Annotated in this window: 206 protein-coding genes, 8 tRNA genes and 1 pseudogene (2 of these 215 running past the window's edge); 144 read left to right on the top strand and 71 right to left on the bottom strand. The window is 57.3% G+C overall.

Features of this window, described 5'->3' with window-relative positions; all coding sequences use genetic code 11:
* The 5 genes from CGERO_RS06480 to CGERO_RS06460 all read left to right on the top strand — a co-directional run.
* Positions 1-397 carry the end of a PspA/IM30 family protein gene (locus CGERO_RS06480; RefSeq protein ID WP_123934343.1) on the top strand. It extends 455 nt beyond the left edge of the window, so only the last 397 of its 852 coding nucleotides appear in the window; its start codon lies off the left edge, out of view; the stop codon is at positions 395-397.
* 264 nt (positions 398-661) lie between these two features.
* A complete protein-coding gene (recA, locus tag CGERO_RS06475) occupies positions 662-1,765 on the top strand; it encodes a recombinase RecA (RefSeq protein WP_123936008.1) in 1,104 nt (367 codons plus the stop codon).
* Positions 1,765-2,349 carry a recombination regulator RecX gene (gene recX, locus CGERO_RS06470; protein WP_123934341.1) on the top strand — a complete coding sequence of 195 codons (585 nt, stop codon included), beginning with the start codon at positions 1,765-1,767 and terminating at the stop codon, positions 2,347-2,349. Before recA ends, recX begins: the two co-directional genes overlap by 1 nt.
* Positions 2,350-2,401: 52 nt before the next feature.
* Positions 2,402-3,937: a tRNA (N6-isopentenyl adenosine(37)-C2)-methylthiotransferase MiaB gene (gene miaB / locus CGERO_RS06465; protein ID WP_123934338.1), complete on the top strand. Its 1,536-nt coding sequence runs from the start codon at positions 2,402-2,404 to the stop codon at positions 3,935-3,937.
* Positions 3,938-3,992: 55 nt separating this feature from the next.
* The gene (locus CGERO_RS06460; protein ID WP_123934336.1) at positions 3,993-4,610 is read left to right on the top strand and encodes an Rv2732c family membrane protein; all 618 of its coding nucleotides are present in this window, start codon (positions 3,993-3,995) and stop codon (positions 4,608-4,610) included.
* Here the strand turns inward: CGERO_RS06460 and CGERO_RS06455 are convergent.
* The gene (locus tag CGERO_RS06455) at positions 4,607-5,641 is read right to left on the bottom strand and encodes a GNAT family N-acetyltransferase (protein WP_123934334.1); all 1,035 of its coding nucleotides are present in this window, start codon (positions 5,639-5,641) and stop codon (positions 4,607-4,609) included. The two genes, CGERO_RS06460 and CGERO_RS06455, sit on opposite strands and share 4 nt — an antisense overlap.
* Before the next feature lie 18 nt (positions 5,642-5,659).
* Positions 5,660-7,018 (bottom strand): DUF349 domain-containing protein, encoded by a 1,359-nt coding sequence (locus CGERO_RS06450; RefSeq protein ID WP_123934332.1) that lies wholly within the window; start codon positions 7,016-7,018, stop codon positions 5,660-5,662.
* Positions 7,019-7,179: 161 nt separating this feature from the next.
* On the opposite strand from CGERO_RS06450, the gene CGERO_RS06445 reads away from it, so the two are divergent.
* The 3 genes from CGERO_RS06445 to dapF are packed head-to-tail and all read left to right on the top strand — an operon-like array spanning position 7,180 to position 9,592.
* Complete coding sequence (locus CGERO_RS06445) at positions 7,180-7,830, top strand: hypothetical protein (protein ID WP_123934330.1); 651 nt, start codon at positions 7,180-7,182, stop codon at positions 7,828-7,830.
* On the top strand, positions 7,827-8,720 hold the full coding sequence (miaA, locus tag CGERO_RS06440; RefSeq protein WP_123934328.1) for a tRNA (adenosine(37)-N6)-dimethylallyltransferase MiaA: 894 nt from the start codon (positions 7,827-7,829) through the stop codon (positions 8,718-8,720). Before CGERO_RS06445 ends, miaA begins: the two co-directional genes overlap by 4 nt.
* Complete coding sequence (gene dapF / locus CGERO_RS06435) at positions 8,720-9,592, top strand: diaminopimelate epimerase (RefSeq protein WP_123934326.1); 873 nt, start codon at positions 8,720-8,722, stop codon at positions 9,590-9,592. Before miaA ends, dapF begins: the two co-directional genes overlap by 1 nt.
* On the opposite strand, the gene CGERO_RS06430 is transcribed toward dapF, so the two are convergent.
* Both CGERO_RS06430 and CGERO_RS06425 read right to left on the bottom strand, forming a co-directional pair.
* Entirely contained in the window at positions 9,589-10,110 is a 522-nt protein-coding gene (locus CGERO_RS06430; RefSeq protein WP_123934324.1) for a hypothetical protein, read from the bottom strand. The genes dapF and CGERO_RS06430 overlap by 4 nt on opposite strands.
* 180 nt (positions 10,111-10,290) lie before the next feature.
* Complete coding sequence (locus CGERO_RS06425; RefSeq protein ID WP_123934322.1) at positions 10,291-11,043, bottom strand: hypothetical protein; 753 nt, start codon at positions 11,041-11,043, stop codon at positions 10,291-10,293.
* Between the two features lie 165 nt (positions 11,044-11,208).
* Between CGERO_RS06425 and hflX the strand changes: the two genes are divergently transcribed.
* Positions 11,209-12,732, top strand: coding sequence for a GTPase HflX (gene hflX / locus CGERO_RS06420; RefSeq protein WP_123934320.1), 1,524 nt, complete (start codon positions 11,209-11,211; stop codon positions 12,730-12,732).
* Positions 12,733-12,746: 14 nt separating this feature from the next.
* Positions 12,747-14,033 carry a uracil-xanthine permease family protein gene (locus CGERO_RS06415; protein WP_123934318.1) on the top strand — a complete coding sequence of 429 codons (1,287 nt, stop codon included), beginning with the start codon at positions 12,747-12,749 and terminating at the stop codon, positions 14,031-14,033.
* A gap of 75 nt (positions 14,034-14,108) precedes the next feature.
* Here the strand turns inward: CGERO_RS06415 and CGERO_RS06410 are convergent, their stop codons facing one another.
* From CGERO_RS06410 to CGERO_RS06395, 4 genes are all read right to left on the bottom strand, one after another.
* Positions 14,109-14,375 carry an HPr family phosphocarrier protein gene (locus tag CGERO_RS06410; RefSeq protein ID WP_123934316.1) on the bottom strand — a complete coding sequence of 89 codons (267 nt, stop codon included), beginning with the start codon at positions 14,373-14,375 and terminating at the stop codon, positions 14,109-14,111.
* A 254-nt stretch (positions 14,376-14,629) separates the two neighbouring features.
* Positions 14,630-16,678, bottom strand: coding sequence for a PTS fructose transporter subunit IIABC (locus tag CGERO_RS06405; RefSeq protein WP_123934314.1), 2,049 nt, complete (start codon positions 16,676-16,678; stop codon positions 14,630-14,632).
* 20 nt (positions 16,679-16,698) lie between these two features.
* Positions 16,699-17,667, bottom strand: a complete 969-nt coding sequence (locus CGERO_RS06400; protein ID WP_123934312.1) for a 1-phosphofructokinase family hexose kinase — start codon at positions 17,665-17,667, stop codon at positions 16,699-16,701.
* Positions 17,664-18,452, bottom strand: a complete 789-nt coding sequence (locus tag CGERO_RS06395; RefSeq protein ID WP_123934310.1) for a DeoR/GlpR family DNA-binding transcription regulator — start codon at positions 18,450-18,452, stop codon at positions 17,664-17,666. Before CGERO_RS06395 ends, CGERO_RS06400 begins: the two co-directional genes overlap by 4 nt.
* Before the next feature lie 236 nt (positions 18,453-18,688).
* On the opposite strand from CGERO_RS06395, the gene ptsP reads away from it, so the two are divergent.
* On the top strand, positions 18,689-20,386 hold the full coding sequence (gene ptsP / locus CGERO_RS06390) for a phosphoenolpyruvate--protein phosphotransferase (RefSeq protein ID WP_123934308.1): 1,698 nt from the start codon (positions 18,689-18,691) through the stop codon (positions 20,384-20,386).
* Between the two features lie 58 nt (positions 20,387-20,444).
* Here the strand turns inward: ptsP and CGERO_RS06385 are convergent, their stop codons facing one another.
* Together CGERO_RS06385 and lexA are read right to left on the bottom strand one after the other, a co-directional pair.
* Positions 20,445-21,230 (bottom strand): DeoR/GlpR family DNA-binding transcription regulator, encoded by a 786-nt coding sequence (locus CGERO_RS06385; protein WP_123934306.1) that lies wholly within the window; start codon positions 21,228-21,230, stop codon positions 20,445-20,447.
* Positions 21,231-21,554: 324 nt separating this feature from the next.
* Positions 21,555-22,259: a transcriptional repressor LexA gene (lexA, locus tag CGERO_RS06380; RefSeq protein WP_123934304.1), complete on the bottom strand. Its 705-nt coding sequence runs from the start codon at positions 22,257-22,259 to the stop codon at positions 21,555-21,557.
* Positions 22,260-22,576: 317 nt separating this feature from the next.
* On the opposite strand from lexA, the gene CGERO_RS06375 reads away from it, so the two are divergent.
* Both CGERO_RS06375 and nrdR read left to right on the top strand, forming a co-directional pair.
* Positions 22,577-22,933, top strand: a complete 357-nt coding sequence (locus tag CGERO_RS06375) for a hypothetical protein (protein ID WP_123934302.1) — start codon at positions 22,577-22,579, stop codon at positions 22,931-22,933.
* Positions 22,934-22,985: 52 nt separating this feature from the next.
* Entirely contained in the window at positions 22,986-23,447 is a 462-nt protein-coding gene (nrdR, locus tag CGERO_RS06370; protein ID WP_123934300.1) for a transcriptional regulator NrdR, read from the top strand.
* A 36-nt stretch (positions 23,448-23,483) separates the two neighbouring features.
* Here the strand turns inward: nrdR and hrpA are convergent, their stop codons facing one another.
* The gene (gene hrpA, locus CGERO_RS06365) at positions 23,484-27,395 is read right to left on the bottom strand and encodes an ATP-dependent RNA helicase HrpA (RefSeq protein WP_377016510.1); all 3,912 of its coding nucleotides are present in this window, start codon (positions 27,393-27,395) and stop codon (positions 23,484-23,486) included.
* A gap of 144 nt (positions 27,396-27,539) precedes the next feature.
* Between hrpA and CGERO_RS06360 the strand changes: the two genes are divergently transcribed.
* Positions 27,540-28,568 carry a DUF7847 domain-containing protein gene (locus CGERO_RS06360; protein WP_123934298.1) on the top strand — a complete coding sequence of 343 codons (1,029 nt, stop codon included), beginning with the start codon at positions 27,540-27,542 and terminating at the stop codon, positions 28,566-28,568.
* Between the two features lie 103 nt (positions 28,569-28,671).
* Here CGERO_RS06360 and CGERO_RS06355 read toward each other — a convergent pair whose 3' ends face one another.
* On the bottom strand, positions 28,672-29,610 hold the full coding sequence (locus CGERO_RS06355; protein WP_123934296.1) for a hydrogen peroxide-inducible genes activator: 939 nt from the start codon (positions 29,608-29,610) through the stop codon (positions 28,672-28,674).
* A 184-nt stretch (positions 29,611-29,794) separates the two neighbouring features.
* On the opposite strand from CGERO_RS06355, the gene CGERO_RS06350 reads away from it, so the two are divergent.
* Together CGERO_RS06350 and ahpD are read left to right on the top strand one after the other, a co-directional pair.
* Positions 29,795-30,391, top strand: coding sequence for a peroxiredoxin (locus CGERO_RS06350; protein WP_123934294.1), 597 nt, complete (start codon positions 29,795-29,797; stop codon positions 30,389-30,391).
* Entirely contained in the window at positions 30,392-30,916 is a 525-nt protein-coding gene (gene ahpD, locus CGERO_RS06345; protein ID WP_123934292.1) for an alkylhydroperoxidase, AhpD family, read from the top strand.
* A gap of 47 nt (positions 30,917-30,963) precedes the next feature.
* Here ahpD and CGERO_RS06340 read toward each other — a convergent pair whose 3' ends face one another.
* Positions 30,964-33,504, bottom strand: a complete 2,541-nt coding sequence (locus tag CGERO_RS06340) for a DEAD/DEAH box helicase (RefSeq protein WP_123934290.1) — start codon at positions 33,502-33,504, stop codon at positions 30,964-30,966.
* Positions 33,505-33,565: 61 nt separating this feature from the next.
* Complete coding sequence (locus CGERO_RS06335; protein WP_123936004.1) at positions 33,566-34,525, bottom strand: PAC2 family protein; 960 nt, start codon at positions 34,523-34,525, stop codon at positions 33,566-33,568.
* Positions 34,526-34,773: 248 nt separating this feature from the next.
* Between CGERO_RS06335 and CGERO_RS06330 the strand changes: the two genes are divergently transcribed.
* Positions 34,774-35,817, top strand: a complete 1,044-nt coding sequence (locus CGERO_RS06330) for a DUF4192 domain-containing protein (protein ID WP_123934288.1) — start codon at positions 34,774-34,776, stop codon at positions 35,815-35,817.
* 3 nt (positions 35,818-35,820) lie between these two features.
* Here the strand turns inward: CGERO_RS06330 and galE are convergent, their stop codons facing one another.
* From galE to CGERO_RS06305, 5 genes are all read right to left on the bottom strand, one after another.
* Positions 35,821-36,807 carry a UDP-glucose 4-epimerase GalE gene (gene galE / locus CGERO_RS06325; protein WP_123934286.1) on the bottom strand — a complete coding sequence of 329 codons (987 nt, stop codon included), beginning with the start codon at positions 36,805-36,807 and terminating at the stop codon, positions 35,821-35,823.
* Between the two features lie 15 nt (positions 36,808-36,822).
* On the bottom strand, positions 36,823-37,500 hold the full coding sequence (locus CGERO_RS06320; protein WP_123934284.1) for an iron-dependent transcriptional repressor DtxR: 678 nt from the start codon (positions 37,498-37,500) through the stop codon (positions 36,823-36,825).
* A gap of 181 nt (positions 37,501-37,681) precedes the next feature.
* Positions 37,682-38,671, bottom strand: a complete 990-nt coding sequence (locus CGERO_RS06315; RefSeq protein WP_123934282.1) for a sigma-70 family RNA polymerase sigma factor — start codon at positions 38,669-38,671, stop codon at positions 37,682-37,684.
* A 139-nt stretch (positions 38,672-38,810) separates the two neighbouring features.
* Entirely contained in the window at positions 38,811-39,260 is a 450-nt protein-coding gene (dtd, locus tag CGERO_RS06310; protein WP_123934280.1) for a D-aminoacyl-tRNA deacylase, read from the bottom strand.
* Positions 39,257-39,742, bottom strand: a complete 486-nt coding sequence (locus tag CGERO_RS06305) for a DUF3099 domain-containing protein (RefSeq protein WP_123934278.1) — start codon at positions 39,740-39,742, stop codon at positions 39,257-39,259. The genes dtd and CGERO_RS06305 overlap by 4 nt, the downstream gene beginning before the upstream one ends.
* A 58-nt stretch (positions 39,743-39,800) precedes the next feature.
* On the opposite strand from CGERO_RS06305, the gene CGERO_RS06300 reads away from it, so the two are divergent.
* Genes CGERO_RS06300 through CGERO_RS06290 form a run of 3 tightly spaced genes read left to right on the top strand, consistent with a single transcriptional unit; the run spans position 39,801 to position 42,165 of the window.
* The gene (locus CGERO_RS06300; RefSeq protein WP_123934276.1) at positions 39,801-40,040 is read left to right on the top strand and encodes a DUF3039 domain-containing protein; all 240 of its coding nucleotides are present in this window, start codon (positions 39,801-39,803) and stop codon (positions 40,038-40,040) included.
* Positions 40,037-41,749, top strand: coding sequence for a DEAD/DEAH box helicase (locus CGERO_RS06295; RefSeq protein ID WP_123934274.1), 1,713 nt, complete (start codon positions 40,037-40,039; stop codon positions 41,747-41,749). The genes CGERO_RS06300 and CGERO_RS06295 overlap by 4 nt, the downstream gene beginning before the upstream one ends.
* A 32-nt stretch (positions 41,750-41,781) precedes the next feature.
* Entirely contained in the window at positions 41,782-42,165 is a 384-nt protein-coding gene (locus CGERO_RS06290; protein ID WP_123934272.1) for a DUF4190 domain-containing protein, read from the top strand.
* 61 nt (positions 42,166-42,226) lie between these two features.
* Here CGERO_RS06290 and CGERO_RS06285 read toward each other — a convergent pair whose 3' ends face one another.
* Together CGERO_RS06285 and ppgK are read right to left on the bottom strand one after the other, a co-directional pair.
* Positions 42,227-43,888 carry an RNA polymerase sigma factor gene (locus CGERO_RS06285; protein ID WP_245998793.1) on the bottom strand — a complete coding sequence of 554 codons (1,662 nt, stop codon included), beginning with the start codon at positions 43,886-43,888 and terminating at the stop codon, positions 42,227-42,229.
* A gap of 217 nt (positions 43,889-44,105) precedes the next feature.
* Complete coding sequence (gene ppgK / locus CGERO_RS06280) at positions 44,106-44,861, bottom strand: polyphosphate--glucose phosphotransferase (protein ID WP_123934268.1); 756 nt, start codon at positions 44,859-44,861, stop codon at positions 44,106-44,108.
* A 319-nt stretch (positions 44,862-45,180) separates the two neighbouring features.
* On the opposite strand from ppgK, the gene CGERO_RS06275 reads away from it, so the two are divergent.
* On the top strand, positions 45,181-45,474 hold the full coding sequence (locus CGERO_RS06275) for a DUF4193 domain-containing protein (RefSeq protein WP_123936002.1): 294 nt from the start codon (positions 45,181-45,183) through the stop codon (positions 45,472-45,474).
* A gap of 76 nt (positions 45,475-45,550) precedes the next feature.
* Here the strand turns inward: CGERO_RS06275 and CGERO_RS06270 are convergent, their stop codons facing one another.
* Positions 45,551-46,066 (bottom strand): DUF3093 domain-containing protein, encoded by a 516-nt coding sequence (locus tag CGERO_RS06270; RefSeq protein WP_123934266.1) that lies wholly within the window; start codon positions 46,064-46,066, stop codon positions 45,551-45,553.
* Between the two features lie 55 nt (positions 46,067-46,121).
* On the opposite strand from CGERO_RS06270, the gene dut reads away from it, so the two are divergent.
* From dut to dxs, 4 genes are all read left to right on the top strand, one after another.
* On the top strand, positions 46,122-46,571 hold the full coding sequence (gene dut, locus CGERO_RS06265) for a dUTP diphosphatase (RefSeq protein WP_123934264.1): 450 nt from the start codon (positions 46,122-46,124) through the stop codon (positions 46,569-46,571).
* Positions 46,572-46,637: 66 nt separating this feature from the next.
* Positions 46,638-47,390 (top strand): DUF3710 domain-containing protein, encoded by a 753-nt coding sequence (locus CGERO_RS06260; protein ID WP_123934262.1) that lies wholly within the window; start codon positions 46,638-46,640, stop codon positions 47,388-47,390.
* Positions 47,387-48,655 (top strand): class I SAM-dependent RNA methyltransferase, encoded by a 1,269-nt coding sequence (locus CGERO_RS06255; protein WP_123934260.1) that lies wholly within the window; start codon positions 47,387-47,389, stop codon positions 48,653-48,655. The genes CGERO_RS06260 and CGERO_RS06255 overlap by 4 nt, the downstream gene beginning before the upstream one ends.
* Positions 48,656-48,774: 119 nt before the next feature.
* Positions 48,775-50,667, top strand: a complete 1,893-nt coding sequence (dxs, locus tag CGERO_RS06250) for a 1-deoxy-D-xylulose-5-phosphate synthase (protein ID WP_123934258.1) — start codon at positions 48,775-48,777, stop codon at positions 50,665-50,667.
* On the opposite strand, the gene CGERO_RS06245 is transcribed toward dxs, so the two are convergent.
* Both CGERO_RS06245 and CGERO_RS06240 read right to left on the bottom strand, forming a co-directional pair.
* Positions 50,664-51,770: an HRDC domain-containing protein gene (locus CGERO_RS06245; RefSeq protein ID WP_164470277.1), complete on the bottom strand. Its 1,107-nt coding sequence runs from the start codon at positions 51,768-51,770 to the stop codon at positions 50,664-50,666. The two genes, dxs and CGERO_RS06245, sit on opposite strands and share 4 nt — an antisense overlap.
* An 88-nt stretch (positions 51,771-51,858) precedes the next feature.
* On the bottom strand, positions 51,859-52,452 hold the full coding sequence (locus tag CGERO_RS06240; RefSeq protein ID WP_377016492.1) for a DUF3000 domain-containing protein: 594 nt from the start codon (positions 52,450-52,452) through the stop codon (positions 51,859-51,861).
* Positions 52,453-52,696: 244 nt separating this feature from the next.
* Between CGERO_RS06240 and hemQ the strand changes: the two genes are divergently transcribed.
* Positions 52,697-53,401 (top strand): hydrogen peroxide-dependent heme synthase, encoded by a 705-nt coding sequence (gene hemQ, locus CGERO_RS06235; protein ID WP_123934254.1) that lies wholly within the window; start codon positions 52,697-52,699, stop codon positions 53,399-53,401.
* Positions 53,402-53,472: 71 nt separating this feature from the next.
* On the opposite strand, the gene msrB is transcribed toward hemQ, so the two are convergent.
* From msrB to CGERO_RS06190, 9 genes are all read right to left on the bottom strand, one after another.
* Positions 53,473-53,874 carry a peptide-methionine (R)-S-oxide reductase MsrB gene (gene msrB / locus CGERO_RS06230; protein WP_123934252.1) on the bottom strand — a complete coding sequence of 134 codons (402 nt, stop codon included), beginning with the start codon at positions 53,872-53,874 and terminating at the stop codon, positions 53,473-53,475.
* Positions 53,875-55,143, bottom strand: coding sequence for a glycosyltransferase family 87 protein (locus CGERO_RS06225; RefSeq protein WP_123934250.1), 1,269 nt, complete (start codon positions 55,141-55,143; stop codon positions 53,875-53,877).
* A 27-nt stretch (positions 55,144-55,170) separates the two neighbouring features.
* Positions 55,171-55,890, bottom strand: coding sequence for a dihydrofolate reductase family protein (locus tag CGERO_RS06220; protein ID WP_123934248.1), 720 nt, complete (start codon positions 55,888-55,890; stop codon positions 55,171-55,173).
* A 54-nt stretch (positions 55,891-55,944) separates the two neighbouring features.
* A tRNA-Gly gene (locus CGERO_RS06215) sits at positions 55,945-56,020 on the bottom strand.
* A gap of 25 nt (positions 56,021-56,045) precedes the next feature.
* Positions 56,046-56,117, bottom strand: a tRNA-Val gene (locus CGERO_RS06210).
* A gap of 7 nt (positions 56,118-56,124) precedes the next feature.
* Positions 56,125-56,195 (bottom strand) — tRNA-Cys (locus CGERO_RS06205).
* A gap of 36 nt (positions 56,196-56,231) precedes the next feature.
* A tRNA-Gly gene (locus CGERO_RS06200) sits at positions 56,232-56,304 on the bottom strand.
* Positions 56,305-56,334: 30 nt separating this feature from the next.
* Positions 56,335-56,406 (bottom strand) — tRNA-Val (locus CGERO_RS06195).
* Between the two features lie 24 nt (positions 56,407-56,430).
* Positions 56,431-56,503 (bottom strand) — tRNA-Gly (locus tag CGERO_RS06190).
* A 234-nt stretch (positions 56,504-56,737) separates the two neighbouring features.
* Here CGERO_RS06190 and CGERO_RS06185 point away from each other — a divergent pair.
* The 10 genes from CGERO_RS06185 (at position 56,738) to CGERO_RS06140 (ending at position 65,523) form a co-directional block, all read left to right on the top strand.
* Positions 56,738-56,809 (top strand) — tRNA-Val (locus CGERO_RS06185).
* A gap of 228 nt (positions 56,810-57,037) precedes the next feature.
* Positions 57,038-57,607: a copper resistance CopC family protein gene (locus CGERO_RS06180; protein ID WP_164470276.1), complete on the top strand. Its 570-nt coding sequence runs from the start codon at positions 57,038-57,040 to the stop codon at positions 57,605-57,607.
* A gap of 31 nt (positions 57,608-57,638) precedes the next feature.
* Complete coding sequence (locus CGERO_RS06175) at positions 57,639-58,265, top strand: copper chaperone PCu(A)C (protein WP_123934244.1); 627 nt, start codon at positions 57,639-57,641, stop codon at positions 58,263-58,265.
* Positions 58,266-58,311: 46 nt separating this feature from the next.
* Complete coding sequence (locus tag CGERO_RS06170) at positions 58,312-59,541, top strand: Dyp-type peroxidase (RefSeq protein WP_245998791.1); 1,230 nt, start codon at positions 58,312-58,314, stop codon at positions 59,539-59,541.
* Between the two features lie 137 nt (positions 59,542-59,678).
* On the top strand, positions 59,679-61,748 hold the full coding sequence (thrS, locus tag CGERO_RS06165; RefSeq protein WP_123934240.1) for a threonine--tRNA ligase: 2,070 nt from the start codon (positions 59,679-59,681) through the stop codon (positions 61,746-61,748).
* A gap of 41 nt (positions 61,749-61,789) precedes the next feature.
* Positions 61,790-62,359, top strand: a complete 570-nt coding sequence (locus tag CGERO_RS06160) for an ATP adenylyltransferase (protein ID WP_123934238.1) — start codon at positions 61,790-61,792, stop codon at positions 62,357-62,359.
* Positions 62,346-62,993, top strand: a complete 648-nt coding sequence (gene pgsA, locus CGERO_RS06155; protein WP_123934236.1) for a phosphatidylinositol phosphate synthase — start codon at positions 62,346-62,348, stop codon at positions 62,991-62,993. The genes CGERO_RS06160 and pgsA overlap by 14 nt, the downstream gene beginning before the upstream one ends.
* The gene (locus CGERO_RS06150; protein ID WP_123934234.1) at positions 62,990-63,877 is read left to right on the top strand and encodes a phosphatidylinositol mannoside acyltransferase; all 888 of its coding nucleotides are present in this window, start codon (positions 62,990-62,992) and stop codon (positions 63,875-63,877) included. The genes pgsA and CGERO_RS06150 overlap by 4 nt, the downstream gene beginning before the upstream one ends.
* A gap of 86 nt (positions 63,878-63,963) precedes the next feature.
* The gene (locus tag CGERO_RS06145) at positions 63,964-65,061 is read left to right on the top strand and encodes a glycosyltransferase family 4 protein (protein ID WP_123934232.1); all 1,098 of its coding nucleotides are present in this window, start codon (positions 63,964-63,966) and stop codon (positions 65,059-65,061) included.
* A gap of 6 nt (positions 65,062-65,067) precedes the next feature.
* Entirely contained in the window at positions 65,068-65,523 is a 456-nt protein-coding gene (locus CGERO_RS06140) for a hypothetical protein (RefSeq protein WP_123934230.1), read from the top strand.
* Here the strand turns inward: CGERO_RS06140 and CGERO_RS06135 are convergent.
* From CGERO_RS06135 to CGERO_RS06125, 3 genes are read right to left on the bottom strand one after another with little or no spacing between them, the layout of a single operon-like run.
* Complete coding sequence (locus tag CGERO_RS06135; protein WP_123934228.1) at positions 65,520-66,686, bottom strand: aminotransferase class I/II-fold pyridoxal phosphate-dependent enzyme; 1,167 nt, start codon at positions 66,684-66,686, stop codon at positions 65,520-65,522. The two genes, CGERO_RS06140 and CGERO_RS06135, sit on opposite strands and share 4 nt — an antisense overlap.
* Positions 66,683-67,414, bottom strand: a complete 732-nt coding sequence (locus CGERO_RS06130) for a 6-carboxyhexanoate--CoA ligase (RefSeq protein ID WP_123934226.1) — start codon at positions 67,412-67,414, stop codon at positions 66,683-66,685. The genes CGERO_RS06135 and CGERO_RS06130 overlap by 4 nt, the downstream gene beginning before the upstream one ends.
* Positions 67,415-67,443: 29 nt before the next feature.
* The gene (locus CGERO_RS06125) at positions 67,444-68,652 is read right to left on the bottom strand and encodes a hypothetical protein (RefSeq protein ID WP_123934224.1); all 1,209 of its coding nucleotides are present in this window, start codon (positions 68,650-68,652) and stop codon (positions 67,444-67,446) included.
* A 60-nt stretch (positions 68,653-68,712) separates the two neighbouring features.
* Between CGERO_RS06125 and CGERO_RS06120 the strand changes: the two genes are divergently transcribed.
* The 11 genes from CGERO_RS06120 to CGERO_RS06070 all read left to right on the top strand — a co-directional run bounded on the left by CGERO_RS06120 (position 68,713) and on the right by CGERO_RS06070 (position 81,234).
* Positions 68,713-69,570, top strand: coding sequence for an acyl-CoA thioesterase (locus CGERO_RS06120; RefSeq protein ID WP_123934222.1), 858 nt, complete (start codon positions 68,713-68,715; stop codon positions 69,568-69,570).
* A gap of 120 nt (positions 69,571-69,690) precedes the next feature.
* Positions 69,691-70,446, top strand: coding sequence for a YebC/PmpR family DNA-binding transcriptional regulator (locus CGERO_RS06115; RefSeq protein ID WP_123934220.1), 756 nt, complete (start codon positions 69,691-69,693; stop codon positions 70,444-70,446).
* Between the two features lie 98 nt (positions 70,447-70,544).
* Positions 70,545-71,072, top strand: a complete 528-nt coding sequence (gene ruvC, locus CGERO_RS06110; RefSeq protein ID WP_206423887.1) for a crossover junction endodeoxyribonuclease RuvC — start codon at positions 70,545-70,547, stop codon at positions 71,070-71,072.
* A 28-nt stretch (positions 71,073-71,100) separates the two neighbouring features.
* Positions 71,101-71,703 carry a Holliday junction branch migration protein RuvA gene (ruvA, locus tag CGERO_RS06105; RefSeq protein WP_123934218.1) on the top strand — a complete coding sequence of 201 codons (603 nt, stop codon included), beginning with the start codon at positions 71,101-71,103 and terminating at the stop codon, positions 71,701-71,703.
* Positions 71,704-71,760: 57 nt separating this feature from the next.
* A complete protein-coding gene (gene ruvB / locus CGERO_RS06100; RefSeq protein WP_123934216.1) occupies positions 71,761-72,831 on the top strand; it encodes a Holliday junction branch migration DNA helicase RuvB in 1,071 nt (356 codons plus the stop codon).
* A 22-nt stretch (positions 72,832-72,853) separates the two neighbouring features.
* Positions 72,854-73,153, top strand: a complete 300-nt coding sequence (gene yajC, locus CGERO_RS06095; protein WP_123934214.1) for a preprotein translocase subunit YajC — start codon at positions 72,854-72,856, stop codon at positions 73,151-73,153.
* A 179-nt stretch (positions 73,154-73,332) separates the two neighbouring features.
* The gene (secD, locus tag CGERO_RS06090) at positions 73,333-75,213 is read left to right on the top strand and encodes a protein translocase subunit SecD (protein ID WP_164470275.1); all 1,881 of its coding nucleotides are present in this window, start codon (positions 73,333-73,335) and stop codon (positions 75,211-75,213) included.
* 9 nt (positions 75,214-75,222) lie between these two features.
* The gene (gene secF / locus CGERO_RS06085) at positions 75,223-76,329 is read left to right on the top strand and encodes a protein translocase subunit SecF (RefSeq protein WP_123934212.1); all 1,107 of its coding nucleotides are present in this window, start codon (positions 75,223-75,225) and stop codon (positions 76,327-76,329) included.
* 273 nt (positions 76,330-76,602) lie between these two features.
* The gene (locus tag CGERO_RS06080) at positions 76,603-78,243 is read left to right on the top strand and encodes an ABC transporter substrate-binding protein (protein ID WP_245998790.1); all 1,641 of its coding nucleotides are present in this window, start codon (positions 76,603-76,605) and stop codon (positions 78,241-78,243) included.
* Between the two features lie 85 nt (positions 78,244-78,328).
* The gene (locus tag CGERO_RS06075) at positions 78,329-78,907 is read left to right on the top strand and encodes an adenine phosphoribosyltransferase (protein ID WP_123934210.1); all 579 of its coding nucleotides are present in this window, start codon (positions 78,329-78,331) and stop codon (positions 78,905-78,907) included.
* A gap of 89 nt (positions 78,908-78,996) precedes the next feature.
* On the top strand, positions 78,997-81,234 hold the full coding sequence (locus CGERO_RS06070; protein ID WP_123935993.1) for a RelA/SpoT family protein: 2,238 nt from the start codon (positions 78,997-78,999) through the stop codon (positions 81,232-81,234).
* A gap of 59 nt (positions 81,235-81,293) precedes the next feature.
* Here the strand turns inward: CGERO_RS06070 and CGERO_RS06065 are convergent, their stop codons facing one another.
* Positions 81,294-82,100 carry a peptidylprolyl isomerase gene (locus CGERO_RS06065; RefSeq protein WP_123935991.1) on the bottom strand — a complete coding sequence of 269 codons (807 nt, stop codon included), beginning with the start codon at positions 82,098-82,100 and terminating at the stop codon, positions 81,294-81,296.
* A 205-nt stretch (positions 82,101-82,305) separates the two neighbouring features.
* On the opposite strand from CGERO_RS06065, the gene tpx reads away from it, so the two are divergent.
* The 3 genes from tpx to hisS are packed head-to-tail and all read left to right on the top strand — an operon-like array spanning position 82,306 to position 84,798.
* Positions 82,306-82,806 carry a thiol peroxidase gene (gene tpx / locus CGERO_RS06060; RefSeq protein ID WP_123934208.1) on the top strand — a complete coding sequence of 167 codons (501 nt, stop codon included), beginning with the start codon at positions 82,306-82,308 and terminating at the stop codon, positions 82,804-82,806.
* 24 nt (positions 82,807-82,830) lie between these two features.
* The gene (locus CGERO_RS06055; RefSeq protein WP_123934206.1) at positions 82,831-83,469 is read left to right on the top strand and encodes an MBL fold metallo-hydrolase; all 639 of its coding nucleotides are present in this window, start codon (positions 82,831-82,833) and stop codon (positions 83,467-83,469) included.
* Between the two features lie 51 nt (positions 83,470-83,520).
* On the top strand, positions 83,521-84,798 hold the full coding sequence (gene hisS / locus CGERO_RS06050) for a histidine--tRNA ligase (protein ID WP_206423886.1): 1,278 nt from the start codon (positions 83,521-83,523) through the stop codon (positions 84,796-84,798).
* Here hisS and CGERO_RS06045 read toward each other — a convergent pair.
* The 4 genes from CGERO_RS06045 to ypfJ form a co-directional block, all read right to left on the bottom strand.
* Positions 84,795-86,171, bottom strand: a complete 1,377-nt coding sequence (locus CGERO_RS06045; protein WP_123934202.1) for an L-serine ammonia-lyase — start codon at positions 86,169-86,171, stop codon at positions 84,795-84,797. The two genes, hisS and CGERO_RS06045, sit on opposite strands and share 4 nt — an antisense overlap.
* Positions 86,172-86,258: 87 nt before the next feature.
* Positions 86,259-86,825, bottom strand: a complete 567-nt coding sequence (locus tag CGERO_RS06040) for a CE1759 family FMN reductase (protein WP_123934200.1) — start codon at positions 86,823-86,825, stop codon at positions 86,259-86,261.
* 26 nt (positions 86,826-86,851) lie between these two features.
* On the bottom strand, positions 86,852-87,451 hold the full coding sequence (locus CGERO_RS06035) for a TetR/AcrR family transcriptional regulator (protein WP_123934198.1): 600 nt from the start codon (positions 87,449-87,451) through the stop codon (positions 86,852-86,854).
* A 49-nt stretch (positions 87,452-87,500) separates the two neighbouring features.
* Entirely contained in the window at positions 87,501-88,376 is an 876-nt protein-coding gene (gene ypfJ, locus CGERO_RS06030) for a KPN_02809 family neutral zinc metallopeptidase (RefSeq protein WP_123934196.1), read from the bottom strand.
* Between the two features lie 246 nt (positions 88,377-88,622).
* Between ypfJ and aspS the strand changes: the two genes are divergently transcribed.
* From aspS to nusB, 15 genes and pseudogenes are all read left to right on the top strand, one after another.
* Positions 88,623-90,413, top strand: coding sequence for an aspartate--tRNA ligase (gene aspS / locus CGERO_RS06025; protein WP_123934194.1), 1,791 nt, complete (start codon positions 88,623-88,625; stop codon positions 90,411-90,413).
* Between the two features lie 218 nt (positions 90,414-90,631).
* Complete coding sequence (locus tag CGERO_RS06020; RefSeq protein WP_377016464.1) at positions 90,632-91,876, top strand: phosphotransferase; 1,245 nt, start codon at positions 90,632-90,634, stop codon at positions 91,874-91,876.
* Positions 91,876-93,201 (top strand): replication-associated recombination protein A, encoded by a 1,326-nt coding sequence (locus CGERO_RS06015; protein ID WP_245998789.1) that lies wholly within the window; start codon positions 91,876-91,878, stop codon positions 93,199-93,201. Before CGERO_RS06020 ends, CGERO_RS06015 begins: the two co-directional genes overlap by 1 nt.
* 98 nt (positions 93,202-93,299) lie before the next feature.
* A complete protein-coding gene (gene alaS / locus CGERO_RS06010) occupies positions 93,300-95,975 on the top strand; it encodes an alanine--tRNA ligase (RefSeq protein ID WP_123934190.1) in 2,676 nt (891 codons plus the stop codon).
* A gap of 101 nt (positions 95,976-96,076) precedes the next feature.
* Positions 96,077-96,643, top strand: a complete 567-nt coding sequence (gene ruvX, locus CGERO_RS06005; protein WP_123935987.1) for a Holliday junction resolvase RuvX — start codon at positions 96,077-96,079, stop codon at positions 96,641-96,643.
* Between the two features lie 85 nt (positions 96,644-96,728).
* Positions 96,729-97,877, top strand: coding sequence for an endolytic transglycosylase MltG (gene mltG, locus CGERO_RS06000; RefSeq protein WP_123934188.1), 1,149 nt, complete (start codon positions 96,729-96,731; stop codon positions 97,875-97,877).
* Entirely contained in the window at positions 97,877-98,692 is an 816-nt protein-coding gene (locus CGERO_RS05995) for a shikimate dehydrogenase (protein WP_123934186.1), read from the top strand. The genes mltG and CGERO_RS05995 overlap by 1 nt, the downstream gene beginning before the upstream one ends.
* A gap of 34 nt (positions 98,693-98,726) precedes the next feature.
* A complete protein-coding gene (locus CGERO_RS05990; protein WP_164470274.1) occupies positions 98,727-99,152 on the top strand; it encodes a prepilin peptidase in 426 nt (141 codons plus the stop codon).
* 48 nt (positions 99,153-99,200) lie between these two features.
* Positions 99,201-100,406, top strand: a complete 1,206-nt coding sequence (gene aroC, locus CGERO_RS05985) for a chorismate synthase (protein WP_123934182.1) — start codon at positions 99,201-99,203, stop codon at positions 100,404-100,406.
* Between the two features lie 24 nt (positions 100,407-100,430).
* Positions 100,431-100,982: pseudogene (locus CGERO_RS05980) on the top strand (shikimate kinase); the annotation flags it as partial.
* A 140-nt stretch (positions 100,983-101,122) separates the two neighbouring features.
* On the top strand, positions 101,123-102,196 hold the full coding sequence (gene aroB / locus CGERO_RS05975; RefSeq protein ID WP_123934178.1) for a 3-dehydroquinate synthase: 1,074 nt from the start codon (positions 101,123-101,125) through the stop codon (positions 102,194-102,196).
* 47 nt (positions 102,197-102,243) lie between these two features.
* The gene (gene aroQ, locus CGERO_RS05970) at positions 102,244-102,702 is read left to right on the top strand and encodes a type II 3-dehydroquinate dehydratase (protein WP_123934176.1); all 459 of its coding nucleotides are present in this window, start codon (positions 102,244-102,246) and stop codon (positions 102,700-102,702) included.
* A 76-nt stretch (positions 102,703-102,778) separates the two neighbouring features.
* Entirely contained in the window at positions 102,779-103,867 is a 1,089-nt protein-coding gene (locus CGERO_RS05965) for an aminopeptidase P family protein (protein ID WP_123934174.1), read from the top strand.
* 120 nt (positions 103,868-103,987) lie between these two features.
* On the top strand, positions 103,988-104,551 hold the full coding sequence (gene efp / locus CGERO_RS05960) for an elongation factor P (RefSeq protein ID WP_123934172.1): 564 nt from the start codon (positions 103,988-103,990) through the stop codon (positions 104,549-104,551).
* 6 nt (positions 104,552-104,557) lie between these two features.
* Positions 104,558-105,202, top strand: a complete 645-nt coding sequence (gene nusB, locus CGERO_RS05955; RefSeq protein WP_123934170.1) for a transcription antitermination factor NusB — start codon at positions 104,558-104,560, stop codon at positions 105,200-105,202.
* 50 nt (positions 105,203-105,252) lie between these two features.
* Here the strand turns inward: nusB and CGERO_RS05950 are convergent, their stop codons facing one another.
* Positions 105,253-106,638, bottom strand: a complete 1,386-nt coding sequence (locus CGERO_RS05950; RefSeq protein ID WP_123934168.1) for a TIGR01777 family oxidoreductase — start codon at positions 106,636-106,638, stop codon at positions 105,253-105,255.
* A gap of 249 nt (positions 106,639-106,887) precedes the next feature.
* Between CGERO_RS05950 and pyrR the strand changes: the two genes are divergently transcribed.
* From pyrR to rpoZ, 9 genes are all read left to right on the top strand, one after another.
* Positions 106,888-107,460, top strand: coding sequence for a bifunctional pyr operon transcriptional regulator/uracil phosphoribosyltransferase PyrR (gene pyrR, locus CGERO_RS05945; protein WP_123934166.1), 573 nt, complete (start codon positions 106,888-106,890; stop codon positions 107,458-107,460).
* Positions 107,457-108,395: an aspartate carbamoyltransferase catalytic subunit gene (locus CGERO_RS05940; RefSeq protein WP_123934164.1), complete on the top strand. Its 939-nt coding sequence runs from the start codon at positions 107,457-107,459 to the stop codon at positions 108,393-108,395. Before pyrR ends, CGERO_RS05940 begins: the two co-directional genes overlap by 4 nt.
* On the top strand, positions 108,392-109,732 hold the full coding sequence (locus CGERO_RS05935) for a dihydroorotase (protein ID WP_123934162.1): 1,341 nt from the start codon (positions 108,392-108,394) through the stop codon (positions 109,730-109,732). The genes CGERO_RS05940 and CGERO_RS05935 overlap by 4 nt, the downstream gene beginning before the upstream one ends.
* Before the next feature lie 37 nt (positions 109,733-109,769).
* Entirely contained in the window at positions 109,770-110,951 is a 1,182-nt protein-coding gene (carA, locus tag CGERO_RS05930) for a glutamine-hydrolyzing carbamoyl-phosphate synthase small subunit (RefSeq protein ID WP_123934160.1), read from the top strand.
* Positions 110,952-110,981: 30 nt separating this feature from the next.
* The gene (gene carB / locus CGERO_RS05925) at positions 110,982-114,329 is read left to right on the top strand and encodes a carbamoyl-phosphate synthase large subunit (protein WP_123934158.1); all 3,348 of its coding nucleotides are present in this window, start codon (positions 110,982-110,984) and stop codon (positions 114,327-114,329) included.
* Between the two features lie 83 nt (positions 114,330-114,412).
* Positions 114,413-115,252, top strand: coding sequence for an orotidine-5'-phosphate decarboxylase (gene pyrF / locus CGERO_RS05920; protein WP_123934156.1), 840 nt, complete (start codon positions 114,413-114,415; stop codon positions 115,250-115,252).
* Positions 115,253-115,583: 331 nt separating this feature from the next.
* Positions 115,584-115,904 (top strand): integration host factor, actinobacterial type, encoded by a 321-nt coding sequence (mihF, locus tag CGERO_RS05915; protein ID WP_123934154.1) that lies wholly within the window; start codon positions 115,584-115,586, stop codon positions 115,902-115,904.
* 3 nt (positions 115,905-115,907) lie between these two features.
* The gene (gene gmk, locus CGERO_RS05910) at positions 115,908-116,483 is read left to right on the top strand and encodes a guanylate kinase (RefSeq protein ID WP_123934152.1); all 576 of its coding nucleotides are present in this window, start codon (positions 115,908-115,910) and stop codon (positions 116,481-116,483) included.
* A 30-nt stretch (positions 116,484-116,513) separates the two neighbouring features.
* Positions 116,514-116,798, top strand: a complete 285-nt coding sequence (rpoZ, locus tag CGERO_RS05905; protein ID WP_123934151.1) for a DNA-directed RNA polymerase subunit omega — start codon at positions 116,514-116,516, stop codon at positions 116,796-116,798.
* A 71-nt stretch (positions 116,799-116,869) separates the two neighbouring features.
* Here the strand turns inward: rpoZ and CGERO_RS05900 are convergent, their stop codons facing one another.
* Complete coding sequence (locus CGERO_RS05900) at positions 116,870-117,325, bottom strand: hypothetical protein (protein WP_123934149.1); 456 nt, start codon at positions 117,323-117,325, stop codon at positions 116,870-116,872.
* 144 nt (positions 117,326-117,469) lie between these two features.
* On the opposite strand from CGERO_RS05900, the gene coaBC reads away from it, so the two are divergent.
* The 20 genes from coaBC (at position 117,470) to secG (ending at position 139,246) form a co-directional block, all read left to right on the top strand.
* Positions 117,470-118,717 carry a bifunctional phosphopantothenoylcysteine decarboxylase/phosphopantothenate--cysteine ligase CoaBC gene (gene coaBC / locus CGERO_RS05895; RefSeq protein WP_487249541.1) on the top strand — a complete coding sequence of 416 codons (1,248 nt, stop codon included), beginning with the start codon at positions 117,470-117,472 and terminating at the stop codon, positions 118,715-118,717.
* A 140-nt stretch (positions 118,718-118,857) separates the two neighbouring features.
* Positions 118,858-120,090: a methionine adenosyltransferase gene (gene metK, locus CGERO_RS05890; RefSeq protein ID WP_123934147.1), complete on the top strand. Its 1,233-nt coding sequence runs from the start codon at positions 118,858-118,860 to the stop codon at positions 120,088-120,090.
* 65 nt (positions 120,091-120,155) lie between these two features.
* Complete coding sequence (locus CGERO_RS05885; RefSeq protein ID WP_123934145.1) at positions 120,156-122,177, top strand: primosomal protein N'; 2,022 nt, start codon at positions 120,156-120,158, stop codon at positions 122,175-122,177.
* Positions 122,178-122,231: 54 nt separating this feature from the next.
* Positions 122,232-122,741 (top strand): peptide deformylase, encoded by a 510-nt coding sequence (gene def / locus CGERO_RS05880; RefSeq protein WP_123934143.1) that lies wholly within the window; start codon positions 122,232-122,234, stop codon positions 122,739-122,741.
* A 33-nt stretch (positions 122,742-122,774) separates the two neighbouring features.
* A complete protein-coding gene (gene fmt / locus CGERO_RS05875; protein ID WP_123934142.1) occupies positions 122,775-123,722 on the top strand; it encodes a methionyl-tRNA formyltransferase in 948 nt (315 codons plus the stop codon).
* Positions 123,719-125,224, top strand: coding sequence for an RsmB/NOP family class I SAM-dependent RNA methyltransferase (locus tag CGERO_RS05870; protein ID WP_123934140.1), 1,506 nt, complete (start codon positions 123,719-123,721; stop codon positions 125,222-125,224). The genes fmt and CGERO_RS05870 overlap by 4 nt, the downstream gene beginning before the upstream one ends.
* A gap of 63 nt (positions 125,225-125,287) precedes the next feature.
* On the top strand, positions 125,288-125,959 hold the full coding sequence (gene rpe, locus CGERO_RS05865) for a ribulose-phosphate 3-epimerase (protein ID WP_123934138.1): 672 nt from the start codon (positions 125,288-125,290) through the stop codon (positions 125,957-125,959).
* A gap of 3 nt (positions 125,960-125,962) precedes the next feature.
* Entirely contained in the window at positions 125,963-127,039 is a 1,077-nt protein-coding gene (gene ribD, locus CGERO_RS05860; protein ID WP_245998788.1) for a bifunctional diaminohydroxyphosphoribosylaminopyrimidine deaminase/5-amino-6-(5-phosphoribosylamino)uracil reductase RibD, read from the top strand.
* Complete coding sequence (locus tag CGERO_RS05855) at positions 127,020-127,664, top strand: riboflavin synthase (RefSeq protein ID WP_123934136.1); 645 nt, start codon at positions 127,020-127,022, stop codon at positions 127,662-127,664. The genes ribD and CGERO_RS05855 overlap by 20 nt, the downstream gene beginning before the upstream one ends.
* Positions 127,665-127,675: 11 nt before the next feature.
* Positions 127,676-128,920 carry a bifunctional 3,4-dihydroxy-2-butanone-4-phosphate synthase/GTP cyclohydrolase II gene (locus CGERO_RS05850; protein WP_123934134.1) on the top strand — a complete coding sequence of 415 codons (1,245 nt, stop codon included), beginning with the start codon at positions 127,676-127,678 and terminating at the stop codon, positions 128,918-128,920.
* Between the two features lie 56 nt (positions 128,921-128,976).
* Positions 128,977-129,447, top strand: a complete 471-nt coding sequence (ribH, locus tag CGERO_RS05845; RefSeq protein WP_123934132.1) for a 6,7-dimethyl-8-ribityllumazine synthase — start codon at positions 128,977-128,979, stop codon at positions 129,445-129,447.
* A gap of 86 nt (positions 129,448-129,533) precedes the next feature.
* Positions 129,534-130,085 (top strand): PH domain-containing protein, encoded by a 552-nt coding sequence (locus CGERO_RS05840; RefSeq protein ID WP_123934130.1) that lies wholly within the window; start codon positions 129,534-129,536, stop codon positions 130,083-130,085.
* A 9-nt stretch (positions 130,086-130,094) separates the two neighbouring features.
* Positions 130,095-132,119, top strand: coding sequence for an excinuclease ABC subunit UvrC (gene uvrC, locus CGERO_RS05835; protein ID WP_123934128.1), 2,025 nt, complete (start codon positions 130,095-130,097; stop codon positions 132,117-132,119).
* Between the two features lie 119 nt (positions 132,120-132,238).
* Positions 132,239-133,135 carry an RNase adapter RapZ gene (gene rapZ / locus CGERO_RS05830; protein WP_377017557.1) on the top strand — a complete coding sequence of 299 codons (897 nt, stop codon included), beginning with the start codon at positions 132,239-132,241 and terminating at the stop codon, positions 133,133-133,135.
* Entirely contained in the window at positions 133,135-134,103 is a 969-nt protein-coding gene (locus CGERO_RS05825) for a gluconeogenesis factor YvcK family protein (protein WP_123934125.1), read from the top strand. Before rapZ ends, CGERO_RS05825 begins: the two co-directional genes overlap by 1 nt.
* Positions 134,104-134,194: 91 nt before the next feature.
* Positions 134,195-135,193: a DNA-binding protein WhiA gene (whiA, locus tag CGERO_RS05820; protein ID WP_123934123.1), complete on the top strand. Its 999-nt coding sequence runs from the start codon at positions 134,195-134,197 to the stop codon at positions 135,191-135,193.
* 481 nt (positions 135,194-135,674) lie between these two features.
* Positions 135,675-136,679, top strand: coding sequence for a type I glyceraldehyde-3-phosphate dehydrogenase (gene gap, locus CGERO_RS05815; RefSeq protein WP_123934121.1), 1,005 nt, complete (start codon positions 135,675-135,677; stop codon positions 136,677-136,679).
* Positions 136,680-136,852: 173 nt separating this feature from the next.
* Entirely contained in the window at positions 136,853-138,067 is a 1,215-nt protein-coding gene (locus CGERO_RS05810) for a phosphoglycerate kinase (RefSeq protein WP_123934119.1), read from the top strand.
* 29 nt (positions 138,068-138,096) lie between these two features.
* Complete coding sequence (gene tpiA, locus CGERO_RS05805) at positions 138,097-138,876, top strand: triose-phosphate isomerase (RefSeq protein ID WP_123934116.1); 780 nt, start codon at positions 138,097-138,099, stop codon at positions 138,874-138,876.
* Positions 138,877-139,012: 136 nt separating this feature from the next.
* Positions 139,013-139,246: a preprotein translocase subunit SecG gene (secG, locus tag CGERO_RS05800; RefSeq protein WP_123934115.1), complete on the top strand. Its 234-nt coding sequence runs from the start codon at positions 139,013-139,015 to the stop codon at positions 139,244-139,246.
* Positions 139,247-139,322: 76 nt separating this feature from the next.
* Here the strand turns inward: secG and pgl are convergent, their stop codons facing one another.
* The 5 genes from pgl to tkt all read right to left on the bottom strand — a co-directional run bounded on the left by pgl (position 139,323) and on the right by tkt (position 146,011).
* Entirely contained in the window at positions 139,323-140,036 is a 714-nt protein-coding gene (gene pgl / locus CGERO_RS05795) for a 6-phosphogluconolactonase (RefSeq protein WP_123934113.1), read from the bottom strand.
* 21 nt (positions 140,037-140,057) lie between these two features.
* Positions 140,058-141,026, bottom strand: coding sequence for a glucose-6-phosphate dehydrogenase assembly protein OpcA (locus tag CGERO_RS05790; protein WP_123934111.1), 969 nt, complete (start codon positions 141,024-141,026; stop codon positions 140,058-140,060).
* Between the two features lie 34 nt (positions 141,027-141,060).
* Positions 141,061-142,620: a glucose-6-phosphate dehydrogenase gene (gene zwf, locus CGERO_RS05785; RefSeq protein WP_377016430.1), complete on the bottom strand. Its 1,560-nt coding sequence runs from the start codon at positions 142,618-142,620 to the stop codon at positions 141,061-141,063.
* 94 nt (positions 142,621-142,714) lie between these two features.
* Entirely contained in the window at positions 142,715-143,794 is a 1,080-nt protein-coding gene (gene tal / locus CGERO_RS05780) for a transaldolase (RefSeq protein ID WP_123934109.1), read from the bottom strand.
* 120 nt (positions 143,795-143,914) lie between these two features.
* A complete protein-coding gene (gene tkt, locus CGERO_RS05775) occupies positions 143,915-146,011 on the bottom strand; it encodes a transketolase (RefSeq protein WP_123934107.1) in 2,097 nt (698 codons plus the stop codon).
* Between the two features lie 484 nt (positions 146,012-146,495).
* Between tkt and CGERO_RS05770 the strand changes: the two genes are divergently transcribed.
* Positions 146,496-147,422: a heme o synthase gene (locus tag CGERO_RS05770; protein WP_123934105.1), complete on the top strand. Its 927-nt coding sequence runs from the start codon at positions 146,496-146,498 to the stop codon at positions 147,420-147,422.
* Between the two features lie 65 nt (positions 147,423-147,487).
* On the opposite strand, the gene CGERO_RS10880 is transcribed toward CGERO_RS05770, so the two are convergent.
* From CGERO_RS10880 to mptB, 5 genes are all read right to left on the bottom strand, one after another.
* Positions 147,488-147,652 (bottom strand): PLDc N-terminal domain-containing protein, encoded by a 165-nt coding sequence (locus tag CGERO_RS10880; RefSeq protein ID WP_377017555.1) that lies wholly within the window; start codon positions 147,650-147,652, stop codon positions 147,488-147,490.
* Between the two features lie 98 nt (positions 147,653-147,750).
* Positions 147,751-148,635, bottom strand: coding sequence for a COX15/CtaA family protein (locus CGERO_RS05760; protein ID WP_206423932.1), 885 nt, complete (start codon positions 148,633-148,635; stop codon positions 147,751-147,753).
* A gap of 192 nt (positions 148,636-148,827) precedes the next feature.
* On the bottom strand, positions 148,828-149,610 hold the full coding sequence (locus CGERO_RS05755; protein ID WP_123934101.1) for an ABC transporter permease: 783 nt from the start codon (positions 149,608-149,610) through the stop codon (positions 148,828-148,830).
* Between the two features lie 3 nt (positions 149,611-149,613).
* Positions 149,614-150,546, bottom strand: a complete 933-nt coding sequence (locus CGERO_RS05750; protein ID WP_123934099.1) for an ABC transporter ATP-binding protein — start codon at positions 150,544-150,546, stop codon at positions 149,614-149,616.
* 6 nt (positions 150,547-150,552) lie between these two features.
* Positions 150,553-152,340, bottom strand: coding sequence for a polyprenol phosphomannose-dependent alpha 1,6 mannosyltransferase MptB (gene mptB / locus CGERO_RS05745; RefSeq protein WP_377016424.1), 1,788 nt, complete (start codon positions 152,338-152,340; stop codon positions 150,553-150,555).
* 220 nt (positions 152,341-152,560) lie between these two features.
* Between mptB and CGERO_RS05740 the strand changes: the two genes are divergently transcribed.
* The 7 genes from CGERO_RS05740 to CGERO_RS05710 are packed head-to-tail and all read left to right on the top strand — an operon-like array spanning position 152,561 to position 158,798.
* Entirely contained in the window at positions 152,561-153,283 is a 723-nt protein-coding gene (locus tag CGERO_RS05740; protein WP_123935975.1) for a helix-turn-helix transcriptional regulator, read from the top strand.
* Complete coding sequence (gene sufB / locus CGERO_RS05735; protein WP_123934097.1) at positions 153,280-154,713, top strand: Fe-S cluster assembly protein SufB; 1,434 nt, start codon at positions 153,280-153,282, stop codon at positions 154,711-154,713. The genes CGERO_RS05740 and sufB overlap by 4 nt, the downstream gene beginning before the upstream one ends.
* A 5-nt stretch (positions 154,714-154,718) precedes the next feature.
* Positions 154,719-155,903 (top strand): Fe-S cluster assembly protein SufD, encoded by a 1,185-nt coding sequence (sufD, locus tag CGERO_RS05730; RefSeq protein WP_123934095.1) that lies wholly within the window; start codon positions 154,719-154,721, stop codon positions 155,901-155,903.
* 37 nt (positions 155,904-155,940) lie between these two features.
* Positions 155,941-156,699 (top strand): Fe-S cluster assembly ATPase SufC, encoded by a 759-nt coding sequence (gene sufC, locus CGERO_RS05725; RefSeq protein ID WP_123934093.1) that lies wholly within the window; start codon positions 155,941-155,943, stop codon positions 156,697-156,699.
* Positions 156,696-157,964 carry a cysteine desulfurase gene (locus CGERO_RS05720; protein WP_123934091.1) on the top strand — a complete coding sequence of 423 codons (1,269 nt, stop codon included), beginning with the start codon at positions 156,696-156,698 and terminating at the stop codon, positions 157,962-157,964. Before sufC ends, CGERO_RS05720 begins: the two co-directional genes overlap by 4 nt.
* A 3-nt stretch (positions 157,965-157,967) precedes the next feature.
* A complete protein-coding gene (sufU, locus tag CGERO_RS05715; RefSeq protein WP_123934089.1) occupies positions 157,968-158,420 on the top strand; it encodes a Fe-S cluster assembly sulfur transfer protein SufU in 453 nt (150 codons plus the stop codon).
* Positions 158,421-158,798, top strand: a complete 378-nt coding sequence (locus CGERO_RS05710) for a metal-sulfur cluster assembly factor (RefSeq protein WP_123934087.1) — start codon at positions 158,421-158,423, stop codon at positions 158,796-158,798.
* 46 nt (positions 158,799-158,844) lie between these two features.
* On the opposite strand, the gene CGERO_RS05705 is transcribed toward CGERO_RS05710, so the two are convergent.
* Entirely contained in the window at positions 158,845-159,432 is a 588-nt protein-coding gene (locus CGERO_RS05705) for a TetR/AcrR family transcriptional regulator (RefSeq protein ID WP_123934085.1), read from the bottom strand.
* A gap of 169 nt (positions 159,433-159,601) precedes the next feature.
* On the opposite strand from CGERO_RS05705, the gene CGERO_RS05700 reads away from it, so the two are divergent.
* The 5 genes from CGERO_RS05700 to CGERO_RS05680 all read left to right on the top strand — a co-directional run bounded on the left by CGERO_RS05700 (position 159,602) and on the right by CGERO_RS05680 (position 167,550).
* Positions 159,602-160,777, top strand: coding sequence for an acyl-CoA dehydrogenase family protein (locus tag CGERO_RS05700; RefSeq protein ID WP_123934083.1), 1,176 nt, complete (start codon positions 159,602-159,604; stop codon positions 160,775-160,777).
* A 29-nt stretch (positions 160,778-160,806) separates the two neighbouring features.
* Entirely contained in the window at positions 160,807-161,991 is a 1,185-nt protein-coding gene (locus CGERO_RS05695; RefSeq protein ID WP_342768079.1) for an acetyl-CoA C-acyltransferase, read from the top strand.
* Complete coding sequence (locus CGERO_RS05690) at positions 161,988-164,270, top strand: 3-hydroxyacyl-CoA dehydrogenase/enoyl-CoA hydratase family protein (protein ID WP_123934081.1); 2,283 nt, start codon at positions 161,988-161,990, stop codon at positions 164,268-164,270. Before CGERO_RS05695 ends, CGERO_RS05690 begins: the two co-directional genes overlap by 4 nt.
* Before the next feature lie 36 nt (positions 164,271-164,306).
* On the top strand, positions 164,307-165,938 hold the full coding sequence (locus CGERO_RS05685; protein WP_123934079.1) for an ABC-F family ATP-binding cassette domain-containing protein: 1,632 nt from the start codon (positions 164,307-164,309) through the stop codon (positions 165,936-165,938).
* A gap of 118 nt (positions 165,939-166,056) precedes the next feature.
* Entirely contained in the window at positions 166,057-167,550 is a 1,494-nt protein-coding gene (locus tag CGERO_RS05680) for a peptide MFS transporter (RefSeq protein WP_123934077.1), read from the top strand.
* A 287-nt stretch (positions 167,551-167,837) separates the two neighbouring features.
* On the opposite strand, the gene CGERO_RS05675 is transcribed toward CGERO_RS05680, so the two are convergent.
* A complete protein-coding gene (locus tag CGERO_RS05675) occupies positions 167,838-168,923 on the bottom strand; it encodes a M24 family metallopeptidase (protein ID WP_123934075.1) in 1,086 nt (361 codons plus the stop codon).
* A gap of 66 nt (positions 168,924-168,989) precedes the next feature.
* On the opposite strand from CGERO_RS05675, the gene CGERO_RS05670 reads away from it, so the two are divergent.
* Positions 168,990-169,220 carry a hypothetical protein gene (locus CGERO_RS05670; RefSeq protein ID WP_123934073.1) on the top strand — a complete coding sequence of 77 codons (231 nt, stop codon included), beginning with the start codon at positions 168,990-168,992 and terminating at the stop codon, positions 169,218-169,220.
* A gap of 17 nt (positions 169,221-169,237) precedes the next feature.
* Here CGERO_RS05670 and CGERO_RS05665 read toward each other — a convergent pair whose 3' ends face one another.
* The 5 genes from CGERO_RS05665 to can form a co-directional block, all read right to left on the bottom strand.
* Positions 169,238-170,602 carry a PFL family protein gene (locus tag CGERO_RS05665; RefSeq protein WP_164470316.1) on the bottom strand — a complete coding sequence of 455 codons (1,365 nt, stop codon included), beginning with the start codon at positions 170,600-170,602 and terminating at the stop codon, positions 169,238-169,240.
* A gap of 21 nt (positions 170,603-170,623) precedes the next feature.
* On the bottom strand, positions 170,624-170,893 hold the full coding sequence (locus CGERO_RS05660; RefSeq protein ID WP_123934069.1) for an ACT domain-containing protein: 270 nt from the start codon (positions 170,891-170,893) through the stop codon (positions 170,624-170,626).
* Between the two features lie 111 nt (positions 170,894-171,004).
* Positions 171,005-171,754: a glutamine amidotransferase gene (locus CGERO_RS05655; RefSeq protein WP_123934067.1), complete on the bottom strand. Its 750-nt coding sequence runs from the start codon at positions 171,752-171,754 to the stop codon at positions 171,005-171,007.
* A gap of 24 nt (positions 171,755-171,778) precedes the next feature.
* Positions 171,779-172,384 carry a TetR/AcrR family transcriptional regulator gene (locus CGERO_RS05650; RefSeq protein ID WP_123934065.1) on the bottom strand — a complete coding sequence of 202 codons (606 nt, stop codon included), beginning with the start codon at positions 172,382-172,384 and terminating at the stop codon, positions 171,779-171,781.
* A gap of 83 nt (positions 172,385-172,467) precedes the next feature.
* The gene (can, locus tag CGERO_RS05645; protein ID WP_206423885.1) at positions 172,468-175,287 is read right to left on the bottom strand and encodes an aconitate hydratase; all 2,820 of its coding nucleotides are present in this window, start codon (positions 175,285-175,287) and stop codon (positions 172,468-172,470) included.
* 270 nt (positions 175,288-175,557) lie between these two features.
* On the opposite strand from can, the gene CGERO_RS05640 reads away from it, so the two are divergent.
* The 3 genes from CGERO_RS05640 (at position 175,558) to CGERO_RS05630 (ending at position 179,440) form a co-directional block, all read left to right on the top strand.
* A complete protein-coding gene (locus tag CGERO_RS05640) occupies positions 175,558-176,031 on the top strand; it encodes an Rv1476 family membrane protein (RefSeq protein ID WP_123934061.1) in 474 nt (157 codons plus the stop codon).
* 455 nt (positions 176,032-176,486) lie between these two features.
* Positions 176,487-178,241 (top strand): DIP1281 family NlpC/P60 protein, encoded by a 1,755-nt coding sequence (locus CGERO_RS05635; RefSeq protein ID WP_123934059.1) that lies wholly within the window; start codon positions 176,487-176,489, stop codon positions 178,239-178,241.
* 83 nt (positions 178,242-178,324) lie between these two features.
* Positions 178,325-179,440, top strand: coding sequence for a ferrochelatase (locus CGERO_RS05630; RefSeq protein WP_123934057.1), 1,116 nt, complete (start codon positions 178,325-178,327; stop codon positions 179,438-179,440).
* Here the strand turns inward: CGERO_RS05630 and CGERO_RS05625 are convergent.
* Positions 179,415-180,161, bottom strand: coding sequence for a hypothetical protein (locus tag CGERO_RS05625; RefSeq protein WP_487249540.1), 747 nt, complete (start codon positions 180,159-180,161; stop codon positions 179,415-179,417). The two genes, CGERO_RS05630 and CGERO_RS05625, sit on opposite strands and share 26 nt — an antisense overlap.
* A gap of 34 nt (positions 180,162-180,195) precedes the next feature.
* Between CGERO_RS05625 and CGERO_RS05620 the strand changes: the two genes are divergently transcribed.
* The 3 genes from CGERO_RS05620 to CGERO_RS05610 are packed head-to-tail and all read left to right on the top strand — an operon-like array spanning position 180,196 to position 182,670.
* Complete coding sequence (locus tag CGERO_RS05620; RefSeq protein ID WP_123934053.1) at positions 180,196-181,035, top strand: DUF3097 domain-containing protein; 840 nt, start codon at positions 180,196-180,198, stop codon at positions 181,033-181,035.
* A gap of 27 nt (positions 181,036-181,062) precedes the next feature.
* Positions 181,063-181,491, top strand: a complete 429-nt coding sequence (locus tag CGERO_RS05615) for an NfeD family protein (protein ID WP_123934051.1) — start codon at positions 181,063-181,065, stop codon at positions 181,489-181,491.
* Positions 181,492-181,494: 3 nt separating this feature from the next.
* Positions 181,495-182,670: an SPFH domain-containing protein gene (locus tag CGERO_RS05610; protein ID WP_123934049.1), complete on the top strand. Its 1,176-nt coding sequence runs from the start codon at positions 181,495-181,497 to the stop codon at positions 182,668-182,670.
* On the opposite strand, the gene CGERO_RS05605 is transcribed toward CGERO_RS05610, so the two are convergent.
* Together CGERO_RS05605 and CGERO_RS05600 are read right to left on the bottom strand one after the other, a co-directional pair.
* The gene (locus tag CGERO_RS05605; RefSeq protein WP_123934047.1) at positions 182,633-183,178 is read right to left on the bottom strand and encodes a MarR family transcriptional regulator; all 546 of its coding nucleotides are present in this window, start codon (positions 183,176-183,178) and stop codon (positions 182,633-182,635) included. The genes CGERO_RS05610 and CGERO_RS05605 overlap by 38 nt on opposite strands.
* 20 nt (positions 183,179-183,198) lie before the next feature.
* Positions 183,199-183,921, bottom strand: coding sequence for a TVP38/TMEM64 family protein (locus CGERO_RS05600; protein ID WP_245998786.1), 723 nt, complete (start codon positions 183,919-183,921; stop codon positions 183,199-183,201).
* 225 nt (positions 183,922-184,146) lie between these two features.
* On the opposite strand from CGERO_RS05600, the gene CGERO_RS05595 reads away from it, so the two are divergent.
* From CGERO_RS05595 to meaB, 3 genes are all read left to right on the top strand, one after another.
* On the top strand, positions 184,147-185,958 hold the full coding sequence (locus CGERO_RS05595) for a methylmalonyl-CoA mutase family protein (protein WP_123934045.1): 1,812 nt from the start codon (positions 184,147-184,149) through the stop codon (positions 185,956-185,958).
* A gap of 8 nt (positions 185,959-185,966) precedes the next feature.
* A complete protein-coding gene (scpA, locus tag CGERO_RS05590) occupies positions 185,967-188,177 on the top strand; it encodes a methylmalonyl-CoA mutase (RefSeq protein ID WP_123934043.1) in 2,211 nt (736 codons plus the stop codon).
* Positions 188,178-188,287: 110 nt separating this feature from the next.
* Positions 188,288-189,382, top strand: coding sequence for a methylmalonyl Co-A mutase-associated GTPase MeaB (gene meaB / locus CGERO_RS05585; RefSeq protein WP_123934041.1), 1,095 nt, complete (start codon positions 188,288-188,290; stop codon positions 189,380-189,382).
* A 41-nt stretch (positions 189,383-189,423) separates the two neighbouring features.
* Here meaB and CGERO_RS05580 read toward each other — a convergent pair.
* Positions 189,424-189,509, bottom strand: a tRNA-Leu gene (locus CGERO_RS05580).
* A gap of 217 nt (positions 189,510-189,726) precedes the next feature.
* On the opposite strand from CGERO_RS05580, the gene CGERO_RS05575 reads away from it, so the two are divergent.
* Entirely contained in the window at positions 189,727-190,263 is a 537-nt protein-coding gene (locus CGERO_RS05575) for a YbhB/YbcL family Raf kinase inhibitor-like protein (RefSeq protein WP_123934039.1), read from the top strand.
* Positions 190,256-190,609, top strand: a complete 354-nt coding sequence (locus CGERO_RS05570; RefSeq protein ID WP_123934037.1) for a hypothetical protein — start codon at positions 190,256-190,258, stop codon at positions 190,607-190,609. The genes CGERO_RS05575 and CGERO_RS05570 overlap by 8 nt, the downstream gene beginning before the upstream one ends.
* A 10-nt stretch (positions 190,610-190,619) precedes the next feature.
* Here CGERO_RS05570 and CGERO_RS05565 read toward each other — a convergent pair whose 3' ends face one another.
* From CGERO_RS05565 to CGERO_RS05555, 3 genes are read right to left on the bottom strand one after another with little or no spacing between them, the layout of a single operon-like run.
* Positions 190,620-191,729, bottom strand: coding sequence for a quinone-dependent dihydroorotate dehydrogenase (locus CGERO_RS05565; protein WP_123934035.1), 1,110 nt, complete (start codon positions 191,727-191,729; stop codon positions 190,620-190,622).
* A 36-nt stretch (positions 191,730-191,765) separates the two neighbouring features.
* Positions 191,766-192,764: an NHL repeat-containing protein gene (locus CGERO_RS05560; RefSeq protein WP_123934033.1), complete on the bottom strand. Its 999-nt coding sequence runs from the start codon at positions 192,762-192,764 to the stop codon at positions 191,766-191,768.
* 28 nt (positions 192,765-192,792) lie between these two features.
* A complete protein-coding gene (locus CGERO_RS05555; RefSeq protein WP_245998785.1) occupies positions 192,793-193,674 on the bottom strand; it encodes an aldo/keto reductase in 882 nt (293 codons plus the stop codon).
* Here CGERO_RS05555 and CGERO_RS05550 point away from each other — a divergent pair.
* The 10 genes from CGERO_RS05550 (at position 193,658) to CGERO_RS05510 (ending at position 206,536) form a co-directional block, all read left to right on the top strand.
* Positions 193,658-194,575: an undecaprenyl-diphosphate phosphatase gene (locus CGERO_RS05550; RefSeq protein ID WP_123934029.1), complete on the top strand. Its 918-nt coding sequence runs from the start codon at positions 193,658-193,660 to the stop codon at positions 194,573-194,575. The two genes, CGERO_RS05555 and CGERO_RS05550, sit on opposite strands and share 17 nt — an antisense overlap.
* A gap of 13 nt (positions 194,576-194,588) precedes the next feature.
* The gene (gene mshC / locus CGERO_RS05545; RefSeq protein WP_123934027.1) at positions 194,589-195,848 is read left to right on the top strand and encodes a cysteine--1-D-myo-inosityl 2-amino-2-deoxy-alpha-D-glucopyranoside ligase; all 1,260 of its coding nucleotides are present in this window, start codon (positions 194,589-194,591) and stop codon (positions 195,846-195,848) included.
* A gap of 10 nt (positions 195,849-195,858) precedes the next feature.
* Positions 195,859-196,218 (top strand): hypothetical protein, encoded by a 360-nt coding sequence (locus tag CGERO_RS05540; protein WP_123934025.1) that lies wholly within the window; start codon positions 195,859-195,861, stop codon positions 196,216-196,218.
* A gap of 50 nt (positions 196,219-196,268) precedes the next feature.
* Positions 196,269-199,844, top strand: coding sequence for a methionine synthase (gene metH, locus CGERO_RS05535; protein WP_123934023.1), 3,576 nt, complete (start codon positions 196,269-196,271; stop codon positions 199,842-199,844).
* Entirely contained in the window at positions 199,837-200,517 is a 681-nt protein-coding gene (locus CGERO_RS05530; RefSeq protein ID WP_206423884.1) for an HAD family hydrolase, read from the top strand. The genes metH and CGERO_RS05530 overlap by 8 nt, the downstream gene beginning before the upstream one ends.
* A 39-nt stretch (positions 200,518-200,556) precedes the next feature.
* Entirely contained in the window at positions 200,557-200,820 is a 264-nt protein-coding gene (locus CGERO_RS10720) for a phosphoribosyl-ATP diphosphatase (protein ID WP_206423883.1), read from the top strand.
* Between the two features lie 18 nt (positions 200,821-200,838).
* On the top strand, positions 200,839-201,684 hold the full coding sequence (hisG, locus tag CGERO_RS05525; RefSeq protein WP_123934021.1) for an ATP phosphoribosyltransferase: 846 nt from the start codon (positions 200,839-200,841) through the stop codon (positions 201,682-201,684).
* 185 nt (positions 201,685-201,869) lie between these two features.
* Complete coding sequence (locus CGERO_RS05520) at positions 201,870-203,177, top strand: anaerobic C4-dicarboxylate transporter (RefSeq protein ID WP_123934019.1); 1,308 nt, start codon at positions 201,870-201,872, stop codon at positions 203,175-203,177.
* A gap of 207 nt (positions 203,178-203,384) precedes the next feature.
* On the top strand, positions 203,385-204,800 hold the full coding sequence (aspA, locus tag CGERO_RS05515; protein WP_377017547.1) for an aspartate ammonia-lyase: 1,416 nt from the start codon (positions 203,385-203,387) through the stop codon (positions 204,798-204,800).
* A gap of 89 nt (positions 204,801-204,889) precedes the next feature.
* A complete protein-coding gene (locus CGERO_RS05510) occupies positions 204,890-206,536 on the top strand; it encodes a formate--tetrahydrofolate ligase (protein WP_123934015.1) in 1,647 nt (548 codons plus the stop codon).
* Positions 206,537-206,563: 27 nt separating this feature from the next.
* Here the strand turns inward: CGERO_RS05510 and CGERO_RS05505 are convergent, their stop codons facing one another.
* Positions 206,564-207,382, bottom strand: a complete 819-nt coding sequence (locus tag CGERO_RS05505) for a RecB family exonuclease (RefSeq protein WP_377016390.1) — start codon at positions 207,380-207,382, stop codon at positions 206,564-206,566.
* 90 nt (positions 207,383-207,472) lie between these two features.
* Here CGERO_RS05505 and CGERO_RS05500 point away from each other — a divergent pair, with 90 nt between their 5' ends.
* The 14 genes from CGERO_RS05500 (at position 207,473) to CGERO_RS05435 (ending at position 223,555) form a co-directional block, all read left to right on the top strand.
* Entirely contained in the window at positions 207,473-208,771 is a 1,299-nt protein-coding gene (locus tag CGERO_RS05500; RefSeq protein ID WP_123934011.1) for a M18 family aminopeptidase, read from the top strand.
* 6 nt (positions 208,772-208,777) lie between these two features.
* Complete coding sequence (locus CGERO_RS05495) at positions 208,778-209,614, top strand: tRNA (adenine-N1)-methyltransferase (RefSeq protein WP_123934009.1); 837 nt, start codon at positions 208,778-208,780, stop codon at positions 209,612-209,614.
* Between the two features lie 142 nt (positions 209,615-209,756).
* Positions 209,757-211,259, top strand: a complete 1,503-nt coding sequence (gene arc / locus CGERO_RS05490; RefSeq protein WP_164470315.1) for a proteasome ATPase — start codon at positions 209,757-209,759, stop codon at positions 211,257-211,259.
* A 16-nt stretch (positions 211,260-211,275) separates the two neighbouring features.
* On the top strand, positions 211,276-212,790 hold the full coding sequence (gene dop / locus CGERO_RS05485; protein ID WP_123934005.1) for a depupylase/deamidase Dop: 1,515 nt from the start codon (positions 211,276-211,278) through the stop codon (positions 212,788-212,790).
* A 53-nt stretch (positions 212,791-212,843) separates the two neighbouring features.
* A complete protein-coding gene (locus CGERO_RS05480; RefSeq protein WP_123934003.1) occupies positions 212,844-213,026 on the top strand; it encodes a ubiquitin-like protein Pup in 183 nt (60 codons plus the stop codon).
* 3 nt (positions 213,027-213,029) lie between these two features.
* Complete coding sequence (pafA, locus tag CGERO_RS05475; protein ID WP_123934001.1) at positions 213,030-214,436, top strand: Pup--protein ligase; 1,407 nt, start codon at positions 213,030-213,032, stop codon at positions 214,434-214,436.
* An 8-nt stretch (positions 214,437-214,444) separates the two neighbouring features.
* Positions 214,445-215,479: a helix-turn-helix transcriptional regulator gene (locus tag CGERO_RS05470; protein ID WP_164470270.1), complete on the top strand. Its 1,035-nt coding sequence runs from the start codon at positions 214,445-214,447 to the stop codon at positions 215,477-215,479.
* Positions 215,469-216,431, top strand: coding sequence for a WYL domain-containing transcriptional regulator (locus tag CGERO_RS05465; protein WP_164470269.1), 963 nt, complete (start codon positions 215,469-215,471; stop codon positions 216,429-216,431). Before CGERO_RS05470 ends, CGERO_RS05465 begins: the two co-directional genes overlap by 11 nt.
* A 66-nt stretch (positions 216,432-216,497) precedes the next feature.
* A complete protein-coding gene (tatA, locus tag CGERO_RS05460; protein WP_123933995.1) occupies positions 216,498-216,776 on the top strand; it encodes a Sec-independent protein translocase subunit TatA in 279 nt (92 codons plus the stop codon).
* 95 nt (positions 216,777-216,871) lie between these two features.
* A complete protein-coding gene (gene tatC / locus CGERO_RS05455) occupies positions 216,872-217,942 on the top strand; it encodes a twin-arginine translocase subunit TatC (protein ID WP_123933993.1) in 1,071 nt (356 codons plus the stop codon).
* A gap of 58 nt (positions 217,943-218,000) precedes the next feature.
* Positions 218,001-220,757: a DEAD/DEAH box helicase gene (locus tag CGERO_RS05450; protein ID WP_123933991.1), complete on the top strand. Its 2,757-nt coding sequence runs from the start codon at positions 218,001-218,003 to the stop codon at positions 220,755-220,757.
* A 37-nt stretch (positions 220,758-220,794) separates the two neighbouring features.
* Positions 220,795-222,066: a precorrin-6y C5,15-methyltransferase (decarboxylating) subunit CbiE gene (cbiE, locus tag CGERO_RS05445; RefSeq protein WP_245998784.1), complete on the top strand. Its 1,272-nt coding sequence runs from the start codon at positions 220,795-220,797 to the stop codon at positions 222,064-222,066.
* Positions 222,063-222,836 carry a precorrin-4 C(11)-methyltransferase gene (gene cobM / locus CGERO_RS05440; protein WP_123933989.1) on the top strand — a complete coding sequence of 258 codons (774 nt, stop codon included), beginning with the start codon at positions 222,063-222,065 and terminating at the stop codon, positions 222,834-222,836. Before cbiE ends, cobM begins: the two co-directional genes overlap by 4 nt.
* On the top strand, positions 222,824-223,555 hold the full coding sequence (locus CGERO_RS05435; protein WP_123933987.1) for a cobalt-precorrin-6A reductase: 732 nt from the start codon (positions 222,824-222,826) through the stop codon (positions 223,553-223,555). The genes cobM and CGERO_RS05435 overlap by 13 nt, the downstream gene beginning before the upstream one ends.
* Here CGERO_RS05435 and cobJ read toward each other — a convergent pair.
* Genes cobJ through CGERO_RS05420 form a run of 3 tightly spaced genes read right to left on the bottom strand, consistent with a single transcriptional unit; the run spans position 223,552 to position 226,840 of the window.
* Positions 223,552-225,033: a precorrin-3B C(17)-methyltransferase gene (gene cobJ, locus CGERO_RS05430; protein ID WP_123933985.1), complete on the bottom strand. Its 1,482-nt coding sequence runs from the start codon at positions 225,031-225,033 to the stop codon at positions 223,552-223,554. The two genes, CGERO_RS05435 and cobJ, sit on opposite strands and share 4 nt — an antisense overlap.
* Entirely contained in the window at positions 225,030-225,680 is a 651-nt protein-coding gene (locus CGERO_RS05425; RefSeq protein ID WP_123933983.1) for a precorrin-8X methylmutase, read from the bottom strand. The genes cobJ and CGERO_RS05425 overlap by 4 nt, the downstream gene beginning before the upstream one ends.
* The gene (locus tag CGERO_RS05420; protein ID WP_245998783.1) at positions 225,677-226,840 is read right to left on the bottom strand and encodes a precorrin-3B synthase; all 1,164 of its coding nucleotides are present in this window, start codon (positions 226,838-226,840) and stop codon (positions 225,677-225,679) included. The genes CGERO_RS05425 and CGERO_RS05420 overlap by 4 nt, the downstream gene beginning before the upstream one ends.
* Before the next feature lie 323 nt (positions 226,841-227,163).
* Between CGERO_RS05420 and cobN the strand changes: the two genes are divergently transcribed.
* Positions 227,164-230,686 carry the 5' portion of a cobaltochelatase subunit CobN gene (gene cobN, locus CGERO_RS05415; protein WP_123933979.1) on the top strand. Its footprint extends 113 nt past the window's final position, so the window shows 3,523 of its 3,636 coding nt (coding positions 1-3,523); its start codon is at positions 227,164-227,166; its stop codon lies off the right edge, out of view.

Raw genomic sequence — 230,686 nt, 5'->3', positions numbered from 1 at the left:
CAAACTGCTGAGCCAACTCGAACAGGCGAAGATGCAGGAAAAGGTTGCGGAGTCGATGCAATCAATGAATTCGCTTGGTAGCGCAGATAGCCCGAACCTGGATCAAGTTCGCGAAAAGATTGAGCGTCGCTACGCCAATGCTCTGGGCAGCGCAGAGCTGGCGCAGAATTCGGTTCAGGGGCGTATGGCCGAGGTGGAGCAGGCGAGTGTTCAACTGGCCGGGCACTCTCGACTCGAGCAGATTAGGGCCGAGATGTCAGGGGAGTTGGGAAGCGCTCAGCAGAAGCCGGCAATTGAACAGCAGGCTGACTCTGCATCAAACACTGAACAACCGAACGTCGCTGCAGCGGACGATGTAGTGGCGCAGAAGTTGCGCGAATTGCGGGAGCAAAGTTAAGCGTTCGCGGTGGCGTATCCATCTCCAAACGAAAGGTTTTACCTGGCGTTTGGAGATTTTCCATGTGTCAGCGCGCCAATGTGCGATTGATCGAACACAGTTGCTAAGATTGGTGATGAGATTGAGGGCGCGCCCAGGGGTGTCCCGCTAATGTCTGCAGTGTTGCGTTTGAGTGCCGCATGTCGGGAACCTCTGTGGCAGCAATTGCGTCTAACAAAAGTAGAGAATATCCAACTCAACCGAGAAGAAGAGAGAACAAAAGAAGTGGCTCCAAAAAAATCCACCAAGGCCAAAGCTACTGACGCGGATAGCAGGCAAAAGGCCCTCGATTCCGCCCTTGCGATGATCGAGAAAGACTTTGGTAAAGGTGCGGTGATGCGCCTGGGCGACGATAATCGCCCGCCCATCAAGGCTATTTCTTCCGGCAACACTGCTATCGATGTGGCGTTGGGCGTCGGGGGCTTCCCTCGCGGCCGTATCGTTGAAATTTATGGGCCTGAGTCTTCAGGTAAAACCACAGTCGCTTTGCATGCGATCGCCAGTGCGCAGCGCGACGGCGGTATCGCCGCGTTCATTGACGCTGAGCATGCTTTGGATCCGGAATATGCCCGAAAGCTTGGCGTAGACACTGACGCACTGTTGGTCTCGCAGCCGGATACCGGAGAGCAGGCGCTGGAGATTGCCGATATGCTTGTGCGCTCCGGGGCAATTGACATCATCGTGATCGACTCGGTAGCTGCATTGACCCCCAAAGCGGAGATCGAGGGCGATATGGGCGATAGCCACGTTGGCCTGCAAGCTCGCCTGATGAGCCAGGCGCTACGCAAGATGACCGGCGCACTCTATAACTCGGGCACTACCGCCATCTTCATTAACCAGTTGCGTGAAAAGATTGGCGTGATGTTCGGTTCACCCGAAACCACGACCGGCGGTAAAGCACTGAAGTTCTACGCCTCCGTGCGCTGCGATGTGCGCCGCATTCAAACTTTGAAGGACGGTCAAGACGCCATTGGCAACCGCACAAAGTTGAAAGTGGTGAAAAACAAGGTTTCGCCTCCGTTCAAGATCGCCGAATTCGACATCATGTACGGCGAGGGAATCTCCCGCGAAAGCTCAATCATTGACCTGGCGGTGGACAACGGCATTGTGAAGAAGTCCGGCTCGTGGTTCACCTACGAAGGTGAGCAGCTTGGTCAGGGCAAAGAAAAGGTGCGCCTTAACCTGAAGGAAAATCAAGACCTCGCCAACGAAATTGAAACGAAGATCCTCAAAAAGCTTGGCGTGGGCGAATACGCCAACGCCGAAGACGATCTCAGCGATGAGCCCATCGACATGGTGCCCAACGTTGACTTCGACGACGAAAGCTAATGAACGCCCGCGAGCAAAAGCTGGCCAAACTTCAGGCGGCGATCGAAGAGTATCAAAGCAATGGCAGTGAGCTTTTCGACGAACAACGGGAGCTTAACAAAGCCCCAGTGAGGCACCGAGCGCTGCTGTTGCTCGATCAGCGTGCTCGCTCCCGCTTTGAGCTCAAAGAGCGCCTCAAGGCTCTTGAGTTCGATGAAACCGTGATCGACGAGGTGCTAGATGACCTCCAAGCGGTCAACCTGGTCGATGACGCCGCCTTCGCGCATGAGTGGGTACGCCAACGGCACGAACTTCGCGGGAAATCGCGCAAAGTGCTCAATCAGGAGTTGAAGCAAAAGGGTGTCGCGGAGACGATCCGCAACGCTGCGCTCGAACAAGTTGACGAGCACAGTGAGCGCGCACTGGCCCGTAAACTCGCGGCGAAAAAGGCACGCAGTATCAAGACCGCGCCTGAAAACCGTGCCGAAAGGGACAAACACCTCCGTAGAATTCTCGGCGTTCTTGCTCGGCGAGGTTTCGCGGAGGCTGGTGCGTTTCAAATCGCACTTGAAGCTCTGGATCAGCGAATTGAAGAGCTGCGATGAGCGTGTGGATCGAGTTAGGTTCGCGCTAGAGCAGACACTACAATGACCACACGTGTCGCACCCAACTACAACTTCAGCTCCAGTAGATCAGCAGCCCCGCACCTATGAAGTGCGGACATTCGGTTGCCAGATGAACGTACACGACTCTGAGCGTCTCTCCGGATTGCTTGAAGAAGCGGGCTACACGGCGGCAGCCGGAGACCAGCAGCCGGATCTCGTGGTTCTCAACACGTGCGCGGTGCGCGAAAACGCCGATCAACGGCTCTATGGCACGCTCGGTTCTCTGCGCTCGGTCAAAGAATCTCACCCCGGCATGCAGATCGCCGTGGGCGGTTGTCTCGCGCAAAAGGACAAAGCAACCGTCGTGGAAAAAGCGCCGTGGGTAGACGCCGTATTCGGCACTCACAACATCGGTTCTTTGCCTGCCTTGTTGGATCGTGCCCGCCACAATGCCAAGGCTCAGGTGGAAATCGTAGATGCGCTCGAGCAGTTCCCCTCGATGCTGCCCGCGAAGCGTGAGTCCGCCTACGCCGGTTGGGTATCTGTGTCAGTTGGCTGCAATAACACCTGCACGTTTTGCATTGTGCCCTCCTTGCGTGGCAAAGAGGTAGATCGCCGCCCTGGTGACATCTTGGCGGAAGTGCAAGCGCTCGTGGAACAGGGCGTATCTGAGGTGACGTTGCTCGGTCAGAACGTAAATGCCTACGGTGTGAACTTCGTAGACCCGGACATGGAGCGGGATCGTTCAGCTTTCTCTAAGCTGCTTCGGGCTTGTGGGCAAATCGAGGGCCTGGAACGCGTTCGATTCACAAGCCCACACCCCGCGGAATTTACCTCCGACGTCATTGACGCCATGGCGGAGACACCAAACGTGTGCCCTAATTTGCACATGCCACTGCAGTCCGGCTCCGACAAGGTGCTCAAGGAGATGCGTCGCTCCTACCGTTCTAAGAAATTCCTAAAGATTTTGGATGAAGTGCGCGAGAAGTTGCCTAACGCGGCCATCACCACTGACATTATCGTTGGCTTCCCAGGCGAAACTGAGGAAGATTTCCAGGCCACCTTGGACGTAGTGGAGCGTGCACGGTTCAGCTCCGCATTCACTTTCCAATATTCTCCGCGTCCCGGTACTCCGGCAGCTGAGTATGAGCAGCAGATTCCCAAAGAAGTGGTGCAGGAACGCTACGAGCGCCTTATCGCTTTGCAAGATCGCATTAGCCTTGAAGAAAACCAGGTATTGCTCGGTACTGAGGTTGAGTTGCTGGTACAGGCGGATGGCGGCCGCAAGAATGATCAGACGCAGCGAATGAGCGGACGGGCCCGTGATGGGCGCCTGGTTCACTTCCGCCCCGAGGGCGAGATTGACCAGGAGATTCGCCCCGGCGACGTGATCCGCACCCTGATTAGCGATGCGAAGCCGCATTACCTCATCGCTGACGGGGGAGTACTGCATCACCGCCGCACAAAAGCAGGTGACATGAGCGCGGCGGGGAAGGTTCCCACCACCGCCCCCGTGGGTGTTGGTCTCGGGATGCCGAAGATCGGTGCCAACAAGGTTGTAGAATCGAATACTGGTTGTGGCTGTTAGGACCATAGGCTCATCTGCAATCAGTCACAGAAACGAAACTCAAAGGACACCCATCGTGGATTACGCAGCAGCAGAAAAACAAGCCGCCCGAACACTGGATCTGCGCCACTATCGGTGGCTCATGCTCGGTGCGTTAATCGCGTTCGTTGTCGGACTGTTGCTGCCTCACTCTGGCGACGTCCGGGGTTTTGATGTTCTGATCAATAACGCTCAGGCAAAGGCCGGCGACGTGCGCATTGCTGAAACTGTGTTCGTCCTCTTCGGCACCGTCAGTGCAGTATTACTGAATGCGGTTGTATTGCTCAGCAAGCGTACCGCTGTCGCGAATGCCCAATATCTTATTGGCGGGATCGCCTTGCTTGTCTCTCTGTTTGCGCTTTGGATGCGTCTGCAGAGCAAAGAAGTTGATGGATCCACCGGGATTGGCGTCGGGCTATTGCTTGAGGTGCTGGCGGTTATCGTGCTCATCTACGCGATGAGCTGCATTATCTTTGCGCGCAGCGATGCCCAGAAACAAGCAGCTGCGTTGCGTGCAGAGCATGATGAGCTCGATCCGGTGGGACGCGCACAGCAGGAGGCTGCGCGGAGCCGAGGTTTCGAAGCTGCGGAGCACAACCCGCTTCTCATCGACGATCGCCGCAAGCGTGCTGCGGAAAAACACGCCGGACACTAAACCCCGATCGTTTTCTGCAACGCCACCCAGGTTGTTTGGCCCTCAAAGCCAAGCGCTTGATTAAGGCGCAGCATGGCAATATTCGATGTTGCCACCTGGCTACATACGCGTTGCACCGTCGGTAGATGCTCGCGAACAGCCGCATAGCTGTGTTGTTTGAGGAGCTTGCCTAGGCCTCGTCCGCGTGCTTCTGGCGTAATCACGCTGAGATCTTGCCACGCCACACTCGGATCGCCAGTGGGATACCAGACCACCGCGGTGTAGCCAAGGAGTCGATCGTTGTTGCTGATTGCGGTGTGCACGATCCGGTTGCCGCGGCGGACAGTGAGTTTCTGGAGGGATTCAATCCTTTCTAGTGTCCACGGAGCCGGGGTGGTGTGCAGTGCACCGTTGGGGACGTCGGCGTCGCCAAGCTCAAGCATCTTCGCAACCTGGCCGCGCCAAGCATCGTCGATGCGGAAGTCACGCCAAACATGCAAGTTGAGCCCTGCGTCGAGCACTGGATCAGCGGGCACGTCGGGAACCCGGATCCAGCCGTGTGCTTCCTCGAGCTTGGGTTCAAAGCCACAGGCCTCCAATACGGAACGCAACCATTGAAAATAGCGGTGGTTCGTGACCGGCAACCAGGTGTTGAGAAATCGCTTCGCTCGACGATCTCCCTGTCGGATGGCTTCATCGATCAGTGTGAGGGCCGTCTCACGAACTTCGGCTTCTGGTGCATCTTCAGCTAAGGGCTGGAGTTCTGCGTGGAGTAAGAAATCCACGTCGAGGGTATCCAAATTGTCTTTCAGAGACTCGGTGATTTGCAGGTATCCCAAGGGATATCGCTGATCGTCTTCTAGGCACAGCAGGGTGGTGGAGGATTCCGGCGAGCCGATCAGCATCTCTTCACATGCCTGATAGGAGGTAGAGGTAGCAGTATCGCCGGTGATGTCTTGCATCTCTAAGTTGGCAGAAAAGACGAAGGCCCGGAGCGCCTCGCTTGGTTCAGCGTGACTCCCCGGAGCCTGGATCTCTTGAAACGTGGGCATGCGCCCTATGCTAGCGCTTTAACGATCGGCGATCGCCTGTTCGGCTGCGTCTGCCCACTCCTGCCATTGTGCCGCTTGTGCTCGCAGTTCTTCGGCTTTCTTGCCTTTACCTTTGGCTTCGGCTTCTTCAGCTTGCGCCTTGAACTCTTCCACCTTGGCTTTAAACTGAGCCGCTCGAGCTTGCGCCTCCGGATCTGTGCGTCGCCACTGGGTGTCTTCAGCTCCGGCAACTTCCTTTTCAATCTTGCCGATCTTCTCCTCGAACTCACGGATACGCGCGCGAGGTACAAAACCGATTGCCTCCCACTTCTCCTGCAGCTCACGAAGTTTCTCTCGCGCACCTTCGAGGTCGAGTGCCGGATTAATCTGTGGGCCGTAAATCTCCAGCAGTTCGTCTTTAGCCTTGGCGTTATCTTCAAATTCTTGATCGCGCTCCGCCTGAACTGCGTTGCGTGCGCTAAAGAAGGTGTCCTGGGCCTTCTTGAATGCAGCCCAGAGTTTATCGTCCACGTCCCGCGGGGCGCGCCCCGCTTTGCGCCACTGATTCATTAGGTCGCGGAATTGCTTGGAGGTTTCATTCCAGTCTGTGGAATCTTTGATCGCTTCCGCTTGCTCCACGAGCGCTTCCTTCGCGCGCTTTGCTGCTGCACGTCCGCGGTCCAGCTCGGCAAAGTGGGCACCTCGACGGCGGTTGAAGGCATCGCGAGCTCGCGAGTAGCGCTTCCACAGTTGATCATCAGTCTTATGATCAATGCCTCGGATGGTTTTCCACTCTTCCAAGATCGCCCGGATTCGGTCGCCGGCAGCTTTCCAATCGGTTGATTCTTCCGCGATCTGCTCAGTTTCGTGGACGAGTGCTTCTTTGCGTTCAATGGCAGCTTGTCGACGTCGCGCTTTTTCTTGCTTCGCGTGCTCACCCGCCTCGTCGGCGTGGTCGATGACTTTGCCTAGACGTTGATCCAGCGCATCGATATCACCAATTACAGCGGCTGAATCCAGGCCTTCACGCAGTTCCTGTGCGAGTTCCTTGGTGTGGGCGGCATCATCGGGATGAGTCTGGAGGCGAGTTTCCAACAGCACAATTTCCGTGGCCAAGTCCTCGTAGCGCTGAGCGTAGTGGGCTAGACCTTCGGCGGCGGTGCCGGCTTGCCAGGAGGCGATGTGGTGCTCAGTGCCGCCTCGGCGCACATACACGTTGCCGTCTTCGTCAACTCGTCCCCACTTGCTGGGATCCGCAACATGCGTGCTCGCGAAAACCGCGGGCGCTGGAGTGGAATGTGGGCCGGGGATTGGCCCTGGCACTGCCTTGGCAGATGGCCGAGCACCGGGCTTCGGGCCGGGTTTCGGAGTGGGGTTGGGGGTATTGGGCGTAGTCATACAGTATTTCCTCACTTCATCTCGTGCCACGCGTCGCGGCTGCCAAGGCCGTTAGTGGCCGACGGAGGGGACCTAGCTGATTGTTCAGTACAAGCTCCTCGTTCCAATGAAATAATTTACCTGCTCGCACCTGTTCATGTTCACTGCTTAGGATATTGAATGTGAATCAGACTTCTTCACCCACGGAAAGTTCCACCATATTCGTGGTTTCGGGCAGCCCTGCGCAGGTACGAGGCCTGGGCGTTGGCGATAATGCTTCAACCGAGCTCGCGGCACAAAGCATTGCATTGCTCACGCAAGCGGTGCAATCACCGTCCCCGGTGGCAATTGTGTGTTCCCACGACAATCGTTGGTATACCCGCCACGCTGGGAGTTTTCGGTCCTGGGGTGCAGCGAATACGAGTGTTGGTGCTGGGCACCATCTGGGAGAACTCGTTGCCCGATGGTTGCTGCAGCAATCCAGCGAGTCGGCACAGCATCCGATGCCTGAGGTGCTCAGTCAGGACTCGTTGAGCGGACATCCAACGCAGATCGTGGTGCTTGATGGCAGCGCGGGGCTGAGCCCGAAGGCCCCATTAGCAGAAGTTCCTGGGGCTGATGAAGCCCATGAATGGTGCACGGCATTGCTTGCTGGAGAGGGGCCGGGGAGCGTCGAAAAGCAATGGCTGCAAGAACGGGGAGTGATTGAAGCGGATCTTTGGCTGGAACTTGAGGCTGAGATCGCGCAGCGGGGATGGTCTGGAGGACTGTATTGGAGTGATATGAGCCTCGGTGTGGGGCGCTACGTGGCACGATGGGAGCGAAAAGGATGAAGCCAATTGCAGTAGTAGGCCCGACTGCCTCAGGCAAGTCTGCTCTTGGCATCGCCCTGGCGCAGCACTTTGGCGGGGAGGTGGTGAACGTTGATTCCATGCAGCTTTATCGCGGGATGGACATCGGTACCGCCAAGCTCAGTCTTGAGGAACGCAAGGGGGTGCCTCACCACTTACTCGACGTTTGGGAGGTCACTGAGCAAGCTTCGGTGGCTCGGTACCAGGCGGATGCGGTGCGAACGGTGGGGTCGATTCAGGCCCGAGGCAAGGTACCAATTCTTGTTGGCGGTTCCATGCTGTACGTGCAATCGCTCATCGACGCCTGGGATTTTCCGCCCACAGATCACAGAGTTCGGGCGAAGTACGAGGCGCGATTGCGTGAAGTCGGTATCGCACAACTGCACCAGGAACTCGCCAAGGTTGATCCTCAAGCGGCGGCGATTATCGAGGATCAAGATCCAAGGCGGACCGTCAGGGCGCTTGAGGTGATTGAGCTGACGGGCAAACCATTCCAAGCCAGCCAGCCACCAAAACACGCGGCTCCGCGATGGGATACCACCATCTTCGGCCTGAAAACCTCGCCGGAATGGCTCAATCCACGCATCGAGCAACGCACCCACACCATGTTCGAAACCGGGTTGGTGGAAGAAGTTGAAGAACTGCAGCAGCGCGGACTTGTTGCTGACTCCACAGCCGGTAGAGCGATTGGTTATGCTCAGGTGCTTGCCGCGCAGCGGGGGGATCTGGACTGGTGCGAGGTGGAACCCCGCACCGTGACGGGCACCAGAAGGTACGTGCGGCGGCAACGTTCCTGGTTCCGGCGTGATCCGCGCATTCACTGGATAGACGCCAGCGGCGACACATTGACCCAAGCACTAGAATTACTCTGATGAAGCAACAGCGAATCTCTTTTGCCAAAGGTCATGGCACGGAAAATGACTTTGTCATCCTGGATGACGCACAAGCCGAGCTCGATATCACGCCAGATTTAGTGCGGCGATTGTGTGACCGCCGTGCGGGCATCGGAGCGGATGGTCTGCTCCGAGTAGCCACGACTGGGGCGCTGCGCAATGCGGGCGTTCTAGAGCGCGTAGAGGACATCGCTGACGACGTCATGTTCATGGATTACTACAACGCCGATGGCAGCACCGCCGAGATGTGTGGCAACGGCACTCGGGTGTTTGCACATTGGGTTCGACTGAACGGCTACGAGACTTCGGAGCAGTTCGTGGTGGGCACTCGCGCGGGTGCCAAACCCGTGGTTGTACACAGCTTTGATGAACTACAGGCGGATGTATCCGTGGCTATGGGTAATGCGGAAGTCACGGGCGTATCCACTTGCAAGATGGGCTCGCAACGCTTTGCAGGCCTAGGCGTCGATATGGGCAACCCGCACCTTGCCTGCGTGGTGCCGGGCTTGGATCGGGAGGCGCTGAGCCAACTCGAACTTCAAGCCCCAGAAATTGACAAAGAGTTCTTTCCGCATGGTGTGAACCTTGAAATTTTGACTCCCCTCGAAAACGGCGCAACTCACATGCGTGTGTTTGAAAGGGGAGTGGGCGAAACCCGCAGTTGTGGTACCGGCACCGTTGCAGCGGCGCGGAGTGCGCTTGCCGACGCCGGGTTGCTCGACGGCACCGTCAAGGTCCACGTTCCGGGCGGCACGGTGAGCGTGGTGATCAAGGGAGAGGAATCGACACTGCGCGGCCCTTCAAGAGTCATTGCTCGCGGGGAAGTGCAGGTGGAAGCTCTCGGGCGTTAAGGGGCAAGTTTTCTGGCGACGTGGCGCGCTTGCGTCCACGCCTGCTGCAACTCTGCGGCTCGTCGATCCGTGGCCTGCAAAAGACCCTCCAGGTGGGCCACTGACATGTCTGCGTCATCAAAACGCACCTGTACCCGCGCGCAGAAGCGCTCAGCTGCAACGCGCAGTTCGTGGAAACGCTCAATTTCAGGCACCACTGAGGTTTCATCTGCCAGTGCTGGCCGGAGCATAGTGCGATCAGCAATCGCCTCTGGGTCGGTGCCGTGAAGGAAGTGCTCATAATCGCTCAATACCGCTTGGATGTCCTCGATGGAGAGCAGCACTGAAGCCCGCAGTGTTTCCACTTCAGCCGAATCTGGGCGGAAGTGCATCACCGCCGCGGTGATCGCAGCGATAATTGCGGCGAGCACCACACCCTCCCAACGAAGCCACAGCACGAGCACTGCGCAGCCACCGATGATCAGCCACAGGGGCCAATTCGGTTGCTTGGGCTTATCGTTGAAATAGCGATCAGGCATGGTGTTATCAGGTTCTGGACTTCTCGGCGGTTATGGAACTACATGTGCACTAACGTTGAAACCCAACGAATGGTTCCCGTCATTGGGAGCTATCCGTTGGGGTCCAGCGTAGTGAAGTTAGTAGCAGAAATGCTAATAGGGGCAATCGGTGCCGCTGCGGTTCAATCCTGCGCAGCCGATCTAGTGACCGCCACAGCCACATCCACCGCTGCCACAGCTACCACCACCGCAGCCTCCGCCTGCGGGTGCCGCGACGAAACCTGTCATGACCGCCCGGCCCGCAATTACGCTCCCGCGCTCCGGTACGCCCGCACTCATGGGCATACATACGTCGTAGGGGAAGCCACCATCGACGGTGACGTGCACGAAATCTTCGCTCGTCAAAGCGTTGGTTCGCACACCTGCGCTGAGCACACGGGCACTAAACGTCGCCGCTGCATCGGGCACCTTGGATCCATCGCCGCTCATGATCACCTGAGCGCCAGCTGAAGAAAAAGTACCGGGGGTCGATCCCGTGGCCTGTTCAAAAGCCTCGACCGATGGATACGTGGTGACATCGAACGCTAAAGCGGTGACGCCCAACTCCTGCCAACGCTGCTCGGGTTCGTCGATAAGCAAAGGGCCCTGAGCGAGATTGAGAGTGAGGAGCGCGACTTCCTGATCGTTATAATCGATGACCTGGCACAGCGCCAACACATCGTCGATCATCGAAATGTGAGCAAAGCACTTCGTGATGGAAGCGAAGCCGGCGAAAGTGGCGAAAGGCTCTACGGCCAAAATGTTGATTTGTGCACCTGAATCGTCGGAATACTGAATAAGCTGACCGCCGCGAACCTCTCCGGTTACCGTTAGTCGGTCAGTGGCGATCGCGGCTTCCACCGCGTCCTGCCACTGAGGAAAATTCATGCCAATGCTTTGCAGGTCTGTGCTCATAGTGTTCAAGTTTAGCCCCGGGTGCAGTCGTGGAAAAACGCCACCCCATTGCGGAAATTCGAGGATCAAATGCGGTTTCCACTCTCGTTCCTGTTCGTTTGCAGCGAACAGTGCGCACGGAGTCTAGCCAGGAGCCCATCGCGCATGAAACAATGGTGAACAACGATGACGAATAACACACCCGACGCCGTAGAGCGTTTATTGAACCAAGCTTTTCACGATCACCGCCCCACGAAGCCCCTGGAGGATCCTGGCGAAGACCAATCCGGGCTCTTAACCCCCGAATCCAACGAAACGCCGACGGTGGGTGAGCTCGACCTCGAGGCTCGATCTTCCTTGCGCAGGCTTTCTCGCGGGTCCACGATCCACGCCACGGATCAGGATGACGGCTATGACGTGGAATACCGAAAGCTCCGCCTTGAACGCGTAATCCTTGTGGGTGTTTGGACTCAAGGCACCACTGCCGAAATCGAGGCGACCATGGATGAACTCGCAGCTTTGGCTGAAACGGCCGGTTCGGAAGTGGTGGAGATGCTCTACCAAAAGCGAGATAAGCCAGATCCGGGCACCTATATCGGCTCCGGCAAGGTAGCGGAGCTTCGCGATATTGTCGCCTCCACCGGCGTCGATACCGTCGTGTGCGATGGCGAGCTCAGCCCCGGTCAGATGATCGCGCTCGAGAAGGCCCTCGACGTCAAAGTTATTGATCGCACCATGCTTATCCTCGATATCTTCGCCCAACACGCGAAATCCAAGGAAGGCAAGGCGCAGGTCTCGCTTGCCCAGATGGAATACCTCATCACACGAGTGCGCGGCTGGGGTGGGGCGCTGTCACGCCAGGCCGGTGGACGTGCGGGTTCAAATGGTGGCGTGGGTCTGCGTGGGCCCGGCGAAACCAAAATCGAAGCGGATCGTCGCCGCTTGCGCTCCGACATGGCAAAGCTGCGCAAAGAAATCCAGGGCATGAAAACCGCCCGAGAAGTCAAACGATCACGTCGCCGTGAATCCACCATCGCGCAAATCGCCATCGCCGGGTACACCAACGCAGGGAAGTCCTCGCTCATCAACGCTATGACCGGCGCCGGGGTGCTGGTTGAGGACGCGCTTTTTGCCACGCTTGATCCCACCACCCGAAAAGCTGAGCTTGCCGACGGCCGCGCGGTCGTCTTCACCGACACCGTCGGTTTTGTTCGTCACCTGCCAACCCAGCTTGTGGAAGCTTTCCGCTCCACCCTCGAAGAAGTTGTGGAAGCTGACCTAGTACTGCATGTGGTTGACGGATCCGACCCCTTCCCTTTGAAGCAGATTGAGGCGGTAAACGGTGTGGTCACCGATATTATTCGCGAACTTGATGTGCCCGCACCGCCGGAGATCGTTGTGGTGAACAAGATCGACCAGGCGGACCCGCTTGTGTTGGCGGAGCTGCGCCATGCGCTTGACGACGTCGTGTTTGTTTCTGCAAAAACTGGCGAAGGCATAGCGGAACTCGAGGCCCGGGTAGAACTCTTTCTCAACAGCTTGGATGCACATGTGCAGCTCATGGTGCCGTTCACACGTGGCGATATAGTTTCGCGCGTGCATGTACAAGGCACCGTGCTCAATGAGGAATACTCGGAGTCGGGTACCCTCATCGACGTTCGCCTGCCACAATCTCTGGCAGCTGAGTTGCAGGAATTCACCGTGAGCTAGAACAATACAGCCTCGTGAGTAGCTCTTCATGGGGTTGGACCCTGCACGGTGATGGAAAGACAATTGCTCCCGGCGCGGTGGTCGCGCCCGAGGAACGCCTAAGTTGGTCGCGCACCATTGGAATTGGCATGCAACATGTCATTGCGATGTTCGGCGCCACCTTATTGGTGCCCACTTTGACCGGATTCCCGGTGAACACCACACTGTTGTTCTCTGGCATATCCACCATGATCTTCCTGTTGGTGACCAGGAACCGTCTGCCTTCCTATCTCGGATCTTCTTTCGGATTTATTGCGCCCCTCATGGCGTCACAAGGCCAGGGCATTGCGGTGCAGCTCGGTGGCGTTGTGGCCGCCGGTTTGGCGCTAATCGCAGTTGGTCTGATCGTGAAGAAGGCCGGCAAGCGTGTCTTGGATTTGGTAATGCCACCGGCAGTCACCGGTGCCATCGTGGCACTCATCGGCTTAAACCTCGCTCCCGCTGCGGTTGGAAATTTCCAATCCCAGCCCTTGGTTGCGGGCGTGACCATGTTTTCGATTCTGCTCATCACGGTTGCCGGCCGCGGCATGCTCGCGCGGCTTGGGATCCTAATTGGCGTGGTCATCGGCTGGGTGTTCGCTGCTATCAGCGGCAATCTCGCGGAAGGCGCCAGCGACACCGTCGCAGCGGCCAAATGGATCGGGTTGCCGCAATTCCACACACCTGAATTCACGGCGTCGGCGATCCTGATCACGTTACCAGTGGTGATCGTGTTGATCGCGGAAAACGTCGGCCATGTAAAGGCAGTAAGCGAGATGACGGGTCGGAACCTGGATGACTTGGCCGGTGATGCACTAATCGCCGATGGTATTGGCACCACACTTGCAGGTGGCTTCGGTGGTTCGGGTACCACAACCTACGCTGAAAATATCGGCGTGATGGCAGCCACTCGCGTGTACTCCACGGCAGCTTATTGGATCGCAGCGCTCACGGCAGTGGTACTGGCGTTCATCCCGAAGTTTGGGGCGCTCATCTTCACCATTCCTCAGGGAGTACTCGGTGGGGCAGCGATGGTGCTGTACGGCCTGATTGGCATGCTCGGTATTCGTATCTGGCAGGACAATCGTGTCAATTTCAACAATCCTGTGAATTTAACCGCAGCGGCAGTGGCGTTGATTGCTGGCATTGGTAATCTCACCTTGCACGTCGGCAGCATTGAGCTGGAAGGCATCGCGTGGGGCTCGGTTGGCATTATCGTGGGCTATCCAGTGCTGAAGTGGCTTTATGTCCATGTCGGTGAGGGTGCTAACGCTCGCTGGTAAGGGGCAGATACGCCAAGACGCCCACGCCAGATATGGTGACGTGGGCGTCGAAAAGCCTAAAAGTGCTGGCCTGGATTACTCTGCGTCGAGATCCTTTTCGATCAGCGCAGCGATCTTCTCTACTGCCTCAGCGTTATCAGAGGTCACGGTGACCTTGTCGCCCTTTTCAGCGCCAAGTGCCATGATCATCAGCGAAGAAGCAGCGTCGGTCTCATCGTCGTCGCCACCTTCGATGCTCAGGAAGATCTCATCGTCGTACTCGCCGGCGGCTTCGGCGATGATGGAGGCGGGACGAGCGTGCAGGCCGACAGCGGAGCCGACCACGACAGTCTTGGAAGCCATTATTGGAATTCCTTTCCTTGGGCAACGACACAACGTTTGTGTGCCTGGAGCCGATGTTAACGAAAACTTTGCTTTCTTGAACGGCGCGCTGGCCGGAGAAACGGGCGAAACCGTGTCCGTAAAAACGTCCGAACAAAAATCTATGTCCGATTCTAGGATGTGACGCCAACTTTCGCCACGCAAAGGCCAACGGATGCGTCACATCATGTTATTGCCTGCATCACGATGGCCTTGTGTGTTCGGGTTCAGTTTGACTAACCCGCGTTGCGAGCCAGTTGTAGGGCCTTATTTGGCCACATCTGCTTTGCAAGGATCACCAAGATTGAGGAAGTAATAGTGCCGGCGAGCAACGCGATGAGGAAACCCCACAGCGGGCTGATAGCGAAGCTGACAAAGATGCCGCCGTGTGGTGCTCGAGACATGGTGCCTGTTGCCATAGTTAAGGCGCCGGTGACGGCACCACCTGCCATCATCGATGGGATCACGCGCAGTGGGTCAGCCGCAGCGAACGGGATAGCGCCTTCCGAGATGAAGGAGAGCCCCAGGAGCCATGCAGATTTGCCATTTTCCTGTTCAGCGGGAGTAAAGAGGCTCTTGCGTATGAAAGTGGCAATCGAAAGCGCGATAGGGGGCACCATTCCGGCCGCCATCACGGCAGCCATGATCTTCATGCTGGCTTCATCACCGGTGGAAAGTCCAGCGGTGGCAAAAAGATAAGCCGCCTTGTTCACGGGGCCACCGAGGTCGAAGCACATCATGAGTCCCAGGATCACGCCGAGCAATACTGCCGAAGATCCGGACATCGAGGACAACCAATCTTGCAGCCCGGTCATGATACCTGCCAGAGGACGACCCAAAAGCAAGAACATGATCAGCCCCACCAGCAACGATGTGAGCAGCGGGATAATCACTACTGGCATGAGTGAAGCGACGACCCGGGGGGCCTTGCGCTGCCCCAGCCAGGCTGCGAGCACGCCCGCGAGTAGGCCGGTGACCAGGCCCCCGATGAAACCAGCGCCGACGAGCACTGAAACCGCACCGCCCACGAAACCAGGGGCGATTCCGGGCCGACCTGCTAGGGCATAGGCGATATAGCCGGATAATGCAGCAACGATGAAGCCCATCGCCATTTGGCCGGTGGCAAACAGCACAGCCCCCAGATAGAGGGCCAGGCCAGCGCGGTCGAAGTGAACCATCGAGCCGTCGATGTTGACATCGTGCCCGGGAAGATTGCCTAAGGAGAATTCGGTAGCAAGCACCTTCCAGCCATTAGCCATGTCATAGCCGCCGATGAGGAAGCCGAGAGCCAAGAGCAAGCCACCAGCAGCTACGAATGGCACCATGTAGGACACGCCAGTCATCACTGCCTGCTGGAGTTTCTTGGCAGTACTTAGTCCCTGCGAACCTTCGGACGCTTGGGAATTTTCCGTGCCGGAGGTGGTTGTGGCACCCCCTGGCACACGCCGCGCCGCTGGATCCTTGGCGGCTGCGACTGCTTCCTCCAGCATGGTCCTGGGCTCTTGAATCGCGCGTTTCACACCCGACTCGATCACGGGCAATCCCGCAAAGCGCTCGCGGTCTTTCACTCCAACATCCGTGGCAAAGATGATCGCTTGTGCTCTGTCCACCACCGCGGCTGGGAAAGGAGTTACGGAAGAGGACCCTTGGGTTTCAACGTCCAGGTGTACCCCATCCATTTTGGCGGCCTCTTGGCTGAGTGCGTCGGCGGCCATGTAGGTGTGTGCGATGCCGGTTGGGCAGGCAGTAATGGCCAGGATTCGTACTGCTTCAGCGTCAGTGCTCGATGCTTTCGCGGCGGTGGATGCTGCCTGCTTGTTATCGGAAGGGTTGGTGCCTAACACGTCGTTGATCAAGGCCAAGACTGCTTCCTCAGATTCGGCATCGCGTAGGGACTGCACGAAGTCTTGGCGCACCAGTGCGCGTGCGAGCTTCGAGAGCAGCTTCAGATGTTCCTTTCCGCCACCGTCCGGTGCAGCAATGAGGAACACCAAGTCGGCGTTGGCATCTTTACTACCGAAGTCCACAGCTTGACGGAGGCGCGCAAAACCTAGCGTCGGTACCGTGACGGCTGCTGACCTGCAGTGAGGAATAGCGATGCCTCCTGGAACTCCAGTGGGGGATTTCGATTCCCGTGCCAGGGCGTCGGCGGCGAGCTGCCCTGGATTGTCGGTCCGGTTGGCGTGGGCTACCACGTGCGCGAGCCCGTGGATAACCTCGTCCGGCGTTGTGCCGAGATCCGCGTCGAGGCGGATGAGTCGTGTGGTGATCACATCTTGAGACATGTCGTCCACTCCTTTATGGATTAGAGGGATAGCCTTGAGGCTTTCGTGCGGGGAAGATCGATTTGATCGGGGTAGGGAATCGAAGTGCCTGGAAGCGAGGTGGCTGCCGAACCATAAGCGACACCACGTTTGAGAGCAGCGCAATGGTCTTCCCCTTTGCTGAGCCCGATGAGGTAACCAGCGAGTGTGCAGTCTCCGGCACCAACGGTGGATGCAACATTGATCGGCGGGGGAGTGGCCACCCAAGCATCGGTCTGCGTCACGAGCACAGCTCCAGCAGCGCCGAGTGTTACGAGCACCTGCTCTAACCCGCGCTCAAGCAACGTCTGTGCTGCTTCAATGACCTTGCCGAGTTCACCACGTTCCGCATCTCGTTCGAGCTGTGCACCGTCGAGACCACTGAGTTGGCCGAGCTCAAAAGCGTTCGGTTTGATCAGTGTTGGTGCAGCCCTTTCAAGATTGCGTCCCAGATTCTCCAGTGGTCCATCGGAGGTATCTACGGCAATAGAAATCTCAGGGTGTTGCTCTTTGAGCTTTTCGACGATCTGCGTGTACCAATCTGATGGCGCCCCCGGCGGGAGAGACCCTGCTAGCACTATCCACTGGGCCTGCTCGACGGTGTTGAGCAAGGACGTTTCCACCGCAGCTAATTCTTCGGCATTGAGTGTGGGACCCCGGCCATTAAGTTTGGTGGTGGTGCCATCAGGCTCCGTGACAGCGGTATTCACGCGCACCGGGCCGTGCAGGGGAACAAAGGAGAAGGGCATTCCAGTGTTTTTCACCAGGTGAGTGAACGGATCATCCGCCGCCGCTGGGAAAAGGGCAAGCACTGGAAGCTGCGCTCTGTGAACCGCCAAGGCAACGTTAACGCCCTTGCCGCCCGCGGCATTGTGCGTGTCATCGACGCGATGCACCACGCCCCTCTCCAATGAGCGAGGTAACGACAACGTTGTGTCGATGCTGGGGTTTGGGGTGAGACTTAGGATCATGCGAGTACCACCTTGGTGTTGGAGGCTAAAAATTGTTCTGCCAAGGATCTGGGCAAAGGTTTATCTGTAACGAGCGCGTCAATGTCGCTGAAGTGGGCGAAAGTAACCGGCGCCGCCGCCCGCAGTTTGCTGGAGTCTGCCAGGATGACAACGAACTTGCTTCGTTGAATCATGGCCTTCTTGACTTCTGCAAGTGCAGGATCGCTTGTGGCCAGGGTTGCGTCACTGCCCAAGTGATTCGTGCCAAGGAAAGCGATGTCTGCCTTTAAGCGGCTGAGATTTCTCAACGTCAGCTCGCCGCTCATGGCACGGCCGTGGCCACTGACAGTCCCACCGAGAACATTGACGTTTGGGATGTCAGCTGAAGAAACGGTTCCTGCCACAACCGGAGAGTTTGTGACCACGCTCCACCGCTGTCCGAGGAAATTTCGAGCGAGCACACCCGCGAAAACTTCCGCGCTTGTACCTGCATCAATGAATATCTCCGCGTTGGGTCTGGGCAGAAACTCCAGAGCCGCTTGGGCGATTGATTGTTTTAAGCTCATGTCCGGATCGACTGCCCGGGGCGCTGCGGGTGCATTACTTTCGACTTGTTGAGTGGGCACGGCGCCGCCGTGTATGCGGCGCAACATTCCTTGAGACTCAAGATGATTAAGATCGCGGCGGATGGTTTCCTGCGTCACGCCGAATTGCTGGGCGAGCTGTTCAACCGTGACGTGGCTCAGGGAGTTCGCCAACGCCGAAATATGCGCCTGGCGCTGTGCTACCTGCGCGGCTGTGGCCATGTTCACCTTCTTTTGTTTGACGTTGGTTGTGCGAGATCAACGCCCGAATTGTGGGTTTTTAAGAGGAACAGTGTGGTTTCCCGAACCCAAAACCAAAAATGTTGGTTTAAACCCAAATTCTATTTCCGTTTACTTCCGAATGTCAACAATTCGGCGTTGTTTTAGTTGCGGGATTGTGGCTTTTGTGGTGATGTAGATGGAAACACCCTACGTTTTGTGAGGATAGGTGACCCACATTGAAAAATGTGAGCAATGACACTGTAATTAAGGGTACGGCGGTCGTATCCGGCGTTCGATACGCCAAGGCAGTTTGGATCAGTCCACGCCCCGAGCTTCCCCAAGCCGGTGCAGTAATCGAAGAATCTCAGCGTGAAGCCGAACAGCTTCGCTTCACCTCCGCCGCCGACGCTGTTGCGCAACGGCTCAAAGAGCGTTCGGAAAAGGCCGAAGGTGCAGCGTCCGAGGTGCTAAAGGCAACCGCCGGTATGGTCAACGACCGAGGCTGGCGCAAGGCAGTGCAAAAGGGCATCAAGGGTGGTCATCCCGCTGACTATGCTGTGGTGGCCGCCACCACCAAGTTCGTCACCATGTTTGAAGCGGCAGGTGGCGTGATGGCAGAGCGCACAACAGATCTGCGCGACATCCGCGACCGCGTCATTGCTGAACTCCGTGGTGAACAAGAACCCGGCTTGCCCGAGGTTGACGAGCAAGTTGTCCTGTTTGCCGATGATCTTTCCCCTGCAGACACCGCCGCGCTCAACACTGAATACTTCGTTGGCCTCGTGACTGAGTTGGGTGGCCCCACGAGCCACACCGCAATCATTGCTCGCCAGCTCAACGTGCCCTGCATCGTGGCTGTCGGGGAGAAGGTGCATAAGATTACGGCCGGCGAGCCTGTCATGGTCGACGGCGCACTTGGAACCGTAACGCTCGGCGCTGATCCCGATACCGCCCGTGCAGCGGAGCAAGAATCCAAGATGCTCGCCGAGCGCATCGCCCAGTGGCGTGGTCCTGCGCAAACGAAGGACGGCCATAAGGTACAGCTCCTCGCTAACGTGCAAGACGGCAAAGCTGCGCGCATCGCAGCTACGCAGAGCCAGGCAGAAGGCATTGGTTTGTTCCGTACGGAGCTTTGCTTCCTCACTGCTACCGAGGAACCGAGCGTTTCCGAGCAGGCCGAGGTGTACAAGAAGGTCCTCGAGCAATTTCCGACCTCAAAGGTTGTGGTGCGTTCCCTCGACGCCGGTTCTGACAAGCCAGTCCCATTCGCATCGATGGCCGACGAGATGAACCCCGCCCTCGGCGTTCGCGGTCTGCGTGTGGCCCGTGCGAACGAAGCGCTCCTGACTCGCCAATTGGATGCCGTCGCTCAAGCCGCCGAAGAACTCGGTCGCGGCGATGATGCCCCCACGTGGGTCATGGCACCGATGGTGGCTACTGCACGCGAAGCCAAGTGGTTCGCTGGTTTGTGTGCCGAGCGTGGTCTGACCGCTGGAGCCATGATTGAGGTTCCTGCGGCTTCCTTGATGGCAGACAAATTGATGCCTCACCTCGACTTTGTTTCGATCGGTACGAATGACTTGACTCAGTACACCATGGCGGCTGATCGTATGTCCCCGCAGCTTGCCTACCTGACCGATCCTTGGCAGCCAGCGGTGCTTCGATTGATCGAGCACACCTGCAAGGAGGGCAAGAAGTACAACACTGCTGTTGGTGTATGTGGTGAAGCTGCAGCGGATCCGCTGCTCGCATGCGTGTTGACCGGCCTAGGGGTGAACTCCCTGTCCGCTGCGTCCACCGCAATCGCTGGTGTTGGTGCGCAGCTTGCTTCCGTGGATCTGGATACGTGTAAGCGGGCTGCAGCAGCAGCGCTGGATGCTGAGGGAGCTACCGAGGCTCGCGCGGCTGTGCGCAACGTCATCCAACCGGCCTAACCGCAACAGCGAAAGTGCCCGCCCCAAAAGTGGGACGGGCACTTTTTAGCTCGTTGAATTAGGAGGGATTCGCGATGATCACTTCCACATCGCGTTCACGCAATGCCTTGACAAAAGATTCGGGGGCGTTGGCATCCGTGACAATGACATCGATGTCGTCGATAGAGCCGAAACTCACAAGATAGTCGGTTCCCATTTTCGTGGAGTCACACAGCACGACAACCTTGTGAGCGTTAGTGATCATCGCCGATTTAATGGCGGCCTCCTGGGAATCAGCGGTGGATAGACCGTGATCGAGTGTCAATGCGTTCGTGCCGATGAAAGCAACGTCTGCGCGCATCAGAGCGAGCGCGCGAAGTGCGGTATCTCCGACGACGGCCTGGGTGATAGCACGGACACTGCCGCCTAGAAGCTGGATTTCATCGAGACCTGCATTGGCGAGTGTCAACGCGATGGAAAGGCTATTCGTTACGATCGACCAGTGTTTCGCCGCTGGCTGCACGCAGATGAGGTCTGCGAGTGCTGCAGTCGTTGTACCGGCGTCGAGAAACATGCCGCCCTGCATATCTGGAAGATAGCGAAGAGCCGCATGAGCAATACTGTTTTTGGCTCCGGACGCTGACCGTGCTCTGGTGTCGAGGCTGAACTCAGTGGTCTGGAACGTCTGATTTGCAACGGCTCCGCCGTGTACCCGATGCACGACGCCCTCACGATCAAGAACTGCGAGATCTCGTCGAATTGTCTCCGCGGTGACTTCGAAGCGTGACGCCAACTCAGTGACATTAACGCGGCCTTCCACGGCTGTGAGGGAAGCAATTTGTCGGCGACGTTCCTCCGAATACATTCTGGTCCTTTCAAACAAAAGCAAAAAGCACTACGAAGTGTGTTCGAGTGCTGCAGCGGTGCTGGTAAACACCCTATAAACCACATTCTTTCACTAAATGCCATTAAAAAACACAGAGAACGGGCGCGAATTGGGGAAGAACGGACATGAAATCGTGCAAATTGGGCATGAAATTCCCGCGTATGGCTTGATTCGTGTTTGTTTATGTGATCTATATCGACAGTCTTCGTGTAAAACAGACACCCCCAGGTTGGGGGTGGGTTAGCGCACTTTTCAAGTAGAACAACCCTTTGCGTCCGGGGGTGATTGTTGTGAAGGCGGAGCTTAGATGCGACGCAGTACGGTTACCACCTTTCCCATGAGCTCAGCATCGTCAGCCGGGATGGGGTCGTAGTCTTCGTTACACGGCATCAAAGAATAGGCTCCGGAAGCGTCACGGTGCCATTCTTTGACGGTAGCGCTGCCGTCGATCATGGCGGCGACGTAATCGCCTAGATTTGCCTCCTTTTGAGAACGCACTACCACTAGATCTCCGTCGAAAATGCCCGCATCTTTCATGGAATCACCGTTGACTGTAAGCATGAAGAGCTCGCCTTGCCCCACCAGATCCTCCGGAAGGGCGTAGTAACTCGCTAGATTTTCCTCTGCGGTGATGGGGGAACCAGCAGCAATTTGTCCCAGCAGGGGCACCATGGTCGATTGTGGGACATCCACGGGGTGATCGGAAGATTCCAGTCCGGCATCTTCACGGTGTGGCAACTTTGCAGAGGCTGTTCGCTTGCCGCTGTGGGGGTTACGCACTTCCACCGCGCGAGGCTTATTCGCGTCGCGCCTTAAGAACCCTTTTTCCTCCAGGCAGCTCAATTGATAAGCCACCGAAGAGGTTGACTTCAACCCGCAGCGCTCACCGATCTCTCGAATAGTGGGCGGGAAGCCACGATCGATAATGGCGGATTCGATAACGTGCAGAATCTTCTGCTGGCGTTTGGAGAGTTCGGTTTTAGATTTGTCCTGAGCGCTCGAAGTCATTGCGGCCTTTCTGGAGTGTTGCCTGAATTGGAAATCTTTGCTGTTCTTTGGTGATCGTGTCGTTGCGTTGGATAACTCCCCATTAACCATAACCCAGTGGAAAACATGGCGCTACATATGTTCGAAAATCGACGCATTCACCTCAATGTTCTGCAGACACTTGACCTCGAACATGTTCGAGTGCATAATTCGAACAAGTGAACGTTAGAACAAGTGCGCTAAAACATGGAACCTATTCGGGATCGTGCTTCCGGGTCGCTTGTTACACCTAAAAGCAACGATCAACGCAGAGGTTTCTTGCTCGATGAAAGGAAATCATGACGCTCCACACCATCCGCCGAGGCTCCAACAGCACAATGCTGCAGGCTAGGGCTACCGTTACCGAACCTGCGCAGGTGTGGGATATTTCCACGTCTACTTTTGCTGGCTCGCCTACGAAGCGCGTTCGCAATGTCAGAACGCTCCAACATGCTGGTTCTCCTGATCGTCTGCCCCCGCGTGGAGATGATTCAGGCGAATTGGGCATGAAGGATACGGCGAAGAAGCTCATCCTTGGCTCGAGTCTTGGGGTTTTCATGGCGCTGAGTGTGTACGCGGCAGCCCAAGGGGAGCACCACACTGTTCCCCAACATCCACAACAGGTCGTTTCATCGGTAGATGGTTTCACGCGCTAAATTGGCTGAGAGATAGCGTACATACCACGGGGTAATTGAGGAGGCTGCCACTGTGCACTGTCCGTTTTGCAGAAATGCCCATTCGCGTGTCATTGATTCCCGCGTTGTGGACGCTGGATCAGCAATCCGCAGAAGGCGTGAATGCTCCGAATGCGAGGGGCGATTCACCACAGTCGAAAAGGCACAGTTGCTTGTGGTTAAACGCTCAGGTGTAACCGAACCCTTCAGTCGTGAAAAGGTCGTGGTGGGTGTGCGCCGTGCGTGCCAGGGCAGGGACGTCAGCGACGACGACCTCAAGGAACTCGCCATGGACGTTGAAGAAGCGGTTAGAAAAATCGCGAGTTCGCAAATCGAAGCCCATAAGATTGGCGAGGCAATTCTTGAACCCCTGCGAAAGCTCGACGAGGTTGCGTACCTCCGTTTCGCATCGGTGTATAAATCTTTCAAAAGTGCGGAAGATTTTGAAAAAGAGATCCGCACCATGCGTCGCCAAGAACGGCAAAGCTGGGAGTAGCAGTCGCGCCTGCGGAGAGCCTGCGAAGGATTGTTTCTAGCGCAGGTTCTCTATCGCTTTTTGGATCTTTCGTTCAGATACCGTTTGTGCGGTGCCGAGGCGTTGAGCGAAAAGGCTCACCCGTAGCTCCTGAAGCTGCCATTGAAGCTCATATAACGTCTTAGCTGGAATTGGTCGCTTGTCACCGCGCTTCTGGATCACTTTGGCAAGTCGAGCTTCTAAGCCATTGACCACAGCTTGCCGTTGCGCATCGCGCTCGCCCGCGAGCACTAGGTCCTCCAAGCGCAACTCAATTGCCTTGCAGAATCTCGGAATGTGCCGAAGCCGCGCGGCTCCCAATTTTGTCACAGCATGTTCAGGCAACATCTGCTTCATCTGACGTTGGATATCATCAATTGCTGGGCCCTCCCATTGCTCAAGGGTGGCAAGAGTATCCAGATAGGCGGCGATCGCTGGCGCCATCACCACCACGCTCTTTCGGATTGCACCGGGAAGCTCGGGTCGGATGTTCTCCTTCAGCGCTTTGTAGGCATCGGGGTTACGCTGTGGGCCTCCATGCGAAACCATGAGGTCGCGGATAGCCGCGATACGAGCATCACGGAGCAAACCCTGCACGCCACCGTGCGGGTACTTTTCCACAGCAACGCGCTGGCGCAGTGGAAGGCCATTGACCGCGCCCTTCGAGGCTTGCGGAAGATCTTGGGACAACATTGTCAGGGTGGTGGCGAAGAGCTGAGTTTCAGCCTGCGCCTTTGTCGGCACAACCTTCTTCTGCAGGCCGTCGGCGGTGCGCACCAGGGTGGGATATCCCACTACTTGTTGGCCCTCAACGTTGGTGAGCACTTCGTCCTCGAGCTCCCCGAGGCTATCCATGGTCCACGCTTTGACTGCGGGTGATTCCGAACGCTGCGCCGCCTTTGACATTGACGATTGCACCTTTTGGCGCTGGCGTTGCTGTAGTGCGCTGAGGTTTTTGTCCCAATCGATAATCTTCCCACGACGATCAACCGCCGCGTAGCTGATCTTGAGATGATCAGGGAGCTTTGAGGGCTGAAAGTCCTCAGCGTTGATCCCGCTTCCGCCAATTTTCCGCAGCGCCTGCGCCAGCTGCGTTGCGAGTGGACCCTCGTAAGGGTGCAGCAGCGGTAGCGCCTTGGCTGCGAACTCCGGGGCGGGGACTACGCTGCGTCGACTAGCTTTCGGCAAAGTGCGAATATAAGACTGGACGAGCTCAGCACGTAGACCAGGCACAAGCCAATCAAATCCCTCCTCGTTGACGCTGGCTAGCATGGGCACCGGAATTTCGACTGTAACGCCATCGCGGGGTTGGCCGGGCTCAAACTGATAGCTCAGTGAGAAATCTAAGGATCCCTGACGCCATATGTCCGGAAACGCATCTTCGGTGATTTCCGCAGCGTGCTCGGCCACGAGGTTGCGAGGATCGAAGTCAAGGAAGGTTGGGTCTTTGCTGCGATACTTTTTCCACCAGTGGTCGAACTGGCGCCCGGAAGTAATACGCTCTGGCAACTTGGCGTCATAGAAGGCGAAGAGTGTCTCTTCGTCCACAACGATGTCGCGACGCCGCGCTTTCTGCTCTAACTCTTCGGCCTCCATGAGGCGCTGCTGATTCTGTTCAAAGAACTTGTGATGCGTGTTCCAGTTGCCAGCCAGTAATGCCTCGCGGATAAACATGTCTCTGGCGGCAGATTTGTCCACCTGCGCGTATCCGATGATCCGATCTTCAATGATCGGGACACCATAGAGCGTGGAACGCTGGTGCACCATTGGTTGCGCGCGCTTGCTCGACCAAAAAGGCTCAGAATATTGGTGTTTAAGTAAGTTATGGCCGAGTTTTTCCACCCATTGCGGATTGATGGCGGCTACGTCGCGAGCCCAAAGCCGCGACGTCTCGACCATTTCTGCAGCCATGAGAAATTCCGGCTTGGCTTTGGCAACGGCAGAGCCAGGGAAGATCGCGAAACGCGTGTTTCTGCTGCCTCGATACTCGCGGCTTTCGCCATCACGTACGCCAATGTGCGAAAGCAGGCCAGCGAGGAGCGAGATATGCAGCGAATCTTCATCAGTTTTTGCTGCCAAGTCCGAAACATCGCGCCAGCCCAATTGGTCACCGATGTTTCTGAGTTGGCGCACCAGATCGAACCATTCTCGGGTGCGCATGTAATGCAGGTACTCGGATTGCAGAAGTTTTTTGAACGCATTGCCACTGAGCTGGGAACGTTGGCTTCGAACGTAGCGCCAGAGGTTCAACATGGTCAGGAAATCGGAGCGCTTGTTGTTAAAACGAGCGTGTTTCTGATCGGCTTGCGCCTGGAATTCCAGGGGGCGTTCCCGAATATCCTGGATGGTTAACGCCGCTACCACCACGTAGGCTTCCATCAACACGCCGAGCTTTTCGGCCTCGATGAGCATGCGAGCCATGCGGGGATCAAGGGGTATGCGCGCCAGTTGATGACCAATTGGCGTGAGGACTGGTTGCTGAGCATCGTGCTGCTCGAGTGCGTCGAGCTCATGCAACAAAAGCAAGCCGTCGCGAATGGACTTTGTATCCGGGGCTTGAAGGAAGGGAAAATTTTGAATTTCGCCGAGCTTGAGCGAGGCCATCCGAAGAATGACTTGAGCCAGATTGGTTCGAAGAATCTCCGGATCAGTGAACTCTGGGCGGGAAAGAAAATCCTGCTCGGAGTACAACCTGATAGCAACGCCATCGGCCACACGGCCGCAACGACCCGAACGTTGATTCGCACTTGCTTGGGAGATAGGTTCGATTGGCAGCCGTTGCACCTTCGTTCGCGTTGAATACCGCGAGATGCGCGCATAGCCGGTGTCTACTACGTAGTGGATGCCGGGCACGGTGAGAGAAGTTTCTGCAATGTTGGTGGCTAACACGATACGGCGCCCAGCGTGCGGCTTGAATACGCGATGTTGCTCTTGATTAGACAGCCTGCCAAATAGGGGTGTGACTTCAACGCCTTTCCAGCGCTGCTTCTCAATCATTTCCATGGCTTCGCGAATATCCGATTCGCCAGCGAAGAAGCAGAGAATATCGCCATCGCCGTAACTCATGAGCTCTTTGAGCGCGGCGATTAGTCCGTCGAGCGGATCGACGTCATATATCTTTTCGCCCTGCTGTACCTCTAATGGTCGGTAGAGCACCTCTACCGGATAGGTTCGGCCGGACACTTCGATGACGGGGGCGGGGTTCCCCGATGCGTCGCTGAAGTGCCGGGCAAAACGTTCAGGATCAATTGTCGCGGAAGTGATAATCACCTTGAGCTCAGGGCGCTGTGGCAGCAATTGTTTGAGGTAGCCCAGGAGAAAGTCAATGTTGAGGCTGCGCTCGTGCGCTTCGTCGATAATGATGGTGTCGTAGGCACGAAGCATTCGGTCGCGTTGCATTTCGGCTAACAAAATGCCATCGGTCATCAGTTTAATTGCGGTGGATTCGGAAACTCGATCATCAAAGCGAATGGCATAGCCAACGGTTTGACCGATTTCCTGATCAAGTTCTTCGGCAATTCTTTCAGCCACGGTCCTGGCGGCTAGTCGACGCGGCTGCGTATGACCAATGAGGCCACGACGCCCTCTCCCGAGTTCGAGACAGATCTTCGGAATCTGCGTGGTCTTACCCGAACCAGTTTCGCCGGCGATAATCACTACCTGGTTGGCAGCGATGGCGTCGAAAAGCTCATCGTGGAAGGCTGAAACTGGCAGCTGCTCGGGAAAAGTAAAGTGGCCGATCTGGGACTCGCGAGCCCTCACCACTTCACAGGACGTCTTTAAATCCTTGGCAATGGCTTCAAAGGCATGTGGCGAGCGCGCCTTACGCAGACGTGCACGGAAACGAGGCAGGTCAGCATAGGGCGCTTGATCCATAAGCTTGGTGATGTGCTCGGGGATTGGCGCGGGGCGTTGGCGTGCTCTACTCATCGCAGTGCATGTTACCGCTTTTCACCTCCTGTCAAATTGTTCATCGACGCCTCAATAGCTCGATTGTTATGATCGGGGAACAAGTCACTGCGTAAGAACCCCTCTGGTGGCATCGTTTCCCTCTAGCGAAATCTAAGGAGCACAATGAGCGATCACAACGACAATCAGTACCCCGGTGCCGGTGAAGGTGGCGATGAGTTCCGCCCGTACCCACCATCCAACCATCCCGAAGACGACGCGGATTTTGGCCGAAGTCAACAACCTCCGCAGTACCCGAGCGCACCGGATTACGGGCAGAATCCCTATGGTCAGCCAACTCCTGGCGGCTTCCAGCCGGGGTATGATCAAGCGGGACTGAACATGAAAGTTCATCCAGATTTGAACGTCGCGATGGTTGAACCTGTCCGCGATGTTTCCGTGTGGAACCCGGTGAAGTACGGCTACACCATCGTGTTCAAGCGCGCCAATCCCTGGCTGCTGTGGGGCGTTGGCTTGGCCTTCATCATGGTGATCGTGCCCTTCCTCCTTGACCTGGTATCCCATGGCACGTCCGCGACAACCCGAGCAGAACAATTCGAGTTCAGTGTTGACTACCTTTGGAAGTCGCAGATGCTCAACGTCATCATCTATTTGGCGATGATCTTGGTTACTCCCATCCTGATCGCCATGGCGGTGGCACAGGTAGATGGTGGTGTAATCGGTGGTGAACGCACGGTAGCGAAGGGCAAGTACGGGAAGACCCTCATCACCTCCATCGTCTCTTCGATCATCGGCGGCGTAGCGTTCATCGTGCCGGTGCTGATCGCCGGCTTGCTGATGATGTTGGTTGATGATGGTGGATCCTTCTCCATGCTGCAGGGAATTCTTCTGCTGGTTGGCATTCTCGCTGGCATTGTATTGAGCCTGCTGGTGGTCCCGGTGAGCACTTTCAGTGCTTATTACGCTGCAGAACACGGCGTTGGTCTCGGTGAAGCCCTGAAAGCAGCGTGGCAGCATGGTCGAGCCAACTTCTGGCAGGTCATTGGCTTTGTCATTCTCAACGGGTTGGCCGGAGCCGTGGTGACTCTTTTCACCTGCGGTGTCGGCTCCATTGTGACGCTGGTTCAGAATTACAATGCTACGGCGTTTATGTACCGTCAGATTTCCGGTGGTGCCGTACCTGAGATGAACTAGCATCGCCGTTGCACTCCGGCGACACACTCAAAAGCCTGCCTCTCGTTACGGAAGGCAGGCTTTTTCGGCTTGAGTTATGCCGGTGGTTTCGTCAGAAAGAGACTCAGTGGGCGATGGTGCGCTGGAAGGCAGAGCTGATGAGTGCTCCGAGCTTGCCAAATTCTTCTTCGCGGGTGGCAGCGGAGGCACGATACACCAGGCCCACCTGGCGTTGCGCTGTCACTTCGGGGGCAAAGCTTGCAGTGGATACCCCAGGGCGCTCGCATTCAACGCTCAACGCGCTTTCCGGGATGAGGGTAGCGCCGTGGCCGGCGCCAACGAGTTGAATGACGGTGGTCAGGCTTGCTGCGCGTGTTTCAGCATTCCGGGAGTTTTTCGGATTGACGTCCACCTGGCGGCAGAGGTCGACGATTTGGTCGCGGAGGCAATGGCCGTCGTCAAGCAAGTACAGATCGACGTCCCGCAAGCTTTCCAGGCCTAGATCCTCACGCCCGGCGAAGGGGTGATCCTTCTTGATCACCATGTGGAAGTTTTCGCTGTAAAGCGACAACTGGGCCAAGTTGGTGTCTTCGATAGGTAGCGCCAATACTGCGCATTCGAGCTGGCCATCGCGCAACATCTGCGTCAAGTGGTCCGTCTGATCTTCGATGATTTTCAGTTCGAGATCTGGATACTCCTGCTCGATGAGTGCCAACAATTCGGGCAGGATATACGGGGCAATGGTGGGAATCATGCCGATGGTGAGTTTCCCCGAGAGGGTGCCCACGGCGCCGTGGGCATGGGCCATGAAAAGGTCCGCTGCGTCGAGTGTCGCCTTTGCGTAGGGGAGTAGGGTTTCGCCAACCGGTGTCACGATGACTCGGCGAGTGGAACGCTCAATGAGTTGCACGCCTAAGCCGCTCTCGATCGCCACGAGTGCTTGGGAGAGCGATGGCTGAGAGATGGAGAGTTTCGCTGCTGCCGCGCCGAAGTGCCTTGTTTCGGCGATGGTCACAAAAGTGCGGAGTTGCGCGAGAGTGGGGCGATACTCTTTATAACTCATGTTTATAGGTTAGCAACACCTTGGAAAGAAAGTCATATTGACGAGTTGGTGATTGTGTTGCATAATCAGTTTCAGGCCATTGAAAGTTTCATACGTTTAGAGGAAGTGCTGCAGAAAGGCACTACACCTCGTTTGAGACAAAGGCCGCTGGATCACACGAACACAATCCTTAATGGAGGACCCCATGGCAATTTTGACCGTTGGCGACAAGTTCCCCGAGTTCAACCTCACCGCGCTCAAAGGCGGCGATCTTCACAATGTGAATGCTTCGCAGCCTGAGGACTACTTTGAAGAGGTGTCCCTGGACAAGTTTGAGGGCAAGTGGAAGGTTGTCTTCTTCTACCCGAAGGACTTCACCTTCGTGTGCCCCACCGAAATCGCTGCCTTTGGCAAGTTGGATGAGGAATTCCAGGATCGTGATACCCAGATCCTCGGTGGCTCCATCGATAACGAGTTTGCGCACTTCAACTGGCGTGCAACCCACCCCGAGCTCAAGGACGTGCCTTTCCCGATGTTCTCCGACATCAAGCACGAGCTCATCCGTGCACTGGGTGTTGAAAACGCTGAAGGCGTCGCTGACCGCGCAACCTTCATCATCGACCCCGATGGCATTATCCAGTTCGTTTCCGTGACCCCCGACGCCGTTGGGCGCAACGTTGACGAGGTGCTGCGCGTGCTCGACGCACTGCAGTCCGAGGAAGTCTGCGCTTGCAACTGGCAGAAGAACGATCCCACCAAGAACATCGACAAGTTCTCCGAGCTGCAGGAAGGTTTGAAGTAAATGTCTTTGGATAATCTGAAGTCCGGACTCCCGGAGTACGCGAAGGATCTCAAGCTCAACCTCGGCACGCTGGCTCGCTCCACCGAGCTTTCTGAGCAGCAGCTCTGGGGCACCTTCCTCGCTACCGCTGCAGCAACTCGCAACGAGGCTGTCTTCTCCGAGGTTGCCGAGGAGGCCAAGGATCACCTGAGCGAAGAAGCCTTCAACGCCGCGCTCGGTTCCGCCTCCATCATGGCAATGAACAACGTCGCCTATCGCGCCAAGGGCTGGCTCGGCGATGATTACGCACAGGTCAAGATGGGCCTGCGCATGAACATCATTGCGAAGTCCGGCGTGGAGAAGGTCGACTTCGAGCTGTGGTCACTCGCCGTGTCCTCCATCAATGGCTGTGAGCACTGCACCATTGCTCACGAAAAGACCGTACGCAACGAGGGTTTGACTAAGGAGCAGATCTTCGAAGCAGTCAAGATTGCCGCGACTGTCCAGGGCGTAGCCCAGGCCGTGGAAATCGAAGCTGCGCGCTAAGCTTTTCGACGTCAAAAGGCACTCGCTGTGGGAGCGGGTGCCTTTTGCTATGCGCCTTGAATCTCCAGGTGAGACAGCTTAACCTCGCCAGCCTTATCACTTTCGTCCAGATCCACCACGCCCACAAAAGCAAAGGCGTGATCGTCTTCTGGGTCTTTGATAATTTGCCTCACACCCCACGCACGGGGATTGCTGCGATCGAGCATGAAGTATTCGGGGCCTCGGGCATCGGCTGAAAGATCCACGTCATCGTATTCATCGAAGTACGCGTCGAGCGCGGCGCCGATGTCAGGTGTGACGTCGAGGTAGTTGAAAGTTTCTGCGAAGGCGTCTTCTTCTTCAAAGGCAAACATACGGACGGCTTTAAACATGAGATTGCGGACCATGACGGCCAGGGCGCGTGGGTTCGCCGAAAGAGCATCGGGATCTTCCACACCGAATGCGAGTTCACGCTGTAGTGTCGCCTCATCAATGGGCGCGTCTGGATCTGCCATCTGCGCCCATTCGTCGACAAGCGAAGAATCCACCTGCTTGATCAATTCGCCAAGCCACTCAACAATCTCCTCTAATTCCTCGGTCTGGAACTCGCCGGGTATAGAGTGGCGAAGGGTACGCCATGCATCGCTGAGGTAGCGAAGAATCACGCCTTCGGCACGAGCAAGTTGATATGTGGCCACCAGATCGCTGAAGGTCATGCCCTTTTCCAGCATGTCTCTCACCACGGATTTCGGGCGAAGTTCAAATTCTTTTGCCCACGGGTGGCCTTTGGCATAAATCTCGAATGCTTGCTCGAGTGGCTCCTCCAGGGGCTTGGGCCAGGTGATGTCCTCTACAATTCGCATGCGCTCGGTATAGTCCACGCCGTCGGCTTTCAACGCCGCGATCTCTTCTGAGCGCGCGGCCTTCTGCTGTGCGATCAGCAGTTGACGGGGATCCTCCAAGATTGCCTCAAAAACGCTGATCAGATCGTATTCATACGTTTCCGATTCCTTGTCCAACAACTCTAGGGCAGCAACGGCGAAGGGCGCGAGTGGCTGATTGAGCGCAAAATCGCGCTGAAGATCCTCGGTAAGGTGATAGGTTCGTCCACTGGGATCGGGCTCGTCGAGGCGTTCCACGATCCCTGCCGCCACGAGACCCCGGAGCAGCTCGATCGTAATGAGAATGTCCGCGTTCTGTTTTTCGCGTGGATCGTGATTCTTGCGTAGCAAGTTGCGCAGGTGCGCAAAACCGTCGCCAGGCCGCGCGATGACGTTGAGCAACATGGAATTAGACATCTGGAACTGGCTCTGCAGGTTTTCCGGTTCAGCTTCCATCAGCCGCGCGAAAGTCTTTTCACCCCAGGTGACCTCGCCATCCCTGGCCGATTTTTTCCGCAGCTTCTTCAGTTTTTTGGGGTCTTGCCCAACGCGTTGTCGTAAGCGCCAATTCTCGATTTCGTGTTCTGGCGCCTCGATCACCACATAGCCGACCGTGTCGTATCCGGCTCGGCCAGCACGCCCGGCGATCTGATGGAACTCGCGGGAGGCGAGAATACGTTGCTTGTGGCCGTCGAATTTGGCTAGACCCGTGAAAAGTACAGTACGGATGGGGACGTTAATGCCAACGCCCAAGGTGTCGGTGCCACAGATTACTTTGAGCAATCCGGTCTGGGAGAGTTTTTCCACCAAGCGTCGATATTTCGGCAGCATGCCAGCGTGGTGTACGCCGATGCCGCGGCGGAGCATTTTCGATAATGTGCGGCCGAAGGTAGTAGTGAATTTGAAGGATCCGATTTCTTCGGCAATTTTTTCCCGTTCTTCGGCGGTGCACATCTGGAGGCTGAGCAGCGATTGTGCTCGTTCGATGGCTTCGCGTTGAGAGAAGTGCACGACGTAGACGGGGGCTTTGCCGTGTTGAAGCAACTCCTCAATTGTTTCATGCACGGGGGTATAGACGTAGTTGAATTCCAAAGGCACCGGGCGGGTGCTGCCTCCGACTTCGGTGACGGTGCGTGGTGTTCTTGATTCGAGGTCGTTGACCAAAAATTGCGTATCGCCGAGCGTTGCTGACATTAGGACGAATTGGGCTCGTTCAAGTTCCAGCAACGGCACTTGCCATGCCCATCCGCGATCTGGCTCTGAGTAGTAGTGGAATTCATCCATGACCACTTGATCGATGTCGGCTCGTATGCCGTCGCGCAGCGCGATGTTTGCAACGATCTCAGCCGTTGCGCAGATGATGGGTGCGGAGCCGTTCACGGTGGCATCACCCGTCATCATGCCGACATTTTCTGCTCCGAATACCTCACAGAGCGAGAAGAATTTCTCACTCACCAGAGCCTTGATCGGTGCGGTGTAGAAGCTACGGCGCCCACGAGCCATGGCGATGAAGTGCGCTGCAATTGCCACCATGGATTTGCCCGAACCGGTAGGGGTGGACAAGATAACGTGGTCGCCGGCGAGAACGCCGAGAGCGGCTTCTTCTTGGGCCGGGTACAAGTTGATGCCTTTCTGGCGCGTCCAAGCCAAAAAGGCATCGAATATCGACTCGTCGAGCAGCGATGCAGGTACTTCGTCCAAGTCTGGCAGCAAGTCGGTGAGAGTCACAAGCCCAAAGGTTACCCTCTTTGCTTGCTTTTCGACGCCCCACGAGCCTCACAGGACTCTGCTATTCAGAAGAGTCCTCTTCGCCCGGGTCTAGCGAACGATCATCGAGGTGTGCGAGGAATTGCTCGAATTCCGCGCCCAATTCCTCACTCGATGGAATTCTCCCCTCACCGGGGAGTACCGCTTGCGGGTTCGCCTCGCGGTATCGTTCAAGCTCCTCATCGTATTGTTGCTCGAGCTGGGATACGACCGCCTCGATCTCGCGGGAACCTGCGACCTGCTCTTCGACCTGTGCAGCGACTTTGCGAGCGTCCTGTTCCAAACTGCCAAGGGGGAAGCGCAAACCGGTGCTCGACGCGATGGTCTCCAAGAGGCTCAAAGTGGCCTGTGGGTATGGCGAAGCAGAAAGATAATGCGGCACATGGGCAGTGAATCCCGCTACCGCGCGACCCTGCTCATGAAGTAGGCGTTCGAGTTGCAACGCGGCTGAACCGGGTACGGTGATTCGCGAATCTAGATGGAAATTGTCTGCGACCAACTCAGGATCATTCCCATGGGCAGAAACGACCAGGGGACGCGTATGGGGCACTGTCATGGGCGCGGCATAAAGGCAGATAGTTTTCTGCACCCCGAACCGTTTCACAAGATCGCCGACCGCTTCAGTGAACGCGTTCCAGCGCAAATCTGGTTCCGGCCCGGACAGCAAGAGAAAAGGCTTGCCGTTGGCATCCTTGAGCACCTGCATTTCCAAATTAAGGTCTTGAGCGCTAGCGATGCTGTCATTTTCGATGACAACGGCCGGCCTGCGGGAACGGTAGTCGATCAACTCGTCGCTGTTGAATGAAGCCACCATGCGATGATCAAGAGCATTCAACAAGTGTTCCGCACTGGCGTCCACGGCCATGCCAGCATCAGCATATCCATCCAATGCCACAATGAGCGTGGGGCCATCTTGAGCATTGCCACGCACATCAGGCGCGGGAAATTCAAGCTCATACATGCGATTATTGCCGTCTTGCATGCGGGGCTCCTCCTTGGTCATGGTGCTTTATGTCAGCCTAGTTCCGTTGGCACTATTGCACACAACGCCACACGCTAACACTTTGTTCCCGTGGAAACCCCTTAGTCTCTATCGAAGCAGCAAGCAGGTCAAGTGCCATGCCCTGAATAGGGGAGGGGAATCTTCGCACTCGCACGAGGTGGCGGAGCACCGCTGTGGAAAACGCGTTGCGCTAGCGGCACTGAGCGGCATCACGCAGGCTGAGAAGCATGAACGACATCGAAACACCAGGAACGCTCCTTGCCAACATTCCGGGAATCCTCGGATACTATCCCCAAGAATCGCTTGTAATCGTCACACTGGGGGCAGCGAGAAACGGAAAACGGGCGCTTGGCCCAGTTCTTCGTCTTGACCTCGCCGATCTGCGTTACGCCTTCGACGTCGGTGATGCTCTCGAGGGGGCCAACATTGATCTGGCCTTTGCCTTCGTAGTCAGCGCCACTGCCGATGCTGAACTTATCGATCACCTGCAGTCCTTGCTGCGTGCGCTTTCTGGTTGTGGTCTCTTGCCGCTTCAACAATGTTGGTTCTGTCAATCCATCACGAGCGGTGAGCCATTCTACCGCGTGCCCATCGTTCAAGATGAAGCTTCGGCCGGAGCGCGCTGTCAGCGAGGGATCATTCCCGAGATCTCGAGGAGCAATTCCATGCACGCTTTGCTTGAGGCGGGAGAGCTTCCAATGCTCAGCCGTCAGGAGGTGAGGGAGTACTTCGCGCAGCGCCCTGCGTGGGCCAATCGCGAATGGAGGCGAAGCAAAACAGCCACACTGCAAGATCGAGGCGAACAACTTCAAACGGCACTGCATGCCGGCGAAGAAGACATCGATGCAGCATTGGATAGGCTCAGCATGAGTATCGCCAGTCATGTGGAGTCAAAAGAGACTCAAGCGAAGATACTCGAAGAAGTGGGGGTGTGGATGGCGACAGTCTCGCTCCGAGACGCTGCAGTGGCAGCATTTCTGCGCGACCGGGACGCCGGGAGGTTGGCAGCATTGGCGATTGCGCGCTGCTTCGATGGGGACATCCGCGCTAACGCTTTATGTATGTACGCTGTGTGCTCGATGGGAACACCGGCATCCTTCCGGGTTCCTTTCGCACTCGAATGCGCCGAAGAGGAATGTCCAGAGCACCGACTGACCCATCTACTCAAGCTTGGCTATCGACGCGGTGAAAGCGAAATGGTGATCGGGGCGGTTATCCGCGGTAGCCACCACACACTGAGTGCATTTAAACGCGGTGCACGAACTGTTTAGGAATTAGACCCGCTTTGCGCTGTGTGCGCGCTCACCCAGCTGGGAAGTGAAGGCCCAGGCATCTTCAACGATTGTTCGCAGATCGGTCCGCTCGGGGTTCCACCCGAGCTCGGTTTGCGCCTTTTCGGATGAGGCCACCAAGACTGCGGGGTCGCCGGCGCGCCGTGGTGCTACCTCGGCGGGGATGCTGTGCTTAGTGACTTCGCGGCAGGTCTCAATCACTTCTTTAACTGAGTATCCTTCGCCAGACCCTAGGTTAAAGATGCGATGCTCGCCGGAGCTGTTGCTTTCCATGGCAAGGATGTGTGCCTTCGCCAAATCGACGATATGGATGTAGTCGCGAATCGGGGTGCCGTCCGGAGTAGGCCAGTCATCACCGAACATGAAGATCTTGTCTCGATGGCCAAGTGCGACCTGCAATACGAGTGGGATGAGGTGGGTTTCAACTTCACGATTTTCGCCGACATTGCCATAGGCGCCAGCTACATTGAAGTATCGAAGGCTTGTTGCGCCAAGACCGTAGGCATTGGCGTAAGAGGTGATGGCGTAGTCGATGGAGAGCTTGGTGGCTCCGTAGGGGTTGGTGGGGTTGGTTGGCGCATCCTCCGTAATGGGTACCTCTTCCGGCTCACCATAGGTCGCTGCAGTTGAGGAAAACACGAGGTTCTTTACGTCGTGATCACGCATGGCATCAAGCAAGGCTAGCGTTGTGACGAGGTTGTCTTGCCAGTATTCGGCGGGTACCTCAACAGATTCGCCCACCAGTGAACGCGCTGCAAAGTGAAGTACGGCATCGAATCCGCCCTGGGCGAGCACATCGTTGGCGAGGTTTCGCACATCCCCTTCTACAAAAGTGGCTTGAGCGGGGATTGCTTCGCGGTTGCCGGTGCTGAGATTGTCGATGATCGTGACATCGTGTCCGTGTTCGATGAGCACGGTTGCGCAGACGCTGCCAACATAGCCGGCTCCGCCGGTCACTAGAAGTTTCATAAGCTTGCCTCCCCTTTAAACCTCGACGCGAATTGCGTGCGCAAGATCGTCGATAAGCTCTACCTCATGCTCACCTTTGCGCAGCATTACATGATCCTGATCGAGCCAAAGCGTTACCTGGTCGCCAACATGGATGCCAGCTTTCGCTAAGGAGTGCATCGCATCGGCGTCCACCTGAAGAATCTCGTTGAATTGCACGACGGTGACGAGTTGTTCCTCGTTGGTGGCCGCGTCGATCGCGCGAACTGCCGGCGCCGGTTGCGGCCGCTCCTGAACCCCAAGTTCCGCGAGACCGGGGATGGGATTGCCGAAAGGGGAGGAATCGAGGTGTTCCAAGACACCGACGAGTCGGCGCTCCACTTCCTCGCTCATGACGTGCTCCCAGCGGCAGGCCTCATCGTGGACTTTGTTGATGTCCAGCCCGATGATGTCAGTAAGAAGGCGCTCGGCCAGGCGATGCTTGCGCATAACTGCGGTGGCGAGTTTGCGGCCCTCCGGCGTCATCTCCAAACTACGATCTTTGGCGACCTTCACTAGACCGTCGCGCTCCATGCGCGCCACAGTTTGGCTCACGGTGGGGCCAGACTGCTCCAGACGCTCTGCGATGCGGGCGCGCAAAGGGGTGACGCCTTCTTCTTCGAGTTCGTAAATTGTGCGCAGATACATCTCGGTGGTATCGACAAGATCCCTCATGGTGTCACCCTTCTTTGAGCATTAGCCTACCCAGGCGTGCGGCGTTGTTGTCGTGCTGCGTGTCATGAGTCACGACACGATCCACTCATCATCGTAGCGCGAACTTTCACGTAGCACGTAGCAAGAAAAAGTATAAGGCGATAAAAATCGATAATCCAATAAGAAAGATTGATTGAGGGGGCTAGAAAGCGTATGCGCGCAACTTCGCCGCTCGATCGCCATCGCGAAGCTTTGCCATCACCTCTCGCTCGATCTGACGCACGCGCTCCCTGGATAAACCAAACTGACGGCCAATCTGGTCGAGGGTGCGCGGAACACCATCGTCGAGGCCATAGCGCAACCGAATGACGTCCTGTTCGCGCTGCTCAAGCGTGCCCAATACCATCCGGATATCCGAATGGCGCAGCGATGCCACGACGGCGGCTTCGGCATCGGTGGCCTCGGAATCCTCGATGAAGTCGCCGAGCGGCGCTTCTTCGTCCGCGCCCACCGGCATATCCAAACTCACCGGATCTCGAGACTGCCGAAGCAGCATCTCAACCTTTGCTTCTTCGATACCTGATTCTTCCGCCAGCTCCTCATTCGTCGCCTCACGGCCGAGATGTTGATACATCTCGCGCTTAATCCTGGAGAGTTTGTTCACTTGTTCAACAAGGTGGACGGGCAGACGGATCGTCCGGGATTGATCGGCCATGCCGCGAGTGATCGCTTGACGGATCCACCAGGTTGCGTAGGTGGAGAACTTAAACCCCTTGGTGTAGTCGAACTTCTCCATAGCGCGGATGAGGCCGAGGTTGCCCTCTTGGATCAAATCCAACAAGGGCATACCGCGATTGGTGTAGCGTTTGGCCAAAGACACCACAAGGCGCAAATTTGCTTCTAGCAGGTGTGAACGAGCTTTTCGGCCCTCTTTGACCAAATGTTTTAAATCGCGCTTCATTGCGCGGGTGAGATGACGATCGGGATCCGCAAGCAGGTGCTCTGCATACAAGCCCACTTCGATTGTCTGGGCAAGTTCCACTTCTTGCTCCGCGTTCAACAGGGCCGTCTTGCCGATGCCGTTGAGGTACACCCTCACCAAGTCCGCTGAGGGATTATCGTTGGTGTGGCCTCGGCGGCTGCCGCGGTCCACATCCTCGGAGTCGAAATCTTTAGATGAAGAGTTCGTCATTGCTGGCCTCCTAGCTATCGGCGCGTTCCCTCTTTCAACGCACCAACGGGACAAAAAGTTCCGGGCAACGGAAGTTCGTGACTAGGATCTGCAATGCATTGTGTCAAGCTGCGGAAACGGCTCCGCAGCTTCGGAGCCCCTAAGCTTCCACTAGCACCGTAAAGGGGCCTTGGTTGACTGAAGACACTTCCATCATTGCTCCGAATTGTCCCTGCTCCACATGAACGCCACGGTCGCGTAAGAGCTGAGCTATGTGTTCAATCACGGGAGCCGCTTCTTCACCCGGAGCAGCATCCGACCAGGACGGCCTCCGACCTTTCGCAGTCCGCCCCATCAGTGTAAATTGGCTCACCAAAAGCACGGGCGCACCGGTTTCCTCCACACTCTTTTCGCCATCGAGGATTCTGAGTTCCGCGATTTTGCGCGCCATTGTCGCTGCCGCTTCGCCTCCTAGGCCGTTCTCGCCTCCGTCTCCCCGGGCTACTCCTACCAGCGCGAGTATGCCGCCTTCCGGGCAAATGATCTGTCCGACAATCTGCCCTTCAACCCGAACTGACGCCTCGCTGACTCGGGTAAGCACAGCTTTCATGGTGTCTGCTCCTCATCGTGGTCATGATCAATAATGGTGTCTGAATCGCCGCGACCGAGCGCTTGTTGCTGTTGTTGCTGAAGCAAGAACTCGTTGTATTCCCTAGCAATAGCTGGCTTATACACTGCGGGTTGGCGGGGATCTCGACGTTCTCCCACCCCATTGGCGATCACCACCGCAATCCATGGAAGCGGAATCGAGATAGCAAATAGGATCGCGGAGAGCAGTACTGAGTGCATCCAAACATAAGCCACGCCGGAGGCCAGCAGGAACGGTACACGCAATCCTTGGAGCCATGCGTACACCTTCTCGCGGTGCAGCCGATTTTCTTCTGGACTCTGATGGGCGTCTGTGACCAACTCCACCTTGTGCCCCCGAATCGCTCGACCCACTCGTTTCAGCGTGCTGGGCGTGTGTTCCACAGGCTGCGCGTCATGCACGAGCGAGGACCGCTCGTCGGGATGCTGAGAATGCCTGTCCATGATTTGTAACTGTAGTCTGCGTAGCCAAAGCGGGGCAGATTGGTGCAAGATAGATCGAGTGAGTACGAGCACCCAAACCATTGAACGGCCAGAAATTCGGGAAGATCTGGGCACCGATCAAGATGTGCCAAAGTTCTTCCATTACGTGAAGAAGAACCAGATTGTTGATTCAGCAGTCTCCGGTCGCATGGTGGTGGCGCTATGCGGAGAAACCTTTCCGGTAACGAAGCAGGCGAAACCTGGTTCGCCGGTGTGTCCCGACTGCGAACGGATTTATCGAGGCCTTCGGAAGAAATGAGCGGAGACCTTCGCCTCTGGCAGCAACAAGCGCTGCGTAAATACCTTGACCAGTCTCCAAAAGATTTCCTGGCGGTAGCTACCCCCGGGGCAGGCAAAACTACCTTCGCCCTGCGGGTTGCAACCGAGCTGACTTCCAAGCGAATCGTTGATCGCGTCATCGTCGTAGTACCGACCGAACACCTCAAAGTGCAGTGGTCCGGTGCGGCGGCGCGAGTCGGGCTGTCCCTGGACCCAAAGTTCAAAAACACCGATGCCCTGAATCCGCAGTATGACGGCGTCGTGGTGACTTACGCCCAGGTGGCCATGCATCCCTTCAAGCATCACGCGCTTGCCACAGCGAAACGGACCCTGGTGATCATGGATGAGATTCACCACGGCGGCGATGCGAAGAGTTGGGGCGATGGCATCCGGGAAGCATATGGGGACGCGGAGCGTCGACTAGCTCTTACTGGCACCCCGTTCAGATCCGATGACTCGGCGATCCCCTTTGTCCGCTATGAGGAGACAGGGGAGGGCTACTTGGTGTCACGTGCTGATCACACGTACGGGTACGCTGATGCGCTTGCCGACGCCGTGGTGCGCCCCGTGGTCTTTTTGGCTTACTCAGGTGAGGCTCGCTGGCGCACAAGTGCCGGTGAAGAATACGCCGCACGATTGGGTGAAGTCATGAGCCCGGAGCAGACGGCTCGTGCCTGGAAAACGGCGTTGGACCCGAAAGGGGAGTGGATCCCCGCTGTGCTTCAAGCGGCGCATACGCGCTTGATGCAATTGCGAGAAACCATTCCAGACGCGGGTGGACTCGTCATTGCTACCGACACCACAACTGCTCGCGCCTACGCAAAAATTTTGCAGCAACTTTCCTCCACACCTGTGGCGGTGATTTTGTCGGATGAGGCTGGTTCATCGGAGCGCATTAAAGCATTCGACGCCTCCACCGACGAATGGATGGTGGCGGTGCGCATGGTATCCGAGGGCGTCGACGTGCCACGTCTGGCGGTCGGTGTGTATGCCACGAGCGCGTCGACACCATTGTTCTTTGCTCAGGCCATCGGACGTTTCGTGCGTTCGCGCGCGAAAGGGGAAACGGCGTCAGTCTTCCTTCCGTCGGTTCCAGTGTTGCTCGATCTGGCTTCGAAACTCGAGACTTCCCGTGATCACGTTCTGGGTAAACCAGATCGGCCAAAAGAAGGTTGGGATGATGACCTGCTCGCTGCTGCCAACAAGAAGGAGAGCGAACGCGACCTACAGGAGCGCTCCTATGAATCTCTCGGAGCTGAGGCTGAACTTGATGCGTTAATCTACGATGGTTCTTCTTATGGAACCGGCACCTTGGCCGGCAGCGACGAAGAAGCGGATTACCTCGGACTTCCGGGGCTTCTGGACGCCGAGCAGATGCGTGCGTTGCTGCGCAAACGACAGAGCGAACAACTCGATCGGCGGGACGCCGAAGCGGCGCAAAAGCAAGTGGGCGAGGCAGCTGCCTCGAACAACACCGATACTGGAGGATCCGGATCCAACGTAGCGAGCGAGGAAATTCCGAGGCTACGAAAAGAACTCAATACACTGGTCGCTATGGCTGCTTCGCGCACAGGTAGACCGCATGGCGCGATCCATACTGAGATCCGCACTCAGTGCGGTGGCCCGCCAACCGCTCTATGTTCAGCGGAGCAATTGCAGGCACGAATCGACTACCTTCGTCGTTGGTAACCGCGACTTGTTTAAAGGACACTGATACTGCTATGGCGCAACCACCGGCACCCTACCCAGGAGAGATAGACAGCCAACAACACCCAGAGTTGATGGGGGAGAACAAGTTGGCCAAGTGGGCCCTATGGATCGCCGTTGCAGCAGGGGTATCCATTTTGCTCATCGGACCATTTGCCCTGATACCCGCTCTCGTCGCGTTGGTGCTGAGCATCATTGCTTTGGTGAAGGCGAGGAAATATCCGACGCCGAAGCATAAACGCAAAGGTTTTGCCATCGGAGGATTGGTGCTCTCGATCGTGGTCGCGTTGATCTCTGCAGCAGCTCTCTACTACGCGCTGTATTCCTTTGCGAAGTGCCAAGATGCGCCAGACGACGATGCCATGAGGCAGTGCCTGGAGCAAGAGTTCACTCGCTAGCAACGCAAAAAACCGCCGGAGCCTATGGGAAAGCTCTGGCGTTTTTTTATGTCGCGAACGTTTAGTCCAGGTAATCCCGCAGGACTTGCGAACGCGAAGGGTGGCGTAGCTTCGACATGGTTTTCGACTCGATCTGGCGAATACGCTCTCGAGTCACGCCATACACCTGACCGATCTCGTCGAGTGTGCGTGGCATACCGTCGGTGAGGCCGAAGCGAAGCTTCACAACGCCCGCTTCGCGCTCGGTGAGGGTATGAAGCACATCCTGAAGCTGATCTTGCAGCAGCGTGAAGGACACCGCATCGACGGCAATTACGGCTTCAGAATCTTCGATGAAATCACCGAGCTGGCTATCGCCTTCATCGCCAATGGTTTGATCAAGCGAAATTGGCTCGCGGGCATACTGCTGGATCTCGAGAACCTTTTCCTCAGAGATATCCATTTCCTTCGCAAGCTCTTGCGGGGTGGGCTCACGCCCCAGGTCCTGCAACAACTCGCGCTGGATGCGGCCAAGCTTGTTGATGACCTCCACCATGTGCACCGGTATGCGAATGGTTCGAGCCTGGTCAGCCATGGCGCGGGTAATGGCCTGGCGAATCCACCACGTTGCATACGTCGAGAACTTGTAGCCCTTGGTGTAGTCGAATTTCTCCACGGCGCGAATCAGGCCAAGGTTGCCCTCTTGGATGAGATCCAGAAATGCCATGCCGCGGCCGGTATAGCGTTTTGCCAAAGACACCACGAGGCGCAGGTTTGCCTCGAGTAGGTGATTTTTTGCCTTGCGTCCATCACGAGCAATCGCGCGTAGATCGCGCTTGACGGCAGGAGTCAGTTTGGCGTTCTTATCACCGTTATTGAAGGCCTCCTCCATCTGCTCCATGCGGTACGTGGCGTAAAGGCCGGCCTCGATTCGCTTGGCCAAAGACACTTCCTGCTCGGCATTCAGCAGTGCGACCTTGCCGATTTGCTTCAGATACGCGCGGACGGAGTCTGCGGAAGCGGAAAGTTCGGCGTCTTTACGTGCTTGGCGCAGGGCAGCAGACTCGTCCTCATCCCACACAGAGGAACCGTCGTCCTCGTCCTCATCGTCCTGCTCATCTTCCTCGGTATCATCCAAGGAATTCTCGTCCATGTCCTCGTCGAGGTCATCGTGAACACCTGGCAGATCATCTTCATCGATGGCGTCGTTGTCCAGCACTTCATCAGACTGGGTGACTTCGAGATCTTCGGCGGGTTTCGTTTCCTCAACTGCCTTTTTCGTGGACTTTTTGGCAGTTTTCTTCGCAGTCTTTGTCGCCTTCTTTGCCGTCTTTTTGGCAGATTTCTTGGCGGTCTTCTTCACTGCCTTCTTTGTAGCGGTCTTCTTGGAAGATGCCTGTTCAGAAGCATCAGCTGATTCTTGCTGCGCATCCTCGGCCTTCGCCGTAGCTTGACTCACCTTCCGCGTGGCCTTCTTAGCTGTCTTCTTCGCTACTTTCTTTGTAGCCGTCTTTTTGACAGCGGCAGTCTTGGCACCGGTGGCTTCGGATCCTTCGGAGCCGCCGGCTGCCTCGGTATTGGCATCAACTGCTGCGGTGGTGGCCTTCGGGGACACCTTGCGGGTGACCTTCCGGGTGCTCTTTTTCGCCGCCGTTTTCTTGGCGGTCTTCTTCACAGCGCCGGCTTCAACGTCGCCTGTAGTGCGTGCCGTTGCGGAGGATTCTGAATGCTCAGTGGCTGCCACGTACGCCCTTTCGATAGGTCTATATTCAGCGAGGCCACCATGAGGGGAGCGATTGCGCGGTGGTATGCAACTGCCCTCAAAACTCATGAGGCGCGCAGGTATTTGCGCGCTGCCTTCTGCCTTGAGTTGGACAAAGCGCCATTATAAAGCAAAACACGCCCGTGTGTTGATTGGGGCGTGTTTGTCAAGTATCGGAGGCGTGAAATGGCACCCACCCTTAGGGGTGGAGATGCTGATCGACGGCCATAGCCGCCCCGACGATTCCGGCCCGGTTGCGAAGCTCTGCAGGAACCACCGGGGTTTCAACGCTGAGTTTGGGTACCCACTTTTCGGACTTCCGGGAGATACCCCCACCAACGATGAATAGTGATGGCCAGAAGAGCCGCTCGTACTCATTGAGCACCTTTGATACCCGCTTAGCCCACTTAGAATAGGACAGATCTTCACGTTCTTTTGCAGCAGAAGATGCGAAGTGTTCGGCTTCCTTTCCGTCTATCACCATGTGCCCGAACTCAGTGTTGGGAACCAAAGTGCCGTCAATGAGGTACGCAGAGCCGATGCCAGTTCCGAGGGTGAGAAGAATCACTGCTCCTTCGCGGGCTTTGGGGTTGCCAAAGCGGGCTTCGGCAAGCCCTGCCGCGTCTGCGTCGTTCAGCACGGAGACTTCGCGTTCTGCCCCAAGATGCTCTGACATGAGTGCCCGGAGGTCACAGTCGATCCAAGAAGGATCGATGTTGGCGGCTGTCAGTGCCTTCTGATCGCGAACGACGCTAGGGAGGGTGATGCCTACTGGACCATCCCACTCGGCTTGGGTGAGGATTTCCTTGATGGTTTCGGCCACGGCGGTGGGCGTAGCCGGCTTCGGAGTCAGGATCTTGATGCGGTCTCCGACGAATTCGCCGGTATCAAGGTCAACTCGTGCGCCTTTGATGCCAGATCCGCCAACGTCAATGCCAAAACCGATGTTCGTCATGGCCAAGAGTCTACAAACGTTCCGAACAAATCAAAGCGGAAAATTCAATGTTTTCTTATTGGCGGAGGTCTTGCGGTGTTGCTGGTGAGCCGTCCGGGTGGGGCGTAGGGAGGATGAGGCTTGCCGGATAGTGCTAAAATGCCTGTTCAGCGGCAATCTTTGTCGAGTTCCGCTCGAAAATGTGTCCACCCCCGAATAGGGGTTGCCGGCGAGGGAAGTGACAACTTGGCGAACATGGCTTAATATGCGCCACGATAAGCAAGAGTGCGTGATGTTCGATGCGTTATTGCCCGAGCGTCACATGACGAAAGCGAGCTGCATGGCCAAGGATTACGACGCGCCCCGAGCAAGCGTGGAAGACGAGTTGGAGACTGACTCCCTCGAGGGGCTCAAAAGCGCCGAGGCATCCCTCGACGACATGGATGATGATGGCGAGATCATCGAATCCTTTGATCTGCCAACGCTGGACCTTTCCGGCGAGGAGCTATCCGGTCCCGTGGTGCCACGCCGCCAGGACGAATTCACCTGTTCCAGTTGCTTCATTGTGCAGCGCAAAAACCGCATCGATCACGTAGAAGACGACGGAACCATCATCTGCCAGGATTGCGCATAGACTGCGGTTCCCCCCCCCCCCCGAAGGCAAGGCGCTCACACCAATAGGCGTGAGCGCCTTGTCCGCGTTCATGGTCTCAGCGCTTCGAAGCGTCAATAGCGCTTTCTGCCTGCTCGGGTACGAATGCTCGCACGAGGGCTTTCGGATTCTTTGAAGAGACGAGCCAGTAGGGCGTTGGATCTTCTGGATCGTCTAGGACGAACATCGCCATTTCTTTGACCCAATCATGAGAAATGAGGAAAGCTGCCGGATCCAGCTGGCGACCCATGGCATTCCTTTTCGCGCTCTCCGGCACCACCAGAGATTTTTCAACCACCGTGTGCGGCAAATTAACTTCGCCGGTGGTGAGCCACCGTGTGCCATCTGGATCTTGTTCGATCTTGATGCTTGTGGATGACAGGCTCAGCAGGATCCACAGTGCTAGAGCGCTGAGCACAACGGCCGGCACATAAAGCCACAGTTCGGAACGGTTCATCGCTAGCATTTGGGTGACCAAGGCAACGATACCGGCGGCGAGCAACCACCAGTACCAGGGCACCCACTGGCGTTCTTCGTACAGGAGCTTCGCTGAACCTTCTTGCTTCGCATTCACAGCCCAACACCTTACCCGCAGTGTCACACCTAGCAGGCTTCGATAGGGTAGCGGTATGCAAACAGACCTCACAATTGCGATCAAACGCCTCGATCCCGATTTGCCTTTGCCAAAACGCGCACACCGAGGCGACGCCGGCGTAGATCTCTACGCAGCTACGGACGCCACCCTGATGCCTGGCGAACGTGCCTTGGTAGGTACCGGTATTGCGATCGCGTTGCCGGTTGGAACCGTCGGGTTGATTCACCCGCGTTCAGGTTTGGCGCTCAAACACGGGTTGAGCATTGTGAATACCCCCGGCACCGTGGATGCTGATTATCGAGGTGAAATTAAGGTCTGCCTGATCAACTTCGACCAACGGGAGCCGATAGAAATTCATCGTGGTGATCGCATCGCGCAGTTGGTGGTACAGGAAGTGCTGTTGCCGGAATTTGAAGAAGTTGAACAGCTAGATCAAACCGATCGCGGCAACGGTGGATACGGCTCCACCGGCATCAGCGGTTAGGCTGAAGCAAACACCTAGCGAGAACGCCACGTTGGTATCTCGAGATGCCCCAGGAAAGGACAACACATGGGACTATGGCCATTTGGCAAAAGGGAAAATGAGGAGCAACCAAGCCCCGCTTCCTTCGAACACGCCGGGCCCGCTGAAGCAGCCGTCGATTCGCCGCTTGCTGAAGACGAGGTAGATACGCAGGACCAGCCTTACGAGGGGCGCCTTGGTGCTGATGGGCCGTTTGATGCCCAGGAGCACGAATTTGAAGATTTTGACTTCAGCGATTTCTCCCAAGCGGCGTTGAACCTCGGCTCCATGGTGATTGCGTTGCCGAAGGAAGCACAAGTACAGGTTGAGATGGGCGAGACCGGCCCGAGGATGTTGCACATTCTCAGTGAATATGGGCGTTTTACCCCCGTAGCATTCGCGGCTCCCGCTTCGGGTGGACAGTGGCGCAAGCTTGCCAAAGAAACCACAGAGAGCATGCGTAATGATGGGCTGCTGGTTACCACGGAACAGGGCCCGTTTGGGCGGGAGATCATTGGACGGTTAGATGCTGAGCAGTCAAACATTGTCCGAGTCATTGGTGCGGATGGGCCTCGCTGGATGCTTCGAGTGACGGTGGCGGCACCTGAAGCAAGCGCTGAGCAAGCTGCTGAGCTTGCGCGCGAGATGATGGCACGCACCTTTGTGAACCGTGGCGACGCACCGATTCTTGCTGGCGAGTCGCTGCCGGTGGCGTTGCCAGCACCTTTGGCGGCTCAAGTGCAGCAGGAGCTGCAGCGTCGCCAGCAACAAGCTACGGAGCAAGGTCAGGCTTCCGAGTGAGCCAAGAACTGCAACGTGGCCAGGGAGTCACGCTTCAGATTGATGATCTCGCTTATGGTGGCGAGGGAATTGCGCATCTGGACGGACGAGTCATTTTTGTGCAAGGCGGCTTGCCCGGCGATACGTGCACCGCGCGTTTAACGCAGGTAAAAAAGCGCTTCGCAAAAGCCGAATTGTCCAGCGTTATCGAGCCCTCCCCGCTGCGTGTTCCACAGCGCTGCGCCGCTGCCGCGGCAGGCGCGGGCTGCTGTGATTTTGGAACAATCGATCCAAGCCAGGAACTCCAGATCAAAACCAAGATTCTGCTGAATCAGATGGCCAAGCTCGGCGGGGTAAAGCTCGACGAAGCTCACGTTGAGCAGATTTCACTCGGCCGAGTCTCTCGGTGGCGCACGCGCCTGCGGCTCGGCGTAAATCCTCACGGCGAGGTGGGCATGCGAAAGGCCCGTTCTCGCGAGGTGGTGACGGAAGCGCTCTGTGCTCAGGCGGTTCCTGAATTGGTGGAGGCATTACAGCACATTGGTGTTCAAACTCCCGGATCGGAAGTGGTAGCAGCTCGCGGTGATGACGGAGAAGTCAGTATTGCGGCGGTCAAAAACGCTCCTCGTGGCAAACGTAGCGAAAAGGTGGAAGAGATCCTCGTAGGCGAGCCGCAAGTGAAGCACGAGCTTGAGGGTGTGACCTTCACTTTGCCCACGACTGCGTTTTGGCAAGCTCACGAGAAAGCGCCGTCGAAGTATTCCGAGCTGATCCAGCGTTTGCTCATCCACGCCGAGCCGGCTTGGACCACTGCTTGGGATCTTTATGGCGGAGTCGGAGCTTTTGCCCCCGCTTTGGCGAAGGCTCTGCCCAACGCTTGGATCCACAGTGTGGAAGCATCGCGAGGTGCGGCACTCGCTGGTCAACGTGCATTCCAGGGGCAATACCTGGAGAACAGGGTGGAGTTCCATACGGGGGACGTCGAAAAGCTGGTTGAGACGCTGCCCACCCCCGACGTTGTGCTGCTAGATCCCCCGCGTAAGGGAGCAGGAGCCGAGGTGGTAGAGGCGATAGCGGGCAAGCAGCCGTCGACGGTGGTGCACATCGGTTGTGATGCCGCAACATTTGCGCGCGATCTTGGTGCTTGGAAGACCAATGGGTACGTGGTGGAACAGTTGTTCGTCGTGGATGCGTTTCCCGAGACTCACCATTGTGAAGCGATCGCGAGCCTTCGCCCCGAAATGCCAGGCAAATATGGAAATGCGTCAGCGCGAGGGGCTGCCTAGTAGGATGAAACGAAGCCTGCACTAGCCACTCCGGTATCACCCGGTTTGAAAAACAATGATGATTTGCGTGAGGTGACAACATTATCTCTCGCCGCACAGAAAGGGTGCTTTTTTCGCCCATGAGTGTTCTGGAAAGAATCTCCACTCCCGAAGACCTCCGTGCGCTCAGCCTGCACGAAGTGACAGAGTTGGCGCAGGAAATCCGAGATTTCCTGGTTGAGAAGGTATCGGCCACGGGCGGTCACCTTGGGCCAAATCTGGGTGTTGTGGAACTGACGCTCGGGCTGCACAGGGTATTCCAGTCTCCGGAAGATCCCATCATTTTTGATACCTCACATCAGTCCTACGTGCACAAGATCCTGACGGGCCGCAAGGAAGGATTTGATCAGCTTCGTCAAAAAGACGGGCTCTCGGGATACACCAGCCGTGAGGAATCCGAGCATGACTGGACAGAATCTTCTCATGCTTCCGCGGCGCTGTCCTACGCTGATGGATTGGCGAAGGCGTTTGAATTGCGCGGAGAAAAGCACCGCAAGGTCGTGGCCGTGGTTGGCGACGGCGCCCTCACCGGCGGCATGTGCTGGGAGGCGCTGAACAATATTGCGGGCGGGAACAAGCGCAACGTCGTGATCGTAGTAAACGATAACGGGCGCAGCTACTCGCCGACGATCGGTGGTTTCGCCGCCAACCTTGCCCAACTGCGTACGGTACCTTTCTATGACAAGGTGATGGAGCAAGGGAAGTCCACACTCAAATCTTTGGGTTGGTTCGGGGAACGCACTTTTGAGGCACTCCACGCTTTCAAAGAAGGCGTCAAGTCTACTGTCTTGCCAACTGAAATGTTTCCCGACCTGGGCATGAAGTATATCGGGCCAGTCAATGGACACAATGTTGAAGCAGTGGAGCACGCCTTGAGTTACGCGCGCGATTACGAGGGCCCGCTCATCGTCCATATGGTCACAGAGAAGGGCCGCGGATATGCCCCGGCTGAAAACGATGTGGCCGAGTTGATGCATTCCACCGGCGTGATCAACCCCAAAACTGGTGAACCGGTGGGAACCAAGAGCCCGGGATGGACCTCGGTGTTCAGCAAAGCTCTGGTGCAGGCTGGCCGCCGCCGTGAAGACGTCGTTGCCATCACGGCTGCGATGGCGGGTCCCACCGGGCTTTCGGCATTCGGAGAGGAATTTCCCGATCGCTTCTTCGATGTCGGTATTGCCGAACAACACGCCCTAACCTCAGCCGCCGGCTTGGCGCTCGGAGGCATGCATCCAGTGGTGGCCATCTATTCCACCTTCCTCAACCGGGCATTTGATCAATTGCTCATGGATGTGGGTTTACTGGAGCAACCGGTAACCATTGTGCTCGATCGCGCCGGGGTGACTGGATCCGATGGAGCAAGCCACAACGGAGTATGGGATTTCGCTATAACCAGTGTGGTGCCTGGCATTCATGTGGCAGCTCCGAGGGACGGCGAGCAGCTCAAGGAGCTTTTCGACGCCTCCCTGGACATCGAAGGCCCGAGTGTTGTTCGCTTTCCTAAGGGCAATCTTCCCGCAGTCATTGAACCCGTGCATCAGCTCGAAGACGGCGTAGATGTATTGGCGTATCTCGATGCAGACGGGGAAGATGATACCCCCAGTGTGCTGATGATCGCTGTCGGTGCAATGGCGAGTTTTGCCCTCGATGCTGCTGAACAACTTCGTAACGAGGGGCTGAACGTGACGGTGGTGGATCCCCGCTGGGTCATTCCGGTGGCACCGAGCCTGGCAGCCTTGGCTGACGATCACGATCTTGTGGTCACTATCGAAGACGGGGTGATCAACGGAGGCATCGGCAGCGCTATCAACGCAACGCTCAGCGCCACGGAAGTGGACACTCCAGTACGCAATATCGCCTTCCCCGAGATCTTCCCGCTGCACCAGAGCCGCGAGCAGCTCCTAAAAGTGATGCAGATGGATGCTGAGGGGATCCGGGCGCAGACTTTGGAGTGGGCGCACAACCTGTTCTAGGTTGCTGGCAGCACAGCGGCCAAAAGCGGTGTGATCAGCTCCATTTGCCAGGGACGCAATGCTAGCTGCTGCTGTGCTTCTTCAGGGCTCACTCCGCGGTGCATGATCGCCCACAAGATCGACCTGAGCGCTTTACGGCTAACGATGCTGTCCTCATGCACGTTAACTTTCTGGTGGAGCGCTCCCAGTAATGTTTCGGCTTCGCGCGCTATTGCGAAAGTATCGGGATATTTTTTCTCCCAATCGCGTTGGCTTGGTGTACTTGGGCGGGCATGAGCTTTAGGCCAGGGCCGCTGCGACAGTCCCGCCTGAGAAGCGGCAAGCCATTGACCCGCGTGCCGGCGGAGCTCCGCGGGAAAGTCCGGCAATCGTGCCAACTGCCCGACAGAGCTCGGTTGGGCCTTCGCAATCGCAACGATTGCTTTGTCAGGTAATACGCGGTGTGCAGCCACATCCATCGCCTGAGCCATCGTGTCTCGTCGCTGCCAAAGTCCGCGAACGATGGCGAGTTCCTGAGGCCGTTTCAAGGTTCTCGCCGGTTTTGAGGTCTCCCAAGAAGGTTGTGGCGAGGGAATCTGCAGAATGTGTGTGAACTCTTGGGCTGCCCAGTCCAACTTTCCCGCCTGAGCAAGCGCAGCCTCGCAGGCATCTGCCAGCTCGAGGAGCATTTCCACGTCCAATGCAGCGTAATTCAGCCAGGATTGTGGGAGCGGACGACGAGACCAATCTTCCTGTCCGTGGTTGTTCCGCATCGTCACCCCGAGGAAATGCGCACACAGTTCCGGCAGTCGGTACGGCATGATATTCAATAGGCGAGCTGCAATAGCTGTATCGAAAATTCCGGTGGGTTTGAGCCCAAGGGCCCGTAGACTGGGTAGATCCGTCGATGCGTCGTGCAGAACCCATTCGGTAGTGAGTGCCTCTGCAAGCGCTGGTGCGACGATCTCCCGGTGCGTTTCGGTGTCAATAAGAAGAGTGCCGGAACCCGAACGGCGAAGCTGTAGCAAGAAGGCGCGGTCGTCATAGCGAAACCCGCCCGCGCGTTCAGTATCCACAGCGATGCGTCCGGTGCCAGCTCGAAGCCGTCGCTCTGCCTTGCGCATTTGGCCCGGTGTTACGCTGAGCTTCGGTATCCCCTCCCGGGGGATATTTAGCATGGTCGGCATAAGGTAAGCGGAGGTTTTTGTTGGCCTAGCGGCCTGGTAGCGCGCTTACGCCCTCAGGGGGCATGCCGGCGAACATGGCAAGTACTCGAGAGAATGCCTCGACATGAGGGCTCAGATTCTCCGACGTGGCGGTCCAGGAAGCACGCATTTCCAGTTGAAAGGCGCGGTTGGGGCCACCAATGTCACCAAAGCGTTCCGATGCCGTGGAAGTAACAGTGCCACCCAGATGGGTAAATTCGGCGTGTCCTTCCGCTAAGCCTTCGTTGAGCCATTGCCAAGCCACACTCGGCAGGAGTGGATCGCCCGCGAGGGTGTCGTCCATGTCGGCTTGAATATATGCAACCATTCGCATGTCCCCGGCCCAAGCGTCATCAGATTTCGGATCGTGCAAGACGATGAGGCGCCCGAAGGCATCGCCGGAGGTGTGATCATCTTCGCTTCGGAGGACCTCAAGTCCAACGGCGTGGCTGAAAGGGGCCAGGCGCTGTGGGGGACGCACGGTGCTCAGGCTGATTTCCGGTCGAAGCTTCGCAGTGTGCATTGATTCCACCGCGCGGGCAAAAGCCTCTGGTTGGGCTTCGCTGCTCGTCGTCGCTTGAGAGTCATTCACACGCCCCAACCTAGGTTGTTTTCGACGCTCATTTGTGAAGGCGCGCCGGAGGAGCGGAGAGGACTTGTTCGTATTGGGTTTTCAAAAGGCCTCAACGCTCAGAAGGCACGCGCTTTTGGCGCGCGCGCGAAATCAACCATATGATTGACATCAATGCCAGCCGAATGGCCTGTAGTGGAACTCAAACTGTGGCGCTTCGGCACGCAAGAACTGACGGCGGTCGCCGCCAGCGATCTACAGAAAGGACATGTCCATGGCTGAAAAGTTGGACTTTGACAAGCTGAATGCAATTCAGGCGTACTCCCAGGTGGTGAGCTTCCGAGCTATCCCGGGAGCGCTCGGTACCGAGCGTGATCAGATCATCGCTCAGGCACGAGAGTTTTTCCAGAACATCGCTGATGAAGGCGTTGTCACCATCCGTGGCATTTATGACATCACCGGCTGCCGCGCCGAAGCGGATTTTATGATCTGGTGGATCGCAGAAGAGTTCTCTGATCTACAAAAGGTATATAACGATTTCCGTCGTGAAACCACCCTCGGCCAACTGAGCGAGGTGTTTTGGATCGGTAATTCCCTCCACCGCCCATCGGAGTTCAACAAGTCACACCTTCCCAGCTTCATCATGGGTGAGGATCCCGGTCGCTGGTGCGCCGTGTACCCCTTCGTTCGTTCCTATGATTGGTACGTGATGGATCCCAAGGAGCGCCGTCGTATCCTTGCGGAGCACGGCATGGCAGCTCGTGATTATCCCGATGTTCGAGCCAACACTTTGCCTGCATTTGCTATGGGCGATTACGAGTGGATCCTCGCGTTCGAGGCCCCAGAACTGCATCGCATCGTGGACCTCATGCACCAAATGCGTTACACGGACGCTCGACTACATGTTCGTGAGGAGATTCCATTCCTGACTGGTCGCCGTGTTGATGACGTAGAAGAACTCATCGCGGTGCTGCCGTAACGGGGAAACGCAAAAGCGCCAAAAGCCCGGCGGACTCAAAAACGAGTCGGCCGGGCCGTAGCATTCGCTGATTATTCCTTGGGCTCTAAGCGCATGGCAATGGAGTTAATGCAGTAACGAAGATCCGTTGGAGTGTCGTACCCCTCGCCCTCAAAGACGTGTCCTAAGTGAGATTGACACTGTGCGCATAAAACTTCAGTGCGACGCATACCAAGTGACGTGTCTTCGCGTTCGATAACTTTGTCGCCTGCCAGTGGAGAGAAAAATGCCGGCCATCCACAATGAGCACTGAATTTTTGATCCGATCGGAAAAGTTCATTTCCGCATGCCCGGCAAGAGTAGATGCCTTCTGTTGTGGTGTCCGTGTACTCGCCTTTAAATGGGGCTTCGGTTCCCGCCTCGCGTAACACATGGAATTCCTGGGGCGTGAGCTTGGCGCGCCATTCCGATTCGCTTAATGGTTGGAAGTTCATCTATGCCCTCTTTTCAAGGTCGTTGGTGGATATTTCTGCGTGCTGGTGCTTTGCCTGCGGCAGAGCCCACACTAGCGCGCTGACGCTGATAACGATGATGAGCATGCCCCAGCCGTAGGTCGCTCGGAACAATTCGAAGAATCGGCTGACGTTGAGCCAGTCCCAGAACATTGAATACCACTCCGAGGGAGAAAGGAAGAGGTACACGGCAAGCCAGGCTAGAGGATTGTGCATTGCGCTGCGCGGCAGAAAGACGGTGAACAGCAGGGGGAAGAGCATCATCGAGTAATACATCTGCCCCAAGGAGGAGAGGAAAAATGCGGAGACGAGCAGGAGGGAGCTCGTGGTGCACAGCCACAGGAGGCCGTCGCTGTTGCGCCAGCGCAGTAGTGCTGCGAGCCCAAACAGCGCCAGCACCGCGAATCCGAGCCAGAGCGGGACGATGATCCACGATGGCGTATCGAAATACACACCCATGCCCCGCAGTGAACTATTTGAGTAATCGCGGACAATTCTCAGGTAGGGCACGGTTCTCGTGAGGTATTCATTTGTGCCGGGCAAGATGAACCAGGCCGGGAGGTTGAAGCCAATGACCACCGCAGCAACCGCTACAAAGGGTTGCCACCACACGAGCACGAGCGGGATGAAAAGCAGTGGCGCAAATACTGGCTTAATCAGGATCATAAAGCCCAAGATCACCCCAGCGGCCACCTTCTTGTTGCGCAATACTGCCCAGAGATAGCTAACGAGCGCGAAAAAGAGCATGCCGTTGATGTTGGAAAAAGCCAGGGTGTTGCCCACTGATTCTGTCATGAATGCCAACGCGATGGATGCGGGAATGACACATGAACGATTCCCAAATCCGAAGAGCCGGGCAAGCAACCACAGTCCGAGCACAATGCATACGCCATTCAAGATGATGAACAGCAGTCGGGCTGCGCTGAGGTTATCAGTCCATGCCAGGGGCATGAGTAGCAGCGTGGCGCCCGGGTTGTAGAGGTAATGCGGCACGACGGAGTCGTAATTCTCCGAATAAATTGGCACGCCGGTGATTGCGCGTCGTAGGGCGTTGTACACCGTCGAGTAGTCGTCGGTTGTTGCCCCATTGGCTCCAAAGACGAAAATTTTGTGGAGCACCACCATGATGGCGATTGGCCACAGTGCCATATTGGCACGAGCATCCCATTGCCAGGCGGGGCGCAGGGGTCGCGCGGCGGGGAAGCGGTGCGGTTGTAGCAGGCTCGAGCGTTGCGTTACGGGCTTGTTCACGCAGACCAGCCTAAGGCAGAAGCGCTGCTATTCGTGGCTCACCCGCCGGGAATTTCGGTAGCGCAAGAAAACTGTTCCATCCGAGGTGGTGTCGAGCGCCTCGAGTTCGAGGCGCAATGGTGCACCTTGTTCTGACGCGCTTTGAAAAAGTGGGTGCGCGATGGGGGCCAGGAGCGTAGGGGAGAGGGTGTAAAAAAGCTTGTCGACGCATCCGCTGCGCACCAGTGCCGTGTACAGCCAAGGGCCGCCTTCGCAGACGATGCGCCCAAACCCCGCGTGATGAAGTGTACGGATGGCGTTTGCAACTTCGCCACGATAGGGAAATACCTGGTGTCCTGATGCTTCCAGCGCTGCGGCACGCTGCTGCCACGTTGGGGATTCAGAGTACGGGCTGAGCACAGAAAAGTTCTTGGCCGGTACGGAGAATTCGAGGCTTTCACTAAGCAAGATAAGTTGTGCTCGGTCCCTCTGGTTTCGTGCCTCCCGTGTGTTTCGATCACCGACTTGAATATCGGTGTAGCGCTCAGCTTGGGCGGTGGCTGCGGTGACCAGTACGGCATCGGCCCAATCCCTGAGCGCTTTGAGCATCGACGAGTCTTCGTCATTGCCGAGGGGCCCGGAAACGCCGTCGATAGTGGATGCTCCGCCGATGCTGCTGATGCACACCAGGCGCAGTTCCTTTGGGTTGTCCGGCCCGAGGTGATGCTGCGCGAAAGCCTCGGGCGTGCTGAAGGCTGAGGAGCTCATTGAGTCATCATGGCATGAAAAACCGCGACGCCGTAGTCGACGCCGCGGTGATTATGGAGCGGATGACGAGACTCGAACTCGCGACCCTCACCTTGGCAAGGTGATGCGCTACCAACTGCGCTACATCCGCATGCTTAGTGGATCACTCCACTGTGTGCGCGATACTGGGATCGAACCAGTGACCTCTTCCGTGTCAGGGAAGCGCTCTCCCGCTGAGCTAAACGCGCCGCACTGAGGTGGAAACGGGAATCGAACCCGTGTGCACGGTTTTGCAGACCGTTGCCTCACCACTCGGCCATTCCACCATTGACGTTGCCGCCTGGCACCCATTGATGTACCGGAGCGGATGACGAGACTCGAACTCGCGACCCTCACCTTGGCAAGGTGATGCGCTACCAACTGCGCTACATCCGCATACTTTTTTAAGTGGTGTGTTCCACTGTGTGCGCGATACTGGGATCGAACCAGTGACCTCTTCCGTGTCAGGGAAGCGCTCTCCCGCTGAGCTAAACGCGCGGGTATTCCATTGATATGGAAATGAGCGGATGACGAGACTCGAACTCGCGACCCTCACCTTGGCAAGGTGATGCGCTACCAACTGCGCTACATCCGCATACAACTGCTGTTGCGCTAAAGAACATTAGCCCTTTGTCGAAGAAACTGCCAAATCAGCAGGTAGGTTGCGGTGTCGTTGAGGTATGCCGTTTGAAATGCCGTCCCACGCTCCGGCGGGGTGTGAATCGGGCTTACTGCGGGGTCGGTCGCGCGGCGAAAGTTGGTTTGTTCAGGCCAATTAGGTTTCTGTCAATTCCTCGTGTTAGCTTAAGTGGCGCAGCAAGCGCTGCACGGTCCTATGGCTCAGTGGAAGAGCGTTCCGTTCACACCGGAAAGGTCGCTGGTTCGATCCCAGCTAGGACCACCGACGCACCCAGTAACCCACTGGGTGCTTTTTCGTTGCATGGACCATTTTGGGGGTGGGGTTGCAATGGTGTGGGAACTCTCGACCCTTCAATTGCGACTATTAGACGGTCGTGCATAAATTTCACTGCATTGCAAAGGCTTTTTGCGAAGCAATGGGCGTAAGGTGAATGAGCGTCACCACAAGCTTTGGTGGCTCAGTTTTAGACCAAAAGAAGGAGAACTACCTGTGTTGAAATCTGTGCCACGCACCCGTCGGTGGGCTGCGGTTCTAGGGGCGGCCGCAGTACTTGCAGCCCCGCTGCCCGCTTATGCCCACGACGCCGTCTTGGATTCCAATCCAAAGGATGGCGCGGTGGTGAAGGAATTTCCTTCCGAGGTGTCGCTGGAGTTCTCGGGGCTGATCAAACCCGATTTCAACACCTTCGCCCTCACGGACCTGGGCTCCGGCGAGCAGATCCTCACCGGCGAGCCCACAGTTGATGGCCAAGTTGCTTCGTTGCCCGTGCCAGAGAATAAACGTGCCGGCGAAGGCAAGTATCAGCTTGGCTATCAGATCACATCTTCCGATGGGCACGCCACGCGCGGCAAGATCGTGTTTGAAGTGTCCAGCACAGGTGACGTGACCCCGTCTACCGCAAAGCCAGAGGCGAAGGAAGAAGCGTCGGCGTCGAAAAGCCAAGACGCGAACGCGGATACCGAGCAGACCTCCAACTTTGGACTGTTCGCTGGCATCGCTGCCGCCGTCATGCTGCTCGGTGTGCTCGTCGTTGCAGTGAAAAAACGGCGCGATCTCTAAAACAAGCTACTCATTGATGAAAGGTGAATTGATGAAACTGAACAAGCTCGGTGCTTCGACGATTGCGTGTTTGGCTGCGGCAGGTCTGGTGTTGGGAGCATGCTCCAATGCAGAGAAGGATGCCGCAACACCCAGTAGCGTGACCGTTACGTCTGATGGGGAGACCTCGACGAAGGCGGCCGAAGAAGCCAAGATCACGCTGTCTGACGCTTATGTCAAGGCAACGGAAGATGGCAAGGACATGACTGCGATCTTCGGCACCATTCACAATGACAGCGACCAGGACGTCAATGTCACCGGATTCAAGGCCAACATTGACGCTCAGAAGTTCGAACTCCACGAGGTTGTGGACGGCGTCATGCGCCAAAAGGAAGGCGGGTACGTCATTCCTGCTGGCGAAAGTCTCGTGCTGGAGCCGGGCAAAGAGCACATGATGGTGATGGGGCTGAAGCAGCCGATCAAAGCGGGTGACAAAGTGAACCTCACCATCGAGCTGGCCGACGGCACCAGCGTCGAAGTTTCTGACGTACCCGTTCGTACCATCGGTGCTGGACAAGAAAACTACGGCAATGACAAGGGCGATCAGCAAAGCACCGAGATGGATCATATGGAACATATGGATCACGGTGACGAAGCAGATCACGCCGACCATCACTAATTCCCCAGGGATCTAAGCGACCATGGAACCTCAACACTTCACATCAATGCCTATCAGCCGCCGGGGATTCCTCCAATCCGCAACGGTGGTCTCCGGAGCCGCGGTGCTCGCTGGAACAGCGCCCGCTCATGCAAATGCTCCGCAGCCGGATTCGGGAGCTGCGTGTGAAGTGGGTTCCAGCACCGTCGCCTTTGACGGATCGCATCAGGCCGGGGTGCAAACCGTTCCGGCCGCACAGCTCAACGTCATCGGGTTGAATCTGCGAGCCGGTGTAGGCATCGACGATGCGCGCCGTTTGTTCAGTTTGTGGACAGAGGACGCCAGAAGGCTCACGCAGGGGAAGAATCCCCTGGGAAGCCTTGAGCCCGAGATGGTTTCGAACCCAAGCAATCTCACCATCACCTGTGGCGTTGGGCCGCGTTTCTTCGACATCGTGGGAAAGAGCAAGCAGCGGCCGTCCTGGATGAATGAAACCCTTGAATTCTCCAAGGATCAGTTGCGTCCGGAGTGGGGGCAAACCGACATCGTGTTGCAAGTATGCTGCGATGATCCGGTCATGCTGGCATTCGCCACTCGTCACATGATCCGATCTAGCGTTGACTACGCCCAGCAAGTCTGGTTACAACAAGGCTTTCTGAACGCACCCGGCGTGAAAGAACCAGAAGCTACGCCCAGAAATCTTTTCGGGCAAAAAGACGGCACCGTCAATCCGCGTTCCGAAGAGGAATATGACGCCCAGGTGTGGATCGATGATGACGACGATTCGCCGAAGTGGTTGCGTGGGGGATCGTGCCTGATTGTCCGGCGGATCGCCATGAATCTAGATAAGTGGGAAAAGCTTGATCGGGAATCCCGTGAAGTTGCCGTCGGACGCACGCTGAATTCGGGGGCACCACTCGGCCAAGAGGACGAATTCGATACCGCAGACTTTGACAAAAAAGACGGACTCGGCTTGCCTGTGATCGATCCTCGCAGCCACATGGCACTTGCCGCGCCGCCCAGCGACGCGCCACAACAGAAACTGTTGCGTCGGGCATACAACTACGATGCGCCGCCGCTGCCGGGAAGTGAAGAACTCTCGAATGCAGGGTTGGTTTTCTGCTGCTATCAGAAAGATCCCCGAAAACAATTCATCCCAATCCAACGACGCCTGGACGCCAGCGACCGGCTCAACGAATGGATCACCCACATTGGCTCCGCGATGTATGCCGTCGTTCCGGGCACCGAGGAAGGCGGTTCAGAACCATACTGGGCAGCCTCGTTGCTTCAAAGCTAGTGGGCGAACGCTAAGATGCTCATAACACGTCGGTGGCTGTGAGCACACCTCAACCTTCACCAGCGTGCTTCTTTGTCCAACGCCGCGTCCAGGTATGACGCAGCGATGCAAGCGCAAGTAAAGGAGCGCAGCCTTCTATGGCACACCTCATTGAGCCCGCGGTCAATCACCACCAGCCTTTCTCAGTGCCGGCAGGCACCTCCGCGGGTGCCGCCATGCGGGAATTGGATCTACCCAACAAAGGCCCAGAGGCCATCGTTTGTGTTCAGGAAACCGACGGAACACTTCGCGATCTCGCATTCACCCCAGACGCCGATACCTCGGTGCTGCCCATCCCCGCCAACACCGAGCAAGGCCGTGCGGTCATCCGACACTCCTGCACCCACGTGTTGGCGCAAGCAGTGCAAGCTGAATTTCCCGGTACCAAACTCGGCATCGGGCCAGCCATCGAAAACGGCTTCTACTACGATTTCGATGTAGCGGAACCCTTCACGCCTGAGGATCTTCATCGCCTGGAAAAGCGAATGAAAAAGATCATTAAGCAGGGCCAGAAATTCGAGCGCCGGGTATATGACAGCCAGGAGGCGGCAGCGGAGGCACTCGCCGACGAGCCTTACAAGCTGGAACTGATCCAGGATAAGGGCAACGTCGATCCCGATTCTGACGAAGCCACCGAAGTTGGCGCCGGAGAGCTCACGGGCTATTACAACCTCAACCCGCGCACCGGCGAAGTGGAGTGGTACGACCTCTGCCGTGGGCCACATGTGCCAACCACCAAGTACATCCCTGCATTCGCGCTCACACGCTCATCGGCCGCCTATTGGCGCGGCGATCAGTCGCTGGCCGGTCTTCAGCGCATCTACGGCACTGCTTGGGAGTCCAAAGAAGCGCTTGAGCAGTATCAAACCATGATTGAAGAGGCAGAAAAGCGCGATCACCGACGACTCGGCGCGGAGCTTGACCTGTTCAGCTTCCCCGATGAAATTGGCTCCGGTTTTCCGGTGTTCCACCCCAACGGTGCCATTGTGCGCCTGGAGATGGAAGAGCACTCCCGCCGCCGACACATTGCCGAAGGCTATTCCTTCGTCAATACGCCACACATCACCAAGGGCGAGCTGTTTTCGAAGTCTGGACACTTGGATTTCTACGCCGATGGCATGTTCCCACCCATGCAGTTGGATGGCGAATATGACGAAAACGGCAACGTAATCAAGCAACCGCAGGATTATTACGCCAAGCCGATGAACTGCCCGATGCACAACTTGATCTTTGCTTCACGCGGGCGTTCCTACCGCGAACTTCCGTTGCGTCTATTCGAATTCGGCACCGTGTATCGCTATGAAAAGTCAGGCGTAATCCACGGGTTGACCCGTGCACGCGGCTTCACTCAAGACGATGCGCACATTTACTGCACCGAGGATCAGCTTGAGCAAGAGCTCACCACTGTGCTTGAGTTCATCATTTCGCTGCTGCGCGACTATGGTCTGGACGATTTCTACCTCGAACTTTCCACCAAGGACGAGAAGAAGTTTGTGGGATCCGACGAGATTTGGGAACGCTCAACCGCGATCCTGCAGCGCGTTGCCGACGCTTCCGGATTGGATCTGGTGCCGGATCCCGGCGGTGCGGCGTTCTATGGGCCAAAGATTTCCGTGCAGGCGCGCGATGCCATCGGTCGTACCTGGCAGATGTCCACGGTGCAGCTCGACTTCAACCTGCCGGAGCGATTCAACCTCGAGTACACCGCCCCTGATGGAACGAAGCAGCGACCCATCATGGTTCACCGCGCACTATTTGGTTCCATCGAGCGTTTCTTCGGTGTGCTGCTTGAGCACTACGCTGGTGCATTCCCGGCATGGTTGGCGCCACAGCAAGTAATGGGCATTCCTGTGGCTGATTCCTTCAGTGATCATTTGGAGAAGGTGACGCAGCAGTTGCGTGCTCAAGGCGTGCGCGCCACCGTGGATACCTCGGACGATCGCATGCAAAAGAAGATTCGCAATCACACCACGGGCAAGGTGCCGTTTATGTTGTTGGCCGGAGCCCGCGACGTTGAAGCTGACGCTGTAAGTTTCCGATTCCTCGATGGATCGCAGGTCAATGGGGTACCAGTTGATCAAGCGGTGCAGCTAATCACCTCGTGGATCGCGAAACGCAACAACGATGCCCCCTCAAAAGATAGCGTCGAGGCAGCGTTGCAGCGCTAGGGTTGAGCCAGAGGGACGTCGACAAGCAGGAAGGCACAGCAATGGATGAGTATCGGGACCAGGGAGTAGGCATTCCCGACAGACTCGAGCGGCTTTGGGCACCGTACCGCATGGGCTACATTCGCCAGGACGGCCGCGAAAATCCCAAGGCCAAGACCAATCCATTCCTTGAAATTCCCAAGCTTGACGACGCCACCGGGCTCATCGTCGCCCGAGGGGCATTGGTGTACTGCGTGTTGAATTTATTTCCTTATAACGCTGGCCACATGATGGTGGTGCCGTATCGCCAGGAGCCGAACCTTGAGGATCTCAGCGCGGAGGAATCGCAGGAACTCTTCGCCTTTGCTCAGGCAGCCATTAAAGTGCTCAAACGGGCATCCAGCCCAGATGCCATCAACGTTGGTTTCAATCTAGGCAAGGCTTCTGGGGGCTCGGTTGCCGAACACCTGCACATGCACATCGTGCCTCGGTGGAGCGGCGATTCGAACTTCATGACGATCATCGACGGCACCAAGGTGCTGCCACAATTGCTGCGCGACACCCGGGACCTGCTTGCTGCCACGTGGAATGAGATGCCAGAACTTCCAGGAGAAGCTCATGCTCAGTGTTAAGGGGCGAAAGCCTGCCGCCGTGATCGTGGAGCCCGTGGCAAAACTCTTCGCTAAGGCCGGTATCTCGCCAAATGCCGTGACCACCCTGGGGGCCGCCATCACCATCGGTATTGCCGTAGTGCTTATCCCCACGGGGCATTTGTTCGCCGCCGCTGTGTGGTCGGGCATCTTCGCGGCATTTGACATGGTTGATGGGACAATGGCGCGTTTGCGCGGCGGCGGCACCAAATACGGGGCCACCCTCGACGCTACCTGCGACAGGCTCACCGACGGCGCACTTTTTGCCGCGATTACCTGGTGGCTGATCTACTCCTATGACGCCTCGCAGACGCTGGTCGCTGCGTCCATGGTGGTGCTGGTGTGTTCACAGGTGATTTCGTATATCAAAGCTCGTGCCGAAGCGTCGGGCTTCAAGGTCAACGGCGGTCTGGTGGAGCGTCCGGAACGCCTGATCATCGGGCTTGTCGGCATAGGTTTGCAAGGCCTCGGTGTTCCCTATGCCGTGGACGCAGCAATCTGGTTGTTGCTGGCTGGCAGCGTCTTCACGGTGTGGCAGCGGCTCCATATGGTGAAGCACTCTCGCCACGCCAAGGACATCATCGCCGCGCCCATGGGCGCGAAGGAGCACCCATGAGTGTCCGCCAGCAATTGGTGGCGCGAGCATATCTGGGTGGATGGAAGCTAGTGCGGCGCATGCCACCCAGGCTTGCAGATGCCTGTTTCAATCTTGCAGCGGATTGCTGGTCGCGCCGGGGGAGGGGGTTGCCACAACTGCGCAAGAACCTCGCCCGAGTTACCGAGGTGAATGATGCGTTGATCCGAAAAGCCGCTCGCTCTTATGCACGCTACTGGCGCGAAGCTTTCCAACTGCCCGCCTTGGCTTCAGACCCAGCACTCCACGCCAAGCTCGAAAGTAGCGCGCGTGGGCTAGAACGCCTTGAAGCTTCGCTGGACAAGGGCAAAGGCGTGGTGTTGGTAACCACCCATAGCGGCAACTGGGACATGGCCGGGGTGCTGCTAGTGCACCTCAAAGGCACGTTCAGTACTGTGGCTGAACGCCTCAAGCCGGAGGTGCTGTATGAAGCCTTCGTGGATTATCGTGAGGGGCTCGGATTCAAAGTGTTGCCCTTGACTGGGGCGGATAAGCCTTTCGGACGGCTCAAAGCCACATTGAATGAGGGGGGAATCGTGTGCCTATTGGGCGAACGTGACCTCACACGAAGTGGCGTGGAAGTGCAATTCTTCGGTGAAACTACCCGGATGCCTGCTGGGCCGGCCAAACTTGCCATCGAAACCGGTGCTGCATTACATCCGGTGCATCTCTCTTTTACTTCCGATGGCTGGGGTATCGAGGTGGGTGAGGCGATCTCCGTCAGCGACCTGCGCACGACGGTTCAACACGTAGCCGATGCGTTAGCCGAAGGCATTGCCCGCCACCCCGCGGATTGGCACATGCTGCAGCCGCTGTGGCTGAGTGACCTTGATATGCAGCGCTACCTTGAAGGCTTAAAGGAATAGCGGTGATGCAAGTGGGCTACACTGCCGTTATTGGCGTGAGCCTAACGCATTGGTGGTAGTCGAACGAGGAACAGGGGCGAAATGTGATGAAGATCGGCATAGTGTGTCCCTACTCTTTCGATGAACCGGGCGGAGTCCAAGCACACATCATTGATCTTGCGGAGGAACTCATTCGCCGCGGTCACACGGTACGGGTTCTAGGTCCTTGCTCCCCGAACACCGATGTTCCCGCATTCGTGTGCAAGGGTGGCCGCAGTATTCCAGTTCCCTATAACGGCAGTGTTGCAAGGATTGCGGTCGGCCCGTCTCTGTTGCGTCGCACCAAGCAGTTCATCCGCGACGGTGACTTTGATGTATTGCATATTCACGAACCGAATTCCCCCAGCTTCTCCATGGCGGCGCTGCGCATGGCGCGCGGTCCTATCGTTGCCACCTATCACGCTTCCACAACAAAGTCTCGGTTGCTGAAACTGCTTTTGCCGGTGCTCAAAGGCCCATTGGAGAAAATCCGCGGCGGCATCGCGGTGTCGGAGATGGCCCGGCGCTGGCAGGTAGAGATGCTCGGTGGTGATCCGGTGTTGATCCCTAACGGCGTGGCTACCCACACCTTTGCGCAGCACAGTAGCGATCGGAGTAGTAATACAGGTGACAGGCCAATAGAGATCGTCTTCCTTGGGCGTATCGACGAATCCCGTAAAGGATTGGCGGTGCTGCTCAAAGCCCTCGATGGCATCGACCGCGATGTGCACGTCAGCGTGATCGGTGCGGGCACCCCACGTAAGCACCCCATGGTCGATTACTTGGGCAGGGTAAGCGATGAGGAGAAGGCCGAGATACTTGGACGTGCTGACATTTACGTGGCGCCGAACTTGGGAGGCGAAAGCTTTGGCATCGTGCTCGTTGAAGCGATGGCTGCGGGAGCTGCTGTCGTCGCGAGTGACCTTGAGGCGTTTGCCGCTGTCTGCGACGCGGAAGCTGAACACCCCGCAGGAGCATTATTTCCCACGGGTGATCCGGACGGGCTTCGCGCGGTGCTGCAACATCTAATCGATCGTCCGAAGCAGCGCAAGGAATTGGCCAGCCGTGGCCAGGAACGGGCGGAGCTTTACGACTGGGACAGCGTTGCCGACGCGGTGCTACGTGTCTACGAAACTGTTGCCGACGGAACAAAAGTGGAGGCCTAAAGCGGCATGCACACTGCACTAGTTGTCCTATTGACCGTCGCGATCAGCGCTGCGGTGCTTTGGGCATACTTCACTGCGCAGCGCCTCCACCGTTTGCACATTCGCACTGATGCTGCCTTGGCTTCACTGCAAAGCGCTCTGGATCGGCGTGCAGCCATTGCCGCGGTCATGCTTCCGGATCTCACACGCGCCGCGAGCGAAGCCCAAGCCGTGCCGCTGGTGTATGCCACCTTTGCTCAGCGCATCGAGAAAGAGCGCGCAATCTCTGCTGGCATTGCAGAGTTGGGATCCGATGTGCCGCTTCCCCTGGCAGATGCCCAGGTGCGACTCCAACTAGCGCACCGTTTCTATAACGACGCGGTGGCAGATACACGGGCGCTTCGTATGCGCCCCCTGATTCGCTTGACGCGTCTGGGCGGCGCCGCAGCCTTGCCCGAGTTCTTCGAATATAGCGAGCTTTAGGGGCGCCTGGGATAGGAATTCAAGAGCTTGGAGATTGTCTGGCAAGCCGAAATCACAACGTCACGGGGATGCCGCGCGCTGAGCGTCATGCGAAGCATGGCCTTGTCCTCCGGAACCGTTGGGTAGCGGATTGCTGGAATGAAAAATCCTGATTCCAATAGTTGCTGATGGAGCTGCAGAGCCAGTTGTGTCTCGCCAACAACGATCGGCACGATGGCCGTCGGGATTTTCGGTGCTGCGATGGGCAAGTGCTCGTAGGCTGCGTGGATATTCGCCTCCAGCGCCGCCATTGGCCGTGGATCGGATTCCAATACCTCAATGGCAGCGATGATTGCTGCGGTACTTGCTGGCGTATTGGCGGTGGAAAACACGAAGCTGCGTGCTCGATTGCGCAGTAGATGGGCCACTGGCTCCGAGCACAGCACGAATCCACCGATGCCACCGAGCGCTTTGCTGGCCGTGCCCACCACGATTTCATTAGAGTAGGCACCCGCTGCACAGCCACGGATGCCCTTGCCTCCGCCGATGGAGGCGACCCCGTGGGCGTCGTCAAGCACAAGCCAGGCATCGTGGCGTGCGCAAACTGAGCGCAGGGACGCCAGATCAATGGCCTCGCCAGTCATGGAAAAGACTGCGTCCGACACCACGATGGCTTGGCCTTCGAGGCCGTCGAGCATCTTGTCAAGAGCCTGATAGTCCACGTGTGGCATCACCAGAGTGTGTGCCTTGGACATGCGGGCACCGTCAATAATCGATGCGTGGTTGAGTTCATCGGAGATAATGTGCATGTCCGACGTGCTCAGTGCCTGAAGCACAGAGACATTGGTTTGGAAGCCAGTGGGAAAGAGGACCGCAGCCTCGCTTTGGAAGTAATTCGCGAGTGCGGCCTCGGCTTCAAGATGCAGGTTGAGTCCGGTCGTGAGCCTGGATCCACCGGAGGATGTGCCATAGCTTTGTAACGCTTGCTTAGCCGCATCAATTACTTTCGGGTGCATGCCAAGCCCGGCGTAATCGGCGGTGGCAAATTGCCAAAGCTTGCGGCCTTCGATAATGCTGTGCACCTCGGTGCTGGTGAACCTGCGTGCTTGGCGCTCCAAATCTCGATCCCGCCAAGCTGCATTGGCAGTGCGAGCGAAACGCTCCAATGAACCCCGTTCGGTCATTCCACGATCACCGCCTGATGCTCGAGAAATTGGATGATTTCTTCAGCGCGCGCATGAGCCGCTTGGCTTCCACGAAAAATGAATACCCGTCCGCCGGCTTCACTGCCTTTCGCCTTGATGTTGTGAATGCGGTAATAGGTTCCCTGCATCGCGAGGTAGCCAGTGGTGTAGTCGGGATCATCCGAAATGCACAGTTCTGCAACGATGTGCGGGCAGGAGGCCACCTTCGAAGCCAAAACCAAAGCCTCGGAATGGTATTGCTTGCTCGGATCGTTCTGGGGAGCTGTATCCGGGACTCCAGCGTTTGAAGCCGCAACGCCAAAAGTGGATGCGCGCACGCCGCGTTGAGCATCCGGCTCGTAACGCCGGGCATCGCTGGCCTCTACGAGGGCTGCGCCACGCATCCTTCGCACTGAATACAGCAACTCAATGGTCTGCTGTGCCGCTGGCACATCTTTCAGTGCCTCTAGCATCCAGGTGCGCGCCTGCTGTGGGTTTGCGCAGGCCACCTCTTCAACGCGAAGACTTGGAACCCGCAGCACGGGTGTTTCAATTGCGCGGATGTGAACGTGAATGTCGTCAGGTTCGCCATGGGGGTGTGTGATGGCACGTTGGACAAAGCTGCTAGCAAGGTCTTGCGCCTGTTGGAGATCTTCGCACATGCTCTCCGCGCCGGAGGTGTGCTGGCTTCTTCGGCTCGCGCGCATCTTTACACTGTATAAGCTCACTAGAGGTAGTCTAGCAGGCTAAACATTGTTCAATTCAGCGTTTTGTCAATGGCCTTGTAGGCGGGAAGAGCAGCGCGATGCTCACGAAGCACCCACATGGCACTTGGCACCATCAAAATCACTAGGAGAACGTTGCGTGTTACCAAAGCGATCGCGCCGGGCAAACCATCAAATGGGACATGATCAATTTGGTGATACCACGTGGGATATACCAGGGAAGTGCAAAGTGCGCAGAGCAGGCACAACCAGGTCATCATTCGTGGCAGGCCATCAGGGCGCAGCATGAGTGCCACCGCGAGAAGCGGCGCCAACCACCAGAGGTATTGGGGCGAAAACACCTTGTTGGCACCTAGTAGCACCAACAGCACTAGCAGCATCCATGCCACATTCAGCTCCCTAGGTAAGGGGCCGCGAAGCAGCGCTCGTCCCAGCCAAATCAGCACTAACAGCGCGCATCCCAGCATCAGCAGTGACGAAGCATGCTGCATGACGGCGGCGCCGGGACCTGTGATTTCAAAGCTTTTCGACGCCGCGTATTTCACCGAATAGCGGTCAGGGGCGATGATTGCCGCAAACATCAGCGGCGTCGCCGCCAGTGACTCGATCTGTACGCCCCGGGCGCCTTGATAGCTGAGAGGACTGAGCAGCCTCTCGATGCCGCCCAGGGCGACGGTGAGGCCACCGAGCATGGCGATGCTCGTGCCGTAAACCGCAACATTGCGCCAGGTCTTTCGCGCATGCAGCCTGCCCGCGATCGCGGGGGCCAAAGCGAAAGGCCAAAGCTTCATCATGGCTGCGGTAGCGAGTAGCACCTGGCTTCGGTGGTGGTGCAAATACAGCGCAGCAAGACCGACGAGCACCCCGGGAATGATGTCGAATCGCCAGAGCAACATCTCAGGCATCAACACACCCATCGCGCACCAGAAGCCCAAAGCTAGCATTGGTGCGTGGTGGCGGCGGAGGATGGCGAAAAACGTGGCGTCGAAAAGCAAGCACAGAACGCTGAACAATACGATGAACGCGGCCTCATTAGATTGACTCAGCCAAAAGACCAGACGCAGCGGCCACACTGCAACCGAAGGGTATTCTTGGAGCGCTGTGGAAGACTCGGTGCTCAACTCGGCGAAGTAATACTTTGGGTCACCCTGCGTCCAGGGATGTTGTAGCGCTCGAAGAACGATAATCGCCCGAGTGAACGCCCAAATGAGCCACCATCGACCAGCGGAAAGTTGTTGCACTCGTTCGATTCTATGCATTTTCGGCGAACGCTCCCATCCGATTGGATAAGCTTTGCACTCATGAGCGTGATCTTTGACGTGCTAGACCTTGAAACTATCGACCGCGATATTTTTCGTGGACAAGTCGTTCCTTCAAAGTTCAAGCGAACCTTTGGTGGCCAGGTGGCTGCTCAAGCGCTCGTTGCTGCAACCAAAACCATTAATGATAAGGCTGTGCACTCGCTGCATGGTTACTTCGTAGCCCCCGGGGATGCGGCGAAGCCCACCACGTTTTTGGTGGATCGGGTTCGCGACGGCAGAAGCTTCAGCTCGCGCCAAGTGACCGCGATCCAAGCCGGCGAGCCGATTTTTATCATGCAGGCGAGTTTTCATCGTCAGGACGATCAAGGCATTGAACACTCCGATCGGATGCGCAAAGTGCCGCCTCCCGAGCAGGTGCGATTGGACGTTGATCAGATCCCCAAGAGTGCACGGGTGATGCTGGAGGAATGGAGCGATTGGGACATTCGCAGGGTGGCTGCGGAAGACTTCCAGCACAATCCTTTTACCGCCAGCCAGCAGGTTGTGTGGCTCAAATCGAAGACGCCACTGCCCGACGATCCCACCTTCCACGTGTGCACCTTGGCGTATATGTCGGACATGACCTTGCTGCACTCATCCCTCGTGCCGCACCCCCATCATCCGGTCCAGATGGCTTCTTTGGATCATGCCATGTGGTTTTTGCGGCCGTTCCGAGCTGATGAATGGTTACTCTATGACCAGATCTCACCCTCGGCGCATGCCGGAAGAGCCCTGACGCACGGGCGGATTTTCAATCAACAAGGTGACCTGGTGGCAGTAACGACTCAAGAAGGTCTCACGCGAACGCGAGCCGAGGGGAAAGCAGAAATTCCGATCAGCGGCCTTGAAGCGGGCTAGATCCCCGCTTTTCGACGCCCAGCGTGCACCCCGAGAACCCGCCGGGCGGGGGAGTAGGGTCGGACGCCACGCCCTGCCGTATAATGGCGCAGGTTAAACGAAGTCTAAGAGAGGGATCCAATGTCAGGCCACTCAAAATGGGCAACCACCAAGCACAAGAAGGCCGCCAATGATGCGAAGCGTGGCAAGGAATTTGCCAAGCTGATTAAAAATATCGAAGTTGCGGCTCGCACTGGCGGTGGCGACCCAGCGGCCAACCCCACTTTGGATGACATGATCAAGAAGGCCAAGAAGGCCTCTGTTCCCAATGACAACATTGAACGTGCTCGCAAGCGTGGATCCGGCGAAGAAGCCGGCGGTGCCGACTGGCAGACGATCTTCTACGAAGGCTACGGCCCCAACGGCGTCGCTGTGATGATCGAATGTCTCACGGACAACCGCAACCGCGCCGCCAGCGAGGTGCGTACCCGCATGACCAAAAACGGCGGCAACATGGCAGAAAACGGTGCCGTATCCTATCTCTTTACCCGCCGTGGCGTAGTGCTCGTTGAAAAGGGAGATCAAAGCGAAGACGACGTGCTCATGGCTGTGCTCGACGCCGGTGCAGAGGAAGTCAACGAGGTGGGTGAAAAGTTTGAGATCCTTTCCGCTCCCGGTGACATGGTGGCAGTGAAGCAGGCACTGGCTGACGGCGGCATTGAAGTTGATGAGGCAGATCAAGATTTCCGGGCTTCTGTTGAAGTAGAACTCAACGCTAATGACGCGCGGAAGATCTTCAGGCTCATCGACGCACTCGAGGAATCTGATGACGTGCAAAACGTGTACACCAATATCAGCTTGAGCGACGAAGTCCTCGCAGAACTCGAGGCAGAGTAGGCGCTTTCACTTGACTGGCCGGCACGATACGTGCCGGCTCTTTCGTATGTTTGTGCTAATTTTGGAACTGTTCATAGCACCGCACTCCAAGGAGAGTTATGCCAGCAGGGCTTCGCGTCATGGGAATTGATCCCGGTCTCACCCGTTGTGGCTTGTCGGTCGTCGATGCTGGCCAGGGTAGGCAAGTGATCCCAGTGGCTGTTGGTGTGGTTCGCACGCCCGTAGGGGCGGCCCTGACGCAGCGATTGTTGGAACTGAGCCAGGCGGTCAATGACTGGATGGATGAATATCAGCCGGAAGTTGTTGCGCTGGAAAGAATCTTCGAACGGGGCAACGTGTCCACTGTCATGCACACCGCACACGGCGTAGGCGTTTTGATGCTCGCCGCAGCGCAGCGCGGAATCGAGGTGCACATGTACACCCCCAGTGAAGTAAAAAAGGCCGTGACAGGCAATGGGCGTGCAGATAAGAAGCAGATGACCGCCATGATCACCCGAATTCTGGGGCTGAGTGAAGCGCCAAAGCCCGCTGACGCTGCCGACGCCCTCGCCCTTGGCGTGTGCCACTGCTGGCGCGCATCTACTCTCGGCTATGAGCAACGCCTGCGCTCCAACACGTTGAAGTAATTTCCCAAGATCCTAAGGAACACCTATTGTGATTGCATTTCTCCGCGGCACCGTCGCCGACATCGCACTTGATCGCGCCGTTATTGAGTGCGCGGGCGTTGGCTACGAAGTGCTCTGCAGCCCAAGGACCCTAGGCTCGCTGAGGCGGGGAGAAGAGGCCACCATCATCACCGCGCAGGTCATCCGCGAAGATAGCCATACGCTCTACGGTTTTCCCGATCAAGAGGCGAAATCGATGTTCGCATTGCTTCAGACCGTCTCCGGTCTGGGGCCGCGCCTCGCGCTGGCGGCGCAAGCCGTGTACGACAGCTCCGAACTTGCTCAGGCGATTCGCCAAGGCGATGCGAAAAAGCTGCAAAAAATTCCGGGCGTGGGCAAGCGGGTGGCGGAACGCATGATTGTGGACCTCAAAGATAAAGTGCCCGAGCTTGGCCACGTTGAAGTGGCAAGCGCACCTGCGCCTTCTGCTACCAATCCTGCGGTGGAAGAACCCGTACTGGAGGCACTGCTTGGCCTCGGATTCTCAGAGAAAGTCGCAGCACCGGTGCTCGCAGCGGTACTGTCTGAATCGCCCGAACTCGATGCATCTAAGGCGCTCCACGCAACGCTCAATGCGCTAGGTAATCGCTGATCCGCAGTGAGCGAAACAATAAACAGCAGGAGTTACGTCAAGGGAAATTGAGTGAACATGGCGAACATTGAAAAGACAGAATTCAACATTCAGCAGCCCGCCTCACAGGAGCGCGACGCGGTTGAACCCACTCAGCGTGAAGGGGAACGCGATGCGGAACGAGCGCTGAGACCGCGCAGCATCGAGGAATTCATTGGCCAGCCCAAGGTGCGTAACCAGCTCAACCTCGTTCTTGGTGGCGCGAAACAACGCGGCGTCACCCCAGACCACGTTCTGCTTTCTGGCCCACCTGGCCTCGGCAAAACCACCATGGCGATGATCATCGCATACGAGCTCGGCACCAGTTTGAGAATGACTTCAGGTCCGGCGCTGGAACGAGCAGGTGATCTTGCAGCGATGCTGTCGAATCTCATGGAGGGCGATGTTCTCTTCATCGACGAGATTCACCGGATGGCGCGCCCAGCCGAGGAAATGCTCTACATGGCCATGGAAGATTTCCGGGTCGACGTTATTGTTGGCAAAGGGCCGGGTGCTACTTCTATTCCCCTCGAGCTAGCTCCATTCACCCTCGTAGGTGCGACGACCCGATCCGGTATGCTTACCGGTCCGCTGCGTGACCGATTCGGCTTCACTGCGCAGATGGAGTTCTATAGCACCGAGGATCTGACCAAGGTGGTGCTTCGTGCGGCGAAAATTCTCGGAGTTACCATCGCCCACGATGCGGCCATGGAGATTGCCTCGCGCTCAAGGGGGACACCGCGTATCGCCAACCGCTTGCTGCGCAGAGTCCGCGACTTCGCTGAAGTGCACGCAGACGGCAGTATTGACCTCGGGGCGGCGAAGGCGGCCCTGTTGGTATTCGACGTGGACGAAAAGGGGCTTGATCGTCTCGACCGCGCTGTGCTCGACGCGCTGATCCGCGGGCACGGCGGCGGGCCCGTCGGCGTGAGCACACTAGCTATCGCAGTGGGTGAGGAACCTTCGACAGTAGAAGAGGTGTGTGAGCCGTATTTGGTGCGGGCCGGAATGGTTGCAAGGACGGGCCGAGGACGTGTGGCTACTGCTGCTGCCTGGCACCACTTGGGCCTCCAACCGCCCGAGGGGGCACTGGGCATGCTCGAATTTTGAGTCTCTGGCACACTAGACCGTTATGAATACGCTACTCTTTATCGCTCTGCTTCTTGTTCTCGTGCTGCCAACGCTGTTAATGCAGCGTCGACAGCGCCAAGCAATGGCAAAAATCCAACGGGTACAGGATGAGCTGGTTATCGGAGATCACATCATCACCAACGCCGGTTTGCACGCGGTTGTACGCGGCATTGAGGAGAACACCGTGGACCTGGAAGTCTCACCGGGGCAAACTGTCGTTTGGGAAAAGTCTGCGGTACTTCGCAACGTGAGCGAGGAGCAACGAATCACTGAGGCTGCTAGCCAAGAGCAAGCCGAATAACTCTGCTCTTTTCACCCTTTGAAGGCACGCTCGGAATAAATCGCGCGTGCCTTTTCGCATATCTCAATAGGGGGTGAGTCGCGCCTATGTCGTAGGATGAGCCGGTGGGATAGCGCCGGATGTAGCGAAGCCATCATCTGAAGGCGCCATCATTGAAGCAAGAGCAAGGAGCAAACGCATTGCCTACCCAACAACGTGCGGGATCGCGATGGAAAACATGGCCGAAGCGAGCCATCGGAATGTTCATCGCCATCGTTGCCCTCATTTACGCACTCGTATTCTTCACGGGAGATGGAAGCGCTCAGCCAAATCTCGGCATCGACCTCCAAGGTGGAACCCGTGTGACTCTCGTTCCCCAGGGGCAGGATCCTAGCGACGAACAGCTAGCGCAAGCTCGAAACATTTTGGAGCAGCGCGTCAATGGCATGGGCGTTACCGGAGCCACGGTAGTTGCGGATGGCAAAACGCTCGTTATCACCGTTCCTGGCGATGACACTGCTCGGGCGCGAGCACTCGGACAGACCTCCCAGCTGCTTTTCCGTCCCGTGGCCCAACCGCAGCCACCAAACATGGACACACTCAACGAGGACATCGTGGCCATGGCGAATCGCTGGGTGGAAGTTGGAGTGCTCAGTCCTGATCAAGCCAACGAGGCCATCAAGAAGACTCTCGAAGGCATTGCCCAAGCGGATGGGAAGAAGCCTGAGGATGTCACTGTCCCGAAGGTCAGCGCTCAAGAACCAAAAGAGCCGAAAAACTCTATTGAGTCTGAAGAACTGCGCAACAAAGTCATTGAGGTGCTGAAGAAAGATCGCCAGTCCACCGATCCAAATGCGCAGCTCGCAGCCAGTGCGCTGCTTCAGTGCAACGATGAGCCGGATCCGCTTCAAGGCACCGACGATCCCGCCAAGCCACTAGTGGCGTGTGCAAGTAACAAGACTGGTGAGCAAAGCCAGAAGTACATCCTGGATCCGAGCCCACTGCTGATTGGTGAGGAAGCCCCGGATGGCAAGCGCCTTACAGGTAATGAGATTGACACCAGCAAGCCGATTACCGGCGGGTTGAATCCGCAGACCGGCGAGATGGAAATCAACTTTGCGTTCAAAGCTGACAATGGTGATGAGGGTTCGGCTACGTGGTCGCAACTCACCACTGACTACCTGAACAAACAGATTGCTATCACGCTCGATTCGAAGATCATCTCGGCCCCGGTAATTCAATCCCCAACTCCCGTTGGCAGCACGACCTCGATTACAGGTTCTTTCACTCAAGAACAAGCACAGGAACTGGCGAACAACCTGAAATATGGTGCGTTGCCACTGAGCTTCGCAGGTGAAAACGGAGAATCCGGTGGTACTACGACCACCGTCCCGGCTTCTCTTGGTGCGGCATCGCTTAAAGCCGGACTCATCGCAGGTCTGGTGGGCTTGATGCTCGTTGCGCTGTACTCGATTGTGAACTATCGCGTTTTCGGTGTCGTTTCCATGGTTGCCCTTGCCGGTTCCTTCGCGTTGGTCTACGGTGCCTTGGTTCTCCTGGGACGCTGGATCGGTTACTCCCTTGACTTGGCCGGTATTGCCGGTTTGATCATCGGTATTGGCACCACGGCCGACTCCTTCGTGGTGCTCTACGAGAGAATTAAGGACGAAGTTCGTGAAGGTCGGACCTTCCGCTCCGCGGTGCCGCGCGGTTGGGATCGTGCAAAGCAAACAATCGTCACCGGTAATGCTGTGACGTTGATTGGCGCTGTCGTGATTTATTTCTTGGCAGTCGGATCCGTCAAGGGCTTCGCCTTCACCCTTGGCCTAACCACCCTGTTCGACCTGGTGGTGGTCTTCCTCTTCACCGCACCGCTGGTAATCCTGACGTCTCGTAAAGCTTGGGCTTCTCGTCCTTCAGCCAATGGTCTTGGGAAGATGTTCAAGGTTGGGCAAAGCAACCGGATCCAGGCAGAGCGAGCCGAAGCGGAAGAAAATCAAGTGGAGCAGATGCCTTCGGCGCCTTCCATCAACAACAGTGGTGTGGATCCCGTGGATCCCGCGCGCGGTGATCAACGCTAGGAGCAAACAATGAGCAACAATCTTCTAAACAAGCTCTACACCGGTGATGGCGGGCTGGACTTCGTTGGTCAACGCCGTAAGTGGTACTCCATCACCGCGGGCATCATTTTGGTGTGCCTCATCGGCATCGGACTGCGCGGATTCACCTTAGGCATCGACTTCGTCGGCGGCACGAAGATGAACATGCCTGCTGCCTCCTTACAGACTGAACAGGTGGCACAAACCTTCAGCGAGGCAACGGGCGTTGACCCTCAGCAAGTGCAGATCGTGGGTGCGGGTGACTCCAGAATTCTGGAAATCGCCTCCGAGCGCCTTAACGAGGAGCAGATCGACGCCGCACGCCAGGCACTGTATAGCGAGTACAAGCCAGAAAATGCACTGGGAGAGCAAACGCCAGATGCAATTGGTGACTCCACGGTGTCTGAATCCTGGGGATCCACCATTACCTCCCGCATGCTTCTAGCGATGGGCGTTTTTCTCGCCGCGGTATTCGTGTACATCGCGCTACGCCTGGAGCGCCAAATGGGCGTCGCAGCGATCGTCGCGCTCATGGTGGACCTCGTTATCATCTCGGGCATTTACGCCATCGTTGGATTTGAAGTGACCCCGGCGACGGTGATCGGCTTACTCACCGTGCTCGCGTTCTCTCTCTACGACACAGTGATTGTGTTCGACAAAGTTCGTGAGCTCACTGCCGGTTATCTTGGGAACAGAAGAAGAACCTACGGTGAGCTGGCAAATCAAGCCGTAAACCAGACAGTTATGCGCTCGATTTCCACCACAGTCATCTCTGCGCTTCCTATCATCGCGCTCATGGTGGTGGCGGTGTGGCTCATGGGGGTTGGCACCCTGAAAGACCTGGCATTAGTTCAGCTCATTGGCGTTATCGAAGGCACTTTCTCCTCGATTTTCCTTGCAACACCAATCCTGGTGAGCCTCAAAGAGCGCAACCCAAAGGTGAAGGCTCATAATGCGCAGGTGCTTCGCGCCCGTGCCCATGTTGACGACCCAGAAGATGAGGCCATCGACGAGGCCATCATCGAGGCTGATGAGCGTCCTCAGCATTACGAAGCGCCACCCACAATCGGCGCCACGTGGCGACCAGGGCAAGGTTAGGCAAGCGACGCCCCTTCAACCCCACACTGGCATTTGCAGTGATCAATCATGCAGCCAGTAGTGGGGTTTTGTTCTGTAGTCTGCCAACCCAAGCGATAAACCGCACCAGTGCATTGGGGTGGATTCGGGATCGACACAGCGGAGATTTATACTGAACATCGTTAGAAAAGGTGTTGAACAACACGGATTTCCGAGTGCGGTTCGAGCCAAGACGAGCAGCAGGAGCATTGATCTTCCTGCGCAGACTGAATAGCCGGAAAGGTGGCAGCCTTCGTGGAAGCAATCTCTGCTCAACGCTCAACGTCTGCTAATCAAACACAGCGTCGAGTAGGTGCACTTGGCGCAGCATTGATGCTGGCGGCAGGCACGCTCAGTGCGTGTGGTCAGGGCAGCGAATCGGAGCCAACACCAAGCAACGAAATCTTTGGCTACGCTGTCGACGAAAATCTGCAAACCACTAACGCTGGTAGTGCTCTCGGAGCTTCAACGAAAGCACAGCTGCTTGCCGCGCGGATTTACCCGGGTCCTTTTACTCAAGGGCCAAAAGGACAATGGATTCCCAACCGGGATCTGGCCCAGGGGCAACTGCTACCCGGCGTACAGCAGCGGGCAACGTTCAAAATCAATGAGCAAGCAAAGTACTCAGATGGCGCGCCAGTAACCTGCGAGAGCTTCCTGTTGGCGTACACCGCTGGCGTGATGCCAACCCTCTTCCATTCCTTTATGCCGCTCATGAATGAAGTGGAGCGCGTGGAATGCCAGCCGAATGCTCGCCAGGTAGACGTTGTGTTCAAGAAAGGTTATGGGCCGCGTTGGCGTCAAATTTTCGGCGCCGGGACATTGTTGCCCGCCCATGCGATCGCAGAGCGAGCCGGCATGACCCTCGAAGAACTGAACGTTGCACTGAGCAACCAGAACTGGAATTCCTTGGTGGATGTGGCGCAGGCTTGGAACGAGGGTTTCGAACTCAACGAATTCCAATCGGACCTGCAAGTGAGTAGTGGGCCCTACAAGATCCGTTCGGTGGGGGATCAAGGTGAGGTCGTACTCGAAAGAAATGAGTTTTACGCCGGGGAACAGGCCGCCGAGGCTGAGTTAGTGCTGTGGCCCCGCGATTCTGACTGGGCCAAACTCGCGAAAGACAAAGTGCTTCGGGTTGCCGATTCAACCAGCATGAAGGATTTCTCCTGGCTTGATAGGGACGACCCGGAGCAGACGATGGACGTCGAACAGCTCGAAGGTGTGATGACGGATACATTGCTGCTGTCCGACAGTGGTGTTTTTGCAAATGCCGAAAATCGACGAGCATTTGCTGCTTGCATTGACCAGGCATCGGTGGCCAAGGCTTCATCGGAAGTCTCGGGTGTTGAAGTTTCCCCCGTGGCCACTCGTACCCTGCGGGCGGGCGATCCATCGGCTGCGCATGTCACGGATATTTCGGATCCGCACCTTCCCGCGAACGTTGATCTGGCAAAGGTCCTCGGAGGTACCCGGGTTGCGATCGGCTACGCCGCACCCGACGATCGCAAAAAGGCGATGGTGCAGGCGATGAAGCGATCCTGTGAATCTGCAGGCATCGAAATTGTGGATGCGTCCGAAGAAGGCAGCGGCATCGAGGATCTGCGGTGGGCAGGGACGAACGGCAATGTGATGCCGAACCTAGATGGCACCCTTGATGCACTTTTGCTTGCTGTGGATCCAGTGGAAGACTTTGGTGGCAGCGCGAAATCCAAAGCAGATATCGAGGGCATCAGAGCCGACGAGCGGGCCTCGTGGGATGAAGTGCTCACGGTGCCGCTTGCTACGCAACCACGGGTCATTGTTCACGACCGAAACGTGCAAAACGTCGTGGCAAACTCCAATGCGTCGGGCGTGGGTTGGAACATGGATCGGTGGTCGTTGGCGCAACAGTAATTTTTGCGGAAAGTATCACTAGGTCACGGACTCCTTCGGGATCCTCGATAACTCAGATTCTTCAATCTCGAGAGGAAGAACGCTCATGAACGCACCACAACCCCGATACATCAATTCACTTGAGGCATTACAGGCCAAGACTCGCCTCGTGCCAGATTTTCCAGTCAAAGGGGTGTTGTTCGAGGATCTCACCCCGGTACTGGCAGACCCTGAGGCGTTTAGACTCATCATCGACGACGTAGCCAAGGTCGGGCGCAGCCTGAACGCCGAGTTGATCGGCGGTCTAGACGCCCGAGGCTTTTTGCTCGGTTCGGCAGTAGCGTACTGCAACAACAATGGCATCTTGGCGATTCGCAAGAAGGGAAAGCTTCCGCCTCCGGTGCATACGGAGTCTTATGATCTTGAGTACGGCACGGCGGCACTTGAACTTCCTGCGGAAAACTTGGATCTTCGTGGCAAAAAGGTCATGGTGGTGGATGACGTCTTGGCTACTGGCGGTACGTTGAGTGCAGCGATCAAGCTGATTCAGCAATGCGGTGGTGAGGTTGTCGGTTGCGCCGTAGTCTTGGAAGTCGAAGGTTTGTCTGGCCGTGATCGCTTGGGTGATATCCCGCTGTTTGTGGTGAACCAGCAGCAGTACACCGGAGCATCGGAAGCGGACTGACGAAAGCTCCTTTGGTTTCATGAGAAGCGTTTCTAAGCAGAAAGGGGCTTGGCGTGGCTGAGGAAAAGCCGCAGAGGCAGTCGAATAGCATGCGCAGCATGTCGGCTCGTCTGGCGCGTAGTTTGACCGGCTCTCGGGTGAGGATCAATCCGGTGCTTGAGCCACTCATGGCGATTCACCGCGAGTTCCACCCCAAAGCAGATCCGGCGCTGCTGGACCGGGCTTATGCCACTGCCGAGCGCTTGCACGAGGGGGTATTTCGGAAGTCCGGCGATCCCTACATCACGCACCCACTGGCGGTAGCCACTATCGCTGCGGAAATTGGCATGGACACCACAACGCTGGTGGCCGCTCTGCTCCACGACACGGTTGAGGACACGGACTATTCCCTCGCAGACCTTACCCGGGACTTCGGTGAGGAAGTTGCCAGGCTTGTCGACGGCGTCACGAAACTCGATAAAGTCGCCCTCGGCGCGGCAGCCGAGGCTGAAACGATCAGGAAGATGATCGTGGCGATGAGCGAGGATCCCCGTGTCCTGGTGATCAAGGTGGCGGATCGGTTGCACAACATGCGCACGATGCGGTTCTTGCCACCGGAAAAGCAGGCGAAGAAAGCTCGCCAAACGCTTGAGGTGATCGCCCCGCTCGCGCATCGTCTGGGTATGGCCAGTGTGAAATGGGAGCTTGAAGATCTCTCATTTGCCATCTTGTACCCCAAGAAGTACGACGAAGTCGTGCGTCTGGTGGCAGACCGCGCACCTTCTCGTGATCGCTATCTCAAAGAGGTCTCGGCTGAGTTGCAGCAGGCACTGCGCGAAAACCACATCGAAGCCGAGGTTATGGGACGGCCGAAGCATTACTGGTCGATTTATCAAAAGATGATCGTCAGAGGAAAAGACTTCGACGAAATCTTTGACCTGGTTGGGCTGCGTATCCTGGTGGATTCGGTAAACAACTGTTACGCGGCGATCGGTGTGGTGCACGCCCTGTATTCAGCTATGCCGGGGCGTTTCAAAGACTATATTTCTTCACCCAAATTCGGTGTGTATCAGTCGCTGCACACCACCGTAATGGGGGACAGTGGTAAGCCGATCGAGGTGCAAGTGCGCACTCACGAGATGCACTTCAATTCCGAGTACGGCATCGCTGCCCACTGGAGGTATAAGGAGTCAAAGGGCTCTAAAGGTGATCAAGCTGAAATTGATCAGATGTCGTGGATGCGCCAGCTGCTGGATTGGCAAAAAGAAGCTGCGGATCCAAACGAGTTCCTGGACAGCTTGCGCTACGATCTCACCTCGAAACAGATCTTTGTGTTCACCCCTAAGGGCGACGTGGTTAACCTTCCCGTGGACGCCACCCCGGTAGATTTCGCCTACGCGGTGCACACCGAGGTAGGCCACCGCTGTATCGGTGCGAAGATCAACGGCAAGCTCGTTGCATTGGAATCGAAGCTGAAATCCGGAGACCGCGTCGAGATCTTCACTTCAAAGGATCCGAATGCGGGTCCTAGCCAGGATTGGCGCGACTTCGTGGTCTCACCCAGAGCCAAGGCAAAGATTCGCCAGTGGTTTGCTAAGGAGCGCCGTGGTGAGTACCTCGAAGCCGGGCGTGATGCGCTGGCGGCTGAGGTTCAGCGCGGTGGTTTGCCGATGCACCGGCTCTTTACGGCTTCTACCATGAAGCATGTGGCCACTGAGTTGCACTATCCCGATATCGATTCGCTGTACACCGCGATCGGTTCGGGCAATGTTTCTGCATCCAACGTCGCTCACCGCCTCATGGCGCAGTTCGGCGATGCCGAGGATGCGGTGGATACATTGGTCTCCCGCACACCGATGAGCCAGCTCGTCGGCTCGAATCAGAAATCCAATGGTCAAGCAATCCTAGTGCAGGGCAGCCCCGATGTCATGGCAAAGCTGGCCAAGTGCTGTATGCCAGTTCCCGGTGATGAGATCTTCGGTTTTGTCACCCGAGGCGGTGGCGTATCAGTGCATCGAGTGGATTGCACGAACGCGCGCAAACTCGAGCAGGAGCCGGAAAGGCTTATTGACGTCGCGTGGATCCAGGAAGGCAACGGTTCGGCCTTCGCCGCCACGCTGCAACTCGAGGCATTGGATCGTGACGGGCTGCTTATGGATCTGACCCGCGCTATCAATGAGCAGCGAGTTGTGGTGGTCGCAATGAATTCGCATACCGCCGACGATCACGTGGCAATCGTTCGCTTCACGTTCTCGGTATCCGATACCAAGCAACTGGGTTCGCTGATGGCCCAACTGCGCAATATTGAAGGGGTCTTCGACGTCTATCGCGTTACTGCAGGAGGCTAAAAGCAACGCCCACCATACGCACCATGTGGATGCGATGGAGGGCGTGGGACGTCGAAAAGCTAGTTCACGCTCGCTTTGTTGATCTTCACTTCCGTGGCGGGAGCGCCCTCTGAACCGCCGCCTTCTACACCTTGCGCAGCGACGTTGTCGAGTGTTTTCAGGCCTTCATCGCCGATCTTGCCAAAGTAGGTGTAGCTCGGTGGCAAGGGAGAATCGCCGTAGTTCAAGAAGAACTGCGAACCGTTTGTGTCAGCGCCTGAGTTTGCCATCGCGATCGTGCCGCGAGGATAGTTCACAGGCTGCTGCTGATCCTTGGCCTCATCGGTGGGATACTCGTTGGCGAAGCTGAATCCCGGGCCGCCGGTGCCCTGACCAGTGGGGTCGCCACACTGCAAGATGTGCAACCCTTGGGTAACCAGGCGATGACACACTGTGTCGTTGTAGAAGCCGGACTTTGCCAGATGCGTAATTGCGTTCACGGTGCATGGAGAAACAGAGCGGTCCAACTCCAGCGGGATCTTTCCAGCGGTGGTGTCCAGCGTGACCTTCACCGTTCCCTTGGTGGAGATATCTTTGGTAGCAGGCTTGTCTACAGGCTTGGCGGCATCACCTGCATCGGGATAATTGCACTGCACGGTGTCCGGAAGTGCGTCTGAACGCTCTAGAGCCAAAGGTTCAATGGAGGGAGTCTCAGTACTGGTGCTTGCTGCCTCCGTGGTGGTTTCGTCTTCACCGAAGTGCTGCACACCGGCGTAACCCAGCCCCGCCACCAACAGCAATGCGAGAGCCGAACCTCCGCCAATCAGCCAGGGGCGACGCTTTTGCTGACGTTCGCGGGAAGTGACTTCTTTCTCCAGCTTTTGCATCGCCTCCTGGCGACGAACCTCGTTGCTCACACTTACTCCTGTTCCAAAGGGGTTTTGAAAATCCCGGGATAGCACGAGCCATGTGTTCGTGGTGATCTAGCCGCGGGCAGTTCTTGATTAGCATAGTCTGGTGCCGCCAAGCACCAAGCATCAGTGGCGCAAGAAGGTAGTGGCGCTGCGCACAACTCTTGCTTAGGGTGAAGTCATGGCAACTACACATTTCCAAGGCAATAAAGCACACACCTCGGGTGACCTACCTGCGGTAGGAGAGCAACTTCCTCAGTTCGAGCTGGTCAACGCTGATCTCGAAGCAGTCAATTTCGAAGAACTCCAGGGCAAACGCCTAGTGCTAAACATTTTCCCCTCAGTGGACACCGGCGTGTGCGCGACCTCCGTTCGTGAATTCAATGAGCGTGCCTCCAAGCTCGACAACACTGTGGTGCTCTGCGTGTCCGAAGACCTACCATTTGCCTTCGCTCGCTTCTGCGGAGCTGAGGGCATTAATAATGTTGTGCCCGCCTCGGCATTCCGCTCGAGTTTTGCTGAAGACTTCGGCGTGAAGCTTGAAGATTCTCCCCTGAAAGGCCTCATGGCTCGCGCCGTGATCGTCGCCGACGAGTCCGGCACCGTCAAGCACGTTGAACTCGTGGAAGAAATTGCCACCGAGCCGAACTACGAAGCGGCCGAAGCGGCGCTTGCCAGCTAAGCAAAAGCAGCTACAGTGGCCTGCGTGGAACTTTTAGGATTCGCCGCAGGCCCCTACCAAACCAATTGCTACGTGCTCATCGCCGGGCAGCGAGCCACTGTGATTGATCCCGGTATGAACGCACAAGGCCCGATTGAGCAGTACCTTTCAGAGCACCACATTGAGCTCGAACAGGTTGTGCTGACTCACGGACATATCGACCACACCCGTGACGCCGCGTCTCTTGCAAATGCCTGGGACGTGCCCGTGTGGATTCATCGCGCAGACGCATTCATGTTAGAGGCAGGCGAGGGGGTCTCGCCAGAATCACAGGTACTCTTCTGCGCTGCCACGATGCCGCAAGCCAAGCACCTTGAGTTCCTGAAACATGGTGAAACGATCACGATGGCGGGGGAGAAGTTTGCAATCCGCCACGCGCCGGGGCATTCGCCGGGTTCGCTTCTCTTCGTGGGGGCCACCGTCTGCTTTTCCGGTGACGTACTCTTCCAAGGTTCAATTGGCAGAACGGATCTACCTCAATCCGATCCGGAGGCCATGGAAGTTTCGCTGCGCGAGCAAGTGGCGACTCTCTCACCCAACCTCCAAGTTTTGCCAGGTCATGGTCCGTCAACAACCGTCCGTGCCGAGCTAGCGAGTAATCCCTTTTTGCAGTCAAAGCGATAAAGCATCGACGTATCTGAGGCTCAGTGAACTCTAGGCGTTAAGATAAGCCTCGTGACTCAAGCGAAGAAACTCAAAAGTATCGCAGCCCCTAAGGGGGTCCCAGACTATCTGCCGCCACAATCCCCAATATTTTTGGGAGTGCGTGACAGCTTTGCTCACCAGGCTCATCTGGCAGGTTACGAGCACATCGAGCTGCCGGTTTTTGAGGAGACTTCGCTTTTTGCTCGTGGCGTGGGGGAATCCACCGATGTGGTGAGTAAGGAAATGTACACCTTTGCTGATCGCGGTGATCGTTCGGTCACCCTCCGTCCCGAGGGCACCGCTGGTGTGATGCGTGCGGTGATTGAGCATCACCTGGATCGCGGTCAATTGCCGGTCAAACTGAGCTACTACGGGCCCTTTTTCCGCTACGAGCGCCCGCAGGCTGGGCGCTATCGCCAACTGCAACAGGTGGGCGTGGAAGCCATTGGCGTTGATGACCCATACCTCGATGCGGAAGTTATTGCGCTTGCCGACGCCAGCCTGCGTTCCATCGGGCTCGAAAGCTATCGCCTCGAGTTAACGAGTCTTGGCGACGCCACCTGCCGTCCCGCGTATCGCGAAAAGTTGCAGGAGTTCCTGTTCAAGCTTCCGCTCGATGAGGAAACGAAGCAGCGCGCGAGCATCAATCCACTCCGCGTCCTTGACGACAAGCGCCCCGAAGTCCGCGAGATGACGGCCGAAGCACCGCTCATGGTGGATCACCTCTCACCGGAAACTCAGGCTCACTTCGAAACCGTCACTGGAGTTCTGGATGACTTGGGCGTGCAATACACACTGAATCCTCGCCTGGTGCGTGGCCTGGACTATTACACAAAGAGCACCTTCGAGTTTGTGCACGACGGTCTGGGCGCACAATCCGGCATCGGTGGCGGTGGACGATACGACGGTTTGATGGCGCAGCTCGGCGGCCAGGAGCTTTCCGGTATTGGCTACGCTTTGGGTGTCGATCGCTGCATGCTCGCCTTAGAGGCAGAAGGTAAGCAGCCTTTCGACGCCTCCCGTGTCGACGTCTTCGGCGTGGCCATGGGGGAGGACGCCAAGCGTATGCTCATGCCCCTCATCGCCGAACTGCGAGCAGTAGGGATTCGTGCTGATATCTCATTCGGCAATCGAGGACTCAAGGGAGCCATGAAGGGCGCCGATCGCGCGGGAGCTCGTTTCGCCCTGGTAGTTGGCGAGGAAGAATTGGCCAATGCTCAGGTTGCGGTGAAAAACCTTCGGGCACATGAGCAACAACATGTTGCCACCGAGCAGCTTGTGCAGCACTTGCGTGCCGCGTTGGCTTAACACTCGGTAATGCTGACCGGCAGGCCTAGGTGAACTGCAAGGCCGCCGGTGGACGTCTCTTTGTATTTGTTGTGCATATCGAAGCCGGTGGCCGCCATCGTGCGCACTACGTCGTCGAGAGAAACGCGGTGTCCACCCATGTTGCGCATAGATAAACGCGCAGCATTGATGGATTTCACCGCGCCAACGGCGTTTCTTTCAATACAGGGAATTTGCACCAAACCTCCTACTGGGTCACAGGTAAGACCCAAATTGTGCTCGAGCGCGATTTCGGCGGCGTGCTCCACTTGTTCAGGTGTTCCACCAAGTAGCTGGCACAGGCCTGCGGCAGCCATCGCCGAGGCGGACCCCACCTCACCTTGGCACCCAACCTCGGCACCGGAAATCGAAGCGTTTTCTTTGATAATCATGCCGATAGCGGCGGCAGTGAGTAAGAAATCGCGATGCCTCTTGCCGTACATCCGCGAACCGAAATCGCGAAGATAATGCATCACAGCAGGCACGATCCCAGCGGCTCCGTTGGTTGGCGCGGTGACCACCGTGCCGCCTGCGGCATTTTCCTCATTTACCGCCAAGGCGTAGAGATTGACCCACTCCATTGCCCATAAAGGGTCAGTTCGGGGACTGCCTTGTTGCAAAAGCTGCGCCTTTAGCCCGGGCGCGCGTCGGCGCACATCGAGACCTCCGGGCAAGATTCCTTCTGAGCGCATGCCATTGTTGACGCATTGTTTCATCGTTTCCCACACCGTATCCAGGTGCTGGAAGACCACCGCCTCAGATCCATGGATCGCCACCTCGTTGGCCAAGGTGAGCTCAGGGATACTCAAGGCATGCGCAGCACAATGGTTGAGTAATTCCGCGGCGGTGCCAAAGGGGTAAGGGATGGTTGCGGATTGCGTGGTGGTTGCATCCTCGTGGAAAGTATCCGCCTCTGCGATAAATCCTCCACCAATGGAAAAGAACACCTCTGGATCGCTTACACGCGCACCGTCGGCGTCGAAAAGCATAAAGGTAAGCGCGTTGGGATGCTCGGGGAGTGGCAGAGGATCGAAGTGCAACTTGTATTGCACCACCGCGTTGGGACCCTTGACCTCACCTTGCAGCGGAATCACAGTGCCAAACGCCGGATCAATATCCGGTGTGACGGTGGTGGGGGTGTACCCAACGAGACCGAGCAGTGTTGCGCGATCAGTGCCGTGACCAACGCCGGTTGCAGCCAAAGAACCGTGCAACGTGATGTGTACCGTTGCTGTATCCCCTTGTTTAAGGCAGTGCCGTCGTGCGAATTTCATGGCTGCACGCATAGGCCCAACGGTGTGAGACGACGAAGGGCCAATACCGATACTGAACATATCGAGCGCGCTGATATTCACAATGACCTGCCTTCTGAGACGCAACCGAGTGGTGTCCAAAACGAAAATGAGAACAACGCCACAGTACACCCCTGAGGGGTGGCAGGGTTATATCTGATGCGTTCCCTTTTTGTACTCGGGGATCATCAGCATCGCGAGCTCGTTGGCGGCCCGTGCGATGCGCTTATTCAAAGCAGGCAGCGCCTCCTCAGTGGTGTCCTGTGGCGTGACCAAAATGGCCGTTGGAACAATTGCTGCTTTGAGATAGCTAAATAGCGGGCGAACCGCGTATTCCAGTACGAGTGCGTGGCGCTGTGAGCCGGCGTTGGCCGCGATGATGGTAGGGATTTCCTTGATATCGGTGGGTTGCAGCGCGTCAAAGAACATCTTGAACAAACCGGAATAACTGGCCTTGAACACCGGCGTGACCGCAATGATCGCGTCGGAATCCTTGACCGTTTGAATCGCACGTTGTAGAGCGGGAGTGAACTCACCATTGTGGGTCATGCAATGGGCAAGATCGAAGGCCAAATCTTTGAGATTCACTTCCGACACTTCAAGCTCGGATCCGCATTCTTGGATCGCTTTCTGTGCCGCTCGCGCGATGGTGTGCCCCAAAGTAAGAGAGTTCGAGGGCTCTCCCAAGCCGCCAGAAATAATGGTCAGGGTACGCATGCAGCCAAAGTGTAGGCGGGTGGCCGCTACTGAGGGAATCCTTCGGGGGAGCCAGTGCTCACTCCATGCCGGCACCCGGCAAGAAAAATATTCAGCAAGTCTTGATGGTTACTGCCAAGGGAGCCATGAGCGCTTCGAGCTTGATGATCTACAAGTCGGGCGATGCCGTTGTAAAAATCAATTGCCTCGATACTCGGATGCACCGCACCGCAGGCTTTCAGCTGCGATGCGACCAGCAAAAGCATATCGAGCAACCGTGATCGCGCTTGGGCGTATCCTTCACTGAGTGCGGCTTCGTCCGGGTTGAGCAGGGTCGGGATCACAATATTCAGTCCAACGCCATCGATCAGGCTGACCAATTGTTGAATGACTTCGTTCGCCTGGGTCAGATTTTGTGGGGGATGCTGAAGAATATGCTCCAGATCGTCTAATGCCTGTTCAACGATATCGGCCATGATGTGACGGACAAGATCCTCACGGGTGGGAAAATTGCGGTAAACCGTCGCGATACCGACGCCCGCACGCTTGGCCACGGATTCTAAAGTCATGGCGTCGCCGTGACGCATGAGTAAACGAACTCCGGCTGCCAAAATCTTTTTGCGGCGGCGTTGCGCATCAACTCTCATAAGCTTCGCACTTCATTGTTTGATTGACCTGCCGGCAGTCATCGTCCTGCTAGCTGTATACGCCACGCTGGAGATAGTCACAGCTGGCCATTTTCCCTGATCGATACCCGCTTAAGAAGGCCTCCTGACGTTGTTGAGAGGAGCCGTGCGTGAAAGATTCTGGGTTGACATTGCGGCCGGCCTTGCTCTGGATGTTGTCGTCGCCGACGGCACGAGCCGCATCAATAGCATTCTGGACCTGTTGCTCGGTGATTGGCTCGAGGAAGGCGTCTTCGCCCTTATCTGCAAAGTGCCCCCAGACGCCCGCGTAGCAGTCAGCCTGCAGTTCGATCTTCACAGCATTCGAGTTTGGGCCTGGATCGTTGTAGTCGGAGAGGCCCAGAGTGCCTTCGATGCTTTGAATGTGGTGACCGAATTCGTGAGCGACGATGTACTCCTGGGCGAAGGGAGTATTTTCGCCCCCATATTTTTGGAGCTGATCAAAGAAGCTCACATCAAAATAAGCCGTATGATCCACTGGGCAATAGAACGGACCTGTGGCTGAGGACGCAGTTCCACAGCCAGTGCTTGTGCTGCTGTTAAACACGGTGAGCCCGGGTTTGGTGTAGTTCAGATTCGCCTGATCCGGAAGCTGCGTGGACCAAACTTGGTTCAGGGAGAGCGCGGTGAATTCGACGCGGCAATCGGCATACTTGTTGGCATCATCCGATGTTTGGCAATGCTCCAAGGTGCCCGAGCTATTCTGACTCTGAGGCTGTTGCTCACCACCGACGAGCCCGCCCAATTGTGCGGGGTCGCCTCCCATGAGCAAAAAGAGTCCAACCAGCAGCAGTGTGCCGATACCACCGCCTGCGGCAATCTTTCCGCCATTACCGCCGGTGCGTGCGAGGTTTTCCGGCTTTTCTATTCCACCGCGAAAGGTCATGCGTAGATCATGCCATATTAACCGCAGTAAAGTCCCAAACCAGAAGGGATATCACGCACGTCCCGGGCCGCGGAGCACCTGCATTCGGGCGCAGGGCACAACATGAGAGTAAGATACATGGCTCAGTATGCCTTGTACCGGCACGGGTCTTTGGCCTGAGCTTGCAATGCAAAGTGAAAACGGTGAAGCATCGCCGCAAACAAAAACTACGTTTAACACTGTACGTATGGAAGGAATTGGTGCTCAGTGCTGCGCACAGATTATGCAGGTGACCTCCGCAAAGAGGCGGCGGGACAAACCGTCACGCTGACAGGATGGGTGGCTCGCCGCCGAGACCACGGTGGCGTGATCTTCATTGATCTGCGTGATGCATCTGGCGTGGCACAGGTCGTGTTTCGTGACTCGGCAGTAGCCGAGCGCGCTCACCATCTGCGCAGCGAATTTTGTGTGAAAGTCACCGGCATTGTTGAGCCCCGGCCTGAGGGAAGCGAGAACCCGAACCTGGCTTCCGGCGAGATTGAAGTAAACGCCACAGAACTCGAGGTACTCAATGAGTCGGCGGCGCTGCCGTTCCAGATCGACGATCCTTCGCAGTCCGGTGAAGTCGGTGAGGAGGCTCGCCTTCGCTACCGCTACCTGGACCTGCGCCGCCAGTCTCAGGGCAACGCCCTGCGCCTTCGCTCGCGGGCGAACCAAGCGGCGCGCCGCGTGTTGGACAAGCACGAGTTCGTAGAAATCGAAACCCCCACCTTGACCCGTTCCACCCCGGAGGGTGCGCGCGACTTCCTGGTGCCGGCGCGCCTGAAGCCGGGTAGCTGGTATGCGCTACCGCAGTCGCCGCAGCTGTTCAAGCAGCTCTTGATGGTCGCCGGGATGGAGCGCTACTACCAGATCGCTCGCTGCTACCGCGATGAGGACTTCCGCGCCGATCGCCAGCCCGAATTCACGCAGCTTGACGTCGAGATGAGCTTTGTGGACCAGGACGACGTGATCGCTCTGGCCGAGGAGATTTTAGTCGAGCTGTGGAAGCTCATCGGCTACGAGATTCAAACCCCCATTCCGCGAATGACCTACGCTGAGGCCATGAGGAAGTATGGTTCCGACAAGCCGGATCTGCGCTTCGACATCGAGATCACCGAGTGCACCGAATTTTTCAAAGACACCACATTCCGCGTGTTCCAAAACGAGTACGTAGGCGCCGTCGTTATGGAAGGCGGAGCTTCGCAACCGCGCCGCCAGCTCGACGCTTGGCAGGAGTGGGCAAAGCAGCGCGGTGCCAAGGGGCTGGCCTACATCCTCGTTGGTGAAGATGGCGAGCTCTCCGGCCCGGTGGCAAAGAACATCACCGACCAAGAGCGCGCAGACATTGCCGAGCACGTTGGCGCGAAGAATGGCGACTGCATCTTCTTCGCTGCGGGTGAAACCAAGAGTTCCCGCGCGCTGCTAGGCGCTGCCCGCGGCGAAATCGCCAACAAGCTTGGTTTGATCAAGGAAGGCGATTGGGCGTTTACCTGGGTTGTAGACGCTCCGCTGTTTGAGCCTGCTGCTGACGCCACCGCTTCCGGCGATGTGGCTCTGGGCAACTCCAAGTGGACTGCCGTGCACCACGCCTTTACTTCGCCCAAGCCCGAGTGGATGGACCACTTCGACGAGCAGCCGGGCGAGGCCACCGCTTACGCCTACGACATTGTCTGTAACGGCAACGAGATCGGTGGCGGTTCGATCCGTATCCATCAAAAAGACGTGCAGGAACGCGTTTTCAATGTGATGGGCATCAGCGAGGAAGAGGCTCAAGAGAAGTTCGGGTTCTTGCTGGAGGCCTTCGCATTCGGCGCGCCGCCACACGGCGGTATCGCGTTTGGCTGGGATCGCATCGTCTCGCTTTTGGGTGGCTTCGATTCCATCCGTGACGTGATCGCCTTCCCGAAGTCGGGCGGCGGTGTTGATCCGCTCACGGATGCCCCCGCGCCAATTCCGTTGGAACAGCGACGCGAGACCGGCGTGGACTTCAATCCGAAGAAGAAGCAAGAAGCTTAGGATTAAGTTCCCACAGCCGGGTCTATCACCTTCGGATGATAGGCTTGGCTAATGTAAACGAAACGGGGCGCGTATGCGCCCCGTTGTGCGGGTAGCACCGCGCGCGCTCTTCCAGAGAGGTCAGCAGGGCGCGAATAGCTGCGTGCCGAGATTCGGTGTGCAGGAGCGCTGAAACTCGCAGCGCTTGAGCAGCTCTACGAGGGAGATGGAGTATCCGCGTGGATATCGAACAATCGCAGCTTGACACCATCGTTGCTACCGCTGAGGACTTGCTCAGCAAGAGGCTCGGTGGCAGTCAGCAGCTCAAAGAGATTAGCCGCCTGGATGGTTCAGGAAGTGCGGTAGTGCTTCGTGCCAAGGTCGCTCCCTCTCCATTTTTGCAAGCGCGTTCTGTGGTTATTAAGCATGTCCCCAACAGCGGAGACTTGGCTGATACTTCAATGTTTCTGCGTGAAGTTGTTGCCTATCAATTCACCACCTCGTTGAGCCCGGAAGTGCGGCCGGGTCCTGTAATGTTGGCCTACGACGTTGATGCGCACATGATGGTGCTCTCAGACTCCGGAGACGGTGATACTTTCGCGGATTTGCTGGAGACGGCAAAGGAACCAGTCCGGATGGAAATCCTCCGCAACCTCGGAGAGTCACTGGGAAAAATGCACGCGGGTACCGCGACTAAGGAAGGGCACTTCGACATTCTTCTGCACAGGATGTTGCAAAAGCACCCTGAAATTCAGGCGATGCATCGTTTTCGCGAGCATCTGCTGAGTATCTCCATCGAAGTTGGTATGCGTCTTGTGGAAGACGCCGGGATTCGTGTTCCTGAGGTAGTGGAGGCCATGGCGTTGGAGTCCAAGCGCCGTTTGCACCGTGGACAACACCGTGCTTTTACGCCTTTTGACTTATCGCCGGACAACATCATCGTTTCCGAAAATACCCATTTCCTGGACTATGAATGGGCAGGCTTCCGCGATGTCACTTTCGACTTGGCCTGCGTGATTTCGGGTTTCCCACAATTCCTAAGTTCCAGACCAATCTCAGATGACGAGGCGGATGCCCTGGTGGAAGCGTGGGTGGAGGAGGTTGGTGCGCTGTGGCCCAACGTCCGCAACTCGGAGCGTTTACAGGCGCGAATCCTCATCGCATTGGTGGGCTGGGCTTTCTCGAGCCTTGCCATGATGCATGTAGGTGCTATGACCTCGGCCTTCGGCACGCTTTTCGACGTCGCCGAGGAACAGGGCATCCACGCGCTCAGCATCGAGCGCGTGATGGAGATCGTCGAAGAAAACGGCGTGAATATTCTGCAGATTGCCATTGACGATGAAGCGGCACCCCGGTTGGTGCGCCAAGATTTGCACGAAACGTTCGAGGCCATTCAGCGCTTCGCACGGCGGAATGCGGATTATCGCTTCCCCGTCGTTGCTGATTTTGCAACGCAGATCGTCGAAAAGCTGCGCACAAGCTAGTGGAAAGCCTGTTCAGTACTCCGGGTGAGCAACCCGATGCGCTCGATGCCGACGCCCACGCACCGTTGGCCGCGCGTATGCGCCCGCGCAAGCTGCAAGAAGTGCAAGGTCAGCAACATCTGCTCGCAGAGGGAAAGCCGCTGCGCAGATTGATTGAAGGTTCAGGTGATGCGTCGGTCATCCTGTACGGGCCGCCCGGTACCGGTAAGACCACGCTTGCTTCCCTGATTAGCGTTGCCACCGGACATCACTTTGTGGGGCTCTCGGCGCTGAACTCGGGTGTGAAGGAAGTTCGCGCAGTCATCGACGAAGCCCGCAAGCGCCTGATCCATGGCGAAAAAACTGTGTTGTTCATTGACGAGGTGCACCGCTTCTCTAAAACACAGCAGGACGCACTGTTGGCTGCGGTAGAAAACCGTATAGTGCTGTTGGTCGCCGCCACAACCGAGAACCCCAGTTTTTCCGTAGTCGCACCGCTGCTATCGCGATCTCTCGTGCTGCAACTGCGATCCCTAGATGACAACGACATAGCCGAAGTGCTCCGCAGAGCCGTGAGCTCGGAACGTGGACTCGCTGACCGGATCGACGTTGATGAAGAGGCCATGAGCCTGCTCATTCGGCTCGCCGGCGGCGATGCCCGGCGCTCCCTGACGTATCTGGAAGCAGCAGCTGAGGCCGTCGCCGATGGCGGGATATTGGACGCCGAAACGGTGAGTAACAATATTGATCGCGCCGTTGTCCGCTACGACAAAGATGGGGACCAGCACTATGACATCACCAGTGCCTGGATCAAATCCATAAGAGGTTCAGACGTCGACGCCGCCTTACACTACTTGGCGCGGATGATTGATGCGGGAGAAGATCCTCGTTTTCTGGCACGAAGACTTGTGATACATGCCAGCGAGGACGTCGGCATGGCCGATCCAACAGCTTTGCAAGTGGCGGTGGCGGCGGCGCAAGCGGTGCAACTCATCGGCATGCCCGAAGCACGAATCAACCTTGCACAGGCAACCATTCACCTCGCCAGCGCACCGAAATCCAACGCCGTCATCGCTGCCATAGACGCCGCGCTTGCCGACGTACAACGGGGTCGCACAGGCACGGTGCCAGCGCACTTGCGTGATGGGCATTACGAGGGTGCAAAAGCGATGGGCAATGCGGTGGGATACGTCTATCCGCACGATGATCCAAACGGCGTGGTGCGCCAGCAATATCTGCCCGAAGGGCTCGAACAAGTCGCGTATTACAGGCCGAGTGAACACGGCGATGAACGTCGAATAGCTCAACTCTGGCCAAGGCTGAAAGCCATCATCCGGGGACAGTAGGGCGATGATTCTACGGTAGAGTACTGCAATGATTCTTCGCTACAGTGCGAACTTGACACAAAATTCCTAAAGATCGAAAGCAAACGAGGCTATACCCAGTGCAAACCCATGAGATTCGGGAACGTTTTACTCAACACTTCGTCAAAGCAGGCCACGAAGCTGTGCCGAGCGCGTCCCTGATCCTGGACGATCCCAACCTCCTATTCGTCAACGCCGGCATGGTGCCGTTTAAGCCCTACTTCCTGGGCCAGCAGAACCCACCGTTTCCCAACGGCAAGGCCACCTCGATTCAGAAGTGCGTGCGTACCCTCGACATCGAAGAAGTTGGTATCACCACTCGCCACAACACCTTTTTCCAGATGGCGGGCAATTTCTCCTTCGGTCAATACTTTAAAAAGGGCGCTATCGAACACGCTTGGACGCTGCTGACCGGCTCCGTGGAAGACGGCGGCTATGGCCTGGACCCACAGCGACTGTGGGTCACCGTATATCTCGACGATGATGAGGCGGCGGAGATCTGGGAGCAGCACATTGGCGTGCCTGCTGAAAGAATCCAACGCCTGGGCATGGCCGATAACTACTGGTCCATGGGCATCCCTGGTCCGTGTGGCCCCTGCTCGGAAATTTATTACGACCGGGGTCCCGAATACGGCAAAGAAGGCGGCCCGGTTGCCGACGACAACCGCTACATGGAGATCTGGAACCTCGTGTTCATGGAGAAAGAGCGCGGGGAAGGTATCGGCAAAGATAATTTTGAAATCCTCGGCGATCTGCCGAAGAAGAATATCGACACCGGTCTCGGAGTTGAGCGCGTTGCCTGCATCTTGCAAGGCGTTGACAACGTGTATGAAACCGACCTGCTGCGTCCGGTGATTGAAGCCGCTGAGAAAGTCACTGGCACTGTTTACGAGGACCCCAGTACCGAGCGCATCAACGATATTCGATTCCGTATCATCGCCGATCACTCGCGAACCGCGATGATGATCATGCTCGACGGCGTCACCCCTGGCAACGTCGGTCGTGGATATATCTTGCGCCGACTGCTGCGTCGAATCATCCGCTCCGCCCGTCTGCTGGGAGCCAAGGGGCGCACCATGGAGCTATTCATGAACACCATCATGGACACGATGACGCCTTCCTACCCCGAAATCGCTGACAATCGCGACCGGATTCTCAAGGCAGCAGTTGCCGAGGAAACCGCGTTTTTGCGCACCCTCGAATCGGGTACACACCTATTCGAGCAAGCTGCAAGTCAAGTGAAGAAAGAGGGAGGCACCACCCTTTCTGGTGCTGAGGCATTCACCCTGCACGACACCTATGGATTCCCTCTGGATCTCACTTTGGAAATGGCCGCTGAGGCTGGGCTCGAAGTGGATCGAGACGGTTTTAATGCGCTGATGGATGAACAAATTGCCCGCGCCAAGGCAGATTCGCGAGCAAAGAAGCACGGCCATGCGGACCTCTCCGTCTACCGTCAGTTCGTCGATGAACACCCCACCGAGTTCACCGGTTTTGAAGAGCTCAACAGCAGCGCAAAGGTTATCGGCCTGATCCGCGATGGGGAACAGGTCTCCGAGGCAGCCGAGGGTGAAGATGTCGAAGTCATTCTGGACGTCACTCCGCTCTACGCGGAGGCGGGCGGACAGCTTGGTGATCGCGGCACGATTCAGGCGGGAAGTAGCCTGCTACACGTCGGCGACGTGCAGAAAATCGGCAAGAAGTTGTGGGTCCACAAAGCCACAGTTGAACGCGGCGGCATCAGCCTGGGCGAGGACGTGGAGGCAATTGTTGATCCGAAGTGGCGTCACGCCGCGCGCCAGGCGCACTCGGCCACGCACCTGATTCACGCGGCCTTGCGCGAAGTGCTTGGCCCCACGGCAGTGCAGGCTGGTTCCATGAACAAGCCCGGCTATCTGCGTTTTGACTTCAACTACACCGAAGGGCTCAATGCCGAGCAAATGGAGGCGATCGAGAAGATCACCAACGAGGCCGTGGACAGCGACTGGAAGGTGAACACCATCGAAACCTCCTTGGAGGAGGCCAAAGCGATGGGAGCGATGGCGCTGTTTGGTGAAAACTACGGCGACGTGGTGCGCGTCGTGGAAATTGGAGGACCATTCTCTATGGAGCTCTGCGGTGGCACCCACGTTGCACACTCATCGCAGATCGGCCCGGTATCCATTCTTGGTGAATCCTCGGTGGGTTCAGGTGTTCGCCGCATCGAGGCATACTCTGGCCTAGACTCCTTCCAGTACCTGTCAAAGGAACGCGCGTTGGTTGAGGGCATGGCGACCGCGATGAAGGCAAAGCCCGAAGAAGTTCCCGAGCGCGTCGCGGCACTGACCCAGAAACTAAAGGAAGCGGAAAAGACGATCGCTGAACTGCATCGCAAGCAGTTGTTGTCTGGTGTGAATGAATTGCTCGCCGCCGCTGAAAACCTCGATGGGCTGTCCTTCGTGCATAAGCGCCTGCCAGACGGTACCGGGGCTGGTGATCTGCGCACCTTGGCGATGGAGATGAAGTCCAAGCTGGGCAACGAGGCCGGGGTGATCGTGTTAGTAGCGGCGGATGATCGCGGGCGAGTGCCTTTCGTCGTAGCAACGTCGAAGCCGGCACAAGAGGCCGGACACAGCGCCAAGGAACTCGCGGGAGTGTTGGGCCAATACATCTCCGGTAACGGTGGCGGAAAGCCCGACATGGCTCAAGGTTCGGGCTCAGACATCGGTGGTTTCGAGCAAGGCGTGAACGCAATCCGCGAGCAACTCCAGGCCTAGCTCATTGTTCTTCTTGGACGACTGATCTCTGCTCTCGGGATGGAAGTATTTTTCCCGTTGTGAGATGAGATCAGCGTCAGGCACTGATAAAAACAAGGATGATGGAAACTTTTCCCATACCAGACACGCCAGGTGCACAAGATCCGGGCGCGGGTCGCCGACTCGGCGTCGATGTAGGAAGCGTTCGAATTGGGGTCGCGGTATCAAATCGTGATGCAACGATGGCCTCACCAGTTGAGACAATTCAACGGCGTACAGGGCTTCGTGACGAAGACGGTGCTGACATCGAGCGTCTGCTGGCGTTGGTCGAGGAGCTTGAGGTAGTTGAAGTAGTCGTGGGGCTACCGCGCGATCTCAAAGGCAGGGGTTCGCAAAGTGCACAACACGCGGTCATGATTGCCCGGCGCTTGACCCGGGGCATAGAAAGATTGCGCAATGAGCAACGAGTGCGTCCTCGGTGCCGGGTGCAGTTAGCGGATGAACGCCTCAGCACCGTAGTAGCCACCCAAGCCATGCGGACGTCTGGAGTCAAAGAGAAAGACGCTCGCAGTCGGATAGACCAAGCCGCTGCTGTGGAAATTCTGCAGTCTTGGTTGGATCAACGTTTGAAGGTATTACCACGACGGTTGCCCAAACCCGGGCCGAAAAAAGGTATCGTTAATCGTTGATCCCTGGTGTTCAGAAAAATTTTAGAGATTTAACCTAACAGCACGCATCTTGGATTCGTGCACCTGAGAGAAAGGCCTGCGATCGATGCGCATGGAACCGAAGTACGTTAAGCGACGCCAGCGCGGCCTGGCCGTGATGATCGCGGCGTTAGTTCTTCTCGTCTCGGCCATCGTCTACATCGGTGTGCATATGAGTTCTAATAGCAGTGATTATCAAGGGCGGGGCAATGGCACCACTGTGCTCGTGGAAGTTCCAGAGGGTGCCACCATGTCTGAGCTCGGCCCCGATTTGGAAGACAAGCATGTCGTGGCAGACGCTGACACCTTTGCCAGCGCTGCTTACGCCAATAAGCAAGCCTCGGAACTCAAGCCTGGTTTTTATAAGCTTCAGCAGGAAATGAGTGCGAAGGCGGCCGTAGAATCACTGCTGAACCCTGAGAATCAGATTGAGATGCTGGATATCCCAGGTGGTGCCACGCTCATGGACGTGAAGGTGGTTGCAGGCGACACCCGATACGGCATCTATTCCATGATTTCTCAGGTTTCTTGTGCCCAAGGAAAATCGAAGTGCATTCAGGTTGAAGAGCTGCAGCGTGTTGGTGCCACCGCGAACCTTGAAGAACTGGGCGTGCCCGGCTGGGCTATGGAGCCGGTCAAGGAACGCGGTGACGATCCTCGCCGGCTCGAAGGTCTCATTGTGCCGGGGCAGTACATTGTTGATCCGAACGCTGACGCTCAGTCGATTATGAAGGATTTGATTACTCGCTCGGCACAGACGTTTGCCGAAACTAATCTGGAAGACCGCGCCAAGGCCGTCGGTCTAAGCCCGTATGAGATGGTGACCGCTGCCTCCCTCGTCGAGCGCGAGGCACCGGAGGGGGACTTCGATAAGGTGGCGCGCGTGATTTTGAACCGCTTGGCGGAACCGCAGCGCCTGGAGTTTGACTCAACCGTGAACTACGACCTTTCAGAACAAGAGGTCGCAACTACGAACGAAGATCGCGCCCGTGAAACTCCTTGGAACACGTATGCCAAGGACGGCCTGCCTGCGACGCCGATTGCCAGCCCCTCCGTAGAAGCCATCAAGGCAATGGAGAACCCGGCAGAAGGCGATTGGCTCTACTTTGTCACCGTGGATAAGGACGGCACCACGGTATTCAGCAACTCCTTTGAAGATCACCAGCAGGCCACCAAGGAGTCCATGGATAACGGCGTTTTGGACAGCAACCGCTGATGACTCAGTTCCGCGCGGTGGTGTTGGGAAAGCCAATCGAACATTCTCGTTCGCCGCTGCTCCACAACACCGGCTATGAGGCTCTCAGCATGCGTGATTGGCACTACGAGCGCCAGGAATGCGATGCGGAGGGATTGCCAGCGACCTTGGAGGCTTTCGGTCCGGAGGTTCGTGGCTGTTCAGTCACCATGCCAGCCAAGTTTGCGGCACTGGAGTGTGCAAGCAGCGTGAGCGAGCGTGCAGCCCTGGTTGGGTCGGCCAATACGCTACTCCGGACACCTGAAGGCTGGCACGCCGATAACACTGATATCGACGGCGTGCTGGGTGCTCTTGCTGAGCTGATGGGCACGCAAGCGATCACTAGGGCTTGCGTTGTCGGAGCCGGTGGAACGGCGAGACCTGCTCTCTATGCGCTGGCGAAGCGGGGAGCGAAATCGGTAGCAATTGTCAATCGTAGCGACCGCAGTGAGGAATTTGGCGACCTTGCAGAGGCTTTGGGCGTCGAGTTGAAATTTTCATCCTTTGATCAGCTCCAAGACGCGCTGGAAGGCTCGGATGTCCTGGTCTCTACTGTTCCCGCAGAAGTAGTTGCACCGTTTGCCCAGACGCTCGCGCAGATTCCCGTGCTCGATGTGATCTATGATCCTTGGCCAACGCCGTTGATGCAGGCGGCCTCAGCGCTTGGTACTGCTTTCGTGGGTGGCTATGTGATGCTTGCTGAACAGGCCTATGGGCAGTTCGAACAGTTCACCGGGGTTCAGCCGCCGCGTGAGGCGATGCGTATTGCGTTGGAGCGCGACCTCAAGATTCACTGAGCGCACCGACGCGCGAAGCGCTAGGCTTAGCTTCATGAGTTTTTGGGGGATACTCATTGTTTCTTGGGGCCTGTGCCTTTTGCTTTTCGACGTCCACCGTGGCATCTTGCCAAATGCACTCACTTTGCCTGCGCTGGCGGTGGCAGTTGGGTGGGCGATGCTCAACGATCCCACAATGCTTTGGGGTGCGCTGCTGTGGGGCGGATCGTATCTTTTCCTGGCTCTCATGATCGGCGGGGTGGGTGGCGGAGACGTCAAATTAGCGCCCACACTAGGCATCATCTCAGCTCAGCAGGGACTTTTCGCGGTGCTTGTGGCCATGGTGATCGCGTCGGCGATCACCATGGTGTTCGCTGGGATTTCCTCGATTATCAGCCGAAAACGTGGAGCGTTGCGGAATCGTGGCACGCCTCACGGTCCGGGCATGCTCATCGCCGCGTGCATCGCATTGAGTTGCTAGGAGGGCACTAATGCCAGGTTATCGACCAGCTCGTGGCATAATTCACTCATGCTTCGATGGACTACTGCTGGAGAATCCCACGGTCAAGCACTGATCGCGATGGTGGAACAAATGCCTGCCGGTGTGCCGCTCACTCGGGAAGACGTGAGCGAACAATTAGCTCGACGCAGGCTTGGCTATGGCCGCGGTGCTCGAATGAAATTTGAAGCAGACGAGGTCACCTTCCTTGGTGGTGTGCGACACGGCAGCACCATGGGAAGCCCGATTGCCATCATGATCGGCAACACCGAGTGGCCGAAATGGACCACTATCATGTCAGCCGATCCGATCGACCTGAACGACGAAGATGTTGCCGCCGCCATGGCGTCCGGCCGCGGCGCCCGTTTGACTCGGCCACGTCCTGGTCACGCTGACTTCGCCGGAATGCTCAAGTATGACTTGAATGAGATCCGTCCGGTGCTCGAACGCGCCTCTGCTCGTGAAACTGCCGCGCGTGTAGCCGCAGCAACGGTGGCAAGGAACTTCCTGCGCGAAACGATTGGTGTGGAAGTGTTCTCTCACGTTGTTTCCATCGGTGCTTCACAGTTGCAAGAAGGAGCGGCGCCGAGCTTTGACATGCTTGAGGCAATCGATGCTTCGCCGGTCCGCGCGGCCAACCCCGAGGCCGAGGCGTCGATGATTGCTGAAATTGAAAAAGCAAAGAAGCAAGGCGATACTCTAGGCGGCGTTGTCGAGGTCATCGTCGAAAACCTACCAATCGGTCTGGGTTCCTATGTATCGGGTGAGGATCGTCTGGACGCGCAGCTCGCCTCGGCGCTCATGGGCATTCAAGCGATCAAGGGCGTGGAAATTGGAGATGGTTTTGAGGAAGCTCGCCGTCGGGGTTCGCAAGCACACGATGAAATGGTGCGCAATGAACAAGGCATGCATAGGCTTAGCAACCGTGCGGGCGGAATCGAAGGCGGCATGACCAATGGTGAAGCACTGAGAGTTCGCGCGGCGATGAAGCCCATTTCGACGGTGCCTCGGGCACTCAAGACCGTTGACATGGTAACGGGTGCACCGGCTACCGGCATCCACCAACGCTCGGATGTTTGCGCCGTCCCCGCAGCGGGAGTGGTGGCAGAAGCGATGGTTGCGCTGGTGCTTGCCCGCGCCGTCCTGCAAAAGTTTGGCGGCGATTCCCTTGAAGAAACACGACGGAATTTCGCTGCCTATCAACAACGAGTGGCGCAACGCCTGGAATTTCCCTAACGCATCGGAAGGGGTATCACGTCGATGAACAATGTAACTCCGAGTCAGCAACGGATACCGGGGGCGTCGAAAAGCAAAGTAACAGGCCCACTCGTCGTTCTGGTTGGACCTCCCGGAGCCGGAAAGACGACCGTCGGGCGAAGGCTTGCACGCGCACTCTCCACCACCTTCGTGGACAGCGATGAACTCATCGCCCACGACGCAGGACAAAGCTGCGGAGAGGTCCTCAGCACCATCGGAGAGCCAGCATTTCGCGAGTTAGAAACGCAAAAGATTGCTGAGGCTTTGCGTTCGCGAGGAGTAGTCAGTCTCGGTGGTGGCGCCGTAGAAACCGCGAAAGTGCGCCGAATGCTGCAGCACCAAAGGGTGGTATGGATAGATATATCGCTGGAAGAAGGGCTTCGCCGGACCGACGATCCCTCCCGGCCGCTGCTCCAAGGTGAAAATCGGGCCGAAAAGTACGCGGCGATGCTCAAACGTCGCGAACCACTCTTCCGAGAGGTAGCGGATTTCCGAGTACGTACACACGATCGCAGTCCACAACGAGTCGTGGCCGATATTTTGGACGAGCTTGATGCTCACGATGATCGCCATGAATCCGGACGAAATCTGGTCCCCGGGCGCGACGCGACGGAGGAACGGATCGTGGCGTCAATGCAACTTGACCGAGTAGCCGCATGCCAAGAAGCAAGCGCAAAAGAAGGAGCCCGAAAGCCATGAAGAGCATCGACGTTCAGACCGCATCACCTTATACCGTGCACATTGGTCATGGCCTCAACACAGCCATCGCAGATTTTCTGAGCGAACGCCAAATGAGCAAGGTAGCAATCGTCGCTCAACCAAGCATGGAGCGAGCACAAGTTGCGCTCGGCGAGGCACTCGGAACGCGAGGCCTGGAGGTGCTCAACCTAGTAGTGCCCGACGCTGAGGCGGGAAAGACACTCGAGGTAGCCGGCCGCTTGTGGGACTCGTTGGGAGCAGCAGAGTTTGGACGCAGGGACGGCATCATCGGTTTGGGCGGGGGAGCGGTGACAGATCTCGCCGGTTTCGTTGCCGCCGCTTGGATGCGCGGAATCCAAGTGGTGCAGGTGCCAACCACGTTGCTCGCTATGGTGGACGCCGCAGTTGGAGGTAAGACGGGAATCAATACCGCGGCTGGGAAGAACTTGGTTGGGGCGTTCCACGAACCGTCCGCAGTGTTCATTGATCTTGACTACATTGCGAGCTTGCCTGACAGTGAGCTGGTCTCTGGCTCAGCCGAGATCATCAAAACCGGTTTTATCGCCGATGAAGCGATCCTCGCACTCTACGAACAGAATCCGAATGCCTGCCTTTGCGTGGAGGGGCATCTGCCGGAACTGATTGCACGGTCAGTACAGGTCAAGGCGAATATTGTAGCGCAAGATCTCAAAGAATCCAACTTGCGTGAAATTCTCAACTACGGTCACACTTTTGGCCACGCAGTAGAACTGCATCAAGATTTCCGGTGGCGCCACGGCAACGCGGTAGCCGTCGGCATGATGTTTGTAGCGCATCTCTCGCATCAGCTCGGCTTGATCGACGCCGAATTGTTGCGCCGTCATAAGGAAATCATTGCTGGTATTGGATTGCCAACAACTTACGAGGCTGGCCATTTCGATACCTTGCTTCAGGGAATGCGCAGAGACAAAAAGAACAGAGACGGAGCCATTCGTTTTGTAGGGCTTCGTGGGGTTGGGGACACCACCCGTATTGAAGGCCCAACGGAGGAGCAGCTCCGTGCCGCCTACAATGCCCTCAGCCTTCTATGATGGGATTCACATCCCGACCCGGCAAGGAAACGAAGGAGCATTGCAACATGAAGCCGAAGATCCTCGTGCTCAACGGTCCGAATCTCGATCGCTTGGGAAAGCGTCAGCCCGAGGTATATGGATCCACCACGCTCGCTGACGTTGAACGCTCAATCGACGCCCTTGCTACCGAACTTGGAGTCGGTGTGCAATGTCTGCAATCCAATCACGAGGGCGAATTGATTGAATGGGTCCACGATGCTGCGGATCAGGGCTGGCCAGTCATTATCAACCCGGGAGGCTTGACGCACACTTCCGTTGCACTTCGCGATGCCCTAGCGGAAGTTGCCGATGGCACCGGATTCATCGAGGTGCACATCTCCAATGTTCACGCCCGAGAGAGTTTTCGTGCGCATAGCTATCTCAGCCCGATCGCAAAAGGCGTGATTGCCGGTTTTGGTGTTGAAGGCTACCTCCTGGCAGTGCGACATATTGCCGAAAGGCTTACCGCAACTCACCAGGCATAGATCCCGATTCCCACAAGTCTGCAATTTTTTGCCCTCATTTTTGATTAACACCGAGAGACCAACGGAGGAGAACACCATGCTCTCAGATTCACGCTTCGAAAACCGCCGGAGAGCGTTAGCGGCGAAACTCGCTGCGCAGCGGGTTGACTCAATGCTGTTAACCCATCTGACCAACATCCGATACTTCTCCGGTTTTTCCGGTTCCAACGCAGCGCTGCTCATCAATAAAGACCTTTCCGCTCGCATTGCCACGGATGGCCGTTACACCACGCAGATCGCTGAAGAAGTGCCCGATATCGAAGCTCTGATCACCCGAGCGCTAACCTCTGAATTGCTCAAAGAGTGTGAAGGACCCCGCAGGGTTGGCTTTGAAGCCGCGCACATGAGCGTGGAAGCTCTCGAGCAACTGAAGCAGAATATCAGCGATGAGATCACGCTCGTTCCCGTTTCTGGGGTCGCGGAAGATATTCGTATCATCAAGGACGCTGTGGAATTGGACAAGCTCCGTGAAGTGGCCGACATCGCCAACGAGGCGTTTGCGGAAATGCTCGAAGCCGGAGAATTAGTGGCTGGCAAACGCGAGATTGATGTTGCAGCCAACCTCGAATATCGAATGAGGCTCAAAGGTGCGGAGAGAACGAGCTTTGACACTATCGTTGCCTCTGGGCCCAATTCCGCCAAGCCTCACCACGGCGCTTCTGAACGAGTGATTCAGCATGGCGACATCGTGACAGTAGACTTTGGAGCCCACAAAGATGGCTTTAACTCCGATACCACTCGTACTCTGATTGTTGGCGAAGCAGATGACTTCTCACGAGAAATCTACGAAATCGTACTTCGTGCCCAAGAAGCCGGTGTTGCCGTATCGAATCCGGGAACAAGCACCCAAGACGTCGATCGAGCGTGCCGCGAGATCATCGAAGATGCTGGCTACGGGGAATACTTCGTGCATTCCACTGGGCACGGTGTTGGGCTCGATGTGCACGAAGCACCAGCCGCAGCTAAGAACTCCCAGGGAGAGCTTGCCGAGGGCATGACGCTGACGGTCGAACCAGGAATTTATGTTCCTGGCAAGGGCGGCGTGCGCATTGAAGACACCTTGGTGATCAAAGCGGGCGGTGCAGAGAACCTGACCAAGCTGGATAAGAAGTTGCACATCATCTAAGAAACCGGCATACAGGGCGAGGCGTGGGGCATTTTGAGCCCCATGTTGAACCCAGTAACCTGAGCAGCGTAGCCTTGAGGGGCTAAAACGTACGTCCAAAGAAAAGGAAGTTGGGAACGAGTGGCAACCACCGCTGATTTCAAAAACGGTCTCGTGTTGAAGATCGACAACAAGCTCCAGCAGATCGTTGAGTTCCAGCACGTGAAGCCGGGTAAAGGCCCCGCATTCGTGCGCACCAAGCTCAAGGACGTCGTCTCTGGCAAGGTCACTGATAAGACCTTCAATGCCGGTGTAAAGGTCGAGACCGCGACCGTCGATCGTCGCGACATGACCTACCTCTATAACGATGGTCAGAACTACGTGGTCATGGACGACAAGACCTACGACCAGATCGAATTGGCTCCCCACTTGCTTGGCGACGCAGGCCGTTTCCTCCTGGAGAACACCCGCGTCCAGGTGAGCTTCCACGATGGCGAACCACTGTTTGCTGAACTACCAGTTTCCATCGATCTGCGCGTGGAGCACACTAATCCCGGCCTGCAAGGTGACCGCTCTACCGGCGGCACCAAGCCTGCAACCTTGGAAACCGGCGCGGAAATTCAGGTACCGCTGTTCATTGAAACCGGAAACGTGTTGCGCGTCGATACCCGCGATGGCTCGTACATTTCGCGCGTGAACGCCTAATCTGCCGTGACTGATTCGAAACAACACAGCCGCGTGCCGCGGCATAAACGCCACGGTTCTCGCTATCGCGCTCGCCTCCGTGCTGCGCAGGTGCTTTACGAAGCCGAGCTTCGCGACGTCGACCCAGTTCGCATTACCGAGGATCGCACCGAACTGGCTCGCGCAAACGTCGAAGGTGTAGCGCCGGTAGCCGCGTACGGTCAGGAAATCGTTGCAGGTGCCGCCGAAGAACTCGATCGCATCGATGAGCTCATTGCGGCAAACCTCAGCGAGGACTGGGAAATTGAGCGCATCTCGGCGGTTGATCGTGCGGTTCTGCGCGTTGCCATCTGGGAACTCGTGTTCAATCCCGAGATCCCGGTAAAGACAGCGATTAGCGACGCAGTTGAAATGGCGTTCCAGCTTTCCCAGGACGATTCGCCGAAATACATCAACGCGATGTTGGACGCTATCGCCCAGCGCATCGAGGATGTGCGTGCGGCTTCATCCTTGGAGCAGCCCGTTGAGGAAGATCCCGAGAACACGATCGACGGCGAACCATCCACCGCTGAGGAAGTGCCCGAAGTATCGAATACTGTGGATGAAGGCATCGCTGATGCTCCCGCCGTTCATGAGGATGGGGAAGCCGCAACACCTGAAGAATCGTCTTAAGCGTGGTGCTGCGCTAAAGGCTGCACCGGATTGTGGTGCAGCCTTTTCTGCTATTTCAGGGGCGGATGTTGAAGTGTCTCGCCGCCCAACTCGTGGGCGAGCGCCTGCTGGATGTGCTCGTAGCGGAACACATGACCAAGATCTTCGGCCTTTGTCGCGGCGACCCGTTGGTTCGCGAGGGCCAGTTCCTTGGCGCCTTCTTCGCCCAAGATGAGTTTGGGGCCGAGGTTTGGAATTGGGATGATAGTAGGACGATGCAATTCCTGCCCGAGAGCTTCCGTGAATTCCGCGTTACGCACTGGATTCGGGGCAACAGCGTTGATTGGTCCTGTGCACCGTTGGTCAAAGATTGCTCGGCAATAGATGTCGCAGAGATCGTCGATAGCGATCCAGGAGAACCAGGGTTTGCCGCCGGAGAGTTCGCCTCCAAGCCCTACTGAAAACAGTCCCTTCATTACCGGCAGTAGCCCGCCTGCTCCGCTTAAAACAATGCCTGTTCTGACCTGACATACGCGTTTCCCGTCCGCCGCTGCCTGTGTAGCGGCGGCCTCCCAGTCCTCGCAGACCGATGCGAGGAAGCCTTCGCCAGCATCAGACTGCTCATCGACGGTGTGTTCTCCTGTGTCGTGACCATAAAATCCGATGGCTGATGCGCTCACCAATGTGTGGCAGGTATCCGATGCTCGTACGAGAGCTGCGAGCTTTTTTGTCGGCCCAATGCGTGAATCATAAATGGCCTGCTTATGGGAGTCTGTGAAGCGACCCATGATTGATTCTCCCGCGAGGTGCACGAGCACATCGACGCCGTCTAGCAGGTCGTTCGCTGGGTTCTCCGGTTCCCACAATCGCTCGCCTTCGCCAGGGTTGTTGCGGGTAAGCGAAATGACGGTGTGCCCCATGGTTTGCAACTGCGCGGAAAGCGCGGTTCCCACCAAGCCGTTGGCGCCCGTCATGGCGATCACCAGAGGCTGATCATTGGCTTGATCCTGGACCAGCGCTTCGAAACGTTTGAGCGCTGCAAAGTCTTGGATCAATTGTTGTTGGCGATACGCAAAAGCGGCGGTCAATGCTGCTTTTGGAAGGCGAGTATCTAGGGAGTCGGTTATTTTCGTAGCTTCTAGTTGTTCGTGTTCGTTCAAAGCCTCTGCGAAAACATGGACATGGCGCCATTTCGCAAGTGCTGCTATCGGTGCGCTGACGCAACGATCAGTGAAGCGGTATCCGCTAACGTAGCCGCTGAACTCATGCTTTGCCTCCCACCTAAGCCCGCCCGGGAGGCTAAATACGGTGGTGCCGTCGGCAAGGCTTGATGCCTGCTGGAGCGGGGTCATCGGCAGGAATGATGGAGTGAGTCGAACCACTGCTCCCGGGCGCGTGTGCCACTGCCAGACTTGTTCGCGCGGGGCGTCGATGATGTGACTGATTTGAAATGACATGGTGAAAATGCGCTCCTCGGCAATGTCGCTAGCCCTTTGAATGATTGGGCGGAAGGCGATTGTCGTCACCAGTGTAGCCACACTTAGTTATTTTGAATGCAAAAGTGGAAGGTTTTGTTCAAGGGGAATCGGCAGTGCTTTCGGGCAACGGGGGTAGAAATGTCGCGTAAATGCTAGTATCTGTGGCGATGCTTGCGAAGGCAGACATCCTTTAACGGACCGCACAGAGAGGCGGGGAAGGAGGTCACGATGAGCGAGAACTCGGAAGCGACGTCAACGCTGCTCAACAGCGACGATGTAGCCCGGACAATCGCGCGCATCGCGCACCAGATTATTGAAAAAACGGCACTGGACGATGATGACGCCGCACCAGTGCTGCTCTTGGGGATTCCATCGGGTGGGGTGCCGCTGGCGAAGCGCCTGGCGGCAAAAATCGAAGAGTTCACCGGAATCAATGTTCCGGTTGGTTCCCTTGACATCACGTTGTACCGCGACGACCTGCGCACTAAGCCGCACCGGGCGCTGCAACCTACCCGTATCCCGTCCGTCGGCGTAGATGCCACCACCGTGATCCTGGTTGACGATGTCCTTTTCTCCGGCCGTACCATTCGTGCTGCTTTGGATGCATTGCGAGACCTCGGCCGGCCAGAAATGATCCAGCTCGCGGTCCTAGTAGACCGAGGCCATCGTCAACTTCCGATCCGAGCTGATTACGTGGGGAAGAATTTGCCCACCGCGCGCCACGAGGATGTGCGCGTGCTCATCAGCGATATTGACGGCCGCGATGCCGTTGAGCTTTATCGACAGGACGCTGCACAGTGAAACACCTGCTTTCCATTTCAGATCTCCGCAAGGACGAAATAATCGGCCTCATGGACGAGGCTGACCGTTTCCGCGAAGCGCTTTTGGGGCGTGAGATTAAAAAATTGCCAACCTTGCGTGGACGCACGATCTTCACGCTTTTTTATGAAAACTCCACCCGCACGCGTTCCTCGTTTGAGACTGCGGGGAAGTGGATGAGCGCAGACGTGATCAACATTTCCGCTTCATCCTCTTCAGTGAAAAAGGGCGAGTCGCTCAAAGACACTGGCTTAACGCTCTCTGCCATCGGCGCCGACGCGATCATCATGCGCCATCCTTCCTCGGGCGCTGCACAACAATTGGCGCAGTGGGTTGCCCCTGCTGGCAATGGCCCCTCGGTAATCAACGCTGGCGATGGTTCACATCAGCATCCAACCCAGGCGCTGCTTGATGCGGTGACGATGCGCCAGCGTCTCGGCAATATCGACGGGCGCAAAATCGTGATCGTGGGCGATTGCTTGCATTCCCGCGTGGTACGTTCCAACGTCGATCTGCTCAGCACTCTCGGCGCTGAGGTCGTCCTGGTGGCACCGCCCACGCTGTTGCCCACCGGCGTTGAACAATGGCCGGTGCGCACCAGTTTTGATATGGATGCAGAGCTTGTCGACGCCGACGTAGTGATGATGTTGCGGGTCCAGCAGGAGCGAATGCACGGCGGTTTTTTCCCATCACACAGGGAATATGCCGCATTATTCGGCCTTTCGGCTGCGAGAGAAGCGAAGCTGCAAGATCATGCCATCGTGATGCACCCAGGTCCCATGCTTCGTGGCATGGAAATCTCCGACGCAGTTGCAGACGTTCCACGCACAGCAGTGCTGCAGCAGGTCAACAACGGCGTGCACACGCGCATGGCAGTGCTGTTTAGCCTGGTTGCCAGTGGAAACGAGGCGCTATGAGCATTAAGAACGAAGGAGTAGTGCCAATGGCGCACGCAGAATCTGTCCTGATTAAGAATGTGCACCTCTACGGTGAAGGCGAAGCCACGGATGTTCTCGTGCGCGATGGCGTGATCGAGACCATTGCCGCTGACCAAGAATTCGACGGCGTCGTGGTTGAAGGTGAGGGTGGGGTGCTGTTGCCCGGTCTCGTTGATATGCATGTTCACCTCCGTGAACCGGGCCGCGAGGACACCGAGACGATCGCAACTGGCTCAGCCGCCGCGGCAAATGGTGGATTTACCGCAGTGTTCACCATGGCGAATACTCAGCCGGTGATGGATCAGCCTGTGATTGCGGAGGCAGTTTGGCATAAGGGACAGGACATCGGACTCTGCGATGTTTATCCGGTCGGCTCAATTACCAAAGGTCTCGAAGGCAAAGAACTCACCGAATTCGGCATGATGGCGCGTTCCGACGCCAAGGTGCGCATGTTCTCCGATGACGGCAAATGCGTGGATAATCCGCTGCTCATGCGTCGAGCTATCGAATATGCCAAAGGTCTCGACGTGTTGCTGGCTCAGCACTGCGAAGATCCACGCTTGACTGAAGGTGCAGTAGCGCACGAGGGTGAAATTGCTGCGCGCCTTGGTTTGCGCGGCTGGCCCCGTGTTGCTGAAGAATCCATCGTGGCCCGCGATGCGTTGCTATGCCGGGATTATGGCAACCGCATGCATATCTGCCACGCCTCAACTGAAGGCACAGTAGAGCTGCTGCGTTGGGCTAAAGATCAGGGCATTCCGCTTTCTGCCGAGGTAACGCCTCACCACCTGCTGCTCACCGACGAGCGCCTAGAAACTTATGATGGCGTGAATCGGGTGAACCCCCCGCTGCGTGAGCACAAAGACACCCTTGCGTTGCGCGATGCTCTTTTGGAGGGCGTCATCGATTGCGTGGCAACCGATCACGCCCCGCACGGCTCTGAAGAAAAGTGCTGCGAGTTTGAAAATGCTCGGCCAGGCATGCTGGGGCTTGAAACTTCACTGGCGATCATCGCTCAGATCTTCGTGGAATCAGGCTTGGCCGACTGGCGTTTTGTTGCGAAAGTGATGAGCGAGCGCCCGGCCGAACTACTGAAGCTCAAAGATCATGGGCGCCCAATCGCAGAAGGCGAACCGGCGAACCTCACCATCGTGAGTTCTAAGGAAAACTGGAAGGTTGCGGGGGAGAAGCTGGCATCCAAGGCAGCCAACACGCCATATGAGGGCATGGACTTTGACACGAAAGTAAAGGCAACGATCCTGCGCGGACGCGTTACAAGCTCGAACGGTGTTCCGGCCCAAGCACGCACAAGCTAAAGAGCACGCAACAATTTTTTGAAAGGCAAGATTCCTCTTGAGTAATTCCCAAGCAAGCCAAGCGCCAAAGCGCTATCCCGCCGCGCTTGTGCTCGCCGACGGCAAGATTTTCCGCGGCACAAGCTTCGGCAAAGTTGGCACCACCCTGGGCGAAGCCGTGTTTAGCACAGCGATGACCGGGTACCAGGAAACGATGACTGATCCCTCCTACCACCGACAGATTGTGGTGGCGACCGCGCCGCAGATCGGCAATACCGGCTGGAACGACGAGGATGGGGAGTCCCATGGGGACAAGATTTGGGTTGCTGGTCTGGTTATCCGTGACCTCTCGGTGCGGGTGTCAAACTGGCGAGCAGAGCGCTCCTTGGAAGATGAGATGATCTCCCAGGGCATCGTCGGTATCGCGGGCGTGGACACCCGTGCGGTGGTGCGTCACCTGCGCAACTTTGGCTCAATCGCTGCGGGTGTGTTCTCTGGTGACGATGCTCAGCGAAGCGATGAGGAACTTCTCGCCAAGGTGAAGGCACAGCCCTCAATGCAGGGTGCCGACCTAGCCAAGGAAGTGGCTACCGATGAGACCTACATCGTGGAGCCTGAAACCGAGCAGCGATTTACTGTTGTGGCCTACGACATGGGCATCAAGACCAACACTCCGCGCAACTTTGCCCAGCGCGGTATCCGCACGGTGGTCGTGCCCGCGAATACACCATTTGAGGAGATTAAACAGTACGAACCCGACGGCGTGTTTGTCTCCAACGGACCGGGAGATCCGGCCACCGCCGACGAAATGGTGGCGGTGGTCCAAGACGTGCTCGACGCCAAAATCCCATTTTTCGGGATTTGCTTCGGCAATCAGATCCTCGGCCGCGCGTTGGGGCTTGAAACGTTCAAGATGAAGTTTGGTCACCGCGGCATCAATGTGCCAGTACTCAATCACCTCACCGGCGTCATCGACATCACCGCACAGAACCATGGTTTTGCGCTCAAGGGTGAAGCCGGCAAGCCATTCGAGACGCCGTTCGGTACCGCCCAGGTCACTCACACCTGCCTCAATGACAACACGGTGGAGGGCGTGGCGCTAGAGAACGGTATGGCATTCTCCGTGCAATACCACCCCGAGTCCGCTGCGGGGCCGCACGATGCTAATCCATTGTTTGATCAGTTCATTGAGCTGATGGAGCAACAGGGGACGTCGAAAAGCAAGCAAACCGGCAAGTAAACCGAGATCAGGAAAGTACAAGGAAGATTTATGCCAAAGCGCAACGATTTACAGCACGTCCTGGTCATCGGTTCCGGGCCGATCGTGATTGGTCAGGCGTGCGAATTTGACTACTCGGGTACACAAGCGTGCCGGGTGCTCAAAGAAGAGGGGCTTCGGGTCACTCTGATTAACTCGAATCCCGCCACCATCATGACCGATCCTGAGTTCGCTGATCACACTTATGTGGAGCCGATCCAGCCCGAATATATCGAGAAGATTTTTGAAAAAGAGATCGAGCAGGGACACCCGATTGATGCCGTCCTTGCGACGCTAGGTGGGCAAACCGCGCTCAATGCTGCGATCCAGCTTGATCGGCGCGGCAGCTTGGAGAAGTACGGCGTTGAGCTCATCGGAGCCGACATCGATGCCATCGAACGCGGTGAAGATCGCCAGAAGTTTAAAGACATCGTGGCGAAAATCGGTGGAGAATCCGCACGTTCGCGCGTGTGTCACTCCATGGAGGAAGTGCACGAGACGGTCGCTGAACTGGGGCTTCCCGTAGTGGTTCGCCCTTCATTCACTATGGGTGGTCTTGGCTCGGGTCTCGCATTTAATGATGAAGATCTTGAGCGCATCGCAGGTGGCGGACTCGCTGCGTCACCGGAGGCCAATGTGCTGATCGAGGAGTCCATCCTCGGCTGGAAAGAATACGAACTCGAGCTGATGCGCGATGGAGCCGATAACGTCGTGGTGATCTGCTCTATTGAAAACGTGGATGCTCTAGGCGTGCACACTGGTGATTCCGTCACCGTGGCGCCTTCGCTCACGCTGACCGACCGCGAATTCCAGAAGATGCGTGATCAGGGCATCGCGATTATTCGCGAAGTTGGCGTGGATACCGGCGGCTGCAACATTCAGTTCGCCTTGAACCCCAACGATGGCCGGTTGATCACCATCGAGATGAACCCCCGCGTGTCGCGTTCCTCGGCGCTGGCATCAAAGGCCACGGGCTTCCCAATTGCCAAGATCGCCGCCAAGCTCGCCATCGGCTACACGCTCGATGAGATCACCAACGACATCACCGCTGTTACCCCAGCAGCCTTTGAGCCGACCCTTGACTATGTGGTGGTCAAGGCTCCACGCTTTGCTTTTGAGAAGTTTAACGGCGCTGATGACACGCTCACCACCACCATGAAATCGGTGGGCGAGGCCATGAGCCTTGGCCGTAACTACATCTCCGCGCTCAATAAGGTGATGCGCTCGCTGGAAAACAAGCAGTCCGGCTTCTGGACCATCGATGATGCGAGCTTCGCGGGGGATCGCGCCAAGGACGTCGAGGCCGTGCTGCAGGATCTTCAGCGCCCGACGGAAGGCCGCATGTACGACGCAGAATTGGCGCTTCGCCTTGGTGCGAGTGTTGAGCAGGTGCACGAGGCTTCAGGCATTGACCCCTGGTTCCTTGCCGAACTCGAGGCTCTTGTCCAGTTCCGTCAAGAGCTTATTGACGCCCCAGTGCTCGACGAAGAACTGTTGCGCAGGGCCAAGTTCTTTGGGCTTTCCGATCTCCAGATTGCCCGCTTGCGCCCCGAATTTGCGGGCGAGGACGGTGTGCGTCGCTTGCGCTGGTCGCTCGGCATTCGCCCCGTGTTCAAAACGGTGGACACCTGTGCAGCCGAATTCGAAGCCGCCACGCCGTATCACTATTCCTCCTACGAGCTCGATCCTGCGGCTGAGTCTGAGGTGCGTGAACAGCGGGACAAGGACAAAATCATCATCTTGGGTTCCGGTCCGAACCGCATCGGTCAGGGCATCGAGTTCGACTACTCCTGTGTGCATGCAGCCCTTGAGCTTTCTCGCATCGGATACGAGACGGTGATGGTCAACTGCAACCCAGAGACGGTTTCCACTGACTACGACACGGCCGACCGCCTCTACTTCGAGCCGCTGACCTTCGAAGATGTCATGGAGGTCTACCATGCGGAATCTGAATCCGGCAACGTTGCTGGCGTGATTGTGCAGCTTGGTGGGCAGACGCCACTGGGCTTGGCTGAGCGTTTGCGCGACGCCGGCGTGCCCGTGATTGGCACTACCCCGGAGGCCATCGACCTGGCAGAGGATCGCGGCGAATTCGGTGAGGTGCTGCGCAAGGCGAATTTGCCCGCACCTGCTTTCGGCACCGCTACGTCTTTCGCCGAGGCTAAGGAAGTGGCGAGCGGCATCGGCTACCCAGTGTTGGTGCGCCCCTCCTATGTGCTCGGCGGCCGCGGCATGGAGATCGTCTATGACGAGCAGGCGTTGGAGAATTACATCGAACGAGCCACCGAAATCACCAGCGATCACCCAGTGTTGGTGGATCGCTTCCTGGATTCCGCCATTGAGATTGACGTGGATGCGCTCTGTGATGGTGAAAATGTCTATCTGGCTGGCGTGATGGAACACATTGAGGAAGCCGGCATTCACTCTGGTGACTCCGCCTGTGCTCTGCCACCCATGACACTGGGCAAGGAAGACATTGAGCGTGTGCGCCGTTCCACCGAGGCCTTGGCACATGGCATTGGTGTGAAGGGACTGATGAACGTGCAGTACGCGCTCAAAGACGACGTGCTCTACGTCATTGAGGCGAACCCTCGTGCATCTCGAACCGTTCCCTTTGTGTCCAAAGCCACCGGCGTGCACCTGGCGAAGGCAGCAGCGCGGATCATGACGGGTGCAACTATCCCGCAGCTCCAAGACGAGGGCATGATCCCAACATCTCACGACGGCGGCTCACTGCCCCTTGACGCACCCATTGCTGTGAAGGAGGCTGTGCTGCCCTTTAACCGTTTCCGTCGCCCAGATGGCTCCATGCTCGACACACTTCTGAGCCCGGAGATGAAATCGACTGGCGAAGTGATGGGGCTTGCCGATAACTTCGGTGCCGCATACGCCAAGGCTGAAGAGGGAGCCTTCGGCGCATTGCCCACCCAGGGCAACGTGTTCGTCTCCGTAGCGAATCGAGACAAGCGCACCTTGATCTTCCCGATCCAACGTCTTGCCACGCTCGGCTTTAAGATCTTTGCCACCGGAGGCACCGCCGGGATGTTGCGCCGCAATGGCGTGGAGTGTGAGACGGTGTTGAAGCAGACCGAGGCTCGCGAGGGCACCGGTGATCAGCGTGCCATCGTGGACATGATTAACGCTGGGGAAATTGATTTGATTCTGAACACCCCGGCCGGTTCTTCCGGCGCCCGCCACGACGGCTACGAAATCCGCGCGGCGGCCGTGAACATCGGTGTGCCGTTGGTGACCACCGTCCAGGGAGTGACGGCCGCAGTGCAGGGCATTGAGGCGCTGCGCGGCGGTGACATCACAGTTCGGGCTCTGCAAGAACTCGACCACGCAGTCAACGCCAACTAACACCGTCACATGCGCCCTAGAACGTCTTCATCCGAGATGCTAGGGCGCATGTTGTCTATCAACATCGAATAAGGAGCATCTCCATGGCAACCTTCGGCGAACGCCTGTATGAAGCAACCAAAGAGCACGGGCGACTGTGCGTTGGTATTGATCCACATGCCGCACTTCTCGAGCAGTGGGGTCTATCCACCGACGTTCGTGGACTGCGAGAATTTTCGCAACGCTGCGTGGAGGCTTTTGCTGGACGGTGTGCACTTGTCAAGCCCCAGGTCGCTTTTTATGAAGCATTTGGTTCCCAGGGATTTGCGGTGTTGGAAGAAACCATTGCTGCGCTGCGGGAGGCCGGCACTTTGGTGCTTGCCGACGCCAAACGTGGCGATATTGGCTCCACCATGCAGGGGTATGCAACAGCGTGGCTCGATCCTGCCTCGCCACTGTGCTCCGATGCCGTTACCGTGTCTCCATACTTAGGTTTTGGTTCATTGGCGCCGTTGTTGCAAAAAGCAAACGCCCACGATGCAGGAGTGTTCGTGCTCGCCGCTACGTCCAACCCCGAAGCGCGGGAGCTTCAGGATCAACGCGACGAGCACGGATTGAGCATCGCACAACAGATTGTCAACGCGGTGCGGGAAGAAAATGCTGCACAGCATCCCGGGCGTGACTTTGGTAATTGCGGTGTTGTGGTTGGGGCGACCTTAGAACGAGCACCAGAGATGACTCAACTACGCGGACCGGTGCTTCTACCGGGCGTTGGTGCCCAGGGGGCAGGTGCGCGGGATGTGGCACGCCTGGCGGCTGGCAATGAGGCGCTTGCGATTCCAAATGTTTCCCGCGCGGTACTGAAACAGGGTCCAGATGTGGACGCGCTGTCGTCGGCATTGCGTACTGCCGCACAGGATTATCCAGGAATTGCACGACCGTAATTCCCGCAGCTCACAGCGTTGGGCGTCGGCTTTATCGGCAGGCTTCTGAGCTGGGAATTTTCGAGAAATACCCCGGATTACCTAGTGTTTTAGCTTTAGGTGCTAGACTTAGTCGGACGTCAGCGCCCAGCGCTGGAAGTTGTGGCCGGTACGAGGCGTCTCAGAAGGCATCCGAGCCCCGGCTGCACAAGCGCTGAAGTTGTCGAAATTGAACTGAAGAACGCGCAAGCATGAGGGTTTTCTGCCTGAATGCGAGGTGTGTATGGTTGAATGCCGGCGCTGAAGGCGCAGATTTAATGAAAACGTACATCTTTTGAATCGGAGGAACCCCGTGGCCCTTCCCAAGTTGACTGACGAGCAGCGCAAGGAAGCCCTCGCGAAGGCTGCAGAAGCCCGCAAGGCACGCGCTGAGCTCAAGGAGCAGCTCAAGCGCGGCGACATCACCCTGAAGGAGGTCCTTGACAAGGCCTCTTCCGACGAGATCATCGGCAAGACCAAGGTGTCTGCTCTGCTCGAGTCCCTGCCCAAGGTTGGCAAGGTTAAGGCTAAGGAGATCATGGAGGAGCTGGAGATCGCTCAGACCCGACGTCTTCGTGGCCTCGGCGAGCGTCAGCGTCGCGCACTGCTCGAGCGCTTCGGCTTCGAAGGCTAACTCATGCAAGGCGATAACCAAATGGGTCGGCTCGTGGTGCTGGCTGGCCCTTCAGCCGTAGGCAAATCGACGGTGGTTCATCGCCTACGCGAAGAGGTGCCGAACTTGTACTTCTCGGTCTCAATGACCACCCGCGCTCCACGCCCGGGAGAAGTGCATGGTCAGGATTACTACTTCGTGACTCCGGAGGAGTTTCAAGGCAATATCGACCGCGGACAAATGCTCGAGTGGGCAGAAATTCACGGTGGACTGCAGCGCAGCGGCACACCGGCGAAGCCCGTCGACGAAGCGTTGTCTGCTGGCCGGCCGGTCTTGGTTGAGGTGGACCTTGAGGGAGCGCGCAACGTCGCCAAGCTAAAGCCTGAAGCTGAAACCGTGTTCCTTGCGCCGCCCTCCTGGGAGGTGCTGGTGGCTCGCCTGACGGGTCGGGGAACTGAAGCGGAAGACGTGATCCAGCGCCGTCTCGAAACCGCTCGCAATGAACTTGCGTGTAGCGACGAGTTTAAACATGTAGTGGTCAATGAAGATCTTGAAGACACGATCGCAACCCTGCGTTCGATTCTTCTAGGTGGATCATAGCCGCTGGTACGAACAACTTTTGAAGAAAAGGTGCTTGAAAGCAACGTGATTGAGAATAACGACAGCGTGTTTGACACGCCAACCGGCATCACCGCTCCGCCGATCGACGAATTGCTGAAGCGAGTTTCCTCGAAGTATGCGTTGGTGATCTTTGCTGCGAAGCGCGCACGGCAGATCAACAGCTATTTCCAGGACGATGAGCCGGGCGTCTTCGAATTCGTAGGGCCACTGGTGACCCCCGAGACAGGGGAGAAGCCGCTGTCGATTGCTTTGCGCGAAATCGACGCAGGGCTGCTCGAACACGAAGAAGGCTAAAGCAAGAAAAAGAATGCGCCCCTCGCGGGCGCATTTCGTATTTTCTTCCACTGCTGGAGTGCTTAATGCTGTCACACCAACATGGCACCTCCGTGACCAGTTGCGACGACGGTAATGATCGAGACAGCGGCGTAGATGACTAACAGCACCTTGGCTACACGTGTAAAAGTGAGCATGCCGCGATGTTCGCCAAACCAAGTTGCCGCGGCAGTAGCGAACATGGCGCATACGGACATCACGGCGTAAGTTGCCCAATCGGCGTGATCCGCAGCCGGCTCCGGTTGTCCTTCGCTGTAGCCCCTTTGCTTTAACAATCGTGCGCCGGTGATCTTTGCGAAGATCGTCGCAGCGGCACGGGTGTCTGTGGTGACGATGGTTGCGAGTCCAAGGCGTCGCTTGGTGAGCAGCCAGACGATCACCGATAGGGCAGCAGCAGGCGGGGCTACAACGGACAGGTGGACGATGACCGTGTAAAGGGGTATGCCCCGAGCGTGAATTGCAGTGCTCGAATATGTCTCATGCATCACGCACTTGCATACTCTGGCTAGGTTTAGTTTGGTATTGAGAGCTGCGAGATTGGGCAGACTTGCACGATCTGCCCTCAGCAACCGTGAGTGTGACAATTTCGAACCCGCACAGGCGGGAACTTCCCCAAAAAGGAGCAAGAACAGGTGAGCACGAGCCCCATGAATGTGGTTGTCGGTGTAGCAGGTGGTATCGCCGCGTATAAAGCGTGCCATGTGGTTCGCCACTTTAAAGAAGCAGGGCATCAAGTGCGGGTGGTGCCGACTGCCGCTGCTCTGAACTTCGTCGGAGCGGCCACGTTCGAGGCGCTGTCTGGCAATCCGGTGAGTGCCACGGTGTTCGACGCTGTGGACGAAGTACAGCACGTCCGTGTTGGAAAAGAGGCTGACCTTGTAGTGATTGCGCCGGCGACAGCGGATCTACTCGCGCGCATGGCGCATGGTTGTGCCGACGATCTACTCACCACCACCCTCCTCGTGGCAACCTGTCCCGTGGTGGTGGCTCCAGCGATGCACACGGAAATGTGGGAGCACCCCGCTACGCAGGCAAATGTAGAGCTGCTGCGTTCACGTGGGGTGATCGTTCTCGAACCTGCGCACGGTAGGCTTACGGGCAATGACACCGGTCCCGGTCGTCTTCTCGACCCTGAACAAATCGTTACTCTTGCTTTGGCTGCAAACGCATCTACTAGTTTCAGACGCGACCTTGAGGGGAAGCGAGTTCTAATTACCGCAGGCGGAACTCAAGAGCATATCGATCCCGTGCGTTATATCGGCAATCATTCTTCGGGCCGTCAAGCCTATGCGCTCGCCGAACTTGCCGCGCAGCGTGGTGCTGAAGTTAGCATCGTGGCTGCGAATACTGAGGTTTTGCCTACCCCTGCCGGGGCTGTGGTGGCTCGTGTGCGTTCTGCTCGAGACCTGCAGGAGGCTGTGTTTGAGCGCGCCGAGAACCAGGATGTGATCTTGATGGTTGCGGCGGTAGCTGATGTGAGACCCGCGGAAGTGGCGGAAACGAAGTTGAAAAAAGGTGCTAACGATGCGCAATTGCAGCAACTTACTTTGAAGGAGAATCCGGATATTCTGCGGTCCCTGGTGCAGGCTCGCGACAGCGGAGGGATGAAGGCGCAACCGTTGATCGTCGGGTTTGCCGCGGAGACGGGGAGTAAGGAGCGCGACGCGCTGGACCTGGCTCGTGAAAAGCTCAAACGCAAGGGCTGCGACTTGCTGATGTTCAACGAGGTTTCTGGAGATCAGGTGTTTGGAAAGTTGCGGAATCGCGGTGTGCTGCTCGGTAGTGACGGCAGTGAAACACCAGTAGCCGATGGCACGAAGTTGGAAGTGGCTGGTGTGATACTCGATGAGATCGCGGAGCGACTTCGCCGAGACTCGTAATCGCTTTTGTTTTGTCGCTTTTGTAACCTTGGCAGGCTTGCCAGACTAAGCTGCTTGCAAAATTAGACAGCTTGGTCTATCTTGGAGCGAAGCGATGGGCTTAATGCCCGTAAAATTGACGATTAGTAGAAAGCAACGCCGTGAACGCTGTATCTCCAAAACTTCGCCTTTTCACCAGCGAGTCGGTCACCGAGGGGCACCCAGACAAAATCTGCGATTCCATTTCTGACACCATCCTGGACGCTTTACTGTCGGTAGATCCGGGTGCCCGCGTGGCCGTCGAAACCGTAGCGACCACCGGTTTGGTCCATGTCGTGGGCGAGGTCCGCACGAGCGGTTATGTGGAGATTCCCCGATTGGTGCGCGATCGCCTACGGGAAATCGGATTTACATCTTCTGATGTGGGTTTTGACGGCACCACCTGTGGCGTATCGGTGAGCATCGGCGAGCAATCCGCCGAAATCGGTTCGGGTGTCGATACTTCCCAAGAGGTTCGCGATGGTCAGTCCGAGGAACTCGAAGATCAAGCGGGTGCCGGTGACCAGGGCCTGATGTTCGGTTACGCCACCAATGAAACGCCGACGTTGATGCCTTTGCCTATTGATTTGGCACACCGCCTCGCTCGTCGCCTGACTCAAGTGCGCAAGGAAGGCATTGTCAAGCATCTTCGTCCCGACGGCAAGACGCAGGTCACCTTTGCCTACGACGAAGCCGGTGCCCCTGTAGCGCTCGATACGGTCGTGGTGTCTTCGCAGCACGATCCCGAGGTCACTCAAGAGTGGTTGCGAGATCAAATCAAAGAGCACGTGGTGGACTGGGTGCTCGAGGATTCCGGGGTCGTTGCGCGTTTGAACGCAAGTGATTACACCTTACTGGTGAATCCCTCTGGTTCCTTCGTGGTGGGTGGCCCCATGGGGGACGCGGGCCTGACCGGCCGCAAGATCATCGTGGATACCTATGGCGGTATGGCTCGCCATGGCGGCGGCGCGTTTTCCGGCAAGGATCCGAGCAAGGTCGACCGCTCCGGCGCTTACGCGATGCGGTGGGTTGCCAAGAATATCGTTGCGGCAGGTCTGGCAGAGCGCGCCGAGGTTCAAGTCGCTTATGCGATCGGGCGGGCGAAGCCAGTCGGCCTCTACGTAGAAACGTTCGGCACCGCTCAACACGGCCTTGACGATGAAGGCATCCAACAAGCCGTACTCGAGGTATTCGATCTTCGCCCCGCAGCGATCATTCGCGAATTGGATTTGCTCCGCCCCATCTACGCCGATACTGCAGCGTACGGTCATTTCGGTCGCGATGACCTGGATTTGCCGTGGGAGCGTACAGATCGCGCCGAGACTTTGCAGCGCGCGGCGGGAGTAGCTCAGTAGCAGGATAAGCCGGCTCATGCCGTTGGTACATCGGCCGCTCGGAGGCACTTCGCTAGAATGCCAGCATGTCTTACGCCCGCACCCCAGCGCCTGAAAACCCGGTGGCACATGTCCTGCCACTTCTGGGTATTTCGCACCTGGACCGGGCATTCGAGTACCTCATTACTGCCGAACAGCATCACGAAGCCAAACCCGGCGTCCGGCTCAGAGTTAAGTTTTCCGGCAGGCTTGTCGACGCCATACTGTTGCACAGGAGTGACCATCAACAGCACCAGGGCAAGCTTGCATGGGTAGAGCGTGTCATTTCGCCCGAGGTGGTCTACCCGAAACGAACCCGTGAGCTAGTGGAATCGCTGACGGTTCGCTACGCGGGCGTGACTTCAGATTTGATTCGACTCGTGGTTCCTCCGCGTCACGCAAAGGCGGAAGAATCTGACACTCACGCTTCGTGGGAATCGATTGGCGAGGTCGCTGAGCCAGATCTGGCTGGGTGGTTGAGTTTTCGGCACGGTCAGAGCTTCGTGGATGCAGTTCTCCGAGGGGCGCCAGCACGAGCAGCGTGGCAATTGTTGCCCTGTGATCCCTGGATGGATCATCTCGGGGCTCTGGCAACGAAGGTGGCGATCGAAGGTGGAGGCGTGTTAATCGTCTTGCCTGATCAACGCGAAGTTGACGCGATGGAGGAGGCTTTGCGCCGCTATGTCGGGGCGAAACAAGTCACGGTGCTCAATGCGGCTCAAGGTCCACAGGCCCGTTATCGGCGCTACCTGTCCATCTTGCATGGACAGGCGAGAATTGTGGTGGGTACGCGTAGCGCGGCGTTCGCACCGGTGAAAAATCTTCGCCTCACGGTGATCGAGGACGACGGTGATGAAAACCTGGTTGAGCCGCGGGCGCCCTATTATCACGCGCGGGAAGTACTCAGTACGCGCTCCGCACAAGAACATTGTGCATTGTTGATCGCAGGGTATGCCCGTACCGCGGAGACACAATTGCTGGTGGAATCGGGGTGGTGTCACGATCTTGTGGCGCCGCCTGAAGTGCTGAAAGCAAAACTGCCACAAATAGAGGCCATTGAAGATTCGGCCTTCAGTATCGAACGTGACCACCAGAACTATCGCGGACGTATACCGGCGAAAGCCTTTCGAGCGATGCGCACCGCATTGGACAGTGACTCCCCAGTGCTTGTCCAGGTAGCACGAAAGGGCTACATCCCCGGCCTGAGCTGCGCGCGGTGCCGCACGCCTGCACGCTGCCGGGCTTGCAATGGTCCATTGAGCTTTCAAGACCAGCAGGCGCACCAAGGCAATGTTTTAACGTGTCGTTGGTGTGGACGGCCCGAGACAGCGTTCGCCTGTGTGCAGTGTGGACATCATGGTGTGCGTGCTCAACAACGCGGGAGCGTGCGCACGGCAGAAGAAATCGGTAGGGCGTACGCGGGCACACCAGTAGTAGTTTCCGGTGGTAATCGGGTGATTGACCATATTGAGCACCGGGCGCAAATTGTGGTTGCTACGCCCGGCGCGGAGCCACGGGTCGATGGCGGCTATGGCGCGGTGGTGTTGCTTGACGCTTGGATGATGTTGGGGCGAGAGGACCTCAGGGCTTCCGAAGACGTTATGAGGACATGGTCTGCGGCGATTGCTCTTGGTAAACCGGCGGAGCAGGGCGGTACCGTCGTGATCGCCGCTGACAATGCCCTGGCCGAAGTGCAGGCGCTCTTGTTATGGAACGTTGTTGGGATGGCAGCGCGGGAACTGCAGCTTCGACGCCAAGTGCACTTCCCGCCCGCATACCACATGGCTGCCATTGATGCCCCCGCTGCAGCCCTGGAAGATTTTCTGGAGCTGGCGCAGCTACCACCGGCAACCGAAATACTTGGGCCTGTGGATTTACCAAGAGATGTTCACCTGCCCGGCGAATACGATCAACAGGTTTACGGGCCTGCGCAGCGGATCTTGTTGCGCACACCGTTGCAGGGCCGAAACGATCTTGGCCAGGCATTACGCGCGGCGAGAGTGCAAAAGCAGGCAAGGAAAAATGATTTGCCATTACGCATCCAGATTGACCCGATCCGGGTTGGCTAATCTAGAGTACCAGATCATTGAGCTAGAACAGATCCCTAAAGGAAAAATTTTATTGTGACTATCCGCAACATCCGCATCTTCGGAGATCCGGTCTTGACCACCAAAGCCGAGGACGTCACCGTTTACGATGCCGGTTTGGAACAACTGGTAGAAGACATGCTAGAAACCATGGATGCGGCAGGAGGCGTGGGTTTGGCTGCCAACCAGATTGGGGTGCTCAAGCGAGTCTTCGTGTACGACACCGCCCACACCGAAGGGGGTTTGCGGGGCCACATCATCAACCCCACGTGGCATTCAATTGGCGAGGACACCCAGATTGGCCAAGAAGGCTGCCTTTCTATCCCAGAAATCCAGAAAGATGTGCAGCGGGCTCAAACCGTCGAGTTGCGTGGTTACAACGTGCATGGGGACCCGGTGTCTCTTGTAGCCTCCGGGTTGCTCGCTCGTTGCATCCAGCACGAATATGATCACCTAGATGGGGTGCTATTTCTCAAGCGCCTGAGCCCGGCGTTGCGGAAAGAAGCGATGCGCGAGATCCGCCAATCTGAGTGGTTCCAACAATAAATTTAAGAACACTACAAGGAAAGAGCTACCCCTATGCGCCTAGTATTCGCCGGCACTCCCGAAGTTGCGGTTCCAACCCTCACCGCGCTCATTGAAAGTGAACACGAGGTGTCTGCCGTCATTACCCGCCCGGATGCGCGCAAGGGCAGGGGCCGAAACCTGCATCCATCGCCTGTCAAGGCTCTTGCCCTCGAGCACGGCATCGAGGTGCTCACCCCATCGACCATTCGTCAAGGCACCGAGGAAGGCGATGCTCTTCGGGCTCGCTTGGAAGCATTGGAGCCGGACTGCATTCCCGTGGTTGCGTACGGTAACCTCATCGGTCCAGAGTTGCTAGATCTTCCACGGCACGGTTGGATGAACGCGCATTTTTCCCTTTTGCCACGCTGGCGTGGCGCATCACCAGTGCAAGCGGCGCTTATGGCTGGCGATACACAAACTGGAGTGACGGTATTCCGCATCGAGCAGGGTTTGGATACCGGCCCCATCCTTGGAACCTATGCTGAGGCGATGCCGAACGATGCCACCACGGAAAGCCTGTTGGATCATCTGGCGATCAAAGCCGGGGATTTGCTTTGCGAGGTGCTCGACGGCCTTGAACGCGGTTTCGTTGTCCCTCAGCCACAAGACGGTGAACCGAGCTACGCCGGGAAAATCACCACGGAGCAAGCTCACGTCGATTTCCATCAGGATGCGGCCACGATTGAACGCCTGATCCGGGCACTCATGCCTCAACCCGGTGCTTGGGCCATGCTTGATGATCAGCGCTTGAAGTTTGGACCAATCAGCATCCTTGATGCCGCAGCGCTTGAGCAAGAACTCGCTGCAGGTTGCATCCTTGTGGAAAAAAAGCGGGTCCTTGTTGGCACCGCTGACGGGGTTGTGCAATTAGGGAACGTACAACCACCGGGGAAAAAGTACATGCCTGCTCGCGACTGGGCACGCGGCCAACACGACCTAGAAAGTAAGATGTTCCAATGAGCCAAGGCGGATTCCGATCTCGCACGAAAAATGCGAAAGTACAAAGTGGTCAACGCGCGAACCCCCAGCATCAAGGCAGGGGCAAGCAGGGGCAGGGGCAACGTCGAAAAGCTGAATTTTCTAAGCGCGGTGGCCTTATGCGAAGTGTGGATGCCCCCAGGGCTGTGGCGTTTGAGGTGCTTCGCCGAGTCAGTGATGAAGGCGCTTACGCCAACATTGCTTTGCCAGCGTTGTTGAAGGAGCAAAAGCTCAGCGGCCGCGATGCAGCATTTGCCACCGAATTGACTTACGGCACGCTCAGAACCCAAGGAGTGCTGGATACCGTCATCGATCATCTCGCTTCGAACGGCATTGATTCGATTAGCCCCGAGGTGCTCGATGCCATGCGGCTGGGCGCTTATCAATTGCTGTTTACCCGCGTTGAGCCTCACGCGGCGGTGGACACGAGCGTGAAAATCGTTGCAGAGAGGGAGCGCGAGTCCGCCAAAGGCTTCGTCAATGGCGTGCTGCGCAGCATTGCACGAAGCAACACCGAAGAATGGTTGACCAAGCTCAGCCCCGACACTGCGTTGGCGGGCGCGGCATTTCGCCACGCTCACCCGGAATGGATTGCCAGAAGCTTCAGCAAAGCGTTGGAGTTGGATCCCATGCTGCTTGATCAGTCTGAACAGCAGGAACTGGCCGCTGCACTCGCCGCAGATTCGGATCGTCCGGGTGTGCACTTGGTGGCACGCCCAGGAGAAATTACCGCCGAAGAGTTGGCGTTAATTACCGGCGGAGAAATGGGCGAGTATTCCCCGTATGCAGTCAAGCTTCCTAGCGGCGACCCGGGCAAACTCGAGCCAGTGCAGCAAGGAATGGCGGCTGTCCAAGATGAAGGCAGCCAGCTCATCGCTCGGGCGATGGTGAATGCGCCGCTTGAAGGCCAAGATACCGGCTGCTGGCTGGATCTTTGCGCTGGCCCCGGTGGAAAGGCCGCGCTGATAGCTTCACTTGCTCGAATCGATCAGGCGCATGTGGATGCCGTGGAGGTTTCCTCTCACCGCGCGGGTCTTGTGCGCGGCGCAGTCGAGGGGCTGCCCGTCACCGTGCACACGGCCGATGGGCGAAGCTTCGGCACTCCAAATAGCTATGATCGAGTGCTTATCGACGCCCCATGCTCCGGACTCGGAGCGCTCAGGAGAAGACCGGAAGCGCGATGGAAGAAACAAGAATCCGACGTGCCGGAGCTCCAAAAACTGCAATTGCAGTTGCTGCGCCACGGCATTGAACTGGTGCGTCCCGGGGGTGTGGTGGTGTATTCCACTTGCTCACCGGACATGCGCGAAACCCGCGAGGTCGTCGACGCCGTATTGGCTGAGGGCATGGTTAAGGAAGTAGACGCTAAGGCGCTGGTGCCGGGGATGGAAAACACCGGTAGTTTCCCCTCGGTGCAGATGTGGCCACACCGCCACGGCACCGATGCAATGTTCTTTGCAGTTTTGCGCAAACAGGGGCAATAAGCCCCTTGGGTGCACAGCCACTAGTCGAAGTCGTGCCACAAATGTCCCGCTAGACTGAGGGGCATGGCTGAACAACGCGCACCCATCATTTCCCCATCCATCCTCGCAGCGGATTTCACCCAGCTAGGCGAACAAGTAAAAGCCATTGCGAATGCCGAATGGGTTCACGTTGACGTGATGGATGGGCACTTCGTGCCCAATCTGTCCTTCGGAGCAGACATCACAAAAGCGGTTTCCCGGGTTACAGAGCTGCCACTGGATGTCCACCTCATGATCGAAAAGCCCGAGCAGTGGGTGGATCACTACATTGACGCAGGTGCCTCCTGCGTCATCTTCCACATTGAAGCCACCGAAGATCCAGTATCGCTGGCACGCGACCTCCGAAGCAAAGGCGTGCGGGCTGGGTTTTCACTGCGTCCAGGCACCCCCATCGAACCCATGCTTGAGCACCTGCATGAATTCGATGAGGTGCTCGTGATGAGCGTTGAACCAGGGTTCGGGGGTCAGTCTTTCATGCCCGAGCAACTCGAAAAAGTAAGAACCTTGCGTTCCTACATCGATGAGCACGATTTGGACGTAATCATCGAAATCGATGGCGGCATCAGTGCCAAAACTATCGAAGCGGCAGCCGCGGCTGGTTGCGACGCCTTTGTGGCGGGATCAGCCGTCTACGGCAACGATGATCCGGCTGGCGCAGTAGAAGAGTTGCGGCGACTCGCGCAGGCTGCGAGCTAAACGGTGACTCGTTTAGCTCTGCCGCTCGGATCGTGGGGCGGTGAGCAGATCATCCACGCCCGCCACGCAAAGGTCCCGGATCACATAGCCGGCGCCCTCATGGCGGCATTGCGCGCCGGGGAGCAGGTGCGTGGTGCCACAAGCCCGAACCCGCCGGTGGGCGCCGGAGTATTCGATCAAGACGGCCAAGTGATCTCGGTGGGAGGTACACAACCGGCTGGTGGCCCCCATGCCGAAGTCGTAGCGCTTGCGGCCGCGGGTGAACACGCCAGGGGAGCGGAAATGGTGGTCACGCTCGAACCATGTAACCACCACGGAAGAACCGGGCCGTGCAGCGAAGCCATCAAACGAGCGGGCATTCAACGGGTGTGGTTTTGCCAGAAAGATCCGGGTGAAGCTGAAGGTGGCGGCGCCCAACGCTTGCGCGATGCTGGTGTAGAAGTACGTGCCATCGAATTGCCGGTGCTGGCACTCGAGCCCTGGCTAGCTGCCCAACGCCTGCAGCGTCCGTACGTCGTGGGAAAAGTCGCGCAAACCATTGATGGGTTCGTCGCGGCACATGATGGCAGCTCAAAATGGATCACCGGCTCCGCGGCACGCCAGTTCAGCCACGATGTGCGTGCCAATGTCGACGCGATCTGGGTTGGGACGGGAACCGTCCTTGCCGATAACCCACGATTGACCGCCCGCGGTGAAAACGGCCGCGACCTTCCGCACCAGCCTCAGCCGGTTGTCGTAGGCACTCGACCGCTGCCCGCAGAATTAGCGCTGAAAGCGCCCTGGCGTTTCTCTAACATTGACCTCGCCATGCAGACCTCCTGGCAGCGCGGGCATCGCCATGTGCTGGTGGAAGGCGGGCCGGGGCTCCTGACTAGCATGCTGCGCAGTGATTTGGTCGATGAGCTGCACATCTACACGGCTCCAAAATTGCTTGGTGCTGGGAAGAAGTGCGTAGACATGCTTGGGGAATCAATCGACGCCGCCAAGACGTTTGAAATGTCGCGGGTGCAGATGCTGCAACCCGATACTTGCACCGTACTGAAAAGGAAAAACCACGACGATGTTCACCGGAATTGTTGAAGCCAAAGGCGAGATTCTTGCTGTAGAAAATCTGGAGCGCGCGGTTCGCCTGCGCATCCATGCTCCTGGTCTGCTTGATGACGCCGAGTACGGTTGTTCAATTGCCGTTGAAGGCGTGTGCCTGACAGTCACGTCGATTGAATCAGGTGAGGTCTTCACCGCTGACGTGATGGAAGAAACGCTCAAGCGCAGCACGCTAAGGCACAAGTCCGTGGGGGATCGACTCAACCTCGAACGCGCGATGGCGGCAAATGCACGTTTTGGCGGACATGTTGTGCAGGGACATGTCGATGGCACCGCAGAATTGCTCCAACGCCATTCGGAGGAGCATTGGGACGTATTGCGATTTAGCTTGCCGCCCAACCTCAAACGCTATGTGGTGGAGAAAGGATCCATCACCGTCTGCGGCACGTCACTTACTGTCAGTGCTCTTTCCGCAGAATCAACGTTGGATGAGGATGGTTGGTTCGAGGTTTCTTTGATTCCCACCACTTTGAACGAAACCACCCTGGGGGTGCTCGAGGTGGGCCAGAAAGTGAATCTCGAGGTGGATGTTCTGGCGAAATATGTTGAACGGATGTTGCGCTTCGACCCCCAATCAAGCGATTCGGCGGCCGCGGGATAGGCTTAATCACTGTGACCAAAGCTGAACAAGATGCGATCTCGCTCGACTCCGTGGACGAGGCTATTGCTGCCATCGCCCGTGGTGAAGCCGTCGTTGTTGTCGACGATGTTGATCGCGAGAATGAAGGCGACCTCATCTTCGCCGCGGAACTCGCCACACCTGAACTCGTGAGCTTCATGGTGCGTTACTCCTCCGGCTACATTTGCGCCGCGCTGGAAAGCGAAAAGCTGGATGCACTGGCGCTGCCCGCGATGGTGGCGCAGAACCAGGACCAGCGACAAACTGCGTATGCGGTAACGGTTGATCTGGCGGATGGTTCCACGGGGATTTCTGCTCGCAGTAGAGCAGCAACCATTCGGCGTCTGGCGGATCCCGAGGCTCAGGCGAGCGAGTTCACCCGTCCGGGACACGTGGTGCCATTGCGTGCGCGCGCTGGGGGAGTGCTCGCCCGCGACGGTCACACTGAAGCGGCTGTTGATCTTGCCCGTTTGGCTGGGATGGCACCGGCCGGCGTGTTGTGTGAGATTGTCAGTGAGGATGATCCCACGGATATGGCCCGAGCAGTGGAACTGCGCCGTTTCGCTGATATCCATGGTTTGAAGATGATTGCAATTGATCAGCTCAAACGATGGCGGATCGAGCATGATCGGCAGGTGGTTCGTCGAAAAGTGAGCACCACGCTGCCCACCGAATTCGGAACCTTCCAATGCATTGGCTACCAAAGCGTCCTTGATGGGCTTGAGCATGTTGCGTTGGTCAAGGGCGATGTACGGGGCAAATCCGATGTATTGGTGCGAGTCCACTCCGAATGCTTGACGGGCGATGTTTTTGCTTCTCGACGTTGCGACTGTGGCGAACAACTTCACGCAGGCATGCGAGCAATTGAATCACAAGGCGAGGGCGTGTTGTTATACCTCCGCGGCCACGAAGGTCGTGGTATCGGGCTCATGGAAAAGCTTGAGGCCTACAAGCTGCAAGAAGATGGAGCAGATACGGTAGACGCAAATCTGGCTCTCGGTCTGGCGGTGGACGCACGCGACTACGCGGTAGCTGCAATGATGTTGCACGATCTGGAAGTGCAGTCGATAGCACTGCTCAGCAATAATCCCCAGAAACCAGAAGAACTCGCGGCTTTCGGTATTCGAACTTCCGTGGTGAAGCCCCTTCGAGCAGCCGTTCACGAGGACAATCGCCGGTACCTTGAAACTAAGCGTGACCGGATGGGGCACCAATTGCCTTGGTTGGATGAGCATTAGGCGTTGCCCATCCTCCGAAGCTATGCAGAACAACGACGAACCTTAGAGGAGCTTTCATGGCTGTAGCAGGCTTACCCACGGTAGAAAATTTCCAGGCCCCCGGCTATACGGTCGGCATCGTGACGGCTACCTGGAATGAACGAATTTGCGATCAACTGCATGCTCGCGCGGTCGCTACTGCACACGATGCTGGCGCGCGCGTGGTCGAGGCGAGAGTCATGGGGGCACTGGAGTTGCCGGTGGTGGTGCAAAAGCTCAGCGATACTTGTGATGCCGTTGTTGCACTCGGGTGCGTGATTCGCGGTGGAACTCCTCACTTTGATTACGTATGTGATTCGGTCACCCAGGGTTTGACCCGGCTGGCACTGGATACGCGAACGCCGATCGGCAACGGTGTGCTCACCTGCAACGATGATCAGCAAGCCGTGGATCGAGCCGGCTTTGAAGGCTCGGCCGAAGATAAGGGAGCGGAGGCAGTCATTGCGGCGCTGCACACCGCTAAGGTCCTGGAAAAACTACCGCGATAAATTGCGGCGCCGCCCAGCGTATTAGGATGGGCACGATCAATACGCCAATCGTGAAGCTCGCGGCGTAGCAACCAATAAGAAAAGCGATGAGCAACAAGATGAGCGAAGTGGACAACATCAATCAGCGACACCGAGAACTCAGCGAAGAAGAACTCCAACGCTACGTTGCTGCCGACGCTGCGCTGACAAGTTCTAAGCCTTGGAAACTCAGCATCACCTCACGTAAGCTGCGCATACGGGCGATGGTGAGCGCTGGAGTCATCATAGCCCTGCACGTTTTTCTCGCCCTCGTGGTCGCCATCGGTGACACCGGCACCACCGTCACAGTGATTGATCAGTGGGGATACTTCCTTGTTGGTGTATTGCTCGCCGCACTGGTGTTCATCGCGTTGTGGCGGCCGCGAGTGCAGGTGAATGAGGACGGGGTGGAAGTCCGAAACTTCCTGGGCACGAAGTTCTACCCTTGGTTCGTCATCTACGGTCTTAATTTCCCTGAAGGGGCTCGCATGGCGCGCCTTGAGCTACCGGATTTTGAATACGTTTCCCTATGGGCACTGCAATCTGCCGACGGAGCTCAGGCGGTGCAAGACGTGAAAGACTTCCGCGCACTTGAAGCGCAGTATATGCCGGAGGATTAGAGTAGACCGGTGACAGATCCATCGACCTATCGCCCGGCTCCCGGTTCCATACCTACGGATCCGGGGGTGTACAAGTTCCGCGACCCTGCCGGACGAGTTGTCTACGTTGGCAAGGCGAAAAACCTTCGGGCGCGACTTTCAAACTACTTTCAAGACCTCTCTCAACTGCATCCTCGTACCCGTCAAATGGTGACCACTGCCGCGTCTGTGGAGTGGACGGTAGTTGCCAGCGAGGTGGAGGCACTACAGCTCGAATACACCTGGATCAAGCGCTTCGACCCACGCTTCAACGTCAAGTATCGCGATGACAAGACCTATCCCGTGCTGGCTGTAAGCACCGGTGAGCGGATCCCTAGGGCTTTCTTCTACCGCGGCCCTCGCAGAAAAGGCGTGCGGTACTTCGGCCCCTATTCACATGCCTGGGCTGTGCGCGAGACGCTGGATTTGCTCACCAGGGTATTCCCCGTGCGTACGTGCTCTAAGGGCGTATATAACCGCCACGAAACCTTGGGGCGGCCCTGTTTGCTTGGGTACATCGACAAATGCAGTGCACCGTGCGTCGGCAAGGTAAGCGAAGAGGAACACCGGGAAATTGTGCATGGCTTCGTCCGCTTTATGGCGGGTCACACCGACGCGGTGATTCGAGATTTGAGCGCGCAGATGCACGAAGCCGCGGCAGCTATGGACTTCGAAAAAGCAGCTCGGCTCCGCGACGATCTCCAAGCGGTGCAAAAAATCACCGAGCAGCAGGCAGTGGTGCTTGGCGACGGCACTGATGCCGACGTCGTGGGCGTGCATGCCGATGAGCTTGAGGCATCGATCCAGATGTTTCACGTTCGTGCCGGAAGAATACGTGGCCAGCGTGGTTGGATTGTCGAACGCACCGCCGATAGCGATGAGGAATTGGCCGAGCTTGTGCAAAATTTCCTCATTCAGTTCTACTCGGACGCAGTGGAGCAAGAAAATATTACTGCGGACACAGAGCAAAAAGTGGCACGACGGGGCGTTGATCAGCTCAGCCATAACAGCACGCCGTGGTCGCGAGATGACGGTGTGCATCAAGTGGTTCCACGAGAAGTCCTTGTGGATGTTGAACCCGAGGATGCGAAGCACACCAAGCAGATGCTTTCGGATTTACGGGGCGCCCAAGTAGATCTGCGGATCCCCCAGCGAGGTGACAAGAAGGCACTGCTTGAAACGGTGCAGAAGAACGCCAAAGATGCACTGCGTCAGCACAAAATGAAGCGCATCAGTGATCTCACGGCACGTTCGCAGGCGTTGCAGGAATTGCAGGAAGCTTTGGGTCTTGAGCAAGCGCCATTGCGTATTGAGTGCACAGATATCTCGCATATCCAGGGGACCGACGTGGTGGCCTCTTTGGTGGTATTTGAAGACGGCTTAGCCAAGAAGTCGGATTATCGCCGTTTCAAAATCAAGGAGGCCGCCGGCGATGGTCATTCCAACGACGTGGCTTCCATTGCTGAGGTCACGCGGCGCCGCTTCCTACGCTACAAAGAAGATGCCCTGGCGATGCCCGAAGAGCCTGATGAGGCGCGTTTTGCCGATGAATCTGCTCCGAAGAGGGAGCAACGTTTCGCTTACCCTCCGCAACTGTTTGTGGTTGACGGTGGTGCCCCGCAGGTCGCGGCGGCTCAGGAGGTTCTGGATGAACTCGGAGTGGTTGATGTCGCGCTGATCGGCATTGCCAAGCGTCTCGAGGAAGTCTGGATCCCCGGCGATGATGAGCCACTCATCCTGCCTCGAAACTCCCAGGCGATGTATCTGATCCAGCAATTGCGCGATGAAGCACACCGGTTTGCCATCCAGTTCCATCGCCAGCAACGTTCCAAGAGGATGCGGGAATCCGAGTTGGACAAGGTACACGGTCTTGGCGATGCCCGCAGGAAGGAACTGGTGAAACACTTCGGGTCGGTGAAAAAGCTGAAGCAAGCCAGCGTTGAAGACATCGCACAAGTGCGCGGATTTGGGCCAAAGTTGGCGCAGGCGTGCTTTGACGCATTGCACCCCGAATAGGTACCGCTTTCGCGGCGCGTTGCTAGCGTTGGCATTGGCCCTGCTCGTGGTTGAAAGCCCCTGAATGAAACACTGTAACGGCGCGTCCGACTGCGTTAAAAAGCTACACTGGCAGCATGATGATGAACCTGCAGAGTACCCCAGAACCACGCACTGAAATTCCTCCGGCGCTGATCACGGGCCTTTCTGGAGCGGGATTAAGTTCGGCCGCCCGGGTGCTCGAGGATATGGGGTGGTTCGTTACCCAAAATATACCCCCTCAGTTAATCGTTCACCTCGCTGAGTTGGTCGGTGACGATTCGTCCCCGGTGGATAAGGTGGCGATCGTTAGCGATGTCCGTTCCCGTGATTTCGGTGGCGGACTTGAACAGATCATCGCGCAGCTTTCTGAACGAGGCATGAAACCATTGGTGATGTTCATGGATGCTCGTGACGATGTGCTGGTGAAACGCTTCGATAATCTTCGGCGTACCCACCCTCTCCAGGGAAGTGGGACGCTGTTGGTAGGCATCGAGCGTGAGCGTGAGATGCTCTCAGGGATTCGCGAATCTGCGGATGTCATTATTGACACTTCGGATCTTTCGATTCACGACTTGAGGAGGGTGATCGAGCCCAACTTCTCTTCCGTCGCTAACAAGCAGGAACACGTTACCGTGCAGTCCTTTGGCTTCAAACACGGTTCCCCACGGGATACCGACTTGATGGTTGACGTACGCTTTTTGCCGAATCCTTTTTGGGTTCCCGAGCTTCGGCCATTTCGCGGTGTGGACAAACCTGTTTCGGATTATGTTTTGGGACAATCCGCCGCGGAGCCTTTCCTAGAGCACTTCTTACAGATGTTCGATGATATGCGCCCTGGTTTCGAGCATGAGGGCAAGAAGTTCATCACCATCTCGATTGGTTGTACCGGCGGACATCACCGCAGCGTCGCAATTGCAGAGGAGATCGGGCGCCGATTGCGCGAACGTGAGGATCTGGATGTCAGCGTCCAACATCGCGATATCGGGAGGAACTAATGCTCCGGGTTTCTGAGCCTTCTTTCGCGTGCCTTGGCGGTGGTCATGGACTGTTTCAGACACTGCGTGCTGTTCGCCAATTGCCGCACACTTCCATCGACGCGATCGTCACTGTCGCCGATGACGGTGGTTCGAGCGGGCGTATCCGGAAAGAATTGCGTCAAGTTCCGCCCGGAGATCTGCGTATGGCCCTTGCAGCCTTAGCACCTTTCGACGATGAGGGGTTGATCTGGGAGCAGACATTGCAGCATCGATTTGGTGGGCACGGCGCTTTGGCAGGGCACGCCGTGGGTAACCTTCTGCTCGCCGGGCTTGTCGACGTTCTTGGTGACGAAATTCAGGCTTTGGACATGTTGAGGAAAACAATCCGAGCCGAAGGCCGAGTGCTACCCGTGTGTGATAGGCCGCTGGATATTGCGGCGGAAGTGTCCGGCCTGGATGATGATCCTCGCATCATGCGCGAAGTCCGAGGGCAAGTGGCTGTTGCATCTACGCCTGGTACCGTCCGGAGGGTGCGTTTGATCCCCGAGCGCCCACGAGCGGCACAAGAGGCCGTTGATGCCATCAATGGCGCAGACATCGTGACGCTGGGGCCGGGCTCCTGGTTCAGCTCCGTCATTCCACATCTGTTGGTCGACGGGATCACCGAGGCGATAGCGGGAACAGATGCGATGCGTGTGGTGGTGCTGAATCTGAGTGCTGAGCCTGGTGAAACTGCAGGTTTTAGCGCTGAGCGCCATCTGCATATTTTGGCGCAGCACGATCAGCGTCTCAGGGCCGACGTGGTCATCGTGGATGCTCGGATGATTCCTAATCAATCAGATCGCTTACACCTGGAGAGAGCCGCCAAGAGCTTGGGGGCTCGGTTGGCCTTCTATGACCTTCGAGAGGAAGACGAAGATGGTCTGCTCCTGGAGCGTCACGACGCCGAGAAGTTAGCCCAAGCACTGCAGAGTGAATACCGCTAGCGGGCTGAGCCACGACCGTTGCGGTAGCCTAATCCCATTGCGCTCTTTTTTCGGGGCGCGTTCGTTCTTCGAAAAGCTGGAAGCGAGAAACATGTCGGCGTTATCGAATCAGGCCAAAGCAGAACTTGTGCGAGTTCCTACCGCTCAAGGTGCGCAGCGCTTGGCGGAACTGGCGGGGATGATTCGATTCGGCGGCGAACTCAGCGTTGAGCACAACACCCTGCTCGTTGTGTTGCGCACGGAATCGGAGGCCGTTGCGCAGCGCTTCGCGCAACAAGTCCAGGCGGTGGTGGGAGCAGTGCCGATCATCCGAGAGACTCCCGGAGCGAAACGCGGTTATCTCTTTGAAGCGCGGGTGGAGGAAGGTGCGAAGGAGCTCATCCGGCGCACGGGGATGGTCAGCCCAGGCGGGCACCAGATCATCGGGATGCCTTTGCAGGTGGTTTCCGGCACGGTTGAAATTGCAGAAGCTGCCTGGCGAGGGGCGTTTTTGGTTGCAGGTTCTTTGTCTGATCCCAGCCGTTCTACTGCGCTCGATGTTGCAGCACCAGGGCAAGAAGCTGCGCTTGCGTTGGTTGGGTGCGCACGCCGCATGGGGGTAACTGCCAAAACTCGGGAAAGTCGGGGAGTTGAGAAGGTATCGATCAGAGACGGTGAGGGCGTGGGTGCTATGTTGTCGCGTCTGGGCGCGCACACCACCAGGTTGTTGTGGGATCAGAAGCGAATTCAGCGGGAATCGAAGCCTTCAGCAAACCGTTTGGCCAATTTTGACGACGCCAATCTGCGCCGATCCGCTCGAGCAGCTATGCACGCCGCTGCGAGAGTAGAAGAAGCGATGGCAATTCTCGGCGACGATATTCCGGATCATCTGGCTCAGGCTGGCCAGCTGAGGCTCCAGCATAAGCATGCTTCCTTGGAGGAACTGGGTAGACTGTCCGATCCGCAAATGACCAAGGACGCGATCGCAGGCCGAATCCGACGCTTGCTTCACATGGCGGATAAGCGGGCGGAGGAACTGGGGGTGCCAAACACCACTCAGCGTGTAAAGAACACTAATCCCAAGGACGACCCTTCTGGCGCCAAATCCTGATCCGCACGTCCGGCCGTGGCCATTCGCTCCTAAAAACCCAAGTGAACAAAAAACCGGGCACGACGCCTAGCTTTTGACTATGTTGAAACAGACTTTGAGACGTGTGACTTCCTTTTTGATTTAGTGTGTTGAATGTCACATTAACGAGCGATGCTCAAGTCTTATCACATTTCTGTTTGTGTTTGGGTGTGGGGTTGCCACCTCCGGAAGGTGGGCTCATCTGGCTTTTTCAATCTCTTCGACTTTGGTGAATGTACTTCTCCTGACATTCGCAGCGGCCTGCTACCCCCGAAAGTTCAAAAGCTTGGGTTGCTACCTGGACCCAACAGAAAACAAACTTCTGCGCGCTGTCGTATTGCTCGGTACACTTCGGGAATGAAGGTTGCGCCGGGGCAAACGGACGGAATTCGGAAATAACCGGAAACGTCTTAAGCACATCCCGGACACCATAGAACGATCACTCTATTTTGAGGAGACAACAGTGACGATTCGCGTAGGAATCAACGGCTTCGGCCGCATCGGCCGTAACTACTTCCGTGCTCTGAGCGAGCGCGGCTCGGACATCGAGATCGTGGCCGTGAACGACCTGACCGACAACAAGACCTTGGCACACCTGCTGAAGTACGACTCCACCTTGGGCCGTCTGGGCAAGGAAGTCACCTACGACGATGAGTCCATCACCGTAGACGGACACCGCATCCTCGTTTCCGCAGAGCGTGACCCCAAGGATCTCAAGTGGGGCGAGAACGACGTAGACATCGTGATCGAGTCCACCGGCTTCTTCACTGACGCTGAAGCAGCAAAGGCTCACATCGAAGCCGGTGCTAAGAAGGTCATCATCTCCGCTCCTGCGAAGAACGAAGACGCTACCTTCGTTGTTGGTGTGAACCACACCGACTACGACCCGGAGAACCACCACATCATCTCCAACGCTTCCTGCACCACCAACTGCCTGGCTCCCATGGCAAAGGTGCTCAACGATGCTTTCGGCATCGAGCGTGGCCTGATGACCACCGTTCACGCATACACCGGAGATCAGCGCCTGCTCGACGCTCCTCACAAGGACCTTCGTCGCGCACGTGCTGCCGCGATCAACATGGTGCCCACCTCCACCGGTGCCGCTAAGGCTGTTGCTTTGGTGCTGCCCGAGCTCAAGGGCAAGCTTGACGGTTACGCAATGCGCGTGCCGCTGCCCACCGGCTCCGCAACCGACCTCACCTTCACCGCTTCCAAGGAAGTTAGCGTTGAAGACGTCAACGCAGCCATCAAGAAGGCCGCTGAGGGCGAGCTCAAGGGCATCCTGGCTTACACCGAGGATCCGCTGGTGTCCACCGACATCGTCACCGACGCTCACGCTTCGATCTTCGACGCCGGCCTGACCAAGGTTATCGGCGACCAGGTCAAGGTCGTTTCCTGGTACGACAACGAGTGGGGTTACTCCAACCAGCTCGTTACTCTGACCGAGTACGTCGGCGAGCGCCTCTAATCACCGACGTCTTGAGCGCTGTCACTCAAACAGCTCTCACCTCGTAGCCCGGGGTGTACCTCCGCGGTACACCCCGGGTTTATTTATGCGAACAAAACTGCAAGGAAGTTGACTAGGCTCGGAAGTGCCTTTGTTGCAAGCACTGTTCGCCATCACAATCTCTAAGGATGGATATGACCACCAAGAATCTTCAAGATCTCCTTCAAGAAGGCGTTGAAGGTCGCCACGTCCTCGTGCGTTCCGACTTCAACGTTCCCCTGAATGATGCGGGTGAAATCACGGACGCTGGCCGCATCAATGCTTCGCTGCCCACCATTCAGGCGCTTGTTGAAGGTGGCGCCCGCGTTATCCTCATGGCACACCTCGGACGTCCCAAGGGAGAGGTAAACCCGAAGTTCTCACTGGCTCCCGTTGCTGAAGCTCTCTCTGAGGCACTCGATCAGTACGTTGCCCTTGCGGGCGACGTTGTTGGCGAAGATGCGCATGAGCGCGCGAATGGCCTGAATGATGGCGACGTGCTGCTGCTGGAGAATGTTCGCTTCGATCCTCGCGAAACCTCGAAGGACGAAGCAGAGCGTGGCGAATTTGCCGATCAACTCGTAGCTCTGACTGCCGAAAACGGCGCGTTCGTCTCCGATGGTTTTGGTGTTGTCCACCGTGCACAAGCGTCGGTGTATGACGTTGCACAGCGTCTCCCGCATTATGCGGGCAAGCTCGTGGAGAAGGAGATCGACGTTCTCAAGGCGGTCGTAGAGGAGCCAAAGCGCCCCTACACCGTGGTTCTCGGCGGTGCCAAGGTATCCGACAAGCTCGGCGTGATTCAGGCTCTCGCAGAGAAAGCGGACCACGTCATTATCGGTGGCGGAATGTGCTACACCTTCCTGGCTTCCAAGGGCATCGACGTGCAGGAATCGCTGCTTCAAGAAGAGCAGATTGAGAGCTGCAAGAAGTTGCTCGAAACCTACGGTGACAAGATTGTGCTCCCCGTCGACCTGGTAGCCGCTGAGAAGTTCGATGCTCAGGCCGACAACAAGGTGGTGGCTATTGACGCCATCCCCGAGGGTTGGATGTCGCTCGATGTCGGACCCGAGACTGTCGAAACCTTCAAGAAGGTCCTTTCAGAGTCCAAAACCATCTTCTGGAATGGTCCGATGGGCGTGTTTGAATTTGAAGCATTCTCGAAGGGCACCCGTGGCCTGGCAGAAGGCATCATTGAGTCCACCAGCAATGGCGCATTCTCTGTTGTAGGCGGTGGCGATTCCGCTGCGGCTGTGCGCTCCCTCGGCTTAGATGAAGCAGGCTTTAGCCACATTTCCACCGGCGGCGGCGCGTCCCTGGAGTTCCTTGAAGGTAAGGACCTGCCGGGCGTGAAGGTCCTCGAAAGCTAATCCTCAAAGTCCAAAGAAAGGACACTGTTATGGCACGTACCCCATTGATCGCTGGTAACTGGAAGATGAACTTGGATCATCTACAGGCCGTAGCCACGGTTCAAAAGCTCGCCTTCGCGTTGCCGAAGGAATACTACGAAAAGGTAGATGTTGCAGTCACCGTTCCTTTCACCGATCTGCGCTCGGTGCAGACTCTAGTAGAAGGTGACAAGCTGCAGATCACGTATGGCGCCCAGGACGTTTCTGAGCACGAGTCGGGTGCCTATACCGGTGAGGTGTCGGCGCAAATGCTGGCGAAGCTCGGTTGTCGTTGGGTCGTGGTCGGCCACTCTGAACGTCGTGAGTACCACAACGAGAGCTCCGCTTTGGTTGCTAAGAAGGCCCAGGCAGCGCTTGGCCAAGGCATGAGCCCAATCGTATGCGTGGGCGAACCACTTGAGATCCGTGAAAAGGGCACTCACGTTGAATACGTCGTAGAGCAAACCCGCGACTCTCTGGCTGGCTTGTCTTCTGAGGATCTGGCAAAGACCGTCATCGCCTACGAGCCCGTTTGGGCGATCGGTACCGGCAAGGTAGCTTCCGCTGCAGATGCCCAAGAAGTCTGCGCGGCCATTCGCAAGCTCATCGCAGAGCTTGCCGACGCCTCCGTGGCCGAAAACATCCGTATTCTTTACGGCGGTTCTGTGAAGGCCGACACCGTTGCCGAGATCGTCGGCCAGACCGACGTCGACGGTGGCCTCGTCGGTGGCGCTTCGCTGGACGGTGAAGCGTTTGCGAAGCTCGCGGCAAACGCTGCTTCTGAGGTCTAGTAGCGCTAGACATTCGTCGGCGCCCCGCCCGTGGGGTGGGCGCCGACGCTATTATTGGCGTGTATAGTGTTCACGGTATGCGCCTGCATGACGCTTGCGTGTGAAACTTCGGAATACGTAACTCAAGGATGCTGTGATGGCTTTAGCTCTCCAAATTGTGCTCGTGATCTCTTCGGTGGTCATGACACTATTCGTGCTCCTGCACCGAGGCAAAGGTGGCGGTCTGTCCAGCCTTTTCGGTGGCGGTGTGCAGTCCAACCTTTCTGGATCCACCGTGGTAGAGAAGAATCTTGACCGAGTGACGATTTTCACCGGGCTTATTTGGATCGCCTGCATTGTGGCTCTGAATCTCATTCAGGCATACGCCTAAGGCACAGCCACGCAAAAACAACCAAGCCCCTCTCCAAAATGCTTGGAGAGGGGCTTGGTTGCGTCGATATGCGAGCTTAAGTGCAGGCGTTCTCAGCTACGATCAACAATGTTTCTTCGCGCCCGTGAGCACCTGCCGCAGGGCACTGATCGGGCGAAACCGCAGCCTGCAACATTCGAACTGCCTCGGCCTTTTCCTCACCGGCCACGAGCAACCACACGCGCTGAGCGAGCGCAACGGCTGGAAGCGTCAACGTGACGCGCTGAGCTGGTGGTTTAGGAGAGTCTTCCACGGGACACACTAGGCGCTCGCGCTCCGCCGTTGCACTACTTTCGGGGAAGAGCGAATTGATGTGGCCTTCGCCACCCATGCCCAAAAGATGGAGATCGAAACCATCGGGTGCAAATTCTTTGATTGCCTGTTCATAGGCGTCGGCAGCCTCCTGCATGGCGGAACCGTCGAGTTGCATGCCGTGGATCTGTGCCTCGGGGATCTCCGCGGCTTCAAGAAGCGCTGCGCGTGCTTGGCCCTCATTTGAATCTGGATGCTCTGACGGCACGTTTCGTTCATCGCCGAAGAAGAAGTGCGCGTTAGAGATGTCCGTGCCCCGTCGAGCGAGTTCCTGAAGAGTGCCAATGCCAGCGCCTCCGCCGGTGAGGACGATTCTTGCCATGCCGTCCTGGTATAGACCCGATCCCTGTCTTGCACTGCGCAGCACCTGCTCAATGCCGTTTGCGGCGCGTTGAATCACGGCATCGAGGTCTTGAACTTTGATAGTTTCTAGCGGCATGGTGTTCTCCGAGCTCCGGTGTTATGAGGCGGGTGTGTCAGTGGCGAATTCGATGTGGTTCAGACACTTGAGAGTGTCTGCGTAGGCGATGTCGGGGTCGAGGTGACGCAGCTCTTCTGCAAGACAATCCGATTCAGAGCGACGGTTCAAGGCCACAAGCGCCGTAGCACGCCCAGGAATGCTCAGCGCCAGCGTGGACTGATCTTCTTGCATCTCCAGCACCATCGTCCCTGAGGGCCTATCCAACTCGACCCGTTTTACTGGAATGGCACTCTGGCCAAATTCATCGAGGGCGTCCTCCATATCGCACGCATGGCGGGTGACCGTCACGCCTAGGCGGTTCGCCAGCCAACCCGCTGCGAGGTCAACGCTGGGATTTTCTGCAGCGCCGAACACTCGAACGTCGTGCACTTCTTCGTGCGGTGGAAGATCGAGCGAAGAAGCCACGACGCCACGCCAAGGTGTAATGCGGGCCCAACTGAGGTCCGAATCGCCGGAAGCATAGTTATTACGGCGGTTGTATAGCGCGTCAGCCGGCGGATCGTTGTAGGTGTCAGTGATACGCCGTTGTGCGATCTTTCCGATGGGATCTTCGCTCGGGTTCACAGGTGCAGATGAGGGCCACCATGCCACGATCGGGGTATCCGGCAACAGCAGGGGCGTCACAACGTGCACCAGGTGCTTGGCCACTTCACCTTGTAAGCGCATAATCACCAGCTCCGAAGCCCCGGCGTCACCGCCGATGCTCACTGATGCATCCAGGGAAGAGGTGGCATCTTCATCGCCGCTAACCAAAAGAATCACGCGTGAAGGGTGTTCACGAGAAGCCTCCGTCGTGGCCTTCGTAATGGCCTCAACATCGTCGCTTTCTTTCGCGACGATGATGAGCGTAAGCACACGGCTTGTGGTTACTTGCCCGCCGGTTTCCCGGGCGCGAACCAAAGTCTTCGATATTTCACGGGTGTCAGTGTTTGGGAGTTCGAAAATCATGCGGTGGCCTTCGTAGCAGTAGCGGGCGGTGGTGTTAAGGTCGGCGCCACGTTCGGCCGACTCGCTGGAGCATTCGATCTGCAGAGTTTGGACCCCAGGTACCGGCGGCGTAGTCCTCGGGGGAACCGTGTTCCTCCCAGAACTTCAAGATCGGGTCGAGGATCTGCCAGCTCAGCTCAACTTCCTCATTGGTGGGGAAGAGGCTGGCCTCGTCCAACAGTGCATCCAAGATGAGGCGTTCATAGGCCTCCGGAGACTCCTCTGTAAATGCCTCAGAGTAGGAAAAGTCCATGTTGACGTCGCGAACTTCCATCGCCGAGCCAGGAACCTTCGAGCCGAAGCGCATCAGCATGCCTTCATCGGGCTGGACCCGAATCACGACAACGTTTTGGCCTTGAGTATCGCGGGTGCCTTCAGAAAACGGTTGGTGAGGCGCGTCTTTAAATACCAAGGCAATCTCAGTAACTCGTCGTCCAAGGCGCTTGCCGGTACGCAAGTAGAAAGGGACGCCCGCCCAACGCCTGGAATTAATCTCAAGGGTGCAAGCGGCATATGTCTCGGTGTTGGATTCCGGATCGAATCCTTCTTCTTCTCGTAGACCGCAAACCAATTCTGAGCCTTGCCAGCCCTCCGTATATTGTCCGCGGGCGGTGGTCTTGGAAAAAGGCTCTACCGGTTTGGTAGCGCGCAGTACCTTGACTTTCTCAGCTTGCAATTGCGCTGGTGTGAAATCTACCGGTTCCTCCATCGCCACCAATGCAAGCAACTGGATAAGGTGATTTTGGATCACATCGCGAGCGGCACCGATACCGTCGTAGTAACCAGCGCGTCCGCCAAGGCCGATATCTTCGGCCATCGTGATTTGCACATGGTCCACGTAGTGGGAGTTCCACAAGGGGTCAAACAGTTGGTTGGCAAACCGCAGCGCCATGATATTTTGAACGGTTTCTTTTCCAAGGTAGTGGTCAATGCGGAATACCGAGCGTTCGGGGAATACCGAGTTGATGATCTGGTTCAGTTCCTTGGCGCTCGCTTGGTCGTGACCGAAAGGCTTTTCGACGATCACCCGGCGCCAAGATTTACCTTTCGCCTCTGCCATACCCGAGCGCTGGAGCTGGTGGCACACATCGGAGAAGTAGTTCGGTGGTACTGAGAGGTAGAAAGCCCAGTTGCCTGAAGTAGCTCCGGATTCGTCAATCTCCTTGAGCTTTGCGGCTAGATTGTCGAAGGCTTCATCATCGTCGAAGTTGCCCTGCACGAAGTGCATGCCATCGGCCAGGCGTTCCCACACGTTTTCGCGAAATTCGGTTCTGGCCCCCGCTTCCACGGCTTTGCGTATGTATTGCTCGATGTCCTCTTTGCTCCATTCGCGGCGACCGTAGCCGACCAGCGAGAATCCAGCCGGCAATAGACCACGGTTTGCGAGGTCATAGATCGCCGGCAGTAGTTTCTTCTTTGCCAAGTCACCGGTGACACCGAAGATCACCATGCCGCTCGGGCCGGCGATTCGGGGGAGGCGCTTATCTGCGGCCCGGCGCAGCGGATTTTCCCAGCCGTCTTGTTCGAGGTGGTCGGGCAAAGCAGTAGAGCTCACGAGGGATATCTTCTTCCTTCTTGTGGGCGAGGAGCGTTGGCAGGAAAACAGGTGGCAATCAGTGACTGCCACCTGCGTACCGCTTGGATCATACCTAGCTCAGTTGCGTCTGCATAGATTGCAGGAGTTCGTTCCAGGCGTCAACGAACTTTTCTACGCCTTCGCGTTCCAAAACTTCAAAGACATCCTCAAAGTCAATGCCCACCTTGGACAGCTCAGCAAAGACTGCTTCAGCCTCTTCTGCGGTACCGCTGAGCGTGTCGCCTTGGATTGCGTCCGCCTCGATCGTGGCGTCGATGGTGGCTTCGGGCATGGTATTGACGGTGTCAGGACCTGCAAGCTCACGAACGTACAGATCAGCCGGGTACTCCGGATTCTTCACGCCGGTTGAGGCCCACAGTGGGCGCTGTACGTTAGCGCCCTCGGGTAGCTCTGTGTCTTGGGAATCCTGGAATACCTGGTAGGCACGACGAGCATTGGCCACGCCCGCCTTGCCTCGTAGCTTGAGAGCTTCTTCGCTGCCGATCGCTTCGAGGCGGTTATCCACCTCAGTGTCCAAACGAGACACAAAGAAGGAGGCAACGGAGTGGATCTTGGATACATCGAAGCCGTTTTCGGCGGCCTGCTGAATCCCTTCCTGATAGGCGCTAATCACCTGGCGGTAGCGCGCCACAGAGAAGATCAAGGTGACGTTGACGCTGATCCCTTCCGCGAGTGCATCAGTGATCGCTGCAAGTGATTCCTCGGTGGCGGGGATCTTGATCATGGCATTGGGACGATCCACCTTGTTCCACAATTCACGAGCCTGCGCGATGGTGGCATCGCGGTCCTCCGAGATACGCGGATCCACCTCAATGCTGACGCGTCCGTCCTGCCCTGACGTCTTTTCGAACACGGGCATGAGGACATCGCAGGCGTTTCGGACGTCTTCGATGCTCATCGCGTACACCGCTTGATCTACGCTAGCTTCTTCGGATTTCAGTTGCGCGAGCTGTTCGTCGTAAGCATTGCCCTTCGACATTGCTGCGGCAAAGATCGCGGGGTTCGTGGTGACGCCCACGATGTGCTTTTCTTCAATCAACTGCTGCAGGTGTCCCGAGCTAATGCGGTCACGGGAAAGATCGTCCAGCCATGTGGACGTTCCGACGGAGGCGAGTTGTTCAATAGCGTTCATAAGGTCATCCTCACGCCCCGTGTGTCTGGGGCGGTTGTATTTGGTGCTGAAAAATCCTTAGCCCATGCTACCGGGTTTCTACGGTGGCATGGGCTAAGAAGTGATACGAACCCTATTGAGCTAGTTGGCGCCGAGCGACTCCTTGGCGGCGGCAACTACGGCGTCGGCAGTAATACCGAACTCTTCAAAGAGTTTCTGGTAGGCGGCAGATGCGCCAAAGTGCTCCAGGGACACCGCGCGACCCTGGCTTCCAAGCAACTGATACCACGGCATGGCTACGCCGGCCTCAACGGACACACGCGCGCTCACCGAAGGTGGCAGTACTGCGTCGCGGTAGTCCTGCTCCTGTTCGAGGAACCAATCCATGCAAGGAACCGAGACGACGCGTGCGGCGATGCCTTCCTTCTCTAAGGTTGCCGCAGCGCTCACGGCGAGCTGCACTTCGGAACCGGTGGCCATCAACACAACGTCGGGAAGCTCCTTCGAACTTTCAACGAGCACATACGCGCCTCGAACGACACCCTCGCGAGCTTTTTCTTTGGTGCCCTCAAGCACAGGAACGTTCTGGCGGGTCAGGGCGATGCCCTTTGGGCCAGCCTTGTACTGCAACGCTGCTCGCCATGCGGCGGCAGTTTCGTTGGCGTCGGCGGGACGCAACATGGACATGTTCGGGATAGCACGCAAGGAGGCGAGTTGCTCCACCGGCTGGTGGGTTGGGCCGTCTTCACCAAGTCCGATCGAGTCGTGAGTCCACACGTAGTACGCGTTCACTCCCATCAGCGCTGCGAGGCGAACGGCCGGACGCATGTAGTCGGAGAAGATCAAGAAGGTGCCGCCATAGGGACGGGTGCCACCATGCAAAGAGATACCATTGAGAATCGCGCCCATGGCGTGCTCGCGGATACCGAAGTGAAGGTTGCGTCCGCCGGGGGTTGCAGTCCACGTATCCGTGGTGATTTCTTTGGGGCCGAAGGAAGGTGAGCCCTTAATCACGGTGTTGTTGGATCCTGCGAGGTCCGCGGAACCACCCCAAAGCTCTGGCATAGTTTTGCCCAGCGCCTGCAGTACAGCCTCGGATGCCTTGCGGGTAGCCACGCCTTTTTCGTCAGCGTCCCATTCAGGAAGCTGGGCGTCGAAATCCTTAGGCAGCTCGCGGCGCGAAAGACGATCGAACAGTTCTTTGTTCTCCGGATTGCGTTCAGCCCAGGCGTCGAAACGCTCTTGCCATGCTCGATGAGCTTCTGCGCCTCGATCAACGAGCTTGCGAGTGTGTTCGATTACTTCGTCTGGTACGTGAAAGCTGCGCTCTGGATCAAAGCCGAGTTCGCGCTTGGTGGCGGCCACCTCTTCGGCGCCGAGGGCGGCACCATGCACCGATCCGGTGTTCATCATGGTGGGGGCGGGATAACCAATGATGGTTCGAAGGCGGATGAAGGTTGGATGCTGGGTATCGGCCCTCGCTTCAGCGACGGCCTGCTCGATTGCGGTGACGTCCTCGCCACCCTCAATTTCAATGACTTGCCAGCCGTATGCGCGGTAGCGAGCAACTACGTCTTCAGTGAAGGCGATCTGGGTGTCGTCCTCGATGGAGATCCGGTTGTCGTCCCAGAACACAATCAGATTGCCCAGCTGTTGGGTGCCCGCAAGAGAACATGCCTCCGCAGTCACGCCTTCTTCCAGGTCGCCATCAGAGGCGATCACGTAGATGTGGTGGTCGAATGGCGACTCGCCCTCGGCGGCTTGTGGGTCGAAAAGCGCGCGCTCGCGTCGAGAAGCCATCGCCATGCCGACAGCCGAAGCTAGCCCCTGTCCGAGCGGTCCCGTGGTGATTTCTACGCCGTCCGTGTGATGGTATTCCGGATGGCCGGGGGTCTTGGCGCCCCAGGTGCGCAGAGCCTTGAGATCTTCGAGTTCCAGACCGAATCCACCCAGATACAACTGAATGTACTGGGTGAGCGAAGAGTGACCGCAAGAAAGAACGAAGCGGTCGCGGCCAGCCCACTGCACGTCCTTCGGATCGTGGCGCATGACGCGCTGATAGAGGGTGTAGGCGAGCGGGGCCAAGCTCATCGCGGTACCGGGGTGTCCGGAGCCGCAGTTCTCCACAGCATCGGCAGCCAGGACGCGGACTGTGTCCACTGCCTGGGTATCAACCTCAGTCCAGTCGGCGGGGTAGTTGCGCTGAGTAAGCGCTTGGAGTTCGGGAGCTAAAGACACGAAAAAGCCATCCTTTGTGCATTGCGTGCTAAAAATTGTGCTGTTATTTGCTTCCCTGCGCTCAATTCAAGGACGAACCCCAATCAGCAGCCAGCTAGACATTACCGGCTGCAGAGTTGAGTAAGACCTGGCCTTGATCGGGCGCAAGAGTCGCTATTCATAGTACTTGCGAAAGGGGTGCCTGTGGGGTGGGTAGCGGGTGAGTGCGAAGCGGAACGGGTGTGGCATTGGGGAATAAGGGGCGGGAAGGTTTAGGATTAATGTCCTGTTGGCTCCTCGCGTGGCTTGAAAACAGCGACGTCCGCTCGAATCTTCGTTGCAGAGAGATCCCTGGTGACACACCCGTTGTTGCAGGGATTTTAGCTATATTGAGGCATTCTGAGCTGTTCGCGGAACTTTCAAGGTGGTGGATACGACCACTTCCTTATGGCCTCGCTGCTTTCTGCAGCGCCCCGGAACAACAGAACGCAAACGAACACCACTTATGGAGGAATTTTCCTTGGAGAGAATCAAGGCCTATCTCGCGTTGACGAAACCGCGGGTCATTGAGCTTCTCCTCGTCGCCACCATCCCTGCGATGTTGCAAGCTGATCGTGGCCACATCCACTTCGGCCTGATGCTCGGAACGCTCTTTGGCGGATGGATGGGTGCGGCAGCGGCCAATACCTTCAACATGGTGGCTGATTCTGACATTGACCAAAAGATGGGCCGCACCGCCAAACGTCCATTGGTCAAGCACACCGTGAGTAATCAGCAGGCCACTGTATTTGCATGGGTGCTTACTATTTCGAGTTTTCTGTGGTTATGGCTGGTGTGTAACTCGATCACCGCTGCGGTGTTCGTAATGCTGACGATCGCGTTTTACATCTTCGTTTACACCAAAATGCTGAAACGACGCACTCACATGAACATTGTGTGGGGTGGCGCTGCGGGTTGTATGCCGGTAGTTGTCGGATGGGCTGCCGTTGTAGATAACTTGCCCGAAGGCTCGCCAGCGCATTGGTGGCAAGCCGTCGTGCTATTTTTGATCATCTTTTTCTGGACACCGCCTCACACCTGGGCGCTGGCCATGAAGTACAAAGAGGACTACGCAGCGGCCGGTGTGCCCATGCTGCCTGTGGTGCGCACTGAGGTACAGGTGACCAAGCAGATTGTCGCTTACACCTGGGCTACGGTATTGGTGACGTTCCTGCTTATTCCGGCGGCCGGTTGGCTTTATGCGCTGGTGGCTGTTGCCTCGGGCGTTTGGTTCCTCGTTGTCGCGCACAAACTGCACCACGGTGTTCAGCACGGAACGCCGGTACGTCCGCTGCGCCTGTTTATCCTTTCGAACAACTACCTGTCCTTACTGTTCGTTGGATTATCGCTCGACGCTGTGCTGGGGCTGCATCAGCTGACGTCAATGTTCTAAGCTTTTCGACGCCCACCAGCTCCAAGCCACTGCACATCGCAGTGGCTTCTGTATTTCAAGGGGCCTTATGCTTCGCGGCGAAAGTAAAGCCAGGCGAGGAAACCAACCACAGGGAACACTAAGCAGGCTGCCGCCCACAAACCAATTAATGCTGCAGGAGCTTCCCTGCGCAGTTCAGTAACCGTGACGTAGACAGCGCAGGCCACACATACGAGCGGAATCCAAAACATCCAATCCATTGACGTCACTGTAGCGCAGGGGTAAAGCCACCAACAAGAACACCGCCGGAGCAATAAGTACTGCGGCGGTGTGTTCAGGAATCGTGCGTCTACTGCACGGGGGTATCACGAGGGACGCGGGTCTTGCCGTACGCCCATAGGACTGCGCAGGTACCAACCACGAAGGAGCACAAGCCAATGTGGATTGGAATTGTCCAACGAGGCACTCCCATGCGGAACTGCAAGATGCCAACGCCAGCCTGAACCACAATCATGACAATGAGCAGCCAGCCGGTCTTCTGCATGCGCTTCGGAGCCTTCTTTGCCACCAGGGCCGCAACGAGCACGATGGTGACCGCGAGGTACACGTACATGATCCAGGCGTGGATATGCGCCATCAACCCCAGGTCTACATTCAGGCGCCCTTCCATGCCCACACCAGTATCACCAGCATGCACGCCCGCACCGGTCACCATGGTTCCGGTGACCAACACGATGGACAACAGTACGGCGCTGGCGAAGGCAAGGGACCGGATGGTTTGGGGGATCACGGTGTGGTTGATGCCCGTATCGGGCTCTTGCACTCGAACCCACAGCACAGCAGCTAGCCAAACCAACACCATGGACGGCAGGAAGTGAAGTGCGACGGCCCACCATTTGAGGTCGAGGTGGACAGAAATGCCGCCGATGACTGCCTGAATCACTATGCCAACGATCTGAGCGATGGCGTAGAAGAGAATCTCTTTACGGCGATTGAGCACAGAAAGCATTAGCGCGATCGCGATTGCCACCAATACGAAGGTGAGGAGGCGATTGCCGAACTCGATCATTTGCTGGACCCAAGGTGCGGCTCCGTCTACGGGTACCAGCGAGCCAGGATGGCAATTTGGCCAGGTGTTACACCCCAGCCCCGAGCCCGTCACACGCACAATTGAGCCAGTTACCGTGATTGCACCCTGAGCGATCATCAGCAGCATCGCCAATAATGCCTGCATACGCGAGGTTTGGAGACGATCCAAATATGGTTGCTTTGCTTGAGTTTTTTGCTTAGCCACGGGCTAAATGTTACCCCAGTGCCTCGGGCTGAATACGCACCCCAACACGGCAATAGCTGGAAAATCACCGAGGTGAATATCACCACAGTCAGTACAGTGGGATCAAACACAGCCTTAAGGGTGCGAGGCCTCTTAGGCGAACTTGAACCATTTGTTGGCACCGAGCACGCCGATGGCGCTGTACCCCAGCATGATGAGCGTTTGCATCCAGGGGAATACGCCGTTGAAGGCATCGCGTAGGCCGTCGGCAAGCGCAACCGAGGGCACCAGTTCCAAGCCAATGCTCGGGGGCTCGCCGTCACGCATCATCACCACCGCGGCAACGCCGATCAGGGCGAACCAAAGGAGGTTCGCAAAGCCGAGGACGAGCTCGGAAGAGAGTGATCCACCCATGAGGAGCCCAAACGTGGTGAACATTGCCACGCCGATGAAGAAGGTAATTAAGCCGATGGCAATGCCCGCGCCGGATACGTCCCAGCCCAGCGCCAGCGCACAAAGGCTGAGCAACACGATTTGGAGAAGGCTGACGCCGAGAACTCCAAGGATCTTTCCCAACACGATGGTCCAGGCGGGCACTCCGGAGGCTCCTGTTCGCTTCAGCGCGCCGTAGCGTCGATCGAACGCTAAGGAAATTGCTTGCCCGGTGAAACCAGAACTCATCGCGGCCATCGCGAGCATGGTGGGAAAAACGTGATCAAGGTGGGTGTCGATCACCGGCTGGAAATGCAGAGCTAGCAGGCCAGCAATGGGAATAATGAAGCTCAAGAGGAGCTGTTCGCCATGACGCAGGAAGAGCTTGGCCTCTATCCAGCCCTGCGCAGCCAGCATCGTAGCGACGGAGGCTCGCTGGGGATGCGGGCGAAAAGCACCCGGCTGAAACTTCAGTGCAGTCAAGGAATGATCAGTGGTGTCCATACGTTAGCTCCTGAGCTTTCGGCCGGTGAGATCCAAGAAGACGTCCTCGAGACTTCTGGCGGTTGAATCTAGCTTGTTCACCAGCACGTTTTGTTGCCGGGCTTGTTCCATCAACGACGCCAAAAGTTCCGGGGTCGCCTGTTGCTGAATGCGGTAGTGCAAAGGGCGGGTTTGGGTGATCGTGGCGGCAAGTTCTGCAGGCAGCAGCTCGAGTTTGAGGTGCGCGGTGGTGCTAAAACTGACTTGACCTCCGCCACCGGACTCTGAACGCAATTGCTCCGGGGTGCCTTTTGCCACCAAAACTCCACGATCGATGATGGCCACCTGATCTGCCAGAGCTTCGGCCTCATCCATCAAATGTGTGGTGAGCACGACGGTGACGCCGTCTTGTTTGAGTTGTTCGATCAGACGCCAAACCACCAGGCGCGATTGTGCGTCCATCCCTGCGGTTGGTTCGTCAAGAAAAATGAGCTCCGGGCGTCCTACTAGGGCAAGTGCCAGCGAGAGGCGCTGCTGTTGGCCGCCGGAGAGCCGACGATACGTGGTTTTGCGTAGTCCATCGAGGCCGAGCAATTCGATGAGCCACTCGACGTCTACTGAATCCTTGGAGTAACTGGCCGTGAGTTTGAGCATCTCTTCAACCCGAATGCCGGAGTATGATCCGCCGCCTTGGAGCATGATGCCGATTCTTTGACGAAGCAGGTCCGGATTTCGAGTGGGGTCGAGCCCGAGCACTCGGATGCTGCCAGACGAAGGTTTCTGAAATCCCTCACACATTTCGATGGTGGTGGTCTTGCCGGCACCGTTCGGGCCGAGGAAAGCCAGCACTTCTCCACGTTCCACGCGTAAGGAGAGGCCGTTGACTGCCGTTTTAGGGCCAAAAGACTTGCTGAGTGTGTCCAGCACGAGTGCAGGTTCGGCATTTGTAGCGATCACGAGGATCTAGTGTATTCCTCGCCGCCGGGGACGGTTGAATAGCCACCGCAAAAAAATCAGTGAGACAACAAAGCTGAGGGCCGCAAAGAAATAGATTGATAGCACGGTGGCTGGGGGCAGTGATAGCCCGCGGGGGAGTACGAAGAAGCTCAGCAGGGCGCAGTACGCGGTCACAGCCCAGCGGAACAACACCCTGTTTGCCCACGCGGAGAGCGGGACAATGGCCCACAGCATGTACCAAGGGTGGACGACCGGGAAGAAGATCACGAGCACAAACGTTGCAACGCCGAGCCCGCCGATGGCGGCGATTGTGCCACGATACGTTGCGATCAACATGCGAATCATGAATGCGGCGGCCACGGCAAGTCCCGCTGCACGAGTGACCTGCAGTATGGCTTCAGTGTGGTCACCCAAATCCAAGACCATGCCCCACCAACCGCTGATGACACCGATGGCCGTTGTGATAGACATCCAACTACGGATCGAAACAGCGCCACCTTGGCCGGTGATCCAGCCTGTGGGAATTCCGGTCACAAACGTCACCACGGCAATGCTTGCTACGAGGACGCCGAGATAGCCAACGGCAGCGCAGGTGATGGCGCGCCAATGCGACCAGCCTCGTGCGTGCAGGGCGCGAGCGAATGCCATGCCGATGAATCCCAATCCGATGAAGCCGGTGACCTTAACCATGCCAGCGCAGCTCATGAGGAACCCGCCAAGGAGTGCAAACCAAAAAGCACTTCGAGTTCTGCCGATGGCGATGCGATCACTCGCCCGAAGCCCGAACTCAAAGCCGGCCATGATGCAGCCCAGCATGATGGCCTCGTTGTGAATGCCGCCGATGAGATGCAGGATGCTGATGGGGTTCAAAATGCCCAGCCAAAAAGCGGCTTGAGGGGTGACCTTGCATCGAAGGGCTAAATGGTGCAGACCCCAGGCTGCCAGCATTACACCGGCAATTGATACGCACCGGTGGGCAACCACGCCCCAGACGATGGAGTCGTTGGTGACCCAACTAATAACTGTGGCAAGGCCGAGCCCAACCGGCCCGTAAGGCGATGGAGAATGTGCCCAAATAAACGGCACACTTCTGGCCAGGACATCATTGGTGCCGAGCAGGTCGATGGGGCCAGCACTGTAGGGATCAAGCCCGAGGCGAATGATTTTGCCGTTGGCCAGATAAGAATAAATATCCTGCGTAAACATTGGGGCACTGAGCAGGATGGGGAACGTCCAAGCAATAAAAGTTCGCCGAAGCATCGAAGTGGAAACCAAGCCTGTGCGCGGTTGACCCAGGCGCCACAGCGCTCCGCTGAATGGAGCCATGAACAACCATGCGAGCACCAGCATGCCAATTCCGAGAAAGCAGATAATGGTTGAGGTTTGGAGCATCCGCCCCATGAGCGATCCGAGCGGGTATTGACTGTACGGGTTGTCGCGAACAGGCAAGGCTCCCGCACCAAGTGCTCCGAGCCCCAACAACAGTGCGCCAACGGTACCCATCCACCGAACAATGGCGAAGCGCCGAAGCTCTTGATAACTCAGGCTTTTTTCGAGACGTCGCGCTTTGCCCACGCGTTGCGTTCGTTCACGGTGGGCGGGATCGAGTAAATCTGCCCCGGTGACGGCAACAACCAGATGTGTGTCAGATTGGGGCTGCTCGCTCTGTTCTGGTACATCAACGTGCAAGTGCGTGGAACGCGAACCTGCAGTGCCAATCCTCGGCAGTTCTTGGCGCAGCGCTTTGAGCGGGCGCTTGAGCGCTTCGAGCAAGCGGTGTTGTTCATCTGACACATCGACAATCGTAGCGAACTCGGTGGTTGGTTCAGGGTTTGCGCCACCTTCTCACATGCCGCGACGGAGTCGGATGTGTCGGGCACCGTTGTTGCGTGAGCAGTAGAACTGAATTTCGAATTAGTGTGGGCTATGTTGGCGGAAGAAATAGCGACATATTAGTGTTGCTAAAAGGTGTTTGGTGGAGCAGGCCGCCCAGGCGTCTGACCCAAACCCGAACATGCGCGACAAGGAGGTGGCAACGATGGAGTCAAGAACCGTCGAGGGTGAAACGCGCAAGCAAATCATGGCTTTGATGCTCAAGGTAGGCCCCATTTCCGCTTCCGCAATCGCGGAGGAACTCAACCTCACGCCAACTGGTATCCGCAGACACCTCGACGCCATGGTCGCAGACAGTCTCGCGGAGGTTGCTCCAAACAAGGGCGCTAAGAAGGGACGCGGGAGGCCGGCGAAAACCTATCGCCTCACCGATCGCGGTCGCGCACAGTTTGGTCATGGCTACGACGAGCTCGCGTACCAGGCATTGACAACGCTGAAGGAAACCGGCGGTGAAGAAGCTGTGCGTGCGTTCGCGCGAAAGCGTGCGGAAGAGCTGCTCAGTGGCGTCGAAAAGCTTGCTAGCTCTGGCGCCAACATTGGTGAAGTTGCGGAAGAACTTGTGCGCGCTTTCAGCGAACATGGATACGAGGCCACTCTGACCGATGCGGGGCATAGCGTGCAGATCTGCCAGCATCACTGTCCCATTTCCGGTGTGGCGGCCGAGTTTCCTCAGTTGTGCGAGGCCGAGCATCAGGCCATTGCCCAGCTTCTTGGACATCATGTGCAACCGCTGGCCTCCATCGTGGACGGACATGACCTGTGCACCACCAATATCCCGATTACACCCATCGTGAACACAAAACGAACAGACCTACATCCACCCCAAGAAAGGAGCGGTTCATGACTCAAGCGACGTCACATGCACCGCAGACCGACGACGAGATCATCGAGTCCATCGGCCCATATAACTACGGCTGGCACGATTCCGACACCGCCGGCGCTGCAGCGCGCCGTGGTTTGAGCGAGGACGTCGTTCGAGACATCTCGGCAAAGAAAAACGAGCCGGAATGGATGCTGGAACAGCGCCTCAAGGCTTTACGCATCTTTGATAAGAAGCCGCTGCCCACCTGGGGTGCCGATCTCTCGGATATCGACTTCGACAACACTAAGTACTTCGTGCGCTCCACCGAGCAGCAAGCAACCTCTTGGGAAGATCTCCCCGAGGATATTAAGAACACCTACGACAAGCTTGGTATCCCCGAGGCTGAGAAGCAGCGCCTGGTGGCCGGTGTTGCTGCTCAGTACGAATCCGAGGTTGTGTACCACCAGATTCGCGAGGACCTGGAAAGTCAGGGCGTGATCTTCGTTGATACCGACACGGCTCTGCGCGAGCACGAGGAGCTGTTCAAGGAGTACTTCGGCACCGTCATTCCGGCCGGTGATAACAAGTTCTCAGCACTGAACTCCGCAGTGTGGTCGGGCGGATCGTTCATTTATGTGCCCAAGGGCGTGCATGTGGAGATCCCGCTGCAGGCATATTTCCGCATCAATACTGAGAACATGGGGCAGTTTGAGCGCACCCTCATCATTGTCGACGAGGATGCGTACGTGCACTACGTTGAGGGCTGCACCGCTCCGATTTATAAGTCGGACTCGCTGCACTCTGCGGTGGTGGAAATCATCGTGAAGAAGGGCGGCCGTTGCCGCTACACCACGATTCAAAACTGGTCCAACAACGTCTACAACCTGGTGACCAAGCGCACCAAGTGCGAAGAGGGCGCCACCATGGAATGGGTGGACGGCAACATCGGTTCGAAAGTCACCATGAAGTACCCGGCTGTGTGGATGACCGGTCCCTATGCCAAAGGCGAGGTGCTCTCCGTAGCGTTCGCTGGCGAAGGTCAGTTCCAGGACACCGGCGCAAAGATGACGCACATGGCGCCGCACACCTCTTCCAATATTGTGTCCAAGTCCGTGGCCCGTGGTGGCGGACGCGCCGCCTATCGCGGTCTGGTACGCATCAACGCCAACGCTCACCACTCCACCTCCAACGTCGAGTGCGACGCTCTGCTGGTAGACAACATTTCGCGTTCGGATACGTATCCGTATAACGACATTCGCAATGATCACGTTTCCTTGGGCCACGAGGCTACCGTGTCGCAGGTATCTGAGGAGCAGCTCTTCTATCTGATGTCCCGCGGCATCGCTGAGGATGAGGCCATGGCGATGATTGTCCGAGGTTTCGTGGAGCCCATCGCCAAGGAGCTGCCAATGGAGTACGCACTGGAGCTCAACCGCTTGATTGAACTGCAAATGGAAGGATCGGTGGGTTAGTCCACATGGCCGATGCAACAGTAAAGAACGCAACCGTCCACAACAATAAGGGCGACCTTTTCACCTCCTTCGACGTCGCTGACTTCGACGTGCCCCACGGCAAGGACGAGGTGTGGCAGTTTGTGCCGCTGCGTCGTCTTCGCGGCCTGCACAACGGCGAATTCGCCGAGGCCGTACTGCCCAACGTGGAGATCACGCTTCCTGAGACGGCCAAGGGGATTGAGGCAGAAGTACTTGAGCTTGACGACGATCGCCTGCGCCGCACCGGTGGTGCTGTGGACCGCGTGGGCGCGCAGGCATTCACATCCGCGCAGAAGGCTCGCTACGTCCACTTTGACAAGGATTCTCGCAATACCGAGCCCGTCACCGTGCATGTGCAGGGCCAAGGTGAGGGCGTGACCAGCTTTGGTCACCTTGTCATCGACGTGGAGCAGGGCGCTGAGGCCGTCGTGGACCTGCGCTACACCGGTTCAGGCACTCATGCAGACAATGTTGAATTCATCGTGGGCGATAACGCCAAGCTCACCGTGATCGTGGACGCATCCTGGGATGATGATGCGGTACACCTGTCTGGTCAGGCCGCAGTGCTGGGGCGCGACGCCGTGCTGCGTCACAACGTTGCCGTTTTCGGCGGCGAGGTGGTGCGCATCGTGCCTCGTGTTCGCTTCACCGCCCCCGGTGGCGACGCCGAGATGTTGGGCGTCTACTTTGCCGACGACGGACAATTCTTCGAGCAGCGCCTGCTGGTGGATCACGCCGTCCCGAACTGCCGATCCAACGTCCTGTACAAGGGCGCACTCCAGGCGGATAAGAATTCCGATAAACCAGAGGCACGTACCGCATGGGTGGGCGACGTGCTGATTCGCGCCGATGCCCAAGGCACGGACACGTACGAGGCCAATCGCAACCTGGTGCTTACCGAAGGTGCTCGCGCCGACGCTGTGCCAAACCTCGAAATCGAGACCGGCGAGATCGCCGGTGCCGGGCACGCAGCCACCGTTGGTCGCTTTGATGATGAGCAGGAGTTCTACCTGCGCTCCCGTGGCATCCCCGCCGAGGAGGCACGTCGCCTCATCGTGCGCGGGTTCTTCTCAGAGGTGATCGGCCGCATCCCAGTGGCAGACATCCGCGAGGAGTTGGAGCGCCGTGTCGCAGACGAGCTCGACACCCTCAAAGCCAAGACGCACTAAACGCACACCTCAAACACGCTGAAAGAAGTACATACGCATGAGTACCCTTGAAATTCGTAACCTGCACGCACAGGTCATTCCCGCTGATGAAAACGCCGACCCCAAGCCCATCCTCAAGGGCGTGAACCTCACCGTAAACTCTGGTGAAACCCACGCCATCATGGGCCCCAACGGCTCCGGCAAGTCCACCCTTGCCTACACCCTTGCGGGTCACCCGCGCTACGAGATCACCGAAGGTGAGGTGCTGCTCGATGGCGAGAACATCCTCGACCTCGAAGTGGACGAGCGTGCCCGCGCTGGCCTCTTCTTGGCCATGCAATACCCAACCGAGATTCCCGGTGTTTCTATGGCGAACTTCCTGCGCTCGGCCGCTACCGCTGTTCGCAGCGAGGCTCCTAAGTTGCGCGAATGGGTAAAGGAAGTGCGTCAGGCCCAGGATCAACTCTCGATCGACAAGGCTTTCGCTGAGCGTTCGGTGAATGAGGGCTTCTCCGGTGGCGAGAAGAAGCGCCACGAAGTGTTGCAGCTTGATCTGCTGCGCCCGAAGTTCGCCGTGATGGATGAGACGGACTCTGGTTTGGACGTTGACGCTCTGCGCATTGTCTCCGAGGGCATCAACCGCTATCAGGAGGAGACTAACGGCGGCATCATCATGATTACCCACTACAAGCGCATCCTGAACTACGTGCAGCCGGATCATGTGCACGTGTTTGCCAACGGCCAAATCATCACCTCCGGTGGCCCCGAGCTTGCCGACGAGCTCGAGGCTAACGGTTACGACCAATTCCTTTCATGAGCCAGTACACCCTTTCCGACGGCAGCCTTGACCTTGATGCGATCCGCGCTGAGTTCCCGATTCTCAAGCGCACAGTTCGTGCCGATAAACCTCTGGTCTATCTAGACTCGGGCGCAACTTCGCAACGCCCCGAGCGCGTCTGGCGTGCAGAGGAACACTTCGTGCTGCACACCAATGCACCCGTGCATCGCGGTGCATATCAGCTAGCTGAAGAAGCCACTGATGCGTATGAAGATGCTCGCGATGCCATCGCGAGCTTCGTGGGTGCTGAGGGGCATGAGGTGGCGTTTACAAAGAACGCCACGGAGGCGCTCAACCTGGTGGCGTACGTGCTGGGTGATCCTCGCGCGGGTGACTTGGCTGTGGGCGAGGGTGACACTGTGGTTGTTACAGAGCTAGAGCACCACGCGAACCTCGTGCCTTGGCAAGAACTTTGCAAGCGCACGGGCGCTACACTGCGCTGGTTCAAGGCCACCGAGGATGGCCGCATCGATCTGGATTCACTGGAACTGGACGATTCTGTCAAGGTACTTGCCTTTACGCAACAGTCTAACGTCACCGGAGCCCAAGCGAACGTTGCCGAGCTCGTCTCCCGTGCGCGGAAAGTCGGTGCCCTCGTGGTGCTCGACGCTTGCCAGTCGGTGCCGCACATGCCGGTGGATTTTCACGCGCTCGACGTAGATTTCGCTGCTTTCTCTGGACATAAAATGTGTGGACCTAGCGGCGTAGGGGCGCTATACGGCAAGGCCGAGCTCTTGGATCAGCTTCCTCCATTTCTGACGGGTGGCTCCATGATCGAGGTGGTGAAGATGGATGGTTCCACCTTTGCGCCTCCCCCGCAGCGCTTTGAGGCTGGCACGCAGATGACCAGCCAGGTCGTCGGCTTAGGTGAGGCCGTGAAGTTCCTCAATGAGGTAGGCATGGAGGCTATTGCCGCGCATGAGCACAAGCTCACTGCCTATGCCCTGGAGCGTCTTGGCCGGATCAAGGGGCTTAAGATCATTGGGCCCACCACGCCTGAAAATCGCGGTAGCTCGGTGAGCTTCCAGGTGGATGGTCTGCACCCGCACGATCTTGGGCAGGTGCTAGATGATCAAGGCGTGTGCATCCGGGTAGGTCATCACTGCGCGTGGCCAGCGCATCGGAGTCTCGGTGTACAGTCCACCGCACGCGCATCCTTCTATCTGTACAACACATTGGAAGAAGTGGATCTGCTCTGCGAAGCAATTGAGCATGCCAAGCGTTTCTTCGGAGTGGAGGATTAGACGATGAATTTGGAATCCATGTACCAAGAAGTGATCTTGGATCACTATAAGAACCCTCACCACGCTGGCTTGCGCGAAGATTTCGGCGCCGAGGTGCACCACGTGAATTCTTCCTGTGGCGACGAGATCACATTGCGGGTACACCTCTCCGAGGATGGCCGCACCGTCGAGGACGTGTCCTACGACGCTGAGGGGTGTTCGATCTCCCAGGCATCGACTTCCGTGATGGCCGAGGAAATCGTGGGCCAGCCGGTGGATAAGGCCATGGAAAAGCTCGCCGAATTTGAGCGAATGATTACCTCTCGCGGCAAAGTTGAGGGTGATGATGAGCTCATCGGTGACGGCATCGCGTTTTCGGGTGTGGCAAAGTACCCGGCTCGCGTGAAATGCGCGTTGTTAGGGTGGAAGGCGTTTCAGGCGGCAACGTCTGAGGCTCTCGAATCGAAGGAGCAGTAAATGAGCGAAGAGAACGCACTGGATAACGTTGAGCCTCATCGCCCGGAGCAGTCCGAGGCGGATTTGGCTAAGGCATCTGATGTGGAGGAATACCTCCGCGATGTGATCGACCCGGAGCTGGGCATCAATGTGGTGGATCTGGGTTTGGTCTACGACATTTGGATGGAAAACGAGACGCACGCGCATGTGAATATGACGCTGACCTCGCCGGCTTGCCCCTTGACCGATGTGCTTGAGGATCAGGCGCAGCAAGCAGTGGTTGGCAACAAGATCGCCGATTCGCTCACGCTAAACTGGGTGTGGATGCCTCCATGGGGTCCGCACATGATCACCGAAGATGGCCGCGAGCAACTTCGCGCCCTCGGCTTCTCCGTGTAGGCAGGAGCTTTTCGACGCCACCGTTTTCACACGGTGGTGTCTTTTTCTATCCCGAGCCCAGTGGATTGCTCACCGTGCGTAGTGCGAGCTGTGAATAGTACTGCTTGATCTGTTCGAGCGTTTGGGGGCCCTCTGGGTTGTACCAGGTAGAAACGCCTATGCCCATGTCAATGAGTGCGTAGGCGCTGAGCTTAGGATTGGGGCAATCGAATTGGCCGTTGCGCACACCGGCTTTCAAGATCTCGGTCCATGTGTACACATAGGAGCGTCGAAAAGCAAGGAGCTCTGAGCGGGCATCCTGTTGCAGGGCTTTGAGGGCTTGGAGGGTGACCTGAATGTCTTCTTTGTGGGTGGCGTGGAAATGGATGTGGGCTGCCATCGCCAACTCCAATTGCCGTGCAGGATTACTTTCGCCGGCGAGTGTGTCCTGTTGAAGGCGAGTCAATTCGCGCATGGAGCGCATGGCAATGAAAAAGATGATCTCGTGCTTCGAGGAAAAGTGGTTGTAGAGGCTTGCGGCCCGGACGCCTACGGCCTCGGCGAGGTCGCGCATCGAGGTTGCCTCGTAGCCGCGTGTGGCAAACAGGCGCATGGCGTGATCGGCGATCTCCGATTGGCGTTGCGTGGCATTCATCTTCGCATTCCTGTGCTTGGTCGAGTTTGGTGTTCGGAGTGAGGCTACACTTCCGCTCAATTGAGCCCTTGACAGACAGTGTAACCCATGCCATATTTGGAAAAGAACGAGCGTTAGTTAGTCACCTGCGCGGAGGCGATGACGTGACGAACCAGAAGGGAAGGCAGTGATGCAGCACAGCATGCTCGATCCGAGCACCGACTACTACGGAATCTTCCACCACCTCGACGAGACGGATCTTCGCGCGTGGGAGCGTGCCCGGAAAGTGGGCCAGCGGTACGTCGAGCGGGTCAATGCGGACTGGGAGGCTGCCCGCGTAGATCGTGAAGTAGTGCGCGAACTTGGGGCGCAGGATCTCTATACCGATGGACTCGAAATTGAAGGTCACGAGCAGCTCACTCCGCTCGCAGCAGGGTTGGTAAGCATGGAGCTTTCCCGCGCGGACGGGTCACTGGGCACCATCCATGCAATTATGGGCGGACTGGTTCTTCGGTCCTTGTTGCTGTACGGCAGCGAAGAACAGCAAAACCGCTACGTTGAGGGGATCTGTCGTGGCGAGCTGCTCGGGGGCTTCGGGCTCACAGAGCCCGATCACGGCTCAGATTCCGTTTCTTTGGAAACCTCCGCACGCGTTGACGGCGATGAGTACGTGTTGAATGGACAAAAGCGCTGGATTGGATTCGGGGCCAATGGCGATTTCACCATCATCTGGGCTCGGCTCGAAGATGGATCGATCGGTGGTTTCATCGTGGATCAAAACACCCCCGGATATCGTGGCGAGGTGATCGAGGGCAAAGCGGTGCTGCGTGCCGTGCACCAAGCCCTCATCACACTGGAGAATGTCCGCGTGCCAAAGAGCGCGCGACTTCCCGGGGTGAGCAGCTTCAAAGACATTGCCCGAATCCTTTCGGCTACCCGCTCCTCGGTTGCGTGGGCAGCGCTTGGACACGCAATCGCCTGCTATGAAAGTGCCTTGGAACACGCCAAAACTCGAATCCAATTCGGGCGACCTCTTGTAAAGAATCAATTGATCCAACACCGGCTCAGCGTGATGCTGCAGAGCATTACCTCGATGGTGTTGCACTGCAAGCAACTTGCGGTGTTGGACGCCCAGGGTTGTCTCGAACCAGAACAGGCATCCATGGCAAAAGGCTTTTGTACCTCCACAGCGCGCGAGGTGGCCTCCGATGCCCGAGACATGCTCGGGGGCAGTGGCATTCTGCTTGAAAACCACGTGGTGCGCCACTGGGGCGATTTGGAAACGCTGCACACCTATGAAGGCACCGCGACCATTCAAGAACTCATCGTCGGCCGCCGCATCACCGGAGTCGGCGCGTTCGTGTAGACCCCGCTGGGTCGTCGAAAAGCAAAGGAATGATGATGGAACAAGATCTTTACATTCTCTCAGGGGCACGAACCGCTATCGGCAGCTTTGGCGGGCAACTGTCCAGTCTCGGTCCAAAGGAGCTCGGCGCCCACGTCGCCAGCGCTGCTCTCGAACGCGCGGGCGTGGGTGCCGAGGCGGTGGATTCTCTGATCGCAGGCATCGTGTTGCCAAATGAACCGAAGGATCTGTATGTGTCCAGGCGGATCGCGAAGACGGTGGGGATGGCTGATCACTCAACCGCGATGAACGTCAACCGACTATGCGGATCTGGAGTACAGGCCATCGTGAGCTCGGCTCTCGACATCCTCAGCGGGGGAGCGCAAATGAGCCTCGCTGTGGGTACCGAAAGCATGAGCAATGCGCCTTATTCCATTCCTGGACTGCGCAGCGGGCGAAAGATGAGTGATGGAACGACGCAGGACTGGATGCTTGGTGCACTCAGTTGCCCCTTCGGAACCGGGCACATGGGCGTCACCGCAGAGAACGTCGCCCGTGAACACGGCATCAGCCGCGAAGATCAGGACGCCTTCGCCGCCGAGAGCCAACGCCGAGCGCTTCGAGCCATCGAGCAAGGACTCTTTGAAGATGAGATAGCGGCGCTCAAACTGCAGAGCCGAAAGGGTGACGTTGTTGTTGAACGCGACGAGCACCCGCGCCAGATAACCGAGGAAAAGCTCGCCACGCTCAAGCCAGTATTCGAAAAAGATGGAACCGTGACAGCGGGCAATGCTTCCGGGATCAACGATGGCGCTGCTGCGGTGCTGCTCGCGTCTGCTGAGGCGGTACAAAAATATGGTGTGAAGCCCCTGGCCAAAATCAAGGGTTGGGGCATTGCTGGAGTGCCTCCACACCTGATGGGACTGGGACCAATCCCTGCGGTCCCCAAAGCATTGAAGGCCGCCGGCGTATCGCTGGGGGAAATCGGTGTGATCGAGTCGAATGAAGCCTTCGCATCACAAGCCATCGCGGTCAGCCGTGAACTGGAGTTTGATCCGGCGATCGTCAATCCCAACGGCGGTGCCATTGCCCTCGGGCACCCGGTGGGTGCGACGGGCGTGATTTTGACAGTGAAAGCGCTGCATCACATGCACCGCAACAATTTGGACTATGGCTTGGTCACCATGTGCATCGGTGGCGGCCAGGGCATTGCATTGGTATTGGAGAAAGCATGAACCACACAGACAAATATTCCCAAGCACCCAACCCAATAACGCTGCTGGAACACCCCGTGCGCAAAGCCGTGGTTATCGGATCCGGATCCATGGGCTCCGGCATCGCTGCATTAATCGCCAGTGCCGGAGTGCAGGTCACTTTACTGGATATCGCCAGCGAGGAAGGGCAGCGCAACCAGCGTGCGCAAAAGGGGAAAGACATACAGGTCCAACGACGTGGCTTTACGCACCCCTCTATGGCCGAAAACGTCACCGTTGGCAACACCACCGATGATTTGGCTGTCGTCGCGGAAGCCGATTGGGTAGTGGAGGCGATCTTTGAAAACCTCCAAGCGAAACAAGACCTATACGCCAGCCTAGAGCCGCACCTGGGTGAGCAAACGATCTTAAGCTCGAATACCTCCACGTTGCCGCTCGAGCAGCTGACTCAGAAGCTGCCAGCCGATCTGCGAGAGCGATTCTTTATCACCCACTTCTTCAACCCGCCCCGCGTGATGCCACTGGTAGAGCTGATCGCAGCACCTGGTGTTCCTGAGGCTCGTCAGGAATGGATCGTGCAGGTCATCGAGCAGCAACTGGGTAAGCGCGCACTGCCGTGCCGTGACACACCGGGATTCATCGCCAACCGTGTGGGAAATCTGTGGATGGCCGCAGCCGCCGGTTGGGCTTTGGAAAACGACGTACCAATCGAGCTTGCCGACGCCATCGCCTCCAGACCCTTCGGCGTACCACGAACCGGTGTGTTCGGACTGTTCGATTACATCGGCCTGCAATTGGTGCCGGACGTGTGGGGCTCCACCCTCCAAGCCGTCCCGGAGCGCGACGCTTATCACCGCTGGAATATCGCTGAGCACCCACTGATGCAGGGGCTCATTGAGCGCGGGCTTACTGGGCGCACCGGCGAATCTGGATTCTATCGGGACGGCAAAGAAGTCATCACTGAAGACTTCACCTATCGTCCAGTTTCGCTTGGCGACGACCCGGCGCTGCAAGCCAAGAGTCTGGTCGAGCTGCTCGACGTCGATTCGCTCGGAGGTGAGTTTGCCCGGCAAGTATTCGCCCGCACGCTGGCATATTGCTGCGAAGTTGGCCCCGAGATCGCCGATACCGCACAAGACATTGACCTTGCCATGGAGCTTGGTTATGGCTGGAAGCAGGGTCCCTTCGCGTTGGCGGATAGCGTGGGTCTGGTACGAGCAGCCGCGGTTTTGGAGCGCGTGGATTTGGAGGTTCCCGCAATGCTGCAGCACGCGATTGATGCCGGTGGCTTCTACCCAAACGAAGGGCAGACACTTTCCACCACTGGAGAACTGGTAGCGCTGCGTGAGCAACAGGGCGTTGCTCAGGTTTCGGAGCTCATCGCCACTGCAGAAGTATTAGTGAAAAACGAGGCCGCAGCTATCTATCGTTTGGAGTCTGGCGTTGGGCTGTTTGTGGCCAAGACGAAGCTCGGAACGCTGAACCCTGATGCTCTTGACATCTTGGCTGCCTCGGCGGATCTCGACTTGCGTGCGCTGGTGCTCGCAGGTGCCGACGCGCGGGCGATTTCCGCAGGCGCAGACGTCACTGTGTTAGCCCAGGCCGCCTATGATAGCGACCCTGAACGCTTCGCAGAACTCCTGGACCACGGTCTGAACAGCCTTCGCGCCATCAAATACGCACCTTTCCCAGTGGTGGCGGCGGTTCGAGGTGTGGCGCTCGGCGGCGGTGCAGAATTGAGCCTGCACAGTGACGCGATGGTGGTTCATGTGGACGCGAAGATCGGTTTCCCTGAGCGCAATGTAGGAATTTTCCCCGCATGGGGCGGGCCCATGCAACATCTACTTCGTGCCCAAAGTCGTGGCATCAACAATGCAGAGACATTGGTATTCGACTTCGCTATGAAGGCAACACCTGCGCGTGGAGCCTACGGGGCTTGGGACCTCGGCGTGCTGGGGGAGCAGGATCAGATTGCGATGAGCTCCGATCACGTGCTCGCCGCGGCACTTGCACTCGCTGAAGATCTGGCTGTCGGGTATCAACCTGCAAGGGAACCAACCTTTGAACTGGCTAAAGACCTGAGCTGGGAACAGGATGCGCAGTCGCTTGAAGGTGATGAGCGCGCCCAAGCCGCTGATCAACACATTGCCGAGGCACTGGGTGCGTTGCTCAGTGGCGCACCAAAGAGCGAGTCGGAGATGGATCGCGAGTCAACGCAACGATGCGTCGAAATCTTCAACCATGAAGAAAATCGCGAGCGCATCATCGCGATGGGAAAGCGCCTGGGTGCCAAGTTCTAAAAGGAGCCCCAATGCTTCCTGATAGGCTTTGCCCTCGTGATTGTCACCAATGATCTAGAAGTACGCGTCGGCGCCCGCACCCTGCTCGAAGCACCTGGTCAGCACCTACGAGTGCAGCCGGGTGATCGCATTGGGTTGGTCGGGCGCAACGGTGCTGGCAAAACCACCACGATGCGTATTCTTTCCGGTGAAACTGAGCCCTATGGCGGAAACGTCACCCGTAGTGGCGAAATCGGCTACCTTCCGCAGGATTCGCGTGAAGGCAATCTCGAGCAGACCGCACGGGATCGAGTGCTTTCCGCGCGCGGGCTTGACCAAATTGCGAAATCCATGGATCGACAGCAGGAGATCATGGAAACCACTGAACACACCGGCAAACGCGACGCTGCCATCAGGAAATACTCACGCCTCGAAGAGCGCTACCATGCGCTGGGAGGATACGAGGCCTCATCGGAGGCTGCGCGTATTTGCGACAACCTGGGGCTTCCCGCGCGTATTCTCGATCAAAAGCTCAGCACCTTATCCGGCGGTCAGCGTCGCCGTGTGGAGTTGGCGCAAATCCTCTTCGCCGCGAGTGCCGGTTCCGGAAAGTCGCAGGTGACATTGCTTCTCGACGAGCCAACGAACCACTTGGACGCCGATTCCATCACTTGGTTGCGCGACTTTTTGAAAAAGCACGAGGGAGGGCTCATCATGATCTCCCACGATGTTGAGTTGCTCGACGCCGTGTGCAACAAAATTTGGTTCCTCGATGCTGTACGTGCCGAAGCTGATGTCTATAACATGGGCTTTTCCAAGTACAAAGATGCACGTGCTACGGACGAGGCGCGGCGGAGGCGTGAACGCGCGAATGCCGAGAAGAAAGCCTCGGCGCTCAAAGACCAAGCCGCCCGTCTTGGTGCCAAAGCCACCAAAGCGGCCGCCGCGAAGCAAATGTTGGCGCGCGCGGAGCGAATGATGGGATCACTCGACGAAGTACGCCAGGCGGATCGCGTTGCCAACATTAAATTCCCGACACCCGCGCCTTGTGGAAAAACGCCACTACACGCCAAAGGGCTTACGAAAATGTACGGCTCTTTGGAAGTGTTCGCCGGCGTAGATCTAGCCATTGATAAAGGATCACGAGTGGTGGTGCTCGGGTTCAATGGTGCAGGCAAGACCACCTTGCTCAAGTTGCTCGCTGGAGTGGAACGTACCGACGGTGAAGGCGGCATCGTGACAGGCCACGGACTCAAAATCGGCTACTTTGCACAGGAACACGACACCATTGATCCAGAAAAGTCGGTGTGGCAAAACACGATCGAGGCGTGCCCGGAGGCAGGGGAGCAGGACCTTCGCGGACTTCTCGGCGCTTTCATGTTCTCTGGCGAACAATTAGATCAGCCTGCTGGCACGCTATCGGGTGGCGAAAAGACTCGCCTAGCCCTGGCCGCGCTGGTGTCCTCTCGAGCGAACGTGCTGTTATTGGATGAGCCCACCAACAACTTGGATCCAGTTTCGCGCGAACAGGTGCTGGATGCGCTGCGTACCTACGAAGGGGCAGTCGTGTTGGTGACGCACGATCCGGGTGCCGTGCGTGCGCTTGAACCCGAGCGCGTGATTGTGCTGCCCGATGGTGACGAGGACCTTTGGAACGATGAATATATGGAGATCGTCGAGCTCGCATAGAGGTCGTTTGGTGTGAGGAGGAAGGGGCGTCGAAAAGCTTGGTGCAAATAGGGTGACTCCCAGCCGTAGTGTTATAGTTCGATGATCTGTAACACTACGAACAACAGAGGATGAAGCAGTGCACTCTGACACTCATCAGGGCGTTCAATCACCTGAGCCGCAGGCGAAAGAGCGTCAATTTTTTGGTCACCCATGGGGACTGGCTAACCTGTCCGGCGTAGAGATGTGGGAGCGTTTCAGCTTCTACGGCCTCCAAGCCCTATTGGCCTACTACCTCTACTACTCAGTCGCCGACGGCGGACTAGGAATGAAGGAATCCACGGCGCTGTCCATCGTGGGCGCCTACGGAGGTTTGGTGTACCTCACCAGCGTGGCTGGTGCCTGGGTGGCTGACCGCATCCTCTCCGCAGAACGCACCTTGTTCTACTCGGCGATTCTGGTGATGTGCGGACACATCAGTCTCGCGCTGCTGCCGGGCTTCACTGGCGTCACAATCGGCTTGGTCTGTATTGCGGTTGGCTCCGGTGGGCTCAAAACCACCTCGCAGGTAGTGCTGGGCCAGCTGTATGATCGCGAAGATCCACGCCGCGACGGCGGTTTCTCCATTTACTACATGGGTGTGAACATTGGCGCCCTGCTCGGCCCGATCATCACGAACGCCCTGTGGGGTTGGCAGGGCTTCCACTGGGGCTTCGGCGCCGCTGCAGTCATGATGGCGATTGGCCTGGTTCAATACATCTTGATGCGCAAACAAACCATTAAAGATGCAGGACATGAGGTTGCGAATCCGCTGCCGAAGAGCAAATACCTTCCCGTATTTCTCGGCGTTCTCGTCGTAGTGGGAGTGTTCGTCGGCCTGTTCGTCACTGGTGTGCTTCACGTCAATCAACTCTCCAACATCACCGCATTGGTAGCCCTTGGCGTTGCCGTGTTCCTGTGGATTGATATGTATCGCTCAGATAAGGTCACCGATGATGAGCGCTCCCGTCTACTGGGCTTCATCCCAATGTTCCTGGCAGCCGTGGCCTTCTGGTCGCTCTTCCAACAGCAGTTCACCGTATTGGCCGTGTACTCCGATCAGCGCCTTAACCGCACTGTTTTCGGTCACGAACTGCCACCAGGCGTGGTGCAGTCCATCAACCCGCTGTTCATCATCCTGTTCGCAGGCGTCTTCGCCTCGCTGTGGACCAAGCTTGGTAAGCGCCAGCCAACCTACGGCACGAAGTTCGCACTGGCACTCGCTGTGATTGCACTGACCATGCTGATATTCCTGCCCTACGCAGGTGGCGGGGCAAATTCCACGCCCTTCTTCGTCATCTTCGTGATCTTCTTCCTGTTCACCATGGCTGAACTGCTGTTGAGCCCCGTGGGTAATTCCATGGCAACTCGCCTAGCGCCGCAGGCTTTCCCCACCCGCATGTTTGCTTTATGGATGATGAGCGTAAGCCTTGGTACCGCGCTCTCAGGCTCGCTGGCGCAGCTTTACGATCCCACGAGCGCCAGTGCCGAACGCACCTACTTCTTGGCAATGTTTGGTGTCACGATCGCTTTGAGCCTCATGCTCTTCGTGCTTCGCAAGTGGATCAACCGCAAGTTCATCGACGTGCACTAGTCTTGCATCGAAAGTGACGCTCCCACTCTCCAGCGGCGGGGTGTCCACGGCAATCAAGGCAGGATCCTTCAAATACGCACCGTTCGTTTCCTCGCAACGGAGCGGGAGGATCCTGCCTTTTGCTGAACAAGGGCAGAACCTGCGCCTGCTGCTGGTCAAAGCCGATGCAAAATGGCGCCTCCATACGCGGCCTTCCTGAGGTGGTGGGATCACGTGTTGTAGATCCAAAAAGCCACGTCTTCAACCTGATTGCAAACGTGCTCTCACGCGATCCACACAGATAGTAACTACACCCGCTGCAGTTCGTGCGGGGTGAGGTTCACAGGCCTAGCACCATCGGCCTCGAGGATCACGATGTCCTCAACACGGGCACCCCACTCGCCTGGGAAGTACACGCCGGGCTCAATGGAAAACGCCATGCCCTCACGCAGTACAACGTCGTTTCCGGCGATGATGAAGGGCTCTTCATGGCAGGAAAGCCCGATGCCGTGGCCGGTGCGATGGATGAAGTATTCGCCGTATCCAGCTTCTTCGATGATGTCGCGCACGACCTTGTCCACCTCTCCCGCGCGAACGCCAGGCTTGACAAAGGCCAAGCCCGCCTCCTGGGCCTTCTGGAGCACGTGGTAGATCTCCTGCTGTTCGTCGCTCGGTTCTCCCACCACGTAGTTACGGGTGCAGTCGGAGTGGTAGCCGGAATCCAGGGTGCCGCCGATATCTACCACCACAATGTCACCTTCCTCGATCACGCGATCTGAGAAATCGTGGTGAGGATCAGCGCCGTGGGGACCAGAGCCGACGATGATGAAGTCCACCACCACATGCTCCTGGAGGATGAGCTCGCGTAGCTTGTCAGCCACCTCACGCTCAGTCACACCCGCGCGCAGCAGTTCGGGCACCTTGCGGTGTACAGCGTCGATTGCTTCGCCTGCGCGGGTGAGCTCGCGGATCTCAGCTTCATCTTTTTGCACGAACGCCTCGGCCAGCACCTTGGTGGCATTCACCGCCTCAACTCCTCGGCTTTGCAACTCGAGCAGATGATCAGCCGTCATGGCTGCGCTCACCGCGAGCTTGCCAGCGGGGACAAAGCTGTAGGGATCTTCGCCATCATTCCATCCGATAATCTCGAGGCCGAGTTCGCCAGCCACGGACTTCTTCAGATCAGCAACATCGACGCCCGGCGCGAAGACGAACTCGCGTTCCGCGAGCACAAGCCCGGCGAAACGCTCATGGGTGTGCATCTTTGAGTCCAGCAAATACTCGAAGTCTGGACCGGGGGTGATCAGCACGCCGTCCAAACCTGAGTTGGCGGCAGCTTGCTTCGCCGCGTCGATGCGGGCGCGGAACGTCTTGAGCGAAAATCCTTCAAACATAGTGCCGATTCTAATGCCGCATCCAGATCTCCGTGCGCCCACCGATCGGGGCGTATCCTCAGCAACATGAAGTGCAAGAAGTGTGCGAACAAGACCAAGTGGGAAGACCTGAGCCAAAAGCAAAAGGCCGGCATCCTCGTGTTCGGAGGAGTCGACCTTGTGGCCAAGCTCGCAGCCTGGCACTACCTCTATCACCTGCCAGCAGAACAAATCCGCGGCAAGAAGGCATGGTGGGTGCCGATCACGCTGATCAACGGTGTGGGTTCACCGGCCTTCCTGCTGTTCGGCCGGAAGTGAGCGCGGGCGTAGAAAAACTAATTCCTAAACCCGTGCACCGGGGCGGGGATGAAGCCGCCGCGGGCGATGAATTCCTCGTTGCCCACCTTGGATACAGGGATTACCGGCGCGTAGCCTAGCAGGCCACCGAAGTTCACCTCGTTGCCGGGTTTGGTGCCGGGGACAGGGATCACGCGCACAGCGGTGGTCTTGTGGTTCATCACGCCGATGGCGGCTTCGTCCGCGATCATCCCGGAGATCTGTGCGGCCGTGGTGTCGCCGGGGATTGCCACCATGTCCAGCCCCACCGAACAAATGGCGGTCATGGCTTCGAGCTTGTCCAAGGAAATGTTGCCGGCGCGCACCGCGTCGATCATGCCCTTGTCCTCAGAGACGGGGATGAAGGAGCCGGACAATCCGCCGATGCGCGAGCAGGCCATCATGCCACCCTTCTTCACGGCGTCATTGAGCAGCGCGAGTGCGGCTGTGGTGCCGTGCGTGCCGGCTTGATCCAGGCCCATGTGTTCTAGGATGTGCGCCACGGAATCGCCCAGCTCAGCAGTGGGGGCGAGGGAGAGATCCACGATCCCGAAGGGAACCCCGAGGCGCTCTGAGGCCATGTTACCCACCAATTGGCCTGCGCGGGTGATCTTAAAGGCGGCCTTCTTGATCTCCTCGGCAACCTCGTTCAAGCTCGCACCCTCAAGTGACCCCAGTGCGCGGTCCACCACGCCAGGTCCGGAAACGCCAACGCTCACCACGCAATCGGGCTCCTCAACGCCGTGGAATGCGCCAGCCATGAAAGGGTTGTCGCCCACAGAATTGGCAAACACGACCAGCTTGGCGCAGGCAATGGCGTCGCGATCCTTGGTAAGTTCTGCTGCCTGCTTAATCACCAGGCCGAGCTCGCGTACTGCATCCATATTGATGCCTGCGCGCGAGGAACCTACATTCACTGAAGAACACACCACGTCGGTGTCGGTGAGTGCTTGAGGGATTGACTCAATCAAACGCCGATCGGCTGCGGTCATGCCCTTTTCCACCAGCGCTGAATAACCGCCGACGAAGTTCACGCCCACTTTCTTGGCTGCGCGATCCAGTGCGTGCGCCAGTGGCACCGGCGATTCCTCGTGTGCCGCGGCGATCAACGCAACGGGGGTGACCGAGATACGCTTGTTCACGATCGGGATGCCGAGCTCGCGCTCAATGGTTTCGCATTCGGGAACGAGACGCTGGGCGAGCCGCGTGATTTTTTCCTCGACGGCTTCGCAGGTGGCGTCCATGGAGCCGCGAACGCAATCAAGAAGCGAGATGCCCATGGTCACGGTGCGGATGTCCAGGCGGTATTGCTCGATCATCTCGATGGTGTCGAGGATGTTCGAAGAAGAGTGCAGGGTGGTCACTGGTTGTTGCATGGCTGCCACCTAGATGGTGTTCATCGCGTCGAAGATGGCCTGGGATTGGATGCGAATCACCAGTGCTTCTTGCTCCTCAACTGCGTGCATGCGCTGTTGGATCGCTTCGATATTGGTGGCTTCCTCATCAAATGAAACGTGAAGAATCATGGTGAAGTAGCCGTCCATGATGGTCTGCGAAACGTTGTTGATATTAACTTCAAGCTCAGCGCAAGCGGCGGACACAGCGGCGATAATGCCGGTGTGATCCTTGCCGGTAACAGAAATGATGGCAAACATATCCAGCATCCTACTTGCCGCTGCTGTCAAGCTCCGCATGCGCTAACAAGACCAAGCTTTTCGACGCCCTCGCGACCGCTCTCTTGCCGCCTTTCCGGTGGTGAAGCCTTCCTATTGAGGTACCCCAGACTTTGTTTGTTCGGCGTACTGCTGGCATATCTGGAGGAAATTTAGCATCACTTGATTTGATGCGGTGGTATCGATCGCTCGCGCTCGCTGTGCTACCTGGTCAAACTCAGCGGCGTTGAAATAGCCGTAGTCGAGGTAGAAACCTATGCGTGTCACGAAGCGTTCGGTCGTGAGTTCGGGGTGGAATTGGGTGGCCCAAGTGGATTCGTTGGCGCGGATCGCCTGTATTGGGCAGTGGGGCCCGCCGGCGAGCCGGGTGACGCTTTCGTCGAGTTCTTCGGCGCTCTCGGTGTGGCCCCCGAGCGACTGAAATTTGCGCGGCAGACCTTGGAAGAGTGGATCTTTCATGCCAGCTTCGGTCAAAATGACGTCGGTGGGTCCTGCTTCTTCGGGGAAATTCCTGCGCACTATGCCTCCGGTGGCATAGGTCAAAAATGAATTGCCGTAGCAAATGAACAGTGTAGGAATGGGCTGGTGAATGAGTGCTCGCAGTTCGCGGTGCACGGTGTGCTGCCACTCGGTGTATTGCTCGTTGGTGACATTGAGTGGGCTGCCGCCGACGATGATGCCGTCGAAGCTACCGGCGGAAAGGTCGATCGAATCTTCGGGGTCGTCCACTATCTGGTGGGTGATGTGTTCGGGTTGAAGCCCGGTGGTCTCAAGCACATCGACGTATTCGGCTTGGATAACGTCCTCGCCGGTACGGACGGAAACTAACAGCACATTGACCATGAAAGCCATAATAGACCTCTTGGTCTATTTTTGGCTAGTTTTTGAAGAATCATTTATTGAATGAATTGCATGGCAGCGTATTGTTTCCTCAACTAGATCCAGAAGGCTGGATAGGCGTTCTGGCGGTTCACCCGCAGCAAACCGGGAAATGAAGCCATCAAGTACCGTTTCCAAATAGAGGTGCAAAACTTCGATGGGAACGTCGTCGCGCATCCTGCCCTTGGCTGCGTTCTGCTCAAGTCGCTCCCGCACAGCTTGGTCTAACACGCTTTGGTGTGCTTGCCATTGAGCTCGGAACGCAGGATCGGTGCGCAGCATGGTGATGATCTCTAGGCGGGTGTACAACCACTCATAGCGTTCGGGGCGTGCGAGCATATCGCGCATGACGTCCACGAGCCCGTACTGGGCAACGACCTCAGCCATCCTCGCTGCATCTTCGCGAGCAAGGGCGAGGAACAAGCCTTCTTTGTCCCCGAAGTGATGAAAAATAGCCCCGCGTGATTTTCCCACGGCTTCTTCCAGCCGACGGACGGTAGCGCCTTCATATCCGTGCTCAGCAAAGCAGCGCCTGGCGCCTTCAAGAATGTCCTGGCGTTTAGAAGATAGCTCGGCATTGCTCACCACAGGCATGAATGCGTCCTTTGAGGATTGTTAAGTGAGGAAAGAAAACGGGGGACCGGTGTTTTCCGATCCCCCGCGATTTGATCGAGGTTTTAGCCCTTGATCATCTGGCGCAGCACGTACTGCAGAATGCCGCCGTGGCGGTAGTACGAGGCTTCACCGGGGGTGTCGATACGAACCACAGCGTCGAATTCGACCTTATCGCCGGATTCCTTGGTTGCGGTCACATGGACAGTCTTCGGCGTGGTGCCCTCATTGAGCTCCTCAATGCCAGTGATGTCGAAGGTCTCGTGGCCGTCCAGACCAAGAGACTCATGGGACTCACCTTCGGGGAACTGCAGTGGAATGACACCCATGCCGATGAGGTTGGAGCGGTGGATGCGCTCGAAGCTCTCGGTGATGACGGCCTTGACGCCGAGCAAGTTGGTGCCCTTCGCCGCCCAGTCACGGGAAGAACCGGTGCCATACTCCTTACCTGCCAAGACGACCAGTGGGGTGCCAGCAGCCTTGTAGTTCTCGCAAGCATCGAAGATGAAGGACTGAGGCGCATCTTCCTTGGTGAAGTCCAAGGTGTAGCCGCCAGCGACGTCGACAAGCTGATTCTGGAGGCGGATGTTGGCGAAGGTGCCACGCATCATCACCTCGTGGTTGCCACGGCGGGAACCCAACGAGTTGTAGTCGTTGCGCTCAACACCGTTGGCGTCCAGGTACTGAGCGGCCGGGGTGCCGGGCTTGATGGAGGAAGCGGGCGAGATGTGGTCAGTGGTGACCGAATCGCCAAGCTTTGCAAGCACACGAGCTCCCTTGATGTCCTCAACGGGCTTCGGTTCAACTTCCATACCGTCGAAGTAAGGAGCTTTACGAATGTAGGTGGAGCTCTCATCCCACTCGAAGGTCTTGCCGGTGGGGATTTCGAGGTTTTGCCACTGCTCGTCGCCCTTGAACACGTCGGCATAGTCAGCCTCGTAGAGTTCGCGAGAGATGGCCTCGGCGATGGTGGACTCGATCTCTTCGGTCGAAGGCCAGATATCCTTGAGGAAGACGTCGTTGCCGTCCTGATCCTGACCAAGGGCTTCGTTTTCGAAGTCGAAGTCCATGGTGCCGGCGATAGCGTAGGCAATCACCATGATCGGGGACGCGAGGTAGTTCATCTTCACGTCAGGGGAGATGCGACCTTCGAAGTTACGGTTGCCTGAAAGCACGGCGGTTGCAGCCAGATCGTGCTCGTTGATGGCGTCCGAGATCTCCTGCGGCAGCGGGCCGGAGTTACCAATACAGGTGGTACAGCCGAAGCCGGAGAGGTAGAAGCCAAGAGCTTCAAGATCCTTCCAGAGGTCTGCGCGCTGGTAGTAGCCGTCCACCACCTGGGAGCCGGGAGCACAGATGGTTTTTACCCATGGCTTTGCCTTCAAGCCCTTATCAGCGGCCTTGCGGGCGATCAGACCAGCGCCGATCATCACTGAGGGGTTGGAGGTGTTGGTGCACGAGGTGATGGAGGCGATAGCGACCATGCCGTGGTCGATTGTGAACTCGCCGCCGTTGGGGGAGGACACGGTCACAGGCTTCGACTGGCGGCCCTTGGCGGTGGTGGCCAGAGACTCGCCATGGCCCTCGCGGGAGGAGTTGAAGCTCGGGGCAGCCTGATCCTCGTCGCCAGCCTGATCCTCGCCCTCGGAACCCATGCGGACAGCCTCGAGCCCTTGGTCCTCTTCACAAACCTCGCCATCGGCGTAGGTGGGCAGATCCTTGCGGAACTGTTCCTTGGCCTCGGAAAGCAGGATGCGGTCCTGCGGACGCTTCGGTCCTGCGATGGAAGGAACCACGGTGGACAGGTCGAGCTCGAGGTATTCGGAGTACTCGGCCTCAGGAGCGTCTTGTTCCAGCCACATGCCCTGAGCCTTGGCATAAGCCTCAACGAGCTTGATCTGCTCTTCGGGGCGGCCGGTGAGGTGCATGTACTTGGTGGTCTCTTCATCAATGGGGAAGATCGCACAGGTGGAGCCGAACTCGGGGCTCATGTTGCCGATGGTGGCGCGGTTCGCCAGCGGAATGGACTTCACACCGTTGCCGTAGAACTCCACGAACTTCTGCACCACGCCATGCTCACGCAGCATCTCCGTGATGGTGAGCACCACGTCGGTTGCAGTGACGCCAACCGGAATTTCGCCGGTGAGCTTGAAGCCGACAACCTTAGGGATGAGCATCGACACTGGCTGGCCGAGCATGGCAGCCTCTGCCTCGATACCGCCAACGCCCCAGCCGAGGATGCCGAGGCCGTTTTCCATGGTGGTGTGGGAGTCGGTACCGATACAGGTATCGGGGTAGGCGAGGCCGTTGTTGTCGAAGACCACGCGTGCCAGGTACTCGATGTTCACCTGGTGGACGATGCCGGTTCCGGGAGGAACCACACGGAAGTTAGAGAAGTTCTCCGCTCCCCAACGCAGGAACTGGTAGCGCTCTTCGTTGCGCTCGTACTCGATCTCGACGTTCTTCTCGAGCGCGTCGGAGGAGCCGAATGCCTCGACGATCACGGAGTGGTCGATCACCATCTCTGCGGGGTTCAAGGGGTTCACCTGGTCGGGGTTACCGCCAAGGGTCTTCACGGCCTCGCGCATGGTGGCGAGGTCAACCACACAAGGAACGCCGGTGAAGTCCTGCATAAGCACACGGGCCGGGGTGAACTGGATTTCCACATTCGGCTCGGCCGAAGGGTCCCACTGTGCGAGTGCCTCGATGTGCTCGGTCGTAATGTTTGCGCCGTCTTCGGTACGCAGAAGGTTCTCGGCGAGCACCTTCAGGGAGTACGGCAGCTTCTCCAAGCCTTCAACAGCGCTGAGGGCGAAGTAGTCATAAGACTTATCGCCAACCTCAAGCTTCTGCTTGGCGTTGAAGGAGTTCTTGCTTTCAGTCACAGTGAGCTCCAGTTTCTTTTCGTGAATAGTGTCAAAGCTTGGCGCTACAAACGCAAAGCTCCTCGGGCGCCACGCAAGTATCGCCTCGCACTACTAGCGTAGCGCGAAGACTGCGATGTGGCGTCGCCTGACGCGTATCTTAACAGTACGAGCGTTATGTTTGGGTTTTTAGCCCCGAAAAGGGCGATTTTGCCCAGCGGCGTGTAGTTCGCCGGAACAAAGAACTCTATGTAAAACTGGTTGAGTTCCGTATATAAGGAAGGTCCCGCAATGAATTCTCCGGAAGAGTATTTCCAGCGCTTCGATGAGCCCCTGGCCCAGCAGCAGATCGTTATGGAACATCCGGAACCGGTGAAGCTAGCCGAACTCAAAGACATCGTGCAATCGCTCCAAGATCGCCCGTATGGTGACATGGAGGTTTTGGTTCTGGATGAAGTTGGTCAGCGCACCGACGTATTTCGGGATCTTGCTACGCAATTGAAAAAGCAGCACGACGTGGACACCGTTGTGGTGAAATCACCAGACCTAGCGGTAGTGGTGAGTGACGAGCTGACCCGTGCACAGATCGAGTCCATACAGCCTCCAATGTCGAACGAAGCAGACAGTGCCGTTGCACTAAGAGCAATGCCGGCACTTCTGGATGTAGATCCTGTGCCTGGTACCACGATGGTTGGGATAACGGGCTTGCTGATCATTCTTACAGTGGCTGTAACAACGAGGTTTGCCAAGCGTTCTCGAAACTGAGCTGCGATAACCCCTCTGCCAGCAACCCCTCAATCAAGGTTGCTGGCTTTACTTTTATGTCCATAGACCGTTCTGGGGGGAATCGGGGACATTGACGCGCCTGTTGTGGCCTAATGTGAGGAAGCTAACATGGAAGGTATTCCTACGGCGGTTTTCCCGGGTGAGCTGGTGGAAGATCTTCTAAAAGCGCCGCTGTTACACGTGTTATTAGACGTGTTTAGAGGGAAGAAAGCAGACAAAGTGGCCGGAGTGCTTTATGGTTCTGTTATCGGCTCATGGGTCGATCGTAGAAACTTGACTATCTACCGATACTCGCGCATGTGGGGAAGCACGCAGTGAGAAGACGGCGGATAACAACGGCGCCTGTGATCAACCCTGGGCTGAACCGTGTGTATCAGTGGCCCGATCGCTCTTTCGTGGAAGGAGCGCCTGCAATCGGGTGAACAGGAGATTTTGTGTCAAACTTTGCGTCGAAGTACCCCGCCGTGCGCATCGCCGCCGCGCTGACGCTGGCGACTTCATTAGCCATCGGCACCGCTTTTCCCGCAGGAGCGCAACCGAGGAACCCTTCGGATACCGAGATTGCGAGCGCGAATCAGCAGGCTGGGCAAGCGGAAGGTAAAGTCTCGAGCCTTGTTAGTTCCGTTAGTCGGTCTGATGCTGCGATTACGCAACTCGAAATGGAGATGGGTGGCCTTCGTGAATCTGTCAACAAGGCTCTGGTTGACTATCACGACGCTGTAACCTCCGCTGAACAGGCACGCGAGGGCGTCAAGCGCGCCCGTGCTGAGCTCGACAAAACTCAGGCGAAAATTGAAGCTGCACAGCGAGTGCTTGATGAGATCTCACGCTCGGAGTACCGCCGACAAGGTGGGAATAATCAAGGCGTCTCGGAGATTGCAGGCACGGAAACAACTGAGGACGCTCTTGACCGTCAGACCTTCAAGCGCGTCAATGCTGAGAAGCAGCGTGAGCACGTCGAAAAGCTTGACAAACTACGCACTGAGCAGGCTAACGAAGAGTCTCGACTGCGCGAAGCACGCAATATCGCCGAAGACCGCGAGGAGACCGCGAAGAGCAAAAAAGAAGAAGCGGAATCTCGCATTCAAGACACCTCGAAGCAACTTGACGAGAACACCCGCAAACGAGCCGAACTTGTGGCACAGCGAGACAAGGCGAAGCGGGAGCTTGATCAGGCACGCGGCACCGTAAGCGCGTTGGAATCTGATCGCAAAGAATATCAGGACTACATCAAGGCCGAAGAGGAGCGAAAGAAGGCCGAGGAAGCGGCCAAGGCTGCTGAAGCTGTTCGCCAGAAGGCTCTCGAAGAGCAACGAGCTAAAGAAGAGGCCGCAAAGCAGGCGCAGGCCGAGGCTGAAGCCGCTCATAAAGCGCAAGTGGAAGCTGAAGCCAAGGCCGCTGCGGACGAAAAGGCCAAGGCTGATAAGAAAGCCGCCCAAGCCAAGCAGGCGGAGGCGAAGAAGAAGCTTGAAGCCGCCAAGAAGGCTGCTGAGGCCGCAAAAGCAAAGGCTGAAGAAGAAACGTCCAAGGCGGCGGACGCTAAGGAAGCTCAAAGTACGAGTGAAGACAAGTCCACAGAGGCTGCTGCAGCTCTGATTGAGGCCTCCCAGCCGGAGCACACCTCCTTGGATGGCAATGGTGGCGGCAACACCGTGCAGAACCCCGAGGGGCAGAGCACCAGCGGCAACGAGGCCGTGGATTCTGTGGAGGTAGCAACCAACGAGAGCGTTTCCGCAGAAGCAAGTGAGACGGTCACGAGCGGTTCACGCAGCGCCCAGATCGAGACCGTAATCTCACGAGCAATGTCGCAGCTTGGCGTGCCCTACGCTTGGGGCGGGGGTAACGCCAATGGTCCCACCCGAGGCATTCGAGACGGTGGCGTGGCTGATTCCTACGGCGATTACAATAAGGTCGGCTTCGACTGCTCTGGCCTGGTCATTTATGCTTTCGCGGGCGTCGGTATCGCGCTGCCACACTACACGGGCTACCAGTATCAACATGGTACGAAGGTCGATCCTTCGCAGATGCAACGAGGCGATTTGATCTTCTACGGCCCGAACGCCGAGCAGCACGTGGCGATCTATCTCGGCGACGGTCAGATGATCGAGGCTCCGCAATCAGGTTCCACCGTGCAAGTGTCTCCAGTGCGTTGGTCGGGCATGACCCAGTACGTTGTGCGACTGATCTAAGCTTTTCGACGTTTCAGCGGGTGTCTTTCCAGGGCACCCGCTGCTTGCGTTGAACCTGTAACCGCAGTGTTACCCTATGGGGCATGACTCGCCCGGATGCTCAATTCGAAGCAACGCTGAAATCCATCGAAGACATCGATGCCCTGCTCCTTCTATCCTTTGGAGGTCCCGAAGGGGTAGATGAGGTACGACCGTTCCTTGAAAACGTCACCGCTGGGCGAGGTATTCCGCCAGAGCGTCTCGATGAAGTGGGAAAACATTATTACCACTTCGGTGGAAAAAGCCCGCTCAACGATCTGAATAAGGAAATTATCGCCAACATTGAGGCGGAGTTGGCCTCCAGGGGCATTGACTTACCTGTGTTTTTCGGGAATCGAAATTGGAAACCCTTCGCCAACGACACCGCTTCAGAAATGGCGAAGGCGGGTGTGCGCACAGCGGCGGTCTTCGCTACCTCCGCGTGGGGCGGATATTCCGGGTGCCGTCAATACGGTGAAGACATCCAGGCGATGAGGGAACACCTTCAGAGCCAGGGGTTGCCGCTCATTGATTTTCTGAAGATTCGTCAATTCTTCGACCATCCAATGTTTATTGAAGAACAGGTATCCGTCATCGAGGATGCCTTCCGGCACTGGGGTTTGAGCCCCAAGGAAGCGCAAGATCAAGGTGTGAGGCTTGTTTTTAGCGCTCACTCCATTCCGGTCATCGCCAATGAACGCGCCGGTACGCCCGAGGATGGTTCGCTGTACAGCCTTCAGATTGAGCAAGCTTCCAAACTCGTCGCAGAAAAGCTTGGCTTCGAAAACTACGACGTGGTGTGGCAATCAGCTTCGGGGAACGGGCGCGTACCGTGGCTCGAACCCGACATTGTCGATCACGCGGAGCAGCTTGAGGCTCAGGGCGTAGAAAAGATGGTGGTAGCCGCCATCGGTTTCATCTCAGATCACATGGAGGTGGTTTGGGATTTGGACAATGAGCTCCAAACCGCCATCGCGCCTACGAACCTCGAAGTAGTTCGCGCCGCAACTGTCGGTCACACCGACACGTTTGCGTCCATGGTGGTCGATCTCATCGAAGAATCTATCGGCAGCAAAAAGCCTCAACACCTCGGATCCGTGCCTTCCAAAGGTTGCACCATCAACGGCGCCCCGTGCGAAGTGTCCTGTTGCGAGCCTATGAAACGCGGGCGAGCTCAATAGCGCTGAATGCCACGGCGCTCATACGCGCTTGCCGAATCGGATTGCTCAAGCTCAATAACTCTGGATCCATCGAGTGTTCCCCCAACACGCTGAGCATTGCTTCCAGTACTGCGCTGGCAGAATCTGCTCGGGCAATCAGCTTCAACGCGCGTGCGGGAATATCTGCTGGCAGACCTGGACTATCGAAATAATCTCTCAGCGTCCCGACGGCCAACCGGGCTGCGGGCGCTCCATCAAGCCGAAGCTGCTGCTGCTCGATGAGCAAGGCAGCGCGATCCACTGCAGCACGCAAGTGTGAATCGGCTTCTCCCGGCATGAGGAAATGCTGAAGATGTGGTGCGAGCTCAAGCCGGTGGTGCTGCCAAAGCGTTCCACCATCGACGAGAGTGTGTGGCACCAGGACATTTGCTTCACCGTGCGCCGTTGCCCGCAGCACCATCGCCTCGTGTCCTGGAACATCGGCAGCCAGCGGCTGTCCAGGTCCGGCAAGCAGCACAGTGCACCATGGAAATGCGGGGGCAGGCTTCGTGAGATTTCTAAAAAATCGTGCCATGAACACACCTTCGAGCCGCTCTCCATGAGACGTGCTCAGTACATGGGGTCCGCCGAGTGTATCCAGGGCCTCCTCGAAAGCATCGTAGCTTTCACGACCGCACATCCAGGATTGGAGCCAAAGGGCGATATTTTGTACCGGTGAATAAACGTGAAACGGTGAGTGCATAGGCGATTTATGCTAGCCGATAAAGTGAACTGCTATGAGTTTTGATGATCGCTACGCCAACATTTTAGGCGGACACCAAAGAAACGCCCCGAGAACCTATCCGAAGGTTCCGGCCGAGCCAGGCCTCGTTGTGGAAGTGCTCGCTGACGGTTTTGTCGGTGCGGTGATCAATTTTGAGCGCACATATGACGGCGATTTCCTTCGTCTGGAAGATCGCTATGGGCGTGAGCGTCTGTTCAAAATGCGTCCAGGGGCGTTCATGATCGACGGACAACGGGTGGAATTGACCCGCTTTGTGCCTCAGCGTGCGCCCCAACGTTCCAACTCAGGATCACGTCGGGTCGAAAACGTTGAAGCCAAGATCGCCGCGCCCTCGCGCATCTGGGTTGAAGGGGTACACGACGCGGCGATCGTCGAAAAGATCTGGGGTCACGATCTGCGTGTTGAAGGCGTGGTAGTGGAGTATCTCGAAGGACTGGATAACCTGCAGTCCAAGTTGGAGGAGTTTCAACCTGGGCCTGGCAGAAGGGTAGGGGTACTGGCCGATCACCTCATTGAAGGTACGAAAGAGTCGAGGCTTACCCGATCTGTTGGTCCACATGTTTTAGTTACTGGTCACCCGTTCATCGACATCTGGGCAGCGGTGAAACCGGAACGTGTTGGGCTCAATGCTTGGCCTGAAGTTCCCTATGGCGAGGATTGGAAGATGGGGGTGTGCCGCAGGGTAGGTTGGTCGAACCCAAAGGACGGGTGGCGCAGGGTGTACCAAGCGGTGGACACGTTTCGAGATGTTGATTCCACATTGATCGGAGCTGTGGAACGATTGGTGGATTTCGTAACGGATGAAACCCTGAGCAAGGAAGATCTGCTCTAAGAGGTTCTCTTACGTATCCTTGGCCGTGTGGGAGCCTTGATTTGGATTGTGATCGCGCTGGCGCTAGCTGGCCTCGAACTACTGGCGGGAGAACTCACGTTCTTGATGCTTGGCGGCGGCGCTCTCGCCGCGGCTGGAACAAGCATGGTCAGCGATTCCTTACCTGTCCAAGCAGTAGTGTTCGCGGTCGTCTCGATCGCTCTGCTAGGTTTGGTGAAACCCATCGCCAAAAAGCGCATGCTACAGGCTCCTGCCCTCGATACTTCGCCGCGGGCCGCACTTGGCCAACGTGCGGAAGTACTCGAACTCGTTGATGCAACCAGCGGCCAAATCCGCTTCGACGGTGGCATCTGGTCTGCACGCTCGTTACACGAAGATGAGCGATTTACGGTAGGCGAAAGTGTTCAAGTTGTTGATATTGACGGCACCACTGCTGTGGTGTGGAAGGGGATCTAACCCATGACTGGATTGATTTTCCTCGCGGTTGTGGTGGCTCTGGCAGTGCTCATACTCGCCAAAACAATCGTGGTGATACCCCAGGGTGAAGCCGCGATTGTCGAGCGATTGGGCCGCTATACCCGAACCATTTCGGGAGGCATCAGTTTGCTCGTGCCTTTCATCGACCGGGTTCGGGCTCGCATAGATACTCGTGAACGTGTGGTGAGCTTCCCTCCACAGGCCGTGATTACTCAAGATAATCTCACCGTCGCCATCGATACGGTCGTGACCTTTCAAATTAATGATCCGGCCCGTGCGATTTACGGGGTCGACAACTACATCGTTGGTGTGGAGCAGATCTCTGTAGCCACGCTTCGCGATGTAGTTGGCGGCATGACATTGGAAGAGACACTGACGTCTCGAGAAGTGATCAACCGTCGGCTGCGTGGTGAGCTCGACGCCGCCACCACCAAATGGGGCTTGAGAATCAGCCGCGTTGAATTGAAGGCTATCGATCCGCCTCCATCGATCCAGCAGTCCATGGAAATGCAAATGAAGGCGGATCGGGAAAAGCGGGCTATGATTCTCACCGCTGAGGGGCGCCGCGAATCTGATATTCGAACGGCAGAGGGCGAAAAGCAGGCAAAGATCCTGGCGGCCGAGGGTGAAAAGCACGCGGCAATTTTGGCAGCTGAAGCCGAACGAGAGGCAACTATCCTCAAAGCGGAAGGCGAACGCGCGGCACGATACTTGGCGGCCCAAGGTGAAGCGAAGGCTATCCAAAAGGTCAACGCGGCCATCAAGTCTGTCCAGGTTACCCCGGAAGTTTTGGCCTACCAGTATTTGGAGAAGCTGCCGCAGCTTGCGCAGGGTGAAGCCTCCACAATGTGGATGATTCCCAGCCAATTCGGTGATGCTTTGGAAGATTTTGCCAAAGCACTTGGCAAACGCGACGAAGACGGCGTATTCCGCTATGAACCAGCGCAGCGAGATGAACGCAGCGAGAACATCGCAAACGCCGATGATCACGAGGATTGGTTTAACACGCAATCGAATCCTGAAATCGCCGCTGCGGTAGCTGCAGCCAACGCTGTTGCTAATAAACCTGTGGACGAAGAACCGCTCGGCACTGGCGCAAAGAAGGCGATTTCACCTGAAGCTACCGCAGCGATTGAGCAGCCCGACACCACAGACTAACGGCTTGCTGATAGCCGGCTTGCTCGGCTTGCCAACCGGCGGCTTGGAGCCTTTGACTCATCGCTTGCTTGGAAATGCCAAGTGCATCTGCCGCTTCAATTTGACTGAGTCCCGAACGGACCAAGGACGTGGCTTCGCGGCCCTCCTTGGTTCTCTTCGACAAGACAAACTGCAACAGCGTGAAGCTCGCCTGGAGTTCTTTTGAAAACTCTCCGGCCGCTACATAGACGTGCCCGGCCTTGGCGCGTTGCGGAAGAACAAGCTCTGCTTGATTGAGCGAGTCATGGGAACATGACAATCCAATCGCCCAGTCGCCGGCAGCTAGTAACGCCAGCGTGGCGTTGACGAAACCTTCAGGTGTGTCGGGCTCAGCAGCAATATCCTCCACGCGTACAACGGAGAACTCGCCTGCGCCTTCTAGCGTTGAAAGCGCCTCCGCCGAACGACGGACAAATTCGGCTCGTCTGCGTTCTCTGCCTCTGTAGCGCGCAAAAATAGCAAAGTGCATGAACGCCAGCTTAGCAAAGTCTAGATTTCAGACTTGACAATCTCGGTCTCGCTCTGAAGCGGCAACGTGGCGTCGAGAAGCAAACCCAAACAACCTAGCGTTGCGATACCTAACACTGGAAGTACAGACTGCGCGCTGAATTCGTGTGCAAACGAGTTGCCGAGTGCAACGGTCACGATGGTGCCCGGCGCAGAACCAATGAAGGTGGCTACACAGAAACCGAGCAGCGATATTGGGCTTAAGGCGGCCGCATAATTTAAGAGCGAAAAGGGGACAGCGGCGATCATGCGTAGTGAAGTGATCGCGAGCCAGCCGCGTTCTTGAAGCCGAACCTGGATGCCGTGGAAAAGTGGGTGGCTCGATTGGGGACGCACTGATCCGCCAAAGAGTTGGCGAATGAGCAGCATGGATAATCCTGCGGAGAGCGTGGTTGCAAGTAGCGCTAAAACGATGCCTAACTTCGGCCCGAAGAGCACGCCTGCTGAAAGTGTCATGACGGTTCTGGGGATAGGGAATTGCGTAATGCCAATGTAGAGAGAGACAAAGAGGGCGGGAAACCAGGCGCCGGTGGCCAAGGCCCACTGTTGCAAGGTCTGCAAATCGGGAACATCTACAACCAAAGTGGTGAACACAGCCAGCGTGATAGCGATGAAAAGCGTGAGCTGACGCCATCGTGACCAGGTGCGAAAAGTGTTGATTCCATCACGGAATAACTGCATGGTCGCTTGAAATAAACTGCTCACGGCAATTCACCTTAGCTTGCGGTGGAAAACTTCCCGGGAATCAGCACGAACATCGTGCGATAGCCGTCTACACTGTAGCTATGTTGTGAGATGTCCGAATAGTTCCGTTCGGTGCGTCTCATGCCACAAAAAGCAGAACATACTCAACAGCATCACCGGCGTCGCGGCGGGCTCACTGCGTGCTCAACGCGGCCGAACATTATGTGAGGGGAGTGGGTCTACCTCGTGACTGAAACACGATTTACCCGAACCGAAGAATTTGAGGCCAATGAGCAGGCTTGGTACCAAGCTGTTGCCAAGGTCTTTGCCCGAGTACAGAAGAAAGACGTAGCGGATGTGCCACTGGACGTGTGGCGCAAGCTGGTCAAAACCACCTATGACGGAATTGATGTCAACCCGCTGTATAACCGCGGGCAGGAGCTCAACGAACAATCCTTGCCTGGAAGCTTCCCATTCACCCGCGGTGGAGCGAATGCTGGCGTAGAAGAAGGCGTTGGTTGGGGCGTCACCGAAGCGTTCGGTGCCAACGCAAGCAACGAGGAGCTGCTCGCAGCACTGAACAACGGCACCACGAACATCGTGGCGTATGGCGACTGTGACCTGCAGGAGCTTCTGAAGGAAGTGCTCTTCCAGCACGCCCCAGTTCGTCTCAATGCTGGAATACATACCCGCGAACAGGCGGCATCCTTGCTCGAGCTCGCTTCGGCACAATCTGGCGCGCCCAAGTTGCTGGAGTTCGGTGCTTCGCCACTAACTTCGCTTATCGACGAATCCGCTTCCGTGGACCTCGAGACCTCGATTGAACTGGCAAAGAAGGCTGCCGAGCTTGAAAATGTTCGCGCCATCCTGGTGGACGCCGTCTCTCTTTCGAATCAGGGAGCAACTGACGCCCAGGAAGTTGGTCTGGCACTCGCTGCTGGCGTTGACTACCTGCGAGCCCTCACCGAGGCTGGCTTGAGCACCGAACAGGCGCTTGATCAGCTTTCCTTCCGCTTTGCCATCACAGACGATCAGTTTGCGCAAATCGCTAAGTTGCGCGCTGCTCGCGCGCTGTGGGCTCGAGTGGCAGAGATTCTGGATGCCCCCGACCACGGCTCCGCTCCACAGCACGCCCTGACGGCTCCTGTAATGTTCAGCCAGCGTGATCCGTGGGTGAACATGCTGCGCAGCACCGTGGCCGCCTTTGCGGCAGGCGTCGGCGGCGCAAGTGACGTCGAAGTGCTGGTCTTCGACTGGGCTATCAGCGGTGGCCTGCCAAAGGTCTCCCGCACCTTCGCGCACCGCATCGCACGCAACACCAATCTGCTCCTGCTGGAAGAGTCGCACCTGGGTCACGTGATCGATCCTGCCGGCGGTTCCTACTACGTGGAGAAGCTCACTGATCAATTGGCTGAGAAGGCATGGGGCCTGTTCCAGGAAATTGAGGCCAAGGGTGGGTTCCGAAGGGCCGTTGAATCCGGCGAAGTCAAGGCATTACTCGACGCTTCGAACGAGGCGGTGCGAAAGGACGTCGCCCACCGCGTGAAGAAGCTCACCGCCATCAATGAGTTCCCAAATCTGGCGGAGGCTCCACTGCCAGCAGATCTTCGCGTAGAGCCCAAGCACGTGCGCCGTTGGGCGGCAGAGTTTGAAGCGCTGCGGAACCGCTCAGACGCCTTCATGGAAGTCAAAGGCAATCGACCGCGCGCCGTCCTCATACCGCTTGGGCCGCTGGCTAAGCACAACATTCGCACCGGCTTCGTGGTGAACCTCCTTGGCACCGGTGGCATCGAGTCGCTAAACCCAGGCGAACTCAAGCCCGGTACCGAGGAGTTCAACAAAGCAGCGCAATCCGCACCCATCGCTGTGATCTGCGGTACCGACGCTGAATATGACGCCAATGGCAAGGCGGCCTTCGAGGCGCTTCGCGAGCAAGGCCTGGAGACCATCCTTCTGGCTGGTGCCCCCGGGCACGACTTTGAGCCGGATGATTACTTGAACCTCAAGATCGACGCAGCCGCGAAGCTCTCCGAGCTGCTCGAGAAGTTGGGAGCGTAAGAACGACCATGAGCAACATTCCTAATTTTGCTGAGTACCCAGTCGCTGCAGAAGACTCCGCACAGGGTAGCGCCGAGCACCTCCGCGAGCAGGTGTGGACCACCCCTGAGGGCATCGATGTGCCCCGTGTGTTCACTCGCGATGATCGCGACGACGCCGTCGAGGCGGAGCAACTGGACTCTTTCCCGGGCATGCCACCGTTTATGCGTGGGCCATACCCGACCATGTACACCAACCAGCCATGGACTATTCGCCAGTACGCAGGCTTCTCTACGGCTGCCGAGTCCAACGCTTTCTATCGCCGCAACCTCGCAGCAGGCCAGAAGGGTTTGTCCGTTGCCTTCGACCTCGCAACTCACCGTGGTTATGACTCGGACAACGAGCGCGTAGTTGGTGACGTCGGTATGGCGGGCGTGGCCATCGACTCCATTCTGGATATGCGCCAGCTTTTCGAGGGCATCGACCTTGGCGCAGTGTCCGTTTCTATGACGATGAACGGCGCAGTGTTGCCAATTCTGGCCCTCTACATCGTCGCGGCAGAAGAGCAGGGTGTTCCGCCGGAGCAGCTTGCCGGCACCATTCAGAACGATATTCTCAAAGAGTTCATGGTGCGCAACACCTACATTTATCCGCCGAAGCCGTCGATGCGCATCATCTCCAACATTTTCGAGTACACCTCGATGAAGATGCCGCGCTTCAACTCGATCTCTATCTCCGGCTACCACATCCAGGAAGCTGGTGCTACCGCTGACTTGGAGCTCGCCTACACTTTGGCCGACGGTATCGAGTACATTCGCGCTGGTAAGGAAGTGGGCCTGGACGTCGACAAGTTCGCACCACGTCTGTCCTTCTTCTGGGGCATTTCCATGAACACCTTTATGGAGATCGCTAAGTTGCGCGCTGGCCGCCTCCTATGGAGTGAGCTGGTGGCGAAGTTCGGCCCGAAGAATCCGAAGTCGCAATCGCTACGTACTCACTCGCAGACTTCCGGCTGGTCGCTTACGGCACAGGACGTGTACAACAACGTGCCCCGCACCGCGATCGAGGCGATGGCGGCAACTCAGGGTCACACGCAGTCGCTGCACACTAACGCCCTCGACGAGGCGCTAGCGCTGCCTACTGATTTCTCTGCTCGCATCGCTCGTAACACCCAACTGCTGTTGCAGCAAGAATCCGGCACCGTTCGTCCGGTCGATCCGTGGGCCGGCTCCTATTACATCGAGTGGCTTACCGAGCAGCTCGCGGAGCGCGCTCGCAAGCACATCGAGGAGGTCGAGGAAGCCGGCGGCATGGCTCAGGCCACCATCGAAGGCATCCCGAAGCTGCGCATCGAGGAATCCGCTGCGCGTACCCAGGCTCGCATCGATTCGGGCCGCCAGGCGCTCATCGGTGTGAACAAGTACGTGGTGGAAGAAGACCAAGAGATTGAAGTGCTCAAGGTTGAAAACACCAAGGTTCGTGCGGAGCAAATTGCCAAGCTGGAAAAGTTGCGCGCCGAGCGTGATGAGGAAGCTGTACAGAGGGCTCTCGACGCTCTCACCGAGGCAGCACGCAACGAGAACAAGGAGCCTGGCGATCTGGAGCAAAATCTGCTCAAGCTTTCCGTGGATGCCGCTCGTGCTAAGGCCACCGTTGGTGAGATTTCTGATGCACTCGAGAAGGTCTTTGGCCGTCATGAGGCAGAAATCCGCACGCTTTCCGGCGTGTACAAGGAGGAAGTTGGCAAGGAGGGCAAAGTGGGCAACGTTGAGCGAGCCATCGCTATGGCCGATGCTTTCGAACAAGAAGAAGGCCGCCGCCCCCGTATCTACATTGCGAAGATGGGACAGGACGGGCACGACCGTGGCCAGAAGGTGGTTGCTTCTGCATACGCCGATCTCGGTATGGACGTGGACGTCGGGCCGCTGTTCCAGACTCCAGCCGAGGCAGCCCAGGCCGCTGTGGACGCCGACGTGCACGTGGTGGGCGTCTCTTCGTTGGCAGCCGGACACCTCACGCTGGTGCCTGCGCTGAAGGAGGAGTTGGCCAAGCTGGGGCGCGAAGACATCATGATCGTTGTTGGCGGCGTGATTCCTCCTGGCGATTTCCAGGAGCTTTACGACGACGGCGCGGTCGCTATCTACCCGCCCGGCTCCGTCATCGCGGACTCTGCCATCGACATGCTGACTAAGCTGTCTGCACAATTGGGCATTGAACTGCCTGAGCCAGAAGAATCCTAATCATTTTCACTGGCGAAACGCCCCGTTATCGCGCGGGGCGTTTCGCCTTTTCAGCCCCGGCACTTGCCAAGCTGTTGCACAATGGGGGAAGGGAAGAGAAAGGTTTTGCGATGTCGGATTCTCAAGAATTTCTAGAACATCATCTGGGATCATTAATGACCACGGCAGGCACAGACCTGGGCGAAGTTACTGCTGTTGCTCCTGAAGTTGTAAAGCGAGCGCGTCGCCGGATCGACGTTGATGAGCTCTTTGAAGGTGTGCGGGCGGGGAACCGCACTTTGATGTCGAGGGCTATCACGCTGTTGGAGTCAACGGCGGTAGCCCACCGGGTGCTCGCCCAGGAACTTTTGGTTCGCTTGTTGCCCTTCAGCGGCAACGCCCTTCGGGTGGGTATCACTGGTGTGCCGGGGGTGGGGAAGTCAACGTTCATTGAGGCCCTCGGCATGCATCTCATCGCTGAGGGAAAAAGGGTAGCAGTGCTCGCTGTCGATCCCTCCTCTACGAAGACACGTGGATCGATTCTGGGCGATAAGACTCGTATGGCCAAGCTGGCTCGCGAGGAAAATGCCTTCATTCGCCCTTCGCCTTCGGCGGGCACACTTGGCGGCGTTGCCAAGGCAACTCGTGAATCCATGGTCGTGTTTGAAGCCGCAGGGTATGACGTGATCCTTGTGGAAACGGTGGGCGTAGGCCAATCTGAGGTCGCGGTTTCTCAGATGGTGGATTGTTTCACCTTCCTCGCGCTTGCTGGTGCCGGTGATCAGCTCCAAGGCATCAAGAAGGGTGTATTGGAGATGGCGGACTTGGTGGCTATCAATAAGGCCGACGGGCCCAACTTGAAGAACGCTAAGCGTGCCGCGCGAGAATTGGCTGCGGCGATGAGGATGGTGCGGCAGGAAGACGAGCTCTGGCACCCCCCAACAATCACCATGTCCGCAGTAGAGTCTCAAGGCATTGACGAGTTCTGGGGCAATGTCCTGGCTCATCATGAGGTGATGCTGGAATCTGGACGCTTTGAGCACAACCGGCGGGAGCAGCAGGTGCAGTGGATGTGGTCAATGGTGCACGAAACCATCCTACAGCGATTGAACACTAACCCTAAGGTGAAGGAAGTTCGGGCACTCGTAGAGGCACAGTTGCGTGAAGCTCAGATCACTCCGACGCTCGCTGCTGAACGAGTTCTCCAGGCATTCGATGGGGAATAACGATAAAAGCCGCATCTGAATTCAGATGCGGCTTTGTGTTGTGCCCGAGGGGGGACTTGAACCCCCACGTCCATTAGTAGGACACTAGCACCTCAAGCTAGCGCGTCTGCCATTCCGCCACCCGGGCAAGGTGTTCGGTGTTCAGCCTTTCGGCTGGGCACCTGCATAACTATAGGCATGCAAGAGCGATGAAACAAATTCGCAGCTCAGCGAATGTTTTTCCGTATATGTGAGCTGCGTTTGCGCCCACGCACTTCCTGGAAGCAAAGGCGTATGACAGTGATGTGGCGCAAGAGGTTATGAGACAGTAGTAATCATCACAATAGTCCGGTAAGAATGGATGCATGACTTCTTACACCGATGAACGATTCCCAGGCCCTGATCCTTATGCGCCATTGAAAGATCTTCCTAGCTTCCCGCTGCGTTCAGATGATTTCGCTAACGGTGATCAGCTGGGCGATGATCTCGCGGCCCCCAGCAACATCAATCCTCATCTGCAATGGTCCGATCTGCCGGAAGGAACGAAATCTGTAGCATTAACGTGTTTCGATCCCGATGCGCCCACGGCGGCTGGTTTTTGGCACTGGGCGGTGCTGAATATTCCCGTGGAGGTTATGGAGCTGCCGCGGGGTGAAGCCGAGAAGGTGTTGCGCGAGCACGCCGGTGTGATCACCCTGAAGGGTGACTCCGGAGTGCGTGGTTACTACGGTCCTCAGCCTCCAGAGGGGCACGGTCCTCACCGCTACATCTTCGCTGTTCATGCGGTGGACACCGAACGGCTAGATGTTGACGAGGACAACACCCCAACCGTGTTGGGCTTCAACCTGTATTTCCACTCGATCGCACGCAGCGTGCTGTGGGGCTGGTACGAGAATGAGTAATGCTTTGCGCATTGGCGGCGCCTTCGTAGCTGTTGGCGCCGCTCTCTTTTTGCTCACTTTGGTGCAGGTGCTTGTCAATGGATGGATGGCTCCGTTCCCAGTGACGTGGTCATTCATTGCCATTGTGATTGCCGCCGCTATTCTTGGAGCTTTCGCCACGACCGATAAGTCGCAGCCAGGCTCCCGCAGGCAAGTTGTTGCTCTAACCCTCGCGGTGGGGTTGATTTTTGTAGGCAGGATCCTGCCCCAGGAACCCCTGATGATTTGGGCCCAATATTGGCTGCCAGCGTATGGGCTAGCGGCCATCGCCTGTGGTTTGGTTATCCGCAGGTCTTTGACTGCTTAAGCCGAGTCGCTTAATCAAGGGTCCAGGGCAATCCACTTCCCACGGCCTCAGCGATGTTGCTGAGGCCGTGTTCGCGTACCTGCTGAGCCAGCCCGAGGTGAATATCCCTGATCCAATCGGGGCCGCCGTAGATCATGGCGGTGTAGCCCTGTAGGAGGGTGGCACCGGCTGCGATGCGCTCCCATGCTTGCTGGGGAGTACTAATACCGCCAACACCGATGAGCACGAGTTTGCCGTCGACCTTGGTGTGCAAACGTTTCAGCACTTCGAGTGCTCGATCGACAACAGGGGGACCTGAGATACCGCCTGCGCCCATCGCTTCTACCTGGGCTGTGTCGCTTCGGAGTCCATCGCGGCTGATGGTGGTATTGGTAGCGACGATGCCGGCGAGCTTGAGTTCAAGTGCAAGATCCGCCACTGCGTCGACGTCTTCATCGCTGAGATCGGGGGCAATTTTCACCAACACTGGTTTGGTTGTGGCTGCTTGTACCGCTGCGAGAATCGGGCGCAGCGATTCCACCGCCTGAAGGTCCCTCAGCCCTGGGGTATTCGGCGAAGAAACGTTCACGCATACATAGTCGGCGAGATCGCCGAGCAATGATGCCGAACGGCGATAGTCTGCGACGGCATCTTCGGCGGCCACCACTTTGGTTTTGCCGATATTGATGCCAACTACACCTTCGTGATGGCGTCGGCGCAGGTTTCCAGCAACCTCTGCCGCTCCTACGTTATTGAATCCCATCCGGTTCAAGATTGCCTTATCCTTGGGCAGCCGAAACAACCGTGGTTGGGGATTCCCTGGTTGGGGCGACGCGGTAACGGTGCCGAGTTCTGCATACCCAAAACCGATAGCGTCCCAAGCATCGGCGGCCTCGCCGTTCTTATCAAACCCAGCGGCCAACCCAAGAGGCCTGGGGAATCGAACCCCAAATACTTCCTGTTCAAGCACATCGTCGCGGACCGGGAGGACTCGTGAGAGCCCCGTGCGCAGCAGACCTGAGTTTTGGATTGCGCCCATGCCCGTGGCGATCACTCCGTGGATCGTTTCTGGAGCGAGCTGGAACATGCCCTTGAGCGCGAGCTGATACGCCTTGGTGCGGAGTGGGTGCGATTGAGCCATGTGCGCGGATTCCTTAGCTGTTGTATCGAGGGTGATTTACTTGGGGGTGATGATCTGCAGTCCGGCGCCCGAATTTGAGCCCGCAACAACTACGCCGTCCTCTGTGACTGCCAGTGAAGTTGCGTTTTCCACCGCGCGTAGCTCCTGCTGACGCTCGAGGGTGCCGGTGGCCGGGGAGTAGGCGAGCAGTACGTTGTCCTGGGTTGATACAGTCCAGGCCCATTGTCGTTGCTGATCCCAGGCAACGGCCCAGGGACTTGGGGGAGTATCGATGGTTTGGTGGAGCCGGATGATCTCGGAGGCGGCGTAGAGCGCGAGTTGGTTGCCTACGGTGTCGCTGGCGAGCAGCACTCCACGTTCGCCGGGAGCGATGGTGCCTACACCGGATCCGACGCGCAAAATTGGCCCTGGTTCGTTGTCCTCCCAATGGACGTCTTGAATAACCGAGTACTCGCGGTTAATGCGTACTACCGCGTCAGGCCCATCGTCATTGCCAACTCGAATCATCTGATCCGTGTTCTTTTCAACCCGAATATTCTTTGGCTCTTGCCCTTCGCGGTACACCCACACTTCATCCTGATCTTTGTTGCCCGTGATGATCTCCCCACTGGAGGTTTTCACCGCTACGCTCGCGGGATGATCCACCGGGTGTGTGCTGATGTTGCCGTCGAAATGAATTTCCTTGACGTCATCGGGGCAGGCACTGATAAAGGAGCTTGTCGACGCAGTCACGTCACCACATTCCTTGGATAAATCTACCTTGTGCTGCTGTACAAATTTCTGGCCCTCGACGGTGCCGATGAGAAGGGCGTCTTCACTTCGCACTGCAAGGGTGTTGCCGATGACGTCGAGATCAGAAATTGCTGGCATGCCGATCACTGTGCCGTCGGGTTGCGTCTGCTGCGGGGATGCCGCTGGGGAAGCATTGCCCACGGGGGCTTGATCGTCTTTTGCTACTTCGGTCACGGTGGTGCCACACCCGGCGAGGGTGGCCGTGCACAGGGCAATTCCGAGAATCTTCGACGCGTTGCTCACAGCCGATAACCCTACCAGCCACCGTGCGCTACAAGGTCACATCATCGAGCGCTTTTACAATTGCGCGGGGCAAGGTCACAGTCTGTGCTTCCAGCAGCTCATCGCATTGCTCTGCAGTCCGAGGTGTAGCCAGTACGCTCGCTACGCCGGGCTGATGACGTACCCAGGCAAGCGCAGCGGCCGCCATGGATATTCCCAACCCTTCGGCCGCGGTCTTGAGCGCCTGGACCACGGCCTCGCTGCCGCTGGATAGGCCGTGTGCTTGGGCATAGCGCTGCGGATGTTCACGCTGGAGGGTGCTGAGGTCGTGGCGTCCGCTCAGTACCCCTTGTGCGAGGGGAGCGCCGGCGATGATGCCGACCCCCAAATATTCAGCGGCGGGGAAAAGATCGGTCTCCGGGTGCCGATGTAACAAGTTATAAGGGGTTATTGCCGCCACCACATCTCGTCGATGGGTGAGCGCAAGCTGCCAGCCCTGATATCCCCGAACACCGGCGTAGCGAACCTTGCCTTGGCGCACCATGTGCTCGAGTGTGTCCGCCACCTCGAAGGCCGGGGTATTAGCGTCCCAATAGCCAACGGTCCATAGATCGATATGGTCGCGACCTAGGGCGGTGAGCATGCCATCGAGCTGGGCAATGAGGTTGCGGCGCGAGCAATCAACACGCTGCCCGAATGGGGCAGATGGGTTCACACCGGAGGCAATCGACACGATATCCTCCCGGTGCAAAATTTTGGCCGCCAGTGGTGCTGCGTGCGCGGCGACGTCGAAAAGCGAACCCCCGCCGTCGCGAAAGGCGCGCGCGATTGCTGCAGCTTCGTGGCTATCAGTGCCGCGCGTCCATGTTTCGGTGCCGAGCCCAAGCGAGGACACTCGCAGTCCGCTCGCGCCGATGTTTGCATTACTCACATTGCTCAACACTAGTAGTACGCTGCCAGATGTGATTGAACAGACCTTGGCGCAACAAGCCTCCAGCACCGACCTTTCCTGGGCGCAGACGATCATTCTTTCCATCGTCCAGGGCCTCACCGAGTTCTTGCCGGTAAGTTCCTCCGGTCATCTGCGTATTGTTTCTCAACTGTTTTGGGGAGAAGACGCTGGTGCCAGCTTCACCGCTGTGATTCAGCTCGGCACCGAGGCCGCAGTATTGGTCTACTTTGCACGCGACATTTGGCGCATCCTGAGCGCGTGGTTCCGCGGATTGTTCGATAAAACGCAGCGTGGTTTTGACTACCGGATGGGCTGGATGGTCATCGTAGGCACCATTCCAGTTTCGGTGGCCGGCCTGCTGCTTAAAGACATCATCCGCGAAGGTGCCCGCAACCTCTGGATTACCGCATCAATGCTGGTGATCTTTTCTTTCGTGTTCATCCTTGCCGAAAAGCTTGGCAGCAAAAAGCGCAGCTTTGACAAGCTGACTATGAAGGACGCGGTCATTATGGGCCTTGCCCAGTGCCTCGCGCTAATTCCCGGTGTATCCCGTTCCGGCGGCACCATCTCGGCTGGTCTGTTCGTTGGGTTGAACCGCGAAGTTGCGGCCCGTTTCAGCTTCCTGCTTGCAATTCCCGCGGTTTTGGCCTCTGGACTGTTCTCTCTACCAGATGCCTTTGATCCCGCAGCAGGTCAGGCGGCGAGCGGTGCGCAGCTTTTCCTCGGCACCGCAATCGCGTTTGTGCTGGGATACGCCTCCATTGCTTGGCTGCTGAAGTTCGTGTCTCACCACTCCTTCGCATGGTTTGCGGCGTATCGCATCCCAGTCGGTCTAGCAGTTATGGGCTTGCTTGCTGCTGGCGTTTTGCAACCCATCTAATACAGTGGTGGGCATGCATTCATGGTCGCAGCCCGAACTTCCCGATTTTTCCGCGATTTCCGCTCATGTTCCCCAGCTCAAGCTGTACGACTCAGCAGATGAGTGCATAAAGCCGGTGGATATCAGTGGGAATCGCGTTGGTGTGTATGTGTGTGGAATCACGCCGTACGACTCCACGCATTTAGGCCACGCGGCGACATACCTCACCTTCGACCTGGCAATCCGCCAACTGCGTGCCGCGGGACACGAGGTGGAATATGTCCAAAACATCACCGACGTGGACGATCCGCTCTTCGAGCGCGCAGAGCGCGATGGCGTGGATTGGCGCGAGCTCGGCACAAGCCAGATCGACCTGTTCCGTTCCGATATGGAGGCGCTTTCAGTCATCCCACCCCAGCACTACGTGGGGGCGATGGAAAGCGTTGACGAAGTAGTCGAGATGGTTCAAGAACTTCTCGACGCCGGCGCAGCCTACATGCTCGACGATGAGTATCCGGACATCTACGCCTCGATCCACGCCACCAAGCAGTTCGGTTACGAGTCCAATTATGATCGCCCCACCATGGAGGAACTCTTTGCCGAACGCGGCGGCGACCCGCAGCGCGAAGGCAAGCGTGACCCGCTTGACGCGTTGATCTGGCGGGCTGCCCGTAAAGGTGAGCCCTCCTGGAATGCGCCATTCGGCCCCGGGCGTCCGGGTTGGCACGTTGAATGCTCTGCTATCGCAACCAACCGCCTCGGCGCGAGCTTTGCCATCCAAGGCGGTGGGTCGGACCTCAAATTCCCGCACCACGAGTTCTCCGCGGCTCATGCTGAAGCGGCACATGGCGTGGACAGAATGGCTCGGCACTACGTGCACGCAGGCATGATCGCGCTGGATGGGGTGAAGATGAGTAAGTCATTGGGCAACCTTGTCTTTGTTTCCAAACTTACCCAGGCTGGCCATGACCCAAGTGCCATTCGGCTTGGGGTTTTTGCAGGTCACTATCGAAGCGATCGCGATTGGTCCCAAGAGGTGCTTACTCACGCAGAACGCCGCCTGGCGCTGTGGCGCTCTGCGGTGCGTGGAGCCGATGATGAGCGCGCTGCCCTGGCGGCTGCGGAGGCATTGGCTACAGCCCTATCCGAAGATCTCGATACGCCCAGCGCGCTTGAGGTGGTGGATGAGTGGGCGAGGAAGCAATCGGAGCCGGGAGAAGGCGTGACCCGCGCGGGCGCCATCATCGCTGATGCCTGCGATGCGCTACTCGGCGTGAAACTCAAGCAACAATAGGGAGCACAGCATGAATGCACAGGCCATGATTGACGAATTCTTGGCAGATCTTGAGGAGTTCGCCACGGGTGCTTACCTCAAGCCGGAAGAAAAGGAATTCTGGGAACCGCCATTCGACCCGGAGGCCATTCCGGAGCTGCGCCGGTTGTTAGAGCGCTTTAGCGCTAGCGTAGATTCGAAGCACTTTGGCGAACAGGTGGGGGCACTCGAAGCTGCGCTCGATGAATTTAATTCTAAGCACTTTGACGCGGTGATAGAACCGGAAGAGCATGAGGAATTGAACCAGCTCATCGCCAACATTGCGGAAATCCATGGTGTTGATCTGGCCAAAGTTTCCCAGTTCCCTATGTTCCAGGACGACGAAGATTAGATTCGGATGGATAGGGCGGAACGGCGGTTGCGTACTAAGCTGTCTACTCGATGACTACCGCGACGCAATCCCCGTTTCTCCAAGCCCTTCAACACCATGTGCTCATTGGCGATGGCGCTATGGGTACGCAACTGCAAGGTTTCGACCTTGACATCGACCAAGACTTCCTTGGTCTTGAGGGCTGCAATGAGATTTTGAATCACACCCGCCCCGACGTGGTGGCGAGTATCCACCGCGCGTACTTCGAGGCTGGGGCCGACCTGGTAGAAACCAATACCTTCGGTTGCAATCTTCCAAACTTGGCAGATTATGACATTGCGGATCGCTGCCGGGAACTTGCGTTTAAGGGCGCGAACATTGCCCGCGAAGTCGCCGATGAGATGGAACCGGGCCGCGAAGGACTGCGCCGTTTTGTCGTTGGCTCGATGGGACCCGGCACCAAGCTTCCATCGCTGGGTCACGCCCCATTCGGGGATCTCCGGGATCATTATCGCGAGGCCGCGCTTGGCATGGTTGAAGGTGGCGTCGACGCCATTTTGATCGAAACTGCCCAGGACCTATTGCAGGTCAAGGCAGCGGTGCATGGCTGCAAGCAGGCCTTCGATGCACTCGGGCGCTCGGTTCCGCTGATTTGCCACGTCACGGTCGAAACCACTGGCACGATGTTGTTGGGGTCTGAAATTGGTGCGGCACTCACCGCCATTGAGCCGCTCGGAGTGGACATGATCGGCCTGAACTGTGCCACCGGTCCCGATGAGATGAGCGAGCACCTTCGCTACCTCTCGCAGAACGCGAACATGCCCGTCTCAGTGATGCCCAACGCGGGGCTTCCGGAGCTCGGACCCAATGGCGCCGTGTATCCACTTGGTCCCAGCGAGCTTGCCGACGCCCTTTACCGCTTCGTTGAGGACTATGGCTTGGCCATGGTGGGTGGTTGCTGTGGCACTACTCCTGAGCACATCACCGCAGTGCGAGATCGGATCGTTGGCAATGCTACCCAGGCGCAACGACACGCCGAGCCGCTCGACGCAGTGTCTTCGCTGTACAGCAGCGTGCCGCTGACGCACGACACCGGCATCACCATGATTGGCGAACGTACCAATGCCAATGGCTCAAAGGCCTTTCGCGAAGCCATCCTGAGCGGCGATTGGGAAACCTGCATCGAGATTGCCAAGCAGCAGACTCGCGACGGTGCACACATGGTGGATCTTTGCGTTGACTATGTGGGACGCGATGGCACCCAAGACATGTCTCAACTCGCATCTTTGCTGGCCACCAGTTCCACGCTGCCCGTGATGATTGACTCCACCGAGCCTGAAGTGATCCGCGTCGGCCTCGAACACTTCGGAGGTCGCTGCGCGGTGAATTCGGTGAACTTCGAAGACGGCGACGGTCCCGATTCGCGCTATCAAAAAATCATGCGCCTGGTGCAACTGCACGGAGCTGCTGTTGTGGCGCTCACCATTGATGAGGAAGGCCAGGCACGCACAGCCGAAGACAAGATCCGTATTGCCGAGCGCCTCATCGAAGACATCACAACCACATGGGGCCTCGATGAGCGCGACATCATCGTCGATTGCCTCACGTTCCCCATTTCTACAGGGCAAGAGGAGACTCGTCGCGATGGCATCGAGACCATCGAAGCGATCCGAGAACTCAAGCGGCGTCACCCAAATATTCACACCACTTTGGGGCTTTCCAACATCTCATTTGGCCTCAATCCCGCTGCGCGCCAGGTACTGAATTCGGTATTTTTGCATGAGTGTGTGCAGGCCGGTTTGGATTCAGCCATTGCCCATAGCTCCAAGATCTTGCCAATGAACCGGATCGATGAGCGCCAGCGCGAAGTTGCGCTCGACATGGTTTATGATCGCCGCCGCAAAGATTACGATCCGCTGCAGACCTTTATGGAGCTCTTCGAAGGCGTATCGGCGGCTTCATCCAAGGACGCACGAGCCGAAGCGCTGGCTGCAATGCCCTTGTTTGAGCGCATCGCGCAGCGCGTGATCGATGGCGAGAAGAACGGCATTGAGGATGATCTTAAAGCCGGTATGGAGCAGAAGACTCCGCTGCAGATCATTAACGAAGACCTGCTCGCGGGCATGAAGACGGTGGGTGAGTTGTTCGGCTCCGGACAGATGCAACTGCCGTTCGTGCTGCAGTCCGCTGAGACGATGAAGCATGCAGTCGCACACCTGGAGCAGTTCATGGAAGCCAAGGACGATTCTGGATCGAATGGCACGATCGTTATTGCCACAGTCAAGGGCGACGTACATGACATTGGCAAAAACTTGGTGGACATTATCTTGTCCAACAACGGCTTCAACGTGGTCAATATCGGTATTAAGCAGCCAATTTCCAACATCCTTGAAGCTGCTGAGAAGCACAACGCGCATGCCATCGGCATGTCTGGTCTTCTAGTCAAGTCCACGGTGATCATGAAGGAAAACCTTCAGGAGATGAACGCGGTGTCCAAAGCGCACTTCCCCGTGATTCTTGGCGGGGCTGCACTCACCCGGGCCTATGTCGAAGATGACCTTGCAGAGGTGTATGAGGGCGAAGTGCACTACGCCAAGGACGCCTTCGAATCGCTGCGTCTAATGCAAGAGTTCATGGCGCGGATCAATGGTGAGTCCATTGAGGTTGATGCTGAGGAACTGGCCGCAATAGAGAAGAAACGCGCAGAGCGCAAGGCTCGACGTGAGCGCTCCCAGCAGATTGCCGAAAAGCGCAAGGCAGAGGCCCAACCGGTAGAGGTTCCGCAGCGTTCGGAGGTTGCCCCCGATGTCCCTGTGGCAACGCCGCCTTTCTGGGGTACCCGAGTGGTCAAGGGCATTGCGCTGGCAGAATTCCTACCAACCTTGGATGAGCGCGCGCTATTTATGGGGCGCTGGGGACTCAAGGCCACGCGCGGCGGAGAAGGCCCAAGCTACGAAGAGCTCGTGGAAACTGACGGGCGTCCACGCCTGCGCTATTGGCTTGATCGTCTCAAAGCCGAAGGCATCCTCGATCACGCCGCACTGGTGTATGGCTACTTTCCCGCGGTTTCAAAAGGAAATACCGTCATCTTGTTGGCCGAGCCTGATCCCAACGCGGAGGAAATCGCGCGCTTTGAGTTCCCTCGTCAGCAGCGGGGCAAATTCCTCTGTATCGCCGATTTCATTCGTGACCGTGCCCTAGCTCAGCAGACTGGACAAGTTGATGTGTTCCCCATGCAGCTTGTCACCATGGGCCAACCGATCGCAGACTTCGCCAATAAGCTTTTTGCCGAGGATAACTACCGCGATTATCTCGAGGTTCACGGCGTGGGTGTACAGCTCACCGAGGCGCTGGCCGAATATTGGCATGCTCGAATCCGCCATGACTTGCAGCTCGCCGACGGCACCCGCGCCAGCGATGAAGACGCGGCCAACCCCGAGCGTTTTTTCAATTTGGATTACCGAGGGGCCCGATATTCCTTCGGTTATGGCTCATGCCCGGAACTGGAGGATCGACGCACGCTCGTCGCTTTACTCAAGCCCGAGCGGCTTGGAGTTCGCCTGAGTGAGGAGCTGCAACTTCACCCTGAGCAATCCACGGACGCATTCGTGCTCTATCACCCGGAGGCCAAGTACTTCAATGTTTAACGCCATCGTGTGGGACATGGACGGAACACTGGTTGATTCAGAACCATTGTGGGCCAAAACCACCTATGCCATGAGCGAGGCGATGGGCAAGCGGATACCGCCGGAGCTCCAAGCAAGAACCGTTGGTGCCGCATTTCCTTTCACCGTGAGGCTTTGCGCTGAGCATGCAGGGATTAAGGAAGTGAACATCGATTATTGGCGGTGGTGGTCCCACGCGCGGATGCAACAACTTTTCGCAGAAGAGCTCACCTTGCGTCCAGGCGTGGAGAGGATGCTTAGCCGCCTGCACGGCGCCGGGGTGCCCATGGCTATCGCCACCAACACCGAGAGAGCAGTCGCAGACCCCGCAATCGAGCGGATCGGTCAAGCCTTGTTCAACCACACCGTGTGTGGAGATGAAGTTCCCAGAGGCAAGCCAGCGCCGGACATTTATCTCCACGCCGCCAAGGCCCTCGGAATCAGTATTGAGAGATGTCTTGTGTTTGAAGATTCTCCGGCGGGGATGCAGGCGGCATTGAGCGCTGGCGCAACCGTGGTGGGCTTGCCAGAACACGAAGAAGATTTAGTAGCAGGTGCGCATTCTATGCGTAGCATTTGTGGCGATATCCACTTTGATTTCAGTGAAGCAGGAGAGCTCGAGTATTGGCACAACGCCCTTAGATTGGGGAGCTAATCCTGAAGAAATTGCTCATTGGTGGCATACTTAGCCATCGTGAAAAACTTCGACACGCTTTTTAAAGAGCTCGCCCAACGCGCAGAGGAACGCCCAGAAGGTTCGGGTACCGTTCGAGCACTCGATTCAGGGATCCACACCCTCGGCAAGAAGGTGATCGAGGAGGCCGGAGAAGTCTGGCTTGCTGCAGAATATGAATCTAATGACGCCCTCGCCGAAGAGATTTCTCAGCTTTTGTACTGGTCGCAGGTGATCATGCTCAAAAGAGGCCTCACGCCAGAAGACATTTACAAGTATCTCTAACGTTTAGAAAGGCCAACCGTGCTCAAGGTTGCAATTCCCAACAAAGGCTCGCTTTCAGAGGCTGCCGTAGAGATTCTCCGCGAGGCTGGATATCCCGGCCGGGGCGAATCCAAGATGCTTACCATTTTGGATAAGACCAATGATGTCGAGTTTTTCTTCTTGCGCCCCAAAGATATCGCGATCTATGTGGCTGGCGGTCAACTTGACCTCGGCATCACCGGACGAGACCTCGCTGCGGATTCCAGGGCGGAGGTTGAGGAAGTGATGACGCTCGGCTTCGGCGCATCAACGTTCCGCTATGCGGCCCCCGCTGGGCAACAGTGGAGCGTCGAAAAGCTTGAAGGTAAGCGCATTGCCACCTCCTATCCCAACTTGGTGCGATCTGATCTGGCACGCCGGGGGATTGAAGCAACGGTGATTCGCCTGGACGGTGCCGTGGAAATTTCCATCAAGCTGGGCGTAGCAGATGCAATCGCCGATGTCGTCTCAACCGGGAGAACCCTGCGAAAACAAGGTCTCGAACCATTCGGAGAAGCCCTCGTGGACTCCGAGGCAGTGGTGGTTGGGCGCAAGGGTGTCGCGGTCAACCAGGAGCAGAAAGTATTTCTGGCCAGGCTGCAAGGCATCCTGCACGCGCAGCGCTACCTGATGTTGGATTACAACGTGGACGCAAAGCACTTGGAGGAAGCTCGGGGGATCACTCCCGGTGTAACAGGTCCCACGGTATCCCCATTGGCCCGCGAGGGATGGGTGGCGGTGCGCGCGATGGTGCCGAAAGCCGAGGCGAACCACATTATGGATGCTCTGGTTGACATCGGGGCGGAGGCCATCCTGGCTTCAGATATTCGAATCGCCCGCGTGTAATTGGACACGTTTCGCCCGGCGCTGTGAAAAACGGCGCCGGGTTTTTGCATGTCAACGGTGCAAAATCTTCGCGTCCTGGGGTTATACCAAAGTTGCAACGCGACCGGGGGTGAGAGAACGATTGAAAACAGTGAGTGCGACGAAAAAGTTAGTCGCCCCCAACAGAGAAGTGAGTCGCGATCAACATGGTCATTCTCCATATTGTGATCGTCCTCGCAGCCATTATCCTGGGCGTTCGGCTCGGATCCATCGGTATTGGATTTGCCGGTGGACTTGGCGTGCTGTTGCTCGGCCTCAGTGGAGTGCCGGTAACTCGCGAGGACATCCCCTTCGACGTCATCGGCATCATTATGTCGGTCATCGCCGCAATTTCCGCAATGCAACGCGCAGGTGGCATGGACTATCTCGTGCACGTGGCTGAGAAAGCACTGCGCAAGAACCCGAAGTACATCACCTACGTTGCCCCGGTGGTGACGTATTTGATGACGCTCTTCGCCGGCACCGGGCACACAGCGTTTTCTACACTCCCGGTGATCGTGGAGGTGTCCAAGGAATCCGGCGTTCGCCCGTCCCGACCCTTGTCGGTGGCCGTTCCCGCGTCACAGATGGCTATCACCGCTTCTCCAATTTCAGCAGCAGTGGTGTTTGTCGCATCCATCCTCGAACCGATGGGTGTGGGGTATCTTTCCCTGCTCGCTGTGGCTATTCCCGCGACATTCCTTTCGATTTTCCCAACTGCCTGGCTGGCCAATCGCCTTGGCAAGGAGCTTGATAACGATCCTGTGTATCAAGAACGTCTGGAAAAAGGCTTGGTTAGCAGGCCTAGAGGCGAACAGCGCTACGAAGCAACCGGCGGTGCTAAGGCTTCGGTGTGGATCTTTTTGGCCGCCATCGTCCTCGTGATGATCTACGCAACGATGATTTCGGAGCAGGTTGGTTTGATTTCCGATCCAGCCTTGCCCCGCAATGAGGCGATCATGTCCATGATGCTCGCTGCCGCTACGGCGATTGTTCTGTGCTGCAAGATCCCGGCAGATGAAATTTTGAAGACCCAGGTGTTCCGCTCTGGCATGTCGGCATGCGTGTGTGTGCTGGGTGTGGCGTGGCTTGGCACCACCTTGATCAACTACTACATCGAAGACATCAAGGGTTTCTCCAGCGAATTGCTTGGCGCATATCCGTGGATGCTTGCCGTGGTGCTCTTCTTTGCCGCTGCCTTGCTCTATTCTCAGGCCGCCACCGCCAAGGCATTGCTCCCGGCGGCTTTGGCGATTGGTGTGTCGCCTCTGACGGTGGTTGCCGCATTCCCCGCGGTCTCGGCACTCTTCCTGCTGCCCACTTATCCAACGCTGCTGGCAGCAGTGGAAATGGACGATACCGGTTCCACACGGATTGGCGGCGCCGTGTTCAATCACCCATTCATCATTCCCGGTACGGTCAGCATCATCATCGCTGTCGCCTTAGGCTTCCTCTTTGGCACGGTGATGCTCTAAACCACGACCACGGCACCTCAAAACCTTCTAAAATAGTGCTGCACTTCACTCCAACACCCTAAGGAGCAAACATTGTCTAACAAGACGAACCAAAATGCCGAGGTTGACGCTCAAAAGGCGGAAGATGCCATCGAGGCGAAGCAAGAAGCCGAGCAGAAAAATACTGCAAAGCCGAGCACCAAGAAGACCACTTCAAAGAATCCCGATGTGCGCATCGAGGAAGATCTGCTTGGTCAGATGGAGATCCCGAACGACGCCTATTACGGCATCCACACCATGCGCGCTGTAGAGAACTATCAAATCTCTCGCACCACCATCAATCATGTGCCTGAATTCATCCGCGGCATGGTGTCGGTGAAGAAGGCTGCGGCGCGCGCTAACCGCCGCCTCCACGTACTGCCGAAGGAAAAGGCCGAAGCTATCGAATGGGCCTGCGATCAAATCCTGATCGAGGGCCGCTGCATGGATCAGTTCCCGATCGACGTATTCCAAGGCGGCGCGGGCACCAGCTTGAACATGAACACCAACGAGGTGGTGGCCAACCTCGCCCTCGAATATTTGGGCAAGCCAAAAGGTGCCTATGACGTCATCAATCCTAACGATGACGTCAACATGAGCCAGTCCACCAATGACGCATATCCAACAGGTTTCCGTCTTGGTGTGTACGCCTGCATGCTCAAGCTTATCGACGAAATCAACGCCCTTGAGCAGGCTTTCCGTGCCAAAGGTTCGGAGTTCGTTGACATTTTGAAGATGGGCCGTACCCAGCTCCAGGACGCAGTGCCCATGACCCTTGGAGAAGAATTCCAGGCATTCGCGCACAACCTCGCCGAGGAACAAAGTGTGCTGCGTGACGCCGCAGACCGTCTGTTGGAGATCAACCTTGGTGCCACAGCCATCGGCACCGGTTTGAACACCCCCGCGGGGTATCGTCATCAGGTCACCGCTACCTTGTCGGAGGTCACCGGGCTGGAGATGAAGTCCGCTCGCGACTTGATCGAGGCCACCTCCGATACCGGCGCTTATGTGCTCGCGCACTCCGCAGTCAAACGCGCGGCGATGAAGATGTCGAAAATCTGCAATGACCTCCGCCTGCTCTCATCTGGCCCTACAGCTGGTCTGCATGAGATCAATCTGCCGCCGCGCGCTGCCGGTTCTTCCATCATGCCCGCGAAGGTCAATCCGGTGATCCCTGAGGTCTGCAACCAGGTGTGCTTTAAGGTCTTTGGCAATGATCTCACCGTGACCATGGCGGCCGAGGCTGGCCAGTTGCAGCTTAATGTGATGGAGCCAGTGATCGGCGAGGCACTGTTCCAGTCAACGCGCATTTTGGCTAATGCAGCCAGCACGCTGCGCAGCAAATGCGTTGAAGGCATCACCGCCAACGCCGAGGTGTGCCGTGCCTATGTCGAAAACTCCATCGGCATCGTCACGTACCTCAATCCATTCATTGGGCATCACCAAGGTGATCTCATTGGTAAGGAGGCGGCCGCCACCGGTAAGTCTGTCCGCGAACTCGTCCTAGAGAAGGGATTGATGAGCAAGGAGCTGCTGGATCAAGTCTTAAGCACCGAAAACCTGATGCACCCAACCTTTAGGGGAACGCTCTACCTCGAAAACTAGGGTGTGAGCACAATGGCGCGTCTGCTCTGCGGGCGCGCTTTTTCTTCGGCATGATGGAAGAAGATCACAAGAAAGGTTGATGAACAACGATGCAATCAGACGTTGAGATCGCACAAGCACACCAACTCGACGCGATCGACACGATCGCGGCGAAGCTCGACATCCCGAGCGAGGCAGTGCTTCCCTATGGCAACACAAAAGCCAAGATCACCATCGACAATGCACCGCAGCGCCACGGCAAGCTGGTGTTGGTCACGGGTATCTCGCCCACTCCTGCAGGAGAAGGCAAGTCCACCGTTTTGATTGGTCTTGCCGATGCGATGACCAAAGCGGGGCACAAGGCGGTCGTGGCAATCCGCGAGCCTTCCCTGGGGCCGGTCATGGGCATCAAAGGCGGTGCCGCCGGCGGTGGGTATTCTCAGATCGTTCCGATGGAAGACATCAATTTGCACTTCACCGGCGATTTTCATGCAATCACTTCTGCCAACAACACGCTGGCGGCCATCATCGATAACCACATCCATCAAGGCAATGAACTCGGCATCGATGTTCGACGCATTACGTGGCAGCGCTGCCAAGACGTCAACGATCGCTCCTTGCGCCACGTAGTAACCGGCCTCGGTGGGAAAGCTCAGGGGGTGCCCACCGAAACTGGGTTCAGCATCACCGCAGCCAGCGAGATTATGGCTATTCTTTGCTTGGCCACCAATCTGGATGATTTGCAGCAACGAATCGCCCGAGTAGTTGTGGCGCAGAACTTCCAAGGCGAACCGGTCACCGTTGCGGATCTCAACGCTCAAGGCGCGCTTACTGCGCTCATGCGCGATGCGATCAACCCCAATTTGGTGCAAACCCTCGGCGGCACTCCCGCGTTGGTGCACGGCGGACCTTTCGCCAACATCGCCCACGGCTGCAATTCGCTCATCGCCACGGACACAGCGCTTCGGTACGGTGACGTCGTACTCACCGAAGCCGGATTCGGTTCCGACCTTGGGGCGGAGAAATTCTTTGATATCAAGGCAAGGGCAGGGGATCTCAACGTTGATGCCGCGGTGATCGTAGCGACTATCCGCTCACTGAAATACAACGGCGGTGTGCCACGTGATGAGCTCAAGAACGAAAAGGTTGACGCGCTGCGCGCAGGGGTAGTGAACCTCAAGCGTCACGTGGAAAACATCCGCTTGTTTGGCATTGAACCAGTGGTGGCCTTGAATGAATTCACCTTTGATATGCCATCTGAGCGCGAATTCCTCCAGCAGTGGGCACAAGACGAAGGCGTGACGTTGGTACCCGTGGCAGCTTGGGAGCGCGGTGGCGATGGTGCCGCTGAACTGGCGGAGGCTGTCACACGGCAATGGGATCATCGATCGCACCAGCTTTATGATCCTGAAGACGGTGTTGAAGCATCAATCCGGACGATCGCCACGAAGGTATATCACGCCAGGGACGTCGAATTTTCCAAGAAGGCTAACAACGACCTCGCTTATATTAAAGCGAATGGCTGGGACACACTGCCGGTGTGCATCTCGAAAACGCAGTACTCCTTCAGCGACGATCCGAGCGATCTCGGCGCCGCTGAAGGCCATGTGCTCCACGTCCGTGAGTTGCTACCCCGCATTGGTGCGGGATTCGTGGTGGCGCTCACCGGTGATGTGATGACGATGCCGGGACTGCCCAAGCGACCGGCCGCCGAAGGCATTGCGGTGAAGAACGGAACGATTACGGGTTTGTTCTAAGACGGTTCACGTTGGGGCGTCGAAAAGCTAGCGAGCGTCCGGCCAACCGGGATATTCCGGCGGCGTCCCACCCTGTACGGGGCAAAATTCGTGGAAGGAGCACCAATCGCACAAAGCGTTCTTGCGTGGCTCAAAGTTGCCCGTTGCCCCGTCGCGGGTGATTTTTGACCAAAGCTCTTCCAGATCGCGCTCGAAATACTCCAGTTCTTCTTTGCTGGGCTGCATGATCAAATCATCGATGACCTTGAGATACATCAAACGCAATTGGTGTGGGATCACCCCGTGCAGGCGCCAGTACACAAGCGCATAAAAGCGCATCTGGAACTTTGCGTCGCCCGCATACTGGGGTTTGGGTTTCTTACCCGTTTTGTAGTCAACCACCCGCACCTCGCCGGTAGGCGCAACATCTACCCGGTCGATGAATCCCCTCACCGGCACGCCATTGGGCAGGCGCAGATTCACAAATTGTTCACGAGCATGCGGGTCGAATCCCAGGGGATTTTCCATCTCAAAATATCCGCGCAACAGGCTTCGGCACTCCACGAGGAAATCCATCAGTTCCGCATCGGGCACGAGTGTGTGCAATTCTGGATCTTTTTCCACCATCGCGGACCAGCTCGGCTTGAGCATCTTCACCGCCCGAGGATAGGTGCGTTCATCGCGCGCGAGCGCGAATATGTCTTCTAACACCTTATGCACGAGGGTGCCTTTGACCTGCGCAACCGTCTTGGGTTCGGGAATCTTATCAATAGCTTTGAGCCGGTATTGCAGGGGACAGCGTTGATAATCGGAGGCTCGGGAAGGGGAAAGGGCGATGCGAAGACGTCTGCTCATAGCAGAAGTCATGCTACCGCGTTTCGCTTCGGCAGTCGCCCGGCACCGTGTGGAGCAGGTTTTTCGTCACACTGACTCGCGAGCTTGATTAGGCTGTACGTCATGACCTTCGCCACAAGCAACCCAATCGAGTATGCCGAACATTTCTTGGAGCGAGTGCAGCATTCGCCGAGCTCTTACCACGCAGCGGCCATCGCAGCGGATCAACTGCGCGCCGCTGGGTTCGAAGAACTCCAGGCCAACAAAGCCTGGAAAGCAGAGCCGGGCGGCTACTACCTCCTCCAAGGCGGAGCGCTCATTGCTTGGGTAGTGCCGCCGAACGCTCGGCCGCATACTCCATTTCGTATTTTGGGTTCCCACACCGACTCACCTGGACTCAAGCTCAAGGTGCACCCAGACATCACCGCAGCGGGCTGGCATCAGGCAGCGGTAGAGATCTACGGTGGCCCGATCTTGGCTTCCTGGCTCGACAGGGATCTGCGTTTGGGCGGGCGCATTGTCCTAGAAAATGGGGAAACGCGCCTGGTAGAGACTGGCCCTATTCTTCGCGTCCCGCACTTGGCTATTCACCTGGACCGCCAAGCCAATGAAAGCCTAAAGCTGGACAAGCAGGGGCACATGCAGCCCGTATTCTCCGCGACACCCGAGTGCCACGAGGAGAACGGGATCATGGGGGCAATTGCCCAAAGTGCGGGCGTTGATCCTCATCGAATCCTCGCCCACGATCTCATCACCACTGATGCGCAGCCGGGGCAGAGAATCGGCGCCGATGGAGAGCTCATCGCAGCCGGGCGGCTGGATAACCTCGCCAGCTTCTTCCCCTCTATTGATGCTCTCATCCAGGTCAGAGGTGAGGACAGTGATGCGATCATGGTTGTCGCCGGTTTCGACCATGAGGAGGTCGGGTCTCAAACCAGCACTGGCGCGGCAGGCCCATTGCTCGGAAATGTTCTGGAGCGCACGCTGTTTGCTCTCGGAGCCGACGTCGAGGACCGTATGCAGGCCTATGCAGCCTCGAGCTGCGTCTCGGCGGACGTCGCCCACGCCATCCACCCCAACTACCAAGACCGGCACGACGCAGTGAATTATCCCTCCATGGGTAAAGGTGTGGTGCTCAAAGTGAACGCGCAGCAGCGCTACGCCTCCGATGCATTGAGCGAGGCAGCTTGGTTTGACGCCTGCCGGAAGGCCGGCGTGGAATCCCAGGTGTTTGTGGGCAACAACTCCATGCCCTGCGGTTCCACCATCGGGCCGATTTCTGCCACTCGTCTAGGTATCCAAACTGTTGATGTAGGCATCCCGGTGCTGTCGATGCACTCGGCAAGAGAACTTGCTCATGTCAAGGATCTTTGGGAGTTTGCCCAGGTAGCAAAGGCATATTTGGCGGATCTGGTAGGTTAAACGCTCATGGCTTATTCAGGACCTTTCCAGGCTGGCGACCGCGTCCAGCTCACCGACCCAAAGCGCCGTCATGCCACTATCACGCTGGTGGAAGGTGAACAATACTTCACCCACAAGGGCGCGATCCGCCACGATGACATCATCGGTCAGGACGAGGGCACGGTGGTGAAGTCCGAGCAAGGCTGTGAGTACCTATGCTTCCGCCACCTGCTTGTGGATCACGTCTTGTCCATGCCGCGAGGTGCCGCGGTGATCTACCCGAAAGATTCCGCGCAGATCCTGGTGGAAGGCGATATCTTCCCCGGCGCACGAGTCCTGGAGGCTGGTGCGGGCTCCGGCGCATTGTCCATGACCCTGCTGCGCGCGGTGGGACACGAAGGCGAAGTGTTCTCCTATGAAATCCGCGAAGACCATCTGGAATATGCGCAAAAGAATGTTGAATGGTATTTCAACGGCGCCCCGGAGAATTGGCATCCGCGGCTCGGGGACTTCAATGACGTTACCGTCGAAGACTTGGGCGGGCCCGTTGACCGCATCATTTTGGACATGCTGGCACCGTGGGAATGCCTCGCCACGGCCAAATCCTTGCTGCAGCCCGGCGGCGTGTTGATGACCTACGTAGCAACCGTGCCGCAGTTGATGAAGGTGATGGAGGGCATCCGTGAGCAACAATGCTTCACCGAACCTCGCGCCTGGGAATCACTGATTCGCGATTGGCGTGTTGAAGGCCTGGCTACGCGCCCGGAGCACCGCATGAATGCGCACACCGCATTCTTGGTGTGGACTCGCAGGCTTGCCGACGGCGTCACGCCGCCGAGGCCGCAGCGCAAAGCCCGTAAGTAAGCCACAGCACTCGAACAGCGTTCAATCCGGGTGCATTAAAGTGAAGGGTATGCAACGTTCAGGGTCTGATCAGGTGCCGGCGACAGATCAAGCATCCACACATTCGCTTCAGGGGCTGAAGTCGGAGCTTGTTCGCGCGAACATGGCTCGTGATCGTTTAGGCGAGCGCAATGCCAAGCTTGCGGAGGTCTTGCGAGCCACCCGCGATAAGCTCCAACTGCTCCAGCAGCAGTTGGAAGAACTCGCTGATCCGCCCTCCACCTATGGCACTTTGCTGGAACTCGGCTGGGGTGGCGTTCATACCGCGGAAGTGTTCACGGCGGGGCGACGTATGCGCCTCAAAGTCAGCCCCTCAGTAGATCCCAGCACCTTGGTGCCGGGTACCCGCGTGCGCTTGGGTGAGGCAAGTCAGGTGGTGGAATCCTGTGGCTTTGCCAATACTGGCGTGCTCGTCACACTGATTGAGAATATTTCGCAGGGGCGAGTGTTGGTAGCGGACCACAATGGTGAAGAGCATGTGGTGGAGGTAGCTGCGCCGCTGCTTGCACAGGGGGCACCAACGCCGAAGGCGGGGGATACCTTGTTAGTGGATCTTAAGGCAGGTTTCTGCTTTGAAGTGATCCCGAAAACTGAGGTGACCAAGCTGGTGTTGGAGGAGATTCCCGACGTCACCTACCAAGAGATCGGCGGGCTTGATTCACAAATCGAAGACATTCAAGACGCCGTGGAGTTGCCTTTTACTCACCCGGAACTGTACCGGGAATACGATCTGCGTCCTCCGAAAGGCGTGCTGCTGTACGGCCCGCCCGGTTGCGGCAAAACGTTAATCGCCAAGGCAGTGGCTCATTCTCTTTCCGAGCGAATCGGCGGCGATGGCGCGAGCTACTTCATCAACGTCAAAGGCCCGGAGCTGCTCAATAAATTCGTGGGGGAGACGGAACGCCGCATCCGTTTGATCTTTGAACGAGCACGTGAACTCGCACAAGATGGCCGCCCGGTGATCGTGTTTTTCGACGAGATGGAGTCGATCTTCCGCACCCGCGGCTCCGGTGTGAGTTCCGATATGGAAACGACGGTAGTGCCGCAACTCCTCGCCGAACTCGATGGGGTAGAAGGCCTCAGCAACGTCATCGTTGTGGGCGCCACCAACCGTGAAGAACTCATCGACCCGGCCATCCTGCGCCCAGGCCGCCTCGACGTCAAGATTCGCGTAGAACGGCCAGGAAAGGCCGCCGCAAGGGACATTTTCACCAAACACCTTCAAGGCGATATTCCTTTGTCGCACGGTGGGGAGCTCCAAGAGCTTATCAACGCCGCCGTGGACTATCTCTTCGCAGATAAACCCTTTATTCGGCTGAGCTTTGAGGACGGCTCGGTCACGGTGCTGCACTATAGGGATTTCGCCTCGGGTGCAATGATCGCGAATATCGTCGATCGCGCCAAGAAAGCAGCCATCAAGGCACACATTCGGCGAGGCGAAGGCGGGTTGAGCCGCGAGCACTTCTATCAAGCCATCGATGCCGAAAACCGCGAAAATGAGGATCTGCCAAACACTTCGCACCCAGAGTTGTGGACGCGTCTGTTGAGCAAACAGACCGTGCGCGGCCGCAAGATCCAGGCAGTAGAAATCTTGGCAGGCAGCTAGCAGAAGGGGAGAACTCATGGCTCGCATCATCGGCGCTGAAACCGAATACGGCATTGCCACACCGGCGGATCTCACGCTTTCGCCGATCGTGAGCTCCACCCACGCAGTGGTCGCCTACGCGCTGAAACATCAGGCGCTACGTCGCTCTCGTTGGGATTTTGCCGCAGAATCTCCGCTTCGCGATGCCCGTGGCTTTGACCTGCGCCGCTACCACACTGTGCCAACCATCGACCCCAACGCCATTGGGGTTGCCAACGTAATGCTTCACAACGGCGGGCGCTTCTATGTCGATCATGCGCACCCTGAATATTCAACACCTGAAGTTACGAGTGCGATTGAAGCAGCTCGCTATGATGCAGCGGGCGACCTCGTGCTGCGAGGCGCTGCCGCCTTGTTGGAAGAACACACGCGAAGAAACGAATCCGTCCTCGACGGCCACGCCCCATGCCCAGCACTGAAGTTGTATAAGAACAACGTGGATGGCAAAGGTGCAAGCTACGGCGCGCACGAAAACTACTCCTATTCCAGAAGCACCCTTTTTGAAACACTCGCCCAGGCACTCATACCCTTCTTCATCGCCCGTATGGTGTTCATTGGGGCAGGAAGAGTAGGCAAGGGACCCCGAGGTGACGGTTCTGGGTTCCAGATTTCACAGCGGGCCGATTACATCGAACAGGCAATCTCGCTGGAAACGACGATGAACCGAGGAATCATCAATACTCGCGATGAATCCCACAGCAACGAGAAAACCGGAAGGCTTCACGTCATCATTGGCGACGCCAACATGTCGCATACCTCAATGCTACTGAAGTACGGGATGACCTCGCTGGTGCTCGACGCCATTGAACGCGGCGTGGACTTTTCTGATCTCAACCTGGAGGCTCCCGTCGAGGAAGTACGCAAAGTCTCCTACGACCTCACCTTGACCCATCGCATGCAACTGAGCAATGGAGAAGCACTCACTGCACTCGAGGTGCTGCAGCGCTACCGCGAAAGGGTCGAGGCAAGTACCCAGGAAGACGCGCACGTCTTGCAGGTCTGGGACGAGGTGGCATCGGCGCTGCAACGAGGACCGGAACATGCATCCGATCTGCTGGATTGGTGCGCAAAGCTGAGCCTCATCCGATCATTTGAGCAGCGTGGCGTGCCTATGGAAAGCCCCAAGATGCAGGCGATCGATCTGCAGTATACGGACATCGATCCAGCGAAATCGCTCTATCATGCGCTAGTGCGCAAAGGGCGCATGCGCGAGCTATTCACACACAATGAGCTGCACAAAGCACAGCAAGAACCGCCCACAGATACCCGCGCGTACTTCCGGGGCAAAGCCCAGTTATGCCCAGCGCTCGAAGCGGCCTCGTGGGAACGAATCACCATCAACGGCCAGGTGCTGCGCATTGCAGATCTGCGTCATCCCAATGCCAGCGACTGTCAACGCGCCGGGTTCGACGTGGAAGAGTTCGTATCGGGCACGGTGGACGTCGAAAAGCTTGAGCACATCTCGGGTGTGGAGCGGGTGGATGAACACTAGGCCTCCATGCCCGCAAAGGAAATACACTGCTACAAAAAGAGAAAGGACAGTTCATGGGTGGATCACAGGTGTACTCGGGTGGTACTCGTGACGAAGAGGAACACGAGGAACAGCAGGCGGGGCAAGCGCAAATTCATACCGAAGGCGTGGATGAGTTGCTCGATGAGATCGACGGCTTGTTGGAAAACAATGCAGAAGAATTTGTGCGCTCCTACGTGCAAAAGGGCGGGCAATAGGCCGTGAACGCAGGAGTTTTCGCTCGAAGAGTCACCGGCATCGAAACCGAATACGGCATCACATGCATCCAAGAAGGAGGTGCCAAGCGGCTGCCGGCTGAAGAAATTGCTCGGTATATGTTTCGTCCGGTGGTCGAGCAGTGGTCGAGCTCCAATGTCTTTCTCACCAACGGCTCCCGGCTCTACCTAGACGTGGGCAGCCACCCCGAAGTTGCGACTGCGGAATGCGACACGCTGAGCTCACTGATCGCGCATGAGCGCGCAGGCGATCGAATCGTTGATGAACTCGCCCGCAAAGCCGAGGATCGCCTTAATCAAGAAGGCATCGGCGGGCGAGTGTACCTGCTGAAAAACAATCTGGATTCCTTCGGCAACTCCTATGGCTGCCACGAAAACTACCTGGTGGGACGCTCTGCCGTGCTCAAGACTCTTGGCAAGCAACTGCTACCGTTCTTGATTACCCGCCAACTGATCTGCGGGGCGGGCAGCATTCAAGACGGCGCGTTCCAGATCTCTCAACGTGCCGATCACGTGTGGGAGGGTGTATCGAGCGCTACCACGCGCTCGAGACCAATCATCAATACCCGCGATGAACCGCACGCGGATTCGCACCAATACCGCAGATTGCATGTGATCGTCGGTGACTCGAACATGTCCGAAACGTCCGTGGCATTAAAGATCGGCACAACGCACTTGGTGCTGGAAATGATTGAGGCCGGGTGGGAGCTGCCGATCGAGGCGCTCGGGAACGAAATGCAGGCGATCCGGGATGTGAGCCGGGATACCAGTGGCCAAGTTCTCGTGGAACTCAGCGACGGCAGCAACCTCAGTGCGCTAGAAGTGCAGCGCCGCTACCAGGCCGCAGCAATCAAGTGGCTTGAACAGCGGCCCGATGAAGGAACCCCAAATGCGGAGATGGCAAAGGTCGTCTCGCTGTGGGGAGAAGTGCTGGACGCGATCGAACGCCAAGACTTCGCGCTACTTGGCAAGCACGTTGATTGGGCCATCAAGCTCGGCATACTTCGACAATTCCAGCGCCGACTCGGTCTTGACACCAACTCTTTTGAGCATCCCAAGCTCAAGCATATCGACCTGGCCTATCACGACATTAGGCCTGGTAGAGGGATTTTTCTTGCCCTGGAGGCCAAAGGAGTGGTGAGCCGCTGGATTGACGACGCTGCTATTGAAACCGCCACCAGCACTGCTCCGCGCACCACACGCGCTCATTTGCGCGGGCTTTTTCTGCACCATGCGCAAACACTCGGCGTGCCCGTGGCATGCGACTGGGTTCGCTTGAAAGTGCTTCGACCTGAGCCGCGCATAGTGGAACTCGCCGAGCCTTTGAGCAACAGCAACGAGGAAGTAGACCAGTTGCTCGCCGCCATGGATGCGTCCGCGGGACAACGATGAACGAAGCAATGAACGCTACAGCGATGAACGGGGCAACGTCGGGCGGACCGCTTCAAGGCGGATCTTCACGCGCGGGGAAAGCGACTGCGAAGGAGGATCGCACGGCCGAGCGGGTGGTGAATCTTCTTGCCACGCTCAGCAATTGGGCGCAAAAAAGTTCCGAGCCAGTGGATAGCAGTTGGCTGATCCAAAAAATTCCCGGATATTCCGAGCTGAAGGACCCAGCACGTAGGCTCCATCTCGACGTGTTGCTGCTGAATAAGGCGGGTGCGCCGGTGCGGGTGTTGAGCGAGTCAGGCAAGGCTACCCGTTATCAACTGCTGGATTCCGGGGAGACAGAAACCATCACCTTTGATGAAGAAGAGGCAAAAGTGATTGCCTTGGCCGCCAAGCTCGGTTCGGGCACACAACTTTCAGCGCTGTCGCGGGCAGGCTGGACCAAGATTGCAGCTGCGAACGACTTCGTTTCTGAACCCACCCAGCTCCGTGCGGTTGGCGATGACGCGTCCATCGCAGGTGAAGACTATGACCAGATTGTGCAGGCGATGGTGAAGAAGTCTCCCATCACATTTGAATATCGCCGAGACCCCCAGGCCGCGGTGCAGGCTCGTGAGATGGAGCCCTGGCACATCATTGCTCATGCACAGCGCAACTACCTTGTAGGTTTTGATCGCTCGCGGCGTGCGCCAAGAAGTTTCCGCATGACCCGCATCAGTAACGTTCGTCGTCTTGACGCTCAATCCGAACAACCGGTGCCCAGCATTAATGACGCCACCGAGCTGTTACTAGAGCAGCTTTCCTCGCAGAAGGTGACCGTGCGCTTCCGCGGCACTCCGGATCATGCGCTTGCCCAAGGTGCGGTCCCGCAAGGGGAGGAGTTCGAGCTTGTCGACGTCTCACGTGACTGGTTTATCCGTGAAGCCGCCCAAGCCGCACCTGAGATTGTGGTGACTGCCCCCGTAGATGTTCGCGAGGCTGTGCTGGCGTTGCTGCACCAGGCAGTGCAACACAGTCAGACGGAGGTGAATGTTGGTGAGCGATGATCGTTCCGGCAAGCTCAGTGATCTTGTGCGCATCCTTAACCTGGTGCAGTACTGGGAACAGCACCCCAATCTGGCGCTAAGCAGCGCAGCCGCCGATTTGGGTGTAGACGTTGCCCAACTCAAAGCCGATAGCAAGTTGCTCACCACTTGCGGCTTTGGCCAATACCCCGATGAGCTTTTCGATCTGCGAGTGGAAAATCGCGGGGTAGCGGTGATGAACAACCTCGGGCTCAATCGCCCGCTCAAACTCACCACTCTAGAGGCAAGTTCTTTGCTGCTTACCATGCAAACGCTGCAGGGAATTCCCGGTTTCGTGCAGAGTGAGGTGGTGGCGTCGGTTGCTGAAAAATTAAAGCGGCACCTGCGCGGCACCGAAGGAGCCTTCGATATTGCGTCGATTTCTCAACCCGTTGCGGACCCATCGCTTGTTTTGGTGTCCGAGGCGTTGAAGTCCAGGCGCAAAATCGCATTCGAATACCGCAACGTCCGCGGTGAGGTTCGAAGCTTTGAAGCCAGCGTGGCGAGCGTTGTCACAGCGCACGGCGCTACCTATTTCAAGGGCTACGTCGACGCCTTGGCGGGACACCGAATGTTCCGCGTCGATAGGATGAGCGAGGCGCACCTGCTTGAGTCTGCTGCAACTCCCCACATGGAATTGTCCAGCGCAAGAATTGATCCGGACGATGTATTTGGCTTCTCCTCGGCACCCGAACACGCCGTGTGCGAGTTGGCTGCAAAAGATGCATGGGTGCTGGAAGCCATCACAATCTCGGAAGTGCAGCGGCGCGGAGACGTCCTGCGCGTGACCATTCCGGTGGCAAATCGTGCATGGTTCGAAGGGTTCTTGGTGGCTAACGCCGATCGCGTGAGACTCCTTGAGCCCGACCATCTGCGGCAGGGAGTGCTCCATCGCGCGCAAAGAGCGCTAAACGCGTATGATGATCAACCGTAGTTTGCTTCCTGCGTGCTACGTTCATACTTTTCACTTCGACCTGCAATTTGCTGGGAGGACGCCGACATGTCAATCGGCCCATTGGAAATCGCAATCATCGTATTGCTGTTCGTTTTGCTCTTCGGTGCAAAGAAGCTTCCCGACGCTGCCCGTTCAATCGGACGTTCCGCTCGCATCTTCAAGTCCGAGATCAAGGAGATGAGCAACGACGATGAGCGTCACGAGGCGCAGCAGCGCCAAATCCACGCTCCGGCTCCTGTGCAACAGCCAAACATCGCTCAGCCCGGCGTAGCCCAGCCGCAGGCTCAGCAGTTGCCACAGCAACAGCAGCCCAATCAGCGTTAACATTCTTCCCACTCCCATGTCCTGGCCCGCGCCGGCACCATGGGGGTTTGTAGGTTTCAGGTGGCTCAGTTGAGCCTCACTTATGGATCGAGACGATGAACCAGCCCCGAGGATCACAGCGACCAAGAACGAAAAAGCGGTTGCGCAAGCGCAAGGTTAACGAAAATCCCCAAGCGGATATGTCCCTTGTGGAGCACTTGCAAGAGCTTCGAACCCGCGTAATCATCGCCTTGTTTGCCATCGCGATTGGCACTGTCATCGGCTTCATCTGGTACCAAGTCAGCATTCCCGGTATCCCATCACTCGGCGATATTCTGCGCGGACCGTACTGCCGTATTTCGCCAGAACTCAGAGCAGATTTGACTAGGGACGGCGAATGCCGCCTCATTGCAACGGCTCCCTTTGAGATGTTCATGCTGCGCTTGAAAGTCGGCGCGCTCGCTGGCATCGTCTTTTCCTCCCCGGTGTGGCTCTGGCAGATTTGGGCCTTTGTAGCACCCGGCATGATGAAGAATGAACGTCGCGTAAGTGTCGCCTTCATCAGCGTTGCAGTGCTGCTTTTTGTCCTGGGCGCATTGATCGCCTACTGGGTAATCGCTTTCGGCCTCGAGCTCTTTTTGGGGCTTGGCCGGGATGTTCAGATCACTGCACTCTCTGGTGCGCTCTATTTCAAGTTCCTGCTCACGTCCTTGATCATTTTCGGGATCAGCTTCGAGGTTCCCCTCTTTGTGGTGGCCCTGAACATGTTCGGGTTGCTTCACTATGAGGCGGTCAAAGGCAAACGCCGTTTCGTGATCATGACACTGTTCGTGATTGCCGCAGTGATTACACCAGGTCAAGATATCGTCGGCATGACAGTGCTGGGTGGATCCCTCTCATTGCTGGTGGAAATGGCCTTCCAATTCATGCGGTGGAACGACAAACGCCGCAAGATTGAGCGCCCCGCTTGGCTTGACGTTGATGACGAGCAAGCCTCTGCATTAGAGCCAGATCACGACGTCTTCTCAGGCCCATCAGGTGCAGTTGGTGCATCAGGAGATATTCGTTCCTCCGGGCCAATTGAGGCGCTCTCCTCACTGTATGAGCCCAGCGAAACCACACGTCCAGCGCCGATTCAGCAGCCAGCGCCCATCGATCAGCGCTCCAATTTCGATGACGTGATTTAGCCACTAGAGCCTTGGGGACGATGCTTCTCGGGGGTAGCACTGTAGCCTATGAAGCATCATGGCTAACCATTTGCAAGAGTTCCAAGCCCGGCAATCTTTTCCCCTCGATCCCTTTCAGCGCACAGCGTGCGAGGCCATCGAAGAAGACCGTGGGGTTCTCGTCTGTGCGCCCACCGGTGCGGGAAAGACGATTGTCGGAGAGTTTGCTGTATCCCTCGCGCTCTCACGCGGCACGAAATGCTTTTACACCACACCAATCAAGGCGCTGAGCAATCAGAAGTTCCACGACTTAGTAGAGACACATGGAGCCGAAAACGTCGGATTGCTCACTGGCGATGTCTCGATCAACCACGATGCCGATGTGGTGGTGATGACCACCGAGGTGCTGCGGAATATGATCTACGCGCAGTCCGCCACCCTGGACAGGCTCAGCCACGTGGTCATGGACGAGATCCACTTCCTTGCGGATCGTTCCCGGGGCGCGGTGTGGGAAGAGGCGATTTTGAACCTTGATGAGGGCGTCCGCGTCATCGGATTATCGGCTACCGTGAGCAATTCAGAGGAGTTCGGGCGTTGGCTCAACGCGGTTCGTGGTGATACTGAAGTCATTGTGGACGAGCACCGGCCAATTCCGCTTCGTCAATGGATGATGGTGGGCAAGCGCGTGCACCCGCTGTTTGAGGAAGGCAGCGGCGGCGAAGTCAATGGCCGCCTGGCGGCGCACATCGAGCGCATCGAGGGCGTAGAAGATACCGCCTGGAAACGAGCGTCCAGCGGAGGATTTCGCTCACGTACACCAGGCCGTGGGACGAAACCATCACGCTCAGGTGCTCCCAGATCACGTGATCGCTACCGTCCGATAGGGCGACCCGAAATGCTCTCGATTCTGGACGAACTCGAAATGCTGCCGGCAATCACCTTTATTTTTTCACGTGCTGGTTGTGATGCCGCATTGTTCCAATGCCAGCGTTCCCACTTGGTGCTCACCTCCGATGAAGAGGCTGCAGAAATTGCCCGAATCGTGGACGCCGGCGTGGAAGAGATCCCCGAGGATGACCTCAAGGTACTTGGCTTTAGGCAATGGAAGGCCGCGCTGCAGCGCGGTTTTGCGGCACACCATGCCGGCATGCTGCCAGCATTTCGGCACATCGTAGAAACCCTTTTTGTCAAAGGGTTGGTTCGAGCCGTCTTTGCCACCGAGACGCTCGCTCTCGGTATTAACATGCCAGCTCGGACGGTCGTGTTAGAAAAATTGGTGAAGTTTGACGGCGAGGGGCACGTGGATCTCACCCCAGGTCAGTACACACAATTGACCGGCCGTGCGGGGCGTCGTGGCATCGATACGATCGGCAACGCAGTGGTGCAATGGGCCCCTGCAATGGATCCGCGTCAAGTGGCAGGACTTGCTTCAACCCGCACGTACCCGCTGAACTCCACCTTCACCCCCGGTTACAACATGAGTGTCAACCTGCTGCAGACCATGGGCTTTGACGCTGCCCACAGGCTCATTGACATGTCCTTCGCCCAGTTCCAAGCAGATGGTTCAGTGGTGGAAGAAGTCCGAGCACTTGAACAAGCGGAACAAAAACATGCCAAGGCCAGAAGGCACATCGAAGCGCTCGTTGAGCAACTGGCACCAGGCAGCAACACTCCGGTTGACGACATCATCGAGTACGTGGATCTGCGGGCACGCCTGAGCGACGAGGAAAAACGGGCACACCGTCACAACATTGAGCAGAGAGAACAAGAGATCATCAAGGTGCTAGGGCGAGCACAGCTTGGCGACGTCCTCGCGGTGCCCTCCAAAAAGAGACCAAAGCTCGCTTTGGTCGTTCAACCTGCAAGTTCGCAGCGTGATCCGCGACCCTGGGTCACGTTCGAAGACGGCTATTCGGCAAGAATCGACGCCACGCAATTCGCCATGCCGCCCATCACCATCGGCGCAACTCGAGTGCCTCGACCCGCCGTTGCACACCCGCGTAAACACGCGCGCCTAGCCGTGCAGGCCTTGGCCAAATTCGGGGCTAAACGGCCCAAGTCATTAAAAACGAAGCCTCGCCAGCGGCCAACTGCTTTGCAAAAAGAGCTCAAAGCAGCCCTTAAAGCGCACCCGGTCCACCACTGGGCGGATCGAGAACTGTTTGCCCGCGAAGCCCACGCGTATGTGAGGGCTGCGGGGGACGTCGAAAAGCTCCGGCAGCGGATCGGCCAAGCCACTGACAGCCTGGGTAAACAATTCGACCGCATTTTGGATCTGCTGGAATACCTCGATTACGTGGAAATCAGTGAGGGACAACCCGTGGTGACCGCCGAAGGTGAAAACTTGGCTAAGATCCACAGCGAGTCGGACCTGTTGGTGGCGCAATGCCTTAAGCGTGGCATCTGGAATGAGTTGGATCCAGCAGAATTGGCCGGGGTGGTGAGCATGTGCACCTTTGAAAATCGTCGGGAAACGCAGGGGTCGCCGGAAGCCGCCACGGAAACCATGGCCACTGCAATGAATGGAACATGGCGCCTGTGGGAGGAACTCGGCGTGGATGAACAGCGCCATCAGCTCCCAATTTCCAAGGAACCTGACGCGGGCTTTGCCTTGGCCATGCATCAATGGACCGCAGGTGCGCCGTTGGAATATTGTATGCAGGCCGCCGCACAATCCGGTGCTGAACTGACGCCCGGCGACTTCGTCCGCCAAGCCCGTCAGGTGATTGACCTGCTCGAACAAGTGCGCAAGACCGCATACAACGACGAACTGCCGCGCACCGCCCGGCAGGCGATCGACGCTATTCGACGCGGCGTGGTGGCCATCGGAGCCTAACGCATTAGCAGCCCGAGCAAAGGTAAGATCGTGCCTTATGAAAGCGCCTTCGAACACCGCCGCGAGGCGGGCCGAGCATGCGATGCAACCCGAAGCCAAAGCACCGGAAAACCACCTAACCGTGGTTGGGCTGCCAGCGGCGGGTATGGCCGAGCTCGGCGCCAGTGCCATTGAAGCTCTCGCGAAAGCGGAAGTGGTGATTGGATCCTGGCGCCAGCTTAATCTGGTGGATTGCGGCAATGCTGAGAAAAAGCCCTGGCCTTCTCCGCTTCGCCCATCCATCGTGCCGATGTTTGAGAAGCTGCGCGGTCGACGCGTAGTAGTGCTCGGCAGTGGCGACCCAATGTTCCACGGCATTGGCACCACCTTGCATGCTGTGCTGGAAGATTGGTCAATCGATGTCATCCCACACGCCTCTAGCGTGTCACTGGCGTGCGCTCGGCTCGGTTGGGCGGCCGAACATACCCCGGTGTACAGCCTCACCACCCATAGCATTGAAGGGGTGCTCGTCCACGCGGAGCGTAACCAACGTTTCCTGGTACTGGGAGCCGATGAGGCCTCCCCTGAAGCCATTTGCGATGTGCTCCACCGGGCCGGTGTGGAGGCAGAAGTGAGCGTGCTCAGCGACCTCGGCAGTAGCGATGAGCAGATACGCTTTGGCACCGCCGCTCAGCCACCAGAGGTGGTGAGCTCCTTGAATATCATTGCCCTCAGCCATATCCGCGCGCCCCATGCCGCTTCGCTGGCGCCGGGTTTGAGTGATGACAGCTTTGAACACGACGGGCAAATTAGCAAGCGCTACGTCAGAGCCCTCACAGTGTCTGCTATTGCACCAATGCCCGGGGAACATCTATGGGACATCGGGGGAGGATCGGGCTCAGTCACCATTGAGTGCTTGCGTCTTGAGCCCAGTCTTCGCGCCACAGTCTTTGAGGCTGACGATGAGCGGCGCCAACGCATTCTTCGCAACGCTCATCGTTTCGGGGTGAGTGATCGCTTGGTAGTTGTGGGGGCGGCTCCCGGCGCATTCGATCAGGCCCCGCAAGCCAGTGTGGTGTTTGTCGGAGGCGGATTGACCCAAGAAGGCATGTGGCCTCAACTATGGGCCGAATTGCCGGCTGGGGTTCGAGTGGTTGCCAACGCGGTGACCGTCGAATCGCTGGCCATGTTGATTGATCTACAGCAACGCCACGGTGGTGAATTAGCCACCTTCCAGGTTTCTTCTCAGCATCCGGTAGGAAGCTTCCACGCTTTCAAGCCCGCGTTGCCCGTGACCCAGTGGACAGTGCAGAAAGGGAATCACGCATGACCGTCTATTTCATTGGAGCAGGCCCCGGTGCCGAAGATCTCCTGACACTTCGCGCACACCGCTTAATTCAGCAGTGCCAAGTGTGCCTGTACGCAGGTTCAATTGTCCCCGAATCAGTGCTGGCGGCTACACCGGACAACGCTCGTCTGATCAACACCGCTCGCATGCCCCTCGACGCGATCACTGAGGAAATTCAGCGTGCTCATGCTGAAGGACTAGACGTGGCACGGCTGCAATCGGGAGACCCCTCGGTGTATTCCGCGCTAGCCGAACAAGCCCGCCGCCTCACGGTTCTCGGCATCGATTACGAAATCGTTCCGGGTGTGCCGGCGTTCGCTGCTGCGGCGGCCGCGTTGGGGCATGAATTGACCGTGCCAACCGTGGGGCAGACCGTGGTGCTTACCCGGGTGTCGGGTCGCGCCTCAACCATGCCCGAGCGCGAGAACCTACCTGATCTGGCTCGATCCCACGCCACCTTGTGTATCCACCTTGCGGCGCACGATATCGAGCGCGTGGTAACAGAACTCAGTCCCGAATACGGCGAGTCCTGCCCAGTGGCGGTGGTGGCGTTTGCCTCCAGGCCGAATGAGCACATCGTGCGCGGAACCCTGGCCGATATTGCGCAGAAGGTTCACGAAGCCGGGATTTCCCGCACCGCAGTCATTATCGTTGGATCGGTTTTAGGCGCCGAGGGGTTCCCGGATTCTTATCTCTACTCCGATGATCGCCCACGAGACGCAGAGGGAAGGACCATTCCATGCGTGCACTAATTCTTGGCGGTACCGCAGAGGCGCGTGAAGTCGCAGCACTGCTCAAGGGGCAAGGGTGGCACGTTACCTCATCATTGGCGGGTAGAGTTGCGAATCCGCGTCTACCTGTCGGAGAAGTTCGCATTGGCGGCTTCGGTGGCCCTGCGGGGCTTGCGCGTTGGCTGATTCACAACGGGATTGAGGTCATCATTGACGCAACCCACCCTTATGCAGAAAAGATCAGTATTTCTGCATCCGAGGCCAGCCGTGCAACGGGAGTACCACTGATTGCTCTGCACCGACCGGCGTGGGAACCTGGGCCAAAAGATCGTTGGCGCATGGTCTCCACCATGGAGGAGGCCGCAACGCTGGTTGCTCGCGAATATCACCACATCTTGCTCACGATCGGGCGCCAAAAACTCGCCCCTTTCGCCGCCGATCCTCACAACCTGTACGTGATTCGTGCCGTTGATCCGCCGAGCGTAGCGCTCCCGGCGCGTCACCGGGTGTTGCTCAGCCGCGGCCCGTTCACGGTTGAAGCCGAGAAGAAGTTGATGATCGACAATCAGATCGACGCCGTGGTAACCAAGAACTCCGGTGGCGCAATGACTGAAGCAAAACTTGAGGCCGCACGATCGCTTGGCATCGACGTCGTTATGGTGCAGCGACCAAAACTTCCCTCGGCCACCGTCCACGTGAGCACAGTGGAGGAAGTAGCCAAGGTGATTGATCGGCTCTAGCCGTAATAACGGGAGGTGTAGACCCTGGTTCCTTGGGCAGATTCGTACACCTTCGTGGTTGAGGCTCCGAAAATGACCATGGTCCGCATATCCACGATCGAGGGATCGAAAGCCTCCAACGTTGTTACCGTCACTGATTCTTGCTCGGAGCCGACTGCCCTAGCGACGATCACCGGGGTGGATGGTTCTTGCACCTGCGCTACTAGTTGGGCCACCCGCTCAATTTGCCAGCGGCGCTCTTTAGACGCCGGGTTGTAACAAGCAAACGCCATATCTGCTCCCGCCAGCGCTTTGACTCGGCGTTCCACGATCTCAAATGGCTTGAGCCTGTTGGACAATGAGATCATGCCGAAATCATGACCCAGTGGAGCGCCCACTCGGGACGCCACCGCTTGCGCCGCAGTCATGCCCGGTACGATGCGCACCGGCACATCACGAAATTGCTCATCCTCTGCAACTTCAAGCACCGCGGCTGCCATGGCGAAGACGCCGGGATCACCGGAGGAAACCACAGCTACCTTGCGCCCACGCTTCGCCAGATCCAAGGCCATAGCCGCGCGCTCAGCTTCTACCTTGTTGTCGGAAAGGTGATGGCGTTGACCTTGGCGTTGGGGGACTCTACGAACATACGTTGAATACCCCACCACGTCAGTGGCGCTACGAAGCTCAGCGATAACCTCCGGCGTTGTCCATCGGTGTGCTCCGGGGCCAAGGCCCACGACCACAACCTCGCCCCGCGAGGCCTCCGACGGCTCCGATGAGGCGATCGTTGAGGGCACCACTGCGACTGAGAAGTAGGGGACTTCTTCAGCTTTCGCCTCCAACAGCGGAAAGATGCGCTGATCTTTCATACTGGCGCGAACCACAACGTGTGCACGGTGTGCAACGCCGGCTTCTATCATCGCTGTGCGTACTGTTTCGAAGGTGCGGCCGAGCTTCATCACAACTGCTGAATCGGCCATGCGCAGATGGGTGGCAAGTTCCTGCGGATCCAAAGTCCCCGGCACAATACAGACCGTCTCTTTGTCTTCACTCAACGGCAATTCCAGGGCGTCGGCCGCAGCGGTGATGGATGGGATCCCTGGGATGACCTGCGCCGGATAGTCTTGAGCAAGCGCACGGTGCAAGTGCTGGTAGGAGCTGTATAGCATGGGATCGCCCAGCGCGAGTACCACCACTGTTTCTCCCGACGCCAAGTGCGCAGCCAGGCGGCTCGTTGCCTCGGCGTAGAAATCAGCGAGCGCGCCCGCATATCCTCCGGGGTGATCAGTGCTGCCCGTGGTGACTGGATATTCCAGTACTTCAATGCGTTGTTCATCGCTGATGTACTCTGCAGCGATGCTCGCTGCAGTGGAGGTGCCACCAGGCTTGCAGTGATAACAGATCACATCGGCTGTTTGGATTGCTTTGACTGCCTTGATGGTGAGCAGCTCCGGATCCCCCGGGCCTACACCAACGCCGATGAGTGTGCCTTTCATCCCAGGATCTCCTGTTCCGTTGCAAGGGCATTGATAGCTGCACATGTGATGGCGGATCCGCCTCGGCGTCCATGCACAGTGATGTATTCGGTGCCAAGATCACGTGCCACTTGCGCCAGCGCTTCCTTGGACTCGGTGGCGCCGACAAAACCAACAGGGATGCCCAGGATCACCGATGGTCGCGGGCGTGAAGCGTCTTCTTCCAGCCAATTGAGCAAGTGGAACAGTGCCGTGGGGGCGTTACCGATGGCCACCACAGCACCTTCAAGGCGCGGTTCCCAGAGCTCGACGGCTGCAGCGCTTCGTGTTGTTCCTAATTTGGCTGCTAGCTTAGGCGTTTCGGGGTCTTTAAGAAGACAAAGCACCTCATTGTTGGCTGGTAGTCGCCTGCGAGTGACACCGCTGGCCACCATATTGACGTCGCACAATATGGGGGCTCCTTGTTGCAGAGCCGAACGCCCAGCGGAGACAGCCTCCGCACTCATGGCAATGTCTTGAGCCAAATCGACGGCACCCGCGGCATGAATCATCCGAACAGCAATGGTTTGCTGCAAGGGATCGAATGATCGAAGATCGGATTCCTGGCGGATCATGGCAAAAGATTGCCGGTATATGGCGTTGCCATCGGTTTCGTACTCAAAGCTCATCGTTGGGCTACCTCATATTCACCGTCGCCGGTGGCAACGTATTCAGTGTGTGCGGATAGTGGATGGCCGCAGCGGCGGTCGCACCCGGAAAAGTGTACAAGCCCATCGATTGCCTTACCCGATGCCACCAGCGCGTGCGCGTCTGCTTGAGTATGAGACATGGACTTCTCGCAACCCGGAAGCCCTGTGCAAGCGGTGACCTTCAGCCAAGGTGAGTCTTCATCAAAAATCAATCCAAGTGGCGCTAGTACCTTCACCACTGCTTCGGCATCCCCTTCGTTGAGACCGTGGATCACCAAGGAAGCCCAGGGAGTGATGGCGGTATCGGCCCCGATGGCGCTGAGCATCTCCGCGACCTGTGCGCTCAGGAACCCGAAGCGCAGGCCCGCGCCAAGTGCCACAGTGTCGCCGTCCTGTATCCACCCAATCGGTCGCGCTGATCCATCGTGGATCTTCAGTGCCTGATGCGCAGTTCCAAGCGAGAACTGCTGCTTGAGCTCACGTGCGATGAGATTGCGAGCCTCGGCATTTTCTTGAAGGCGCCAAGTGGACGTACGCTGGCGTTGCCATACCTCGGCAGCAGTGAGCATCGCCTGCACCACATGATCCTCGTCCTCAATGTGGATACCGGCGTCAACACCTCCAAGCATGAGTCCATAACCATCCCCTTGCCGCTGGACGCCAAAATCGGGGCGCTGGCTCAGGATGTCTCCGCTGCCATCGTCAAAACCAAACAGTGTCCTCCCGGACAAGCCTGCAACGGTGTCGTTTGCTAAGAGTGCAGCGTCTAGATCCTGGCAAAGCTGCCACAGTTCGGGGGAGAGGGGAGAGGACAGGATGTTTCTAATCTTGTCGTGAGCCCGCGAGGGTAGGAAGCCTACGGCTTCCACGTGCTCGGCAAAAGCTATTTCGTCTTCGATTCCGCGGAACTGCATATTGCCGCGGGTGGTGATGTGTACGGTGGCGTCGCCAAGCTCCCTGGAAATTCGGGCAATGTGCCCCCAGTCCTCGGCGCGAACACGCCCGCCGGGGAAGCGGATTCTCCCGATCGCGCCATCGACTGCGTGATGCAGCTTTAACGCGCCAGGGCACATGTCGGATCGGGTTCGATCCGGGTGCGCGACTAATTGCATGGGTTGCGAACTGGTCATGGGTGCCATGCTAGTACGTCTCAGGTTGGGAACCGTGAGTGCGGAATTTCTGATTTTTGCCTTCTGAGCAGTAGAGATACCCCACGTGGCAGCGTAAAGCTGTGAAGGTGAATCCTGACACAGGGTCGAGCGGAGGTTATGCGATAGGCTGTGAACTAACGAAGTGTGAGCATCAACACCGGTGCAATTCCGGGGCGGTCGCGCCACTGTGAAAGCCAGACGATGTTCTCACCGTTCCAACGGCGCTGGCGACCAGCCAAGGGTCTCGTTGGACGTCGAAAAGCTGCCAAAACCTACCGGGGCGCGCAACCCTGATGGAAAGGATCCACAACGTGATTACGCTGCTATCCACTTCCGATACCGACCTGCTGACTGCAAAGGCAGCCAATGCTGCGGAATATGTGGATTATCAATTCGCCAATCCGAACTTCCTCACAGGCGATGCTCTCCAGCAGATCATCGAGGATTCGGACATCGTGGTCCTGCGCCTTCTTGGCGGCAAGCGGGCGTGGGAAGAAGGGTTGCGCACGCTTGAGCAGTCAGGAATTCCTCTGGTGGTCGTCTCAGGCGAATTAGCAGTGGACGCCGAGCTCACCGAGCTATCCACCCCACCGTCCGGAGTGGTGACTACCGCACACACCTACTTAGCTGAGGGAGGGGCAGAAAACCTCGAGCAACTCTATAAGTTCCTCTCGGACACCATCTTGCTCACCGGATACGGCTTCGAGCCGCCTCAACACCTACCGCTGTGGGGCACCCTCGAACATCAGGTGAACCTGCCAGATTCCGGCCCCAAAGTAGGCGTGGTGTACTACCGCGCTCAGCATTTGGCGGGTAACACCGCATACATTGAGGCGCTCGTGGACGCCATCGCTGCTGCTGGCGGTAGACCAACTGCCTTTTATTCCGCGTCCCTACGCCAGGCACCCGATTCCTTGCTGGAAGAACTCGCCCAATGCGATGTGCTGATTACAACGGTGCTAGCTGCTGGAGGAACCAAGCCCGCGACCGCCGGCGCAGGTGGCGACGATGAAGCGTGGGACGTAGCCAAACTCGCCGAGCTCAACATTCCGATCATCCAGGGATTGGCTCTGACCAATTCCCGAAAGGAGTGGGAAGCTAACGACGACGGGCTCTCGCCGCTTGATGTTGCTACGCAGATCGCCGTTCCCGAATTCGACGGACGTTTGATCACCGTGCCATTCAGCTTCAAAGAATATGATTCTGATGGCCTTATCGCCTATATCCCCGACCATGAACGTTGTGAGCGCCTGGCCGGCGTTGCGGTGCGTCACGGCAAACTACGACACATTGCGCCGTCCGAGAAAAAGCTCGTGCTCATGCTCTCCGCGTATCCCACAAAGCACGCGCGCATCGGCAACGCAGTGGGCCTCGATACCCCCATGTCCACGCTGCGAGTTCTCGAAGCGCTGGCAGAGGCCGGTTATGATCTGGGCGATACTTCCAAGATCCCGGGGTACCGTAGCAACAATGGCCAGCATGACGGAGACGCGCTCATGCACGCCATCATTGAGGCAGGCGGGCATGATCCGGAATGGCTCACCGAGGAAGTTTTGGCCAACAACCCCCTAAGGCTTTCTGCAGAGGTTTATCGACGCTTCTTCGCCACCCTGCCTGACGCAATGCAAGAAGAAATGCGCGAGCATTGGGGAGAAGCCCCAGGCGAACACTACGTGCACCCAGAAACCGGCGAAATCTACATCGCAGGCCTGCAGTTCGGCAACGTGGTGGTAATGATCCAACCCCCTCGTGGCTTCGGCGACAATCCCGTGGGTATCTATCACGACCCCGACCTACCGGCGAACCACCATTACCTAGGCACCTATTTTTGGCTGCGCGAAATCTTTGGTGCCGACGCGATCGTGCACATGGGTAAGCACGGCAACATGGAGTGGCTGCCAGGTAAGGGCGCCGGTCTGTCCGCGGAATGTTATCCCGACCATGCGATTGCCGATCTGCCGCTAATCTATCCCTTCCTGGTAAACGACCCCGGCGAGGGAACGCAGGCGAAGCGTCGCGCACACGCCACCTTGATCGACCACATGATCCCGCCGATGGCGCGCGCAGAAACCTATGGCGACATCACCCGCCTGGAGCAACTGCTGGATGAGCACCAAAACATTGCGGCGATGGATCCCGCGAAGCTGCCAGCGATCCGCCAGGAAATTTGGACGCTGTTGCAGGCCGCCAAGATGGACAGGGATTTGGGCTGGGAAGAGCGCCCAGACGAAGACGCCTTCGATGACAAACTCATGGAAATCGACGGCTGGCTTTGCGAGATCAAAGACGCAGCGATCCGCGGTGGTCTCCACATTCTCAGCGAGGCAGTCCAGGGCGAAGTCCGCGTGGAGCTCGTACTGTCGATGCTTCGTGCCCGCCAGCTCTGGGGCGGCGAAAAGGCAGTACCTGGGCTTCGAGAAAGCTTGGGGCTCTCGGAGGCGGGCGATGAGTCTCGAAAGCGCGTGGACGAAGTGGAAACCGTTGCCCTTGGGTTGCTCAAGGAGCTCGAAAGCGCCAACTGGAACCCAGAAGCAGTGGGAAAGGTTCTGGCGGGCGCTGAACTCCCAGAAGGCACCGATGCTAGGGCTTTAACTTCATTGCTCCGCTTCGCTTGTGAAGAAATTGTGCCGCGGCTGAACGCCACCGAGGATGAGATCCCACAGATCCTTCGCGCGCTAAATGGCGAGTTCATCGCTGCGGGTCCTTCGGGCTCGCCGATGCGCGGCCTCATAAACGTCCTGCCCACCGGGCGTAACTTTTATTCTGTCGATCCAAAGTCCCTGCCTTCTCGCCTTGCCTGGGAGACGGGACAGTTGCTTGCGGATTCCCTGATCGAACGCTATCGAGAAGATCACGACGGCGAATACCCTGCATCCGTCGGTCTATCCGTGTGGGGAACTTCCGCCATGCGTACCTCCGGTGATGACATTGCCGAAGTCTTTGCGCTCTTGGGTGTACGCCCCGTGTGGGATGAGGCGTCGAGGCGCGTTGTCGACCTCGAAGTGATTCCCCTCCATGAGCTCGGCCGTCCCCGCATTGACACCACGGTGCGCATCTCCGGTTTCTTCCGCGACGCCTTCCCGCACGTACTCGCCATGCTCGACGACGCCGTGCAAATGGTGGCCCACCTGGATGAGCCCCTCGAGGAGAACTTTGTTCGTGCCCACATGCTTGACGACGCCACCGCCAAGCAACACAACGACACCGAAGGGGCGCACGTGCGCCGGATTTTCGGTTCTCAGCCCGGAACGTACGGAGCGGGCCTCCTGCAACTCATCGAATCCGGCCATTGGCGAGACGACAAAGACCTCGCGGAGGTTTACACGAATTGGGGCGGCTATGCGTATGGCCGTGACCTGCCAGGGGTTGAGGCGGCCGATGATATGCGCACCGCCTATCGCCGCATCAAGGTGGCGGCCAAGAATGTTGATTCCAAGGAACACGACATCGCGGATTCCGACGATTACTTCCAGTTCCACGGAGGCATGATCGCCACCGTGAGGGCGCTGACTGGTGAAGATCCCGAGGCATATATTGGCGACTCCACGCGCCAAGAGACGGTAAAAACCCGCACGCTGCATGAGGAATCACGCCGAGTGTTCCGCGCACGCGTTGTAAATCCTCGATGGATTGAGGCGATGCGCAAACACGGTTATAAAGGTGCCTTTGAAATGAGCGCAACGGTGGATTACCTCTTCGGCTACGACGCCACCACTGGGCTCATGGACGATTGGATGTACGAGCAGCTCACGCAAACCTACGTGGCAGACCCACGCAACCGCGAATTCTTTGAGCAGTCGAACCCTTGGGCATTGCGCGACATTGCCGAGCGTC

The sequence above is a fragment of the Corynebacterium gerontici genome, from assembly GCF_003813985.1.
Lineage (GTDB): Bacteria > Actinomycetota > Actinomycetes > Mycobacteriales > Mycobacteriaceae > Corynebacterium > Corynebacterium gerontici.
Note: the sequence above shows the minus strand (reverse complement) of the source record. Positions and strands in the feature narration are given on the sequence as shown.

Bases quoted from the DNA above. Each gene is read 5' to 3' on its own strand.
- mshC (WP_123934027.1), top strand. From the start codon at position 194,589: ATGCATTCATGGTCGCAGCCCGAACTTCCCGATTTTTCCGCGATTTCC.
- CGERO_RS05620 (WP_123934053.1), top strand. From the start codon at position 180,196: ATGAGTTTTGATGATCGCTACGCCAACATTTTAGGCGGACACCAAAGA.
- lexA (WP_123934304.1), bottom strand. From the start codon at position 22,259: ATGACTTCGAGCGCTCAGGACAAATCTAAAACCGAACTCTCCAAACGC.
- CGERO_RS06170 (WP_245998791.1), top strand. From the start codon at position 58,312: ATGCCTATCAGCCGCCGGGGATTCCTCCAATCCGCAACGGTGGTCTCC.
- dop (WP_123934005.1), top strand. From the start codon at position 211,276: ATGGCTCGCATCATCGGCGCTGAAACCGAATACGGCATTGCCACACCG.
- CGERO_RS06115 (WP_123934220.1), top strand. From the start codon at position 69,691: ATGTCAGGCCACTCAAAATGGGCAACCACCAAGCACAAGAAGGCCGCC.
- CGERO_RS06145 (WP_123934232.1), top strand. From the start codon at position 63,964: ATGAAGATCGGCATAGTGTGTCCCTACTCTTTCGATGAACCGGGCGGA.
- metH (WP_123934023.1), top strand. From the start codon at position 196,269: ATGACTACCGCGACGCAATCCCCGTTTCTCCAAGCCCTTCAACACCAT.
- dapF (WP_123934326.1), top strand. From the start codon at position 8,720: ATGAAGCAACAGCGAATCTCTTTTGCCAAAGGTCATGGCACGGAAAAT.
- CGERO_RS05700 (WP_123934083.1), top strand. From the start codon at position 159,602: ATGCAGCACAGCATGCTCGATCCGAGCACCGACTACTACGGAATCTTC.
- dxs (WP_123934258.1), top strand. From the start codon at position 48,775: ATGAGTGTTCTGGAAAGAATCTCCACTCCCGAAGACCTCCGTGCGCTC.
- rpe (WP_123934138.1), top strand. From the start codon at position 125,288: ATGGCTGAACAACGCGCACCCATCATTTCCCCATCCATCCTCGCAGCG.
- CGERO_RS06400 (WP_123934312.1), bottom strand. From the start codon at position 17,667: ATGATCCTAAGTCTCACCCCAAACCCCAGCATCGACACAACGTTGTCG.
- CGERO_RS05480 (WP_123934003.1), top strand. From the start codon at position 212,844: ATGGGTGGATCACAGGTGTACTCGGGTGGTACTCGTGACGAAGAGGAA.
- CGERO_RS05660 (WP_123934069.1), bottom strand. From the start codon at position 170,893: ATGTTTGCCATCATTTCTGTTACCGGCAAGGATCACACCGGCATTATC.
- CGERO_RS05770 (WP_123934105.1), top strand. From the start codon at position 146,496: ATGGAGGAATTTTCCTTGGAGAGAATCAAGGCCTATCTCGCGTTGACG.
- CGERO_RS06160 (WP_123934238.1), top strand. From the start codon at position 61,790: ATGGATGAGTATCGGGACCAGGGAGTAGGCATTCCCGACAGACTCGAG.
- hrpA (WP_377016510.1), bottom strand. From the start codon at position 27,395: ATGAGTAGAGCACGCCAACGCCCCGCGCCAATCCCCGAGCACATCACC.
- CGERO_RS05710 (WP_123934087.1), top strand. From the start codon at position 158,421: ATGAGCGAAGAGAACGCACTGGATAACGTTGAGCCTCATCGCCCGGAG.
- CGERO_RS05650 (WP_123934065.1), bottom strand. From the start codon at position 172,384: ATGCCTGTGGTGAGCAATGCCGAGCTATCTTCTAAACGCCAGGACATT.
- galE (WP_123934286.1), bottom strand. From the start codon at position 36,807: ATGAAACTTCTAGTGACCGGCGGAGCCGGCTATGTTGGCAGCGTCTGC.
- CGERO_RS05495 (WP_123934009.1), top strand. From the start codon at position 208,778: ATGGCTTATTCAGGACCTTTCCAGGCTGGCGACCGCGTCCAGCTCACC.
- pgsA (WP_123934236.1), top strand. From the start codon at position 62,346: ATGCTCAGTGTTAAGGGGCGAAAGCCTGCCGCCGTGATCGTGGAGCCC.
- sufC (WP_123934093.1), top strand. From the start codon at position 155,941: ATGAGTACCCTTGAAATTCGTAACCTGCACGCACAGGTCATTCCCGCT.
- CGERO_RS05690 (WP_123934081.1), top strand. From the start codon at position 161,988: ATGAACCACACAGACAAATATTCCCAAGCACCCAACCCAATAACGCTG.
- CGERO_RS06260 (WP_123934262.1), top strand. From the start codon at position 46,638: ATGGGACTATGGCCATTTGGCAAAAGGGAAAATGAGGAGCAACCAAGC.
- CGERO_RS05655 (WP_123934067.1), bottom strand. From the start codon at position 171,754: ATGGTCAATGTGCTGTTAGTTTCCGTCCGTACCGGCGAGGACGTTATC.
- CGERO_RS10880 (WP_377017555.1), bottom strand. From the start codon at position 147,652: ATGTTTTGGATTCCGCTCGTATGTGTGGCCTGCGCTGTCTACGTCACG.
- aroC (WP_123934182.1), top strand. From the start codon at position 99,201: ATGCTTCGATGGACTACTGCTGGAGAATCCCACGGTCAAGCACTGATC.
- CGERO_RS06320 (WP_123934284.1), bottom strand. From the start codon at position 37,500: ATGAGGGATCTTGTCGATACCACCGAGATGTATCTGCGCACAATTTAC.
- sufD (WP_123934095.1), top strand. From the start codon at position 154,719: ATGGCCGATGCAACAGTAAAGAACGCAACCGTCCACAACAATAAGGGC.
- CGERO_RS05570 (WP_123934037.1), top strand. From the start codon at position 190,256: ATGAGTAATGCTTTGCGCATTGGCGGCGCCTTCGTAGCTGTTGGCGCC.
- CGERO_RS06430 (WP_123934324.1), bottom strand. From the start codon at position 10,110: ATGCCTGATCGCTATTTCAACGATAAGCCCAAGCAACCGAATTGGCCC.
- CGERO_RS05520 (WP_123934019.1), top strand. From the start codon at position 201,870: ATGGTCATTCTCCATATTGTGATCGTCCTCGCAGCCATTATCCTGGGC.
- CGERO_RS06375 (WP_123934302.1), top strand. From the start codon at position 22,577: ATGACGCTCCACACCATCCGCCGAGGCTCCAACAGCACAATGCTGCAG.
- CGERO_RS05470 (WP_164470270.1), top strand. From the start codon at position 214,445: ATGAACGCTACAGCGATGAACGGGGCAACGTCGGGCGGACCGCTTCAA.
- CGERO_RS05675 (WP_123934075.1), bottom strand. From the start codon at position 168,923: ATGTTTGAAGGATTTTCGCTCAAGACGTTCCGCGCCCGCATCGACGCG.
- CGERO_RS06175 (WP_123934244.1), top strand. From the start codon at position 57,639: ATGAAACTGAACAAGCTCGGTGCTTCGACGATTGCGTGTTTGGCTGCG.
- CGERO_RS06355 (WP_123934296.1), bottom strand. From the start codon at position 29,610: ATGAGTTATAAAGAGTATCGCCCCACTCTCGCGCAACTCCGCACTTTT.
- CGERO_RS06395 (WP_123934310.1), bottom strand. From the start codon at position 18,452: ATGGCCACAGCCGCGCAGGTAGCACAGCGCCAGGCGCATATTTCGGCG.
- CGERO_RS05565 (WP_123934035.1), bottom strand. From the start codon at position 191,729: ATGGCTCAATCGCACCCACTCCGCACCAAGGCGTATCAGCTCGCGCTC.
- CGERO_RS05510 (WP_123934015.1), top strand. From the start codon at position 204,890: ATGCAATCAGACGTTGAGATCGCACAAGCACACCAACTCGACGCGATC.
- CGERO_RS06040 (WP_123934200.1), bottom strand. From the start codon at position 86,825: ATGCGTACCCTGACCATTATTTCTGGCGGCTTGGGAGAGCCCTCGAAC.
- CGERO_RS05855 (WP_123934136.1), top strand. From the start codon at position 127,020: ATGTTCACCGGAATTGTTGAAGCCAAAGGCGAGATTCTTGCTGTAGAA.
- gmk (WP_123934152.1), top strand. From the start codon at position 115,908: ATGCAAGGCGATAACCAAATGGGTCGGCTCGTGGTGCTGGCTGGCCCT.
- pyrF (WP_123934156.1), top strand. From the start codon at position 114,413: ATGGCAACCTTCGGCGAACGCCTGTATGAAGCAACCAAAGAGCACGGG.
- secF (WP_123934212.1), top strand. From the start codon at position 75,223: ATGAGCAACAATCTTCTAAACAAGCTCTACACCGGTGATGGCGGGCTG.
- aroB (WP_123934178.1), top strand. From the start codon at position 101,123: ATGAAGAGCATCGACGTTCAGACCGCATCACCTTATACCGTGCACATT.
- CGERO_RS05500 (WP_123934011.1), top strand. From the start codon at position 207,473: ATGACCTTCGCCACAAGCAACCCAATCGAGTATGCCGAACATTTCTTG.
- scpA (WP_123934043.1), top strand. From the start codon at position 185,967: ATGAGCAACATTCCTAATTTTGCTGAGTACCCAGTCGCTGCAGAAGAC.
- CGERO_RS05505 (WP_377016390.1), bottom strand. From the start codon at position 207,382: ATGACTTCTGCTATGAGCAGACGTCTTCGCATCGCCCTTTCCCCTTCC.
- CGERO_RS05630 (WP_123934057.1), top strand. From the start codon at position 178,325: ATGACTCGCCCGGATGCTCAATTCGAAGCAACGCTGAAATCCATCGAA.
- CGERO_RS05740 (WP_123935975.1), top strand. From the start codon at position 152,561: ATGCGCGACAAGGAGGTGGCAACGATGGAGTCAAGAACCGTCGAGGGT.
- CGERO_RS06315 (WP_123934282.1), bottom strand. From the start codon at position 38,671: ATGACGAACTCTTCATCTAAAGATTTCGACTCCGAGGATGTGGACCGC.
- CGERO_RS05530 (WP_206423884.1), top strand. From the start codon at position 199,837: ATGTTTAACGCCATCGTGTGGGACATGGACGGAACACTGGTTGATTCA.
- CGERO_RS05755 (WP_123934101.1), bottom strand. From the start codon at position 149,610: ATGGACACCACTGATCATTCCTTGACTGCACTGAAGTTTCAGCCGGGT.
- CGERO_RS05790 (WP_123934111.1), bottom strand. From the start codon at position 141,026: ATGATTTTCGAACTCCCAAACACTGACACCCGTGAAATATCGAAGACT.
- CGERO_RS05695 (WP_342768079.1), top strand. From the start codon at position 160,807: ATGATGATGGAACAAGATCTTTACATTCTCTCAGGGGCACGAACCGCT.
- carB (WP_123934158.1), top strand. From the start codon at position 110,982: ATGCCAAAGCGCAACGATTTACAGCACGTCCTGGTCATCGGTTCCGGG.
- dut (WP_123934264.1), top strand. From the start codon at position 46,122: ATGCAAACAGACCTCACAATTGCGATCAAACGCCTCGATCCCGATTTG.
- CGERO_RS06135 (WP_123934228.1), bottom strand. From the start codon at position 66,686: ATGACCGAACGGGGTTCATTGGAGCGTTTCGCTCGCACTGCCAATGCA.
- CGERO_RS06070 (WP_123935993.1), top strand. From the start codon at position 78,997: ATGCGCAGCATGTCGGCTCGTCTGGCGCGTAGTTTGACCGGCTCTCGG.
- CGERO_RS06245 (WP_164470277.1), bottom strand. From the start codon at position 51,770: ATGCGCAAGGCAGAGCGACGGCTTCGAGCTGGCACCGGACGCATCGCT.
- CGERO_RS06275 (WP_123936002.1), top strand. From the start codon at position 45,181: ATGGCCAAGGATTACGACGCGCCCCGAGCAAGCGTGGAAGACGAGTTG.
- msrB (WP_123934252.1), bottom strand. From the start codon at position 53,874: ATGAACTTCCAACCATTAAGCGAATCGGAATGGCGCGCCAAGCTCACG.
- ribH (WP_123934132.1), top strand. From the start codon at position 128,977: ATGGCTGTAGCAGGCTTACCCACGGTAGAAAATTTCCAGGCCCCCGGC.
- CGERO_RS06405 (WP_123934314.1), bottom strand. From the start codon at position 16,678: ATGTCTCAAGATGTGATCACCACACGACTCATCCGCCTCGACGCGGAT.
- dtd (WP_123934280.1), bottom strand. From the start codon at position 39,260: ATGAAAGCTGTGCTTACCCGAGTCAGCGAGGCGTCAGTTCGGGTTGAA.
- ypfJ (WP_123934196.1), bottom strand. From the start codon at position 88,376: ATGACCTTTCGCGGTGGAATAGAAAAGCCGGAAAACCTCGCACGCACC.
- CGERO_RS06035 (WP_123934198.1), bottom strand. From the start codon at position 87,451: ATGAGAGTTGATGCGCAACGCCGCCGCAAAAAGATTTTGGCAGCCGGA.
- ruvX (WP_123935987.1), top strand. From the start codon at position 96,077: ATGGAAACTTTTCCCATACCAGACACGCCAGGTGCACAAGATCCGGGC.
- ppgK (WP_123934268.1), bottom strand. From the start codon at position 44,861: ATGACGAACATCGGTTTTGGCATTGACGTTGGCGGATCTGGCATCAAA.
- ruvB (WP_123934216.1), top strand. From the start codon at position 71,761: ATGGCGAACATTGAAAAGACAGAATTCAACATTCAGCAGCCCGCCTCA.
- CGERO_RS06455 (WP_123934334.1), bottom strand. From the start codon at position 5,641: ATGCCCACGTTTCAAGAGATCCAGGCTCCGGGGAGTCACGCTGAACCA.
- CGERO_RS06075 (WP_123934210.1), top strand. From the start codon at position 78,329: ATGAACGCACCACAACCCCGATACATCAATTCACTTGAGGCATTACAG.
- mltG (WP_123934188.1), top strand. From the start codon at position 96,729: ATGCGCATGGAACCGAAGTACGTTAAGCGACGCCAGCGCGGCCTGGCC.
- CGERO_RS06220 (WP_123934248.1), bottom strand. From the start codon at position 55,890: ATGAGCTCCTCAGCCTTCAGCACGCCCGAGGCTTTCGCGCAGCATCAC.
- thrS (WP_123934240.1), top strand. From the start codon at position 59,679: ATGGCACACCTCATTGAGCCCGCGGTCAATCACCACCAGCCTTTCTCA.
- pgl (WP_123934113.1), bottom strand. From the start codon at position 140,036: ATGCCGCTAGAAACTATCAAAGTTCAAGACCTCGATGCCGTGATTCAA.
- tatA (WP_123933995.1), top strand. From the start codon at position 216,498: ATGTCAATCGGCCCATTGGAAATCGCAATCATCGTATTGCTGTTCGTT.
- CGERO_RS05965 (WP_123934174.1), top strand. From the start codon at position 102,779: ATGCTCTCAGATTCACGCTTCGAAAACCGCCGGAGAGCGTTAGCGGCG.
- tpiA (WP_123934116.1), top strand. From the start codon at position 138,097: ATGGCACGTACCCCATTGATCGCTGGTAACTGGAAGATGAACTTGGAT.
- sufB (WP_123934097.1), top strand. From the start codon at position 153,280: ATGACTCAAGCGACGTCACATGCACCGCAGACCGACGACGAGATCATC.
- hemQ (WP_123934254.1), top strand. From the start codon at position 52,697: ATGGCTGAAAAGTTGGACTTTGACAAGCTGAATGCAATTCAGGCGTAC.
- tpx (WP_123934208.1), top strand. From the start codon at position 82,306: ATGGCAACTACACATTTCCAAGGCAATAAAGCACACACCTCGGGTGAC.
- rapZ (WP_377017557.1), top strand. From the start codon at position 132,239: ATGATGAACCTGCAGAGTACCCCAGAACCACGCACTGAAATTCCTCCG.
- arc (WP_164470315.1), top strand. From the start codon at position 209,757: ATGGCTCGTGATCGTTTAGGCGAGCGCAATGCCAAGCTTGCGGAGGTC.
- CGERO_RS05705 (WP_123934085.1), bottom strand. From the start codon at position 159,432: ATGAATGCCACGCAACGCCAATCGGAGATCGCCGATCACGCCATGCGC.
- CGERO_RS06360 (WP_123934298.1), top strand. From the start codon at position 27,540: ATGAGCGATCACAACGACAATCAGTACCCCGGTGCCGGTGAAGGTGGC.
- CGERO_RS06335 (WP_123936004.1), bottom strand. From the start codon at position 34,525: ATGCAAGACGGCAATAATCGCATGTATGAGCTTGAATTTCCCGCGCCT.
- sufU (WP_123934089.1), top strand. From the start codon at position 157,968: ATGAATTTGGAATCCATGTACCAAGAAGTGATCTTGGATCACTATAAG.
- CGERO_RS06410 (WP_123934316.1), bottom strand. From the start codon at position 14,375: ATGGCTTCCAAGACTGTCGTGGTCGGCTCCGCTGTCGGCCTGCACGCT.
- CGERO_RS05950 (WP_123934168.1), bottom strand. From the start codon at position 106,638: ATGTCATTTCAAATCAGTCACATCATCGACGCCCCGCGCGAACAAGTC.
- CGERO_RS05425 (WP_123933983.1), bottom strand. From the start codon at position 225,680: ATGAGCTTTGAGTACGAAACCGATGGCAACGCCATATACCGGCAATCT.
- yajC (WP_123934214.1), top strand. From the start codon at position 72,854: ATGAATACGCTACTCTTTATCGCTCTGCTTCTTGTTCTCGTGCTGCCA.
- hflX (WP_123934320.1), top strand. From the start codon at position 11,209: ATGACGAATAACACACCCGACGCCGTAGAGCGTTTATTGAACCAAGCT.
- CGERO_RS05540 (WP_123934025.1), top strand. From the start codon at position 195,859: ATGAATGCACAGGCCATGATTGACGAATTCTTGGCAGATCTTGAGGAG.
- ahpD (WP_123934292.1), top strand. From the start codon at position 30,392: ATGTCTTTGGATAATCTGAAGTCCGGACTCCCGGAGTACGCGAAGGAT.
- miaA (WP_123934328.1), top strand. From the start codon at position 7,827: ATGAAGCCAATTGCAGTAGTAGGCCCGACTGCCTCAGGCAAGTCTGCT.
- CGERO_RS05840 (WP_123934130.1), top strand. From the start codon at position 129,534: ATGAGCAACAAGATGAGCGAAGTGGACAACATCAATCAGCGACACCGA.
- CGERO_RS05450 (WP_123933991.1), top strand. From the start codon at position 218,001: ATGGCTAACCATTTGCAAGAGTTCCAAGCCCGGCAATCTTTTCCCCTC.
- CGERO_RS05420 (WP_245998783.1), bottom strand. From the start codon at position 226,840: ATGGCACCCATGACCAGTTCGCAACCCATGCAATTAGTCGCGCACCCG.
- CGERO_RS05625 (WP_487249540.1), bottom strand. From the start codon at position 180,161: ATGCACTCACCGTTTCACGTTTATTCACCGGTACAAAATATCGCCCTT.
- CGERO_RS06150 (WP_123934234.1), top strand. From the start codon at position 62,990: ATGAGTGTCCGCCAGCAATTGGTGGCGCGAGCATATCTGGGTGGATGG.
- CGERO_RS05550 (WP_123934029.1), top strand. From the start codon at position 193,658: ATGTTTGCATTACTCACATTGCTCAACACTAGTAGTACGCTGCCAGAT.
- CGERO_RS06350 (WP_123934294.1), top strand. From the start codon at position 29,795: ATGGCAATTTTGACCGTTGGCGACAAGTTCCCCGAGTTCAACCTCACC.
- CGERO_RS06290 (WP_123934272.1), top strand. From the start codon at position 41,782: ATGGCGCAACCACCGGCACCCTACCCAGGAGAGATAGACAGCCAACAA.
- CGERO_RS06330 (WP_123934288.1), top strand. From the start codon at position 34,774: ATGAACGACATCGAAACACCAGGAACGCTCCTTGCCAACATTCCGGGA.
- pyrR (WP_123934166.1), top strand. From the start codon at position 106,888: ATGAGCGAGAACTCGGAAGCGACGTCAACGCTGCTCAACAGCGACGAT.
- fmt (WP_123934142.1), top strand. From the start codon at position 122,775: ATGCGCCTAGTATTCGCCGGCACTCCCGAAGTTGCGGTTCCAACCCTC.
- CGERO_RS06385 (WP_123934306.1), bottom strand. From the start codon at position 21,230: ATGTATTCGGAGGAACGTCGCCGACAAATTGCTTCCCTCACAGCCGTG.
- CGERO_RS05720 (WP_123934091.1), top strand. From the start codon at position 156,696: ATGAGCCAGTACACCCTTTCCGACGGCAGCCTTGACCTTGATGCGATC.
- CGERO_RS05825 (WP_123934125.1), top strand. From the start codon at position 133,135: ATGCTCCGGGTTTCTGAGCCTTCTTTCGCGTGCCTTGGCGGTGGTCAT.
- CGERO_RS05760 (WP_206423932.1), bottom strand. From the start codon at position 148,635: ATGCAGGCATTATTGGCGATGCTGCTGATGATCGCTCAGGGTGCAATC.
- CGERO_RS05435 (WP_123933987.1), top strand. From the start codon at position 222,824: ATGCGTGCACTAATTCTTGGCGGTACCGCAGAGGCGCGTGAAGTCGCA.
- aroQ (WP_123934176.1), top strand. From the start codon at position 102,244: ATGAAGCCGAAGATCCTCGTGCTCAACGGTCCGAATCTCGATCGCTTG.
- CGERO_RS05670 (WP_123934073.1), top strand. From the start codon at position 168,990: ATGAAGTGCAAGAAGTGTGCGAACAAGACCAAGTGGGAAGACCTGAGC.
- CGERO_RS05640 (WP_123934061.1), top strand. From the start codon at position 175,558: ATGAATTCTCCGGAAGAGTATTTCCAGCGCTTCGATGAGCCCCTGGCC.
- CGERO_RS05810 (WP_123934119.1), top strand. From the start codon at position 136,853: ATGACCACCAAGAATCTTCAAGATCTCCTTCAAGAAGGCGTTGAAGGT.
- whiA (WP_123934123.1), top strand. From the start codon at position 134,195: ATGTCGGCGTTATCGAATCAGGCCAAAGCAGAACTTGTGCGAGTTCCT.
- CGERO_RS06120 (WP_123934222.1), top strand. From the start codon at position 68,713: ATGAGCGTGATCTTTGACGTGCTAGACCTTGAAACTATCGACCGCGAT.
- ruvC (WP_206423887.1), top strand. From the start codon at position 70,545: ATGCCAGCAGGGCTTCGCGTCATGGGAATTGATCCCGGTCTCACCCGT.
- recX (WP_123934341.1), top strand. From the start codon at position 1,765: ATGAACGCCCGCGAGCAAAAGCTGGCCAAACTTCAGGCGGCGATCGAA.
- CGERO_RS05605 (WP_123934047.1), bottom strand. From the start codon at position 183,178: ATGCACTTTGCTATTTTTGCGCGCTACAGAGGCAGAGAACGCAGACGA.
- CGERO_RS05610 (WP_123934049.1), top strand. From the start codon at position 181,495: ATGACTGGATTGATTTTCCTCGCGGTTGTGGTGGCTCTGGCAGTGCTC.
- tal (WP_123934109.1), bottom strand. From the start codon at position 143,794: ATGAACGCTATTGAACAACTCGCCTCCGTCGGAACGTCCACATGGCTG.
- CGERO_RS06305 (WP_123934278.1), bottom strand. From the start codon at position 39,742: ATGGACAGGCATTCTCAGCATCCCGACGAGCGGTCCTCGCTCGTGCAT.
- CGERO_RS05885 (WP_123934145.1), top strand. From the start codon at position 120,156: ATGTCTTACGCCCGCACCCCAGCGCCTGAAAACCCGGTGGCACATGTC.
- CGERO_RS06425 (WP_123934322.1), bottom strand. From the start codon at position 11,043: ATGAGCACAGACCTGCAAAGCATTGGCATGAATTTTCCTCAGTGGCAG.
- CGERO_RS06065 (WP_123935991.1), bottom strand. From the start codon at position 82,100: ATGCAAAAGCTGGAGAAAGAAGTCACTTCCCGCGAACGTCAGCAAAAG.
- CGERO_RS05575 (WP_123934039.1), top strand. From the start codon at position 189,727: ATGACTTCTTACACCGATGAACGATTCCCAGGCCCTGATCCTTATGCG.
- CGERO_RS06140 (WP_123934230.1), top strand. From the start codon at position 65,068: ATGCACACTGCACTAGTTGTCCTATTGACCGTCGCGATCAGCGCTGCG.
- CGERO_RS05990 (WP_164470274.1), top strand. From the start codon at position 98,727: ATGAGTTTTTGGGGGATACTCATTGTTTCTTGGGGCCTGTGCCTTTTG.
- CGERO_RS05935 (WP_123934162.1), top strand. From the start codon at position 108,392: ATGAGCATTAAGAACGAAGGAGTAGTGCCAATGGCGCACGCAGAATCT.
- CGERO_RS05870 (WP_123934140.1), top strand. From the start codon at position 123,719: ATGAGCCAAGGCGGATTCCGATCTCGCACGAAAAATGCGAAAGTACAA.
- CGERO_RS06450 (WP_123934332.1), bottom strand. From the start codon at position 7,018: ATGACTACGCCCAATACCCCCAACCCCACTCCGAAACCCGGCCCGAAG.
- secG (WP_123934115.1), top strand. From the start codon at position 139,013: ATGGCTTTAGCTCTCCAAATTGTGCTCGTGATCTCTTCGGTGGTCATG.
- CGERO_RS05995 (WP_123934186.1), top strand. From the start codon at position 97,877: ATGACTCAGTTCCGCGCGGTGGTGTTGGGAAAGCCAATCGAACATTCT.
- cbiE (WP_245998784.1), top strand. From the start codon at position 220,795: ATGAAAGCGCCTTCGAACACCGCCGCGAGGCGGGCCGAGCATGCGATG.
- cobJ (WP_123933985.1), bottom strand. From the start codon at position 225,033: ATGAAAGGCACACTCATCGGCGTTGGTGTAGGCCCGGGGGATCCGGAG.
- meaB (WP_123934041.1), top strand. From the start codon at position 188,288: ATGTCGGATTCTCAAGAATTTCTAGAACATCATCTGGGATCATTAATG.
- tatC (WP_123933993.1), top strand. From the start codon at position 216,872: ATGAACCAGCCCCGAGGATCACAGCGACCAAGAACGAAAAAGCGGTTG.
- cobM (WP_123933989.1), top strand. From the start codon at position 222,063: ATGACCGTCTATTTCATTGGAGCAGGCCCCGGTGCCGAAGATCTCCTG.
- CGERO_RS06295 (WP_123934274.1), top strand. From the start codon at position 40,037: ATGAGCGGAGACCTTCGCCTCTGGCAGCAACAAGCGCTGCGTAAATAC.